This is a genomic window from Shewanella phaeophyticola (genome assembly GCF_025398315.1).
Classification (GTDB): domain Bacteria; phylum Pseudomonadota; class Gammaproteobacteria; order Enterobacterales; family Shewanellaceae; genus Shewanella; species Shewanella phaeophyticola.
On the sequence record NZ_JAODOQ010000001.1, the window covers coordinates 2,191,512 to 2,422,197 of the forward strand.

Consider the following 230,686-nt stretch of genomic DNA (forward strand, 5'->3'; position numbering starts at 1 on the left):
ACAGCAAGCGGAGATTACACGTGACAGTATTTAATCATGTTTCGTTCGATGAACACGAACAAGTGGTATTTTGTCATGACAAGCAAAGTGGTTTAAAAGCCATTATCGCAGTCCACAACACTAACCTTGAGCCAGCTGTTGGCGGGTGTCGTATGTGGAACTATCAATCGGATGATGAAGCGTTAACAGATGTATTGCGTCTCTCGCGTGGCATGACATATAAAAATGCACTAGCAGGCCTAAGCATGGGTGGCGGTAAAGCCGTGATTATTGCCGACCCAAAAACAACCGACCGCGAAGCCTTATTTTTAGCTTTTGGCCGCTTTGTGAATAGCTTAGGTGGTAAATACTATTCAGCAGAAGATGTTGGCGTATCAACATCCGACATCATGATTGCCAGCCGCGAAACAGAGTTTGTTGCCGGCATGGAAGGCAAATCAGGCGACCCATCGCCATTAACCGCGTTAGGCACTTATTTAGGCATTAAAGCAGCCGTTAAACATCAACGCGGTGTAGACAGCCTAAAAGGGATTAAAGTCTCGGTACAGGGCGTTGGGCACGTCGGTTATTACCTATGTAAACATTTACATGAAGAAGGCGCTGAACTGATTGTCACCGACATTCACCAATCATCACTTGAACGCGTTTCCGCTGAATTTGGTGCTACTGTCGTTGCCCCACAAGACATCTATACTCAAGATGTCGATGTATATGCACCTTGTGCATTGGGCGCTACAATCAATGACACCACACTGCCACTGTTAAAAGCCACTATCGTTGCCGGTTGTGCCAATAACCAGTTAGCAGAAGTGCGTCACGGCGAAAAACTTAAGCAAATGGGCATTTTATATGCACCAGACTATGTGATTAACGCCGGCGGTATTATTAATGTGTCATTTGAGAAAAACTATGACGCTGCTGCCTCTAAAGCAAAAGTAGAACAAATCTACCATACCTTGTTAACCATCTTTAGCCGTGCAGATACAGAAAATCGCACCACAGGCTCGGTCGCAGACGAAATGGCCAAAGCCATTATTGATGCGGCAAGATAAACAGGATTAATTAATGCAAGGGAAATACCAAAGTATTTCCCTTTTTTATTGCCCAAAATAATTCAACTCTCACAACGCTAAAGCACTTATACCACTTATGCTAAGCGCAACGTTAAGATCAAGCTTAATCAAGCTGCAATAAATCGTTCACTTAATCGTCAAATAACTACCCTACTCTAAATTAACACTGACTCAATCTGTGTATTAGGGTAAATGACAGATGATTTCACAGAGTAAAAAACGTAATCAGCAACGCCAGCCTTTATCGCATTTAACCCACAAAACGAAAATTCAACATTTTCATGCAATGTGGTTATCAGATGTTCACCTTGGCAGTATCGACTGTAAGGCTGAATTTTTACTCCACTTTTTAAATCATAGCCAATGTGACTATTTATACCTTGTTGGCGATATTGTCGATGTATGGGCACTTAAAAAAAGAGTCTACTGGCCAGACAGTCACGACAAGGTCATCAAAAAGATACTTGAGCTGGCAGCCAGCGGTACGCAAGTGATTTACATACCAGGTAATCATGATGAAGCATTTAAAGCCTATGCTGACAGTCACTTCAGAGGCGTAACATTAGCTAAACAGCACATACATGAATCGATTAATGGCAAACGCTTTTTAATGCTTCATGGCGATCAATTTGACTCGCAAGTGTGTGTTAGTCGTGCTTATGCCAAATTAGGCGATCATTTATACGATGTCCTGCTGTGGTTAAACCGACAATTGCATGCAGTAAGAAGCAGCATGGGCTATCCCTATTGGTCGTTGGCCAGTTACATCAAACTTAGGGTCAACAAAGCCCAGCAAGCCATTAATCAATACCGAAATGCCGTATTGCGTTACGCCGTCAAAAAACAGGTCGACATGGTCATTTGCGGCCATATCCACCAGCCAGAATTGTCGCAGCACACCCTTAACCAACATCACCTTATCTATGCCAATGATGGCGACTGGGTTGAAAACTGCACCTTGATTGCAGAAACCCTTGAAGGCGATGTACAGCTGCTGAAATGGGATGAGCAAACTCTACAAGCTGAAACTGTCAGAAATATTCAACTTGCTCGTCAAGATGACAACAAAATCACACCTCAAAAACAGCACGTTGCATAAAAAGGATAAGGTCATGATATTTACTGTTGATAATGTGGTGGAGAAAAACCTACCAAATGTACACAGCAAACCCTGGTTAGCCACACCAACCAAGGCGATGTTGCGTTATTTACTCCACGAAAAACAATGTAATGACATTGCCAATGAACACGCACATTTATCTGGAGTGGACTTTGTTGAACAAATTCTTGCCTGTTTAAACTTTACTTACAGTGTGCCTAATAACGAAGTTGAGAATATCCCACACGAAGGCCGAGTGGTGATATACGCTAATCACCCAATAGGCTCACTCGATGCTTTAACGTTAATCAAACTCATTAGCCAGGTTCGCCCTGACATTAAAGTGGTCGCCAATGAATTATTAATGGCCATTAAACCGCTACATTCCATCCTATTACCTGTGCGTAATATGACCGGCGGCACACCCAAGCAACATCTAGATGAAATACATCGGCATTTAAAAAGTGAAGGTGCTGTACTGATATTTCCGTCAGGCGAAGTGTCACGTTTACGACCCTCTGGTGTCACCGATTTACATTGGCACAGTGGCTTTTTAAAAATGGCTCGTGCCTGTAATGCGCCCCTATTACCTATTTTTGTAGACGCAAAAAATTCGCCGACGTTTTATGGCGCTTCAATGCTTTATAAACCGTTAGCAACTTTATTGTTAGTCAAAGAAATGTTTAAGCAAGTCAACCAAGTCATGCCAATTCGTATTGGGCAGTTGATAGCCAAAGAAGTGGTTAACACCCAGGACTTTCCCTTAAAAACAAAAGTAAAACTGCTTAAAAACCATTTATACCGAATAGGCAAAAATCGGAGCCCGTTATTTACAACCCAAAATGCCATTGCTCACCCGGAGAAACGCAGCGAGCTGCAAAGTGCGTTAACACAATGCGAATTACTCGGGCAAACCCAAGACAACAAACAAATCTACCTGTACAAGCATCAACACAGTAGCGCTATCATGCGTGAAATCGGTCGACTAAGAGAAATTGCTTTTCGTGCTGTAGGCGAAGGTACAGGCAAACGGCGCGACACCGACAAATACGACAACCATTATTTACACCTAGTATTATGGGACAAAGATGATTTAGAAATCGTCGGTGCATACCGCTTTGCCAGCGCTAAGGCGTCACATGAAAATGTTGGCGAAAACTTACTCTACAGCCAATCGTTATTTGATTACAAAGACGCCTTTGCCCCTTATTTTGACCAAGGATTAGAACTTGGCCGCAGTTTTGTACAACCTAAATATTGGGGCCGCAGAAGCCTAGAATACCTTTGGCAAGGCATTGGTGCGTTTTTAGTAAAGCACCCCCAATATCGCTATTTATTTTACCCAGTATCGTTAAGTGACAGCATGCCGTTACAAGCAAAGGAAATGATAGTGTTTTTCTACCAGCATCACTTTGCAACCGAAAAAGTATTAGCTAGCTCATTTAATTCATATCAATTTACACCTGAAAAAATAGCCCAATTACAACTCCTGTTTAACGGCAGCGACTACGCTGAAAACTTTAAAATACTTAAACGGACATTAGCAAATATGGCTGTATCAGTACCGACGTTATTTAAACAATATGGTGAATTGTGCGACAACCAAGGCGTTAAATTTTTAGACTTTGGTATCGACCCTGAATTTGGTGATTGCATTGATGGTTTAGTCTTGGTAGATATTCACCAACTTAAACCCATTAAATATCAAAAATACCTAGCAGGCCATTTACCACAAGACCAAATTGCCTCTTAAACATGAATTAAATGGATTGTTTCGCTGCGGTTATAAATCGTTAAATGATTGTTGCGCTATTATTTATCTGATATAAAAAGATAAATGAGTGGAGAATCACCTATGACAATATCGACAGATACAACGGATCAGACAACAAGTGACACAACAGCGCTATCACCGCATCGACACATCAGCGTGGCCGATATCATGATCACTCGCGTTGTGACAATCGAAATGGATGATCGCTTGTCATTGGCTAAAGAAATTTTCGATAATGTCAGCTTTCACCACTTACTGGTTATCGATGAAGACAATCACTTGACAGGTATTTTATCGCATCGAGACTTTTTAAGTGCGTTAAGCCCCAATATTGGTACCGCAGCAGAACTCATTCGTGATACTGAAACCTTACAAAAACGAGTTCATCAAGTAATGAGCCACAACCCTTTAACGATTGCCCCCCATTGTGATATCAACCTCGCGACTCAGCTCATTTTAGACAATAACATTGGCTGCCTTCCTGTATTAGAAAATAACAATATTGTCGGTATTATTACCTGGAAAGATTTACTCAAGGCGTATTACAGCACTTAACTCAAGCCGAACTAATAAGATTACACACTTATTCAGCACTAACATAAGCAAATGTTAGACGAATGAGTGTGGTGCTTGCCAGCACCTTAGCCATAACCTCTGCTTTACCCAATATCTTCTATTTTGCAACTAACAATATAAAAATAAATATTGCTATAGCCAGCAATAACATAGGTTAATTTCTTAAATTGTTCATATTTGTGTGCTGGAAAATGTCACACGGCTCTGCTTTTATTAATGTTAATAAGGAAATAAAAGCCAACTGAATAATGACTTAATCTCACAGCGTTTGTATCGGTAAATTGCGTAGTTATCATATGGAAGGATAAACATTATGATTAAATTTTCTTACCTACTCAATCAAGACAATATTGAGTTACAAGCAAGCAATTGGTGTGGCCTAGAACGGGTGTATATTAATGGCAAGGTCGTGTCGCGCAAATTTAACTTTGGCTTACAGAGCATGCATGATGTGTTGCTCGATAACGGTAAAAAGTGCCGTTTTCAACTCATCACCGATCCGCAAACCTCATTAGTGTCTTGCCGTATATACAAGCAAAATCAACTGGTAACCATTTTAAAGCAAGGAAAAAAGCAGCTACAAAAAAGCCAGTTCATCATTGAAACTGGCTTTGTGATTGTGTGTGTAGGCATATTGAGTATGTATTTTTTAAGCTAATTCACACGACTCATTAACCTCTTTATTAACCTAGGGTAAAGTCTAAACGCACTGTTGAAGTACCTTTGGTCGGCTTACCATCCACAAACTTAGGTGCATAACGCCATTGGGTCAGCGCCTCCACTGATTCTTTCTCAAATTGACTGCCACCTTTAGAGTCTAGCACTTGTGGTGATTGCACAAAACCTTGCTCATCTACGGTAAATTGTAATTTGACCCAACCACTTTTACCCCGCTTTGCATAAGACTTAGGGTAATTAGGTGGTGTTCTAAATAAAGGCGTTTGCTCTTGTTGCTCGTTCCAAGGCGTCATTTTACCAATGGCAATACAATGCTCAGTAGCTTGATCATCTTGGCCTCGTTTTTGATAAATATCAACAAGCAAAGCATGAGCACGTAGTTCATGCGGATGACTGTAGGGCAATGCCTGATATTGTTTTATCACCTCAACTAGCGCATCAACGGCTTTAGTGTGCTTACCCATCGCCTCATTTAATACCCCATAAAGGTATGTTGCATTAACACGTTTTATCGCGTTATCAGGTAGCTTGTTGACATAAATATCATAAGCATCAAAAGCGAAACGTCTAACGGCTCGGGTATAAAAGTCCGTACCCGTTAGGCGATAAAAAGCCAAGGTTTTCACTTCAGCTATAGTGAATTCATTATCCGCTTCTTGCGCAATTTCAATCGCCTCAAACAACACTTTTTTGGCATAGGCATCATCAGCTGTCGTTTGTGCTAACCCCACAAGTGGATCAACAAAGGCAATATCGTTTTCAGGTAATTTTTGACGATACACTGTTAGAGCAGACTCAAATAATTGTTGTGCTTTAATCACAGATTCATCTTGAACAACTCGACCTTTATTATTCTGCTTAGACTGCTCAACAATAGCATTAGCCCAATTCATAGCTAACTTTGCGCTATCAATACTATCGACACCAAATTTTACCGCGCCAAGTTCATAAGCTTGCCTAGCATAGGTGATAATGTCTGCTTGGTTATTGGCTTGAACAGCCTGGTTGTAATCTTGGTATGCGAGTGAGAATCCCGCCGTATCGGTATCTGTTGGTACAGCATTAGCCATCTGACTGACAAAAACACTCACTACCGATAAACGTAAAAATATATGCATGGGTATCAATTCCTTTTTGTGTCTTCCCTATACTCAAATCACTTAATAGCTAAACAGATCGCTCTAGAACAATGCCGTTTTATGACTGAGATCTCGTTACCAAAGATTATTGTAATCAATTTGTTGCCAAATATCCAACGTACGCCAAACTGAAGTAAAGGTGCTTCAAACACCAAAATTTGTATTCCTTAATAACGGTTTAACAAGGAGACTCAATGTCAGCCATTGCTAAATTGATGCAAGCCATGTTAGCCAGTTTCAAAGATCTTATTCCTATTATTCTCGTTGTTAGTTTTTTTGAAATATTTGTCCTTCATCAAGCGCCTGCAGAGCTGGGTTCTATCCTTATTGGTTTAGTCTTTATTGTTTTGGGATTAACATTTTTTGTGTTTGGTTTAGAAATGGGGTTATTCCCCATAGGTGAATCATTAGCAGAAGCACTAGCACGTAAAGGCAGTGTTTTTTGGTTAGTGATTTTCTCATTTTCATTGGGGTTTGGTACCACATTGGCGGAACCAGCACTAACAGCTGTGGCTAACGAAGCGGCACAAGTTGCCGCTAATGCTAGGGCGATTGAGGCCAATGAGCAGGCCATGAGCACTTACGCGATGGGACTGCGAATTACAGTGGCCATTTCGGTGGGTCTGGCCATTTTGCTTGGGGTTGTGCGTATTCTTAAAGGTTGGCCGATTCATTACTTAATTATTGGTGGCTACATAATAGTGATGATCCTCACCAGTTTTGCCCCGGCCAATATCATTGGTATTGCCTACGACTCCGGTGGCGTCACCACATCAACCATTACCGTGCCCTTAGTGACGGCATTAGGTGTTGGTCTTGCCAGTGTGATTAAAGGCAGAAACCCGATGTTAGATGGTTTTGGATTGATAGCTTTTGCCAGCCTCAGCCCAATGATTTTTGTATTGATTTACGGCATGGTGTTTTTAAATTGAATAAGCACAGTAGCACAACGACACACTACGAGGAGTGCGCTTGTTTAATGAACTGATCGGCACTTTATTACTGACCGCTCGTGATGTTATCCCCATCGCGGTGATTTTATTTGGCTTTCAGCTTGGGGTGCTTAAACGCCCTGTAAACCAGTGGCGCAGAGTGCTGCTTGGATTTGTGTATGTGATTATAGGATTAACCTTTTTCTTAGTCGGTTTACAGCTCGCACTGTTCCCCATAGGCGAAAGCATGGCAAACCAATTAACCACCAGCGAGTTTTTACACCCAAATGGCAGTAAGGCGCCTTTCATCTGGCAAGATTATTTTTGGGTTTATGTATTTGCAGCCGCAATTGGTTTTAGTACCACCATTGCCGAGCCGTCGCTGATTGCCGTTGCAATTAAAGCCAATCAAGTGTCTGCTGGCACCATTGGCATTCAAGGTTTACGTATTTCGGTCGCATTTGGTGTGGCAATTGGGATTACCTTAGGTTGTTTTCGTATTGTGGTTGGCGATCCCATTCATTACTACATTATGGCAGGTTACGTCATCGTGGTTATCCAAACCTTTTATGCGCCTAAAATGATTATACCTTTGGCATATGACTCAGGTGGCGTGACCACATCAACCGTAACCGTGCCTTTGGTTGCGGCATTGGCCTTGGGCTTGCCACCAACGTTGAAGGCCGTAATCCACTCATTGACGGCTTTGGTTTAATCGCCTTTGCCAGTTTATTTCCGATGATCACCGTAATGGGTTATGCCCAGGTCGTTGACTATTTATCTAAACGTAAAGCGATTAAGGAGTAACCTATGCGCTTTAAATTAATCGTCGCGTTTGTTGACGAAGACTGTACCGACGAAGTGCTCGATGCCGCGCGTCTTGCTGGGGCCACTGGAGCCACTGTCATTAATCATGCTCGTGGTGAAGGCTTAGAAAAAAAGAAAACCTTTATGGGTCTTACATTAGATGTCCAGCGCGATGTCATTTTATGGTTGGTTGAAGAACATATGTGTCGCTGTATTTTAGAAACCATTGCCAAAGTGGGTGAATTTGATACCAACTCAGGTAAAGGTATTGCGATTCAAATTGATGTTGAAGATGCTGTAGGTGTGGCTCATCAGGTAGAAAAGTTAACTAAAGACATTGAGGATCAAATATGACTAAGTCAACCCCCACCCTTAACCGCGATGTAATGAATAACCGTTACGCCATGGTGGACGGTATGCATACAGTTGCGGAGGCCATTCAAGTTGCCGTGACCAAAAATGTCAGTATTTTGGTGGTCGATAAACGCAACGAACATGACGAATACGGCATGGTATTAATGAGTGATATTGCCCGAAAAGTGCTTGCCAAAGATAAGTCATCCGAGCGCACCAATATTTATGAAATTATGATAAAACCGGTATTTTCTGTACCTGCTGACATGGATGTACGTTATACCGCAAGGCTATTTGAACGCTTTAATATTAATAAAGCACCCGTGGTAGAGTCAGGCAGCATTTTGGGCTTTGTTACCTATGAAGATATTGTCTTAAAGGGGATGATTAACACCCCTCTTTATGATGGCACTGTAATATTTGCTAGACTTGAAAAACGTATGTTCAGGTTTTCAGGTACATATACCTAATCAACTTAAAGACTATAATTAAGGGCATTAATTTGAAATAATGCCCTGATTAAATCTTTACAAAACGTTAACCGAATATTGCTAAACAGCATCCTGCTGAGCTATCTCTTGGGGTTGTGATGTTAGCGTAATGAGAGATGGAAAATCACACACTACATTACGGCCGCTATTTTTGGCCTGATATAACGCCTTGTCTGCCAGCTTAATCAGTTCTTCTAATTTATTCATGTGACAGTGATACTCTGCCACCCCAAAACTGGCTGTAACAGATAACCCCTCCCCGTCGTGAGATACCGTTACAGACGCTATCTTTTCACGAATAGCGTTGGCCAATTGAATCGCTGCTTGTTGCGAAGTGTTAGGCAAAAATATAATAAATTCTTCTCCGCCCCATCGAGCAAGTACATCACTTTTTCTTATATGTTGTTGTAATGTTTTGGCTATCGCTTTTAGAGCAGAATCTCCCACTGCGTGGCCGTATTTATCATTAATGGTTTTAAACCAATCAATATCTAACAGGATCATACTAAATGGCGTTTCCTCCCTTACACCCAACTCCCACAACGGTGTGGTATTAACAATAAAAGCCCGCCGATTATACAAGCCTGTTAAGTGATCATACTGAGCAATGACTTCTGCCGTAATACGCGCCTTATCAACTTCTTGTAAATTAAACGCTAATGCTAAAGCTAAAATCGACATCTCAATTAACATGCCTATTTCAATTCCATGAAATAAAAAGGTATTGTATGGAATTGCCCCCCAGGTTGTTGCCGCCGAAAAAGCCGCGCCCCCGGCTTTAAGAAAAACCGCTGGAATAAAAAATTTAACCATAGCATGGCCATTTTTTAGCGCTAGCAACCCAAGGCTGATAAAAATAACCACTAAACACGAGGTCAACGCCACCCCAATATTCACCGCCAATAGTTGATCGCCATAAATGAACACGCCCAACATAAGCAATATTAGCGAAACATAAATGAGATGATTCAAGCGATATACAAGAGGTAAATAGGTTTTTAACTTCAGAAACTCAAAGCAAAATGCAATGCCAAAAAGAATGTAACAGTATAGAAAAAAGATCATAGCCCAACGTTGAACAAACAAAGCCTCCGGCCAGAACAATTTAAAACCATGGCCTGTATAAGCAATATTTAAGCTCAAAAAAGAAACCAAATACAGAGAGTAATAAATATATCGGCTGTCTTTTAAACTAGCAGAAAGCACTATGTTGTACACCAGTAGCATTAAAAACGCGCCGTACAAAAAGCCATAAAAGTAATGATTAATTTCTAAATTACGTTGGATCATTTTTTCTGTGGTCAAATACAGAGGGATCAATAACGGGTCTTTTGATTCAAACCTAATCAACACTTGGGTTAAGCCAGGCTTAAACTCATAAGCTTCGGATATCATCCTTGTTTGAGAGCGACGCGAACTAAAAGGAAGTGTGTCACCGGTAAAGACATTAGCGACTAACTTATTTTGCCGAACAAAGTAAAAGTTAGCACTGTCTAACCAGGCTGAATCAAGATAAAAAAACTTTTTTATGGGTAGATTGGATGCATTGTTAATCAACACAGAAGTCCAAATCACATCACGGGTAAAACCAAAGCTGACTTTACCGTCATGGTTTGGGACAAAATCACCTTGCCGATAACGACTCAGTGCATCTTCAAACGACACGTCGCCACTCGTAACCTGTAAAATAGCCAATTGCTGGCTAATGAATAACTCATCAGCAACACTTGTTAATTCAACAGGTTTACTTACAACGTAAAAACTGCAAAAAAATAGTAAAGCCAGTAAATGTTGAATAGCGAATACCTTAGGGTCTGTTGATCTTTCAAGGTTGTTTTTGCAGCGAATTGTTGGCCATTACTCATATATATAACTGCGCGGCAGAGACTTTGAAGTGTAGTTATTCTACATAAAAAGTCGATAACGCAGTAAAAATGGCCAACAAACGCTGCCCGAAGGGTTCGGCTAAAAACGTTTTACTCGAACAAAATTCAAACAGCAAAGATCAACAGACCCTAGCAATTTATTTAATATTAGATTAGTCCCTGATTTTATTTTTGTCTAACCATTCTGAACGCGCAAATATGACCTATGACTTTATGAAATGATGTCCAAACTAAACAAGAACTGCTCATGGTGCTTATTCTCACTTTATGCATTATAAACGGCATAAATAATAAACAATTACGATTTTGCCCTAGGTTAATGCTGCGACAATAAAATCAATAAGCGTCCGAGTTTTGAGTGGTAAATTTTTGTCTTTATACAATAAATGAATCGGCATGGCTTCTGGTGGGGTTAAACTCGCGATATTAACCAAGAGACCTGTATCTATGGCCTCTTTAACGACAATACTGGGTTGTAACACGACGCCTAACCCATCTATAGCAGCTTGAGTCAACACCACGCCACTGTTTGACGACAGCCTATACTGACGCTTGCCAAAAACTTGTTGATGCGCAACTGACAACGAGCCATTACTTGAGTAACTAAACCCAAGACAATGATGGTCACTCAGATCTGTGTTCGATATGATCTCTGGGTTATGCGCTAAATATTGTGGGGATGCACAAAATTGCATGTGATAATCCATAATATGCCGACCAATTAACGCTGAGTCCTCAAGAGCACCAATGCGTACCAAAATATCGACACTGTCTAACATTGGGTCTACGAGGGTATTGTCTAAACGTAAATCAACATCAGCTAACGGATATTTTAATAAAAAACGATTCACAATCGGCGCCAGTAACGTATTACCAAAACTCACCGGAGCATTAATCTTAATGCTACCACTTATTGTGCCCGTCATACTTTGTAACGTATTTTCAGCGGCAGTAATGGCAGACAAAATGGTTTTGCATTCTTGATAATATAATTGACCAGACTCACTTAACGCTTGCTGTCGAGTGGTGCGATTGATTAGCTTAACGCCTAAATAACCCTCTAACTGATTGATGTGCTTGCCCACCATAGTGCGACTAATATTGAACTGGTGCGCCGCTGCAGCATAATTACCCTGCTCAGCTACGCAGCTAAAGACTTGCATTGCGGTTAGTTTATCCATAGTGCCCCTCAATCATTTATGCAAACGATTATAAACCTATAGTGTTTTCTGTAAACACCAGTGAGCAATGTTGCTGTCATGGAAACTGGTTTACGATGCACCATCATTATTAAGGAGTTGTTATGGATTACAAATTAGATCAAGCAGGCATATTTATTACCGCTGAAATACACATTAAAGATAACGTGCCGTTAGTCCAGGGGCTTGCTGCAATCCGTCAATTTTGCGCCGACATGAATAGCGAACCAGGCTGCTCACTTGCTATGGCAACTCAACATAAAACTCACCCTAAGCAATTTGTATTTTGGGAGCGTTATGATGATCAAGCCGCCTTTGATGCCCACTTTGCCGCCCCTCATACTCAAGCCTTTATTAAAGCTGGGCTCACCGAACTCAAACAAGCCTTTGATTATCAACGCCTAGCAACCGAGGAATAACCAATGAGTAAAATGATTAATTGGGGTATTTTAGGCACCAGCTTTATCTCTGGTGTAATGGCAGATGCGATAAAAGCCCAAGGCCAAAGCCAAATATATGCTGTTGCAGGTCGTAACACGGCAACATTAGCGGAGTTTGCAACGCAATATAACATCGCAAATCAATTTACTGATTTCGATGCATTAATTAACGATTCGCTCGTAGATGTGATTTATATTGCCCTGCCGAATCATTTGCACCACGAGTACGTGATTAAAGCGGCCAATGCGGGTAAAGCTATTTTATGTGAGAAGTCCCTGTCGGTCGATATGCCGTCAACCATTGCCAGCCTTGATGCGGTTAAGCACAACCAGGTATTCTTTTTAGAAGGACTAATGTATCTTGCGCATCCTTTTATGCAGCAGTTAAGTCAAACTCTAGCATCTGGGGTGATTGGTGACGTAAAAAGTATTCGTGGCCAATATTGCGCTGCCATAAGCCAATTTGTTAATCCGGCCAGTCTTGGTGCGCTATTTAATCTCGGTTGTTATCCTGCATCATTAATGCAATTAGTCATGCAGCAACAATTTGGTAATAGCGTCAGCCAACAATATCAACTGCAAGCCACTGGGCGACGCGGGCAAGATGGCAATATTTGTGAATCTACGGCTATTGTGATTTATGCTAACGGTGTGCAGTGTCATTTACACACAGCTGAAGATTATGGCTTACACGCAGGATTTACCATTCTAGGCAGCTTAGGAAGTATTGAGTTCACCTCAAATCCTTGGTTACCTGAAGCTCAGGGCAATCATTTTTCAATAACGTTATATGAACAAGATGCTCAAGTTGTGAAGGTTGAAGCCAAAGGCAATGGTTTTTACTACCAGGTCGAAGCGGTAGTAGCGGCGCTAGAAAGTAAGCAATACACAGTGCCAAGACCATTAGCACAATTGCAAGATTCGCACGATATCATGAGTCTGTTAACCACCTGGCATCAAGCGGCTTTAAAAAGCTGCGCTGAAAACCTGACCGTTAAAGGTTAAGCAATCGTTTATCCGTTGTTGCTGCACCGCAGACAGGTCAGCAACATCGAAAAAGGCATACTCACTGTGTTCATTACTTAACATTATTTGAGCTGACTCTGGTAATTCACAGCGAAAGATAAACGCTTGCGATTGATAAGCAGAGTGAAAATACACCCCAGATAGATAATTAACTGTTACCTCACAACCTAATTCTTCTTGGCACTCTCGCAGCAATGCCTGATGAATGGTTTCATTTGGATCAAGCCCGCCACCAGGCAAGCCCCAATGCTTGTCACCATAATTGGCTTTTAATAACAGCACTTGACCATCGTCATTAGTGATTACTGCATGGGAGCTGAGTCTAAATAAATCGTTAAATGCCATGATGGTTTTCTTATTATAAATAGAGCTTTGTTATTTGTTGTTGGAAAACTACCGCCATAATTGCCTTGTTCCAAGTAAATAGTAAATACCATAGATGCAACAAACGATTGAACTCACTAACCAAAAAGCTATAGAGTTTTGATGGTTCTCGGGGGCTGACGTGAAAAAAGGCACAATTAACCCCGCCATACCACGAATGAGATATACAGCAGTGATTAACACTAAACATGTTTTTAGAAGCGGTAGCTTAACAATTAAACCCGCGCCCGAAAATGCATAAAGCCCCCAAACACAAAGTACAGCTGCGATAATTAATGTGACAATGGTGGGATACGTATCACCGGCAGCAGCCATTTGAGCCATGTTTTCACCAGCACCAAAGAAGAGGTACCAGTCTGAGCCGCCAAATATACAACTGATGTGTAGTAAGGCAGCAAAGAGACTTAAGCAACCTGCGATAACGAGTAAACTATTCCTTTGCATTCAAAATCCTTTTGGCACTTGCTCCGCTAAGGAGTATCTAATAATTAGTGAAGCGAAAACGAGTTCAACATTAGTCGCTTATTCGCGATGAATTTTTAAATGGTTTACATAACGAACCTTGATGATAGCTCATTTGTTACCTCCCATTGCTCAGTGACCATATAGCACTACGCAGTGAAAATATTGGCGGTGGTTTAAGGTATGGCCTGCGGCCAATAATGTCCTAATTGAACGTCTAATCATTTTACCGAGCACTATGCGTTTGTGGCGTAATATTCATGAATTTTGATGCCCGAACGATACTGCCATATGTCGCTATTGTATAAAAAATACTGCATATGGTGATAATGAAACGAATCCCTAATGTACTTTCTCTCATCTAAAGTTTTTACTCAAAATACATCATCAATTTTTTATTGATGAAAAAAAATACAAAAATAGACTTTTAGCACTATGATTAATTCTATACAGTTAAGTCATTAGAGAAAAAGGATTTATATGTCAAAAAGTAGTTTGCCCTTAATGGTTTTCGCTTTCTTGGCCGTTAAATTATTGTCAGCACCACCTGCTAAGGCAATAGAAGTTCTGACGGCTCAAGAACTATCATCGCACTGTGCACTGTTTCATTCTGAACCAGAAAGCGCTGATGGTCAGTATTGTGTCCGATATATTCAAGGCTTTATAGATGGTGCAATAGCGACCGACGCAAGAGTCATGCTAAATGCGGAAAGTGCCCTCGAAAGTAAAGAGACCTTCTCGGAACGCGCGATTCGCACTCGTATGCCAAACCGTTTAGACCGTTCTAGAGCCGCAGGCTTAGCCGGTTTTTGCCTCGGAGATCCGCTGTTATTACGCGATGTAGCTAACGTCATCGTCGCCGATCTAATAGCCCAAACAGATAGCAGCGAAGGAAATGAACCGGCGATGGAAGTCGTCTATCAATCATTACTGAAAAACTACCCCTGTAAACTATGAACTTAACGCTAGCCCGACATACGTTTCAACGCGGCGAGACAAGACTCTCGTCTGTTTTGCTACTTCTGCTTATTTTAGCAATATCTTGGCTTCTCTGGTCGGGACTCTACAAACCACTCGTCATGAGTTTGGGTGTTTTGTCCTGCTTGCTCAGCATTTACTTAGCACATCGTATGGGCTTTTTCAGAAATAATACAAATTTACTTAGACTTATGCCTCGCCTGCCTGGCTATTGGTTGTGGCTGCTTCGAGAGATTATTATTTCGAGTCTGGACGTCGCCAAGCTAATCCTGAAACCCTCAATGCCGATAAGCCCCACCGTAGTTGTGCTTGAAGCGGAAGCCAAAACGGACATGGAGCTAAGTCATTCTTGGCAACTCCATTACCCTGTCTCCGGGAACCGTCACGTTAGATTTATACAAGGGGAAAGTATTGATTCATTGCCTGACCAGTGAAAGTGCCAAAGAATTACAAAAAGGCGAAGCAAATCGGCGAGTCGCAGCACTGGAGCCCCGCTAAATTATGTATATTATTGTCTCTATAGCCATTTTGGTGACCATGGTATTGGCCTTAGTGAGAGCACTTAAAGGATCAAGCGTTTACGATCGCGTGCTGGCAGTCAATGTGTTTGGTACCAAGACAGTGTTGTTACTGTCCGTCATTGCATTTCTTTACGGTCGGCCTGATTTTCTTGATCTTGCGTTGGCCTACGCCCTGATCAATATGGTCGGGATTCTTGCTGTATTAAATTTTTTCCAAAATCGCTCCCGAAGAAAATCGGATTCCGAGGCAGAAGATGATTGATTTTGCGTTAGATATTCTGAGTTGGATTTTACTCGTTCTAGGGGGCGCCTGCGTGTTAATCGGCGGTATAGGCGGCCTGCGTCTGCCAAACTTTTACACCAGAATTCATGCTGCGAGCCTTACTGATACCATGGCGACTATCTTAATTTTTGTGGGTATGATCCTACAAGCCGGTTTATCTCTAGCCGCAATTAAACTGTTTGCTATTATGCTGTTTTTGCTGCTGACTGGCCTCAACGGCTACCTATGCGTTGGCCAATGCCGCGCTATTATCCGGTCTCAAGCCAGACGATGGAAGTGCTAACGACGCCCCCAAGGCTAACAACTTTCCCAAAGAAGGGGCTGGAGAATGATTTTAATTTTTGCGCTATTTCTACTGACCCTGCTCGTCATTACCGCTATTGCTATAGTGCGCACCGACGACCTGTTTGTCGCGGTAATGCTGACATCTATTTTCAGTTTACTCATGGCGGCCAACTTTTTTATTTTGGACGCTGCTGATGTTGCACTAACAGAAGCCGCGGTGGGTGCTGGAGTGACAACGGTAATCTTCCTCTGTGCATTAGAGCTGACTGGTGACCGAGAAAAAGCGCGAGTTGGAGGTCGGTGGATAGCTCTAGGTACTGTGGGCGTTCTGGCATTGTTAATAATATACGCGACTTTCGACAAACCACGGCTCGGCGACCCTGATGCCCCTGTGCATCAACATCTAGCGCCTTGGTATCTAGAAAAAACCCCTGAGTATATCGATATTCCCAATGTGGTTACCGCAATCCTTGGCAGCTTTCGAGGCTATGACACCCTGGGCGAGGTGTTTGTTGTTTTCGCTGCTTGTATCGGGGTTTTATTCATCCTTGGTGTGAGCCCTTCACGAAAAAATCAACCAGCGATTAAAAAAAGTAGTGGTCTACGCCACCATTTGATACCCCAAGTGGTTGGCCGACTGCTGATCCCGTTTATCGTGTTATTTGGTCTTTATGTACAATTCCATGGCGAATATAGCTCGGGAGGAGGATTCCAAGCGGGTGCAATTATTGCCACAGGCGTAATCCTTTACGCGCTGCTCGAAGGTGAATCTGAAGCGTTACGCGCAATACCTCGTGGGGTGTTGTTGGGTATGGTTATAGGCGGTGCATCGCTATATGGCGGCGTGGGTGTGGCTTGCATGTTGATGGGAGGAACATTTCTAGATTATTCAGTACTAGCCGCAGACCCTGTGTTTGGGCAACAGCTGGGGATATTAATTATCGAGGCCGGCGTTGGCATGGCGGTTTGTGGTGCACTTCTGGCCATTTTCCATGCGTTCGCTGCCCGTGAGAGATTGTCATGAAACTATTAGAACTGCTGGGCTACTTCAATTATTGGGTATTCGCTATCATTTTAACGGTGGGACTGTATGCCGTGATTAGCAAAAGCAATTTGATAAAAAAACTCATTGGATTATCTATATTTCAATCTGCTGTATTTCTTATGTATATCACTATGGACAAGGTAGAAGGTGGGACAGCCCCCATCATACAAAGCGGTGTAGAAGATCAAATATTTTCAAACCCAGTACCACAGGTACTGATACTCACGGCCATCGTTGTTGGAGTATCTACTCTCGCATTGGGACTGGCCATGGTTGTGCGTATAAAGGAATGTTATGGCACGATCGAAGAAAACGAAATTTTGGATGCCGACTGACTATTATGGATTTATTAGCGCACCTTCCAGCTTTGCAAGTTGTGATACCGATGTTGTCGGCACCACTTATCGTCATGTTACAGCCGCGAGGTTTAGCTTGAAGCCGGAGCAACTGCCGTAGCACTAGTGAGTTTTTCCATCGCCGTAGCGCTCACTTTGGCTGTTTTAGACGGACAAGCCCTCCAATACGCGATGGGCGGCTGGCCGGCACCTTATGGTATAGCACTGTCGGTTGATACGTTTAGTGCCATTGTTTTGTTGGTGATTACGGGAGCGAGCACAGCGGCCTTACTCGCGGCTAAACCAAGCATTGATCAGCAAATTGAATCAGAACGCCAACCACTTTTCTATGCGGCGTGGCTTTTGGTTTTATCTGGACTGGTGGGAATTGTCGTATCAGCAGATGCCTTCAATATTTTTGTTTTCATGGAAATTTCATCTCTGGCCAGCTACATATTAATAGCTGGAGGTCCAGACCGTCGGGCTCTTCCAGCCGTGTTCAAATATCTAATGATGGGCACTATTGGCGCAACCTTCTATCTAATTGGTGTAGGGCTAATCTACATGATGACCGGCACGCTTAACCTAGCCGATATTCAAGATCGCCTCGGTGATGTGACCGATATCAATCCAGTGCTAGTTGCTGCAGGATTTATCACTATTGGCTTGGCTCTTAAAGCTGCGGTGTTTCCTTTGCATGTATGGGTTCCAAACGCTTATACACATGCTCCGCACATGGTGACTGTGTTTCTCGCTGCTTGCGCAACCAAGGTAGCCCTGTATGTACTTATCCGATTTGACTATATGATATTTCAAGCCACGCTTGAGGAGCACAAAGTTCAGTTCGCATTGTTTGCGATGCCTTTGTCAATTCTCGGAATACTTATTGCTTCTGCAGTTGCGATGTTCGAAGGACATCTTAAAAGGCGGCTTGCTTCATCATCTATAGCACAAATAGGCTATATTTTGCTTGGTGTTAGCTTTGTCAGCATGGCAGGACTAAGTGCCAGCGCAATGCATATGTTCAACCATGCGCTAGCAAAAGGTGGGTTGTTCCTGGCAGTCGCTTGCCTAGCTTATCAATATCGTGATTTGCGCTTAGATCAACTCGGTGGTGCTGCTGCTCGTATGCCCTGGACTTGTGCTGCTTTTGTTGTGTGTGGTTTGAGCTTAATCGGCGTGCCTGGTACTGCAGGGTTTATTAGTAAATGGCTCCTTATCACCGCAGCGTTGGAAAGCGATCCTTGGGGAGGTGGGCTAGTTGCAGTTATTCTAGTCAGCTCCTTGATGGCGGTGGTTTATGTTTGGCGTATCGTTGAGGCGCTTTACTTCCAAGCTCCTGTCGAAGGCGAAGGCCAATATCTGAAGCACCAATTCAAATGTTATTAGTTACAGGTTTGGTTGCACTACTCAATATATACTTCGGGCTGTTTCCACAGGTTCCATTAGAACTCGCAAGTAGTGCCGCTGCCCTTCTATTGGAGGGGTCAAATTGACACCAGAAACTACAATATTAGTCGCTATTGGTCTTCCTCTAGTAGGCGCTCTCGCTATCTCCCTTGCAGGGAGAATAGTGCTCTAATATTCGCGAAGCTGCAACCGCTATTACGTCTATTTCACTCATCGGGGTTGTTTGGGGACTCATTCCTACTCTTATGGAAGGCGGAAGACCCTCAATAGAAGTAAGCGAGGTGATGCCTGGGCTAAGTATTGCGTTTACAGTTGAGCCTCTGGGCATGCTTTTTGCGGCATTGGCATCGGGGCTTTGGCTTATCAACTCGATATATACCGTTGGCTACATGCGCGGTAATAAAGAGAAAAACCAAACTCGATTTTTTGTATGCTTCTCGTTAGCGCTTTCAGCCACTGTTGGTATTGCTTTCGCTGGCAATCTATTCACTCTATTTTTATGCTACGAATTATTAACACTCTCGACATACCCTCTGGTAGCGCATAAAGGTGATGCAGCGACGATACGTTCGGCAAGGATTTACCTGGGTGTTTTACTGAGTACATCTATTGGTTTGTTCCTTCCTGCTATCATCTGGACTTATACCGTGGCAGGAACAGGTGATTTTACTGCAGGCGGGATCCTCGCGGGTAAGTTAAATGACCCAGAAATAGGCTTGCTTCTGGCACTATTTGTATTTGGTATCGGCAAAGCGGCTGTCATGCCGATGCATAAATGGTTACCCGCAGCTATGGTAGCCCCCACCCCAGTGAGTGCCTTACTCCATGCCGTTGCGGTAGTTAAATCAGGTGTTTTTGCTATCACTAAGATAATCATTTATATATTTGGGATTGAATATTTATTTGAATCACCTAGCTCAGAATGGCTTTTATATGTTGCAGCATTTACCATCATTGTTGCGAGTATTGTTGCATTACGCCAAACCAACATCAAACGCCTGCTAGCCTACTCCACTATTGCCCAGTTATCTTATGTCGTCATGGCCACCGCTATTCTTAAGCCGCTTGCTGAAGTTGGTGCCGCCTTACATATGGTCGCCCATGCTTTTGGAAAGATCACACTGTTCTTTGCGGCTGGCGCAATTTATGTTGCCTCGAAAAAGACCGAAATCCATCAATTACGTGGTATTGGTAGACGTATGCCATGGACAATGTCGGCGTTTACAATTGGGGCATTAAGTATGATTGGTGTCCCTCCTACTGCGGGGTTCGTCTCCAAATGGTACATTTTGGCCGGCGCTTTCGAAGCTAACAATCTAGTGGCAGTATTCACCATCATTGCCAGTACCCTTCTTAATGCCGCCTACTTTTTGCCTATTTTATACCTAGTTTGGTTTGAGCACGAAAAAGAAGGTAATAAGGAACACGGCGAAGCACCGTTTTTAACTGTGTTGGCATTGACTCTGACCGCCATACTGACGCTCGCTTTCTTTTTATTTAACGGTCCAGTCATTGAATTGGCAAGCCAAGTTGTTAAGGGGCTCAGTTAAAATGAATGACGAAAAACAATTACACTGGCTAGTTCGACCGTCAACTATTCGTAAGCTCTGGATTGGTTTCAGTGTTGTACTGACCTTGGTGGTTCTTGCACAAACAGTAATATACGTTAAGGGTTATTTTGGCTTTGATGGTTGGTTTGGCTTCGGTGCAGTTTACGGATTTGTCAGTTGTCTGGTGATGGTATTAATTGCGAAATTATTAGGGCTATTTCTGAAACGTCCTCAGGACTATTATGATGAACCAGAACAAATTAAAACCTCTGCACCCAGTCATGACAAGGTAAAGGAGAATAGCAATGGGGTTTGAATTTTTATCTCCAGCATTTATTCTGCTAATTGCTGCCGTGCTGATATGTTTGGTTAAAGGGCACGCGCGAACAGCTATTATCTTAATCGCCCCAATGATTACCCTGTTGGCCATATGGCAGATCCCCGACGGTGTCCAGAGCACGGTAAACTTTCTTTCATACAACATTGAACCTGTCGAAGGTAGCCCGCTAAGGCGATTGTTTGCGACTATTTTTACCATAATGGTCTTTGTTGGAGGTCTGTTTTCTTTTCGTATAGCACGTTGGTATGAACTTGCCGCAGCCTTTACATACGCTGCAGGTGCTATAGGAGTCTGTTTTGCCGGCGATCTTATTACCATGTTCGTTTACTGGGAACTCATGGCGATATTCTCTACTATTGTGGTTTGGTGTGGTGGTACGCCCAGTTCACGCGCTGCAGGAATACGTTATGCCATCATGCATTTTCTCGGCGGCGTAATACTTAAAGTTGGAATAGTAGGTGTCGTGCTTGGGACTGGTTCTATCCAAATCCAACCTATGCTGGCAACAGATTTCAGTACATGGATGATACTTATTGGCATTTTAATAAACGCAGCTGCACCACCAGTGTCAGCTTGGCTAGCCGATGCATATCCAGAAGCCACACCCACTGGTTCAGTATTTTTGTCGGCATTTACAACTAAAACAGCTGTACTGGCACTGATATTATTATTCCCAGGCGAATCTGTGCTGATTGGCATTGGTCTATTTATGGTTATGTACGGTATTATTTTCGCATTATTGGAAAATGATGTACGTCGTATCCTTTCCTATTCTGTAGTTAACCAAGTCGGATTTATGGTTGTTGCCGTAGGTATTGGCACTGAAATGGCACTTAATGGGGCTGCGGCTCATGCTTTTGCACATATTATATATAAAGCGCTACTGTTTATGAGTGCGGGTGTTGTTATATACCGCACAGGGAAAAATAAATGTATGGAGTTGGGTGGTCTATTTCACACCATGCCACTTACCTGCGTTTGCGGTATTATTGGCGCGCTAGCGATTTCAAGTTTTCCACTGACTTCAGGCTTTACAACAAAAAGCATGATCTCCCAAGCTGCTATTGATGGAAACTTAGTGTGGGTTTACATGGCATTAACCGCCGCGTCGGCCGGTGTATTTCTTCATGCTGGCATCAAATTTCCATGGTTTGTGTTTTTCCAAAAAGACTCAGGGTTAAGGCCAAAAGATGCACCATGGAATATGGGGCTGGCGATGATCATGTTTGCGAGTATGTGCATTTTACTGGGTGTATTCCCAGAAATACTTTATGCCCTATTACCCTACCCTGTTGATTACCAACCTTACTCTATTGGTAAAGTGTTGTTCTATCTGCAGTTGCTGCTATTTTCAGGATTGGCTTTCTTCGTATTATTACCACTAATGAAGCGAACCATGACCATTAGCCTCGACACAGATTGGCTTTGGCGACGAGCGGGCTTTTCATTGGTTAAGTTGATCGAACGAGCACTTAGCTCACTAAGTGAAGTTGTTACACAACAACGAAACCGCTTGCAGGAACTTTTACAACGTATGGCAGTGCGTTATCTAGGCCAACCGCATACAGCAGATAGCCAAGAGCGCAGCGTGTTCGCGCGGTCTTGGCGTGTGGGCACTACTGTACTATGGATCGCGGGGTTGCTATCGGCCTACGTATTGTTGTACTACCTTTAGCATCAATGGGAACAAATGTTTCACTTGACTCCATTTGCTATAGTAATTTTTCAGATCCGATAGTCACTTTTACACGCATTGAAGATGGCTATTGTGAGGGCTGGAGGCTAGGGTCTGTTGATCTTTCAAGGTTATTTTTGCAGCGAATTGTTGGCCATTTATACAAGGCAGAGACTTTGAGGTGTAGTTATTCTACATAAAAAGTCGATAACGCAGTAAAAATGGCCAACAAACGCTGCCTGAAAGGTTCGGCTAAAAACGTTTTACTCTTTGTTGAATGGATTTTGCTTAGATGACTAGGCATCAATCCATTCGCCTCGATTAAAACGTTTTTAACTCGAACAAAATTCAAACAGCAAAGATCAACAGACCCTAGGGTTAAATATGCCATTATTGACATTTCTGTGTTTTCATAATGATAAACTCAAGCGGAGTTTTAGCACAATGGGAAATGATAGCCCCATTTTTTTGAACAAATAACATAACTCGTTTTCATGGTTTTGGCGATGTTATACTTGATGTACTCAACTCATCAATTGTTATCGATATGGCTATAAAATTGGCAATAAATGAGTGATTTACACACCATCTCCAAAGTTCATAAAAATGATCCCACCCATTATTTGTATTTGAGCAGACTCAGGTAACTCACAACAAAAAATAAACGCTTGCGATTGACACACACGGTGAAAATCCCCCGCAGATAAATAATACACCTTCACCAAACAGTCTAACGTTTGCTGGCATTATCGTAGAATGCCAGATGAATGGTTTCATTAGGGTCAAGCCCACCACCGGGTAAACTCCAATGCTTGTCGCCATAATGGGCTTTTAATAACAACACTTGACCATCGTCATTAGTGATTACGACTTGGGAACTGAGTCCAAATAAATCGTTATAAGCCATAACACTGTTACCTAAAAGCGGGACTGAAGTTGAACTGAACAACGTTATAGAAACAAGTTAACGCCAGGAAATACCATTGTAGAGGACGTAAACAGAACCTAACTGCAATGGTATCAACATGGAGTGACGACTGTTCTAACGGCTTATCAGCTCCCTGTGTCAGCTTCATTTGAACGCTGGTAAGAATCGTTCTTTGAAGACTATTTTCGACCTAGAATTCTGAGTACTCGTAAAAACAAATTGATGATGTCCATATATAAGGCAGCAGCGCTATCGACGGCGTTATCAACTGTTTTCGGAATGGCATTAGCTCGAGCCCAATCATAGCCAATATAACCACAAAAAATCAACGCAACAATCCAGTCTAAAATGCCGTGATGGGTATTAAAAATAAATATTTCAACGAGCTCCACAACAATCACACAAATCAACGCAATGGTTAATCCACCCGCTATCTTTTTAAAAAATGCTGGATACATTGAGCCTAACAACATCATCACAAACGTTACCATTCCAGTAACCCTAATGGCCTCTTGCACAATATCAGGATTATATTGGCTCACCACAAGATTAATAATCAGCCCAAACGGTACCACCACAAAGTTATAGCCAATAAAGCTCACAATAGGCTTATCTGATTTGCTAAAAAGGTAAATACCAAAGAAACACGAAGCAAAATAACCAATAAAGAAAATAATAGGATTAATGCTGCTAATTGATTCAACCGAAATGTTCAGCACCATAAGCCAATTGATGGCAAAACCCCATAACAGCGTTAAGCCAATGATAAAATTGTAAGTAGACCCACTGATAATGTTGTCATTGGTGTGGGTTCTGTTAAATACATCGACTTCCATTTTATATCCTTATAAATTGAGATTTTATGTTGATTTGAGCATGTTCAACATCAAGAGTGATTGAGCTAGCTTTAGATTGACAATTATCACACAAAACTTTGTAATAAAAGCATTATTTATGAAAGTCCTTTTTTGATTTGAAAAAGTTAATGGTTAATATCTGTCTCATTCACTACACCATAAATAAGCTCTGTATCACTTACAAATTCCTCAATTATTGGAATGGCCTCATTCATATGAGAAAAGCGGTGAGTACCACCGTCAAAGCAATGAACCTTAAACTTGTCTTTTAATCGATTTTTTGTAGCGATTGAATCTAACAACTCATCTGCCATATCTAATAAAATCAAACCGCAACCTTGAGCAAAAAAATCAGCATACGCATCAACAGTTTTTGATGTTAATTCATAGTTGTCACCATAATAGGTTTGTCCACATCCAATATATTTTTGCAATGTAGAGTTAGGTGATATAGCAGGATTTATAGATACAAAAGGTACCCCAATTTGAACTCCAATTCTATTTGCCCAATATCCACCAAGGCTTGTACCGACGATAAGATCAACTTGAAAGTCAGTACAGGCGCTCATCAACTGTTTTTCAATCAAACTTGGCATTGTTGTGTAATCTACAGTAATTCCTTTGACATTGCCTAAACAGCTTAATGCCTTAACTTTGTCAGATTGAGGATCAAATCGACTACCAAAACCGTGAATGTATAAAATGACTATTTTTGGGTGCATTTTATTCCTCTTAAGATTAAAGCTAAAAAACTTACATGCACTTCTTTATTCACAAGCACAAGTTAAAATCCAAAAGATATCATAAATGATAGGGTTTAACAGGTAAGAGATCCTGCTCAAATTGCTCAGCTAAATTTGCTCACATCCATTATTTGGCAAGAGGGGAAATGATATCAGCTAGAGTTTTGCTATTGTCATATTGCTATTCACAAACATCAATTGCTCTACAACTCTTAAAGCAGAAACTTCATAATTTACCGAAGATTCGAATTTTGAATGGATTGCCTTAAAATCCAACTCTGCAGAAACTCGTTGACATAAGTCCAAGTATTGCCAATACACATCTACTTTTCCGATAATGTATTTATGCGACTTACCGAGAAGAAAATAGCATACTCGGCTATCCCAAATGGCGTATACCTTTGGATTGATAAAATGTAAGAGCTTTGATACACCAACAAGAGAATTGTTGATCAACGACTTAAGAATAAGGATTTCATTACTTGAAATACGCTCTGGTAATCTCGCTTTATTGAGTATTTTCAACGACTCGTCAAAGTTATTTGACTTAAAATTCATTATCGTCGGCATCCATCCGTAAGTGAAATTGGCTCCTATAATCAAATCTTGCTCTGTAAACTCATTTTTATCACTGAAGTAGTTTACAAAATGACGGTATGATCTGTGATAGGTATGTTCTGGGTCTTCATATTGTAGAGAATCAGCATGCTGTAAAATGTCATTCACGTTTATGTTATTCATAGTGTCTCAAAAAAGAATATTTACACCGAATTGTAGAGTTTTGTATAAGTGAAGTTAACTGCGGTGGCAGCAAAAATCATCTTTTTAGCTTTTTATGAGTAATAACTCTGTTTGCCTACCATTGAGGTACCACACACCTGATTGATCAAAAATGGCATCTTCTTCCAGCATAATCCTGATGTCTTTATTCCATGCGTCGATAAAGATGGCGTTGTTTAACTCAATAGCATAAGCCGTGTTTAGATGTAATGGATAATCACCATCGCCAGGTACGCCCTGTTGCGAGTCCCACATCCCCAGTGTAGTGCCTGCACCATGGCCATGGTAGCCCAGAGGATGTGTGTATATTGTTGGGGTTAATCCTTGTGAAATGGCCAGTTTACGAGAACGTGCTAATACTTGGTTACCGGTTAACCCTTGAGCGAATTGTCCAGTAAATATATCTTGGAGTTGATTTCCAGATAACAACGCCTTTTGTAAATACAGTGGCGCCTCTGTCTCACCCGGTTTTAATACATAAGCATGTTGTTGAGTATCGGTATTCAAGCGTAAATAGCTTATCCCAAAATCCACATGCAATAAGTCGCCAGGTAAAATGACTTGTGGTTCATCGCCATGGCTTAAGTTCGATTCGTGCTCGAGAGTAGCATCTCCTCCTCGTTGAATTGAAACGGTTGGGTGAAACCAAGTTTGTAGCTTAAGTTCAACAACACGTTCTCTCAACCACCACACTACATCGTCAGTGGTTGTTTGCTTGGGTGTAATCACCTTGTTTGAAAAGGCCTCGGCAATGATAGAATGCGCCAACTTTATAATATCTTTATAAATTGCAATCTCCTCTGGAATACGTTGCTCTAACCACCCAATGGCAACCGGCTCTGCCGAAACAATTTTGCTTTTATATTTTTCAGGTAAATGTGCTAACAGATTATCTCTGTCTGTGGCAACTAGCCCGTCAGCATGTGCCCAGTGTTCAGATTGATTAATACCTATACTATTAGGTTGATAGTGTTCAATTAATGCATTAAGCGCTAACCATTGATTAGGCTGTGTTTCTTTATCCCAGGCTTTTTCAAAAACATGACCAACGTTATAAGGGGCAATGGCATGAGCACCTATTGTTCCGTCATTTTTACGAGCAAACACCAATATTGTTGTACGGCGTGCAGATATCCAGGTGGCGGGTAATAGTGTTTTAATGACAGGGTCTTCATTGTATTCACGACTAATGATGACCCACAAATCTAACTGATGTTCATTCATTAGCTTGGGCAATAATTGATCAACCCGTTTCGTTAAAATATCGTCGATAAATGCAGCCCTGTCACGCATCGGCAAAACCTCAACTGCATTGGCTGAAATTGAAGTAACAGAGACAGTTAAGGTCAGTAGAGATGATAAACAGATCCAATTAAAAAAACGCACAATTAATTCCTTTTATTAGCGATAATGTTGAATGCACATCGCACACAACCCATGGCTTAAACGGATTGATATTAATATAAACAAAATTCACATCCCCGTATTCAAGTTTATTCAATATTGTAATAAAGAATTTAACGTTAACCGTTGTGAATGGAGTAAAGAAAAATACCATCTTCCATAAAACTACGCCTAAAATAACTGAGATTGTCCTCGGTTAGCATAAAAATCACTTTAAACGACTATCATAGCCCTACGTTTTTGCTTAATGAGTTGCTAATCCTCGATGGCAATAAGTCACAGTAAAATAAAGTAAGAACACACCAATTTTAGACACTTAGCAGGGGTAATGAGTCAGGTAACCAGCGTAAGTTTACAACTTACGGCCATCATTGCTCTGGTTCGGGGGATGTGCCACGACATTTGTAGCCGCAGCCATATTTGAAACACGTTTGGGGACAAAAAAGTCAGATACACTAACTTAAAAGGGATAAAAGCAACGCTGTATTCAAACCTTTACAGGCTAAACTGATTCACTTTGTTCAACAGACGCATAAACTCATCTTGCTCAGCTTCAGTGAGAACAGCTAAAAAGCGTTCATTGACCCACTCGGCTTCATGGACTAAATCTTGCTCTAATGCTTTACCATTGTCAGTTAAAAAGATTTGAAAAGCGCGACGATTGTCTGCCTCTTGGTGACGGGTAATAAACCCCTGCACTTGCAGGTTATCGAGCAGGCGAGTCATGGTGTAATTGGCGACATCGCAACGTTTTGATAACTCAGTTTGGCTTAAGCCCTCTTCTTGCCATAGAGCAAATAACACAGGCCACAGTTTGCTGTCTAACTCATAACGCTTTAAGCGCGTGTCGAGTTCTTGCTGTAAGGCAATATTAAGATGGGAAATCAGGTAACTTAAACTTTCAAATCGTTTCAAATGATACCTCCTACATCGTCATTGGCATGGTCAGTTAGGATCACTATAGTGAGCAACTAAACTCGCGCGAACAAATTAAGATTACCATGTCTATACGTTATGAGAAGCGCTTTAGCCTTAGTTTGAGTGAATATATAGATTAAAAAAATTTAACTATTTGTATTTTAAATAGTTAATATCAAGCTATATCAATGTTTGCCCACAAAATACATGATGTGTCATGAGCTAGCAAAGCACGCCGTGAGTAAGCCAAGGACTATTTAAGAACAGATATGCTCACTCGTTAATCAAAAGAAATGTATTCGTTAATGTATCGGTAATAACAAGCTCGATTAAGCATACCAGTTAATCCCCTAGTTAAAGGGACATAAATACCATCATCTGTCACGGTAATGTCTGCAATATTCACCGGAGGAAGTTGTGTGCCAATACTACTAGAAAAGGTTAATTGAGTCGGCTCAGTATTGTGTTGATAATCAACCATTATTAGTGGGTGTTGCTCCACGCTGACGTTGACTTTTTCAACTGGGGTAATTAAAAAATATTCATTGTCGATGCAGTGTAAAATACTGCTGAACAATGCTGCAAACTTAGCTGGCAACGGGCTGTTAAGATACAGCCAATCACCATTTGCTTGGATATGAAACAACACATCATCACTGCATAACGCCACCCCCTCAGGATGAGTAAATACGTTCAATGCTGTTGTTTCATCTGCCATGTTATTAGCCTTATGAGTTGAGTAATTTAAGCAAAGCTTCAATTGGATGCTGAGGTTTAAAGCCAGCAAAGCGTTTAACCTGGCTTCGGCAAGAATATCCCGACACTAACACTTGGCTGTGTTCGGTAATATCGGCAATTCCAGACTGCCATGACATATCAAATAGTTGTTTTGAGCGTTCAAGGTTCTCAAGCTCATGGCCATAGGTACCCGCCATACCACAACAGCCTAGATTCACGCTATTAAGCTTAGCACCAAAGTGACTAAAGATGGTTTTCCATTCATTGGCTGTATTAGGTTTTGCCGTCGATTCAGTACAGTGACTAAACCAAGTGTATTGTGGTGCGTCGTGAGCGACTGAGTCTGCCTCAGCACGAGTGGCTATGACAGAGCTTAGCCACTCATTGGCAAGCTTGACTTCAAATGGCATCACGACGTTGCCCTAGAGCCTCTTTATATTCATCGCGATAACACAATACCAACGCAGGATCGAGGCCGACCATTGGCATACCAAGCGCGTGAACACGATTTAAAAAGTCGGCACTGTCCTGGGCGGTTTTGGCAAACTTGTCTAAAAAGCCTTTTATGTGTGTTGGTTTACCATTAGGTTTAAACGGCAGTAATACCGGCTTTAAACCCAGCTTTTCAATGAGCTGAATAAAACGATAAACCAAACCTGCATCATAAAAGCTATTAAATGGATCTTGCACTACAAGCACATACTGACTGCGGTCTGCTTCAGGGATCGCGCATAAGGCGTCTAAATCATAACCCCGACTCACATGGCCATCTAAGCGCTGTTTGAGAGTCGGTACCGACAGCTTAGGTGCATCTACATAACCAATGGCTTTTTTAATCACCCATTGACTCAGAGAGTTTTGCGAGGCTAAATTTGTCAGTTTAGGGATGGATGCCATTAACGGTAATGAATCTTCAATACCGGCCACTAGGTAGTCTTTTGCTGGACGTAAATAACGTTTGTAATAGATATTAAAGAACTGCGCTCTAAATTTTGGTACGTCAACCTTCACTGGGCACTGGCCTGTACAGGCCTTACAGGCCAGACAACCTTTAAGCGATTCCATCACTTCATGAGAGTAATCGTAATCACGTTGGTTATTAATGGTATTTTGGGTACGCTGCATCCAACCTAAGGGTTTAGATTTGGCCAGTTGTTCGACATCAACACCTTCGGCTTCAAGTAAACGCAACCATTCACGCATTAATCCTGCACGGCCTTTAGGTGATTGCACTCTATCGCCAGTCACCTTGAATGACGGACACATCGGTGAGTAACTGCTGTAGTTAAAACATAAGCCATTACCATTACAGTTCATGACATCTGGAAATGCATCTCGCGTTTGCACAGGAATTTGTCTGTCGAAACCGCCACGTTTAGCACTGTCGACATTAAACATTAATGAATCCGACTGTGGCGGCGCCACTAACTTTCCAGGATTCAAGCGGTTATCAGGGTCAAACCAGCCTTTAATTTGTTCAAGTACAGCGTAAAGTTCATCACCAAATACGTCTGAGCTATATTCGCCGCGAACACCTTTACCGTGCTCGCCCCACATTAACCCGCCATATTTAAGGGTTAATGCTGCAACTTGATCAGAAATGACTTTAAGCAGTTTTTCATCAGCTTGATCGCACATATCGAGCGCAGGACGCACATGCAACACACCTGCATCAACATGACCAAACATGCCATATTGCAAATTATGGCCATCTAATAATGCGCGAAACTCCATAATAAAGTCAGCAAGGTTTTCTGGCGGTACTGCAGTATCTTCAGCAAAAGCCAGTGGTTTTCGGCTTCCTTTGGTGGCACCGAGTAAGCCCACGGCCTTTTTACGCATGGCATAGATATTATTAATACTGTTGCGATCGCCAGTAATTTGAAAGCCCACTAAACCATATTGTTGTTGGCTAAGTTGCTCCGTTAGCATCGCTTCTAAACTGGCCACTTTGGTGTTAACATCACTGTCATCACCCGCAAATTCGACCATGTTAAGGCCTTCAATCACCTTATTAGGCACTGATTTAATTTCATCGGCGACTGAATGCCAAATAATATCTTCGCGAGCAAGGTTTAATACTTTTGAGTCAACAGTCTCAACCACGGTAGCCTGGGCGTTAACCAGCGATGGCGCATGGCGTAACGCAGATTCAAAAGAGTCATATTTGATATTGACCATCATCCGAGTGGTCGGTAATGGCGTTAAATTCAATTTAACTTCGGTGATAACCGCCAATGTGCCTTCTGAACCCGTTAAAATGCGTGATAAATCAAACTGAGTCAGATCGTTATTCCACACATGCTTTAAATCATAACCGGTCAAGAAACGGTTTAATTTGGGAAAGCGTTCAATAATGGTGTCGCGCTTTTGCTGACATACTGCTGCAATTTGGCTGGCAATATTATTGGCCAAAGTGTTGTCACCATGAGGCTGATTATCAATAGCCTCTGCAGCGAGAGGTTTTGTGTTTAATACACTGCCATCAACCAGTACGCTAGTGACACCTAACACATGATCTGAGGTTTTACCGTAAACCAGTGAACCCGCTCCCGATGCATCAGTATTCACCATGCCGCCAATTGTGGCACGATTAGACGTGGATAAATCAGGACTAAAAAACAGTCCATGAGGGCGTAATGCATCATTTAAAGCATCTTTAATCACACCCGCTTGTACCCTCGCCCAACCCTGCTTGACGTTAATTTCAAGTACTTGATTAAGGTGGCGAGACACATCCAATATCAGTCCATGGGTTAATGATTGACCATTGGTGCCGGTACCGCCGCCTCGCGCGCTAAAGGTGACCGATTTATACTTAGGCTGTGATGCCAGCGCCAGTGCCAGTTCAACATCTTGTTGATGTAATGGATAAATTACTGCTTGAGGTAAAAATTGGTATACCGAATTATCGGTTGCTTGAATAAGCCGAGCACTGTATCTCTTGTCTATTTCACCCTCAAACTCACTTTGCTCAAGTGCGTCAAGGTAGTCTAAATAGATAGGTTCTAATGTTTGTTTATGTGATAGTAAAGGTAACATAGAGGACTTATTCATTATGGGTATATTGTTGCCATTATAAACAAAAAAAAGCCGCTAAAAAGCGGCTTTTGTTACAACATGATAAAAATGCAGGTTGGACTGCATTTTTATCACTATTTATCCATGAGCTTCGGCTAAATATAACCAAGTATCGATGACAGTGTCAGGATTTAATGACACTGTATCGATGCCTTGTTCAACCAACCAAGCAGCAAAGTCTGAATGGTCTGAAGTAGCCTTGACCACAAATGCCGACATAAGCACCTTTGGCTTTCGCCGCTTTAATGGCCATAGACAGCAATATTTTAACGGCGTCATCACGCTCGTCAAACAAGTGGCTGATAATGCCAGAGTCACGGTCAAGACCTAGTGTTAACTGAGTCAAATCGTTTGAGCCGATTGAGAAACCATCGAAATGCTCAAGGAATTGGTCAGCTAATAAGGCGTTAGATGGAAGCTCACACATCATGATAACGCGTAAACCATCTTTGCCACGCTCTAAGCCTTGCTCTTTCAGTAATTCGATAACTTGTGATGCTTCTTTAACGGTACGAACAAATGGGATCATCACTTCAACGTTGGTTAAGCCCATTTGGTTACGAACACGTTTAATGGCTTCACATTCAAGCGCGAAACAATCACGGAATGATTCAGAAATATAACGGCTAGCACCGCGGAAGCCCAACATTGGGTTTTCTTCTTCTGGCTCATAACGCTCACCACCGACTAAGTTTGCGTATTCGTTAGACTTAAAGTCTGACATACGTACGATCACTTTTTTCGGGTAGAAAGCAGATGCAATAGAAGCAATACCTTCGACTAAGCGAGCAACATAGTATTCAACTGGCGAGTCGTAACCGGCAATCATGTCATTGATTTCAGATTGTAGCTCAGCGGTTTGGTCGTTAAATTCTAGTAACGCTTTAGGGTGAATACCGATCATACGGTTAATGATGAACTCTAAACGTGCTAGACCAACACCTTCGTTTGGTAAACGAGCAAAGTCGAATGCACGATCAGGGTTACCCACGTTCATCATGATTTTCATTGGTAGTGATGGCAAAGTATCAACGCGGTTTGTGACCACCTCAAACTGTTGCTCACCAGAATAAATCAAACCTGTGTCACCTTCAGCACAAGATACGGTCACTAAGTCACCACTCTTAATATGGTCAGTCACATCACCGCAACCCACAACAGCTGGTACACCTAGTTCACGTGCGATAATCGCAGCGTGACAAGTACGACCACCACGGTTAGTAACAATCGCACTTGCGCGTTTCATGATAGGTTCCCAATCTGGGTCGGTCATGTCTGTTACTAATACATCACCTGGCTCAATTTGGTCCATGTCTTCAATTGAAGCTAATACTTTAGCCACACCTGAACCAATTTTATGACCAATTGCACGCCCCTCAGAAATCACATCGCCTTTGGTTTTTAAATGGTAACGCTCAATTAATTGCACATCTTCACGGCTACGAACCGTTTCAGGACGCGCTTGAACGATATACAACTTACCGTCATTACCGTCTTTTGCCCATTCGATGTCCATCGCACGGCCATAATGTTGCTCAATGATCATGGCTTGTTTAGCCAGTTCCATCACTTCGGCATCATTGATAGAAAATTCACGACGCTGCTCTGCGGCAACATCTTCAATTTTGACTTGCTTACCATGCGAGGCATCGTCTGAGTAAACCATTTGAATCAGTTTACTGCCAATGTTACGACGCACAACGGCTTGATGTCCTTGCGTTAAAATTGGTTTGTGCACATAGAATTCGTCAGGGTTAACCGCGCCTTGTACAACCATTTCACCTAAACCGAATGATGAAGTGATAAAGACAACGTCGTTGTTACCTGATTCAGTGTCCATGGTAAACATCACCCCAGAAGCTGCTTTGTCTGATCGCACCATACGTTGCACGCCAGCAGATAAAGCCACACCTTGATGTTCATAACCTTGGTGAACACGATAAGAAATTGCACGGTCGTTAAAGAGTGACGCGTATACATGCTTAATTGCTAGCATGACGGCATCAAACCCTTTTACGTTTAAGAATGTTTCTTGTTGACCCGCAAATGATGCATCCGGCATATCTTCTGCAGTTGCTGAAGAACGCACGGCAAATGAAGCGTCTTGCGTTTCACTTGATAATTGCTCATAAGCTTCACGAATAGCATTTTCTAATGCAGGCTGGAATGGAGTCTCAATGACCCATTGTCTGATCTGTGCACCGACTTTCGCCAGTTCATTGACATCATCAACGTCCAATGTAGCCAGAATGTCAAAAATCTTCTGGTTAACTCCACTTTGTTCAAGGAATTCATTGAACGCATGAGAGGTCGTAGCAAAACCACCAGGAACTTGAACTCCTGCATTAGCTAGATTGCTGATCATCTCTCCAAGGGATGCGTTTTTACCGCCAACCTTGTTTACATCACCCATGCCTAATTCTTGATACCAGAGTACGTATTGCTGCACAGTTTTATCTCCGCAAGTTTTTATTTCAGTGGCCACTTCACACGAGGGCAATAGCATCTTACACTCCCATACAACACGCGTAAATCTATAATTTTATTTGTAATTTTATTACTACAAGAGGTCATAATGACGCCGAAAGTATTTTATATCTCAGATGGGATCGCGATCACAGCAGAGGTTTTTGGTCATGCGGTGCTTTCACAGTTTCCCATTGAATTTGAAGCACTTACAATTCCGTTTGTTGAAACTGTCCAACGTGCACAAAAAGTTAAACAACAAATAAATGATTGTTTTATTACAACAGGTGAAAGGCCACTTGTGTTCCATTCGATCATTAATCCCGAGATCCGTAATGTGATTTTTTCGAGTGAATGTGTCGATTACGATTTTTTGAATACCTTTGTTGCGCCACTCGAACAACACTTAGGGGTACAAGCAAAGCCTATTTTGCATCGTACTCATGGTAAAAGTAATCACAGTTATGATACTCGTATCGACGCCATTAATTATGCGATGGAAAATGATGATGGCCAAACCATGAAACACATGGATAAAGCCGACATTATTTTATTAGGGGTGTCACGCTGTGGTAAAACGCCGTCGAGTTTATACTTATCAATGCAATTTGGTATTAAGGCTGCAAACTACCCCTTTACTGAAGATGACATGGATAATCTTAAATTACCGGAATCACTTAAGCGTAATAAATCGAAATTATTTGGCCTTACAATTGATCCACATCGACTGCATGAAATTAGACAAAGCCGCATGGAAAACAGCCGTTACTCGTCGTTAAGACAATGTCGTCTTGAAGTTAAAGAAGTGGAAATGTTGTTTAAAAAAGAACGTATCCCTTTTGTAAATACCACTAATCATTCAGTAGAGGAAATCGCCACAAAAATCCTCGATATTACCGGATTATCTCGTCACATGTTCTAAAAAATAAACAATCAGCCACTGCTTAATTAGGGTATTTATTCATCAATGATGAATTTAACCCTAGTTGATCCGTCTTAAACGCTTAGGGCAATCTGTTTTTTAACGGGTAGAATCCTAGGCGAAGTCTCGCATCTTTTACTTCTTTGGGTATATAATCCGAGGCATTATGATGCTGATGCATCTCACGATTTTTCGGTAATACGCATGACTATTAAAACAGATGAACTTAGAACAACCTTATTAAGCAAAGTTATCTCTCCTTCTCAGTTAGCTTCAGAATACCCTTTAACTCAAGACGCAGCGGATTACCTTGTTGCACAACGTCGCGAAGTGGAAGCAATCATTGCGGGTGAAGATCAACGTTTACTCGTGATTATTGGCTCTTGTTCCATACACGACACTAAAGCGGCCTTAGAATACGCACAAAAGCTATCTGCACTGCACCATGAACTGAAAGATGACTTGTGTATATTGATGCGAGTGTATTTTGAAAAACCACGCACCATTGTAGGTTGGAAAGGCTTAATATCCGACCCTGATTTGGATGGTAGCTTTAGTCCCAATAAAGGCCTGCGCATGGCACGTCAGTTACTGCAACAAATAACGGAACTAAAACTGCCTATCGCCACTGAATTTTTAGACATGGTTAATGGTCAGTACATTGCCGACCTTATCACCTGGGGTGCCATTGGTGCACGGATCACTGAAAGCCAAATTCACCGTGAAATGGCTTCTGCACTATCTTGCCCTGTTGGCTTTAAAAATGGTACTGACGGTAATATCAATATCGCTGTAGATGCCGTTCGTGCAGCGCAAGTACCGCATATCTTTTACTCTCCAGATAAAGATGGTGCAATGGCGGTGTACCGTACCCATGGTAATCCATACGGTCACATTATTTTACGTGGCGGTAAAAAACCAAATTATTCAGCTGAAGACATTGAAGTGACTCGTGCACAACTAGAAAAAGTAGGCGTGACGCAACGTATGGTTGTTGACTTTAGCCATGGCAACAGTGAGAAAAAGCATAAAAACCAACTAAATGTAGCTGATAGTATTATGCAACAAATGCGTAATGGCAGTACTGCCATAGCCGGTATCATGGCAGAAAGCTTTATGATTGAAGGTAACCAGAAAGTGGTTAAAGGTGAGCCTTTAACCTATGGCCAAAGTATTACTGATGCTTGTTTGCATTGGGCTGATTCTGAAACGTTATTACGTGATTTAGCCAAAGCCTCCCGTGACCGCAAAAACCTACTTGCCAAGTAACGCCCGTTCGCGTTAATTGAGTGCGAAAAATAATGCCAGTCTTCATAGACTGGCAATATTATGGCTGTTGATGTTTAAACGCGACATACAAGCCCTAGGGTTCATAACTTGCAGAATGGTGTGCCAAAGAAGCTTGCGATAACTCAGCAAAGCGATGTTCAATCTGCATAAAGCAATCGACTAATGCAGGATCAAAATGACTTCCCTGCCCTGCAATGATAATGTCTTTGGCTTCTTCATGACTAAAAGGACGTTTATAACAACGGGGTGATGTTAACGCATCATACACATCAACTAATGCCACAATTCTTGCTGACAACGGAATTGATTCACCTTCAAGACCTTTAGGATAACCGCTGCCATCCCATTTTTCATGGTGACCGCCAGCAATATCTCGGCCATCAGTAAAAACTCACACTGTGGCGCATATTTCAACAAACTATCAATCACTTTAGCCCCTATTACAGGATGTGATTTAATGTGTTCAAATTCTTCTGGGGTCAATCGTCCAGGTTTAAGCAAAATATGATCAGCTATGCCCACCTTGCCAATATCATGTAAGATTGAAGATAAACTAATCTCTTGGATAAAAGCATCGGTTAATTCTTCGGGTACTTGCTCATCTTCTAGGCGCTGTTTGGCCAACATGTTGGCATACTGCTGCATACGTATTAAATGTGCGCCAGTATCATTATCGCGGTACTCTGCCAGTTTGGCTAAACCAATTACAGTCGCTTGCCTAGAAGCAATCGTTGATTGTAATGACTGACTTAATTTACCCAACAAATACGATGTTGATTGAGTCACAATGGCACAAGTCACGATAAAGTTAATCACCACCACATACCAAATAACCGTCGAAAAATGCTCCATTACTGGCCAGTCAAGCCATTGCAAATGATATGCAACCCCCAAGCCCAACAAAAATACGACATTGACTATTTGTGCTGTGATTGCTGATTTTTCACCGAGTAAAATACTGGTCAACGGTGGAAAAGCAAATAACCAAAAAAAGCCTGCACCAGAAGGCTCCAATACCACTAAAAAACCAGCACCAATCAAAAAGGATAAGTAACAACCAAATAAATAACGCACCGAGTCGGACAAATTGGGATAAAACAATACAAACAACAACAAACCGTAAGCCAATGAATCGAATACCGCCATAAACCATATGCCTTCTTTGATACAGACATACACACTGGTGATATAAACCGGAATACAAATGATCGCTAAAATGGTAAATAAGCGCATAAAAATAGTATGGCGCCAAACAGGCAAAGCATCATCCAGTTCTAATTGAATAATTTCAGCCGCTAATGATGAAGACATAAATGATCCTTATTTAATTGTCTTGCTGGATCTTGTGGATAAATAGCTAAAGGTAAATAAGTATTGTTGGTAATTGAAAAACTCGCAAAATATGATTCATCATTTAACCATTATATTGTGAACAATAATGATAGAAACTGCAGATATTTATCAGTTTACACCGATAACAGTAACACGATTAAAATTCTGCTAAAATATGTGGCGTTTAACTTCAATGATTTCATTAATGGATGAGTACCATGACTTTGAATAAAACCCAAATTCTGAATAATCTTCTGTATAGCTTGATTATATTGTGTTGCAGTGTGTTTACAGTTAATGCCACAAATATAGATACTAAAAACGTAACCGCCGCTGCTGAAACAAAAGTGTTTTACTTAGTTCGTCATGCTGAAAAAAACCAAGGTGCAGATCCAAGCTTAACTGAACAAGGCAAATTAAGAGCACTGCGTTTAGCCAATGTATTATCCAGCACCCCATTGAACAAAGTGTTCACCACAGACTACAAACGCACACGAGAAACGGCATTAGCGGTTGCGGAACACCAGCACCTCTCACCAAGTTTATACAATCCTGCAGATCTTAAAAAAACAGCAGAAGTACTGCTAAGTGAGCAAGGACATATTTTGGTGATCGGTCACAGCAATACCACAACGGCATTAGCAGAATTGCTTGGCGCAGACAAACAACCTGTGATTGATGACGCCAATGAATTTGACCGTTTATACATCGTCACTGTTGACAAAAATAATCGTGAAGTTTCAACTGTATTATTGCGTTATTAAATCGTGATATTCAATAACAAGAGCGCGCCATGGCACCCATAAAATGTAGTGATTATGACTATGTCGAAATCTTGTGCATGCATCAATATGAAGTAAAACTGATATTGGTGTCTGGTATCGAAATACTCGGGTATTTTAACACGACTTGTTATGTCAGTTTAGATGATCAAAAACAAGAAGCAATAAAAGGCATAGATCAACATCAGCAGCCGCTTGTTGTTCTATTAACCGATATTGTTAGTATCGATGTACTTAGCCCTAATGCATTATTTGATTATGTATCTTTTGCTGATTAACGTTTGCTAAAAATGGTGGCGAGAGCCAAGTAATAAAGTGTAATTTGCCTGACACAATGGACACCATTGCAGTACAATGCACAGCATTTTAACCCTGTCATTTTGCATTACACTAGGTCCAAGTATGTCTCTTGCTCTAAACCCTGCTCAATCAGAAACACAATTCCCTAAAGATATGGCCGCACGCATCGCTCAATCTGAAGCTCGCGTGATTAAAGCGATTTTTCCCTCTAATACCAACCATCACAACACCTTATTTGGTGGTGATGCATTAGCTTGGATGGACGAAAGCGCTTTTATTGCTGCAACACGTTTTTGCCGAAAATCCCTAGTTACGGTTAGTTCTGATCGAATCGATTTTAAAAAGGCCATACCAGCCGGCAGCTTAGCTGAGCTGATCGCTAAGGTGATTCATGTTGGTAACACCTCATTAAAAGTAGAGGTTAATATTTATGTTGAAGACATGTACAAAGATCATCGTGAACATGCTATTCGTGGGGTATTTACCTTTGTTGCAGTAGATGCAGATCGTCAACCGACTCAGGTATGGCCTCACGGTTGACAGCCTGCAATTTCAACAGTCAGGGTTGTATTGAACAAAACTGACACCTTAGACTAAAGTCTAGTTTTGATATTTTTTCACTAAAATCAATTCCAATGTGACAGAAAGCGATAGAATATTTGAATCGTTTTCTGTTACATTGATTTAATCTTCACGTGCAACATAGAATAAAAAACGCCATGAAGCTCGAAAATTTAAACATCATCATCGCTGACGATCATCCGTTATTTCGTAATGCATTACGACAAGCATTAAGCAGTGCGTTCGAAAAAACCGAATGGGTCGAAGCTGACAGTGCCGAAGCACTGCAAAAAGTACTTGATACTCAAGAGGCTCAATTTGATTTAATCTTATTGGATCATACAAATGCCTGGTTCTCATGGTTATTCGACCTTGATACACCTAAGAACACATTACCCTGATATACCAGTGGTGGTGATTTCGGCACATGAAGACATCAATACCATTAGCCGTGCCGTGCATTATGGTAGTAGTGGCTTTATTCCTAAATCTGCATCGATGGAATCATTAACAGAAGCATTAAGCGCTGTACTATATGGCGATATTTGGCTACCTGCAGGTACTGAGTTAGTTCCTGTTTCGGATAATCCAACTGACAAAATGGCAAGCCGATTATCAGATTTAACCCCACAACAATATCGTGTATTGCAAATGTTTGCTGAAGGTTTACTCAACAAACAAATCGCTTATGACTTTGGGGTCTCTGAAGCCACAATTAAAGCACATGCCACCGCAATCTTTAGAAAGCTCGGCGTGCGTAATCGCACCCAAGCCGTTATTGCATTGCAACAATTAGAAATGGAAAAAGTCGACCTGTCTTAATGTTAAAAACCGTCCCGCTGGCACATCTGCCCTTTTCACAAGCATGTGAAAACAACAAACAGCCCATTTTAAGCTTATTAATGCAATGGTTTGCTCAATCAAACCATGTGCTTGAGGTGGGTTCGGGCACTGGGCAACACTGTGTACACTTTGCGGCGCACTTAGACCATCTACATTGGCAACCTAGCGATCAATTAACTTATTTGGCCAACCTACAGGCGCGGCTAGCACATTTTCCTTTGTGCAATCTGGCTGATCCGGTTGCACTAGATGTTAGCCAGTCATGGCCACAATTTACCACTCAGGTTGATGCTATTTATAGCGCCAATACCTTACACATTATGAGCAAACCGCTAGTTGAAGCCTTTTTTGCTGGTTGCGGCCAAGTATTAGCAACGCCAGGTTGTGTTGCTGTTTATGGTGCATTTAATTATGCAGGTCAATATACTAGCGCCAGTAATCAGCAATTTGATGATTGGCTAAAACAACAAAACCCTCACAGTGGCATTCGTGATATCGAATGGATTACATCACTGGCGAAACAACACGATTTGCATCTACAACAAGATGTTGCCATGCCAGCAAACAACAGAATGCTGTATTTTACCCGCTGATCAATCCAACAATGTAATCTCTGTTTATCACTTTGCCCTAAATACGCTAAGCTATTAACTTGTCTGGCGATTTAATACTAACGTTGTTTAACACAAGGACACACACTATGGGTTCTGTTACCACCCAAAAACACCCAAATGGTCTTGAATATGTAGACGTAAATACTGAACTGTGCCAAGCACGGATCTTTATGCAAGGCGCACAAATCGATCAATTTACTCCAAAAGGTAAACGCCCTTTGTTATGGGTGTCATCTGCAGATGATTACCAACCAGGCAATGGGATCCGTGGTGGTATTCCGGTATGTTGGCTACTGGTTTGGCGCACATGAAAACCCAGAGTATCCCCAACATGGTTTTGGGCGTAATAAAGTCTGGTCACTAGAATCAGTTAATATGCGTAATCAAGTCGTAGATCTAGTGTTTACCTTGCCACAAAGTGAGTTTGAACGACAATATTGGCCGCATAACACTCAAGTTAAGGTATTATTTACCTTAAGCGAAACCCTGTCGCTCAGTATCATTAACACCAATTTAGGTGACTCTCATGTTAGCTTAACTCAAGCATTACACAGTTATTTCCCTATTGGTGATATCCATCAGTTAAAGGCAACAGGTTTTAGCGACTCAAAATACATCGAGTTTGGCCAAGGTCCGATTAAACAACCACAAGACAGTGTTGAGTTTGACCGAGAAACCGATCGTGTTTATACCGATTTAGCCCCGCAACAAGCGCTGCATACTCCACACGGTACCATTCTTGTGAGTCGTGAAAATAGTCAATCAGCGGTATTGTGGAACCCATGGATAGACAAGTCTATGCGCTTATCTCGCTTTAATAGTGAAGATTATTTAACGATGGTGTGTTTAGAAGCGGCTAACGTACTTGAAGATAACGTAGAGCTGGCGCCAGGAGAAAGCCATACATTAACAACGCAGATTGCTTGGCAGTAACCCTCTTTGTTAGCAACAAAAAAGGTAGCCTAGGCTACCTTTTTTCTTACTCACGAACTAATCATCGCATAGGGACGAGGCCCTAGGGTCTGTTAGTTAGCTGTGATAGTACAACCTAATGGGCTATCTGAGTTTTCATATACAATGTCGCCCACTGGAGCATAGTCAGCTGCAACAATTGACGCTTTCTCTTGGAAGAAAGTGTATAACACTTCTGCATCAACATAACCCGTTTGGATTGGGTCTAACACTGGGTAACCGTCACCACCTGCAGCGTTAAAGCTTGGTACCGTGAAGCTATAAGAATCAGTGGCACTATAATCTTTGCCGTTAATCTCACTGATAGCAACTGTTTGAGCAGTACAATCAACGGTCATTTTAACACCCGTGATTTGAGCGTAAGCCCCTGCACCACGTTGGAATGAAGCAACAGTATTTAAATACTCAGTCACTTCAGCACCCGTCATGGTCATTAACGTTACTGTATTACCAAATGGTTGAACTGTCAGTACATCACGGTACGTAATGTCACCCGCTTCAATCGAAGCACGCACACCACCAGAGTTCATCACACCAATGTCAGCGCCAACTTTGGTACGCTGTGCTTCAGCAATTAAACGCCCTAGGTTAGTTTGCATGTTACGCACGTTAGCACGTTCACCGTCTAGCAAAGCGTCAGTGGTCGCAATCACTTCATCTAATTGGCCTTGGCCACGTTCTTGATAGTATGAAAGCAACTCTTCTAAATCAGCATCAGGGGTAATTTCACCAGCAACAAACTCTTCAGTTTCATTGCCATCGGCATCTGTTACTGTTGTTTTAAGGTTAACCGGAATTAACTGGTAGCTTGCAAGTTGTAACTCACCGTTGAAGTATTCAAAGTCGGCACGGCCAACATATTTACCCCATTCGTGCGCTTGCATGATGTAAGTGCCGTTTTGCATATCTGGCGCACAATCATCACCTGGTTCAAAGTCAGCGTAAGCATTTGTATCAGGTTCCATACACACTGGGTTTTGTGAGTGACCACCAATAATGGCACTTAAGTCGCCTTCAGTAAGTGCACGTGCTAGAGCTACATCGCCTGGAGCATTACTGCCGTTTTCACCATCAGCATAGTGGCCCATGTGTGTTGCTGCAAAAATGATATCTGCAGTGCCTGCTTCTTTGATTTCAGCAATCACTTTTGCCGCTTCAGTTGTCGGATCGGTAAAGGTGATATCTGAGATATATTCAGGGTTACCAATTTTTGCAGTGTCTTCTGTCGTTAAACCAATAACAGCGACACGTAAACCATTTACATCAAACACTTTATAAGCGTCGAAGTAACGAGTGCCGTCAGCTCTATAAATATTTGCAGCAAGCATTGGGAAGTTTGCAACTGAACGTTGCGAATCTAGTACCGCAAGAGGATTATCAAATTCATGGTTACCCACTGCCATTGCATCATAGGCAATTTCGTTCATACCGATAAAGTCAGGAAGCGCGTCTTGTAAATCTGATTCAGGAACACCTGTGTTAATGTCACCACCTGATAACACCAGTGTTTCACCACCATTTGAGCTTACTTCTGCACGAATTTGATCAATCAGCGCTTTACGAGCGGCCATACCATACTCACCATCGCTGTTTTCCCAAAAGCGACCGTGGTTGTCGTTAGTGTGTAGTACAGTGAATGTTTTACAATCTGCACCTGCTTCTGCACACGTTGTTGCGACAGGTGTTTCAACTAAATGTGTTTCATCGTCATTGCTACAACCTGTTAATGCTGTAAGTACAGCTGTTGCAACTAATCCCTTAATTAACATGTTTGTCATGATTTACCCCGAATTATAATAAGTTATTTAAATCTGTGACACATCCATATCACGGACTTAATATTACAACATTGACGGCTTTTGATGTCATTTTTATTACAAAATATGACATTTAATCCAATATTTACAATCGCTTAGAATCTAAATTGTCCTTTGTAGAAAACAGTGGGATGTTAAACATTTAGTTAACGAAAGGTAAAAAAAACGACTTAATGGATTCGCCCACTAAGTCGTTAAAAAAACATAAATTTTACAAAAACATTAACAACACTGATTGTTTATATATAAAAACAATGCAACAGTACTTTTAGTTAAGTTGTTGTTGTAACCATTGACCTATGTCAGTTAATTGGTTAGGGAGCACACTATGTGCCATTGGGTATGTGCTCCATGTTGTCTGATAGTTAGCTGAAATTAATGCATCATAGGCCATTTTACCGGCAAATAATGGCACCACATCGTCTTGCTCACCATGGTGTTGCAATATAGGTGTGGAGCGATTGGCTTCAGCTAATTGCTCAGGCAATGCCTCACCGCCAGGTAAATAACAAGACAGTGCCATAATGCCCGCTAAGCGTTGCTCAAAGCGCAAGCCGGTAAATAAACTCATTACCCCGCCCTGACTAAAACCAGCAAGCACGATTTTATCGGCACTGATGCCTTGAACAATTTGCTCATTGATTAGCTGCTTCACAGCTTGCTCTGACGCCTTTACACCTTGTAAATCAGCTCTATCATGCAAATCCATACTTTTTATGTCATACCAAGATCGCATCACAAAGCCACCATTAATGGTTACTGCTTGTTCTGGCGCGTGAGGAAACACAAAACGAATGCTGTGATCGCTAGGTAAACCTAATTCCGGAACGACAGGCGCAAAACCTGCACCAGAATCGCCTAATCCATGAAGCCAAATTACACACGCTGTAGCAGGGGTTTGTGGTTCAATTACAATTTTATCTAGAGATGACATTACTTATCCTTTTTATAGCAATCGCTTCTTACAATCATACTTTCAAGCGTTGTGAGTAATCTGGGTGCACTCGGCATTACTGAGCTTGTAAACCCGTACAATTTAATACTTGTTCTAATTGCGCAGCATTATCAAGTTTGATGCTCCAACGAACAGTACCGGCATCGGCTGCGATAACCAGCCCTTGATGAAAACAACTAATATCATCTACCGAAGCCGTTAATACAATCTGGTTGTCATGAAAACGACACTGAATTTCATTCACGGTGACAATAATTTTACCGATTGAAAAGTCGATGACCATGATTTTTCCTTTTATGCTCCACAAATAAAAATCCCAAGTGATTCACTTGGGATTTCCAATTAAACAACAATCTTACTTAGTGGTGGTGACCACCTGCACCATGGGCATGACCATGGGCAATTTCTTCGTCTGATGCGTCACGCGTACCGACAACTTCAATATCGAAAGTCAGTTCACGCCCAGCTAATGGATGGTTAACATCAACTGTCGCCATAAATTTACCGACTTTAAGCACTGTCACTTGGCGTTGACCTTGCTCGGTTTCTACCATAGCTGCCATACCGGGTTTCCACACTTTAGCACCCACTAAATGCTTTACAGAAACACGTTGCTCAGCGCCTTCTTGACGCTCGCCATAGGTATCAGATGCAGGTGGGGTAACAGAAAACTTATCACCCACTTCTTTACCTGTAATGGCATCTTCGATACCAGGCATCATGTTGTCATGACCATGTAAGTACGCAATAGGATCGCGGCCTTCGTTTGACTCTATCACTTCGCCTTTTTCATCGCGCAGAGTGTAATTAAACTGCACAATCATATCGTCTTTAATGCTCATCATTATTCCTTAAAAAAAATTTGCCGAAGCTTAACAAAAAGCCCGCTAAGGCATCCACAAAAAAGTGAGCCTCAGCCTGGTTTACACGCGATGAATGCTTATGGTTATAGTTTAATCCCAAGCTTATCGAAGGTCTTTGTATCAGGAAAACCATCAGCAATTAACCCATGTTTTTTCTGAAAACCTTGCAAACCTAACACCGAGTTGCGGCCTAAAATGCCATCAGCTTTACCGACATCAAACCCTTGTTCATTCAGTTTGATTTGCAATTGTTTGACGATATCACGGCTTAATCGTGGTTGTTTAGGCACTGTACGGCTCAACGCTGGCGCCCCATTGATTCTGTCTGCCAAATGCCCCACAGCAATCGCGTAAAACTCCGAGCGATTCCAGCGCATAATGACATTAAAATTGGCATAGCCTAAAAATGCAGAGTCCCCGTATGCCCTGCGGGTAAATACAATGCGGCTTGCATATCCGGGGTTGAAATAGCCTGGCCATTGGTTTTTTTAATATTAAGCGCGTGCCATCGGCTCAATGGTAGGGTCGATTTACGGCCTAAATACTCAAATGAATAATTGGCCGGTAACAACACTTCTCTGCCCCATCTTTCATCGGCTTGCCAACCAAGGTGCTGTAAAAAATTAGCCGCTGAGGTTAACGCATCGGCTTCGCTATTCCATAAATCAGCAACTCCATCACCGTCGCCGTCTACAGCATACTTACGGTAATTGGTTGGCATAAACTGGGTATGCCCCATTGCACCAGCCCATGAGCCGACCATTTTGCTGTCGTCAAATTGATATTGCTGTTTAAGCTTAAGTGCTTGCAATAATTCACCGGTAAAATAATCACTGCGACGAGGATCGCAAGCGAGTGTCGCTAATGAATCCAGTACAGGCATGTTGCCTTTATAACTACCAAAATTGGTTTCCAAGCCCCAAAAAGCAATGATATATTGCCCTGGAACACCATACTCATGAGTTAATTGAGTCAATAAGTCGTGATGTTTGGCCAACATTTTGCGACCTTGTTCTACCCGCCATACTGTGACACGTTTTTCAAAGTAATCGCCAAACGTAGTGGTAAATTCAGGTTGTTGATTATCAAGTTCAATGACTCTAGGCACATACTTCAAATTAGCCACGGTTGTATCAATAATGTGTTGTGAGATCCCGGCAACCTTGGCTTTTTGCTGCAAGTTAATCACACAAGTCGCAAAATCAGTGTGTACTGGTTCTGGTGTGAGGTTAACAGCAGGCTCAGGTGATGCCGACGCAGCGCAAGCGCTGAGCAAGGAGCTTGAAACAAACATTGAAGCAATAAACACTGAAAAACGGCTTTTATGGGTCATGAAAACACTTACTTATCACAAATGAATGACGAATATCGTGACGCATCGCCATTCAGGAAACAAGAGGTGTTAGCATTAAACCCTGTTTATTTATCAGAAATTGCATTTTTACATTTCAATTGGTACAAAGTTTCAACATAAACATAATTGTCATTAATTAGGCCTTTTCCTTACGCGTTGAGTCCGTATAATGAAATCAATTCTCACTCATTGAAGCGACTTATCATGACCGAACAAACACCTGCGCTAATCAGCTTTATCGAAAACGTAAAACAGCATCAAGTGCTATGGGGCTTACAAGATGAAACCGGTGAAGGCTGGGTAGTATGTGATTCTTCTGAATTTGAAGAAACCGATGTCATGCCTTTATGGTCTAGCGAAGCTGCTGCGACCAGTCACTGCACTGAAGAATGAGCCGACTACAAAGCTGTGACCATTACCCTGACTGAGTTTTTAGAATACTGGGTTGGCGATTTAAACGACGATGGCGTACTCATTGGTGTTGATTGGGAAGCCGATCAAGAATGCGAAGAAATAGACCCTATCGTATTAGCTAAAGAATTAGTCGATTACGAAAAAGAGTAATACTTTTTGAATCGAAACTATTTAAGCTGCTCTTTATGAGCGGCTTTTTTATTTTAAATACACCATTTGTTACTGGAAGCGTGCCTCCTTATGCCAACATTAATTGATATTCCATTCGAGCAACGCCATACCTGCTGGTTTTGCGCAGAACCCAGTAATCAAGTATTTGAATACTACCGCATGACACACACGCCACATCCATCGCTTGCGGTACCAGCTTGTAAAGAATGTGTCGGATTAGCTAAAAAGAACCCATTAACCTCTATTTGGGATTGCCGCGATGCGGTTAAAGATCAATTAATGCATATTTACCGCAAAGATTTGGCCATCGGTATTAATTGGACCGAGCAAGAATTAGAGGAGTCAGAATTTGAGTGCAAAATTTTTGGTGGCTTTAAAAAAAGTGCCTGGATGATGTATCAAATAGCCCAAGGACGCATTAACGCTAAAGGCTGGCCTCTTAGCCTAGATGGCATCATGCTAGACGGTGAAAATGGTCATTATCAGGCAGGGTTTGAGTTTGATGGAGTGAGATTTACATCATTACCCAAAGCCATAGAGCACTATAGCAATATTCTGTCTTTAGATGCGCGTTTTTTACAACAGTTGGTGACATTATTAGGCAAAGCAAAATTTGGTCATGCGATAAAAATTGCCAGACTCAACATTGGTATTACCCATGAACACCAACGAAAAATTATCGATGAATTAATTGAAGACGCAGATCAATAACAAGTCACTTTGATAGCTACCATAGGTTGATTAGTGATTGAAACGCGATGACTCTAATGGTATCTCACTGGTATTTTATGGTGCCAGAAGGCTGCGTAAACGGTCTTGTACAACACCCACCAGCAAGTCAGGTTGAAACTTAGAAATAAACTCGTTACAGCCCACCTTTTCAACCATGGCTTTATTAAAGCTGCCACTTAAAGACGTATTTAAGGTAATAAATAATGAGGTCATACGCGGGTCGGTGCGTACTTCTGCGGTCAGCTTATAACCGTCCATTTCTGGCATTTCCGCATCGGTTATCATCATTAACAATTCATCGGCCACATGTTTGCCCTCATCAGCCCAAGATTGCAGTAACCTCAATGCTTGTAACCCGTCAGAAGCTTCGATGATCTCAATACCCAAAGGTGTTAATGTGTCACGAACTTGTTTTCGAGCGGTTGATGAGTCATCTACAATTAGCACTTTACGACCTGGCATACTCGGCACAAGAGTTTCGTCGAGCACACCTTCTGACAAGCTCACATCATAATCAATGATTTCTGCCAGTACTTTTTCCACATCAATAATCGACACCAGATGCGTTATTCCCTCTTGCTCAACCTTAGTGATGGCGGTTAAGTAATTATGTGCCCCTGAGGTTTTCGGCGGCGGCATAATATCACTCCAGGTCATATTGATAATATGCTCAACTTTTCCGACTAAAAAGGCCTGCACGCTTCGATTATACTCAGTAATAATTAAGTTACTGTCGTCAGTAATCGGCATTTTTGAAAAGCCTATCGCTTCGCGTAAATTGATAACTGGAATGGATGTACCACGGATATTAGCCACACCGTAAATCTTTGGATTACTGCCGGGCAACATATTTATTGCAGGTAGCTTAACCACTTCTTTTACTTTAAACACATTGATCGCGAATAATTGTGTTGAACTAATGCGAAATAACAACAGTTCTAAACGGTTTTCACCGACTAATTGGGTGCGTTGGTCTACCGTATCTAACACTTTATTCATGAAGCAATCCACCTAACTAAAAAATAACAATCAGGTTAATTATACTAAAAAACGCCTTTAAAAGCGCTTTGTAAACATGATACAACCGACAAAATGAGATTAAAGCTGTCAATTCAAGATCAAAACCAACCCATTAAGTCGTATAGTCAACGCTAAACGGTATTGTTGTGTATAACGGAGTTAACCATGAAAAAGTCATTACATCATCTCGTCGCTTTATCATTACTCGGATTATCGATACTGGGGCTATCAGCTTGCACAGTCATCGATGAACCTGTTGATGTCGTAAAACCGTTTGAACTACAGCAGTATCTGGGCACCTGGTATGAAATCGCCCGCCTAGATCATTCATTTGAGCGAGGAATGACTAATGTGACAGCGCAATACAGTATTGACGGTGACAAAGTGGTGGTGATTAACAAAGGATTTAAACAAGATCAACAGCAATGGGATCAAGCAGAAGGCAAAGCCTACTTTATTGATGGAGACAATAAAGGTTTACTCAAAGTGTCTTTCTTTGAGCCTTTTTACGGTGCTTATCAAATTCATGATATTGAACAGAATAGCCAAGGTCAATACACAGACTCACTAGTGATTGGTACCTAATAATCAATATGCGTGGATTTTGTCACGCAGCCCAATATTAGACCCTGCAATCAAACAGCGGTTTATCAACAAGCTTGCGGCTTTATCAATAAGTGAAGATAACCTCATTTGGGTGCAACAAGGTGATCAACAATAACAGGCTGCTCGTACAATGGGTCAGATGCACTGTTATATGATCCAGAGGCTGTAATGATTATTCCAATTTTCCCATTACCCATTTGCTTGCTCCCGCAAGGGTACACGCAATTACGTATTTTTGAAGCTAGATACAAACGCTTAGTGTCTGAGTCACTCAAAAGTGGACAGGGCTTCGGGTTATGTATGCTTGCTGATGACAAAAAAACCATTTTACCTATTGGCACGCTAACCGAGATCATCGACTTTGAAACGCTCGATGATGGCCTGTTAGGTATTAGTGTTCAAGGCAAGCAAACCTTCTCGATTAACCAAATCGATGTTGAACATGATGGCTTAAAACGTGCCGACGTGACGTTAATAGACAGTTGGCCAAGCGATCTTATTGAAACCCAAGTGGCTCAACCACACATTAAGCCATTAGAGCGAAAAAAAGATCAGTTTTTAAGCAAAACACTTAAGGAATTACTGCAGCAATACCCACAGCACTTAGCCCACTATTCTGATGATAACTTCAATGATATCGCTTGGGTGTGTCAGCGCTGGTTAGAAGTTATCCCCTTAAGTGCCAAAGAAAAGTATCAATGCATTAACAGTCACGACCATTTGTTAGCTAAATCATTTTTATTCGACATTATAAAATAACGTCCAGATGTGATCCGTTTATCTTCACCTTGCGTATGAGTTATTACTGAATAAACGTCACCCCTTTTTGCAGACTGCATTTGGCTACTGCAAAAAGGCAACAAGTTACCTATTCAATTGTGTTTTTACTGGATGCGAGTGAAAAAAATGGAAAATGTTCAATCACAAAGCGTACAAACTCGTTATGATAAAGGAAATCTTATTGCAAGATCGTCCAATCAACGAAGTGGTGCTATGAAATCAGACGAACCCAATCCAATGGCAGATGAACTTGCTCACTTAATGATGCAAGTGGCTAATAATCGGTGTAAACGGTCTTTTGCTAGCCTGTTTTCTCATTTTGCACCCAAAATAAACTCATTTGGGGTACAACGTCTGAGTCAGCAAGGCTTAGCCATGGACTTGGTACAAGAAACCATGTCGCGAGTATGGACTAAAGCGCACTTATACAACGCTGACAAAGCGGCTGTAAGTACTTGGGTGTTCACTATCATGCGTAACCAATGTTTTGACATGCTACGCAAAGTACAACACAACCGTGAAGATGCATTTGGCGACGACATCTGGCCTTTATTTGAGTCTGATGACGCTGAAAACAACGAAGAAGATTTTTTATTATCAGCCAATTTACTACAACATGTTGAAGATCTTCCGCCATTACAACGTCAGGTAGTGCAAGGCATTTACATGCAAGAACTGACACAACAAGAACTTGCAGACAAACTCGATATACCTATTGGTACCGTTAAATCTCGACTTAGACTCGGGCTAGAAAAGTTAAAAAGCTTTATGGAGAAACATTATGATTAATTACCACCCAGATCAGCATTTGCTGTCTCTCCATGCTAAAGGCGAATTACCGCTATCGATGTCGATTGCCATTTCTGCTCATGCAGAATTGTGTCAACATTGCCAGCAGCAACTTGACCAAATGACCCTTGCCCTATCTGAACAAGAGTTCGAACAACAAACTGTAGCAGAGCAATCTGATGATGCAGACTTAAGTGTCCTTTTAAGCCAATTTATGTCATCAACATTAGACAATTTAGACACTGAGCCGACGCCACAACCACAGGCTGTCGACAACACGGTGACCATTAAAGGTCAACAATACGCATTGCCACGGGTATTTAGAAAACAAATTAATGCTTCTTGGCAAGGCATCGGTAAGGTGAGTCGTTTACGTTTAGACACCGGTGAGCCACAGGCAAGAGCAAGTTTGTTGCACATTGCAGCCAATGGCGAGATACCGGAACACACCCATAAAGGGGCAGAGTTAACCTTATTATTAGCGGGCGAATTTAGCGATTGCTACAACACATACAAGCCTGGTGATTTTATGTTGCTTGATCAAGAGCATCAGCATTCACCCAAAACCACCGAAGGCTGCTTGTGTTACACCATCGTTGATGCACCATTGTACTTTACTAAGGGGTTCAGTAAGTTGCTTAACCCTATTGGTGATTTACTGTATTAAGTAAGTTAATTCACTATGTTAAGAGTTGCGATAATCGTGGTTATCGCAACTTTATCATTTCAGCATAGAAGTATTAAAAAATCTTTAATCATTTAAATAAAACATTTTCAATTACTTACCTTAATAAGAAGCCAGCAACTGCCTTTTTTAAAGACAATTTGTTCATCTTTTGTCTTTTTTAGCAAAAACGGTGTTGCTAAAAAAGAAAAGTGAGTATAGAATCAATCCAGATTTAAAAATCTTGTTAATTTTGGTACCTACCTGAAAGTCTGCTCAACTTCCTTCGTAAACCCAAGACAAGCTTCTGTACATTTTCATGACCCTAGCGGCCAATGTTTGTAGCACTCAAAAAAACAAACTTTTATGGTCATGTTATTGTCATATAATTATGTTCAACTTACTAAGATAAGTGAAAACGTAATATTTTAGTTGGCTAGTGAAACCAGATCATTCATTGTGATCACAAGTTAAACTGACGCTAATCAACTATTTATATCACAACACTTGATTAGTGAGTTCAGAATAGGTTAAGTTAAATCTCGACAAGTTAATCTTTTGCACCACTAAAAATGCCAAGGATATTTTATTGAACAATTTACTCACCCAAGGGTGATCAGCAAAAATAAGGAGTGTGGCATATGTCATACAACATTAACGGACATGAAATTTCAGTTAGTTTTCCAGTTAACTCAATTTCGTCAAACAAAAACTCAATTGCTTTTACCGACAGCCAAGGTAAAAACAAAAAAACCTTTTCAAAGCGTACTGAAGCATTAAACTTCATGAAATGGTTAATCACTGCAAATAAGTAATACTCCTAACGCCTAGCGTTAATCATTTGCTCTGTTATTTAATAAACTCATTTCTCGGTATTCTCCTCTCACTTACCGATGTTTATTAAAACAGAGCAAAATGAACCTCCCCTATTACATCTTACTCACTCTAACGTTAACTTTTATTTAGTTGTTAACTGTCAGTCGTTTTCTGATTTATTCGAATGACCAAATTTACGCTGATACCTAGGTAACATGGTTTGATTACCTAAAACCCCACCCTGATGTACATACACGATGTCACCGTCCCAGTGCGGATGTTGCTGTAAATAATGTTTTAACACTAAAAAACCAACCGGATCGTATAACAATTCAAATTCAATTCCAGATTGACATACCGTTTGCCACATTTCATAACAACGCTGAGTTAATTTGCCAAAATGGTATTTGTGTCCGTCATTCACTATGGTTGGAAAATACTCTTGAGCAACTAATTGAGAAAATTGTTGGCGTAAATAATCATCCCCACCAACCGTACTGCAAGTTAACACCTCGATATTAATATTGTTACTATTGTTGTTTGCCTGTTGTTGTAGCAACTGCTTATTTAAATACGCTGCCGTTGTGCCTGTGCCTGAAGGTAAAAATACTTTTAATGCTTTGGTGTTACGTAATCTTGCCCAATCAATAATCTCTGTTGCTAATATGGCAACACCCGTTTCAGCATACTCGCAACGTCCTCCCTCAGGGATGTGTAACAATGAGTTTTTGTTATTGTAGTCAGATGCAACAATACATTGTACGACGTCATCTAAATGCATCTGCTGATATTTATCCGCTAACTTAAGTTGGCCGACTTCAATAATATTAGCGCCATTGGCAATAGCCGCTGCATAATTTCCATTAGGGTGCTGGAGAATAAAATCGCTGATATGACTGACATAGTAATCAAATTGCCAACCCTGTTGTTTAGCCAGCACTGACATCGAATATAACGAATTCGCTTGGGCAGAACCCGAACCGACAAGCTGGGTAATATGCGCATAATCTTGCGATAAAAAATGATAAAACTTACGCGCTTTATTACCGCTAAAGTCAGGGTGTAATAAGTCATCTCGTTTGACAAAGATAGGTCTTTGCTCAAATAGCATTGGCTGTACAGGGCTTATAGCAAACATTGGCGCTCTCTAAATACTTGATATGAGTATTTTAACTAATAAATGATAAAACTCACCGATTGATTTAACAATTTCACTAACGTGCGTTATTCCCCCCTTATTAAAAGCACAGTAAAACATATATAATCAATAAGTTACAATTTTGGCATAAATATCGCTTAGTTAAACTTAAGTCAGTTCAGTACCCGTTTTGTATTTTTAGATTTCAATAAGGAAAAACAATGTCACTTTTACGTTTACTGTTTAATATTGCTTGGTTTGTTTTAGGCGGTTTTGTGATGGGCTTAGCCTGGTGGCTTGCCGGACTCTTATGCTTTATCAGTATTGTCGGTATTCCATTTGGTCGTGCGTGTTTTGTGATTGGTGAAATGGCGTTTTGGCCATTTGGACAAGAAAGCGTTAACCGCAAGCATTTAACTGGCCATGAAGATCTTGGCACCGGCAGCTTAGGGTTAATCGGTAATGTTATTTGGTTTTTATTCTTTGGTATTTGGTTGGCGATTGGTCATTTAGCCCATGCACTGGCCTGCTTTGTGACTATTATTGGTATCCCATTTGCGATACAACATATTAAGTTAGCATTGCTAAGCTTAACGCCAATTGGTCAAACAGTCGTAACCAAACCAGTGTAAACAACCTCTTAGTGAAAGCCGATTACATCCCGTAGTCGGCTTTTTAGTGTGTGGATGATAATATGCCCCAATAATAAATATAAAAGAGTAAAGTATGAAATATTGGTTAATGAAGTCCGAACCCGATGACATCAGTATTGATGATTTACATGATAGCCCAAATCATACAATGGCTTGGCAAGGTATTCGAAATTACCAAGCAAGGAACTTTATCCGCGATCAAATCACACTTGGCGATCAAGTGTTGTTTTACCATTCTAGTTGCAAAGTGCCAGGTGTTGTCGGTATTGCCACAGTTGTTAGCCAGCCTACACTTGATGAAAGTGCTTTTGATCCACAATCTCGCTATTTTGACCCTAAGTCAGAGCCAGACAAACCGCGGTGGTGGCAAGTGGATATTCAATTTACTGCAAAACTGAATCAGATAGTCAGTTTACAACAACTCAAAAGTGACCCGGCTTTACAAGACATGGTATTAGTTACCAAAGGTGCACGGTTAAGCGTTCAACCTGTCAACGCTGATGAATTTGCTCATATTGTTATGCTAGGGCAATGATTTAAATATCTAGGCCAATGATTTAAATATAAAAAAAGGGTGACTGAATTTAGCCACCCTTGTTAATTGAGCAGAAAAATGAAACGTTAATTAATCATTCGTCCAATGCCACCTAACACTGAACCTTCGCCTTGATCTTTTCCGCCTGTTGAAGGTGCATGGGCAATAATACGATCAGCCATGCGAGAAAAAGGTAAACTTTGCAGCCACACAGTGCCGTGGCCTTGTAACGTTGCAAGAAATAACCCCTCACCGCCAAACACCATTGATTTTAATGAGCCTGCACGCTGAATATCATAATCAATGCCTGGGGTAAAACCCACTAAACAACCGGTATCAACGCGTAAAGTTTCACCGCGTAATTCTTTTTTAATTAAGGTGCCACCAGCATGCACAAACGCCATGCCATCACCTTTTAGGCTTTGTAAAATAAAGCCTTCACCACCAAAGAACCCCACACCAAGGCGTTTATTAAACTTCATCGATACTTGGGTACCCATTGCCGCGGCTAAAAAACTGTCTTTTTGGCAAATTAATTCGCCATTATGCTTGGCAAGATCGATAGCTAAGACAGTGCCTGGAAATGGGGCTGAAAAAGCCACTTTACGTTTACGACCGCCCTCGTTGGTAAAGTGAGTCATAAAAATCCCCTCACCTGTAATGGCTCGCTTTCCTGCGCCCAACAATTTACCAAAAAAGCCTGACTCTGGTTCTGAGCCATCACCCATTTTGGCTTCAAATGAAATATCTTCTTCAAGGTATGTCATGGCTCCAGCTTCGGCGACCACTGCCTCATGCGGGTCGAGTTCAATTTCAACTAATTGCATACTTGAACCGATAATTTCGTAATCAACTTCGTGACATTTTCTGGTCATTTTTTGCTCCTTAAAAATGAGTGTGGCAGATTCAGCGTTAGCACAGATGCTATTATTGCTTTAGGTTAACAAGATGTTACTTTTATTCCTATGGAAACTTTGTGACATAATATGTCAAAGAAGATTACATGCACCTAACTAGCCTAATCCTGCACCACTTAATCCTGTTTGTTGCTGTTGATATAGGGCAAATTCTTGCAAAATAAGTTCAGTAAATAATTGCCCAGCTCGGCCTAAAGGACGCTCTGAGGTTGACACTAATTGCGGGGTAAAGCTAAAACGATTGCCGCCCACAAAATCAATTGTCGTTAACTCACCATTGGCTAACTCTTCAGTGATTAAAAAATCCGGCATCCATCCAAAGCCCAAGCCTTTTAATAATGCATTTTTTTTCATAATAAAGCCTGAAAGATAAAACACTTTATCACCGCCAAATTGCATTTCATCACGCGCACGTTTACCCGGCGATGAGTCTTCAATGGTGAGCTCTACATGCTGTTGCAGCTCAGGTAGGCTTATGTCTCGCCTTTGACTTAATGGATGCAATCTTGCCGCCACCAGCACACTGGTAATGGTGGGTAAGGATTTAGGATGATAAGAAGGCCCAGTACGATAATCTTTAACCAACATCAAATCTGCTTGATCGCGCTCAAACCGATGTTGAACCCCACCTAAAAACTCCATGTTCAACTGAATTTTGGTGGGGATATTGTGCTCAGACATCAACTTTAATGCGCTCATAATGGGCTCCATCGGCAATGCCCCGTCAATGATTAATTCAAGCTTAGGCTCCCAGCCCTGACTATAACGACTAGCAAGATGCTCAATATTGGCTAAATGTTGAAGCAGTCGCTGACCCTCTGCCAAAATGACTTTACCCTCTGGCGTTAACTCTGCTCGGTAGTGATCTCTATTAAATAATGTCACCCCTAAATGTTGTTCTAGCTTCTTAATTTGGTAGCTCACCGCTGATTGCGCTTTATGTAAACGCTCGGATGCCTTAGCAAAACTCCCTTCTTCAACAAGAACTTGCAAAACATTAAACGCATCGATATCAATCCGCATACCCACTCCCGTGTCTTGTTATCAATACACCAATGTAAAGCCAGCAAGACAATCTAAAAATTTGATTAAGTTAAGCTTTTTATTATTCTTTTTTTGTTGATCTTTACCACTAAATTGTTAATAAGATCACATATTGGTTTGCCCAGTGCGATTAGGCCATAACAATAATTAACACTCAGCCGCATCACATGCAGTCGATTTGCCAGAGGACAATCAAATGCCATTCTATGTTAAACAAGGTCAAGTGCCGCCAAAACGTCACATTGCTTTCGAAAAAGAAAATGGTGAACTTTACCGTGAAGAGTTGTTCTCCACTCACGGGTTTTCAAATATTTATTCCAATAAATATCATCACAATATGCCAACCAAAGCGATTGATGTTCAGCCATACGTGTTAAACCACGGCGAGCAATGGCAAGACTCATTAATTCAAAACTACAAACTTGACTCACGTCAGGCCGATTGCCAAGGCAGTTTTTTCAGCGCGCGTAATAAAATCTTTTTTAATAACGATGTCGCTATGTATACCGCTAAGGTCACTGAGCCAACGAATGAGTTTTATCGCAACGCGTATGCTGATGAGGTGGTCTTTATCCATGAGGGCGAAGGTCAACTATTAAGCGAGTACGGTGTGATTAACACCAAAAAATGGGATTATTTGGTCATTCCACGCGGTACCACTTACCAATTAACCTTTAACGATTATCAAAATGTGCGCTTGTTTGTCATTGAGTCATCGTCAATGGTTGAAGTGCCAAAACACTTTAGAAATGAATATGGCCAAATGCTCGAATCCGCTCCTTATTGTGAACGCGATATTCGCACACCAACTTTAACCGACGCCGTGGTTGAAAAAGGCGAGTTTGCTTTGGTGTGTAAATTTGGCGATCGATACCAACAAATGCTATTGCAGTGGCATCCTTTTGACCTCGTGGGTTGGGACGGTTGTGTGTATCCCTGGGCATTTAATATTACAGAATATGCCCCTAAAGTGAGCCAAATCCACTTACCGCCATCTGAGCATCTTGTGTTTAGTGCTCACAACTTTGTGATTTGCAATTTTGTACCACGCCCTTACGACTTTCACCCTAAGTCTATCCCTGCACCTTATTACCACAACAATATCGACAGCGACGAAGTGCTTTACTACGTCGACGGCGACTTTATGAGCCGCACCGGTATTGAAGCCGGTTACATGACGCTGCATCAAAAAGGGGTACCTCACTACCACAACCTGGGCGCACAGAAGCATCTATTGGTAAAACAGAAACCTACGAATACGCAGTGATGGTCGATACATTCGCCCCACTCAATTTAACCACCCATGTTAAACATTGCATGAGTGCTGACTACAACCGTTCTTGGTTAGAAAACTAAGATGTAATTTAACTAACCCAAGTCACCCAAGAGTGATGGCGTGTTGACTGAAAAATAAGGAAAACAAAATGGCTAGCGAACTTAATCCACTGGGGCTTTTAGGTATCGAATTTACTGAATTTGCCAGCCCAGATACTCAATTTATGCACCAAGTCTTTATTGATTTTGGTTTTTCGATGTTAAAAAAAGCCAAAAACAACGACATCGTCTACTACAAACAAAACGACATTAACTTTTTACTCAATAAAGGCCGTAGTGGTTTTTCGGCTGAGTTTGCTAAATCACACGATCCAGCAATTTGCTCTATGGGCTGGCGTGTTGAAGATGCAAACTTTGCCTTCAGTGAGGCTGTTAATCGTGGTGCAAAACCGGCAGATGACGCCAATAAAGACATGCCTTACCCTGCCATTTACGGTATTGGCGACAGCTTAATTTATTTTATTGATACCTTTGGTGAGCAAAACAACATTTATCAAAGCGATTTTGTCGATCTAGACCAACCAATTGTGACTCCAGAAAAAGGCTTTATGGAAGTCGACCACTTAACCAATAACGTCTACAAAGGCACCATGGAAAAATGGGCCAACTTTTATAAAGATATCTTCGGCTTTACCGAAGTGCGTTATTTTGACATTAGCGGCGCACAAACGGCATTAGTCTCTTACGCCTTACGTTCACCCGATGGCAGTTTTTGTATCCCCATCAACGAGGGTAAAGGCAATAACAACAACCAAATTGATGAGTATTTAGGTGAATATAACGGCTCTGGAGTACAACATTTAGCCTTTAGAAGCCGTGATATTGTGGCGTCTTTAGATGCAATGGAAGGCACATCAATCAAAACCTTAGATATTATTCCTGAATATTACGACACCATTTTTGATAAATTACCGCAGGTCACTGAAGACCGTGAACGTATTAAGCATCACCAAATTTTGGTTGATGGTGATGACGAGGGTTATTTACTGCAAATTTTCACCAAAAACCTATTTGGCTCTATTTTTATTGAAATCATTCAACGTAAAAATAACTTAGGCTTTGGTGAAGGTAATTTTAAAGCGTTATTTGAATCTATTGAACGCGACCAAATGAAACGTGGCGTGTTGTAACCAATCGGTATAATTTGATACATAAAAACCAGCAAATTGCTGGTTTTTATCATTTTAGGCCATTACACTTGGCCACATTCTGTTATTGATACTTGACGCCAATGCCTGATTACGCCGTACTTGCCGTGTTTATTCCAACCTTCTTTTTTGTCTCCATCACCCCAGGTATGTGCATGACCTTAGCCATGACACTGGGCATGAGTGTTGGCGTGCGTAAAACCTTATGGATGATGCTAGGGGAGCTGGTCGGAGTGGCATTAGTAGCCATTGCAGCCGTACTGGGCGTAGCCAGTATTATGCTTAATTACCCACAGGTATTTGATTTACTCAAATGGGTGGGTGGCGGTTATTTAGTGTATATCGGCATTAATATGTGGCGCGCCAAAGGTAAAATGGCGGTTATCGACAGTGCACAAGTCAACACCCGCCGTGCAAGCTTAATCAGCCAAGGCTTTATTACTGCCATTGCCAACCCAAAAGGTTGGGCATTTATGATTTCGTTACTGCCACCGTTTATCAATGTCGACAGCCCAGTTGGCCCACAGCTTGGTGTGTTGCTGGGTATTATTATGATAACCGAAAGTGTGTCGATGTTAGCGTATGCCAGCGGCGGAAAAAGCTTACGTTTGTTTTTAAGCCGTGGCGATAATATTCGTTGGATGAACCGTATCGCCGGCAGCTTAATGATGCTCGTAGGAGTGTGGCTCGCGCTGGATTAGCCCCTTTAAAAAACGAGATTAATTACTGGTTTTATAGGGTAATTGTTGCATCATCTGCTCCATATACAATTTAATGTGTGTTTGCTCTTGCTGACAAAAATGAGCAATGGCATCACCCAATGCAGGGTGGTCAATCACATGGCTTGAATACGTCTGTACCGGATAAAAACCTCTTGCCACTTTATGCTCACCTTGCGCACCAGCGTCAAACACATTTAGCTGATTAGCAATTGCATATTCGATGCCTTGATAATAACAAGCTTCAAAATGCAAACCATCATAATCGCTCAACGCTCCCCAGTAACGACCATACAAATGGGTGTTAGAAACAAAATAAAGCGCTGATGCCACCAACTCATCTTTTGCATTGTGTATCATTAATAATCTGATTGACTCTCCCATTGTTTGGGCAATTAACCTGAAAAATTCCGCAGATAAATACCCTTTATGGCCAGAACGCTTAAGGTAAGTGCGTTGATAACAACGAACAAAACCTTGCCATTGCTCATCGGTGGCGTTATCGCCATTCACAAAGGTAAAACGCAGTTGCGCCTTGTATATTTGCGCGCGCTCTTTGCTGATATTTTTACGTTTTCTAGAGCTCATGCTAGTCAAAAAATCGTTAAAGTCCGCATAGTCATTATTACGCCAATGAAACTGGCAACCATGACGCACAATGATGCCAGTATTTGCCCACATAATATGTTCGGCTTTATGACTAAATAACCCATGCCACGAAGACCATTGCCGCTCGTTTAGTTGCTGCTTTATGACTGTGATGATTTCTGAAATGACATGCTGCTTGTCGATGTCGCTTAACGTAGGCAAAAAACCAATACGGGCACCCGTTGTTGGCGTAAAGGGAATACTGCTCACCAATTTAGGATAATAGTCTAATTGATTACGCTCATAAGCCTCGGCTTCACGCCCAATCAAACACATACTCTCCCCAGGAGTGGGTTTTAATATACAAAGGCATTAACGCTACAACCGTATCACCTTGAGTGACCACAAGATGATGCGGCTGCCAGCCGGTTTTATTGCTTACACATTGGCTTAATTCTAAAGCGGATAAATATTCATGACGCGTAAACGGCTGACTAGCATCAAAATATTCATTCCATTGAATTTTTGTTATTTCACTAATAGTATTAATAAATCTGAATTGATAAACTAGCGTCTCGTTATTTTTCACCGATACCTACCCGTTAATGCTTAAATAGATTGATTTAAATTCTCATACAAATTGTCACAGTCATGTGGCATGTTCTACAACTTAATCAAATAAATCAACACCAAGGAATGATCGTGAAACGACTCCCTAAATTGAACCCCTTATTACTTAGCGCAGCATTATCTGTCACCTTGTGCTACCCCGTTCTAAATAGTACGCCTTCTTATGCTAATGAAACCTCTATTTTCAGCGAAATGGCAACCGCCCAGCCAATTTATGCCAAACATGGCATGGTCTCAAGTCAAGAAGCGATCGCCAGCCAAATTGGTGTTGATATTTTAAAGCAAGGCGGTAACGCTGTTGATGCCGCGGTGGCGGTAGGCTATGCACTTGCGGTAACGCTGCCTCGTGCGGGTAACATAGGTGGCGGCGGTTTTATGTTGGTGCATTTAGCCGAACAAAATAAAACCATCGCGATAGATTACCGAGAAACAGCTCCCAGTAAAGCGCATAAAGATATCTTTTTAGATGAACAAGGTAACGCTGTTGATAAACTAAGCCGTGAACATGGTTTAGCTGTGGGTGTGCCTGGTACCGTGATGGGGATGGAGCTTGCAAGACAACAATATGGCACCATGACTTTAAAGCAAGTCATCGCGCCTGCGATAAAATTAGCGAAAGATGGCATTGTCGTCACTTCAGATTTATCGAATTCTTTAAGTGGCTTAAAATCGCGTATTTCACAATGGCCAAGTTCAGCTGAAATTTTTTACCATGCTGATGGCAGTGACTATCAAGTTGATGAAATTTTAAAGCAGCCAGAGCTTGCGCATTCGTTATCACTGATTGCCAAAAAAGGCACTGACGGATTTTACCAAGGTGAAACGGCACAGAAAATCGTCACGGCAGTAAAGGAAGCGGGCGGCGTAATGAGTTTACAAGATTTAGCTAACTATAAAGTGGTTGAACGAGAGCCTGTTCGCGGTCATTATCGTGGTTATGAAATCGTCTCAATGCCGCCTCCATCATCGGGTGGAATTCACATTATTGAGATGCTGAATGTACTCGAGAAGTTTCCTATCGATCAATTAGGTCACAATACTGCCAATACGCTGCATTTAATGGCTGAAACCATGAAGTACGCCTATGCCGATCGCAGCGAGTTTTTGGGTGATCCTGACTTTGTCAGCATTCCGGTTGAACAATTAACCAGCCGTGAATACGCCGACACCATTGCCGATAAAATCGCAATTAACAAAACGACCCCAAGCAGTGAAATTAAACCGGGTAAAATTGCTGGGTATGAGAGCGATCAAACCACCCACTATTCTGTAGTTGACCAATGGGGTAATGCAGTAGCTAACACTTATACCCTTAACTTTAGCTATGGTTCTGGATTAGTGGCAAAAGGTACCGGGATTTTATTAAACAATGAAATGGACGACTTTTCAGTTAAACCGGGAACCCCAAATGGTTATGGTTTAATTGGTGGTGACGCCAATGCCGTGCAAGGCAATAAACGTCCATTAAGCTCAATGAGCCCAACCATTGTGATGAAAGAAGGCAAACCATTTATTGTCACTGGCAGCCCAGGAGGTTCGCGCATTATCAACATCACCTTACAGATTATTATGAATGTAATTGACCATAAGTTGAATATTGCCGAAGCTACGGCGGCGGCACGTATTCATCATCAGTGGCAACCAGACTTTATTTGGGCTGAGCATACATTAAACCGCGATACCATTTCACTGCTTGAAGCAAAAGGCCACCAAGTTAAAACCCAGCAATCGATAGGCAGCACTCAATCGATTATGGTGACCGAACAAGGTATTTTTGGTTCGTCAGACCCAAGACGTTCAGGCTCAGCGGCAATAGGTCATTAACACTACAACTAATGTCATAAAGATTGATAAATAACCCAATTAAAACCGAGTAGCTCAGGCTACTCGGTTTTTTTGTTACAAACTAATTAAAATCTTTACATCTACATTCATCATCTTCACGTCTAAATAAGTAAAATGTTGTCGGAAAAATCAAAATAAACACGACTCACATTTTATTGCTCATTATTGAGGATAGAAAACCTAATCAAGAGGACACCTTATGAAGGGAGCAACCCTTAAGCCTATTGTCGCCAGCATTGCGTTAATTTTCGCACTAAATGCATGCTCTGTTTCATCACCGCAACAAGCGTCTGTAGAAGCGCCATTAACAGCTGAGCAAATAAAACAACAACATGCTGATAATCCGTTTTTTAAGCCTTACGGCACATTTTTCGAAATGCCAGACTTTGCTAAAATTACTACGGACGACTATATGCCAGCCTTTGAGGCCGGTATTGCAGAATTACAGCAAGAGATCGCGGTTATTGCTAATAATCCTCAAGCGCCGACATTTGCCAACACTATCGAGGCAATAGAGTTCTCAGGCGATTTGCTAACCAGAGTCTCTTCGGTATTTTTTAATCTAACCGGTGCCAACACCAACGAAGCTCTACAAGACATTTCAAAGCAAATTTCACCTAAGTTGTCGGCATCTAGAGATGATATCTACTTAAACGATAAATTGTTTCAACGTGTCAAAACGGTTTATAACCAGCGCGAAAACTTATCACTTAATATCGAAGAAGCTAAACTCCTAAACGATACCTACCGTGCTTTTACTCGCGGCGGGGCGAATTTATCAGTTGATGATAAAAATAAATTACGTGATTTAAATGAACGGATTGGTAAATTAAACCTCGCTTTCGCAGATAACTTACTTGCTGAAACCAATGCATTCCAACTGGTAATAGATAACCCAGAAGAATTGTCTGGCTTACCTCAAGATGTCATTGATACCGCAGCCCGCAGAGCCACTCGCTTAGGCCATCCAGGCAAATGGGTATTTACGACACATCGTCCATCAATTACGCCGTTTTTAACTTACGCTGATAACCGTGAATTACGTGAAAAGATATATAAAGCATATATATCGAGAGGTAATAACGATAATGAGCAAGATAACAAAGCCATTTTAGCTAAGGTTGCGGCATTACGCGCTGAAGTAGCACAACTGATGGGCTACCAAAGTCATGCCCACTTTGTACTCGAAGAACGCACTGCACAAACCCCAGAAAACGTATACAAGTTACTTGATAAAGTGTGGCCTGCTGCTATCAAAAAAGCCAACAATGAAGTCAGCGACATGCAGGCTTTAGTTGATGCACAAGGTGCTGACATTACCATCCAACCTTGGGATTGGTGGTATTATTCTGACAAAATACGCGTAGCGAAATACAGCTTTAATGAACAACAAACCAAGCCATATTTCTCGCTTAATAACACCCTAAAAGGTGTCTTCTATACTGCAAATCGTTTATATGGCATTACAGTAAAAGAACGCAATGATTTGCCGACATACCACCCAGACGTTCGCACTTGGGAAATTTACGATAAAGACGGCAGCCTGATGGCTGTGTTTATGGGCGATTACTTTGTGCGTCCAAGTAAACGTGGCGGCGCATGGATGAACTCGTACCGCAAGCAATATGATATGAACGGTGTTGATTCTAAGCCGATTGTGGTTAACGTACTTAACTTTCCTCGCCCAGCAGGCGATGAACCAGCGTTATTAACCTTTGATGAAGCAAGCACCCTATTCCATGAGTTTGGTCATGCATTACACGGTATGTTGTCTGATGTGAAATATCGTTCTCAATCAGGTACTGCAGTACCACGTGATTATGTTGAGTTCCCATCACAAGTGATGGAAAACTGGATGACCCAACCAGAAGTGCTGGCTCAATTTGCCACACACTATCAAACAGGTGAAGTGATCCCGCAATCATTAATTGAGAAGATCCAGGCTGCGAGCCAATTTAACCAAGGCTTTTCCACCGTAGAATACATGGCGGCGACTTACCTCGATTTAGATTGGCACTCATTAGAAGATAATACGCTTCGTGATGCCGCTAAATTTGAGCAAGCATCATTAAACAAGATGGCATTGATTAATGAAATTGCCCCACGATATCGCAGCACGTATTTCTCGCACATATTTGCTGGCGGATATTCTGCAGGTTATTACAGCTACCTTTGGTCTGACATTCTTGGCGCAGATGCGTTTGAGGCCTTTAAAGAAAACGGCATATTTGATCCGGTAACGGCACAAAAATTCCGCGATAATATTTTATCAAAAGGTGGCAGCGCAGATCCTATGGAACTTTACAAAAAGTTTAGAGGGAAAGAAGCTGGTATTGAACCGTTATTGCGTAGCAGAGGCTTTTTAAAATAAGCGATAATTAGCTTAAGTTATATTATATTCGCAATGATTGAAAGGTCATTGCGAATATAAAAACACGCTATTTTAATATATATTCAAATAAATTTATCATCCACCTCCCTTCTTAAATATTAATCTCATTCATAGTTAATTATGAATATTAAGCATAAACTTTAATTTATTTATCTTATATTCCATGTGAGTTACATTATAACACATCAAAAAGTCTCTAATAACGAAGAATAATTGAGCAAACGCACCTTTTATTTAAATTAAATTGGCGTTTCATCACAATTTATTCACTTACCATGTTTATACTCGCTCTCAGTGTTTTCACTTTTTCATCATATTGATAACAAATGGTAACACTACGTATGAGGCAAAAACAAAAAAGTACGCCTCGGGGTCAAAAAACAGAGAGACAAATATGTTAAATAAAAAACTACTAGCCGTTGTTATTGCTGGCGCCATGGGCATGACAGCTTGTGACTCTGACAACGATAACAAAAGTGTTGTTAGCGCAGATATTAATTTACGCGTCATGGAAACTACTGATCTTCATACTAATATGATGGATTATAACTATTATTCAGGTAGTGAAGATAAAACCATTGGCCTTGTGCGCACGGCAAGCCTAATCAATGCTGCTCGTGCAGAAGTCACAAACTCAGTATTAGTCGATAACGGTGATTTATTACAAGGTAGTCCGATGGGCGACTATATTGCAAATAAATTCAAAACCGAAAGCGATATACTTACCGATACTCATCCAGTTTACAAAGCAATGAACACGCTTGACTATGAAGTGGGTAATATTGGTAACCATGAATTTAATTACGGTTTATCATTCTTAGAACAATCAATAGACGGTGCTAACTTCCCTTATATTAACGCTAACGTAATTTGTGCAGACAAAGACGGTTGTTGGGATGAGGTGTTATTTAATGAAAACATGTTCACCCCATATATCATTAAAGATAAAGTCGTTACTGACGTTGATGGTAACGAGCACACGATTAAAATTGGTTATATCGGTTTTGTACCACCTCAAATCCTTCAATGGGATAAAGCGAATTTAGAAGGTAAGGTCGAAGTATTAGGTATTGTTCAAGCAGCAAATAAATTTGTACCACAAATGCAAGCTGAAGGCGCTGATATTATTTTAGCCATTCCGCATTCAGGTATTGGTTCGAGCGAAAACCCAGGTGATCCATGGGCAGAAAACGCGACTTACGCGTTAACCAATGTTGATGGCATTGATGCAATCTTCTTCGGTCACAGCCACTCGGTATTCCCATCTGCAACTTACAGTGACTTACCAAACACTGACGTAGAAAAAGGCTTATTAAACGGGGTGCCTGCTGTTATGCCTGGTCGTTGGGGTGACAACCTTGGTGTTGTTGATCTAGTATTACGCCAAGTTGAAGACAAATGGACTGTCATTCATGAAGAATCAACTGCAATTGCACGTCCAATTTACGACAACACAAATAAAGTGGCTTTAGTTGATGGTGAAGACAGTTTACGTGATGCGATTGAAGTAGAACATAACGGTACCATTGAATATGTAAGCCAACCCATTGGTGTTGCTGCTGCTGACATGTATAGCTTTTTAACATTAGTACAAGATGATCCTACCGTTCAAATTGTATCAAATGCACAAATCGCCCGAGTAGAAGCCTTAATCACTGATGATTTAAAAGACTTACCAATTCTGTCTGCATCAGCACCGTTTAAAGCCGGTGGACGTTATGCTGAAGGTGATGCAAGCCAATATGTGCAAGTGCCTGCTGGTGACTTGTCGTACAAAAACGCGGCTGACTTATACCTTTATCCAAATACTATGGTTGCAGTAAAAGCAACAGGTGCAGAGTTAAAAGATTGGCTTGAATGTTCAGCCAACCAATTTAACCAAATTGACCCAACCGTGAGTACTCCACAAAGCTTAATTAACCGCTCTGGTCACCCAACGTATAACTTTGATGTTATCGATGGCTTAACGTATAAAATTGACGTGACTCAACCAAGCAAGTTTGACCGTAGCTGTGAAGTGGTTGATGCCGATGCTAATCGTATTGTTGATTTAGCTTACACTGATGATGAAGGTAATGTGATCACTGGTGACGAATTAGCTGCAATGTCATTTGTTGTGGCGTCAAATAACTACCGCGCGTTTGGTGGTTCATTTGCTGGCACCGGCTCTGATCACGTAGTGCTTGAACTACCCGATACTAACCGTGATGCATTGTCTGCTTATATAACTGACGAGTCGCAACCTAATGCTAATGGCGGATATGATGCAATGGTTGACCCATCTGCTGATTACAACTGGGACTTTAAAACTATCGACAATGCTACCGTTGCATTAGACATTCGTTTTGAAACCCAGGACAGCGAATTAGCCGATAAGTTTGTTGCAGAAAATCAACAGCGCAAAATGGTTAAGTTGCCAACAACTGATGACGTAGTATCAGGTTTTGCTATTTATAGCATCGACCTAACTACTCCTATTGCACCGCAATAACACATTGACAATGATACAAAAAAGGCGCTTTTAGCGCCTTTTTTATTGCGTTAATCATGTGACATTTCAAATAAGTGCCCCATTTTTTGAATATGACTCAACGGAACATGGTGACGATTTCGCTCAGCGCATAACTGTTGATGCTCTGCATTTTTAGGTTGACCCACTAACACGACACGAACCTGATACCCTAACGCTCTTGCCGCAGCTTCATAAGCCATGAACTCCCATAAAGCCACATTGGTATTATCACAAATCACCACAGGTTCTTGGCATGCTAATGCTTCAATAAAGCCGGTTAAATTAGCTTGATGGTACTGGGCTAACTTTTGTGGATTAAAGTGATACTCACCATCGACATAAAAATAATTATCAGTTGAAAAATAGCCATATTGTCGAATGTGGAATGACTGTTCAATGCCTAATGAATTAATGTACTGCTCAACCCAATATGACTTACCACTACCGGGTAAACCACGCATAATAATTGCGACCTTAGCATTAGCACCTTGAGAGTCTAGCATTTCAGTCTGCTGTGTCACTGCCAATCACCTCACCTGCAAGAATTTTGTCCACTAACTTTGGCACTATCTCCCCCGCTTTACCGGTTAAGTGATACTGAAATTGACTGTGCCTGTCTGCGGCCAATAAATTAACTTCAACCGTTTGTGCGCCATGATGATTTGCAGAATCGACAAAACCAGCAGCAGGATATACGATTCACGATGTACCAATGGCAATAAATAAATCACAATGATCTAATGCATCATGAATTCTGTCCATACCAAAAGGCATTTCGCCGAACCATACAATGTGTGGTCGTAAACGTTTACCTGGGATACAACAAGTGCAGCAATTATCTACACCAAAAGGTTCACGTAATGCAAACGTTTGTAATGACTGTGGGCAACGGCCTTTAGATAATTCGCCATGCATATGCAATAACCGACGAGAACCCGCTCGCTCATGCAAATCATCAACATTTTGAGTAATGACAAGTAATTCACCGTCAAATTCAGCCTCCAATTTGGCTAACGCCTCATGGGCTGCATTGGGTAACACTTCACCACTGTGGAGTTGCTGCCAGCGTGAATTATAAAAACGTTCAACCAACTCGACATCTCGGGCATAGCCCTCGGGTGTCGCAACATCCTCTATATGATGTTCCTCCCATAAGCCATGTTGATCACGAAAGGTTTTAATGCCTGACTCAGCTGAAATCCCCGCGCCGGTCAGTACCACAATTTGCCGGTACATGTTACGTCCTTTATTGTTGTTATCATTTACATATATCTCTGATTTAACATTAACACTTTCTGGGTCAATATCCTTAAACTCTACAATGAAATCGAAAAGTTTTTTCATCTACAAATCACATAGTCTCATCATAACCTTACATTTAACGGGTGCAATAATCCCTTAGTATTAGTAAGTATATAGCTGATATTAAGGATATAACTCGTCAATATGTTCAACTAAAGCAAATGTTTTACTAAATATTCTGCATATAGGTTGATTAAGCGCGTTAAGAGGTTTATGTTTTTATATTCAAGACATATAATGATCAGATTATCCACCGATGAACCGATGGGTTCTGCAATCAAGAGATTAGCAATGACAGATGGAAATCAAGCGCTAAAAAAAGCCGGATTAAAAATAACCCTGCCGCGAGTTAAAATCCTAGAACTGATGCAAGAGCCTGAGAATCAGCATATCAGTGCCGAAGACTTATATAAAAAGTTGCTCGAAGTTGGCGAAGAGATTGGCCTAGCAACGGTATATCGCGTATTAAACCAATTTGACGATGCTGGGATCCTAAATCGTCATCATTTTGAAAGTGGCAAAGCCGTATTTGAAATGTCGACACAACAACACCATGACCATTTGGTGTGTTTAACCTGTGATAAAGTGATTGAGTTTTCTGATGAAGTGATTGAGCGTCGCCAGGACGAAATTGCCATGCGTCATAATATTAAACTGACTCACCACAGTTTATATCTTTATGGTCACTGCACCAACGACACTTGCGATCACGCCGACGAATAGTCAGTGTGTTATGCAAAAAACCAGCAATCTTGCTGGTTTTTTATTGTCTATCATTTCTGCTATACCAACCACATCAACCATAAGCTATAGCTCAACACAGATAATAAAGTAGATAACACCACTGTGCTCCCTAAGGTTGATTGATATTGCTTAATTTCGGTGGCGATAAGATAAGCATTTACGCCTAACGGTGATGCACTTAACAACACTAACATGACGCTATTTTGTTCAGAAAACTCAAACACCCAATTTGCCATCACATAAACCAAAGCCGGCAACAACAGTATTTTTAAAACACTGGCTAGCAAAGCAAAACGCCAATTATCACCTATCCTATAAAAACTAAGGTTAGCCCCCAACACAAATAAGGCACAGGTCAGAGCAGGCTTGGCTAATAATGATAGGCCTTCATCAAGTTGCTCGCCTAAGTCAATATTTAAACCATTAGCGATAATCCCAAGACTAATACTTAATACCACCGGATTTAACACCATTGAACGGGTAAAATTACGCCATGAAAACCCATGTTGTTGCGAGCGCGCAGCCAATATAAAAGTTAACGCAAATAAAAACGCACTATGAAAAGTAATGATCATAAATATGGAACCAATCATTGCTTTACCTAACGCAGCCGTAATCACAGGCAAACCAACAATCACAGTGTTGGAATAACTACAACCTAACGCATAAACTGCGCTAAGCGTCGCTGCGCTGTTGAGTTTTCTCGCCAAAATATCGATTAATTTGGTACCCAACAGCAAACACAAATAACACGGGTAAATAAAAAGCCAATAAAGATGATGGATCAATACTTTGGGCAAATGGCGCCGCCAACATATTGGTAAATAAAAACGCAGGGATACTGACATAAAAGGTAAATTTGCTCAGCCCAGCAATATGATCTTTACTAAAAAATCCAGCGCGAGTAAGCCCATAGCCCAATGCAACTATAAACATAATCGGAAAAATAATATTCACAATGGCCATCAATTAAATCCATCTAAACAGGCAATAAAAAAGGCGCCGAAGCGCCTTTTATTAAGCAGCTAGTCAGTGATTACCAGCCAGTTTTAGTACGCAATGCTTTGCCAATGTCAGCTAAAGAGCGAACAGTGGTTACGCCTGCAGCTTCTAAAGCCGCAAACTTGTCTTCAGCAGTACCTTTACCGCCAGCGATAATTGCGCCAGCATGCTGCATACGCTTACCTTCTGGTGCCGTTACACCGGCAATGTAAGATACTACAGGTTTAGTTACGTTTGCTTTGATATAAGCAGCCGCTTCTTCTTCAGCGTTACCACCGATTTCACCGATCATCACAATCGCTTCAGTCTGTGGATCGTTTTGGAACATTTCCAATACGTCGATGAAGTTAGTACCAGGAATTGGATCACCACCGATACCTACACAAGTAGATTGGCCGAAACCTTCATCAGTTGTTTGCTTAACCGCTTCGTACGTTAATGTACCAGAGCGTGAAACAATACCCACTTTACCAGGCTTGTGAATGTGACCAGGCATAATACCAATCTTACATTCACCAGGAGTGATAACACCTGGGCAGTTAGAATCGAATCATGCGAGTGCCGGTTTCTTCTAGCTTCACTTTCACTTGTAGCATATCAAGTGTAGGGATGCCTTCAGTAATACAAACGATGAGCTCAAGGCCTGCATCGATTGCTTCAAGAATTGCATCTTTACAAAATGGTGCAGGTACATAGATAACAGTTGCAGTTGCACCTGTTGCCGCTACTGCATCTTTAACAGTGTTGAACACAGGAAGACCTAGGTGAGTTTGACCACCTTTTCCAGGAGAAACACCACCAACCATTTGCGTGCCATAAGCAATCGCCTGCTCAGAGTGGAAAGTACCCTGGCCACCAGTGAAACCTTGACAGATTACCTTGGTATCTTTGTTAATTAAAACAGACATTATTTGCCCTCCGCAGCTTTAACTACTTGCTCAGCCGCGTCAGTTAGACTGGTTGCCGCGATGATATCAAGACCAGATTTCGCCAAAACTTCACGACCTAAATCAGCGTTAGTACCTTCAAGACGTACAACGACTGGCACTTTAACGCCCACTTCTTTCACTGCACCGATGATACCTTCAGCGATCATATCGCAACGTACGATACCACCGAAGATGTTCACCAATACGGCTTTAACATTGCTGTCAGAAAGAATGATCTTAAATGCTTCAGCAACACGTTCTTTGGTTGCTCCACCGCCAACATCTAAGAAGTTAGCTGGCTTGCCGCCGTGTAGGTTTACGATGTCCATTGTGCCCATTGCTAGGCCAGCACCGTTAACCATACAACCTACGTTGCCATCTAAAGCAACATAGTTTAATTCAAATTTAGCCGCATGCGCTTCACGAGCATCATCTTGAGATGGATCGTGCATCGCTTTGATTTTTGGCTGACGGAACAATGCGTTACCATCGATACCAATCTTGCCATCTAAACAGTGAAGGTTACCTTCAGTGGTGATAACAAGTGGATTGATTTCTAATAATGCGAAATCGTGATCGTTAAACATGTTCGCAAGACCCATGAAGATCTTGGTGAACTGCTTCATTTGAGTTGGGTTTAAGCCTAACTTGAAGCCAAGATCACGCGCTTGATAAGCTTGTGAGGCCTGTTAACGGATCGATGATTGCAGTGTGAATAAGTTCTGGCGTTTCTTCAGCCACTTTTTCAATTTCAACACCACCTTCAGTTGATGCCATAAACACAACGCGACGTGTGCTACGGTCAACGACTGCACCTAAGTACAATTCGTTGGCGATATCAGTACAGCTTTCAACTAGGATTTTAGCCACTGGTTGACCATTGGCGTCAGTCTGGTAAGTCACTAAGTTTTTACCTAACCAGTTTTCAGCGAATGCTCTGATTTCGTCTTTACTGCCAGTCACTTTAACGCCACCCGCTTTACCGCGGCCGCCGGCGTGTACTTGACACTTAACTACCCATAAATCTCCGCCAATGTGGCCAGCTGCTTCTACTGCTTCTTGAGCTGTATCACATGCAAAACCTTCAGAGACTGGTAAACCATATTCGGCAAATAACGCTTTTGCCTGATACTCATGCAAATTCATGATGATCTATCCATATACTTCTAATCAAATCCAACTGGCTCAACCTGAGCCAGCGACGAGGGTTTTATCTACTGACTTATAGATCAAGTAGCAGACGAGTTGGATCTTCTAAGAAGTCTTTAATCGCGACTAAGAAGCCAACTGACTCACGGCCATCTACAATGCGATGGTCATAAGAGAGTGCTAGGTACATCATAGGCAGGATTTCAACCTGACCATTCACTGCCATTGGGCGATCTTTAATGGCATGCATGCCTAAGATTGCGCTTTGTGGCAGATTTAAAATTGGGGTAGACATTAGCGAACCAAAAACACCACCGTTAGTCACCGTGAAATTACCGCCCGTCATATCTGCAACAGAAAGTTTTCCGTCACGGCCTTTAATGGCTAACTCACGTACCGCTTTTTCGATTTCAGCTAAGTTCATGGTATCGGTATCACGTAATACCGGTGTCACTAGGCCACGCGGAGTTGATACTGCGATGCTGATATCGAAATAGTTGTGATACACAATGTCATCACCATCGATTGATGCGTTAACTTCAGGGAAACGTTTAAGCGCTTCTGTAACCGCTTTAATGTAGAAAGACATAAAGCCTAAACGGATGCCATGACGTTTTTCAAAGATATCTTGATATTGCTTACGGATATCCATGATTGGCTTCATGTTCACCTCATTAAACGTGGTTAACATTGCCGTAGAGTTTTTAGCTTCTAATAAACGCGTTGCAATGGTTTTACGTAAACGAGTCATTGGAACGCGTTTTTCGCTGCGACCTTCTAACGGCGCAACCGGTGCTGCTGCCGGAGCGGCTTTCGCAGCTGGTGCAGACTTAACAAAGGCTTCAACATCTTCTTTAGTAATGCGTCCACCAACACCAGTGCCTTTAATATTGGCAGCATCAAGATTATGCTCCGCAATTAAACGACGTACCGATGGGCTTAATGCATCGCTTGACTCATCACTTGCCGCTTCGCTTGCTGCAGCAGGAGCTTGCGCTTCTGCTTTAGTCACTTCTTGACCAGACACAACACCTGCAACAAAGTGAGCAATAACTTGTTCGCCTAAAACCGTGTCGCCTTCTTGGAATAACAATTCAGAGATAGAACCGTCTTCTGGCGCAACCACTTCTAAAACAACTTTATCAGTCTCGATATCAACTAAGTTTTGATCGCGAGTGACCGCTTCACCAGGTTTAACATGCCAAGTAGCAATCGTTGCATCAGCAACTGATTCTGGTAATACGGGTACCTTAATTTCGATACTCATTGAAAGCTTCCCTTTATATAAATTATCTATTACGACAGTTTTAATGCGCTATTCACTAATGATTCTTGCTGGTGTACATGCAACGCAGGATAACCACATGCAGGTGCAGCTGACGCTTCACGACCGGCATAAGTTAATTGAGCGCCTGCAGGAATGTTAGCCCAGAAGTGATGTTGACTACAGTACCATGCACCCTGGTTTTGCGGCTCTTCCTGACACCATACAAAGTCTTTAACATGTTGATATGTTTCTAGTGCTGCACGCATTTCCACATCAGGGAACGGGTACAACTGCTCAACACGAATAAGGGCAACGTTGTTAATGTTTTCTTTGCGGCGTTTTTCAAGTAACTCGAAGTAAACTTTACCGCTACAAAATACTACGCGATCGACTTTACTTGCATCTAAGGTATCAACTTCACCAATAATATTTTGGAAAGTCCCTTCAGCAAGTTCTTCCATGCTAGACACGGCTAATGGATGACGTAGTAACGATTTAGGCGACATCACCACGAGTGGACGACGCATTGGTCGTACAACTTGGCGACGCAACATGTGATAAACCTGAGCCGGTGTTGACGGTATACACACCTGCATATTGTGGTTAGCACAAAGTTGTAAGAAACGCTCTAAACGGGCACTTGAATGCTCAGAGCCTTGACCTTCATAGCCATGCGGAAGCAACATTGTTAGACCACATAAACGGCCCCACTTCTGCTCGCCTGATGACAAGAACTGATCAATCACCACTTGCGCACAGTTTACAAAGTCACCAAACTGCGCTTCCCAAATGGTTAAGCCCCCTGGTTCTGCTGTAGCGTAGCCATATTCAAAGGCTAACACTGATGCTTCTGATAGAACTGAGTCAGTAATGTCGATAGGTGCTTGCTCGTCTGCCACATTACGCAATGGTAAATAAGTGGTGCCATCTTTTTGGTTATGCAAAATAGCATGACGATGGAAGAACGTGCCGCGACCAGAGTCTTGACCCGTAATACGTACACGCTTGTTGTCTTCAAGGATAGAGGCATAAGCTAGGGTTTCAGCAAACCCCCAGTCTAGCAATTTCTCGCCTTTCGCCATGGCTGCACGGTCGTTATAAATTTTCGCAACGCGAGACTGCAATGTATGACCTTCAGGAATATCCACCATTTTATCGGCAAGATTCTGTAAGCGTTCCATTGTCATGGCACTGGCGTAATCTTCATCCCACTCACGATTTAAGTATGGAGTCCAGTCAACTGTGTGTAACGTCATAGGGCGCCATTCTTTTACCACACAATCACCGGCATCTAATGCATCACGGTAGTGGTTAATTAAGCCCGTCACCTCATCAGCGGCAATACTGTTATCAGCAATCAGTTTGTCAGCATAGATTTTACGAGGCGTTTGGTGTTTTTTGATTTTGGCATACATTAGTGGCTGTGTAGCACTAGGCTCATCCGCTTCGTTATGGCCATGGCGGCGATAGCACACTAAATCAATCACAACATCACGTTTAAATTCGTTACGATAATCAACAGCCAGCTGAGAAATAAACGCAACAGCTTCTGGATCGTCAGAATTGACGTGGAAAATGGGTGCCTGAACCATTTTAGCGATGTCTGTACAGTATTCTGTAGAACGCACATCAGCATGGTTAGAAGTCGTAAAGCCCACTTGGTTGTTTACTACGATGCGGATACTTCCACCCACTGTAAAGCCGCGAGTTTGAGACATGTTAAATGTCTCTTGTACAATGCCCTGACCGGTAATTGCCGAGTCACCATGAATGGTAATTGGCATCACTTGTAGACCGTCTTTACAACCGCGGCGGTCTTGACGAGCACGCACTGAACCAATAACCACTGGATTGACGATCTCTAAGTGAGATGGGTTAAAGGCTAACGCTAAATGGACATTGCCACCTGGCGTTTCAAAATCTGATGAGAAACCTTGGTGATACTTAACGTCACCTGAACCATGAGTATCTGCATGCTTACCCGCAAATTCGTCAAACAGTTCTGCAGGTCGCTTACCCAAAATGTTAATGAGAAGGTTTAAGCGACCACGGTGAGCCATGCCCACAACGATTTCTTTTGTACCGGCTTCACCCGCACGGTAAATGATTTCGCGCATCATCGGGACAAGCGCGTCACCACCTTCTAACGAGAAACGTTTTGCACCTGGGAACTTAGCACCAAGGTATTTTTCCATACCTTCGGCGGCGTTCAGGCCTTCAAGAATACGTTTCTTAATTGAGTTATCGTAGTTTGCTTTACCTAACGTTGGCTCAAGACGTTGTTGGATCCAACGCTTTTCGTCAGTGTCGGTAATGTGCATATATTCGGCGCCAATTGAACCACAATAGGTGGTTTTCAACGCGTGAATAATATCTGCAAGCTTCATGGTTTCACCGCCTAAGGCGAATGAACCCGTATTAAACTCGCGCTGCATATCTTCAGCGGTTAAGCCATGGTAAGCCGGATCTAATTCTTGAACAGCTTCACGCTTCCATAACCCTAATGGGTCGAGATTAGCATTTTGGTGACCACGAAAACGGTGAGCATTAATGAGCTGTAGCACTTTAACTTGTTTCGCATCTAGCTCTGGGTCACTTACGCGGGCAGCGCCTTTAGAGCGACTTTCAAGGGCTAAGCTACGGAAATAGTCACGAACTTTAGAGTGGGCGGCTTCAGGTACTTCAATAGAGGCACCGTTCACAGGCGGGAGGTTATCAAAAACAAGCTGCCAATCAGCAGTCACTGATTGCGGATCTTCTTGATAGGCTTCATACATCTCTTCTACGTAGGTCGAGTTAGCACCACTTAGATGTGATGAATCGAGCCAGGCTTTCATGATGCCTTGGTGCATTGTTATTCCTTTCAAACTTGATACACGTGCTAGCCATAAACATAACAGTGAGTAACCTAAATTACATCACACGTAGACTGAAATTATCTAATGATAATAGCAGAAGGTCTTACTTAAAACGCACAAAAGAGCCATCCCCCAGAAGGAAGATGACTCTCAATTGAGCTCAATAACGTAAACTATTTTGCTCAGCTTGGTGCATTAAACAGCTCGCTTAAGCAGCATTGACTTAATGTGGCCAATCGCTTTAGTTGGGTTTAATCCTTTAGGACAAACATCAACACAGTTCATGATGCCATGGCAACGGAACACACTATAAGCATCATCGAGTTCAGATAAACGCTCTTCAGTGGCCGTGTCGCGGCTGTCAATTAAGAAACGATATGCATGGAGCAAACCACTTGATCCGATAAACTTATCAGGGTTCCACCAGAATGATGGACAAGCAGTTGAACAACATGCACACATGATACATTCATATAAACCATCTAAATGAGCACGCTCTTCAGGTGATTGTAAATGTTCACGAGCTGGGGCCTTTTCATCATTAATCAGATAAGGCTTAATTTTTTCGTATTGCTTGTAGAATTGAGTCAAGTCTACAACCAAATCACGAACTACCGGCATGCCTGGTAAAGGACGGATTTCAATTTTCTTACCTTTAAAGGTAGATAATGGCGTGATACACGCAAGGCCGTTTTTACCATTCATATTCAAACCATCAGAACCACACACACCTTCACGGCATGAACGACGGAACGCAAGCGATGGTTCTTGTTCTTTCAGTTTGATTAACGCATCTAACACCATCATATCAGAGCCATCTGGCACTTCTAGGGTGTAATCCTTCATGTAAGGCTTGGTATCTACATCAGGATTATAACGATACAATGCAAATGTTAATTTCATCTTTGCAACTCCTGCCTTAGTAGGTACGTTTCTTAGGTGGGAACGCTTCACGTAATTTAGGTGCCATGTTGACATCACGCTTGCTCATCGCAGTTGTGACTGGGTCAAATAAGCTGTGACATAACCAATTGTCATCATCACGTTCTAAATAATCTTCACGAGAATGCGCGCCGCGGCTTTCAGTACGGAAGTTAGCTGCATAAGCAGTCGCAAGCGCCGTCGACATTAAGTTGTCTAACTCTAAGCACTCAATACGTTGAGTGTTAAATTCTTTTGAGTTATCAGATAACTTAGCATTTTCAAGACGCTTTTGAATAGCTTGAAGCTGCTCTAAACCTTCAGCCATGGCATCACCACTGCGGAAAACAGAGAAATTTAATTGCATGCACAATTGAAGATCTTTACGGATAACCGCAGGGTCTTCACCGTCTTTGTTGCTTTCCCAACGATTAAGACGAGCAAGTGATGCATTAATTTCTACGTCAGACGCGGCTTTTGGATCAGGTGTTGCATCTAATGCTTTACCTAAATGTTGACCTGCTGCGCGACCAAATACCACTAAGTCAAGCAATGAGTTACCGCCTAAGCGGTTGGCACCGTGTACTGATACACAAGCAATTTCACCTACTGCAAATAAACCTAATACATCTTGTTCAGTGCCATCTTCGTTCTTACGAACAACCTGACCACTGACCTTAGTCGGTAAACCACCCATCATATAATGACAAGTCGGTAACACAGGAATTGGACCATCAGCCGGATCAATATGTGCAAACGTACGAGATAATTCACATACGCCTGGTAAACGGGCTTCTAAAGTCTCTTTACCTAAATGATCAAGTTTAAGCAGACAGTGTGACCTAAAGGACCATCTAAACCACGACCTTCGCGGATTTCAGTCATCATTGAACGTGCAACCACGTCACGAGATGCCAAATCTTTTGCGTTAGGCGCATAACGCTCCATGAAACGTTCGCCGTCTTTGTTTAGAAGATATCCGCCTTCACCACGACACCCTTCGGTTACTAGTACCCCAGCACCAGCAATACCCGTTGGATGGAACTGCCACATTTCCATGTCTTGTAACTGAACGCCAGCACGAGCAGCCATACCAACACCGTCACCAGTATTGATGTGAGCATTGGTGGTCGATGCGTAAATACGCCCTGCACCACCTGTCGCTAAAATGGTTGCTTTAGCTTTAAAGTAAACAATTTCACCGGTTTCAATTTCAATTGCAGTACAACCCACAACTACGTCATCTTCGTTTTTAACAAGATCTAAAGCATACCATTCAGAGTAAACATCTGTTTTATGCTTAACGTTTTGTTGGTAAAGACAATGAAGTAGCGCGTGGCCTGTACGGTCAGCCGCTGCAGCAGTACGTGCTGCTTGCTCGCCACCAAAGTTACGAGATTGGCCACCAAAAGGACGTTGATAAATAGTGCCGTTTTCAAAACGAGAAAATGGTAAGCCCATTTGCTCAAGTTCAATAATGGCTTCGGGATCGGTTTGACACATAAATTCAATGGCTTCTTGGTCACCGATAAAATCAGAACCTTTAACCGTGTCATACATGTGTTGTTCCCAATGGTCTTCGTGCGCATTACCTAATGCTACGGTGATACCACCTTGAGCTGACACGGTATGTGAACGAGTTGGGAACACTTTTGATAAAAGCGCACAGCTTTTACCTTCTTTAGAAATCTGTAATGCTGCACGCATACCAGCGCCACCAGCGCCGATTACGATTGCATCAAATTCGCGTACTGGAATACTCACTTAAACACCCCACACTATTACAATGCCTGACGCTAAATAACTAAACGCGACAACAACAAAGGTAAATTGTAATACACCACGTAACGCAGTGTGCTTGACATAGTCAGTCAACACTTGCCATACACCAATCCACGCATGGATAAGCAAAGCAACGAGCGTTATTAGGGTAAATACTTTCATTGGAAGTGAACTGAATAAGCCATTCCAAATCTCGAAGGTTAACGGGGCACTACACGCGATAAAGCCAACTAAAAAAATAGTATAACAAGCGAGGATCACTGCGCTTGCGCGTAATAAAATATAGTCATGAACACCACTGCGTCCAAAACTTGCTGCGTTTGTTACCATACCCAAATCCCCGCTATGATTGAAAAGGCTGCTGCTAGTGCAAATGTAGCCTTAGCTGATGCTGTACCTGAAGGCAACTCTTCCCAACGACCGGTATCCATTACCAAATGACGAATGCCACCTAATAAGTGATAACCCAATGCGGTTAGAATTCCCCAGAGGATGAACTTCATCACGAAACCATCGAACAAGGATTGTACGCTAGCGAAACCTTCTGCTGATGTTAAAGTTGAATTTAACAACCAAAGAAGGATACCAATAGCAAATAGCATGATGACACCGGAAATGCGGTGTAGGATTGACGCGATCGCTGTTGCAGGAAAGCGGATCGTCTGCAGGTCTAGATGGACAGGTCTTTGCTTCTTCACGTTCTGCTCACTCAGCTCCATTGAGCATTATTTTTGTTATGTGTCTATTTTTTGCTTAAATGGACAATGTCGACATTCGGCATAACACGATTAAACAAAAAACAGACTACTCTCACACATCGTTAATCAGATGAGAAATCACTATTTAGTTCTTAAATTCATGATAACTAAACTGTGATGTTGGTCTCCCTTAGGGACGCAGGCAAGTATACTCGCGAGAATTGTCAAATACAAACATCACATTATGCAAAATAAGTTTTTTTATTAATTTTTTATTCTAATGCAAGCACAGAGCGGTTTTGCGCCGATATATACCATGGTCTAACAAATTTAAACGCTTATTTAAATTGATCTGTGATCCACATTCGCTGTACAGTAATGTCCGCTTAACATGCCGCACTCATAGAAAAGAATGAAGTAAGGAGAACGGGGTATGGCTGATAATATAGCCAAATTAGAGTTACCAGGGAACGATTCAATCGACCTGCCGATTAAGAAAGGTACTGAAGGTTTTGACGTTATCGACATCAGTACACTGGGGAAAAAAGGTTATTTCACCTTTGATCCAGGCTTTCTAGCTACTGCATCTTGTGAGTCAGCAATTACGTATATCGATGGTGAGCAAGGTATCTTGTTACATCGTGGTTATGCCATTGACGAGCTTGCAACTGAATCGACTTATCTCGATTTATGCTACTTGCTTCTATACGGTGAGTTACCGTCTAAAACTGATTACGAACAATTTGTGACCACAGTGAAACAACACACTATGATTCATGAGCAAATTGAATTCTTCTTCAGAGGCTTCCGTCGTGACGCACACCCAATGGCAATGCTATGTGGTGTAACAGGTGCATTATCTGCTTTCTATCAAGATTCTCTTGATGTTAACAATCCTAAGCATCGTGAAATTGCAGCTTACCGTTTAGTGTCGAAAATGCCGACAATTGCAGCGATGTGCTATAAGTACTCAATGGGACAACCGTTTATTTATCCACGTAACGATTTAAGTTATGCGGGTAACTTCTTGTCAATGATGTTTGCTACTCCGTGTGAAGAGTACAAAGTCAATCCTGTTGTAGAAAAAGCAATGGATCGTATTTTTGTATTGCATGCTGATCATGAGCAAAATGCATCCACATCTACAGTACGTCTTGCGGGTTCTTCAGGTGCAAACCCATTTGCTTGTATCGCTGCTGGTATTGCTTCGTTATGGGGCCGCTCATGGTGGTGCTAACGAAGCATGTCTAGAGATGTTAGAAGAAATCGGTAGTGTTGACCGCATTCCTGAATATATCGAGAAAGCGAAAGACAAAAACGATCCATTCCGCCTAATGGGCTTTGGTCACCGTGTTTATAAGAACTTCGACCCTCGCGCTAAAGTGATGCGTGAAACCTGTCATGAAGTGCTTCAAGAACTGAAAGTGGTTGACCCATTATTAGACGTCGCGATGGAACTTGAGCGTATTGCCCTTGAAGATGAGTACTTCATCTCTAAGAAGCTTTACCCGAACGTCGATTTCTACTCTGGTATCATCATGAAAGCCATTGGTATCCCTACCAGTATGTTTACCGTGCTATTTGCATTGTCACGTACTGTTGGTTGGATTTCTCACTGGAAAGAAATGTTAGATCAACCAGGCCACAAAATCAGCCGTCCACGTCAGTTATATACTGGTGATTCTGCGCGTGAGTTTGTGAGTGTCGATAAACGCTAATCTTCTTGATTAGTGCAAAAAAAGCGCCTTACGGCGCTTTTTTTATATCGTTTTATCATAGTGTTATACTTATTAAGATAAATAAGTGATCAGAGATTGCGCGGGAAAACCGCTTTGAATAAGGCAGAAATTGCAGCGAGCTGGTGGTTCTACCTTCGAAATTTCTAACGACGTTATAAGCGGTTTTAACCAGTAAGAATGATCACATTCTTGTGCTGATTGGTATTAATTAGGCTTAGCCTTTCTTAGTCTCATGACTGTTACCATGAGCAACATCATTAACAAACTGATGGGCGTTATTGCTCCGCCACTGTAGTTTGCCTTGTGTTCGACCTTAGCGATTTTTTCTTCTTTTACTCTTATTTTAAAGCGTGCTAATTCATCATCTAAATTTTGAATCATGTCCGTCACGGCTAAATCAAATCCCTGTATTGATTTCTCTGAAAGAGTTTCATCAACCCCAATCGCGGTGGTACGTTGCGCTAACTTGCTTATTCCTGGGGCTCTAAATAACATTTTGCGACTTTTAATATCAAATATCGCAGTATCAACAAAGGTTTGCACCGTGTTTTCATTTCCAGGAATAACGTACATCCCAACAATCGTCCAATAAAGTAAAGCGGCATTATTTTCGACCGACTGAGTCACTTGATCGTATGACACTAACGCCATCACATCGACATCGTATAAGCGCCCTACTTGTTCTAATGTACTAAATCCTTCCCCGCCAGCCAGATACGTGCTGGGAATAACTTCAATTCGGTCAATATAATCATATTGCACAAACGATGCTTTGACTTTTTTGAGCAACTCATACTGATCCTTATTATGAATCGCATCACCTTTCCAACCGGCTGATGGGACAAAAGCAATTCCAACGTTAACAGGTAAACTTAACACCGGTATTTCTGGACTGTGAGAAGCTTTATCGGATTGCTCTGGGTATAGAAACGTCACCAAACTACTCGAAACTGATTGCTTGCCCGTTTGTTGACTGACGAGTGAACTGCACGAAGTCAGCATCAATGCTGATGCCGCGACAACTAACCATGTTGTTCTCATTATTATTTCCTTATTAAATATTCATTTATGACGTCACATTAGCCGCAATCTATACATTAACCAATTTCACTAATAGTTAATTGTTTTAACTACTTTAACATTGTCAATTTAGCTAACCTTGCAAAAAAACCACCTAAGCCATTGTTATTAAAGCACTCTAATTTTTGGCACGTTAAGTGCTTTCTAGTTACTCATTAACATTGATTACACATGATAACGTGATGATTTTCAATTTATGCAAAGCTGCATACATTACCGTCATAGACTTCAAAAATATAACACTGGCAGGTACCCCATGGATAGGTTCAACAGCATGAAAAAATTGGCAATCCCATTACTTTGCATTGCAACATTGAGTGCATGCTCGGGTGAGGCAGAACAAACAAAAGAAGAAGAAAAATTTGCTATACCGGTAGAAACGGCATTGGTTGAGACAGGTAATGTATCGTCATTTTATAGCACAACTGCAACACTCGAAGCGCCAGAAGAGTCACATGTGATGAGCAGAATTGCAGGCATCGTTGAGTTAATCAATGTTGAAGAAGGCGATAAAGTCACTAAAGGACAGGTGCTTGCGGTGATTGATGCTAAGCGCCAACGTTACGATTTCAATCGTTCTGAAGCCGAAGTGCAAATCATTGAACAAGAACTAAACCGCTTAAATAAAATGAGCAATAAAGAATTTATTAGCCAAGATTCCATGGCTAAACTCGAATTTAATCTACAAGCAGCTAAAGCACAACGCGATCTCGCCGAGCTGCAAGTCAAAGAAAGCCAAATCACCTCACCTATCGATGGTGTGATTGCTGCACGTCATATCAAACTAGGCAATATGGCCAAAGAGTTTCAAGAGCTATTTTATGTGGTCAATCAAGATCAACTTCATGGGATTTTACATCTACCAGAGCAACAATTAGCCAGCTTACGCGTTGGCCAACACGCCAGTATTATTCAACAACAATCCAACCACACAGCGGCCATTGACGCAAAAGTACTGCGGATCAGTCCTATTGTTGATGCACAAAGTGGCACATTTAAAGTGACACTAGCCGTTCCAAATCAGGATGCAGCCTTAAAAGCGGGGATGTTTACTCGAGTAGAGCTTAAATATGACACCCATCAAGATGTACTTACCGTGCCTTATAATGCCCTGATAAACCAAGACAATACTCAAGCGCTGTATGTGATTAAAGATACCATAGCCGAACGACGTGAAGTCAGCCTGGGCTACCGTGAAAACAACACAGTAGAGATTTTATCGGGTGTTAGCGCAGGCGAACAAATTGTTATCCGCGGCCAACAAAACCTCAAAGACCAATCCCTAGTAGAAATAATTACCCCGCTTAGCTTTGCAGCCATTCGATAACGGAGCAAGATCATGTCAATGATAAAGACCTCAGTTAAGCGTCCGGTGACGGTATGGATGTTCATGCTTGCCGTAATGCTATTTGGCATGGTGGGATTTTCTCGCCTTGCCGTAAAGTTGTTGCCAGACTTAAGTTACCCCAGCGTGACCATTCGCACCGCATACGATGGTGCTGCACCCGTCGAGATTGAACAACTGGTGTCTAAACCCATAGAGGAAGCCGTTGGTGTGGTAAAAGGCCTACGAAAAATAAGTTCTATCTCGCGCTCAGGTATGTCTGATGTGGTTCTCGAGTTTGAATGGGGCACAAATATGGACATGGCAAGCCTAGAAGTGCGCGAAAAAATCGACACCATTGAACTGCCGTTAGATATTAATAAACCGTTGTTATTGCGCTTTAATCCTAATCTTGATCCCATTATGCGTTTAGCATTTTCAGTGCCCAACGCCAATGCTGAACAATTAAAGCAAATGCGTACCTTTGCAGATGAAGAACTTAAGCGTCGCCTTGAAGCATTGTCGGGTGTGGCAGCCGTTAGATTATCAGGAGGGCTCGAGCAAGAAGTGCATATTGAGCTTAATCAGCAAAAACTCAGTCAATTGAACCTTAACGCAGACCAAATTAAACGCCGCATTAATGAAGAAAACATCAATTTATCTGCCGGTAAAGTTGTGCAAGGTGACAAAGAATACCTAGTCAGAACCTTAAATCAATTCAACTCACTCAAAGAGCTTGGCCAAGTCATTGTTTATCGAAACGAGCAAACCCTGGTGAGACTGTCTGACATTGCTGTCATATCAGACGCCTATAAAGAACGCAGTGACATTACTCGTATAGGTGAAATGGAATCTATTGAGTTAGCCATTTATAAAGAAGGCGATGCTAACACGGTTGCGGTCGCAAAAAAGCTTCATGCTGAACTGGCTAATATCAATCAAGCTGACAATAAAAATCAACTTAACGTCATTTACGATCAATCTGAGTTTATTGAAAGTGCCGTCAATGAAGTCACCTCAGCCGCCCTGTTTGGTAGCTTATTAGCCATGTTGGTTATCTATCTGTTTTTACGCGATATTATTGCCACTCTGATTATCTCCATCTCCATTCCCTTCTCAGTGATAGCCACGTTTAATATGATGTATTTTGCTGATATCAGCTTAAACATTATGTCACTTGGCGGCATTGCACTGGCTATCGGTTTATTAGTCGATAACGCCATTGTGGTACTGGAGAATATTGACCGCTATAAATCGGCTGGAATGAATAAGGTTGATGCTGCAGTGACTGGCTGTAAAGAAGTTGCAGGCGCTATTTTTGCCTCAACCCTAACCACATTAGCGGTGTTTTTGCCCTTAGTGTTTGTTGACGGTATTGCTGGGGCCTTGTTTGCAGATCAGGCGTTAACCGTCACCTTTGCACTGCTCGCGTCATTATTTGTCGCGTTAACGGCAATTCCAATGCTGGCTTCTCGACAAGGCTTTACCTGCCTGCCTAAACCAGTCGAAACGCCAAAAGTTGCCAAACCTACTAGCGTTAAAGGCAAAATGGGATATTACTTACTGGTGGTAGTAAAATTTCCATTTGCATTATTATTCAGCTACTTACCTGCAGGATTACTCACCTTCTTTATTGTCATCAGCCGCTTTGTCAGCAGTATACTTGGCTTGTTACTCACGCCCATTTGCGCGAGTTTTAACTGGGTTTATCGACGTATAGAAGCAATTTATTACCGCATACTGCACCATGCATTACGTCATCAGGTGTTCACCCTCGTTATCGCTTTGATGGTGACAATAGCCTCGAGTAGCTTATTACCTAAAATCGGTATGGAGCTTATTCCCCCCATGAACCAAGGGGAGTTTTATGTAGAAATATTATTACCGCCTGGCACCGAAGTGACAGAAACAGATGCTGTATTACAACAATTAGCCTTATCAATTAAAGATCGTGAAGATGTAAAACACGCCTACAGCCAAGCGGGTAGCGGCGGCTTAATGACATCCGATACGGCTCGGGGCGGTGAAAACTGGGGGCGTTTACAAGTAGTATTGGCCGATCATTTCGCCTTTAATGCCGTCAGCCAAGTGCTCAGACAGACGGCGCGCAACATTCCTGAACTTGAAGCGCAAATAGAACACCCTGAACTGTTTAGTTTTAAAACCCCGTTAGAAATTGAGCTATCAGGGTATGACTTAACGTTACTCAAACAAAGCGCCGATCAATTGGTTAATGCCTTAGGAGAGAACGATCGATTTAGCGACGTCAACACCACACTGCGCGATGGACAGCCGGAAATCAGCATTCGCTTTGACCATGCTCGCTTAGCCGCGCTCGGTATGGATGCGCCAACGGTAGCTAATCGTATTGCTCAGCGTGTCGGCGGCACCATTGCCAGTCAATTTACGGTACGCGACCGTAAAGTGGACATATTAGTGCGCAGCGAACAGGCCGAGCGCGATCAAATCAGCGACATAGAATCATTAATTATTAATCCAAACAGCAACCAACCGATCCCATTAAGCGCAATTGCGGCAGTGCACTTGCAAATTGAATCCTCTGCCATTAACCGTATTAGCCAACAACGAGTAGCAATTGTGTCATCAAACTTAGCCTATGGTGATTTAACTGAAGCGGTACTTGAAGCACAGCAAATATTGTCCAAGCAACAATTACCCAGTTCAATACAAGCCAGATTTGGCGGGCAAAATGAAGAAATGGAGCACTCATTCAACTCGCTTAAAATTGCTTTAGTATTGGCTATATTTTTAGTTTACTTAGTGATGGCCAGTCAGTTTGAATCGTTACTGCATCCGCTGTTAATTCTGATCGCTGTGCCTATGGCGGTTGCTGGCAGTATTGTTGGGTTATTTATCACTGGCACTCACATTAGTGTGGTGGTGTTTATTGGCTTGATAATGTTGGCAGGAATTGTGGTGAATAATGCTATTGTATTGGTTGATAGAATTAATCAACTACGCCAACAAGGCCAGGACAAACTGAGCGCCATTAATGTCGCTGCACAATCACGTCTTCGCCCAATCATGATGACAACTTTAACCACGACCCTGGGCTTGTTACCCATGGCAATTGGCATGGGTGATGGCAGCGAAGTACGCGCACCGATGGCCATAACGGTAATATTTGGTCTGTGTATGTCTACCCTACTGACATTATTGGTGATCCCTGCGCTATATGCCCTCTTTGACCGCAAACAATTTGATGACAAAGATGTTGATATCAACACTGCGGAGACTCCAGCATGAATATCACCCAACTGGCAATAAAACGTCCAGTCACTACCAGCATGTTTTTCTTAGCCATCATGTTATTTGGCATGGCTGCGAGCCGCATGCTGCCGCTAGAGATGTTTCCGGGCATTGATATTCCGCAAATTGTCGTCAATGTACCTTACAAAGGTTCAAGCCCAGCCGAAGTTGAACGCGACATCACTAAAGTACTGGAGGAGTCACTGGCGACCATGAGCGGCATTGAAGAAGTGCGCTCTGATTCAACCCAAGACGGCGCGTTTATTCAGCTAAACATGAAATGGGGCGAAGAAGTTGCCACCAAAAGTCTAGAAGCACGTGAAAAAATAGACTCTGTGAGGCACTTACTGCCAAAAGATGTCGAACGCGTCATTATTCAACAGTTTTCGACTGCCGATATGCCAGTGCTGACGATTCGGATTTCGAGTGAACGTGAACTATCAAACGCTTTTGACTTGCTCGACAAGCAGTTACGTAAACCACTCGAGCGTGTCCAGGGCGTCTCAAAAGTGACGCTGTACGGCGTGGAACAAAAGCAAATTGAAATACGCCTAGATGCCGATAAATTAGCATCATCAGGGCTTAATAGCCTTGATTTACGCACTCGCTTGTTAACCGAAAACTTCGTTATTAGTGCCGGTACTATTCGCACTCAGTCACAAGTGTACCAGGTGACACCCAAGGGAGAATTTACCAGTCTCGACGACATCAATTCACTGGTAATTATCCCTGGAGTCCAGTTACAAGACATCGCGACGGTGAGTTATGCGTTGCCCGAAAAAGAAGAAGGCCGACACTTAGATCAAAAATACGCCGTGGGCATTGATGTATTTAAAGAGTCTGGCGCTAACTTAGTTGAAGTGTCTGATCGGGTGCTTAAGGTTATTGAGCAGGTTAAACAAGATCAGCAGTTTAATGGTATTAAGCTGTTTATCATGGAAGACCAAGCCTTTGGGGTTAAATCGTCGTTAAAAGACTTATTGCTTGCGGGGTTAATGGGCGCGGTATTGTCATTTGGGGTGTTATATTTATTTTTACGTAACTTAAAAATGACCTTAGTCGTGGTGTCATCGGTGCCGATTTCGTTATGTATGACTCTGGCCGGAATGTACTTTTTAGGCTACAGCTTAAATATTTTATCCATGATGGGGTTATTGTTAGCCGTCGGTATGTTGATTGATAATGCCGTGGTGGTCACCGAAAGTGTGCTGCAACAAAAACAAGCATCCAATATTGACGACACCTGCCAAATCATAGCCAATCAACAAGCTGTATTAACAGGAGTCGAAAAAGTCTCACTGGCGGTATTGGCCGGTACACTCACCACTGCCATCGTGTTTTTACCCAATATTTTTGGTGTAAAAGTCCAGCTTACCATCTTTTTAGAGCACGTTGCCGTCGCGATTTGTGTATCACTCGCCGCGTCATTATTAGTGGCGAAAACCCTTATTCCACTCATGCTTAACCGGTTTCACTTTGAGGTAAAGCCGGTTAATGACAACAATCGTTTAGCACTATTTTATCAACGCAGTTTACGCTGGATTTTAGCTCGGCCAAAACGTTCTGGCGTGATAGCCATAGCGCTATTAGTATCAACAGCACTGCCATTAAGCTTAGTGCAACAAGACCAGGGCGATGGTGAAGGCAATGACCGGCTATACATTAATTATCAACTTGAAGGTCGGCATAACCTGGCCGTCACCGAAGCGTTGATTAATCGCATGGAGGACTACTTATACAGCAACAAAGAAGCCTTTTATATCGACGCTGTATACAGTTATTACGCGCCCCAAGATGCACAATCAACCATTTTACTGCAAAAGGATATCCCTATTGAAATGGGCGAATTGAAAAAGATGATCCGTGAAGGGTTTCCTAAATTCTCTATCGCCACGCCACAATTTGGTTGGGGCAATGATAATAATGGTATCCGAGTGACATTAACTGGCCGCTCAACCTCTGAGCTTATTCGTCTCAGCGAACAAGTCGTGCCATTGCTAAGTAATATTAATGGTCTTGTGGATGTACGCTCTGAAGTTAACGGCGCCCAGCAGGAAGTGGTTGTAGTAATTGACCGTGAAATGGCAGCAAGACTTGATCTGACCTTAAGCGATATAGCGTCAAATATTGCAATTGCTCTTCGCGGTTCACCTTTACGCTCATTTAGGCACGACCCAAGTGGCGAGCTTCGTATCGAGTTGGCGTATGATAAAAGTTGGCAACATTCGCTTGAAAAACTTAAACAACTACCTATTATTCGCCAGGGCGATAGAGTTTATACACTCGACAGTTTAGCCGAAGCCACCATCGTGCCTCGCTTTGACACCATTAGACACTTTAACCGCCAAACTGCTTTATCAATTGGCGCAAACCTTGATGATTTCACTACAGAAGAAGCACAAGAGAAAATCACCCAAGTCATGGACTCAATCAACTTTCCTTACGGTTATAGTTATTCGCTTCGTGGTGGCTTTGAACGTCAAGATGAAGATCAGTCTATCATGGCAGTTAACATGATATTGGCTATCGCAATGATTTATATCGTGATGGCGGCATTATTTGAATCATTATTGCTTCCCACTGCCATCATTACCTCGATTATGTTTTCAATCACCGGTGTATTTTGGACCTATGGCTGACAGGTACCCCCATGTCAGTGATGGCCATGATTGGCATATTAATTTTAATGGGTATTGTGGTGAATAACGGCATTGTTTTAGTGGATCAAATTAATCAAATGACACCAGATTTAGACAAACTGAGCGAAACCATTAGTGATGTGTGTATTACTCGCTTACGTCCGGTATTAATGACTGTGGCAACAACGGTATTGGGCTTAGTGCCACTGGCTATGGGAGACACTCAAATTGGCGGCGGTGGCTCCCCCTACTCACCCATGGCCATTGCCATTATTGGTGGACTTATCTTCTCAACTGTTACCAGTTTGTATTTAGTACCATTGTGTTATCAGGCACTATACTTAATTCGCCATAAGGCAGCGATTAGATTAGGTTTAGCCAACAATTTTGCCCAAAAGCTGTTACCTTGGACTCAATAATAACGTTTATAACAAATTTGCAACCTAAAAGTGATCAAACAAACTCAAGTATCAGTATTAAAAGGTAGTTTATCGCAGGTATAACAGCGCAAATAAAGGGACAGACATGAAACAGAGATTTCAAACTCAATTGATTAGACTCAGCACATTGGCCATATTGACACTCAGTGGCAATCTTATGGCCAACAACAGCATGAGCGATGTCAAAATCACCTCAAAAAAGCTTAATGACAATACCTATATGTTCATGGGGGCTGGCGGCAATATTGGCGTTTCAGTAGGCAGTGACGGAATGTTGATTATTGACGACCAGTTTGCCCCATTAGCCGGTAAAATTTCAGCGTCATTAAGTGAGATACAAGCTGGAGTGCCTAAATACATTGTGAATACTCATTACCACGGAGATCATACTGGTGGTAATGCGCATTTTGGCGCCACCGGCACCATTTTAGCCCACCACAATGTATTAAAACGCCTAAGTGAAGACAGCAAAACACCAAAATCAGCCCTGCCCGTCATTACCTTTGCTGAAAACATTTCTATTCATTTTAACCAAGACACTCTAGAGATCCTCCATTTAGTGCTTCAGGTCATACCGACGGCGACAGTGTGGTGATATGGCAAAAAGCCAATATTGTCCACATGGGTGATTTGTATTTTAAAGACCGCTTCCCATACATCGATTTAAAGGGTGGCGGTTCGGTGATGGGGTATCGCGACAATGTCAGTGCCATATTAGACAAACTCGACAACAACACTCAGGTGATCCCAGGACATGGTGAGTTAGCAACCCGCAACGAATTATTAAAATTTAAACATATGCTTGATGATTGTATCAATTGGATGCGCGGCGAAATTGAAATGGGACACGACCTCGCTAAAATAAAACAGCAAGGTGTGCCACAAGAATATCAAGATTGGGGATGGCAGTTTATTTCTGCAGACAAGTGGATAACAACTTTATATGAAGACTTAAATACAAAATCTTGAGTTGATAATTTAATATTATCCATCAAAAAATAATCAAAATTTAATATTAAAAAAGCTTACTTTAAAAGGGTAAGCTTTTTTGTAAATAATAGTCGTATGATTATTAGAATAATCAATTAGGTAATGTTAAAGGAGCTTGTCTAAAATGCCACAACACCCAATAGACTGGTTTTAAATCTTTACCACCAGTATACCGAAAAGGTTTTGCGAAATAATATAACCATTGCCAAGCAGCTAAAAACTGTTTGGCTTTTTGCCATATATTTTCACCTCCTGCTAAACGATAACATTTAATCGCTTGACATATAACGCGATTATTTGGCTCCATATATCGATATAAACTATGTATAAAGACTAACAAATCACGAATTTGTTGAGAGATAATCGAGTCATTTTGCTGATTCGCTTCAAAATCAATAAATTTCACTTCACCAGCCTGCCAGCTAATATCGCGTAATGCAGGACGACCATGAGCAAGCTGCATATTATGAAGCTTAGCCAAGGCTGTGCTTGCATCATTTAAAATGGGTTGCCACAACGCCTGGTTTGTATGATGAAGCAGATGATTAATCGTATCGCCAGCATCTTCGACAACCATATAACCATCACCAACTTCAACCACTGCAGGTACAGGAGCACCTAAATGCCCTAACGTATTTAATACATCAATTTCTTTATTCAGGGCTGCCGTTGAATTTGGCTTTAATAAACGCATTGCACCAGTAAGCTTTTCAACTTGCTTTAACCAATACCGCTTTCCTTGAAACTCAAATGACACAACTCGCTCACCACAATGTTCATGATAAATTTTAGCCACATATTGATGAAAAATATCATTCTCAGCCATAAAACTAACCAATGAAAATTTTCTATTATCGATAGCTAAATTATCTTCCTCACGTTTAATTAATTCAATTAAATTAATGATATTTAATCCTAGAACAATCTATTTTAAGCTTCTACATAAATCTATACACTGCTTGCAAACAAGCTAAATACACAATAGATACGCTTGTTAACATACAGACACTTATTACTATTAATATAAACAAGTCGCCATTTTTAATTACATATATTAAAAAGTGTTTACATTTAAAATGTTTGATGTTTAACAAAAACAGCTAAAGTAAATAACTAAGATTCATGACTAAAAGAAAGGTTAATACCAATCCTTATTAGAATATGATCTATATAAGGGAGGGTTACATAGTCCTCTACATCAAAGTCATTTGAATCAATAATGGGGATTGTGACACAGCCCCTAAGGGCGAATGTTAGCCATTCTTAATGTACGACTGCATGGATGCAGGAGATAGAGCAACGCAGGAGCAGTTGCCGACGACTGCATGGATGCAGGAGATAGAGCAACGCAGGAGCAGTTGCCGACGACTGCATGGATGCAGGAGATAGAGCAACGCAGGAGCAGTTGCCGAGAACGACTATGTCTTCAAAAGGCTGCCTCGAATACCTCACTGTTCATTTTCGCTAAAAGAGCAAATTTTAATGCGGATTGGCATAAGTCATAAAATAAATAAACGGTGCAAAACCAACAGGCCACAAAAAAGCGCCCTTTAGGCGCTTAATGAAGACTTATTAACGAACAAATGTAGTTATTCAGTCACTAAAGACGTTGCACGATTTTCCAGTAATACTGGAATACCTTCCGTAATGGGATAAGCTAATTTATCAAACTTACAAATTAACTGTTGTGCTTCTTTGTCATATTCCAACTTACCTTTGCATACTGGGCAAGCCACAATTTCGAGTAATTTTTTATCAAATGCCATGAGACAGTCCTTTTTTAGTTTGAGCCACAAACTGTAGTTGGCTCAAAAATGCTTGATCAAATTCTGGGGTAAGCTTCGCATTTACCGGTAAATACCACCAGTGACTTTGAGCAAAATCGCGACATTTAACCGCATCTTTTTCAGTCATCACTAATGGGTGTACTTTAGACAAAGCGTGCAGCTGTGCAGGTTCAAATGCCTGGTGGTCAGTAAATTCAACTTCTTTCGCTATTTTATAGCCTATTTGGCTAAGAGTATTAAAAAAACGTTGCGGATTACCAATGGCAGCCATAGCAACTACCAGCTGTTGTGAGTCAAACGGTTCTGCCAATGTATTGTCAACTTGGGTTAACGGTGCAGGCGTTAAACTCATCAGCACTTCATTGGAATGTGCCGGGCCACCGTTATTAATCACAAAATCGACACTATTTAGCCGCCAAAGCCCTTCACGTAATGGACCTGCAGGGATTAACCTTTGATTACCATAACGTCGATCGCCATCCACTAACGCAATTTCAATATCACGCGCTAATGCATAATGTTGTAAGCCGTCATCGCAAATAATCACATCGATATCATAATTGGCCAGCAGCAAGTTCGCCGCATCAACTCGCTTAGCGCCAACCACCATAGGCACTTGCGTGCGAGCCACAATCATTGCCGGTTCATCACCAACATCGCTGGCTTTAGCGCCGGGATTGACCACTAAACACCCTTCGATGTCCACACCATAGCCGCGACTTATCACCCCTGGGTGATATCCCTGCTGGCGCAGCAGTTCAATCAAGTAAATAACCGTTGGGGTTTTACCACTGCCACCGGCAGTAATATTACCCACCACAATAACAGGCACAGGCAAACGGTTGACAGCTTTAATATTGAAACGAAATAACATTCGCCGTGTGGCTGATATCAGTGAAAATAACCACGACAATGGCAATAATAACCATTTTGCCCAATGGTTTTGATACCAAATGCGATGGATGAGTTGCTGCATAACCCTCGCCCTACTGACTAAACTGCATCTTATACAAATTAGCGTAAATGCCCGCTTGCGCAATCAACTCACTGTGATTACCGCGCTCAACAATTTGCCCCTGATCAATAACCAAGATTTCATCGGCGCTTTCAATGGTTGATAAACGGTGAGCAATCACAATTGAGGTACGGTTATGACGTAAATTGTCTAAGCCTTTTTGGATGGCTTTTTCAGACTCAGTATCTAACGCAGAGGTTGCTTCATCTAAAATAAGCACAGGCGCATCACGAAGCATGGCCTCTTGCAATCGCAATACGTTGGCGCTGACCGCCTGAAAGTAGTACGCCGTTTTCGCCGACTTGAGTTTCTAAGCCTTCAGGTAAGGTATTAATAAACTCCATTGCATAAGCAAGCTCTGCTGCCTTAACAATTTGTTCGCGGGTCACTTCACCTGGGTATGCATACGCGATGTTATTGGCAATGGTGTCGTTAAACAACGTCACTTGCTGCGACACTAACGCCACCTGATTACGCAATGATTTAAGCTGATAGTCATAAATACTGGTGTCATCAAGGATGATATCACCTTGGCTCAAGCCACCATAAAAACGGGTAATCAAACTGGCAATGGTTGATTTACCCGAACCAGAACGTCCCACTAGAGCCACGGTTTTACCCGGTTTAACTTCAAAATCAATGCCATTAAGCGCGGCTTTATCTTGCTCAGGATATGAGAACGTCACGTTATCAAAACGCAGTTTGCCTTGTACGCGCTCGACAGTAAATGTACCGTTATCTGACTCTGGCGCAGTATCAAGTAATTCAAATACCGTTGTACACGCCGCAATACCACGCTGAAATTCAGCATTAACACGGGTTAAGTTTTTAATGGGTTGTAACATGGCAAGCATCGCGCCCAAAATAGCGGCAAAAGTCCCTGCCGTTAAATCGGTTTTCATGCTGTCCCATGTGGCGGCATACAATACAAATGCCAGCGCAAATGAACCAATCACCATTATCAGTGGCTGGCTCACAGACTGAGCAACAGCTAACTTCATATTTTGATAACGATTACGGTCGTTAACTTTAAAGAAACGCTCCAGCTCGGTTTCTTGACCACCAAACACTAATACGTTTTTATGACCTTTAATCATTTGCTCAGTAGTCGCTGTTACCCCACCCATAGCTGACTGAATTTGCTTAGAGACTTTACGAAAACGACGACTGACGACACTGATCACAATACCGATGAGTGGACCAATCACCAAAATACACAATGACAACTGCCACGAGTAATAGAACATGATGGCTAACATGCCTATCGCGGTCATACTGTCGCGCACAATTGAAATTAACGCACTGCCTGATGCTCGGGCAATTTGCTCTGTGTCAAAGGTCACCCGTGAGATCAAGTTACCGCTGTTTTCACGGTCAATATAACTGACGGGTAAGCGTAAATAATGTTCAAACACTTGCTGACGCATATCCATGATTAATTGCGCACTAATAAAAGACACACAATAAGTAGACACAAAGTTAGCGATACCACGCAGGCTGAACATTAAAATAACCACAATTGGCGCCATAAACATAACATTGTTGTCGGCATTAAAACCACCGTGAGTCGGCACATCGACGCCAGCGACAACCGAAGGCGTTTGGCTGAAGCCCTCATCAATAAACGGTTTAATAAAGGCAATAAAAGCAGCGTCTACGGCACCATAAGTCAATAATGCAAGAACAGCCATTATAAACTTGGTTTTCATAGGGACGACATAGGTCATCAAACGTTTAAAAACGACCCAGATTTCATTCTTATCATTAGAAGTTGATGCTGACATTGAATCCAATACTTAACTAGCAAACATGAGGCGTATTCTACTCTGCTTTAAGTGTCTCACCAAATTTAAACAATTGATTGTACCAAAATGGCGCAAAATGATGGCGGTAAGTGGCTATTTTGTAGCCTTTTTCTGTGAAACTGAAGCTTATTTGCCCTTGATGTCCGGTATGTAGGGTTACTATCCCGCGGTCTTGATATCGTGCCATGACATCTCCTTTAGGGAAGCCATACTGATTGGCAAAACCCGCGGTGGCAATTGCGACTTGAGGTTTAACCGCCGCAATAAAAGCTGGAGTAGACGAGGTTCGACTGCCATGGTGAGGCACCAATAACACTTCTGCAGCTAGCGTTAAATCTGCGTTAAGCAATGCTTGCTCACGTGGCGCTTCAATATCGCCGGTCAACAACACGGCTGTCATGCCATCATCTAAGCGCAAAACACAAGATTGATCATTGTCATTATCGCTGTACAGGGTATCGTCTAAAAATTGTAACTCAATACCTTGCCACCAAAGCTTACCGTTGCAAGTCTGATAGGCTGGGCGCTTGGTATAAGGTTCAACGTTAAAATCAGCAATAATGTTACTGTTTGGATAGGTTTTAGATAACAGCGATAGACCACCAACATGATCGTTATCAGCATGACTCACCACGATAAAATCAATACTGGTGATCCCTTTGGCCGCAATAAACGGCACAATTGCACGAGCAGCATAACTAAAATTGCCATATGCCGCACCAGTATCATAAATCAATCCATGTTGACCTTGTTGCAGAACTACCGCCATGCCCTGAGCAACATCAAGCACATGCATTTGCCATTGTGGCGCAGCATTAGGTTGATGACTAACATGCCATTGTTGCCTACTCACCACGTAAGTTTGTAACACGATGGGCAGACAGAGTAATATTGTAACGCCATACCATGCCCAAGAACTATCACGACTGCTATAACTGCGATAATGCAGTAATCCAAGTGCAATACACAAAAACAACATCCCCATAAGCCACTGCTCTGTAATCTTAACCAGAGCCAATGGCAAGGCATCGCTTAATGATAACAACCACACAAATGGCTCTAGGCAGAGATTAGCAATGTAAAATATGACTTCGCCACTCTCATTAATCATTTTAGGTGACAAAGCCAATAATTGCATAAACAAAAACGTAGCTAACCACAGGCAAAAACTTAACATCACCACAGGGATAACCACCACACTAAACCAAGGTACAAACAATAAATTGAGCCAAATACTGTGGGGTGTCATGGTGCCAAACAACACGGCCTGCAATAATCCTAAGCCAATAGCTAAACGCCACTGAATAGACCATAAGACTTTAAGGCCTAGAACAGTTTGATGATAAAAACGATAGAGTGTTGTCCTTAAACGTACTTGAACGGGTTGCACCTTATCCTGCAAATGAGTCAAGTTAGTTTCGGCGTTAAGACGTTCAGGTTTAACGGCCAGCAAAATAATCGTTAATGCCAAAAATGATAACCAAAAGCCAGCACTTAACATGGCAAATGGATCAAGCAATAACACCATGCATAATGCGTACACTAAGCGGTCCCAGCTGTTGCTATATTGTTTCACCACAGTAAAGATAACTAATAGCAGCATCATTAACAGCGCACGCTGCGTTGCCACGGCAAAGCCAGATAAATAACCGTAACCAAGAGTAATCATTGCCGCAATCAGTATTATGCTCATGGCATACCGCCGATGCTGAGTGGCAACAAACAAGCGTGACAGCAACATTAGCAGTCCATAAAACAAGCCAAATACCACCGATAGATGTAATCCAGAAATCGCCACCAAATGCCCTGCACCGGTTTGCCGTAATTGCTGCCAACGTTGATCACTTAATTGGCTTTTATCGCCAAAAATTAATGCGCGTAGAATATCGCCTTCTGTCAGTTTGGCTAAAATCGGTACAGTAATATCAATAGTCGCTTGTCTTATTGTGGTTGAACTGCTGATTAACTTGGCCTGTTTAACCCGCCCTTTTGCGATAATGTGTTGACTAATAAAATGCTTTTGTTGGTTAAAGCCGCCTTGATTTTGAATGCTACTGATGCCTTTCATTCGGGCACTAAACTGCCAAATTTGCCCAGGTTCAATTTTCGCTGGCTTTTGCCAGGTTAATCGGTAATATCGCTGCACATTAGATAAGGCCATCGCTTCAAAAAACGATGGATATGGGGGATTGGGTAAAACTCGCACATCAAAACTTATCCAGTCGCTGTTTTGGCTAACAAGTGATACTATCTGCGCCTTAAATCGAATGTGCTCGGGTTTTTCAGCATTTTGGTGCAAGTAAAGACTCTGAAAAATCAGGCTAATCCAAAAAATGGCAAAAATACCGCCAGCTAAAAACGGGATTTTTTTAAGGCAACACAACACCAGTAAGCACAAGATAGGCAAACACCAGATGGGTGCCAGCGAGGCCATAACATCGCTGATAAAGAACAGGCACAAAAGCCATAGATAAATCGATTCATAGTGAATGAGTTAAGACATTAATCGACAAATATGCCAAAAAAATTAATCCAAAGATTTATGCCAAAACCCGAAACACTCCGTGATCACAAGTATTTACGGATGTTTGGCACCTTGTTGCATAAGCCCAATTTATGGGCATTAAATCGTAAATCAGCACCTGGCGCCTTTGCGGTAGGTTTATTTGTGGCATGGGTTCCTATGCCATTTCAAATGGTATTGGCAGCAGGTTTAGCTATTTTATTTAATGTTAATCTGCCCGTTGCAGTCGCACTCGTATGGATAACCAACCCTCTAACAATGCCCATTATGTTTTATGCCGCCTATATTGTCGGCACTAAGATCCTGGGGCATAAAGCACAGGCGTTTCACTTTGAAGCAACTTGGACATGGATTGAGGCATCAATATCAACGATTGGCTCACCCTTTTTAGTGGGATGTATCGCATTAGGCATCGTGTCTGCCATTGCCGGTTTTGTGGTGATTAAAAGTATGTGGCGATATTCAATTTTATTTAAATGGCAGCAAAGAAAGGCGGATAAATGACCCGCCGCGTACTGCGACAAAAAGTTAAAGGCCACTGTGAGTGGCCTTTTTAATGTCTGATGCTTATTTAATCCGCATTATACCAATTCCAGCAATTATCTGGTGATTCAGCGGAAGTTCTGTGTCTTCTAGGCAAGTAATAGGATTGTAGGCATAGTGACTCTCGGCAACTGCTCCTGCGTTGCTCTACCTCCTGCATCCATGCAGTCGTAAGTCGTACGTCAAAATACGATTAAGCAGCATAGAAGGCACAGAAACCCGCCTTGCAGGAGACGCTCAGACAGTCCATTTTTTTGCAATGCCTTAGAAGGGAATAACCATTATTTCAACAATGCGCCTCAAACTGAACAGTCTGAGCGACTCTGATTGGTCACATAATTAATGGAAATGGTATTAGGACTGCTGTTACTCATTATGTTGATTTAAATTATGCGCCATTTGTTTCGCTAACCGAACAAAATCGGCAATTTCTTGTTCTGTTAAGCCACTTTTCATTATCTCGTTAACTCGATTTTCAGCCGTGCTCAACTGCTTAACAATCTGCTCACCTTCACCGCTAATACCTAAGTAATAACTGCGCTTATCATTTGGGTTGTCGAGTTTACTCACATAACCTAAACCAATAAGCTCTTTTATTAATCTTGCTAATTGCGCTTTGTCTATTAGGGTTTTCTGCACAATATCATTGGCCGTCACCTTTTGATTATAAAAAGAGATAATTTTAAGCACGCGCATATGTAAAGGCGTTATCCCTAAGTTATCGACCTCAATAGCTTGGCGCAATGAACGCTTCATACTGTGTAATAAATTAAACAGCGGTTCTTTTATATTCTCAGACACAAAACTTCCTTAATGTAATCTCAGCGACCTATGATAACTGGATACATACAACATAGTTGACTTAGTCAACCACAACACTTATAGTAGACATTATCATCTAAACCCCCGTGTGTGCAACATCATTTTACAGGTAACCTATATGAATTCCCCTAGAACCCAAAAACCATCAGTAAGAGTGACTCACATCTGTAATATTACTGATATCAGCCCATATTTACGCCGTATTGTATTAGGTGGAGAGCAACTGGCTGACTTCCCCGCCAATCAACAAGGTGCTTATGTAAAAGTGTTGTTCCCTCAAGCGGGTGAGATTGAACTTAATACTCAAGTCAGTGGCTCTAATGCAGCAATTAAACGCTCGTATACCATTCGCGATTTTGATGCAGAGCAACGACTACTGAGTCTCGATTTTGTTATCAACAAACATCGCGGATCGAGCAACAGATTGGGCAAGCACCGCTCAAGTAGGTGATAAGGTGGCCATAGCGGCTATGGCCATTAAAAATGAGCCAATTTGATGCCAAGCATTATATCTTGTTAGGCGACTCAACCTCAATTAATGCCGTAAATGCGTTAATTGAGCGTATACCCGCAACGGCGACAGGCAATGTCATAATGATAGTCCACAGTGAGCAAGAAAAAGCCCTTCTCACAATACCTGCTCACCTTAACGTTGATTGGCTAATATTACCCCCTTCAATCACTGACACACAGCAAGATCAATGGTTACAAGAAAAGGTTACCCAACTAGACAATATTTCCTCTGATACTCAAGTGTTTATCGGCTTAGAAGCCTCACAAGTTCGCTTAATTAAACAGCATTTTCTCGAACAGCGCCAATTGCCTCTTCGGGCAATCAGTGCAACAGGATATTGGAAACGGGGAACCGACGCCGACACTTTTGGCCAGCAAAAACAGCTTGAACCGTTATAATCATCGGCGGATATTCAGGTAAAACGTTCGATAACACCAAACGAATAAATGCAGAGCAAGTAAGAGCGAAAAACTCATCGCAAAAAACAGCAGTGCGATAGACTCAACCGTTTTAGGCTGGTCTGCAAAATAATGCCACCAGATTGGCCAAGCGAGTAAGCTCAATACGGTTAACTGCACCATACAGCGCTGACAACGACCAATTTTTTGTCTAAATATTGATTCAAAGCATTGTTCACATGCCATTCGCTACCTGTATACCTTAACGACCAGCCAATGCTGTCGCGGGGGCTATTTTTGTGGCTTTCCAAGCAGGATAAATCGTGGCGAGTAAGCTCATCACCAACCCCATTACCAGCACAACAACCACATCTTGGCTATGTAACTCAGACGGTAAAAAATCGATAAAGTAGATATCAGATGCCAACAACTGAAAACCAAATAGCAACTCTATTCCCTGTGCTATGGCACTTAGGTTATAAGCAAAAATAACCCCAATAATGCCGCCAATAGTGCAGCCCATGATGCCGTTTAACGCCCCTTGCAGCATAAAAATCAACATAATTGCACCACGGCTTATGCCCATGGTCATTAAAATAGCGATTTCAGAAGCTTTATCGCGTACCGCCATCACCAAGGTCGACACAATATTAAAACAGGCCACCGCAATCACTAGAGCTAGTACAAGGTACATGACCAGTCGCACTAATTGAATGTCTTGATACACATGCCCTTGCGATCGAGTCCAATCATTAATGTACAAATATTGCTCTTGGGCAAAGCCTAAATCTCGAGTAATAGAGGCTGCATTGAGCACATTATCGACCTGTATTCGCACTCCGCTAACTCCTGTGCCTAAACCTAAAATGTCAGCTAAATAAGCAATGGGCACATACGCCTGAGTCGATTCAATCTCACCGCCCACATGGTAAACACCCGACACCACAAACCGATGACTTTTAGCCGACGTTAATTGGCTATTATTGGCATCAGGGGTAAACATTGCCACAGTATCGCCGACTTTAAGCTCAAGTTTTTCAATTAAACTGCGGCCTAAAACGATATTATTTTGATTGCCCTGCAATGATTGCCATGCCTCGGCGGACATATATTGGCTAATGGTCGACACATCGGCTTCGTGGTTAATATCAATCCCGCTGACCATTAACCCTTGAAACCCGCCCGGCTTTTGTACTAAGCCCTGCAAGCGAATAAACGGCGCTACACCGGTAATTTGTGGTAAATTTTGTGCACTTTTGGCAATTACTTGCCAGTCGGCTATCGGTTCATTAACACCGACAAGCTCGCCATGGGATGCCACGCCGAGTAAGCGTTGTTGTAGCTCTTTTTCAAAACCATTCATGGTCGATAACAACACAATCAACACCCCGACACCGAGCGCGATCCCCGCCGTAGAAGCAAACGAAATAAAGCCAATAAAGCGATTTGATTGCCTGGCTCGAAAAAAGCGCCAGCCAATGGTTAACGGTAACCACTTACTCATTCGGTTTGTCCTGCATCAACACTTTGCAACACGCCATCTTTCATGGTTAATTGGCGGTCCATCTTGGCCGCTAATTTATAATCATGGGTGACCACCACAAAAGCGGTATCAAATTGATGTGCCAATTCTCGGATCATCGCATACACATTATCGGCACTGCTGGCATCTAAGTTACCGGTAGGTTCATCGGCCAGCACCAACTTAGGTTTATTAATCAAGGCACGTGCAATCGCTACACGTTGACGCTCACCGCCAGACAATTGCGCCGGAATATGATTGACACGGTGCCCTAATCCAACACGCTCAAGCAGTTTTTGCGCATCGGCTAAGGTTTGTTTTTTATCTCGGCCTTGGATAAACGCCGGCATCGCCACGTTTTCTAACGCACTAAACTCAGGCAATAAATGATGAAATTGATAAATAAAACCCAAATCTTGATTGCGTACTTGCGCTTGGCGAGCAGCAGACAATTGATATAAATCTTCACCATCTAATATTACTGAACCCGATGTCGGAGTGTCTAGGGTGCCCATAATGTGCAATAAGGTACTTTTACCTGAGCCAGAGCTTCCGACAATGGCTAATTGCTCGCCTTTATAAACCGTTAAATCCACGCCAGATAACACATGGGTGATCACTTCACCATCATGATATTGCTTACTGACGTGGTTAACTTGTAATAACGCGGTTGGTGTTTGACTCATTATTCGTATCTCAAAGCAGTAGCGGGTTGAACCCTAGCAGCCGATAGCGCTGGGTATAAAGTGGCAAGTAAGGTAATTAATAGCGAGCCAACAATAATAAAACTCAGTTGGGTTATCGACAATGCGACCGGCAAGCTTTGCCCTGCCCCTAAAATAGCAATGCCAAGTGCAGATAAAATGCTATTCAAATTTAAGGTTAAGCCAATGCCTACAACAGTCCCTAATATCAAACCCAGTAACGCATTTAATAACCCTTGTACAATAAAGATGGCCATCACTGATGAGGTCGTTACACCTTGAGTTTTTAATACCGCAACATCGGTGGTTTTATCCACCACCATCATCACTAATGCCGACACCATGTTAAACGCGGCAACGGCCACAATTAAACTGAGCATCAACGACATCATGTTCTTTTCCATCTTCACCGCAGAAAATAAATGGCCATACTCCTGACGCCAGTCGCTGGTTTTAATCTCAACGCCTTGCTGAGCAAAGGCACTCACCATCTTTGGAGCGATTTGTGGTGCGCTAAATGGGTCAGTTAAATACACTCGCAGCGCATTGATCTCTTGGCTGTTTTGTCGCTTCAACTTACGCGCATCTTGATAATGCACATAGGCTACGCTGGCATCAACTTGCGAGCCCATCTCAAATACACCTGCCACAGTAAACTTACGCTGGCTCGGCACCGGCCCCATAGGTGAATACACCACGCCATCACCACTGAGTAAACGAATTCGGTCACCACTGTTCACACCGAGCTTACGGGCAAGTTCGCTCCCAAGCACAATATTGTAATCTCCGGCGATGAGCTGCTCAAAAGCATTAGAATAGGTATGAGAAGCAATACTTGATAAGGCTTGCTCCTGCTCAGGGTAAACCCCATAGACTTGTACAGCGCTGATATTTTTACTCGACTGGATCATCGCTTGAGTTGTAGTTGTTGGCACAACACCACGGATATGCTGGTTTAAGCCATCGTCCGTCAACACTTGCTGGGTAAGCGATTGCCAATCATTAAAGCCAGTTTCGTTAATTAATGTAAGTTGCGGCACCGCGCCCAAAATACGATTTTTAAGCTGACCTTCAAGACCATTCATTACCGAACTCACCACAATTAATGCCGCCACCCCTAAAAAATACCAGAGACAGCAAAAAAGGTGATAAAAGAGGCAAAAGCATTGGCTTTTCGCGCACGCCAGTAACGGTAGCCGATAAAAAACGAAAATCCGAAATTCATAAAAAAATACTAATCCTATGCGCTCATCACAGCGTATTAGTCTGACAATCAAGCTAAATGTGAAGATGAAACCAACAAGCCATTGCGTATGACTTGCTAAATCATTAAGTTGGGCACGATAATAGGGCTATTAGTGGGATAAATAAAGAGGCAAACCTTGATACCTGACAGCAATTCTTATTTTAGTGTGCCTCATAACTTCAACGCATACCTTTCTCCCTGGGATACAGCCCAAGGTTTGCCCACTGAAGATGAGCTAAAAGACATGCAATCGGTTGGCTTAAAATTGCTAACCGAAGTGAAAAGCCTTGAAGTCAACTGCTTGCTACAATTGCGTAATTTAGATAATGACGCCAAAGCCGTGGTGGACTTTTTAAAGCTGCAATCACGTAAAGTCGATTTAGTTTTACAACATGTACTTGAAAAAGAAGTTCAAGAAGGCCAACAAGTTAAAGGTAATCAATTTGGTGGCAGTGGCATCAGTATTACCAGCTCATTTGCATTAAATGTGGGGGAGTACCATAAAACCCATATTTATTTACATACTGAAGTAGTCGCCTTAATGTGCATTTGCCAAGTCATCGAGTGCACCCCCATCGATAAAAATGATGACCTAGACACTCTGTGGCATTGCCAACTAGAATTTAGCCAAATTCTTGAAGATGATATCGAACAATTGGTTAAAGCCAGTTTGGCCGTACAACAAAAAATGCTTAAAAAGCGCAAACAAAATATTGATAAGCAACGACGCTAACCCACATATCAATACACATTGACAGTAAACGGAATTGAAAAAGATTTTAATGAAACAATTTAGTGTACTCACGCCGCCGAGTGTAAAAAAAGGCCAACAACTACAAACTTTGGCAACATTAGGTGGGGTCTCGCAGGCCATCACCCTAGCCAGGTTAATTCAGCAACATATCGGTACCAGTATTATTGTCACCCACGACACCCCAAGTGCACTGTCACTTGAAGTCGAATTAAGCTATTTACTGCAAAACAGCAATATCAATGTGTGCTTATTTCCAGACCGTGAAACACTGCCTTACGACAATTTTTCACCACACCAAGACTTAATTTCACAGCGACTCGAAACCCTGGCCAATATTAGCCAACATCAACATAACGTGGTCATCGTGCCGGTAAACACCTTAATGGTGCGTCTACCGCCAAAATCCTTTATGACCGCCAACGTGATGGTGCTAAACAAGGGCGACACCTACAGTCTGCAACAAGCCAGACAACACTTAACCGACACTGGCTATCATTTAGTTGAACAGGTGTATGAGCATGGCGAGTTTGCTATTCGCGGCTCAATTATCGATATTTTCCCCACGGGCTCTCGCCAACCGTTGCGCATAGAACTGTTTGATGACGAAGTCGAGTCAATCCGCTTTTTTGATGTTGATACTCAGCGTTCAGGCATGGCGCGTGATGCCATACGCATGTTGCCAGCAAAAGAGTTTCCTACTGACACCAATGCCATTGAAGGCTTTAGACAACGCTATCGTCGCCGTTTTGAAGTGATCTCAAAAGAAGCAGAGTCGATATACCAACTGGTCAGCCGTAATTTAATGCCTGCAGGCATTGAAAACTACTTACCTTTGTTTTTTGACGACACCGCCACACTGTTTGACTATTTACCCAAAGAAAGTCAACTCATCACCTTAGGCGACATCGACAAAGCCAGTAAAAACCACTTACATGAAGTGTCAGTCCGATACGAAGACAGGCGCATCGATCCATTAAGGCCGCTGCTGGCACCGCAAGAATTGTATTTATTACATGACGAATTATTTGCCGCCTTCAAACCCTTAACTCGCACACAAATTATTCAGCAACATGATGTTAACGACACCGACAATGCCGGCCAGCCATTAGTCCAATTTGAGCTACCCACTCATGCTGTCGTTGCCAATGTAGAAAAACTGCCCGACATTAATGCCAACCATAAACTCAAGCAACCGCTTATCGCCCTGCAAGAGTACAGCGCTAGCCACACCCAACTGTTGTTCAGTGCAGAATCTGAAGGTCGCCGTGAAGCCCTACTTGAACTGCTAGACAAAATTGGCATCAAACCTAAACAGTTCAAGCACATTAATGACTACCTTGAAGCTAAAGACAAAATAGGCTTAATGGTATCGCCACTGAGCCGAGGGTGTGTCTTAACCGATACTCCTAAAGGTGCGGTCAGCATCATTTGCGAAACCGAATTATTTGGCCAACGTATTTCTCAGCAACGTCGCCGAGAAAAGCAAAAACAAGTTAGCTCAGACGTGTTAGTTAAAAACTTAGCTGAGTTAAAAGTCGGCCAGCCGATTGTGCATTTAGAGCACGGCGTGGCCTTGTATCAGGGCTTAGAGACCCTCGATACCGGCGGGCTGGTTGCTGAATATTTAAAACTTGAATATTCAGGTGGCGACAAACTGTATGTGCCCGTATCGTCATTACACTTAATTAGCCGTTTTAACGCCAGTGGTGACGGTGATGCACATCTTAACAAACTCGGTAATGAAACCTGGGCTAAAGCCAAGCGCAAAGCTATTGAGCGTATTCGTGATGTGGCAGCTGAATTACTCGATGTCTACGCCCGTCGGCAGGCTCGCCCGGGTGATGCCATGACCATCGATGAGCAAGAGTACGCTCAATTCAGCCAAGGTTTCCCTTTTGAAGAAACCGTCGACCAAGAAACCGCCATTAATGCTGTACTAGAAGACTTACAAGCACCGCTCGCCATGGACCGTTTAGTGTGTGGCGATGTGGGCTTTGGTAAAACCGAAGTGGCCATGCGCGCGGCTTTTGTGGCCGTTAATGCCGGTAAACAAGTGGTCGTGTTAGTTCCAACCACCCTACTTGCTCAACAACACTACGAAAACTTTAAAGACCGTTTTGCCGACTGGCCGATTGTCATCGAAGTGATGTCACGCTTTAGAACCACCAAAGAGCAAAAAAGTGTTGTTGAACAGTTGTCTGAAGGTAAAGTCGACATTGTCATTGGTACACATAAGTTATTGTCATCCGAAGCAAACTTTGACAATCTAGGCTTATTAATTATCGACGAAGAACATCGCTTTGGTGTACGCCAAAAAGAAAAGATTAAAGCGCTGCGAGCTAACGTCGACATTTTAACGTTAACGGCCACACCAATCCCACGCACCTTAAACATGGCCATGTCGGGCATGCGTGATTTATCGATTATTGCCACACCGCCCGCCAAACGTTTAGCGGTTAAAACCTTTGTGCGCGAATACGACCAAGCCACAGTACGCGAAGCCATATTGCGTGAAATTCTTCGTGGTGGCCAAGTGTATTACTTACACAACAACGTCGAAACCATTGAAAAAACAGCACAAAACATTCGAGACTTACTGCCAGAAGCGCGGGTTGTTACCGCACATGGGCAAATGCGCGAGCGTGATCTCGAAAAAGTCATGTCAGACTTTTACCACCAACGCTTTAACGTGTTGGTGTGTACAACCATTATCGAAACCGGTATCGACGTACCAAGCGCCAACACAATCATTCTCGACCGCGCCGACATGTTTGGTTTAGCACAGCTACACCAGTTACGGGCCGTGTGGGGCGCTCTCATCATCAGGCTTATGCCTATATGATGACGCCACACCCAAAACGGATGACACCCGACGCCCGTAAACGTCTCGAAGCCATTGATGCTTTAGAAGATCTTGGCGCAGGATTTATGCTCGCCACCCAAGATTTAGAGATCCGTGGCGCAGGAGAATTATTAGGTGATGAACAAAGCGGTCATATTTCTAAAATTGGTTTTAGCTTGTACATGGAAATGCTCGAATCAGCCGTTAAAGCATTAAAAGAAGGTAAAGAGCCTTCTCTTGCCTACATGATGAGCGCCAAGGCTGAGATCGATTTACGTATCCCTGCGCTACTGCCAGAAGATTATGTCAGCGACGTTAATATGCGCTTGTCGCTTTATAAACGTATCGCCAACTGCGAAAACGATAATATGCTCGATGAGCTTAAAGTCGAGTTTATTGACCGCTTTGGAATGCTGCCTGACCCAACACGTAACTTAATGGCGCTCACCCTGTTTAAACATCAGGCAACCGCACTGGGCATCGTTAAAATTGAAATGCATGCCAAAGGTGGCAGTGTTGAATTTGGGCAAGAAAACAGCGTTGATCCAATGTTTATTATTGGTTTGTTGCAAAACCAGCCACAAATCTATCGAATGGACGAGCCAAATAAGTTAAAGTTCAACATTCCTGCTGAAACAAGCAAAGAGCGTCTTGAATTAGTCAATACCTTGCTTGAACAGTTCGCTAAACATCAAACTGGAGACAAATAGTGCTTCGTAAAATTGCGATATCAATCGCCGCTATCACAGCGCTATCCCACAGCGTTACAGCCCATGCCGAGTCATGGTTTGAAGTTGAAGTATTTGTATTTGAACGCCAAAACCCTTCGGTTGAAAAGTGGTTAGACGCCTCACCACCGACATTGGCAAATAACACTGTCGATTTGATCACTCCAATGATCAGTACCGACATTTCTGGTGTTGCGGCGGCTTTAACAGGGTGTAGCTCTACCGATTGAGCCAGTGACACCAGCGACTGTAATGACCCAAAAGTCAGTAATAATATTGCCTCACACCCAAGTGAAGTGCCTGTGAGTATCGGTGCGGCGACACCACAATCAGCCTATTTAGGTCAAGGCACAGTATTACTTGCCCAAAGCCAAGGCCAATTTAAAGACATTATTCGTACCATCAGCCGCGAACCTTACGTAAAAAGTTTAGTGCACTTAACGTGGCAGCAAAATATGCAATCGCGCCGTTTAGCAAAACCGGTGCGCATATTTGGCGGTAAAGATTTCTCTAAAACATTTGACTACTACGGCTTAAGCGTTAATAAACCTGCAGACAACAGTATGAGCATGCCAATGGGCGATTACAGTGCTCTAGGCGGATTTTATGAAGCGCCAACAGTTAAACCGGTTTGGGAGCTCGATGGGTCAATTAACATCTATTTAAACCATTACCTCTACATCGAAAACAATTTAGCCTTGCGCAAACCGACTCAAAAAATGATTGAATCAACGCCGGCTTCATTTAATGAGTACGCAGCATTAGAGATTGAAGGTAAAAAGCAATTAGCCCCCTTTTTACAGAGTATCCCGCTCATTCAAAATCGCCGAGTACGCAGTGGTGAACTACATTACTTTGACCACCCACAATTGGGTATCGTGATGCAAATTCGTAAAATGGATCAACCAACTAGTGTAAAACCTATTGATTTAACAGGTTATACACCACAAAGTCAGCCAATACCTTATTCAAGCTAACACCTCATTTTACCCATAAAAAACCGGATCCACTGATCCGGTTTTTATTGCTCTTAACTCAACTATCTCAACTCTGGTTAAGAGATGAATAAATAACCTTGATTCTAACAATCACTCCATACGATACATTCAAACTTGAAATGCATTTATTATCTAGGATTTGTTGATCTTTCAAGATTGTTTTTGCAGCGAATTGTTGGTTTTTACTCATACCATTTCCATTAATTATGTGATCAATCAGAGTCACTCAGACTGTTCAGTTTGAGGCGCATTGTTGAAAGAATGGTTATTCCCTTTTAAGGCAATGCAACAAAGAAATGGACAGTCTGAGCGTCTCCTGCAAGGCGGGTTTCTGTGCCTTCTATACTGCTTAATAGGATTTTGACGTACGACTGCATGGACGCAGGAGGTAGAGCAACGCAGGAGCAGTTGCCGAGAGCAACTATGCCTACAATCCTATTACTTGCCTAGAAGACACAGAACTCCCGCTGAATGACCAGATAATTAGTGGAATTGGTATCACATATATAACTGCGCGGCAGAGACTTTGAGATGTAGTTATTCTACATAAAAAGTCGATAACGCAGTAAAAATGGCCAACAAACGCTGCCTGAAAGGTTCGGCTAAAAACGTTTTACTCGAACAAAATTCAAACAGCAAAGCTCAACAGACCCTAGAGTTGAGGTTAAACTCTTAAATTAACCTCGAATGGTATCCACTACGTGTTTTGCAGCGGCAATACGAACATGCTGCGCTAACGCATGCTGAACTTGTTCAGGCTTAGCTTTAAGCCTCAAGGCCGTATGCAATGGTTCATCTGCCGGCCAGACAAAGTCACTCAATAATGCTTGCACACCGACAGGATCGTTACACACTAAAATCATGTCACAACCTGCATCAAGTGCCGCTTTTGCTCGGCCAAGATAATCACCCGCAAAGCTTGCGCCTTTCATGCCTAAATCGTCAGAAAATATCACCCCATCAAAGGCCAATTGTTGACGTAACACGGTTTGTAACCAGTAAGATGAAAACCCAGCAGGATTAGGGTCAATTGCCGAATACACTACGTGCGCAGGCATCACACCTTGCAACTGCTTTTGGCCAATGAGTTGCCTAAATGGCACCATATCAAAGGCTTCAACCTCCTCTTTAGTACGCGCATCTACAGGCATCGCAATATGTGAGTCAGCCGCAACACTGCCATGCCCGGGAAAATGCTTACCTACTGCGGCCATGCCAGCGTCATTCATGCCGAAAATAAACTGTTGTGCAAGTGCACTGACTTCATCAGGGTTTGGACTAAAGCTACGCTTACCAATCACCTCACTAATGCCATTTACGTCTAATACCGGCGCAAAACTTAAATCAATGTCGCATTCAAGCAGCTCTATTGCCATTAAGAAACCGCACTCTTTCGCCCATTGTTTTGCTAATGTTAAATCCATATTTGCTGCAGGTAAAATGTCACCCATAGCCGGAATTAAGCTAAAACCGTCGCGAAAACGTTGTACTCGGCCGCCTTCATGGTCAACGGCGATCAGTAATTCAGGTCGAATGTGACGAACCTGTTTAACCAATTCTATTAATTGCTTTTTATTTTCAAAATTACGCGTAAATAAAATTATCCCACCTACTTTAGGGTGGCATAATTGTTCAGTTTCCAGCTCAGATACTGTTAAACCAGCCAAATCCATCATTAAATAGCTCAAACTGTTCCCCTAATTCTATCGTCAGCGTCGTAAACTTGCCGTTATTGTGCATGATAAGACAAGCTAATGTGAAAAATTATGCATAAAAAAATCTAATGAACTGTCATGCATCAAACTGTGGGATACTCTGCCAACAAAAGAGATAAACCGCCAAGTTGATATCAGGCGATTATACTCATTAATAATCAAAACAATAAACGACTCAACAAGGGTTACTCAAGATGATTAGCGTATTTGACATGTTTAAAATTGGTATCGGCTCTTCAAGCTCACACACAGTGTAGCTCTATGAAAGCCGGTAAAGTTTTTATCCAACATGTTGCAGACAATAATTTATTGGATCAAACCGATGAATTACAAGCAGAATTGTTTGGCTCCCTTGGCCAAACAGGTAAAGGCCATGGTACCGGTAAAGCAGTGATTTTAGGTTTAATGGGTGAAGACCCTGAAACGGTCGACACAGATGGTATTGATGCTATTTTAGACGTTGTCTCCACCTCTCAAAAATTAACCTTAGCCGATGGGCGTTTAGTGAAGTTTACTCGTGATGATGGTATCACTTACCACAGACGTAAAACCCTACCCGCTCACGCCAATGCCATGACTTTATATGCTTTGTCAAAAGGTGAATGCATTTATCAGCGCACTTATTATTCTGTTGGTGGCGGCTTTATTTTAGATGAAGATGAAATCACCCAACGTAATGCCTCGCCAGCAACGCCAATTGAACAGGCGCCATACGATTTCAATAGTGCATTGCAATTACTGCAACTGTGCTGTGACAACGGTTTAAGTATTTCGTCTTTAATGATGGCTAACGAACTGAGTATCGCCAGCGAAGACGATGTAAAGCAAGGTTTGTGGCATATCTGGCAAACCATGAAAAACTGTGTTGAACGCGGTTATCAAAAAGAAGGAATTTTACCAGGTGGCTTAAAACTGCGCCGCCGTGCACCTGCATTGTATCGTCGCTTAAAAGCCGAAGGACGTAATAATATCGACCCATTAACAGCAATGGACTGGGTCGACCTATTTGCATTATCGGTTAACGAGCAAAATGCCGCAGGCGATCGCGTCGTTACCGCGCCAACTAACGGTGCTGCCGGTATTATCCCAGCAGTATTGTGTTACTACGATATGTTTGTTCAAGAAGTCGATATTGACGTGTGTAGCCGTTATTTACTCACCGCTGCGGCTATCGGTATTTTGTACAAGAAAAACGCCTCTATCTCTGGTGCTGAAGTGGGCTGTCAGGGTGAAGTTGGCGTAGCCTGTTCGATGGCGGCTGCAGCACTAACCGAGATTATGGGCGGCACCGTTGAGCACGTCGAAAACGCAGCTGAAATCGGTATGGAACATAACCTAGGGTTAACCTGCGATCCTGTTGGCGGCCTTGTGCAAGTGCCGTGCATTGAACGTAATGCCATGGGCGCGGTAAAAGCCATTAATGCTTCTCGCATGGCACTGCGCGGCGACGGTAACCATAAGGTGTCGTTAGACAAGGTCATCAAAACCATGATGGATACTGGCAAAGACATGCGCAGTAAATACAAAGAAACTGCCAAAGGTGGGTTAGCGGTTAATATAGTTGAATGTTAATCTGAATCCATATGCTTTAATAAAAAATGCCTGTTAGCACTAACAGGCATTTTTGTATTTGACGCTAAATATACATTAATGGGTTTTAAATTGGCCTATTTGGCCACGTAATTGCTGTGACAACTCATTAACTTGGACACTGGCGCTGTAAGATTGCTGCGCATTGGTTGCCGTTAAACCAGCCTCATCACTAATATTAACAATATTACGATTAATTTCATCTGTTACTGCTGTTTGTTCTTCAGCTGCTGTGGCAATTTGTGTCGCCATATTGGCAATAGTCGCCACTGAATGAGTAATGTTCGACAACGCTTCACCCGCGAGTGCGGCTTGTTCAGTACTCTTTAACGCTTGTTGACGGCTTGAATCCATCACCGACACCGCATCTTTCACACCAGCTTGTAATTGTGAAATCATTTGTTGAATTTGATTAGTTGAATCTTGTGTTCGCTTTGATAGCGTACGCACTTCATCAGCCACAACCGCAAAACCACGGCCATGCTCACCGGCGCGGGCTGCTTCAATAGCTGCATTCAATGCCAGTAAATTAGTTTGATCAGAAATACTGCGAATCACTTCTAAAATACTGCCAATGTTATCGGTATCTTTTTCTAATTGATGTAAGGCACTGGCTGCTTGTTCTACGCCATTTGCCAATTGCTCTATCGAGGTAATAGTCTGTTGAACAACCTTATCACCTTGCCCTGCTTGGGTATCGGAGTCTTTTGCAGCTTGTGCTGCTAACTCTGCATTGTTAGCCACTTCAATAACCGTTGCTTGCATTTGATTCATCGCAGTAGCCACTTGTTCAGTTTCGCTTTGTAAACGTTGCATGCCTGATAACGTTTCATTACTGCTTGTTGTTAACTGAACACTGGCCGTACCTAATTGTTGGCTATTGTCATTAAAATCAATAATTAAATCGTGGATTTGCTTTACAAACACATTAAAACTATTCGCCACTTTAGCGATTTCAGTGTTGCCGCTGTCGTCCAGTTTAACGGTTAAATCTTTAGCGCCCGATGCCACATTGCGCATCGATTCATCCAGTTTTCTTAAGGGGTTAATAATCTTGCGGTAGAGCATTAATAAAATAATGGTCAGAAACACAGATAGGCCGATATTTCCCCACAATTGTACGCTCGCGGCAGATTCTGTTGCTAACAAGGTCTCTTCAACTGCAGCATCAAACTTGCCATCAATTTCATCTGCCAATAAATCTAAATCATCAGCAAGCTCAGATGACACTTCATCAAAACCACCCGCACCCTTCATCAGATGATTGCCGGCCTCAGTACCTTGTGTCAAATAAGCATCAGCCATGTTAACGCCAGAGGCATGCAAATCATTTACTTTGCGTTTAATCTCTTGCGCTCTTTGACCGACATCTGGCGCAACAGCAATCAATAAATCAAGGTTTTCTAGCGCGCTATTTAGGCTGTCTAATGCTTCAGCTTTGGCTTCGTCGCTTTTGGTAGCGCCAACATCGGTCAAAAACTGTTGAATTTGCACTACAAAATAACGCGTGTCTTTAAGTGCGAAAATAGCATTAACCTGTGCTTCTTCGTTCTTTACGCCTTCATAAATATGGGATTGTTGAATATTACTGACCGAAATCAAAATCACTAAAGCCAATAAGGACAGAGTAATTGTCATTTGGAGCATTTTTTTTATCGATAAATCAAACATCGTTGAAGCACCATTATAAGTAAGATTCTTTTTATAGAATAACGCTCTGTATCTTGGCTGTCATTGAGCACGCTCCATTTGTATGCGCTATATCATATTCGCAAAAAAATGAATCAAAAAAGGCAGTCAAAAATCCTTAAAACTTATAATCCCTCACAAATTTATAGAATCATCATACTTTAGCCTGATCAACATAGAAATGGCATTTGAGTAATTTATGTTATTTTTAGATTGAAACACTCTTTGAGTTTTTCGTGAATACGATTAAGGAGGTTGACTCAGATGAAAAATGCAATCTGACAAAATTAGTTGAGGGTGCAAGACTACAAGACAAACTTCAAAGGCATTAGCACAATACAGTTTGGAGTTAACATAACCACAATATTGTTTTTTATTCCATCGACAACCTCCATTTGCAACAAATATATACTTAATTCAACGCCTGTATTTAGCATTTATTCGTTGTTTTCTGGCCTGAATTAGCATTAGATGTAAGCAGGTTGTATTTGAAGGAAGAAATGACACAATGAAAAATATTATATGTGATATTGATGGTGTACTGCTGCACGACAACAAGCTCATTCCTGGTAGTGATAAATTTATTCACCGCGTATTAGAGCAAGGCAATCCGTTGGTTATTCTCACTAATTACCCCGTTCAAACCGGTAAAGATTTACAAAATCGTCTGGGCGCGGCCGGCATTAATGTGCCAGAAACCTGTTTTTATACTTCGGCCATGGCAACGGCTGATTTTCTTAAGCACCAAACCGGCACCAAAGCCTTTGTGATTGGTGAAGGCGCCCTCACCCACGAGTTGTATAACGCCGGCTTTACCATTACCGATATTAACCCAGACTTTGTGATTGTGGGCGAAACCCGTTCATATAACTGGGACATGATCCATAAAGCATCTCGTTTTGTTGCGGGGGGCGCGCGCTTTATTGCCACCAACCCAGACACCCATGGCCCGGCATTTAGTCCAGCTTGTGGTGCATTGTGTGCCGCCATTGAGCGGATTACCGGCAAAATGCCATTCTATGTGGGTAAGCCCAGCTCATGGATTATTCGTTCGGCGTTGAATCATATTCAAGGGCATTCTGAAAACACCATTATTATTGGCGACAATATGCGCACCGATATTTTGGCGGGGTTCCAAGCCGGGCTCGAAACTATTTTGGTCACCAGTGGTGTGAGCCAAATGGGTGATATTGAAAAAGAACCCTTCAGACCGAACCATGTCTTTGCCTGTGCTGGCGACATTGACGTGGTATAAGCTCGATTAGCACAAAAGAAATAAACATTTCATTTACATTAGGTAACACATTTTCAAGCCAGTGCCCTTGTCATCGCGCGCTGGCTTGATCCATTATGCTGATCCGAAAATATAAAAACGATAATCAGGATAGAGCATGAAACGATGGTTTCCTTTTTGCGCGGTTGCGCTGCTCAGTGCATGCAATGGTGACGATGCCAGCACAATAACACCCATTGCTCAAGTCGCCCCCATTTCAGTCAGTTTCGACGAACAACGCTTCAGAGCTGATATTAAAACCTTGTCATCAGACAAATTTGAAGGTCGTGCACCTACTACTCTAGGTGAAAAACTCACACTAGATTACCTATCTGCTGCCTTCAAAGAAATGGGGCTTTCGGGCGCCGTTAACGGCAGCTATTTACAACCTGTGCCCATGGTGAGTTATACCGCCAGTGAACAACAGCAAGTGAGTTTAGCGGGCATTGATTTGCAGTTTCGCCAAGATGTTGTGCTTGGCAGCCGACACGATAACAATCAAGTGAGTATTAATGATGCTCCACTGGTTTTCGTGGGTTATGGCATCAATGCCCCTGAATATAACTGGAACGATTACCAAGACATCGACATGCAAGGTAAAATTGCCGTCATATTGGTTAACGACCCCGGTTTTGCGCATCCTGATGAACAAAAGTTCAATGGCAAAGCCATGACCTATTACGGCCGCTGGAGCTATAAGTTTGAAGAAGCCAGCCGACAAGGAGCACTTGGCGCCATCATTATTCATGACACTAAGCCAGCGTCTTACCCTTGGTCTGTGGTTGAAAACAGCTGGACTGGCCTCCAGCAAGATTTAGTACTTGCCAAAGCCGAACAAGATGCTCGAATACAAGTCGAAGGTTGGATAACCTTAAACAGCGCCAAGCGTTTATTTGACAAAGCCGGCTTGTCGCTCAGCGCATTAATGGATCGTGCTGCCGACAGTGCATTAAACGTTGATTTAGCGCAAACCGCCTCAATTAAATTTGCAAATAAAGCTGAATACGCCGACAGCTACAACGTTGTAGCGACCTTAACAGGCAGTAGCCAAGCTGATGAACACATTGTGTTTACCGCCCATTGGGATCACATCGGTAAAGATGACAGCAAAGAAGGTGATCAAATTTATAATGGCGCGTTAGATAACGCCTCTGGCACCGCCGGTATTTTAGAAATTGCCCGTCAATTTGCCAAACAAGCAAAAGCTGGCAAAGGCCTTAAACGCTCAGTAACCTTTATTGCGACCACAGGCGAAGAGCAAGGCTTACTCGGCTCACGCTACTACGCTGCAAACCCAATTTATCCCATCGATAAAACCGTCGCGGTATTTAACCTCGACAGCACCAATATTTATGGCAAAACCAAAGATTACACCATTGTAGGTAAAGGCCAATCTGAATTAGAAGTGTATTTAAACCAGGCTGCAGCAACCCAAAATAGAGTGACAACAGGTGAAAGCAATCCAGCATCTGGCGGCTTTTTTCGCTCAGATCACTTCAGCTTTGCCAAGTTAGGTGTACCTGCAGTATTTGCCGGTGGTGGCGTTGAGCCGCTCGATGAGGCTACCGCGCAATACAAGGCTGCCATGAGCGACAGCATGAAAGGCTGTTATCACAATGTGTGCGATCATTATCGGCCAGAATGGGACTTATCAGGCGCACTGCAAGATTTAGCCGTTTATTACCAAGCTGCGCAATCGCTTGGCAATAATCAACATTGGCCTGGATATTATGCCGCGTCAGAGTTTCACCCATTACGGCCAGCCAAATAACCTATTCCTTCCCACCCAAGGATTTGCCCATCAATTCATTGATGGGCTTTTTTTATGGCTTTTATGCACAATTTTTGTGCATCACATCGGTGCATAATCAGCCCATTTTGACACCGACATCCCCAGCAAAACAGCGGTCACAGCCGATTTGCTCAAATAAACGGCAAACGCACTCGTTCAGTGCAACGATGCATTTAATTAAAATGAATTGTTAAATCGTAAAAATCTTGACGATATAAGCAATATAATTATTAATTCATCAATAATTAACGCGCTTTATTGAACGAAATTAATTTAAAAGCAAAAATAACACAGATTAAATCACTAAAAAGACCATATTTATGATGTTATCTCAAAAAACTAACTTGGCAGTTAACAAAAATACTGGCAAAGTAGCAAACAGATAAAGATTAGCCAACGCTGCTGGAGCCGTATTATGTGTTCAATATTTTCAATTTTAGATATCAAAACAGATGCAAGCCAACTACGCCAAGTTGCCTTAGAAATGTCAAAGTTATTACGTCACCGCGAATCAGATTGGTCTGGCATTTATGCAGACGACAAAGCGATTTTAGCGCATGAACGTTTAGCCATCGTTGACGTAGACCACGGCGCACAGCCTCTTATTAGCCAAGACGGCAACCTAGTATTAGCGGTAAACGGTGAGATCTATAACCACAAGCAGCTTAAAGCCCAGTTAGGTGACAAATACCAATATCAAACTAACTCAGACTGTGAAGTCATCTTGTCTCTATATCAAGAATACGGTTGCGACTTTCTAGACAAGCTTAACGGCATCTTTGCTTTTGTATTGTACGACAAAGCCAAAGGCACTTATTTAGTTGGCCGAGATCACATTGGTATTATTCCGCTTTACACAGGCTTTGATGCATCGGGTAACTTTTACGTTGCTTCAGAAATGAAAGCACTGATGCCAGTGTGTAAAACCGTAGAAGAATTTTTACCTGGTCAGTACCTATATTCAGCCGACGGTAAACCAACCCACTACTACCAACGTGATTGGAAAGACTTTGACGCAGTTAAAGATAACCCAGCCAGTGTTGAAGAGTTACGTGACGCGCTAGAAGCCGCGGTAAAACGTCAGTTAATGTCAGATGTACCTTATGGTGTGCTTTTATCAGGTGGTTTAGACTCATCTGTGATTTCGGCAATCACTCAAACCTACGCTAAGCACCGTATCGAAAACGATGGCGAGACGGGTGCATGGTGGCCGCAACTTCACTCATTTGCTGTGGGTTTAGCTGAATCTCCAGATTTAGTGGCTGCGCAAAAAGTGGCGGATGCCATTGGCACTATTCACCACCCAATTATCTATACATTCCAAGAAGGTTTAGATGCCATTAAAGAAGTGATTTATCACTTAGAAACATACGATGTCACCACCATTCGTGCGGCTACACCAATGTACTTAATGGCACGTAAAATCAAAGCCATGGGCATTAAAATGGTATTGTCTGGCGAAGGTGCCGATGAGTTGTTTGGCGGTTATTTATACTTCCATAAAGCGCCTAACGCACAAGCGTTCCATGAAGAATTAGTGCGTAAACTAGACAAACTACACTTATTTGACTGCTTACGTGCTAACAAAGCCATGGCAGCCTGGGGACTTGAAGCCCGCGTACCATTTTTAGATAAAGAATTTATCGACGTGGCCATGCGCTTAAACCCAGAAGCGAAAATGTCTAAAGACGGCCGTATTGAGAAGCACATTTTACGTGAAGCATTTGAGCACAAATTACCGAAAGAAGTGGTATGGCGTCAAAAAGAGCAATTTAGTGATGGTGTTGGCTACTCTTGGATTGACGGCTTAAAAGAACATGCTGCGGCTAACGTAGATGACGTACAATTTGCTAACGCTAAATTCCGTTTTCCATACAACACGCCAGAGTCGAAAGAAGCCTACTTCTATCGCAGCTTCTTTGAAGAGTTCTTCCCACTAACCAGTGCGGCAGAAACCGTACCAGGCGGTAAAACCGTCGCTTGCTCTACCCCAGAAGCACTATTATGGGACGCCAGCTTACAAGGCATTAACGACCCATCGGGTCGTGCAGTGAAAAACGTTCACGCTAGCGCCTATTAATAACAAGTTACCTCAAAAACACCACCTTCATCGGTGGTGTTTTTGTTTATATTAATTAAACTGAAGGCTAACCCTCAAAGTATAAAATGAGAACCGGATAGATGCCCGAGATCAGTATTTTCAATTTAGAAATGACCGACCGCAGTCAACTCAAGCCCAAGCAACAATCAAACGGTTTAACGTTAATCCAGGCCAAGGTTAAACAATTTGAGTTCAATCGATTTTTGTATCAGCTTGTCGGTGCAGCTTGGCAATGGATCGACAAGCTCGCGTGGAAAGACAGCCAATGGCAAGCTTATAGCGAAGCCGACAACCTGCATTTGTATGTTGCTTATGTCGATGGGGCGCCAGCAGGTTATTTTGAATTACAGCAACAAGAAGATGGTAATGTCGAAATCATGTACTTTGGTCTAGCACAGCGCTTTATTGGTCAAGGGTATGGCGGTTATCTACTGACTCAAGCTATTGAACATGCCTGGGCACTGCCCGATACCCGCAGAGTGTGGGTGCATACCTGTTCATTAGACCACCCTAGTGCATTGCAAAACTATCAAGCCCGCGGGTTTACTCTGTTTAGAACCGATATTGAGGCTCAATCAACATAACAATGTTCAGGTCTATTCCGTTAACGATTTTGGCTTGCGATTGCACGCTGTTGCATAATCGCTATCAACTCACTTTTTTGTTGATCGTTCATCGAATGCCACGCCAAGATCTCATCTAATGAGCGATGACACCCTAAACAGACATCGTTATTGTCTAAACAGCAATGCCTAACACAAGGTGTATCAACGGTGGGTTTATTCTGACCATACCGCATATTCATTACCATTTACGTCCGTGAAATGAAAACGTTTACCACCTGGAAAACTAAAAATATCGCGGCTAATCAAACCTCCGGCTAGGGTAATAGCGGCTTGAGTGACCAATAAGTCCTGGCTGTACAACACAATCAATGGGCAGCCTGTTGCTAATGTAAACTGGCTAGATGACTGATAAAAACCACCGTCAATGCCCACCTGTAAAAAACAGCTGTATTCTGGATCATAGTCCTGAAATTGCCACCCAAACACCTGGCTAAAAAAGGTTTTAGTGGCCAACACATTTCTAACCGGTATTTCTAAATAATTAATCTTGTTGTGCTGGCTCATAATCACCTCTGTTAAATTGCATTAAACACTTATCTATGGCGAACAGAGGCTTTTGCGGGTTTTATAGCCGACTTATTGCAACAGCGCAGCTATCGCGCCAATAATGCCACCAAACACGCCGCCCCATACCACTAACCATCCTAGGTGCTTTTTAATCATATCTTGCACAATCTGCTTCACCAATTCTGGGGTTAATTCGTTTAAGCGTTGCTCAACAATATTAGCGACCTTAGCCTGCATATCGGCCATAACACTTGGTTGCTCAAGCTCATTCACTAAAATAGCGTTAAATTGATCACTTTGCGCAAGTTCGACCAAAGATTGTTTCATTTTTTCAATAAAAGGTTCTTTTAATGGGATAAGCGCTTCAGTGCCGCCAAACATTGCTAGCATGCCACCAAATGACGACTTTTCAATGGTATCAACCAGTGCATCAAAAGAAGGCGCTAAATCAATTTTTTCAATCACTGGAGTTAAATCTATATTACTGGCACTGCTACTCGTTAAAAAACGATCAATGTTTTCTTGGGTAAAGAACTGTTGCATCATCAAATGCTGAATACCGGCCTTAAACTCTTCAAAACGTGATGGCACCACACCCGAACCATATAACCCCGGCACTTTTTCAAACAACATATGAATGGCCAACCAATTAGTGATTGCACCCGATAATGCAAATAAGCCAATGGTGAATACGATTTGCTGTTGTAAGCCGTAACCGACCAATACAAAAATGGCGGCTATTAAATTTGTCGCAACGCTCTTGTTCAATCTCTGTTCCTTAACATTATCCTGTCCCGATAATCGGCCACACTTTGAATGTAGTACCTATATAGAGGACACAAAAAAACCTCAGTCATTTTATCAGAAAATGAAACCGAGGTTTATACCTAGTTGTTAGGGTCTGTTGATCTTTCACGGTTATTTTTGCAACGAATTATTGGAAATTTGTACAAGGCAGAGACCTTGAGGTGTAGTTATTCTACATATAAAGTCGATAACGCAGTAAAAATGGCCAACAAACGCTGCCCAAAGGGTTCGGCTAAAAACGTTTTACTCTTTGTTGAATGATTCTTTGCAAATGAAGAGTTGCTTAGATGGCTAGGCATCAATCCATTCGCCTCGATTAACACGTTTTTAACTCGAACAAAATTCAACCAGCAAAGTTCAACAGACCCTCGTGTCCTTCAATAAATTACGCGAGTCTTAAGCTGTACATTGTTCAGTTGCAACTTGTTGCTCATAATGATTAATCAATAACACCCCAGTACTTTGAGCCAGCTGTTCTGCTTTTTGATACATTAACGCCTCAACATCAGCTTGTTGATATTCAGGCACAACATATACATCTTCGAGATACCAAACAGGCGATAATAACAAAGAAGAAAATGAAGGATAAAGTTGGGTAAAACCCACCATAGTGTCATCTTTGATACAGACAAAAATCATGCTGTCGTTTTCAACTAAACGATGATTTAAAAAAGCATGACAAGCTGAATAATCAGCAGGCTGGTTAAGTTGTTGCCGATACAAATCAAAAAGTTGACTCAGTGGCGCTAGATCAGTGATCGAAGCGAGACGAATTTGCATTAATCATCCTTGAAAGTAGTCATAACAGCAGTCGAGCTTGCTGTAGATTAAGTTAACGAGCGGAATATTGGTCACATACCAAAAAACTATGACACCGATTAGATGTATTCGCAAACAGATAACCGCCATTGCAGTTAAAATAAAACCCATTAATAACATAAGCTTAAATTTTACATTTAACAATTTAGCATCATTGAAGAACAAAGTAAATTAATCTGTTTGTGTTATAAAATAATCCTCGTATTTCATTTTATTTGTTACTATAGACCATTGTGACCCTGCATTGATCAAGATAATTTCCTATGACATCCTTTTTTACCCAAATTCGCACTCAATTTAAACGCCGTCCAGCCTATCAAAAATGGCTATTTTGGCTTGTCAGCGTGTATTTACTGTTTTGCGCCATTTTAGGTGGTTTAATTCCAGCGATAGCCAAGCAACAATTGCCACAACAGTTAGGTGAAATACTCGGGCGTCAGGTCATTGTGCAAGACATTCACATTAATCCCTTTACCACTGAGCTCACAGTGACTGGTTTTGCAATAAATGAGCAAAGTGATGACGCTCAATTTGTCAGCTTTGATCGTTTATACGCAAACTTACAAGTGTGGCAATCATTGCGATTAATGGTACATAGTGTTGGAAGATGTCGTGTTAGAACAGCCTAAAATTCGTGTTGCTCGACGTCAAGATGAGCAACAGCATGATGTCTATAACTTCAGTGACATCATAGAACGTATTGCCAGTGAAAGTAGTTCGCAACAAGCAGAGCAGCAACCGCAAACTGCAGAAATGTTATCAATGCGCATGGCAAATATTCAGCTTATACAGGGTACCTTCACGCTAGATGACCAAGTGACTGACACCTTGATTAGCTACCCCAATATTCAATTTAAGCTCAGCCAATTTGATAGCATCCTGGCTGCCATTGATGACCAGCAAGACTTGGTCAATCAATTTAACATCGCCATTGAAGATCAGTACCAAGGCGGGCTAAATCTGCAAGGTCAACTGCAGTTATCACCCTTAACGCTACAAGGCGACATTAATCTTGCTAACATTGACTTATCACGCTACTGGTCATTTATCGACCAACTGTTCGCCATTAATTTAGCTCAGGGGCAATTAAGCGTTAATGGTCATTATAACATCGCCTTACAAGATGCAGCACTCGCGCCAATAAGCGACATTAAGATTAGCCGGTACGCATCATCATTGAAAACGTTAAGGCTGTTCATCAACAAGATGAAAAAATATCGATTGGGGTGCTGGCAATAAACAACATCAATGTTGATACCCCAAAACAACAAGTCACTATTGATGAATTTTACACCGAAAAGGGTAAAATAAACCTCAACATCACCCCAACAGGCGCTGACTTGGCGACCTTATTACTCCCTAAAAACATTGAGTTAGTCAGCAGCACTGACAATGCCACTGTGCCAACAAAAGCAACAGCCTCCCCTGAAAATGTCAATACTGCCGCCCAAACGCAACCGGCCACGAATGACCAGCCATGGTTAGTCACCCTAAATCAACTTAAACTCGATCAGTATCAAGTAACCTTAGGCGAAGGTATTGCCAGCGATAACATCATCATTTGGCAACTGGGTCCAATTAATGTCAGCACAGGCAAAGTGGTGTCAGATTTTTCAAGCCCGATTGACTATCAATTCTCAACCGGCATTAACGAACAAAGTCAATTAAATTCAAACGGACAAATTGATGTATTAGCCCAAAGCATTAATGCCGACATCGACTTTAATAATATGTTGCTAACTCGCTTACAACCCTATATTGCTCCTTATATCAATGTCACCGTTACTGATGGTGTATTTTCTACAAAAGGCACCTTAAGTGCAGATGCTAACGACAGCTTAATTTACCAAGGCCAAGCCCAAATCGCTCAGCTTGACATTAAAGATAATGTGCTCAAACAGCCATTATTGAACTGGGAAACCATGGACATAAACCAGCTGTCATATGACCGTAAACAAGCCAAAATTGATATTGATGAGATTAACTTTGACAGCCTGTTTAGCCGTTTGATTATTTCAGCAGACCGAAGTACCAATATCAGTCAGTTAATTCATGACAATACCCCGGCCACTGATACCCCCGAGGCTGAAACATCAGAGCCGCAAACGGTCAGTGCCGCAACGCAAGAGTCTCCAGAGGATAATACCGACAGCCCTGAAATGCAGCTCAACATTAATCGAATTGGCTTTAAAGACAGTTCTGCCTTTTTCGCAGATAACTCACTCACCCCCAACTTTGCTTCTGGCATTGAGTTACTCAATGGTGATATCACCCATTTATCTTCCAACCCACAAACCACTGCATCAGTGGATTTAGCCGGTAAAATTGATAAATATGCCCCTGTAACGTTAAAAGGCGATGTGAACCCTTTACTAGAGCAACCGTATCTAGACTTAAAGCTCAACTTTAAAAAAGTTGAGTTGACATCGGTTAACCCATATTCAGGCACCTATGCAGGGTATTATATTGACAAAGGCCAACTCTCATTAGATTTAAACTACCAATTAAAAGACAGTGCGCTGGTTGGTAGCAACCACCTTGTCATTGACCAACTAAAACTGGGTAAACGCAGTAATAGTGAAGAAGCTACAAGCTTGCCTATCAGTCTTGCGGTTGCATTATTACAAGACCGTCATGGTGTTATCGACTTAGGCGTTGATGTGGAAGGCGACATTGACTCACCAAGCTTTAGCTTTGGCAGCGTTATTGTTAATGCGCTGGGTAACGTCATCACTAAAGTCGTGACCTCACCGTTTTCATTTATTGCAGGCCTTGTAGGTAGCGAAGAAGCCATCGATAAAGTCAGTTTTGGTCATGGAGTCAGTACCATTGAACACCAACAACAAATAACATTAGACAAACTCGCGAGCGCCTTGCTTGAAAGACCATTACTCAACCTTAATATTAAAGGCAGTGTTGATGTTGCTAACGACCAACCCGCCCTAGCAGAGCGTAAACTTCACCAAAAACTCGCCAAAACAGCGGCCATAAAACCTCGCACCCTGCCCAAGCATTTGTCAGCCAGTCAATTCCCAGTATCCGGGGCATTAACCGATGCGCTTTACGTATTGTTTGAACAAGAGTTAGGCCAATTACCTAACGACATTAAACAAACCATCGTGGCAGAAGTGCCAGAGATATCCCCAGAAGAATTGACTACTCGTTGGCATATTAGCTTGTACAACATGTTGAAAAATAATCAACAAGTGAGTGCCGATGACCTAGGTTTGCTCGCTCAAGCACGTGCTCGCGCCGTAAAAGCGTATTTAGTAGAACAAGGCCAAATCGATGCAGGTAAAATATTTGTGCTTGAAAGCCGAATAAACACCAATCAAAATGCAGCAATGGCCATGTTAGAGTTACAAGCAAAATAGTTAAGCCCTGTTATCCAAAGTAAACTTCGAGTAGACTGCGGCTAATTTTTTATTAACCCGTTATTCAAAATGTAACGGGCTTACCATGATAATAATTAAGGATAAATATGTTTATTGTTCGCTGGATTTTAGGTCGAATTATTTTGTTATTAAATTTTGTATTTGCACCTAAAAAGCGTCAACGCCCACCAGAGCAACAAGATGTTATTAACCAACAAACGCAATCATTAGCGTTATATCAATATGCTGCATGTCCATTTTGTGTAAAAGTTCGCCGTGAAATGCGTCGTCAAAATTTGAACATTAACCTCGTTGATGCAAAACAAGAGCAAAATAAAGCCATTTTGACTGCTGAAGGCGGCAAGTTACAAGTGCCCTGTTTACGCATTGAACAAGACGGCCAAACTCAATGGTTATATGAATCAAAGGCCATTACCAGCTACCTAAACGAGCGCTTTACTTAACATCTTGTTTGGATCTGATTAAGCCGTAGTGATTGCGGCTTAACATTGTAAATATTATCTTTAAATAAATTTACCCGAGCGCGGACTATCTTCACCATGGTTGCTTAAGGTATGATTTATTAGATTATTTTGGCTTTAGGGGATATCAGTGTTTAAAACTTGCTTAGTTATTTGTAGTACGGTGTTGTTGAGTGCGTGTAGTTCAAATCCACCGGATCCGATGGACTTTGCCGGCCAATTTCGTGATACCTTTAGCACTCAAATAAAAGGCGATGGGATTAAGCTCTTTACTTATAAAGCAAAACTCGCGACAGCAACCGACCGCGCCCTGCCCAATGACCAACCTCATGACCAACGTGTAACGCGTCGTAAACAAGACTTGCAAAGTTATCTCGCTGAACAACGTAATGCTGAAAAACGCCTCGAACTGTGGCATCAACAAGTTGATTTAGGGTTACAAAAAACCATCGAAATGAGTGGTTACTGCAAAGACGGTTTTGTTGAGTTGAGCCGTTACGTTGAAACAGATCGCGCTGAAATTCGTGGCGAATGTAATGACGGTGCCACCCCAAAAGACATTAAAAAGTTCGGGCAATAACATCAACGCTATGTTATTGCCATTGATAGCGCTAACGAGTCTGTCAAACTCTTTTTGATAAACTGCTGTATACTCCCCAGCAATTACGCTAAAATTAGCCTCCAATTTTCTCGTAAAGCCGCCGATGGCAGTTAGACCAGCGTCTTCACGTTTTGATAAGCCATTTATCTTCTGAAATGATATGAATAGTTTGTCGTTTACACAGTAAGAAGTCAGATGAATAGAAAGCAAGAGATGATCAAAAAGTTGGCCAAGCGTGCTAAAGCACGTAAAAACAAAGTAGTGCCATCTAACCCAAGCAGCAAACCTGTTGAGCGTTATATTTCTAAAGCTGAACGCGAAAAAATCGCTTTAGCTGCGGCGGCGGAGCAAGCGGCTGCCAATAACGACACCGACGCACCTGCTGAAGCCGTTGTTGATACGCCTGAGACGGCAGACAAAAAGTAACTGGCTTGGCGCTAATTCGCGCGACGAAAAAGCCCCTATGACGTGAACCGTCATAGGGGCTTTTTGATCTGTAAACACGCGGTTAATCTTTGTTATCTTGCTGGCCTAATTGCTTACACAAAGGCTCTTCATCTAACTGCCCCATTTGGGTTCGCCCCGAGGTAGGTAATGGCGCGGCGACCATATCAATATTCATCGCATCATCTTCTAACAGCTTTTTGTTGGCATCGACTGACACAATACTCTGATGGCTGATTTTATCAACGAGGCGATACGCACACAGTATACCAACTACACCAAAAATAACCGCGCCAATAACCTGCCCAATGAGCACCCCGTAAACACCGCCCCACTGCGCACCAAAATACACAAAAGGAATGGTACCAATGGTCGCTTTACCAACATTAAACAAGGTTGAATACTTAGCTTTACCCAAATTATTAAACGAGGCATTGGCGATAAATAAAATCCCCGAGAAAATAAAGAACACCGCAATATATTGGCAGAAAAATAATATCAATTCGGCTGCATCACCTTTCATGTCAAAGCTGCTTACAATCACATCTCTCAGCAAAAAAAGTATTAACGACATGGCTAATACGTACACCACGCAAAATTGAATCGCCTTGGTTAAGCTTAAGCGCACGCGATCAAATTCGTTTGCGCCAAAATTTTGCCCCACAATGGACCAACTGCACCTGATAAGGCAAAAATCATCCCAAAGGTGACCGGTATAAGTCGGCCTAACACCGCCCAACCCGCAACATAACTGTCGCCAAAGTCTGCAATGGCTCGTGTGACGACCGCATTACCAATGGGAGTGGCCACATTGGTTAACATCGCAGGGGCTGCAATGGCAAAAATCACCCCTAAATCTTGTTTAAACTCGACCCAGCAAAATCGGCCCATTAACTTGTGCTTAATCACCACGCCACGAGCAGAAATAATAAACACCGCAATACGCGCTAATACAGACGCCGCGGCTGCGCCTTCTATCCCCATCGACAACGAAAAAATAAAGATAGGATCAAGCACCGCATTCACACCGCCACCAGCCAGTGTTGACATCATCGACAATTTTGCATCACCTACCGCACGCAGCGCGCCACCTAATGCCATTGCTAAGCAAATAAACGGTAACGAAGGGATCAATATGGTCAAATAGCTTTGTGCCAGCTCAGCGGTGCGTCCTGTCGCGCCCACTAAAGCCAGTAACTCAGGAATAAAACTAAACACCACAATAGCCACCAGCACGCTGGTTAACAAGGTCACTATTGCACTGTTTAAAAATAAACGCCTAGCGAGTTTAATATTTTTTGCGCCTACCGCCTTAGACACCAAAGCCCCTAACGCAATCGACAAGCCGATTCCAATTGAAGTCGTAAAAAATGAAATAGTACTGGCATAACCCGCTGCGGCAGCCAACTCGACTTCACCCAGTAAACTTAAAAAGAAAATATCAAGTAAATCAACAATGAATAACGCCGAAATGCCAACTGCCGCGGTCGAACTCATCACTAATATGTGACGTAAAATAGGCTCTTCGACAAATTTTGCTGTGGTCATGCTTATCCTTTAATAAAAATCACCCAGCAAAAAAATCTGGATGATAAAGAGCAGGCTGTAAAAACTGGGTGGTGTATAACATTAGAGTTTTTCTAACTCGCTACCACAATGATTACAGTATTCTGCGTCGTTATCATGGCCTTTTTTGCCACAATTACTGCACTTACGTAAATCACGAGTTCTCACCATCTCGTGAGAAATCTCAGCCGTTAAAATCCCCGTGGGTATGGCAATAATCGAATAACCAATCAACATGGTTAATGCCGCAATGCCCTGGCCTAACGGCGTTTGTGGAGTGATGTCGCCATAGCCAACGGTGGTAATGGTTACAACAGTCCAATACATGGATTTAGGAATCGACGTAAAGCCATTATTTGGCTACTTCAACCACATACATAATCACACTGAGTACCATGATAATGAGGCTGACTGAAAAGAAAAACATAAACACTTTACGGCTAGACTGCATCATCGCTTTTAATAGCAAATTGCCATCGCTTAAGTAACGCAATAGCTTCAATACTCTAAATACCCGGAACAGACGCAGCACACGCAGCGCTAACGCAACATTGGCTCCAGGGAAAATCAATGCTAAGTAACTGGGTAAAATCGACACTAAGTCGACGACACCAAAAAAACTGCGGGCATAATGCAACCGATTAAGCGAACAGTATAATCGCAATATGTACTCAACGGTAAACAATACCGTAAAGCTCCATTCAGCGATACTAATTAACTGTCCATATTGCTCATTAATATGCTCAATAGTGTCAATAAAGATCAACAGCACACTCAACACAATGCATATCATCAAAATAATATCGAAACGCTTACCTTGCGGGGTTTCAGTACCAAAAATGACACTTCTTAGTTGTTGTTTAAGCGGATTATCCGCTTTTTCTTCAGTATTCATTTTAGATTTCGCTATATTTGGCAATCTTTTAGGTGAACTTGCAAAAATCTTGCAAATAAACTCGGCTAACTAATATCAATTAACCCTTGATGTCGTTAAAATCTAACATTGACTGTCGAGTTTTAACATTCGGAATACGTCATTTTACAATAAAAATTAAAATGGTCATTGGTTTACGGAGATTTCATGCGCGCGCTGTCTATATTATTTATCCTTGTATTGTGTTGTCCACTGTGGGCAAATGCTTCATCGTCGCAATCCTTGCACGCTAAAATTGATTTAGTCGTCGTCAATAAATCAGAGTCTCGCTTGTCCGTATTACGCGAAGGTAAAGTGGTTAAGAGCTACCTCATTGCCATGGGTGATGTACCGCAAGGACATAAACTTAAAGAAGGCGATCAACGCACCCCACAAGGTCGCTATACCTTAGATTACAAAAAATCAGACAGTGCGTTTTATAAATCGATTCATATTTCATATCCTAACGAAGAAGACAAATTACGCGCTGATGCACTCGGCATCCCTGCCGGTGGTATGATCATGATCCACGGTGAAAACCCTCGCTCGCCATTACCGCCAGAAGAAGCACAAAAGTACAACTGGATCAATGGTTGTATTGCCGTCACCAATAAAGAAATGGACGAGCTTTGGCAAATGATTGATGCTGGTACGCCGATTGAAATCTGGCCATAAACCATGCTCATGAATACCGTTTTTTGTTAATTTTGAGTAAGCCGATGAATTACCAACAGTTACAATACACTTGGGCAGAGTTTAGCCAACGCATTACTGCATTTGTTACCGAATTAGGCCTAGACAGCTTATCTTTACAGGCTGATCATGCCGCTCTTCGTGTTAATAGCAATTCAGCAGCGCAGCTTCTTGCAGATGAATTTAGCCAGCATGGTGAGGTGATATCGAATAACATGATTAATGGCAGGCCATTTTAATCATTAAGCTTACTGAGCCGTTAGTGATCGGCGCCATGCAAATCCCTTGTGTTGAATTGCCCTTTCCATCAAATAAAGTTTACCCGGTAGAGGGTTGGGAGCACATTGAATTGGTGTTTCCATCACAAGCGCAAACCTGTGAAGCCCTTGTTGCCGAACTAATTGAACAAGCACCACAATTGGCCAGCATCATAGATAATGCTCAAGCTGGGGTTGGAAAGATTAAGGTGAAACAGAGTTCACCAAAAGGTGATAACGAGCGTTTAGCCAACCCAACCATCGCGTTTAAAGCTAAGGGGATTTGTGTAAAAGTGCATCCTCATGATATTCAAACCATTATCGCCAGCGAACAGTAAGTTAAGCAGCTTGATGACAGTTCTATTATACCAATCGGCATATTTAACGTATTTTAATTAAACGTATTCAACGTTTATTTTTACGTTTAATTAGAAATCGTAGCGCAAGGAAGTGCAATAGGGGCAGCGCGGTATACGCAAGTAATATTGAATCGAAAAAGAATATCCATTTTACGATTAGCCACTTCTCTGTTCCGCTGCACAAGTTGTGACCTAAAAATGCAAAACACTTATCTTCTGGCGTCATCAACATCATAATGGCAATAACAAAAATTCCCACGAAGATGGATGAGCGTTTAGCCATTTCAACGATAAGCGCTTTACTTGGTTTTACTTTATTCAACATTGAACTTAATCAATGACTTTAGTCATAAACAGACTATTAGGATCAGCCTGATAGTCTGCAAATGAAGCCACAATATTCAAAACCATGACGTTGATACAAACGTCTTGCGGGGGCAAAAAAATCCATCGTGCCGGTTTCTAAACTCAACTGCTGATAACCACGACGTTTCGCCTCATTGAGCAGATGTAATACCAAGGCTGTCGCCACGCCCTGGTTTCTCGCTGCTGCAGCTGTGCGCATTGACTTAATTTCGCCATGGGTATTATTGAGCTCTTTTATCGCCACACAACCTAACACCTCGCCTTGATTCTTTGCACACCAAAACGTAATACTGGGGTGGCTTAATTCGTCGATATCTAATGCATGCACACTTTCGCGTGGTGAAGTCGCATACATATCAGCCAAGTGCGCTTGTAATAATTCAATCACACCAGCGTCTTGTAAATCATCCAGCAAAATGTCCATCGACTAACATTCCTTAGGGGTAAGTGTTTTAGTTAATCATTAATTTATGTACAATTTTTAGCCACACGGCTAAAAACTAAATTTAGCCTCTAAATTGTAATTATGAATCCCTACACGTTAAATAAAATCACCTTAATTAACAATAAGCTTTTTAGCCACAGCACGACTTTCGAGTCTAAGTAAACCGAGTAAAAATAGCGTTCCCATCACAACCACACTGGCCGAAACATATAAACCAATATCATAATGGCCAAAAAACTCGGCTAAATAACCCGTAGGAACAGGCGCAATAATTTGCGCCGCGCCATAGGATAAAGTCATGGTACCCATAAACTTAGCAGGGTTACTGGGATAAAACTGACCAGCCATGGTTAATACTAAACTGACGCAGGCAATAAAGGTGCCGCCAAAACATAACGCACTGGCAATAACCACGGTTAAACTGTCATTCATCACAGGCAGAATAATCCCCACGGCTTGCAAACAGTAAGCGGCTAATAACGCTTTAACATAACCGGTTTTGCGCGCAATTCTGTCCCACACTAATGCGGCAGGCGTGGCAGCAATACCAATGAACAAAAATGCTAAACTGCCCTGGCCTTGTAATCCCTCTGTACGCTCGACAATATCGACAATGAAGGTTGAGCTAACGACATAGCCATAACCGGCACAAAAATAGGCAAGCATCATCAGCAACTTAAATTCGCGACTGGGTGGATTATCGTTAGCAACCTCTCCTTGCTGCTCACCGGCTGACGGATGCGGCATCCATAACCATGCAGGAATAGAAACCACAGCGGCTAACAGCGCAAGCGCTAACCATTGTTGCTGCCAATCAGCTGACAGCCCAAGCATTAACTCGAACAATAATGAAGTGATAATAATGCCAAGGCCTGCACCCGCAAAGTGGATCCCTAATTCGGCGCGATGATGGTGTCTTACCAGCCACTTTAAGATAAGACCAGAAGCAATGATAAACCCGCCAGAAGCACAAACACCGGCAAAAAAGCGTAATATTGCCCAAGTGACGATATCAGTCGTCACCACCATGGCGGCAGAAGTCACCACACTCAAGAGTAAATAAACACGGTGTAAATGGTATTTGTAATGCAGATTATGCATGCTCGCCGCCATAAACACGCCAAACATATAACCCATAAAATTAGTGGTCGCCAACCAACCAGCGCCAGACTCAATTAAACCAGCACTGTCCTGCATTATCGGTATTAACAAACTATAGGAAAATCGTGCCACCCCAACGGTGACGATTAAACTGCAAATACCTGCAAAATAAACTCGAAAAGCGGTCAATTCCTTTAACATTATTTTGCGCCTAATCGAAAAACGATTAACAAACAATACGTCAACCTGCTAATGTTAAAAATTGAATTATTTTGAAGCAAAACTTCTTATATTGAGAATCATATGGAAATGTTAATACTCGAAACCTTTAAAGCCGTGGTCGATGAACAAGGCATTAAAGGCGCGGCAGATAAACTCAATACTGTACAATCTAATATCACAAATCGGATTAAGAAGCTCGAAGCTGAGCTCGACACCAAACTGTTTACGCTGATGGGCAGAAAGCTGCAGTTAACCCCAAACGGGCAACAGCTATACGATTACGCTGGGCAAATATTGTTATTACAACATCAAGCTATTTGTGCTATTTCCCGTAGTAAAGACACTTACGAGTTACGTGTTGGCATGCCCGAAACATTTGCCGCCGTACACATGCCTTTAGCGCTTAAACAACTTAAGCTCAACCATGCTGAAATTCGCACCAAAATTCATACAGACACTAGCGAAAGATTAGTGTTCTCAGTGTTAAATAATAAAGTCGATTGCGCTGCAATTGGCAATGCTCCTCAACATAAAAATTTAGTAGTGATCCCAATCGTTAAAGAAGAATTGATCATGGTGACGCCGCGAGACAGCGAATATGACCCGGTATTATTGGTTAGAGATGAAGGCTGTGGTTACCGACAACACGCTATGTTGTGGCGACAACAAGCTGGTCGAGGCAATGATGAACTCATGATAATGAGTAGTGCAGATGGCGTATTGGGCTGCATTGCTGCAGGTTTAGGTTATACCATTATTGGTAAAAATATGGTGGCAGGCAGCCGTTATGAAAAATCATTGGTCATGACACCTGTGAGCCACGGCTCTAAACATGTTCAGTTATCGATTGTTTATCGTAAAGGCAGCCCATTAGAGTCTGGTATTTTAACCCTAGCCACCTTGCTGACAAAATAACTCAAACATATTATTCACATTAAAGTGGATATCGCCTTAAGATGTCAATATGACCATGACAGTGTCATTTTAACATAAACAAAAAGTGTCCTTATGACAGTTGCGCCTTCAATAAAAAACATAAGGAACTGATAAATAACAATTAAATATATTGGCACGACACCTGCAATAACATCGTTAACAGGTAAGAATTTTACTTTATAACGATTAACTTTCAATTATTACAGGTGTAAATATGACTATTCACATTAAAAACAACATCAACTGGGTTGGCCAACGCGACTGGGAAATTCTTGACTTTCATGGCACTGAATATAAAACCACTAAGGGCACCAGCTACAACAGTTACCTTATTCGTGAGCAAAAAAATGTCTTAATCGATACTGTTGACCATCGTTTCAGCCTGCAATTCATTCAAAACCTTGAGATGGAAATTGATCTTAATCTAATTGATTACATTGTGATTAACCATGCAGAAGAAGATCACTCTGGCGCATTGGCCGCACTCATGGCAAAAATCCCTAATACCCCAATTTATTGTACCGAAAATGCCATCGACTCTATTACCGGCTTGCATCACCACCCTGAATGGAATTTTAATATAGTCAAAACTGGCGATAGCCTAGATATCGGTAACGGCAAACAATTGGTCTTCATTGAAACCCCAATGTTGCACTGGCCAGACAGTATGATGACCTATTTAACCGAAGATGCCGTGCTATTTAGTAACGATGCTTTTGGTCAGCATTATTGCGATGAACGCTTGTTTAATGATGAAGTTGACCAGATTGAATTAATGGATCAATGCTTACGCTATTACTCCAATATTTTAACCCCGTTTAGTGCACTGGTAACCGCTAAAATTAACGAGGTTTTAAGCTTTAACCTCCCTGTTGATATGATTGCCACCGCCCATGGTGTGGTGTGGCGTGACAACCCAACACAGATTATCCATCAGTATTTGCAATGGGCAGATAACTACCAAGAAGACCGCATCACTATCTTCTACGACTCAATGTCTAACAACACTCGTTTGATGGCTGATGCCATTGCTCAGGGGATCCACGATGTTGACCCTGGCGTCTCTGTTAAAGTGTTTAATGTGGCACGCCATGACAAAAATGACATTCTTGCAAATGTGTTCCGCTCTAAAGGGATTTTGGTCGGCTCATCAACCATGAATAATGTCATGATGCCAAAAGTGGCTGGCATGCTTGAAGAAATCACCGGATTACGTTTTAAAGATAAAAAAGCCGGTGCATTTGGCAGTTACGGTTGGAATGGCGGCGCAGTAGACCGTATTCACACTCGCCTGACCGACGCCGGATTTGAAACCACAGTCGGCCTAAAAGCAAAATGGAAACCCGACGGAAAAGCCATGCGCGAATGCCGTGAACATGGCCGCCAAATAGCAAAAAGCTGGGCGTTACATGATCTCAGTAATGTTGATTCGATTTCATCACCTCTTACTCAAAATCAAGCGGCTAAATTAACAGAAGAAGTAACACCTGCAGCTCAAACACCATGCGCATCAAGTACTCGGGTTAGCGATACACAAGAGATGCTATGCACCGTGTGTAACTGGGTATATCAACCCGTATTAGGCGAGCCAAATCAAGATGTACAGCCGGGTACGCCTTGGTGCGAAGTGCCAGACTTTTTCCTTTGCCCAGATTGTGGTTTAGGTAAAGAGGTATTTACACCGATTGCACAGAGGAAAGCATCATGAGTGCACCTATCATCATTATTGGCAGTGGCTTTGGTTCATATCAATTAATTAAAGCCATTAGACGTACAGATACACAACAACCGATTACCGTTTTTACGCTTGATGAGGGTCATGATTACAATAAACCAGATTTAAGCCATGTATTTAGTCACCAGCAAACCAGTACTGATTTAATTCGCCAATCAGCGCAAGAGTTTGCTGCACAGTACAACATTACTTTGTATCCATTAACGCGAGTAGACAGCATTGATAGTCAACAACAACGGATATGGGTTAACAACGTCGCCTACCCTTATTCACAATTAGTATTGGCAACTGGGGCAAAAACATTTATCCCACCTATGCAAGGTAACGCCAGCAACAAGGTGATGACCTTAAATAGTCTGCAAGAGTTTGCCAGCGCACAACAGCAATTGCATGAGGCGAAGCGGGTAATGCTGATTGGCGCAGGGCTGATTGGCACCGAAATCGCAATGGATTTAAGTTGCAGCGGTAAACACGTGGTAGTTGTCGACCCAAGTAAAGGCGTCATGGCGAACATGTTACCCGACCTCGTCGCGTCTACGCTGCAAACTAAGCTAACTGAGGCCGGTGTAGAGTTTGAGTTTGGCCAAACGGTAAGCGCACTTAATCAAAATGAGTCTGCCCTTTGTGCCACGCTGAGTTCTGGCAAAACCCATCATATCGATTGCGTTATTTCGGCAGCCGGATTAAAGGCTAATGTGGCCTTGGCTACACAAACAGGCCTTGAGGTTAATCACGGCATTGTGGTTAATCAGCAACTGCAAACCTCTGTTAAGCATATTTATGCGTTAGGCGATTGCGCCGAAATCAATGGCAAAGTGATGTCGTATCTGCAACCCATTTTGTTAAGCGCCAATGCACTGGCAAAAACCTTATTAGGCCAACCCACAACGTTAAGTTTACCGGCGATGTTAATTAAGGTTAAAACCCCACAAATGCCCATTCAATTAGGTGGCAGCACGGTTAAAGATGTGGCGTCTTGGCAGGTAGACATTGATGCAAAAGGCTGTTCAGTTAAAGCCTTTAACGAGCAAAAACAAATTATAGGATTTGTGGTCACCCAAGAGCATATGAACAACACGTTCCCGTTACTCAGGGCTTTACCCGCAAATCTTTAACCTACAATTTAAATCGGTGCTGATTACTTGGTATTGCATTGGTAAACAGCACCCTAAGGAGAACATTATGTCTCATCAACGTATTCCAGCTGACTGGACTATCCAGCGTTCTACCCCATTTTTTACCAAAGACAATGTACCTGCGGCTCTACTGACTCACCATAATACCGCCGAAGGTGTTTTTGGTCAGTTATGCGTAATGGAAGGCGTGGTGACTTACTATGGTTTTGCCGACAGCGAAGCAACTGAACCAGAAGTGACAGTGGTGATTAACGCGGTACAATTTGCCACCAGCCCTCCTGAATATTGGCATCGCATTAAGTTAAGTCCTGATGCGCAATTCAATATTAATTTCTGGTCTGAAAAAGATAAAACCGGCCAAGCGATGTTTAATAGCAAATAACCTTACAAAGATACTGTTATCGTGATTAGGGACAGCATCAAGCTGTCCCACTGATTTATTCACTAAAAAATATGTCACCATAATAGGATTCAGCATCACGACCACAATTATCGGTATCGGTCATAATCGCAATCATATCTATGTATTGGTATGCTTTTTGGTTAGCTTTTGCACTGCCTTTGTCGCCAAATGTATCAATAAGATCTTGGTAAACATTGCGCTTTTCTTGATACCACACACCACTTTTTGAACCTTGACCTTGTATCGCCAACATTTTAACCCTTGAGCCAGCAAACGCGTTATCCCACAGCGCCCCTTTAGCTTGATTGCTCGACCAGACATAATTAAGTGATTTGGTGTTCCAAATAAACAGTCCGCCATCGATAACCACATATATACGCGCGATAAAATCATCACCGCTTTTACTTTGTTCATCTAACTGTGGCAACGTTTTTTCAACTAACCAACTCCAACTTAAATAAGGGGTATTGAGTAAATCGATCTTCTTTTCTAATACGAGTCCAGATGCCGAATTTTGACTAATGGCTTTAAGTGTCATTTGGCCTTTGTATTGTTCAACGCTATAAATTGATTTGCCTGAAAACTCTTTCGCTTGCCATTGTTCAATGCCTTGCTCACTCAATGCCGTTAAATTGGTCACCGCTTGCGCATTCACACATAGCAAAAAACTCAATAACACGACTATCCATTTGCACATGCGACTCTCCAATCTTGTTATTGATCACTGAGTTTGAGTAAGTGAAACGGTCTCAAGGAAAACGGCAGATTACAGTAGAATGTGATTACTTAAACTCCGCTAGCGCCGTTAAGGCTAATTGGGCTTTATCTGTAGGCACAAAAATATGATCGTGATAATACGCGGCGATAACATTGGCACTGATATTAAATTCGGTGAGTTTAGCCGCTACCGCCGCCGTTAATCCAACAGCCTCTAGGCTTGAATGCACGGTTAAGGTAATTTGTTTAAAACTTGCTTCAAAGGCCAATCCGGCAGCCATTGCAGCCTCTTTATTGACGACTAAGGTTAAGCCTTCGCTCTCGCAAAATGCCGCACGTGGATTTAATCGAGCATATTGTTCATATTCCCCCTGAACAGTGCAAAATACAAATTCACCGTCCATCAATTTAGGGCTCATGGACGTCAATAGTAGGTCTAAGTCGGCCATACCACTCATAGACTACAATCCTTTTTGATAATCCATTGATTTAGCAGGCAATAATATGGCCACATGTGCTATTGCAAGATAACCGCAGAATAACACGCTTTATGCTAAATATACTTATTTTGCTGCTTTTTGTGCCGCTAATACTTTTTCCATTGGCGGTACAATTGACACTGGGTCTAAACGCATTTGGAACCAGTTTAAACGCCAATCTAAATGCGGACTCTGTCACTCGGCCTGTCGCGCCAATTTCTGCCACTTTATCGCCCTGCACAACGGTGTCGCCAACCTTTAAATACAATTTACTTAAATGTAAAAATGTTGAACTCACCCCATAACCATGGTCAATAATCACCGTACCACCAGAATAAAACATATCAGGTTCTGCAAGGGTAATCACCCCATCAGCAGGAGCCACGACCACAGTGCCTGTTGGCCGAGCAACATCTACGCCAAAATGCGGGTTACCAGGCACATCGTTGTAAACACGCTGGCTGCCATAAACACCCGAAATACGCCCTGTTACCGGCCAAATAAATGACTGCATAAACGCCTGTTGATCTGAAAAAATATCTCTTGCTGCGCGAGTTTGCTTAGCGTCTTTGGCTGCTCTTGCTTGCGCAACAGGATCAGGCTTCATGATTTTTTTACTAATTCCGGTTATACGGTCAATTTTGTATTGTTTCGGGGCAATGTTAAGCGGTTTAATTTCGGTTAATCCGTCTGGGTAAGTCACTTTAACCACTTGTTCTGCAGCAGCATCTCGGTCAAAGCCAATTGCAAATGCCCCTGTCGGTGTCACTTTTACTGCCTGATCATTTAATAACACTGTACTGCCCACGGGTACCGTTCCGCGAACCAATGCACCTTGCTCAAACTTGCCTTGAAAAGTCACTGCTGCTGCGCTGGCGCTAAACCCTAATATGCAGAGCATTAGCCAAGCCGTTGTAGACATTGCTTTAAGAGGTGATTGTTTAATTGACATAAAACCGGATTCCTTGTGAAAAAATAAAAAAAAGGGCTACCTTTAGGCAGCCCGTTTATCTTACTCGATTAACCTTTAACCGCAATGGCTACCCTTTGCCAATTCCTTCAAAGGCAATCACTTTAAAGTGGCTTTCAGGCACCTTGTTAGCTAACGTCGTGGCCATGTATTCAGCAAGCAGTTCGACTGTGGTGTCGTGTGGAATAAGGTCACAACATTGTTTCGGCATCGCTAACTGAAAATCACCTTGTGGCGCCATGTAGTGAAAACCAAAATGGGTTTCATCATTAATGCTGGTTTGCTTTGATAATGCTAGCGTTGCCACGGGGACTAAATCTTCTTCAGTACCCAGATAAACATCTTGCCAACGGTCGGCTACCAATACTGATCCCATTTAGGCTCTGCAATACCGTTTTCAAATACTGTGACAGGGCTACGATGACCATGCGCAATACGTTGGCAGTTACCATCATGTTTACGTAAACCATGGCTGTAATGGTAAAATGGCGTATCGAGCGCCTCATTACGTAAGGTTAAGCTAATGCCTTGAACATTGTCTGGCAGAGCTTCCCGCAGGGCTTTTTGAGAAAGTCATTCACGCTCTCAAAATCAATAATCTCAGTAGGAATCAGCGCAAATGCTTGCGACGGGCACGCTAAATGGATATCACCTTTTTGACTGGTAAAATCCATCCATACTCGGTCGCCTTTTTGCTGCCAGCGTACTTCGCTACACGCCGTTGGGATTAATAAACGATGATCAGCAACGTCATCGATGGTGTCTTTAATGGTGCGTTTTACTTTTGAAAAATCTAACACCATATTTTGCTCATCTAAGCCGCCATCGAGTAATACGTCGACAATCCAGCTTTCTCCTACCATTCCACGTATTGGACAAAGGTAAGAAAAATCGATAACGGTTAAATCTTTTACAAACAGTTGCATTAATGCTCCTAGGCAGAAAAACAGTCCACCTCAGTATAAATGTATCCCGAATGGCACATGCCAATGGAAAAGGTATCTTAAAACGTCTACATACGAAGAGATATCACCTCTTGGTCTAATACAAGGTAATAAAATTAACCTAACGACTTAATATAGCGTCAATAACACCGACATTCTAAACAAAAGCCGCTCTATGAGCGAGTAAACATAAGCGATTAAGCAAATAAAAACGCTGTGAGTGGCCAAATTAAGCCCGATGAGTAAAACGGTTGAGGAGAAATTATTGAGCAGAATCGATTGCGAACGGCTCCGCATCGAAGGTAAAAAATGCCACCAGCAAGCACAAAATAATGCAGCTTTGACCACATAATAGTAAATAAATCATCATTGAAGACATACTGTTATCCCTAAAAATTCCTTTTATAAAGTGTAAACAACAAATATGCAGAAAATGTGCAGATATTAAGGAATTACCGTAAAGTGACCAATAATTATGTATGTAAATGAGTCGCCCGGCCTCGGGCTTTGATCTTTGTGGGTTGAATTTTGTTCGAGTTAAAAACCTCCGGGCAGCGTTTGTTGGCCATTTTTATTGCGTTATCGACTTTCTATGTAGAATACCCTCAAAGTCTCTGCCTTGTAGAAATGGCCAACAACTCGCTGCAAAAACAACCTTAAAAGGTCAACTGTATCCTGGTGATTATTCGACCTTGTACCCCACTCCGTAGATAGAGTGCAGTAATTCTTTTTGCTTAGTCACTTGTGCAAGTTTATGCCGTAGGTTTTTAACATGACTGTCGATGGTGCGCGAGCTAACAATGCGGTCATCGACATAACACACCTGCATTAAACTGTCGCGAGAATGCACAACGCCCGGGCGTTTAAGTAAGGTTTGTAATAATCTAAATTCTACAGGGGTTAATTCAACTTCTTGGCGATCAACATGGCATTTAAAGCGCTCGATATCCAAATCGATGTGTTTATAGCGGATCACTTGCTCATTTTGACTGCCCTGAGTGTTTTCTACTCGTCTTAAAATCGTTTTCACTCTCGCAACCACTTCTCTGGCAGAAAACGGTTTACACACATAGTCATCGGCACCCAGCTCTAAGCCCATAAGGCGATCAATTTCATCTACACGTGCAGTTAACATCAAAATCGGCATCATTGAAAACTGACGGATCTCGCGACAAATGGTTAAACCATCTTTGTAAGGCAGCATTAAATCTAAAACCACAAAGTCGATAGTTTGCGTTTTAATCGTATCAATCACATCACGGCCATCATATTGTACCAAGGTGTTAAACCCTTCGAGTTGCAAAAAATCCACCAAAATCTGTGCTATTTTGGGTTCATCCTCTACCACTAATACGGTCATTGGCTCTTGATGAGAAAATCCACTCATGGTCACTTCCTTAGCAAAGGTAATTGTACTTTAATGCATAATCCACCCATTGGAGATGGCATTGCGCTAATCTTGCCGTTATGGGCTTCTACGATATTTTTACAGATAGTTAGCCCTAAGCCCGCGCCGCTGCCTCGGCGAGTTCTTGCGGCATCTTGGCGGTATAATGCTTCAAATAAATGTTCACACTCAGCCTCTGTCGCACTGGGCTTGGTATCGTTGAGTGTCAGGCAAACCATATTGTCTTGTTGCGCCAACTGAACATCTATCTGGCCTGGACTGTCAGTGTAGACCATGGCATTCATGAATAAGTTCATAAACAACTGTTCTAAACGCCTAACATCAGCAGACACAAACAGCATAGGCGTAATTTGATGAGTCAAGGTTAAGCCCTTATCTTGCATAGAGGTCGATAAGGTGGATAGTATGCTGTCCAAAGACTCGCTGATGTTATGTGGTTTGAAATGGTATCGCAGGCCGCCGACATCAGATAAAGAAAGTTCATATAAATCATCAACCAGATGCTTCATACGTAACACTTCTTGTTCGATTGAGTGTAGCTGATGTTGATCAAACGCTCTAATCCCTGCCTTTATCGAGTCAATCTCACCACATAAAATACTTAATGGGGTTCGTAACTCATGAGATATATCTGCTAACCAGCGATTTTTGGCACTGCGGTTTTTAGCTAAAGTCATCGCCAAGTGATCGATATTGACCATTAACTGGCCTAATTCATCTGCGCGTGTCGTGGCCAAGCGTTGCTCGTAGTCACCTTCTGACAAATGAGTAATCCCTTGCATAACATGTTTTACTGGCACTAATAAAAAACGTGACAACCACCAGGCTAATGCACTGGCTAACAATAAACAGACTAAACCAATACCAATACTGATCCAGCGCTGTTGTTGCGCAAAAGCAGTGGCAGAAGACGATTGATTTTCACGAATAGGGCTGCTGATTAAATAGCCAACAATTTGCTGGTTAAATTTTAACGGCAAGCTAATAATGTCAATTGAATCGTCAATGATATCGCCAGCAATATGAACTTTGTCAGCTGAATAGAGCCCTGTTGGCAACCCCAAGTCTTGTTCATCAAAAGGTGGCCTAATGTGGCGAGGAAACCTTTGCGGCTCTCCAGGCTGTCTTGGTGGCGAACCAGATAAACGCGGAGGCGGATTTTTAGGTGCGCCGATATTGGCTAGTTTTGGCTGACGATAAAACGGTGAATGAGTTGTTATGACTTGGTTTAATGTTGATTTATTAACACTTCGCCAAACATCTGTAGATTGATCGCTGTTTGTCGAAGGTGACGACGCAGCATACAGTGTCATGACATCAATGGACAAACTGGCAAGACGCTCTTGTTCTAAATTATTGATAAAGTCTAAAAAACCTTGATCAAAACTCCACCGCGCTAACGATAACGTCGCGATAAGAACAATACTGGTTAAGCCGACAAAGGCTAAAAATAATTTCTGAGATATTTGCATAAATCATAGTATAACCAGCAATATAACAGCAAACTAGTCACAGAGAACATCTGATATCAATCTCCTCAGATTCTGCACAATTCCTCCACAATAATATCGTATATTAACCGTAGTATCTCACCAAGGAGCGTCAATATGACCCTTAACCCAATCACTATAGGTTTACTTTCTCTTAGTTTATTTGCAGCAACGGGCGCATTCGCTAACCCTCCTGGCGGCAAACCACCACAAGAAGCGATTGATGCTTGTGCAAGCAGTTCAGAAAACAGCCAAGTTAGCTTTGAAACACCTCGTGGTGATAGTATTGAAGCAACATGTCAAATGATTGATGGAGAACTGGTTGCTGTACCAGATAATCCACCTCAAGATATGCCACAAGGTCAAAGAGAGCGTAACTAAGTTCTTTTTACCCGCACATTTATGCCGTAGACAGACAAGGAGTGACTATGCAAGTGACTAGTAGCAACACCTCGATCCAAATGACATCAACGGAAAATGCCCAACGACCTCCACGTCCAGATGGTCCACCGCCACCAAAAGGCGGTGTACCACCAGGGTTAGAAACAGCAGTATCAACCTTGTCTGAGGAAGAGCAGCAATCAGCGACGGATATGTTGGCATCGCTAACCGATGAACAACAAGCGGAGCTAAAATCTGTTTTAGACGAGTTAAAACCGATGACAGAAGGCTTATCAGACGAAGATATCGGCAGTGTTTTCTATGAAGCGTTGAGCAGTATTTACAACGATGGCGAAACGCAAACAGCGAGTAGTGCATCAGCCGTAAATGTAGACGTATACGCTTAAAAACAGTGTGAGTCACTTGATATAACAAAGCCAGCTATATGCTGGCTTTGCTTTGTGTTGCCTTATTTAATTCCATTCACTAGGGGTAAAAACTCTGTTACTGAGTCCGGCAGTCTAGGCCTGCTATACAAATAGCCTTGTGCTAAATCACACCCATTGCGGCGTAAAAATTCAGCCTGTTCTTCGGTTTCGACACCTTCAGCAATAATTTGCAAGTTTAGAGCATGCCCTAAAGCAATAACAGCTTTAGCGATGGCGGTATTATTGACATCGTGAGGTATGTCACCCACAAACGACTGATCAATTTTAAGCTTATCAATAGGCAGTCTTTTCAGATAGTTAAGTGACGAGTAGCCAGTGCCAAAATCATCAATACTTAGCGCAATGCCCATCGTTCCTAATAATTTTAAATCATGAATCATGGCCTCAGGGTTATGCATCATGCACGACTCAGTCACCTCTAACTCAAGATGCTTAGTAGGAAGACCTGTTTCAAGTAATATTTGTCTGACTTTATCTACAAAATCATTACGCTGTAATTGTAAGCTGGCCACGTTAACCGATATCCGCTCAAATGTTTTTCCTTCAGTTAGCCATTCAACGCCCTGTAAACATGCTGCTTTTAACACCCATAATCCAATGTCCCAAATTAAACCAATTTTTTCTGCTAGCGGAATAAACTCTGCAGGTGAAATGTCACCTAAAATAGGGTCATGCCAACGGATAAGCGCTTCAAAGCCGCAAGGAGATAAATCCTTTAGCGTTAATTTGGGTTGATAAACAAGATAAAAATCTTCGTTAGCTAACGCATGATGCAATGCCGTCTGTAATTTTAATTGTTCTACGGCCTGCTTTGTCATCGACTCAGTATAAAACGCATAATTATTACGACCATCGAGTTTTGCACGGTGCATTGCCGCGTCGGCATTACGTAATAAACTGTCATGGTCGTCACCGTCACTAGGATAAATAGCCACCCCCATACTGGCGGTTAATCTAACAGATTGTGCATTATCCAAAATAAATGGCCGCTCAAATACACTGCGGATCCTATCAACCGACGAGGTCACAGAATCTGTACTCATAATGCCAGGTAGCATAACCACAAACTCATCACCACTTAAACGCGCGAGCACATCAAAATCCGATAACGCGTATGATAGGCGCTTAGACAGTTCGACCAAAATTTCATCACCAATCACATGGCCTAGGCTGTCGTTGATGTGTTTAAAGAAATCGATATCTAAAAATAAAATTGCTAATTGCTTTTTGGCACGATTTGAATGATTCAGTTCTTGTTCAACTAATGACATAAATTGCATGCGGTTAGGCAATTGAGTCAAAGGGTCGAAATACGCCAAGTTTTTGAGTTTTTCTTCATTTTGTTTTTGTACTGATATATCAGCAAAGACTGCAACGTAATATTGAATAATATTTAGCTTATCGAATACCGCACTAATGGTGATAGATTGAGGGAAGATAGCACCGTGTTTACGACGATTCCAAATTTCACCATGCCATTTGCCTTGTACTAATAAGGTGTTCCATAAACGTTCAAAAAAGCTTTTAGGATGACGTCCAGAACTCAGTATATTTGGGTTTTGGCCTAGCACTTCATCACGGCGATAGCCCGTTATGTCGGTAAATGCCTGGTTAATATCTGTAATGTTGCCATCTTTATCTGTAATAACCACCCCTTCTACTGCATTTTGGAACACATTAGCCGCTAATATTAATTGTTCTTGGGCTTCTTTATGTTCTGCAATATTACGGGTCATTCCAAGTACACCGGTTAATTGACCTTGTTCATCTTTAACGGGCGCTTTAATGGTTTCAAGCCAGACTTTATTGTAATTGGCGTCAACCTCTTCACACTCTGATACCACCACGGTTGAACCGGTATTTATAGCTAACTTATCACCTTCAATAAAAGCGGTGGCTGTGCGCGTATCAAACAAATCATGGTCATTTTTTCCGACAATTTGCTGTTTTGATTTTCGCCATGCGCGCTCAACACTTTTATTGCAGGCAATGTAAAACCCATCTAAGTTTTTAATCCAAATATGTTCGTCAAATGCATCAATAAATGCTTGTAAGTCGACATCATGGGTGACATTAACGTTGGCGTGATCCCCTAAATCTATACTTGAAAGATATACACGGATGGCATTGCTTAACATATCAGCAATACGAATTTGAATAGCACTTAAGGGGGCAAATAATTCTGGTTTACCAAGATCCTCATTAACAGCACTAAAAGAAAGTCCTGCCAGTAGCAGCCCGTGTTCATCACGGATAAGTTGATGATACACCTCAGAACATGGCAGACTTGACTCAACATGATCACTGGCGGCGTTGATATATTGTAATAAACTGATTTGATGTTGCTGGCAGGTGCGCTCTTTAGCGTTTTGGCTAATACAGATAGCTTGTAGACGATGTGCTGTCACATCAATTTGGTCAAAGGTGATAGTCAGACGAAATTCGGCAGAAATGTCGTTAATTTCCTGTTGCCATTCTCTAAGTTGAGTTTGAGAAATAGCTTCTTTCAACATAACACCTTCCTAAATCGACATAATAAATAAGTTTAGTACCACCATCTAACAATATAGTCATCCAACTATAGTATAGATAATGACGGGCTAATATTAATCACCAGGAATGAGTAGATTATCGAAAACCCACTTCCTATACTAATTCTGCCACAATGAACATGATTATTTCATACTATAGGCTCAAATAGCACCGTACTTACTATCTTAAATCAATAAATCCGTTATCTTGAATATTAAATAGACTCTAAAAACAAATAAGGAGCACGAGGCTCCTTATTTACGTTTACCGTATAACCAATTGTAAAATAATAGCTTTAGCTATTTTTTAGTGCAGCAATACGCTTCTCTAACGGTGGGTGACTCATCATGAGTTCAGCCATTGAACGTTTGCCATTGATACCAAATGCAGACATCTGTGCAGGCATTGCACCGCTTTCAGCGCCTTGGCGTAAACGCTCTAGTGCGGCAATCATTTTACCTTTACCGGCTAAACGAGCAGCACCTTCGTCGGCTTTAAATTCACGAATACGCGAAAAGTAAGCCACAATGATTGAAGCCAAAATACCAAACAGCATATCTAATACAAACACCACAGCCATATAGGCAAACATACCTAGGCCTTCACCCTCTTCATCGCCACCGGCAACAAAGTTATCGATGATACCTGCAACCACTCGAGCAGCAAAAATAACAAAGGTATTCACCACACCTTGAATTAAGGTTAAGGTCACCATGTCACCGTTAGCAACGTGACTCACTTCGTGGGCAAGTACACCTTCGATTTCATCTTGCGTCATGCCGTAAAGCAAGCCAGAGCTTACCGCTACAAGTGCATTGTTTTTGCTTGAGCCTGTGGCAAATGCGTTCATTTCTGGAGACTGATAAATTGCCACTTCAGGCATGTTAATACCAGATTTTTCAGCTAGGCGTGCCACGGTATCAACTAACCAACGTTCGGTATTGTCGCGTGGGTGAGTAATGACTTCACAACCCATGGTTTTCTTTGCCATCCACTTTGAAATGGCTAAACTAATAAATGAGCCACCAAAACCAAAAATGGCAGCAAATACTAACAGTCCACCCATCGTTTGGGTATTAACCCCAAGAATAGACATTACGATTGAGGCAACCAGTAAGATGGCTAGGTTGGTTGCAATCAACAAAAATATACGCTTCATTTAAGCTCCTGTATGGCAAAATGCCGATTTTCAATTGTTACTACAGACATAATATGTCCATATAAATAGAATTCAAGCTTAGTTATATTAAAAAAGATTTATGACTCTTTTTACGTTGATAACACATAGGCTTAAAAACTAGCGAGCAGAGTCTAGGCAGATAATATTAATTGAAACTGAAAAAGTACTAACTCAGTGTATGCACTGGTTAATCTTTGATAAACTGTCGAAAATAAAAAACAATAAGGCATTTTCATGACCATTAACGCATTAATGTTGAGCGCTTCACGTGTCGGTGACTCAGACTATTTAACTCACACAGTTGATCTTATCCGCCCACTGACTCACCCCGGACAGCAATGGTTATTTATTCCCTATGCCGGTGTTAGCGTCAGTTATGATGAGTATTTATCCAAAGTGCAAACGGCATTAGCGCCGCTGCCCATCAACATTAGCAGCATTCATCAATTTGCTGATCCTAAACAAGCTATTCAAGATGCGGCGGGCATTTTGGTTGGCGGAGGTAACACCTTTCAACTGTTAAACGAGCTATATCGCTACGATTTAGTACATTTAATTCGCGAGAAAGTACAAAATGGCATGCCGTATGTGGGCTGGAGTGCAGGTTCGAACATTACCGGAACCAGTATTCGTACCACGAACGATATGCCAATCGTTGAACCACCTTCATTTACTGCACTGAGTATTCTGCCCTTTCAGCTAAATCCGCATTACACCAATTACCAAATGCCAGGCCATAATGGCGAAACACGTGCTCAACGCTTATTAGAATTCACTATTGTCGACCCATTAACTCCAGTCATTGGGATCCAAGAAGGCAGCGCGTTATGGCGCCAAGGGGATAAATTGACTTTAATTGGCGATCAAACAGCTTATTTATTTCATGGTAAGCAACAAGAAGTCGAAATTGCCGCCAACAGTGACTTATCTGAGTACCTCAAATAAAATCGTTTAATAATAGTTCATCACCATGGGGCTTATAAAATAAAGCCATAAGCCCCATGGCTGTATCATTCATCGTATTGATTACGCTCAGTGGGAATATCAGTCAAATACTCAACAAATTCAACCTCAAAACCATTAGGGTCGATAAAATAACGACTCATATAAGCCTCGTTAAGCGCCCCCATAATCGCAACTTCATAGCCCACCTTTGCAAGTCTTAATATTAATGCTTCGATATTATCCACCACGTAGGCAAAATGCGCTAAACCAATAGCATTACTTTTAAGGTCACGTACCTCTCCGGTTCCAGAATCATTGAGCGACAAATAATGATAGTCATCGCCAAAATGCAGCCAACGCCGTGGGGTGCCATGCCATATTGACTCACCACCACCGCGTACTCGCCAATGTGGAAACGCGGCCTGATAAAACACTAAGGTCTCTTCCAAATCGTTGACGACCAAATTTAAATGCTCTAAATGCATGTCTTATCTCCTTATGATTAATTTTGTACAGCTTAATACCTCAAGTTAACTTGAGGTAAAGTGTTAATTTTGCCAAGATGTATAAAAATGATGAGATAAAAATAGATAAAGAGATGAATAAAAATATGGAATTGACTGTCGGCCAAGTAGCAAAACGCTGTGGAGTTAACATCTCAGCAATCCATTTTTACGAGCAAAAAGGGCTAATTAGCAGTTGGCGTAATCAAGGTAATCAACGTCGTTATTCACGTGATGTCATTAGACGAATATCACTTATCAAAGCAGCGCAACTATTAGGCATATCATTAGGTGAAATTGGCAGCGCATTTGCTTCACTGCCTAATGGCAGGACAGCCACAAAACAAGACTGGGCGACATTATCTGTTAATTGGAAGGACACACTCACTCAGCGGATTGATCAATTACAGAATATGAAAGACTCACTTGAAGGCTGCATCGGCTGTGGCTGTTTATCGATGAATCATTGCCCCTTGTACAACCCAAATGATCAGCTCGAACCACAAGGTCCAGGCCTGTACTGTTAAACAAAAAATCCAGTATCAAATAGATATAAGCTAAATTGGGAAGTGATAAACAATAGGATGAAGATAAACGATAAAGTGGTAGCGTTAAGTTTTAAGCCACCACTTTACCTGCCCATATGCTGGGCTACGCTGGGTTAACCGAGTGTATTTGTACTGACAATATCAATTTTTCGTGGTTTCATAGCTTCAGGAATTTCACGTACTAAATCAATATTTAATAAGCCATGCTCTAATTCCGCGCCCACGACACGTACGTAATCGGCAAGTTGAAAAGTCCGCTCAAAACCACGTTCAGCAATGCCTTGATGCAAATATTTACGCTCATCCGTTTTTGCTGTCTTATTGCCTTTAACTAACAGTTTTTCGCCTTCACTCATAATGTCTAGCTCAGACATCGCAAAGCCAGCAACCGCCATAGTGATCCTATAACGATTTTCACCAAGCAGTTCAATATTATAAGGAGGGTAACCACTGTTTGCATTATTGGCAGCAGCATGTTCAGCAAGTTGAGCTAAACGGTCAAAACCAATTGCGCTACGGTAAAGAGGGGCTAAATCTGGAGTAAGATTAAAGTTTCGCATGTTCATATCCTTGTCTAAAGCAATATGGAAAATAGTAACCACTTTTTCATAAAAGTGGTCATGTCGGTAACAGCCCTTTCGGCACTGTCATAGCCAGAATAGTAAAACCTCAATCGAGCGTTTCGTTATCTATCCTGCTACAAAATTAGATATATGGACACAGTGTTTGATATCAAGGCTAATGATTAAATAAATTTTTAAAATTGACAAAAAATAATAAGTATAGTTTTATTTCAATAACTTAAATACAACCCGTTATAATCAATTACGCATGTAACCTTGTTTAAATGACTTTTGTCACTGGTAATTCTAATTGAAAACGTCACAATAACTCACAACGCAATACATCAATAAGGATATGTTATGAACCCTGCGACACTGGCACTATTAATCCCAATTATCGCTATTATAGGCAGTTTTATTGTTAGCATTATGAAGCTTAAAGAACGCCAAATCCTGGCGGCAAACGAACAAGAAAACAACAATAAGTCACTGCACGATGAAATAAGTTCGTTACGTCAACGTATTGAAGTGTTGGAACGAGTCATAACTGAAGACTCTTATGACTTAACACAAAAAATTAATAACGCATAAGAATATTTATTATTGTTAATATCATTAAGCCACCCTTATCGGTGGCTCAATGATTTAGCAGCATGTCGAGGCAGATAACAGCTAAATACCACCTTCTCCAGCATTATTGACTTACGGCTATCGAGCGCCTAAATAACGCTAAACTGCCCATAAAAAACACCATCCCAAGCCCAATAATATTAAGCAATTCAGGCCACACAATACTAAAATCAGCACCTCGAAAAACCACTGCTTGTGAAAATGCCATAAAGTGACGCGAAGGGAATATCCATGTGAATGGTTGAATGATGGCGGGTTGACTCTCAATGGGGGTAATACCACCAGACAATAACATCATGGGGATGATGACAATCATTAACAATAGAGCAAACTGCGCCATGGTGCGGGCTATGGTGCCAAGAAAAATCCCAATCGAGGCCGCGGCAAATAAGTAAATCGTTGTCCCGCCCAATAATAACCAACGAGATCCGGCAATAGGGACATCCAACAACGTTTCGACCATAAAGAAAAGTGACAACGAAAAGGCAACCAGCACAATAAACCCGTTAGCACACACCTTGGACATAATTATTTGAAATGACGTCAACGGCATAACCAGTAAATGCTCAATGGTGCCATGCTCACGTTCACGTAGCAACGCAGCACCTGTCAGAATGATCGCCAACAAGGTGACATTATCGAGTAGCGCCCCCATTGAACTAAACCAACTCATTGTGCCATTAGGATTAAAAGCACGACGCTGGACTAATATCACAGGGTAATCTGTGCTTGCATTAGAGCGATTAACAAAAAAGTTAACCTCCTTGGTAATGATGCTTTGAATATAGCTATTACCTAAACTTGCTTGAGTCACAGCGGTAGCATCAACATCGATTTGTACACTCGGTAGGCGTCCATCACGTACATCCGCTTCAAAACGTGGTGGAATGCTCACCACAAACATAAAGCGGTCTTGATCCATCACTTGGTCTACCTCACTGGCAGATATTTGCTCTGCTAATTTAAAATAAGGAGGATAGAAAGCATTGGCAATGTTACGCGAAAGCGTTGAATGATCTTCGTCAACAATCGCAATAGATGCATTATTCACCGACTCACTAATGGCGGTTGAACGGGAGTAAATCTGCGCACTGAATAAAAAAACAATCAGTATTATCATAGTCACATCGCCCAAGACACTGCGAAGCTCTTTAGTACCGAGCCAGAAAATATTACTCCAGATTTTCATCGGTTAAGCCTCCTGCTTTTTTAAACACACCGCAGCAAAAACCACTAAAAAAGGACTATAAATCGACAACATCATAATGTCGCCTGTCAGGTCAAAAAAGTTCAAGCCTTTAGTAAATGCCGCCACACTCAAGTGCATGTAATAAGTTGCCGGCCACGCCATACCAATAATGTACCCGCCACCTTCTAACGTGGATGTTGGTTGCACTAATCCCGAAAACAGCGCAGTCGGGAGCAACGATACGATAGTGGTGGCAAACACCGCGGTGACTTGAGTTCTAGTGAGCGATGACACCACTAAACCAATCCCGGTAGAGGCGCACACATAACAAAATGCCCCAACAGTGAGCCCCAACAAACTGCCTTTCAACGGCACCTGTAATAAAAACACCACCAGGAAAGTCAAAATTAAAAAGTTGATCATGCCTATGGCTATATACGGCAACTGCTTGCCAATGAGGAACTCAAACTTATTGGTTGGCGTAACAAAAAAGTTAGTGATGGTACCAACCTCTTTCTCACGCGAGACACTCACAGCCATCAAAATTGCCGGGAAGAAAAGTAATAATAACGCAGGTGTTTTAGGCTACAATGGAATATATGCTCTCAAATGAAGGGTTATAACGATAACGAGACTGCAGATCAACTTTATACATTGCGCTGGCATCCACACCTGCCTCTGTCGCTAACTGAGTCAGATACCAAACATAACCACCAGTGACATAACCTTCAATAGTGCCAGCTCGGGTGGTATTGGCACCATCTATCCAAGCAGAAACGTAGGCAGTTTGACCCTTTTTGATGTCGCGGCCAAAACCAACCGGGATCTCTATCGCCAAGGTGATGTCGTTAGACTGCAGCCGCCTTTCAAGTGCATCTTTGCTTTGTAATGCAGGCCGTTCGATAAAATAATGGGAACCTTGAAAGTGACTAATGTATTCTCGGCTCTGCGGTGTTTGGTCATAATCGAGCACAGCAAAAGTCAGATCTTCAATATCTAACGAGATCCCATAAGCAATCACAATCAACAAAATCACACTACCCAAAAATGCAAATGCGAGGCGAATTTTGTCACGCATTACCGCCATCATTTCAAGATAACTGTAGGCCAATAACCTCGATAGATTAAAGCCAGAACGTTTTATATGCTCCGGTTGGCTTTGGGTTAATGTTGTCTGCTTTGCTATGGGAGCGATTTCAAACGGTGCTTGCTTTTGGGGTGTTTGACCAATCGCATCTTCAAGGTAACTGATAAAAGCTTCTTCAAGCGACGTAGACCCTTTGGCTTCAACAAGGTGTTGTGGTTCATCGTAAACCAACACTTCACCGGCATGCATTAATGAAATACGGTCGCACCGTAATGCTTCATTCATAAAATGAGTTGAAATAAATATGGTCACTTTATCGCGACGTGACAACTCAACAAGCAACTCCCAAAATTCGTCACGAGCGACAGGGTCAACACCCGATGTGGGCTCATCAAGGATTAGCATTTCAGGCTCATGGATCACCGCAACGGCAAGTGATAAACGTTGGCGGATCCCAAGTGGCAGTGATGATGCCATATCATCCATTTGCTTACGCAAACCAAAACGATCAACCAGCACATCAATTCGCTCTGTGGTTTTCGATACAGACAAATGGAACAAACGAGCATGCAAGGTCAAGTTCTGTTTAACCGTCAGCTCACCATACAAGGAAAAAGCTTGCGACATAAACCCTACTCGATTGCGCATGTCGATATTACTGGCATCGACAGGCTTGCCAAATAAAAATGCCTCCCCTTCTGACGCGGGTAACAGACCGGTCAACATTTTCATGGTGGTTGTTTTACCACAACCATTTGAGCCCAAAAAGCCAAAAATCTCCCCTGCTTGAATCTCAAAACTGACATTGTTAACCGCAGTAAAATCGCCAAAACGTCGGGTTAAGCCTTTGGCAATAATAGCAGGAGAGGCATCAGTTTTATCAAAAGGAGGGATAACAAGCGCATGACCACTACCACGTTTTTCTTTAGGCAGTAATCGGGTAAAAGTTTGCTCGATATTTTCAGATTGAGTTTTGAGTTTGAGTGCTTCTGGCGTACCCGAGTCCAACACGTGACTCGCATCCATTGCAACCAACCAATCAAAACCTTCTGCTTCATCCATATAAGCGGTAGACACAATGACACTCATGCTAGGTCGTTCACTGCGTATAGTGTTAATTAACTGCCAAAATTGTCGTCTAGAGAGAGGGTCTACCCCGGTAGTTGGTTCATCTAATATCAATAAATCCGGGTCATGAATAAGCGAACAGCACAAACCCAACTTTTGTTTCATTCCGCCGGATAACTTACCTGCTGGCCGTGATAAAAATGCATTAAGGCCGTTGCATGGGTAAGTCGGTCAATGCGGGTTTTACGTTCAGAAGCGCCCTGGCCAAATAATTTACCAAAGAAATCAAGATTTTCGGCAACACTGAGCTCACTGTATAAATTCTTACCTAATCCTTGAGGCATATATGCAATACGAGAGCCAACATTTGAGCGATGTCGAGCCGAGGCCATATCACCGCCAAGCACTTCAAGGTTACCACTCTGTAATTTTCTGACCCCAGAAATCAGTGCTAACAAGGTTGATTTACCCACCCCATCAGAGCCGAGCAAACCCACCATTTGTCCTGAAGGAATACTGAGCGTGATATCTTCAATCGCCATAACTTTTTTATATCTATGGCTGACATTGTTGATACAGACGATCGGATTTTGTTGTTGATTCATGATTATGCACCCACATTAATATTGATTGACTGAAATAGGCTCAGAGTCTGGCAACAATTGTTGAAGAAAATCAGGCCACGGAGTCAGCTGCTCTCCGGGTAAAGGTGTCAGGCGAATATAAGCTACGCCACGCACACCAGTCTTAACATCTTCAATGTGTTTTTGTACTAGGTATTGATGGATCCGCACCTTAACACGAAACATCAGTTTTTCACGCTCACTGATGGTTTCAACTTGCTTTGGGGTAAATTGTGATTCAGGTGATACAAAGCTCACTGTTGCAGGTATTATAGAATTGAGAACATCTAATTTAATTCTCGCCTCAGCGCCAATCGCAATACGATTTGCTTGAGCCGAGGGTACAAATATTTCCATATAGACATCAGCAAGGTTAATCATGGTCAACACTTTGCCACCACTGCCAAGCACCTCACCTGGCTCGGCAAGTCGATATATGACTCGGCCAGTCACTGGGGATTTCAGCACACAATCATCAATTTGAGTTTGGATTTCTTTGGTACTGGCCTTAACGGCATCGACCATACGTTCACGATACACAAGGCCTGCTTTAGCCGCCTGAAGCGCCGCTTTAGCAACGGCTACTTGACTGACTCGCGTATCGTAGGTTTCTTTACTAATATGGTTATCTTTTACCAGTTCTTTAGCCCGAGACAATTCTTGTTCGGTTAACACTTCTTCAGCCTTTGCCTGCTCGATGGTCGCCAGAGCAGAAGCAACTTGGCTTTCAGCACTGGCCACATTAGCTTCAGCACCAAGCAGTTGAGCACGCAATTGATCGGTGTTAATTTGTGCGACAACTTGTTGCTCCTGAACAAGGTCTCCCTCTTGAGCTAAAATGGTATCGACTCGACCCGCAATTTTAGTTGATACATCAACTTCAACAGCTTCAATTCTGCCGTTACCGGACACTAATCCATCGGTTAGCGGAGGGTCTTGTAAATATTGCCACCCCCACCAAAAAACAAAAATAAGCACTATAAAAACAAAGATATATATAACTTTTTTCAGTATGTTATTCATTGTCTAAAAATCCTTCTATGAATGACAGCAATCATTTTTAACGCAACAAGCTAACTTTGTTCAATCTCTGTCAAAAACCTTGTCTCGATCCCACAACCTTGAACAGTATTAATCGGCTAGAGAGCCAGACATGCATAAAATGAGAAGAGACAACGGCTTGGAATATGTAACCTAGTTGCAATAACAACCAAAGTGAATCCAATATCAGATTGTAAAAACCGCTATCCTCACAGATAAATCTAGATTTCATTTGTCGATGTGTTTATTTGACGCACAAGTGCGCAAATGATGATATTTGGCAAGGTAGAAAACGGTATTCACAACGCTCCCCCCATTCAAACGATAAATTAGTGTATTAACTCAATTAAATATTGTATCAACAAAACAGGTTAAACTATGATCTGCCTCACACTTATAGTGAATAAGCGGACATCACTGAAAATAAGCACAAAAGTTTGAACATTCTCTGTTATGCATTCAAGTACTGGATATTTTAACCACAATACTAATTGCTCAAATTCGAAACGTAAAAAAGCCCGTTGTGTTAGCAACGGGCTTACCACTCTCTTTTCAGAGAAATTAGGCGTCTGGAAATGACCTACTCTCACATGGGCATATCGACCACACTGCTATCTTGCTCATTTGACACACAAATCTCAGACGTAAAAAAGCCCGTTGCGTTAGCAACGGGCTTATCACTCTCTTTCAGAGAAATTAGGCGTCTGGAAATGACCTACTCTCACATGGGCATATCGACCACACTGCTATCTTGCTCATTTGACACACAAATCTCAGACGTAAAAAAGCCCGTTGTGTTAGCAACGGGCTTATCACTCTCTTTCAGAGAAATTAGGCGCCTGGAAATGACCTACTCTCACATGGGCATATCGACCACACTGCTATCTTGCTCATTTGACACACAAATCTTAGACGTAAAAAAGCCCGATGCATTAGCAACGGGCTTTCGTACTTATTAGGCGTCTGGAAATGACCTACTCTCACATGGGGAGACCCCACACTACCATCGGCGATACTGTGTTTCACTTCTGAGTTCGGAATGGGATCAGGTGGAACTGCACAGCTCTATGGTTTCCAGACAAAATTGTTTATTTAACGCCTTGGCATTAAATAATAATTCGGAAAGCTGATTGCTTTGAGTCTCTACACACCACTTAAGTGCTCTATTCTAATACTAAGTGCGTATCAGTAAAACCCATCTGGGTTGTATGGTTAAGCCTCACGGGTCATTAGTACAAGTTAGCTCAACGCCTCACAACGCTTACACACCTTGCCTATCAACGTAGTAGTCTCCTACGGCTCTTTAGAGAGCTTAAAGCTCTAGGGATGACTCATCTTAGGGCTCGCTTCCCGCTTAGATGCTTTCAGCGGTTATCGATCCCGAACGTAGCTACCGGGCAATGCTATTGGCATAACAACCCGAACACCAGCGGTTCGTCCACTCCGATCCTCTCGTACTAGGAGCAGCCCCCTTCAATCATCCAACGCCCACGGCAGATAGGGACTAGAACTGTCTCACGACGTTCTGAACCCAGCTCGCGTACCACTTTAAATGGCGAACAGCCATACCCTTGGGACCGACTTCAGCCCCAGGATGTGATGAGCCGACATCGAGGTGCCAAACACCGCCGTCGATATGAACTCTTGGGCGGTATCAGCCTGTTATCCCCGGAGTACCTTTTATCCGTTGAGCGATGGCTACTTCCATTCAGAACCACCGGATCACTATGACCTACTTTCGTACCTGCTCGACGTGTATGTCTCGCAGTTAAGCTGGCTTATGCCATTGCACTAACCGTACGATGTCCGACCGTACTTAGCCAACCTTCGTGCTCCTCCGTTACTCTTTGGGAGGAGACCGCCCCAGTCAAACTACCCACCAGGCACTGTCCCGAACCCCGATGAGGGGCGCGGTTAGAACATCAAAACTACAAGGGTGGTATTTCAAGATTGACTCCACACAAACTAGCGTTCATGCTTCAAAGTCTCCCACCTATCCTACACATGTAGGTTCAATGTTCAGTGCCAAGCTATAGTAAAGGTTCACGGGGTCTTTCCGTCTAGCCGCGGGTATACGGCATCTTCACCGCAATTTCAACTTCACTGAGTCTCGGCTGGAGACAGCGTGGCCATCATTACGCCATTCGTGCAGGTCGGAACTTACCCGACAAGGAATTTCGCTACCTTAGGATCGTTATAGTTACGGCCGCCGTTTACCGGGGCTTCGATCATGAGCTTCTCCTTACGGATAACCCAATCAATTAACCTTCCGGCACCGGGCAGGCGTCATACCGTATACGTCATCTTGCGATTTTGCACAGTACTGTGTTTTTGATAAACAGTTGCAGCCACCTGGTATCTGCGACTCCCAACAGCTTAGAGAGCAAGTCTCATCACCGTCAGGAGCGTACCTTCTCCCGAAGTTACGGTACCATTTTGCCTAGTTCCTTCAGCCGAGTTCTCTCAAGCGCCTTGGTATTCTCTACCCGACCACCTGTGTCGGTTTGGGGTACGATTTCTACTAACCTGAAGCTTAGAAGATTTTCCTGGAAGCATGGCATCAACTACTTCATCACCTTAGTGACTCGTCATCAGCTCTCGGCCTTAAGATTTCCCGGATTTGCCTAAGAAATCAGCCTACCACCTTAAACGCGGACTACCAACGCCGCGCTAGCCTAGCCTTCTCCGTCTCTCCATCGCAGTTAGCAAAAGTACAGAAATATTAATCTGTTTCCCATCGATTACGCCTTTCGGCCTCACCTTAGGGGTCGACTCACCCTGCCCCGATTAACGTTGGACAGGAACCCTTGGTCTTTCGGCGAGGGAGTTTTTCACTCCCTTTATCGTTACTCATGTCAGCATTCGCACTTCTGATACGTCCAGTGTGGGTTACCCCTTCACCTTCAACCGCTTACAGAACGCTCCTCTACCGCGCATCTCTAATGAAATGCACCCGTAGCTTCGGTGGTATGTTTAGCCCCGTTACATCTTCCGCGCAGGCCGACTCGACTAGTGAGCTATTACGCTTTCTTTAAATGATGGCTGCTTCTAAGCCAACATCCTAGCTGTCTAAGCCTTCCCACATCGTTTCCCACTTAACATACACTTTGGGACCTTAGCTGACGGTCTGGGTTGTTTCCCTTTTGACGACGGACGTTAGCACCCGCCGTCTGTCTCCCGTATAGCACTCATTGGTATTCGGAGTTTGCAAAGGGTTGGTAAGTCGGGATGACCCCCTAGCCTTAACAGTGCTCTACCCCCAATGGTGTTCGTACGAGGCGCTACCTAAATAGCTTTCGAGGAGAACCAGATATCTCCCGGTTTGATTGGCCTTTCACCCCCAGCCACAAGTCATCCGCTCATTTTTCAACATAAGTCGGTTCGGTCCTCCAGTTGATGTTACTCAACCTTCAACCTGCCCATGGCTAGATCACCGGGTTTCGGGTCTACACCTTGCAACTAAACGCGCAGTTAACACTCGGTTTCCCTACGGCTCCGCTATTCGCTTAACCTCGCTACAAAATGTAAGTCGCTGACCCATTATACAAAAGGTACGCAGTCACGGTCTCAAGAACCGCTCCCACTGCTTGTACGTATACGGTTTCAGGTTCTATTTCACTCCCCTCACAGGGGTTCTTTTCGCCTTTCCCTCACGGTACTGGTTCACTATCGGTCAGTCAGGAGTATTTAGCCTTGGAGGATGGATCCCCCCATATTCAAACAGGATGTCACGTGTCCCGCCTTACTCGTTTTCATCAATGGTTAGTTTTCGTGTACGGGGCTATCACCCTGTGCCGCTGTGCTTTCCAACACATTCCACTAACACCCCACTGACTTAAGGGCTAATCCCCGTTCGCTCGCCGCTACTAGGGGAATCTCGGTTGATTTCTTTTCCTCCGGGTACTTAGATGTTTCAGTTCCCCGGGTTTGCCTCTACACACTATGTATTCATGTGCAGATACTCACTTATGTGAGTGGGTTTCCCCATTCGGACATCGTTAGCTCAAATGCTTGTTACTAGCTCGCCAACGCTTTTCGCAAGTTACTACGTCCTTCATCGCCTCTGACTGCCAAGGCATCCACCGTATACGCTTGGTCACTTAACCATACAACCCAAATGGGTCTTTCTTACGCTTGTTACTCATCTTATTATCCGGCGTTTTCAATTTCACTCTTCAATCATGTAGCGCTGCTACACTCATTCGTCGTTCAACTTCAAGCCTTGCCTAATAAGCGATTAACTGCGCTCATCCTTTGTCTAAACAAAAGATAAGAAAAACGTGGGTCATATCATGACCAGCTGGTTTTTACTTTGATAATTCATGCACTTTCGCACACGAAATCGCCTTAGTTTTTAGAATATTCAAGACACTTAAACAGTGTTTTGAGAACTCAAGTGTTAATGCTTTCGCATTAACGTTTTTCGCACTAACCTAATCACACAAACAACAACGAATCGTCATTTATGCGCCTTTTAGTTAGTACTATCAGCTTTCCAAATTGTTAAAGAGCGGGCTTAAAAAAGCCAAAGATAAAATTTCATTTATCTTTGGCATCTCTTACCAATGCATGTGATGGTGGAGCAATGTGAGTGGGATCGAACAGCTTTTTTATAGCGTATTGACCAAACCAATTGAACCAACAAGTAAATGGTGGAGCTATGCGGGATCGAACCGCAGACCTCCTGCGTGCAAGGCAGGCGCTCTCCCAGCTGAGCTATAGCCCCATTTACATGCAGTTGAGAATTTACGTTTACCTTCAATGAAGGTGTATTACCAAATCTTGTTAAATCAAGGCGGAGGATGACGACGTTTAGCTTACTAAACGAATTATCCGACAACGCAGAGTTAACGAGATTTTGGTGGGTCAGAGTGGACTTGAACCACCGACCTCACCCTTATCAGGGGTGCGCTCTAACCAGCTGAGCTACAGACCCATTTATACTTGTTTTTTCACTCAATCACTGCGTTGCTTTTCATTGTTCAGTCGTCGTGTAGTGTACTACACGTCCTTCTTCACGCTTCAAGCGCCTTGTGCTAGAGCGAATTAACGTCGTCTAAACAGACACGTAATTTCTCTTTCTTTCTATCAAGTAATCTGTGTGAACACTCAAGCACACGGATGTGCTGTGTGCAATAAACGCACAGATGCAGTTTATTGTCACCAAGTATCGAGCTAGTCGTATAGGTAAGGAGGTGATCCAGCCCCAGGTTCCCCTAGGGCTACCTTGTTACGACTTCACCCCAGTCATGAACCACAAAGTGGTGAGCGTTCTCCCGAAGGTTAAACTACCCACTTCTTTTGCAGCCCACTCCCATGGTGTGACGGGCGGTGTGTACAAGGCTCCGGGAACGTATTCACCGTAGCATTCTGATCTACGATTACTAGCGATTCCGACTTCATGGAGTCGAGTTGCAGACTCCAATCCGGACTACGACGTACTTTGTGAGATTAGCTCCACCTCGCGGCTTTGCAACCCTCTGTATACGCCATTGTAGCACGTGTGTAGCCCTACTCGTAAGAGCCATGATGACTTGACGTCGTCCCCACCTTCCTCCGGTTTATCACCGGCAGTCTCCCTAGAGTTCCCACCATTACGTGCTGGCAAATAAGGATAGGGGTTGCGCTCGTTGCGGGACTTAACCCAACATTTCACAACACGAGCTGACGACAGCCATGCAGCACCTGTCTTAGAGTTCCCGAAGGCACACCAGAATCTCTTCCGGCTTCTCTAGATGTCAAGAGTAGGTAAGGTTCTTCGCGTTGCATCGAATTAAACCACATGCTCCACCGCTTGTGCGGGCCCCGTCAATTCATTTGAGTTTTAACCTTGCGGCCGTACTCCCCAGGCGGTCTACTTAATGCGTTAGCTTGAGAGCCCAGTGCTCAAGGCACCAAACTCCGAGTAGACATCGTTTACGGCGTGGACTACCAGGGTATCTAATCCTGTTTGCTCCCCACGCTTTCGTGCATGAGCGTCAGTCTTTGTCCAGGGGCCGCCTTCGCCACCGGTATTCCTCCAGATCTCTACGCATTTCACCGCTACACCTGGAATTCTACCCCCCTCTACAAGACTCTAGTTCGCCAGTTCCAAATGCAATTCCCAGGTTGAGCCCGGGGATTTCACATCTGGCTTAACAAACCGCCTGCGCACGCTTTACGCCCAGTAATTCCGATTAACGCTCGAACCCTCCGTATTACCGCGGCTGCTGGCACGGAGTTAGCCGGTCCTTCTTCTGTAAGTAACGTCACAGCTAACGAGTATTAATCGTTAACCTTTCCTCCTTACTGAAAGTGCTTTACAACCCGAAGGCCTTCTTCACACACGCGGCATGGCTGCATCAGGGTTTCCCCCATTGTGCAATATTCCCCACTGCTGCCTCCCGTAGGAGTCTGGAGCCGTGTCTCAGTCCCAGTGTGGCTGATCATCCTCTCAGAACAGCTAGGGATCGTCGCCTTGGTGAGCCATTACCTCACCAACTAGCTAATCCCACCTAGGTTCATCCAATCGCGAAAGGCCCGAAGGTCCCCTCCTTTCCCCCGTAGGGCGTATGCGGTATTAGCAGTCGTTTCCAACTGTTATCCCCCTCGACTGGGCAGATCCCTAGGCATTACTCACCCGTCCGCCGCTCGTCAGCAAAGTAAGCAAGCTTACTTTCTGTTACCGCTCGACTTGCATGTGTTAGGCCTGCCGCCAGCGTTCAATCTGAGCCATGATCAAACTCTTCAATTAAAGTTTTTTGAGACAAAGTCTCGACTCAATGAATTCTACTGTCATAATTCGCTTCGCTCATAAGAGCTTACGAATTACTCACTACATTGCTGTAGTGTCATATTACTATGAACATTCTCATCATTGAGTTTAAATTTTTGATTGCCTACGCTCCGAAGAACAAAAAGACAATTTCGAATAACTCAATACCTGTGAATGTCCACACAGATTACTTGATAAATTGTTAAAGAGCGGACTTGGTAACGCTGCGTCATACGCCGTGTTCCGTGTCAGTGGTGCGCATTATAGGGAACTCATTTTAATGTGCAAGGCCTTTTGCGTTTTTTTCTTAAGTTTATCGCTTAACTGGACAGTTTTTAAACTCAAAGGCCTATTTTAAACTATTTATGCTGACTTTATGAACAAAATCGCCCTGTTGATACCTTTTTAAACTGCCTTAAATATCATTGTAATAGCCCGTATTAGCCATTTACTTCTATATAAAGTGTCCAATTTATATAATTCGTCATTAAATGAGGTTCAAACCAGGTTAATACAATGTTAACTCATTAAAACAAAGTGCTTGTAAGGCGCATGCTTTGCTTGGGTGACTTACCAATGATCACTTACTTAAAAATTGCGGTACATCAGCAATACTATCAACAATGGTCGTCGCCAGTGTAATACCCGCCTCGTCTACCACTTTACCTGAACGAACCAAGATGGCGGTTTGAATACCTGCGGCATGTGCTGCGCGGATGTCATCGGCCTTATCACCTACCATCACAGATTGGCTCAAGTCGATTTTTAAAAATGAAGCCGCTGAGGTCAACATTCCAGGTTTAGGTTTACGACAGTCACAATCTTGTTTGTATTCACCAATGCCTTTATCTGGGTGATGCGGGCAATAATAAATACCGTCGAGTTCGACACCTTTATCGGCAAAGTTCCAATCCATCCACTCAGTGAGGTGATGAAAATCCTCTTCGCTGTACATACCACGAGCAATACCAGATTGATTAGTGACAACAACTAATAAGTAGCCCATGTCTTTTAACGCTTTACAAGCTTCAAATATACCGTCTATATATTCAAAGTCGTCTACGTTATGCACATAACCCGTGTCTTTATTAATGACACCATCGCGATCTAGAAATACTGCCTTATTCAACCTAACACTCCTTAAACTGGATATTGTTGTGATTATCCCATTGACAACTATTTGGTGCCAGATAAACTGACAAATTTTACTTATTTGTTTATTTTAAGTTGCTTTAGATTACATTTATGATGTTTATCTATATTTATCTGTAGGTTTCACTTTATAAAGCGCTAGCTAAGCGTTACCCTTGCTCGAATAAATTAGTAGTGATAAAAATGACATGAGCAATATACCTCCTATTATTCACAAAACCCGCACACAACTTGTTGTTGAAGCGCTCAGAGAACAGATCCTTTCTGGTGATATAGAAGGAGGCGAGCCGCTCAGACAGTCAGCGATTGCTGAACAGTTGAACGTAAGCCGTATTCCTGTACGTGAAGCATTAGTCCAATTAGAAGCTGAAGGATTAATTAACTTTGAGCCTCATAAAGGGGCTACAGCAACTAAATTATCTGTAGAGCAAGTTACTGAGTTATTTGAGTTGCGTGCCATGATTGAATCTGATTTATTGGCTAAAGCAATACCCAATTTAACCGAGCAAGATATTGCCGATGCAGAAGCCGTACTCGTACAACTAGAGTTAGCTTTTAAGCTCAAAGAATCTGTCGCCAGTTGGAGTGAGATCAACACTCGTTTTCACACTCGTTTGTATAAAGCAGCCAATAGACCACACACGCTAGATGTTGTCCATGGGCTTAATACCAATTGCGATCGTTATATTCGATTACAACTGTTATTTACTGGTGGCATACCCACTGCTGAACGTGAACACAGAATATTACTTGAACTGTGTAAAGCGGGTGATGTCGAAAAAGCAACGGCACTGTTACATGAGCACATTTTGAGTGCTGCCGCTTCAATTACCAAATTAGTTGAACAAAAAATTAAGTCATAACAACAATAATAATTCTTAATCAAACATACAGGTTTGATATTATTAATTGATATTAAAGCTATTTATTTAATTGTTAATATGTATTGAGAGAACGCTTATGCAGTATGCACACATTACCGGTTGGGGAAAGTCAGTTCCACCTGCCACACTGACTAACGATGACTTAGCCACGTTCATGGACACCACCGATGAGTGGATCAAGACTCGTACAGGTATTAGTAAGCGTAAGATAAGCCACGTTAATACGTCAGAAATGGCCTCTGTTGCTGCCAAACATGCCCTAGCTGCCGCAGGCATTGATGGCAGTGAGCTTGACTTAATTATTTTAGCCACGGCAAGCCCTGATACCCTAATCCCTAATATTGCTTCTACTGTACAGGCAAATATTGGCGCCACATGCGCAGCATTTGACATTAATGCTGCCTGCAGTGGTTTTTTATATGGCGTGGGCTTAGCAAGCTCAATGATTAAAAGCGGCCAAAACAAAAAAGTGCTCATTATTGGTGCTGAACGTCTGTCGTTTTACCTTGATTGGTCTCGTCGTGAAACCGCAGTACTGTTTGGTGATGGTGCTGGAGCGATTGTGCTTGAAGCAAGTGAAACGCCAGGCGGCATATTAGGTTATGAGTTAAATAACGACCCTGAAGGGCGTCATATTTTACAGTCTAACTTTGGCACCCAGATGGATCGATTTGATAATGACTCACTGGACTTTTATATACACATCAACGGCCAAGAAGTGTTTAAGCGTGCGATTCATGGCATGGCGAACTTAAGCGCCAAAGTGCTCGAAAAATGCAATACCAATATTGATGATGTTGATTTTGTTATTCCGCATCAAGCCAATGAGCGGATTATTGATACCCTCGTCAGCCGGATGAAAATTCCAAAAGAAAAAGCTTTTGTCAATATTGCTGACTATGGCAACACCTCTGCAGCAACTATTCCTATCGCGATTTGCGATGCGTTATCACAGGGTAGAATTGTCGCGGGACAAACCATTTTGTCCTGTGCATTTGGTGCAGGGTTAACCTCTGCGGCACTGTTACTCAAATGGGGTGAACGCACCACTGCGATACATACCAGTGATGCTGAATTATCGCCTTGTGACAAAACAGCCTTAGAAATGATTAAGCCAGCAGTTGATCATTTTTTAAGTAAAGTAGACAACAACGAAGCATAATTGTTGTTCATCTTTTGTTAAAAAAATAAAAAGCCCCCCAATAATCGGTGTCCAATTATTGGGGGGCACTTCAAATCCGACTGGCTTCTATACCGAACTTCATTAATAAATGACCACTCAGAATGCGTCCAGCATTTTTTTGATTAAGGCGTCGTAATGTTGTAATGGTATTAATATATATCGATAAGGTTTTTCAGCGACAACTGTTTCATCCCCCCCATGGCTGCAACTTGTGCTAATAACAATTCGCCGCAAGATAAGGCATCAACCAGCGCATTATGTGCAGAGTAAACGGGTAGATGATAACGCTCTCTACTCGCGCCTAATCGCAAAGAACCTTGCCTTAGTACATCCTGTTGTCTTAAACAGCGCTTTTTTTCTATTGCTAAAGTGTCGATAAACACCAAAGGTACTGAATGTCCAAAACAACGCAGTAACTGTTGCTGAATAAACTGAATATCCAGTGGCGCATGATGGGCGACTAAAATGTGCCCTTGGGTTTGTGCTAAAAACCATTGCATAGCTTGTTCAATTGACAGTGCTTTATGTAATTGATTATCAACAATGCCATGTACTGTAGCACTTTGACCAACACTGCCACTAATTGCAATCATTAAATGTTGCGCTTTATCTAACGGGATAACGCCATTAACAATAGGCACAATACCGATGCTAATCACTTGATCTTGAAGTGGGTCTAGACCTGTCATTTCCAGATCAATCGCCATTAATGGTGCGTCAATAAAGCGTTGGCTTAACACAGGTGTGATTGCCGCTAAGTAATTTTTTAAGGGCAAAGGTAATGATTTTGTTTTACTACGCCACAGTAATGCTTTGATCCACCACAGATTGGCCACTAAAAGCTCCTCAAAAACTTCAGCTTTATACCCGCTTGTGCGTCATGCACCACCTTAAATGCATCACGTAATTGATGCCGCAATAATGATGATAAATGCTGTGGCTTTAAAAAATTATTCACCGGTAAATTATGGGTTACCTGATATCCTTGATTGGCTAGGCGCATATGAGCAATAAACTCATGCGCATCAGCAAGATTAAGCGCATCTTTACGATTAATAATATTGGCATCCATTAAGGCTCTGATCCTTTTAGCCGTATTCACCTCTTTGATACCCGCACTTAATGCGTAAACCCGAGCAATGTCATTAATCAGCGCACTGCCCTTATGCTTTAAATCCATACCTTTGACTTCACTGCCATCGCGCTCAAGCACAAATTTTCTAAAAAAGCCCAATGGCGGTGACTCTGTGAGTGAATTACCCGCCATGCCAGCAAGAAAGATGTCGTTATCTTTAGTCGAGGCTAATACCTCATCTTGTAACTCACTGAATAAACTTATCAGGCCAAATACTGGACGCATATCAAAAAAGATACTGGCGTGCATTAAAGCTTTAGGCTCAGGCTCAAGCACCCAATGTTTAAATAAGGCTTTCCATTGATTTAGCGGTAACCGCCATTGAGGGTTTTGCGCCATAATATCGCCCGGGCAATATACATAGCCACACTGATCAAGCCCTTTACACACCGCTTTAGTTAAGGTGTCAAAATATGCGGCAGCGAACTCATCGGGTTCGTGGGCTAACAATAAACCATTATCTTGATCAGAACATGCCACCTGATCTTGGCGACCTTGTGAACCAAAAGCTAGCCAACAAAAAGCCATTGGAGCTTTACCCAGTATCTGTTGGTTTAATTCAATCAAGCGACGCGTTAGTGCATCGGTAACCGACGTCAGTACTCGGCCTATTTCCTCAGCTCTAGCATCTGCGCTAATTAAATTTTGTAATAACAAAGGAATTTGTTTACTCACTTGAATTAAACTGTCGATATTGGCTTGGCGACCGATTTCTCCGATGAGCAATAAGGGTTGAGAACGTTGTGCACGTAAAATATCTGTACTGGTGATCATACCAAGTGTCTCGGTCCCTTCGACCACAGGCAAATGGTGAATATTATGCTCACTCATGGTTAACATGGTTTCAAACACCAGCGCATTGGCGTGGGTGGTAATGGGATTAACCGTCATGGCTTGACTCACCAGTGTATTGACATCCAACCCTTCAGCAATAACACGATTACGTAAATCACGGTCAGTTAAAATCCCCACCAACTTATTATTATCTATCACCAGCACCGATGAAACTCTGTGCTCACGCATCAATTTAGCAGCATCATTTACACTGGCATGGGCTTGAATAGTAATGGGTTTGGCACACATGATTGATGTAATGCGACTAGTAGTGGTCAGATCTTTTGCTTTAAAGCGCCCTTCATTTCGTAAACGCTTGGCAAAAGCTCGGGTAAAAAACTGATCAAAGCTACGGTAGTCTGCACGCAATTGAGCAAATAATGCCTGAGGTAAGTGATAAACCAAACCATCTTCTAAAATCGCGACCTTGTTAACCACCTTCTCACCCGACAATAACGTCGAAAAGCCAAAGCATTCGCCTTCTGCAACACGATCCACTAGCACGCCTTCAGGATCGCGCACCTCAAATGCACCACTGCGGACGATATACAATTTAGGGTTGTCTTTATCGAACTCCACAAAAGCAGAGGCTTTACTGTAATAGCCCACGGTAATGGTTTTAGCGCATCGGCTAATCACCTCAGCGGATAACGAGTCAAATGGAGAATGTGTAGCCAAAAATTGTTCTACGGGTTGTAACTCGCTTGCATCCATTACTCAACTCCCTATTGTTTACCAATATCACTATAGCAAAGCGTTTAAACTCAGAGCTATAGGACTAAAGCCCAACAAAAAGAGCGCCGAAGCGCCCTTTTATATTAGCTTAATAATCGAGCTTGATGATTAATGGTCGTGTGCTCCACCTGACCCTTTAGGGAAACGGATAGACTCAACCATTTCAACAATCTCATCAGGAATTTTAGTGGTCACTTTACTGACCGCAAATGCCACACCAAAGTTAATAAACATGCCCACCATACCAAAACCTTCAGGTGAAATACCTATGAACCAATTGTCAGATGAATTCGCTGCTGGATTGATAAACTTAAAGTATGCAATGTAACTGGCAGTAGATAATAAACCAATCACCATACCGGCAATAGCGCCTTCTTTATTCATGGTTTTAGAGAAAATGCCCATGATAATAGCAGGGAACAATGACGCCGCCGCTAAACCGAATGCAATCGCTACCACCGCAGCCACAAAGCCTGGTGGATTAATACCAAAGTAACCGGCCATTACCACGCCTAATGCAGCAGCAATACGGGCGTACATCAACTCTTTTTGATCAGAGATGTCTGGCATTAAGTTTTTCTTCAGTAAATCGTGTGATACCGATGTTGAGATAACTAACAATAAACCTGCTGATGTTGATAATGCCGCCGCTAAACCACCCGCTGCAACAAGGGCAATAACCCACGCTGGTAGCGAAGCAATTTCTGGGGTAGCAAGTACGATAATATCGCGATCGATGTTCATTTCATTTTGTTCACCGTTGGTGTAAAAAATCTTGCCATCATCGTTTTTATCTTCCCACTTGATTAAACCGGTTTTTTCCCAGTTTTTAATCCACGAAGGTGCGGTTTCATAAGGTACACCGGCTGAATCTGGACCATTAATGGTTTCAATCATATTGACTCGTGAAAACGCTGACAATGCAGGAACCGTAGTATACATGATCGCAATAAACACTAATGCCCAACCCGCTGATACACGTGCATCTTTCACTTTAGGTACCGTAAAGAAACGCACGATTACGTGTGGTAAACCAGCAGTACCAAACATCAATGCACCGGTAATAAAGAACACGTCAATCATGTCTTTAGAACCTTCGGTGTATTGGGAGAAGCCTAACTCGGCAGATAAACCATCGAGCTTATCGAGTAAGTACACCCCAGTGCCATTACCCGCTGCATCAATGAGCTCAGCCCCAAAGCCGATTTGCGGTAAAATATGACCTGTCATCATTACCGAAATAAAGATGGCTGGTACCATAAAAGCAAAAATCAATACGCAATATTGCGCAACCTGAGTATAGGTAATCCCTTTCATGCCGCCTAATACCGCATAAAAGAACACCACAGCCATACCTATGTATACGCCGGTTTCCACCTCAACTTCTAAGAAGCGGGAGAACACCACGCCTACCCCACGCATTTGACCTGCAATGTAGGTAAAACAAATAAAGATGGCACACACTACCGCAACAGTACGGGCCGTTTGCGAGTAATAGCGGTCACCAATGAAGTCTGGCACGGTAAACTTACCAAACTTACGTAGATAAGGTGCCATGCATAAAGCCAGTAATACATAACCGCCAGTCCAGCCCATTAAATAAACTGAACCGTCATATCCCACAAATGACACAATACCCGCCAACGAAATAAATGATGCCGCAGACATCCAGTCTGCCGCGGTTGCCATGCCGTTCAACACGGGGTGAACACCGCCACCAGCAACATAAAACTCTTTAGTAGAACCTGCACGAGACCAAATGGCGATCCCGATGTACAGCGCAAAAGTGGCGCCGACAATTAAATAAGTGAGTGTTTGAACATCCATCGTAGTGCCCCTTAGTCTTCCTGAACATTGTATTTTTTGTCTAATGCATTAGCTTTCGCTACATAAACAAAAATCAGCGCCACGAATACATACATTGCACCCTGCTGCGCAAACCAAAACCCCAGTTTGAATCCCATAAATGTGATTTCGTTAAGTACATCAACTAATAAAATGCCGCAGCCAAATGACACTGCAGCCCAAATTGCAAGCAAACTAAGTACTAGACGTAAATTCTCACGCCAATAACCCGCTGCCTTATCGTTATTTTCAAAACTCATTGCGACTCCCCTGTGCTAGTTTTTGTAAAGTCATTGTTAATTTAGCAACTCATACCAGCACCACAATCAAGACCTTAGTCGTACCTTTTTTGATAAAACATGATAAAAACCAATAAAATCAAATTCTATCAGAAGCTTATATTCATTTTTATTGTTAGATTTAATTAAAGTGATTAAACTTCTTTAGACCAAGGTCGAACAAAAAGCCGACGAAATAACATTATAAATTGGCTTTTATGCCGCAGAATGAACACAATATAAATTTGGGTTTACATTGAAATCTCATCAGTTTCTTGAGATAAGTATCGAATAGCCATGACGGTTTTTATAATAAAATCAATAAGGATCTCTTTTTGACGCTTTCCAGCATTAACAAACAACACCTGCTGTTTTCTATTGTTCTGGGCATTGCAGGTTTACTCATCAACTGTTATCCCATTCAGTTTTTCGCCAATGTGCAATTTGTGCTGGGGAACACCGTGACGGTCATTGCCGCCGTATTACTTGAGCCTTGGTATGCATTTTTAACCGCCATGTTTGCGTCAACAGGCTTAATGATTAACTGGGATAGTCCTCATGTTTACCTATTTTTCGGGCTTGAAGCGTTATTTTTGGGTTATGCAAGACGATTAGATATCTATGCTTTATATGCTGATGCGGCGTATTGGCTCATAATAGGTGCACCTTTAGTGTACTTATATGTCACCTTTATTATGGAGATCCCTTCGTCGCACTTAGGGTTTATCATCGCTAAACAAGGCGTGAATGGATTGGTGTATACCAGCCTGGCCTCGCTACTCATTTTAGCCATACCTAAGCTATGGTTTTTTAAAGATAAAGTAAAAGATCGTCATCGGCGTATGTTGAGTGCTCAATTAACGTATTTTTTCACCCTTATGGTGACGCTTACCCTGCTATTTTCGGCATTAATATTTAATTATTATTTTTTAGAACGTCAACAAGCCATGTTGAAACAAAACATCAATGACGCGGTTTCTCACTTGGCAACCTCGACTCAAAATTACTTACAAAGCCACAAAACCGTCATTGATAATGCGGCAAAGCAATTAACCATCGTCGCAAACGATCGCTCTCAATGGCAGAAGATGTTAACTAACCTACATGAAAGCTACCCAGGTTTTATTAGCATGCTGATAGCTGATCCCAGTGCCGACATTATTAATGCCAGCCCAGTTCTCGCGGTTAATTAATATTGACAATGAACAAAACATCAATATTAAAGACCGCGACTATTTTATTGAATCGTTTTACAATCACCGCCTATTTGTCTCATCTGTGTTTTTAGGCCGCGGTTTTGGTAATGATGCCATTATTGCCATGAGTGCCCCCTTCTATACTGACCTTCAGCATACAACAACGGCGGGGATTGTAGAGGGATCGTTAGATTTAAGTCACTTCTCCCATATTGACCAAAATAATGAATATACTGACGATGAATCGGTCGTCATGGTCGATGAGCAAAACCAAATTATTTATTCGTCTGAAAAACTCGGATTAACCGCGTTGTCAGTGTTTGATTTCACGGTCAATGATGGCGTATATCGCACTAGCCTTGAATTACTCAATATTGAACATCCAGATTCTATTGTGCCTGAATATATCTATGCCCATAAAACACTGGAAAATGGCTGGATCGTATACATTTTAAAAGAGTTCTCACCTTTACTTAAATTGGCAGAAGAGCAAATGTTTAGTAGTTTTCTTATGCTACTTATTTCGCTGCTGTGTACTTTTTATATTTCCAGGAAACTTAGCGCACTATTAACCGTACCGCTCGAGGTGGTCGCAAATCAATTCAGTACATCAGCAACCGGTGGGACAAAAGTACCCAGCATTGATGAAAATTCCCCTAAAGAAGTATTTAATTTGTACCAACGATTAGCAGCCAGTAAACAGCAGTTGATTGACAATCAAGTTGAATTAGAAGAAACCGTGGCCAAACGCACTGAGGAATTAGAAAATGCTAACCGTAAGCTCAAAGAGTTAGTCGACAGAGACTCACTAACAGGCTTATTTAACCGTCGTTATGCTGAAGGTAAATTTAATGAAATGCTCGACTTTTGCATGCGCAGCGAACAAGCCCTTACCGTGGTGGTATTAGATTTAGACTTATTTAAAGAAGTAAACGATAACTATGGCCATTTAGCAGGTGACGAATGTTTACGTATTTTTTCTCAGTTATTACAAAAATACTTTAAGCGCGACATTGATATTGTGGCTCGTTATGGTGGCGAAGAATTTTTATTAATATTGCCGCTGAGCAATGCGTTACACATCAAACATCACCTTAATAGCTTTAGAGAGGCCGTATCTGAACAAAAGTTTACTTCGCCTGAAGATAAGCGTGAATTCAGCGTGACTGTCAGTATTGGGGCTATTACTGCCAATGCTGATTACGCCAATGATTTAGACAAATGGATTAAAGTGGCAGATGATAATCTGTATCAAGCCAAGCAAGACGGTCGCAATAGAACCATAATTGATATCATCACGGAGTAATGCTTAAAAAACGAACGGCGTAAAAAGGTGTTTATTGGCTAAAAAAAGCAAAGATCACTGCGTAAATAAAGCCCTATAATCATCGATAAAGACACTTGGCTTGAGCCTAAAGAAGTAGGCTCAACCCATGTTAAACTTAGCCCATTAAACCAATGCTTACCCCATGAGCAAAGATAACATTGATGACTAAACTCGATATGGTTCAATCACTCAACTAATGGTTGGTTTAGCGGTAACCCAACGCATTCAAAGCCATCAATGAGCCAGCGGCGTTGCATACAGTTAAAACAGCTTAGTAATACATCATCAATCATCTCATCTTCATCATCTTCGATAAAATACTGGCAAACCGCAGCAGCCTGCCGAGATTGAATGACATTATGATTGTCAAAACGAAACAACCAACGTCCTGGTGCTACACTATTTTGCGCCTCTGCTGCTGTAGTACTTGCGAGCGAAAGGACATAAGTAAACCATCTCGTCATGATTGAACCATCAAGCTCTTGATGTTGACTGTGATTGCATCGCTTCATTTCTGCCCCCATGATCAGTATTTTTTTAACTGTTGTCTTAACGCATTACACCATTGAAGATCACCGGTTTGCGGGTTTGGCACTTGATATGCCAATAACAAAAATAAATGACCATGGAACACAGCTTTGACCTTTCCACTCAATAAAATCTGTTCTTGGCCACTAAGCATCTGCCCATTCACATCTATGACGCCGTCAAGGCCACATTGCTCAGTGATGTGATCAACGCTTAGCAATACCGAAGGGATCTCGTCAGATAACCCCACTGAAACTTGGCCTTTAACCTGCCATCATTACCCGACAAACGTAAGCCGATACCCGCTAAAGCACCAATCACACCTTGACCCGTACCGCCATGTTCAGATAAATCGACATTGACTGTTTCAGCCAGTTGATAAGCCTCATTTTTAGTTTTAACCATCTGTTTAGCGTCAACACCAAAACATATGAGTTGATGACAATCATCAGCCGTTAATGCGTTTTTATCGACAATCGCTAACCCCGGGTCTGCTACCGCAGCACTCTCTGCCACTAAATGCGCAATGCATAACTGTTTGATTTTACTCAACGATAAATCAGACTCTAATTCGAAACACATTGCACTATTGTGAGAAGTGTATGGAATATCAGGATGCACAAATAACTGATGCCTTGTCACCCAGCTAGCATGCTTTACGCCCAGCTTATTGACCGAACTCACAGCAGATTCAGCCATAATAAGTGCCATTATTTCCTCGGCAATTTCACCTGTGCCTTTGGTGCCAATATCATCAGTATCGTCAATACAAATTAACCAGGTTGTTGTCATTTATCTCGCATCCCATTTTTCATTAGTAAATCATGCGCATCTAGACGCTTTAAAATCAGCGGTACCAATAATGCGCCTAATACAGCAAACGCACCGCCGCTTAGGCAGTTAATCCCAAATTGAAGTAAGACAATATTCATGTCCATACCTACTAAGAAATCTTGCACACCAGACTTAAGCGCCCATGCAACTGAGCCTATTAATGCCACTAAAATCAGGCGAACCTTAAGCGAGAATAACGCACCTATAAACAGTAAGCCGATGTCCATTGCCATAGCAGGTAAAGTAAATTTCAATAAAATAAATAACCCGCCTTTACCAACGCCTAAAATCATCGCTAACATGCCCGATAACAATCCACATAAGCTAATACTGCCAACTTTATTGGTGGCTCCGTAGCACACTAAATAAAATAAACTCATTAAAAACATCGAATGCCCGGAAAAGCCTAGCTTCATCCGCAACATACTTTTAATCACCACCAGTAATGTTGCACAAAAACCAATAAACAAAGAATGGTGTAAATTAAATCTCGAACTCATTTACGAATACCTTATTGTCATAATGTTAGTTTAACGGCCAATGTGTGTGGGTTGATGATTTATCGAAGTGTCGTTGGTTTGCAGAGTGCGCAATGTGTTTTGACAAACTTAACAATTGAATAAGCAAAGGAAATAACACGCACTTAACCAGCTCATACCAATTGATAGGATTCATTAATGCTTTAGGGGTAATACGGGCGCCGCGTAAGCATTGAATATGGTAAATGTCTCGAGCTTCTTGGCCAATAAAAGGTAATACTTTAATTGATGTTGTCACTACAAACGCCCATTTTGTCGGCAGTAATAAACTGAGTACCTGGCTTATTTGATGGCTTGATTGCGTACTCGCGAGCCACCAGCTCGGCAACATCACCAGTATGATGCGAGTCACTACAATGACCGCTTCAAATAATCGATCTTGGCCATAAAGCAAGACATACAAGCCAATGGTCACCAGCGATTGGAATATAAAAAGTTTGATTAACGGAGCGAGTTTAGCTTGGCAAAACCATGCGTGAACCAATAGGCAAGCATTGATGAGCAATAAGTAACCTAGGTGTTGTTGTAACACTAAAAAAGCACTCATTGATAAAACAATACTAAAAGCGATTGCGGCGCTGCATAAAATGAGCTTTTGTTTTGAGCGTAAAATAGCGTTGTTTAATGCACTCTTTTCAGGTACTAGATTGGTTAGTGTGTATTTGTCACGCTTGGTTGACTTTAAATGTATCATCACTAAGATACTCTTTTTAACACACAGTGTTCAGTAAGCTGTTGCTGCTCAATAAGCCAACATTTACTCAGCAGTGAAGACAGTATGGGTCGATGACTAGAAAAAATAATCGCCCCACCGTTTTCAGCAAAGTGTTTTAAAGCATTAATCACCAGTGGAAAATAATGATTATCTAATCCAGCGAAAGGATCATCTAATAATAAGATCTTAGGTTTTATACACAGCACTGATGCTAATGCCACAAGATGTTGTTGCCCATAAGACAATTTATGCGGAGAATGCGACGCTAAAGGCAATAAATTTAATTGTGTTAATATCTCGGTTGCATTAGCTAATGGTAAACCGAATCGTTTAAGGCTAAATTCAAGCTCTTGCTGTACCGTCATTTCAAAAAGCTGCCTTGACGGTCTTTGCATTAAAAAACCTAAGTTTGCCCCAAATAGTCCCAGTTTAGGTGTTTTACCTAACAATGAAATCTGGCCTTTGTATTCATCACTCACACCGACAATTTGATTAAACAAACTGGTTTTGCCGCAACCATTTTCACCAAATAAGCCCACTATGTCACCTGCATGTAGACTCACAGTCTCACTGATGTGTAATGTGGCGATTTGATTAGCATACCTAATTGTCACGTCCGACAGAGTCAGTAAACAATTGCTTTGAGCGGCAGCGTCAACATTTTTCTGCTGCATCATATTGACGGACATTTTATCGTCTAAACACAAAGAAGCAGAATGACGACTGATTTTATCGGCAAAATCGTGACTGGCTTGGGGGGAGCGAGTAGAGCAGAACAGTGCACCTGAAGTTAATTGCCATTGAAAATCAATCATGTCAGTAAATGGAGCAGTATTGTGCTCCACTATCACCACGCTAACACCCGTTTCAAGTAAGTCTGTTAATACCTTACACAGCTCGGTAATGCCTTGATTATCAAGTTGCGCCCACGGCTCATCAATTAACATCAAGTTAGGTTCAAATACCAATTGAGCCGCCAGCATCAAACGATACTTTTGCCCTAAAGAGAGATGAGTTACGGGCGTATTGAGCGGAAAGGCTAACCCAACTTTAGCTAATGCCTGTTCAACTAATGGCAACATATCCAAAGCAGGAACAGATAAATTTTCAAGCCCAAATGCAACTTCAGCACCTATGGTTTCCCTCACCAATTGTACATGAGGGTCTTGCATGATCATGCCAATGATGAGCTCTGGGCTATGGGTTATTTCCCCTTGATAATTAAATTGATTTGGCATTGCCATCAGCTGCAATAAGGTTGTTTTACCACAACCTGTCGCCCCACTAATACAGTGGCATTCTCCAGCATTGATCTGAAGATTAAGGTTCTGATACAAATCAGTTGAACTCCCCAGTTGCAGTTCAACCTGATGCAATGCCAGTAAGGTCATGAATTAAAGCTGCCAGTTAATACCAACAAACACTTGGCGGCCTGCTTGCGGCAGTGCTTCACTCTGATAATAATTTTCATCCAATAAATTAGTCGCTCTGATATAAGCTTCTAAATTATCCCCCATAATCGGCTGCGAAAGACCAAGATCAATTAAGGTATAATTGTCTACATCATTTTGCACCGACACTGTGGTGCCACTGATTTCTTCACTGGTATAGAATACTTGATCTGCAATGTGTTCAATATCGAGGTTCACTTTCAATCCAATATCAAATTGATATTGGCCTTGGAATCGATATTGATGCTTTGGTCGATACTCAAGTTCTGTCATATCATCTTCATCTGACGCTTCAGAGTCTAAATAGCTATAAGAGACCGTTAGCATTAAATTATCAAAGTATTGATTTTTAATCGATAAATCGACACCTTTAAACTTATAGTCACCTAAGTTTTGATAAATACTGTTGTCATCTTTGGCAATATAATCGTCTGCTTCAGTGTAGAAACCAGTCACATCGAATTCGGTTTGGTAACCTAAACCCTGTTTAAGACCTAATTCAAAATGTGCAGACTCTTCTGGGTTAAGATCTTCATTACCGGATGATTGAGAATACAGGTTAGTTAACAAAGGAAAACGAACTTTGCGTGCAACACCGGCGTGTACTTTGCTGTTATCAGCAACGTTCCAATAACCTGATAATTGTCCTGAGTAATTATCATCATCGCCTTGGTCTTGCTCATGATTATGAGCCGCTAAGCCTAAGGTGATACCATAAAGATCATCACTCTGATACTGATACTCTGCTGCTAACGTATGTAACCAAGCATCTTTATCAAATTGCTCACTTGTGTCTGAACCCGAGGTAATACTGGTCGACTCCCAACCTTGCTGTTCGCTAATAAGCGAGGTAGTAAAAATGCCATAATCAAACAAATCTTTTACCAATTGCAGGTTGGCACCTTGAACCGTTGAGGTACTGTCTTCGCTCGATTTAATATCCTCATAATCACTTTTCTTATAGCTGACATCTAACGTATTGCTTTCGTCATGATAAACGTAACCACGGAATACCAGCGACGGTGAAAATTTATGTGCTACACCTAATTGCACTATTAGACTGTCAAAATCATCAATGCGTTCATATTTGACTTTATTTGTACCCGTTCCATCAGCGCTCGGCTTACCCCATTCTGCTGAATTATAGCTAATGTTTCCGGTTAACTTTGTCTCATCTGACGCAAAGTAACTGCCTTGTGCGTATACATTATCTAATGTTTTATCCGCATTTAAACGGGTATCTCCGCTTTGGTCATCAGTGTCTTCATAATCTGACGACATTGGAAAACCATCCGTCTCTTGGTGGTTATAACTCATAAACCCTTGCCAGTTACTGCTGCTGCCAGCAAGGTTTAAGCTGCCATTCATGGTGTCATTTTCAGAAAACTCGAGATTACCTGAAACATTGGCTTCCATGTCGCCTTCACGAGTAATGATATTAATAACACCACCCGCCCCGCCTGGGCCATAGAGTACCGATGACGGCTCCAACAGAGACTTCGATAGACTCGATTAATGCGGTAGGAACCACACTAGGATCAAATTGGCCATCTTCAGCGCTATTCGCTGGTACGCCATTGATTAAATAAATAACATGTCTTGATTTAAAGCCGCGAATATCGACCCTTGGTGTACCTTGGCCACCGACTCGGACATAAATACCTGGAACGGTTTTCAACACTTTATCTAAGCTTTGAGCGCCTGAAGCTTCAATGTCGGCTCTTGATAGACTCCAATGAGTCATTGATGATTCAACTGCAGATGCACTTTGGCCTTTTACAACAATAACCTCTTGAATGTTTAAAAGAGGGTCTCGTTCAATATCATCAGCCACAGCCATAAAGCTCGCTAAAATAGCGATTGATAGAAGGGAAACACGTAAGGGTGTGCGCGAAAGGTTTATTTGATTCACGGGGCAACATCTTCCTGTTTTCTGAAGGTTCAATAGTTAGTGTGAGTATTCTTGCCGATGGCCTCAATTAAGCTCAAGCTTGATTAACAAAAACTACAACTAAGGCAACAAAAATCACTTAAAAGGAAACAAAAAAAACAGAAATGGACAATTTGTCCAAAACTAAAGCCAACGCTGTCATCAAATTTACGGTAAACAATTTACAATGAATCGAGATCCCATTCTTTCATTTTACGGTCTACTGTTTTACGCGACACGCCTAAATGCTCAGCAGCCAACACTTTATTACCTTCATAATGCTCAATCACCCTGAGGATATGCGCCTTCTCAATGCATTTTAAATCCCAGTCGATAGGAAGGTAATGTTGTCCGAGGTTAGAGTGTGGTATGTCAACTTGATTAGCGCCGATTAGCTTGGGAGTAGCCGGTAATTGTTGCAAGTATTCCTTAGGGGTAATGTTGAGTAAAAAACATTGCTCAATGGTATTTTTTAACTCTTGGATATTTCCCGGCCAATCATAATCAGTTAAGCATTGAAAATCAGAAACGCCCCACTTGGAATAATCCTTTAACAATGCTTTACGACAGGTATTGTGCTGCATCAAATATCGATTAATGAAAAACTTTGCCAACATGACGATGTCTTCAGGGCGTTGCTTTAAAGGAGGTAACGCGACAATAAACTCAGCAAGACGATAATACAGCTCAACTAAAAACTCGCCTCTTTGTACCCGAGAAAACAATCGCGTCGTACTCATACTGACTAGCCTAACATGCTGATAGTTATTTAATTTTATTGAGTCTAATGCGATAAGTAACTCAACTTGTTTGTTCATAGGCAATTCAGCAATATGATTAAACACTAACCAGGTTGTTTGTGAACAGTTAGCACAATACAAGTCTATCTTTTTCGCATCGAGTTCACTCGGAGCGCGACAATCAATCATCATAAAATGACTAGGAGAGCATAATGATTGCTGTAATTGAGACACGGCCAATTTTTTACCGGTACCCACCTCTCCTTCAAGTAATAATGCATTACCCGTAGCGCTAATGATGTTTACTGTTCTTTTTACTTGTTTAATCGCGACACTATCACCAATAAAAAGTGAAAAGGCACTATTGAGACTATTTGTCTGGGTATCAAGTGCTAAGGTATCAACAATAGAAGTACTTGCCTCTGATGAGTGTTGAATTAACCAGCGAGAAATAACAGCATTCACCTCAACAGTATCGATTGGTTTTGCAATAAAATCACAAGCGCCTTTTCGCATAGCATATAAAATATCTTCAGATTTAAACGACTGGCTAATGACAATAAATTGCTGAGGAAAAGTTAAATATGCTGATTCTATCGTGGCGTTAATGGGGGATGAAACATTGGTATCCCTCAGTTGAGTGGTTTTAGTCTCTGAGAGAACACTTTGATTGGCACTAGGGAACAAGGATTCAAACTCATCAACAACATCTAATTCAATAATACACAGATTAAAGTTAAACCGTTGAAACAGAGCCGAAGCATGTTCAACATTACGAGCAAGCTCAACGAGGCCAAAATAACACTTTAATAGTGAAGATAGTGCTTGCCAATTAGACAAATCGGGTTCTATCACTAATACCGCTTGTTCGGGTTTTACACAGTGTATTTGTTCAACACTCATAGCTTGCTACCTTAGCGTCAGTCATCCCCTTCCCTTAAACGGGTTATATTAAGTTATATGATCGCTAATACCACTTTTAAACACAACGTAAAAAATCAAAATTCGCCCTATTGACTCAGTTTTTTAATAAGATGATTTTCAAAGCGTTAAACTCACCTTACAATAAACACAGATTGGGTTTCATGAACGTCCTAATGAGAATTATATGCCTATTGAACCAAACATCATTTACTTGAACACCAAGCAAGTTGCAGAGTATCTCGATTTAAATGAAAAGAAAGTGTACTCAATGGCAAATCACCACATCCTCCCGGCCACAAAAGTAACGGGTAAATGGTTATTTCCTAAAGTATTGATAGACCGTTGGTTAATGGATTCCTGTCATAGTGGAATGCTCTCAGACAGAATGCATATCACCGGCAGTGACGACCCTTTGTTATCAATGCTTGTCGCCCAATTAATGGCCAAAAGTGAACATCAAAAAATCATCAGTTACAGCGCGACAGGTTCAACATTAGGTTTAGAGTTATTGTCACGCGGTTATGCTGATGTTTGCAGTATTCACTGGGAGAGTATCAATGACGATCGCGACGGTATATTTTCATTATTAACAAGCTTCCCAAACCACCAACAATGGATTATGGTCAGTGGTTATGAGCGTCATCAAGGGTTAATGGTTCGGCAAGAAATGGCCGAGTTATTTAACGACAATATCGATGTGCCAAAGCAGCCACTGCGTTGGGTATCCCGTCAAAAAGGCGCAGGGAGCCAACAACACCTGGCCAATTGGTTAGCTTCTAATCATACTCGCCTAGATGAATTACTGTTCACCGCAACAGCAAACTCAGAACGAGAACTGGCCGGTTATATTGCCCGCAATAATGCCGATATAGGTTTTGGTTGTGAAGCCGTTGCCAGGGAGAGTGGCTTACACTTTATACCTAAGCTTACCGAATCTTTCGACTTTGTTATGTCGCAAAGTATCTTTTTTAGACGTCAGCTACAGGCATTATTAACACTGTTAAAACAGCCACAAACAGCACAATTAGCCCAACTATTATCAGGCTATAAGCTGGTTGAAAGCGGCAAAATTATCTGGCGAGGACAATAATAATAACTGCGCGAGTGTTTAGTGAGTATAAGTCACTCATTCATCAATATCATTGCGTTGTAAACGCATCGATCCGGTTCATCATATAAGGATAAAATGGGTTCCATTTTTGGCGTAACATATCCGCTGCCGTTACGCTATAAATGCCCCGTTCACCCTGATATATTCCTCGGCCGATTTGTATTATATCTTTGTTTTCACTTGCTAATGGCCGTACAATGGGTCTTCAATTGGAAACGGTAACGCCACATGTGATAACGAATACACCTCTGCAGGCCACGTTAATGCCAACTCGACAGTCTCTTCTACGGGAAATTTATGGCTGAGCTCCCGTACCCGAACATGTGGCTCATTATGAGGGCTATTTTCAATAAGACTCAACCGGTAGGGTAACGGATTTGTCAGCCAATAAGGTGCAAACTCAGCTAATGGATCTTGAATAAGCAAATAATTGTGACTGCGTATCCGGTTGACATCAAATAACACTAATTCATGTCCTTGAAACGCTGGCATCAACTGATAAAGCTGTTTTACCACCGCAAGTGATGACACGGTATTATCAACCACTGATTGAAAGGTCAACATTGGCGGAATTAACTTCACCTGCGCAGGAGACAAATCTGCGATTAATGTTCGATTGCGTTGCGTGAGTTGATAAACCACATCACCAGCATTGACCGCAAAAGATGAATATTTAAATGGATCGTACTCGGTCTGAATACTGTTCCAATACAGTTTATCTTGCCCAAGTAGCCCACCTAACTTAGCTTGCCAATAAGCGCCAGCCGCAATGGGTGCTAAACCGACCGCAGGCGATAAAAATATCATCCCAGAAAAAGCGGTGGGTTTGTTTAGATTGATATTTTCTAACTCGTGATTTAACGCTAATGCCGCACCGGTTGAAAACCCCACAACATACACTGGTTTACCTGCTAAGGTTTGCGATAAATGTTCGGTTGCCAGCGCAACCGCACCGGCCAAATCGAGTCAGGTGATATCGGTAAGCCCTGACGGTATGGTGCCATGGCTCGGTAAGCGTAAACCGACAATGTGCGCTTGATGTTGATAGTGCTCAGCAATATGTGACAGTGAATAAAGCGAGTCAGACATACCATGAATTAATAATAAACCAAACTCAGCATCCGGGTTTGGCCATTCGAAAGACCGATTCCAGTTTTGCTGCCATAAAGCAGGATCGGACATACTGTGACGTTCATAACGGTTTAAAGGTGATGATAAACGAGGCTGATATTCTTGATAAATTTTACGATCAACCTCAGCAAACAGTTTTTCTTCTAATTTAAGATATTGACTAAAATCGGCTAGGCCTGACTGTTGATGATATTCTGAAGTAAGATGAATGGTGTGCCATAAAGATAAATTAGGCCGATCATTTAATAGCCATACTGCGGTGATCAAAATAGCCACAACAATACCGATTGCGGCATAAAAGCTGGCAAACAGCAGGTGTTTTGTAGAACCTATGACAATCGCACGCATTTTTTGCCTTAATCAATGATTATCGTAAACTCATTTGTTTTTTAACAATGACTATTTTCAATATAGTCGTACAGGAATGACATGCCATCACAGCCAGCCATATTAACCTTAGGTGCCAGTACAGCAGAGGTGATTTTCTACTTACCTACCCCACCAGTATTGCCGCCTCACTGGCATCATAATCAAGCCAATGCCATTACTGATATCATTGCATTAAATGGTAATCACTGGCGAAAAATTGTCACTATTATGGCTAAAATTTGTTGCCGACACTCAGACCTTAGCGCAAACCATGGAGCGGCATGGAAACAAATCAGACAGAGTCTGCTTCAAGATGTATCGCCACAGTCATTGGCACACCGATTAAGCTGCCAAATACAGATTATTCCAGGCCAATTAAGCCATGCTACTGAGCCGTTATTCAACCCAAAGTGTTGGCACATTGTCTGCGGTAAAGAAACTCAACAGCGCCTTGGTTTACACACCATTGAACATGCGCAAACAGTTGACCCCAATAATAAAATACAGCGCCAGCAAACACGTTTACTGACGCCGTATTTAGATTATCGACAATATGCCAATGTCCTTATTGAAACAACAAGACAGCTCATTGCCAGCGAATATTTATCCCTAAACTAATCGTAAATGGTTGGGATAGGCTGGCGCTTATGTTGAGTGCGCTTGTAAATGCCAACCAATTTGTCTTCAACCGTTTGAGGTACGTCTTTGCCTTCTAAAAAGTCGTCAATTTGATCATAGGTTAACCCGAGTGCGACCTCATCGGCTAACTGCGGTTTGTTGTCTTCTAAATCAGCGGTGGGCGCTTTATTGACTAATAAATCAGGCGCACCTAAAAAGGCCGCCAGTTTACGTACTTGACGTTTATTTAAACCAAACAGTGGCGCTAAATCACACGCACCATCACCAAATTTAGTATAAAAACCTGTTATGTTTTCAGCGCTATGATCGGTGCCAACCACTAAGCCACCTAACACACCAGCAATATTATACTGCGCGATCATTCGCATTCTGGCTTTGACATTACCTTTAACAAAATCGAGTTTGTTTTCATCTGGCAGCTCAATATTGGCTTCAACTAAACCCGCTAAAGTTGCGTGATGAACCCCAAGCACACCGTCGGCAATATTCACGGTAACTTGCCGGGAAGGTTGAATAAACTGACACGATAATTGGGCTTCATCTTCATCTTTTTGCACTTGATATGGTAAACGCACTGCAATAAATTGATACGAGATTTCGCTCTGCTCTTGGTTAAGCCCATCGACAGCTAATTGACATAAGCGCCCAGCTAATGAAGAGTCAACACCGCCGCTAATACCTAACACTACACAACGGCTATGTGATTCTTTTAGTTTCGCTTTAATAAATGCCACACGGCGCTGAATTTCAAACTCAGGCTCAATAGCTTTAAGTACATGCATCTCTCTTAAGATTTGTCCTTTCACGTGACGCTCCTGATGGCTTATAAATTTGGGAGGGCTAATTAGGTTTACCCTGAGTTGAAGCTATTCTATTAAAATCCTACCAAAAAAAAACGATAATGATTCATCATTATCGTTTTTTTTTGCATTAGGCTGAATTAACGTTCCCAGTATGACTCTTCTAGGCTGTCTTCTCGCTCAGGTAATCCGCGAGACAATCGTGGACTGTGCTGGGCTAGCACCTCATATGCTACGCGGTTTGCATACTTACACACTTGCGAAAACGATGAGTAACATAACCCATCACGTTTATGCTTACTTGAGCCTGGTACATTGGCTTTGTGGAATGTATTGGCTGATAAGTCATGTAACAATGCCGACAATGCACCATCACCCGCGCCATTGGTGTTGCGAATAAGCTCAGGCTCGCCCATGTACGGTGAGATATGCGCATACACTTTTATTGGTGTCTCACAATCTTCTTTAAGCATAGGTCGCGAAAACTCATAGCGATTAAACTCAGGAATAGCACCCGGCAATAACATATGGCTGGTTTCGCGTTTAGCACTGTCTTCTGCATAACCGGCGGTATATAAGCCAATCGCACCGGCAGTAGTTAATACCATGTCACACCATTCAAGTGCAGCTTCGCTGGCCAATAGAGGGTCTTTAAAGCCTGTTAACGCCTCTCCTTCATCTTCATTCATGGCCAAAATCGTCACATGGTCATTAATAAAGTTTTGCCACCAGCTTGGATCTTCTTGAATTAAAAAACGCGTCCCTAAGGTTAACACCACAGGTACGTCCGCTTGTTTAGCATACTCAATCGCCGTCATTGCAGCATCGGTAATGCCATCGCCTTCACTGGCGCGCATTAAATAAGCGGTTAACACTAACGCTGAGCTCCCCTGAATAACGTCTTTGTCGATATATTCAGGGGTCAATTTGTCCATTGAACCTTTACTAATGGCAAAAGTACGTTCACCACAATCAGAAATTAAGGTAAAACAGCGACCAATAGGTAGCCATCAACAGGCTGTAAGTAGTTTAAATCGACTTTTGATGAAGTGTTACATAAATAACGATATGCGTAACTGCCAACCATAATATTTTGGCTCATGACACCAAATAATACTGAACGGTCGTCGGCTAAAATGGAATAGTTGTGTACTGTGTTGCCAATCGTTCCACCAGCAAACTCATCGCTAATCATCTGTTTAGATTTAAGCTCATGGTATAAATCATGTGCCTGCTGATCATTAATCAAAGTTGAGTTACCTTTTGGTAACCCATAACGTGCAAGCAATTCGTCTTCAACTTTCGCCTCAATGTCCACGAGGGTTTGATCGATACCACACACATAGGTAGAAAATGGTTGCGGTTGCTGTGTCAGTTGAGCCAATAAAGGATCACGGCTGTTTACAGGAAAATAGTGTTTTGACTTACGTTGACCAGGAAACTTCATATTGGGCTCTCATAGCTTAGCATCCTTGCCAGTGTGAAATTAAGTGTGAAATTAAGTGTGAAATTAATTGCCTTTGGCGACATTCAACGTTGAAAAGTCACCCTCTGCGAAAATGGCGGCAGATTTTATCATAGTTATTTTAGTTTTTCTGTATAAAGGATTGCATACTCAAAAAAATGCCATAAAAAAACCTGCCGAAGCAGGTTTTTATTCAGTGTTTAGCTGCGATTATTTTAATACGTTTGCTAATTGCTCACTGACTTTAGCAACAGATTGGGTACCATCAAATTTATTGTATTGAGTACGACCCTGTTCAGCCACTTTGCCATAGTAATCAACTAATGGCTTAGTTTGCTCATGGTAAATGCCTAGACGCTTACGCACTGTGCTTTCTTCGTCATCAGGACGGATCGCTAAATCTTCGCCCGTCACATCGTCCTTGCCTTCCGCTTTAGGTGGATTAAACACAACGTGATAAACACGGCCTGAACCTGAATGAACACGACGACCGCTCATGCGTTTAACGATTTCTTCATCTGGCACATCAATTTCGATCACGTGATCAATTTCAATGCCGTTTTCTGCCATTGCATCAGCTTGAGGAATAGTACGTGGGAAACCATCAAGTAAAAAACCCTTTACACAATCATCTTGTGCAATACGCTCTTTAACCAAACCAATGATCAGATCGTCAGATACTAATTGACCTGCATCCATTACTTTCTTGGCTTCTAAACCCAGTGGCGTACCGGCCTTAACGGCTGCACGCAACATGTCACCAGTTGAGATTTGTGGGATACCGTACTGCTCCATAATAAACTGAGCTTGGGTACCTTTACCGGCACCAGGGGCACCCAATAAAATAATGCGCATCTCAAAAATCCTCTTTAAGTTTGTGTTCTTTTTAGGGCGGCGATTTTCGCACATATGCCGCCCTTTTAATAGCGCTTTTGTTATGACATTAGACCTAAATCTAATAAGGCTTGTAACAAAAAGGCATCAATTGGTTTAATACAGCAAGGTATACAATTTACGCCGATATTGATTCGCGAGAGCATTGCCCTGACCGATTGCGGTTAATAACTCCATGAAAGCTTGTTTTACTTTACCGTCTAATGCAGCCATATCTTTTTGCAAAATAGCAAATAACAACTCTAAGGCTTCTTCATTACGGTGAGCTGCATTCAATGCTTTAGCTAATGATACAACCAACTCTAGATTATCGGGTTGTTGTTCAACACTTTGCTGCAGTTGTCTAATTTCAGGAGTATCGGCAGCGTCTTCCGCTAATGCCAATTTAGCCATCAGATTTTGGTAATAACTGTCTTGATCAGCAAGGCCTATACCTGCAAGTAAGCTTTTCGCATCAGCAAGTAAGCCTTGCTGTAAAGCCACATCGGCCATCACTAACGCCACTTCAGCAGCTTGTTGTGAGTCGCTATACACGGTTTTGAGCTGCGCGGCTAATTGCACTAACTCATCGGCAGTTAATGCGCCTTCTGCCAGCAGTTGTTTGATTGCTGCAAACTCTTGTACCCACATCGGCGGCAAATGTTTGTCGAGTAAAGTTTCGACTTGCTCTTGTGTTTGCACACCAGCAAAGCCGTCAATTGGGCGGCCTTTATCTAACACTAATGTGGTGGGTAAATTTTGAATTTGAAAGTAGTTGGCAATTTCGACTTCAGTTTCGCAATCGACTTTAGCTAATATAAAACGCCCAGCCTGGGCTTGAGCTAATTGCTCTAGGGTTTGCAACATTTGTACACTTTCAGGTTGCTGCTGTGCCCAAAAAGCCAATACCACCATTTTTTCCATCGAGGTATCGACAACTTGCTGAATGTTTTCTTTCGTTAAATTAATCAGGTAGTCCATAGTGCCCCCGGTAACTTACTAAAAAAAGCGGACTGAATGTCCGCTTTAACTGTTTAGGTTAGCTTATTTAAAACTGGCCATTAACATCTGGTTGGTTAGCTTAATAAATGCCGACGGATCGGACAGGCTACCTTTTTCAGACAATAACGCTTGTTGTAAAAGCAAGTTAGACCAATCAGCAAATAACGCCTCATCGGCTTCGTTGTTTAAACGCTCTACCAATGGGTGAGTCGGGTTGATTTCAAATGTTGGCTTTGACTCTGGCACAGGTTGCCCTGCCGCTTGCATCAATTTAATCATTTGCGTCGACATTTCACCTTCGCCAGTCACTACACAGGCTGGAGTGTCAGTTAAGCGACTGGTCACTTTAACGTCAGACACTTTGTCAGCTAATGCTGTTTTAATACGCTCAACGAGGGCTTTTGCTTCTTCGGCCACTTTTTCTTGTGCTTCTTTATCAGCTTCATCTTCTAATGAACCCAATTCAAGATCGCCTTTAGTCACTGAGTGAAGTTTTTTATCTTTAAACTCAGTTAGGTGGTTAATTAGCCATTCGTCGATACGCTCAGACATTAAGAGAACCTCAATGCCTTTTTTACGCAGTAACTCTAAGTGTGGGCTGTTAACGGCTGCGTCATGGCTGTCTGCAACTATATAGTAAATTTTATCTTGGCCTTCTTTCATGCGTTCAATGTAAGCGTCTAACGACACAGTGGTCGCCGCAGAATTGTCATGAGTAGAAGCAAAACGTAATAAACCAGCAATGCGTTCTTTGTTAGCGAAATCTTCAGCTGGGCCTTCTTTTAATACTTGGCCAAACTCAGCCCAAAATGATTGATAGGTTTCAGGATCATTTTGAGCCATTTTTTCTAACATACCTAATACACGCTTAGTTAAGGCCTGACGTAGGTTTTTGGTAATTTGGTTATCTTGTAAAATTTCACGCGACACGTTTAATGGCAGATCTTTTGAGTCAATTAAGCCTTTTACAAAACGTAAGTACGTTGGCATAAATTGCTCAGCATCGTCCATCACAAACACGCGTTGTACAAACAGTTTTAAGCCGTGTTTGTGGTCACGATTAAACAGATCCCAAGGGGCTTTAGCAGGAATATACAATAAGCTGGTATATTCTTGTTTACCTTCAACACGGTTGTGAGACCATTTAAGTGCATCGGCATAATCGTGTGAGATATGCTTATAAAACTCTTGGTATTCTTCGTCTGTAATATCAGATTTATTTCGTGTCCAAAGCGCTGTGGCTTTGTTCATTGGCTTCCAAGAGCCCTCAGTGGCAGCTATTTTTTCGCCGTCTTCACCTTCGGTTTCTGGTTGGCCTGGTTCAAACATTTCCACCGGAATAGAGATATGGTCAGAGTACTTTGAAATAATAGAGCGTAAACGGAAGTCATCTGCAAATTCAGTTTCTTCGTCACGTAAATGCAAAGTGATTTCAGTACCGCGTGTGTTTTTAGTGACGGTTTCAACGTTGAATGAACCTTCACCTTCTGACTCCCACAATACTGCTTCATTGACGGAATGACCTGCAGCACGAGTGCGCACTACTACTTTTTTAGCTACGATAAAGGCTGAGTAGAAACCCACACCAAACTGACCAATAAGTTGCGAGTCTTTTGAGGCTTCACCAGATAAGTTATTGAAGAACTCTTTAGTACCCGATTTAGCAATAGTACCTAAATGTTCTATAACGCCATCACGTGTCATACCAATTCCGTTATCAGAAATGGTTACTGTGCCTTTTTCTTTATCGGCACTCACACGTACTCTAAGCTCACCATCCCCTTCATACAAGGCATCATCGGTTAGCGCTAGGTAGCGTAATTTGTCTGCAGCATCGGCAGCATTTGAGACTAATTCACGTAAGAAAATCTCTTTATTTGAATACAAAGAGTGGATCATCAAATGCAGCAGTTGTTTTACTTCGGTTTGAAAGCCATGAGTTTCTTGTTGTGACATGAATAATTTCCCTTGGTGTTACGTTAATACAAAAACGAGTCGAATCATCCACTCGTATAAAAATCTTCGTTAACCAAGAAATGGGGGGCTTTAAATTGTTTTCAAGGGCTGAAATAGTTTATTGTCGAATAAATCGTCAGCTACAGCACTTTTTTCGATACAAAGCGCAATTAACCCAAATATATGCTTAAAAAAAGTGCACTAATGTCGGCAATATCAATAATGGCCTGCCAATTTGCTATTGGCAGGTAATACTCATGATGGGTGGTTATACCATTCCGCGTTAGTAAGTGATCTCTCAGCGAGAATTTAAAAGGGCTTAAACAAGGCGAATGACTGAATGAATAGTTGTTCTCTTTCGAAGTCATGCAACGCAGTGTAAGCCCTTTAAAAACTCGCCTGAAAGGAATGCCCCAGCCGCTTTTGCTCTGCGTTCTCGCTATTTGAAAGGGAACAACCATTACTACATAGCGACGCCTTAATCAAAAACCGCTGGACGCATTCTGAGTGGTCACTTATTAATGCACAATGGTATTAAAGGGGGATTCGCCCGTTAAATGATAAGGCTAACGTGGTGCTGTCGACATATTCAAGCTCACCGCCAACAGGTACGCCATGTGCAATACGACTAATTACCACTTTATGACGTCTTGCCATATCAGCAATAAAATGCGCAGTGGCATCCCCCTCAACGGTCGGGTTGGTCGCTAATATCAGTTCATTGACATCATCTGAGGCTAAATGTTTTTCTAGTAACGCCAGCCCTAGCTCTTCTGGACCCACACCATCAAGTGGCGATAAATGCCCAAGTAATACAAAGTAACGCCCGCTAAAGTGACCACCCGCTTCAATCGCTAACACATCTGCTGGTGTTTCAACCACACAAATCACCCCTGCATTGACCCTACGGTGACTTGAGCAAATAGGACACAGCTCTTGTTCCGTAAAGGTACGGCAACTTTGGCAATGCCCTACTTCTGACATGGCTTTTTGTAATGAATCAGCCAGTTTTAATCCGACTTTACGTTCACGCTCAAGCAGTTGAAATGCCATACGTTGCGCCGATTTAGGTCCTACACCAGGTAAACCACGTAAAGACTGGATTAACTCATCGACCAAAGGACTAAATTTCATATAATTGCCAATACCTTAATAAATAAACACTTGTGTAAACACTTCACCTAAGCCATTTAATGGCTGTCACTATCAATCTAACCCATTGTCGAAGCAAACAATCGAAGCAAAAAGCCTCAACTGACAATCACAAAAAATGTCATGGATTATCATTGTTGGCCAGAGATTGTAAAACGTTATATGTTGCTGGCACAAGACTATGTCTGACTACTTCTCTGAGCGATAACGAAACACTTGATCAAGCGGCAAATTAAACACTTCTGCAATTTTAAAAGCCACCTCAAGCGTTGGTGAGTACTTATTCGATTCAATCGCCATGATAGTTTGTCGGGTAACACCGATTAGATCGGCCAATTGCTTTTGGGTCATTTCATTATGTAAAAAACGTAACGTACGGATAGAGTTTGAAATCCCAAGTTTATTGTCAGCAGGATCACCCATAAATGTCTCCTGTACGTCCCTTGTACAATTGCACGCCATAGTGTGCTAATTCGGCCAATAAGAATGCGCCCACTAAAATATGCAACGGTAAATGTGGCACACTCGATTGCATAAACTCAAAACCTTGGGCGGCGATATTATATTGAACTAGCGCTAAAATCACCCCTACTTGCAAAATGATGGCACTGTATTTATAACCAACCAAATTAATCTGTTTTTCTCTGACATCCATCGGTTGGTACAGCTCATTATCACTGATTAACCCCAGCACAATGTAACTGATCACCATTAATACAATTGAATAGATAATAATTTGCAGTAATAACGTCGATAACCATGTAATAGACGCTAATTGTTCAGGCGTAGCATTAACTAATGCACTCACGTACAAATAACCAATATACCCCGTCACTAGAAAATCGACCGATAACGTCAACTCTTTAAAGCTGGTTTCCTGTAACCATTGAATCAATTTCTGTTTGTTGTCCATGTCAGCCTCAGCATACTTGATGTATAAAATATTTAACTTCACTTATCATAATCCACCACCACGACATGTCAAAGATTTTTTACCTCAAGTTAAAAATTAGATACTTTTGATTGAATTTTAAGCGAGATCCCTGAGCTCTAAAAAGACTTAAACCTGTGACACAATTAACATAATCAATTAGCATAATAATTGGTCAGATTAGCCATATACTCGCCAAGCTAAACCATCGACAACGCAACAATTAACATTAAGATTATGATTTAATATTAATTTTTTTATTTGGCATAGGCCTTGCATACTGGTTTTATACCCAGTGATAGTGCAACATACTATATTGAACAGTAAACGCTCACTGAATAACTCATGGAATCATTAATAATATTAAGGATGTATTATGAAAAAACTGATTATTATCATTGTCGTAGTGGCGGTTGGTTATTTAATTAACCTCAAGTTTGTCGATATTGCGTATGCAATGGGATTTGCAGAATTGAAAAAAGAAGCAATATTGATAAATGATCAAAAAATGAAAGTGAAATGCGACTCGTATGCCTTCGGTTTTTTTGATGAAATCAAACTCGAAAACAAATTTCAGCAATGTATTAATGATTATCAAGCCCAAGGTTATGTCGTATTGGACGCTGTACAAACTGACTCAGACGCATAACAAAAAAAGCTCAAGCATAATGCTTGAGCTTTTTTTGTGTTTGTAGAGGGTGTACCAGACAACGATTAAAACGGCATTTTCATTCCTGGTGGTAATTGCATACCGCCAGTCACTTCGGCCATTTTAGTCTTTTGATTTTCTTCTAAACGACGCGCTGCATCATTACATGCTGCAGCAATTAAGTCTTCTAGCATTTCTTTGTCATCTTCCATTAAGCTTGGGTCGATTTCAACTTTGCGGACATTGTGGCTGCCAGTCATTGTGACTTTAACGAGACCAGCACCCGCTTCACCAGTCATTTCGGTGCGTGCAATTTCTTCCTGCACTTTTGCCATTTTGTCTTGCATCATTTGGGCTTGTTTCATTAAATTGCCCATTCCGCCTTTTCCACCAAACATAGTCGTCTCTCTCTAATTGAGGTTGTTAGCAAGTCGCCATAGTGGCGCTAATCTTACTGAAAAAAATGTGATTGGCAATCTAGGCTGAGCATTTTTGAGATGAAGATATGTTCATTTCAACCTAAATTACGTTTTACTGAACATTATTGAACCGATAGTTGAGCAATGTCTTGGGCTATTTGCGCCAATTGCTCTGGCGGGTATTCAATACTGTCACTGTCTAGTTGCGCCGATAAACGCTGGATCATCCACTGGGTATTGTCATCTTGTAATATTGACTGCTCGGCCTGAACAATTAATTCACGATGAAAGCGTTTACGTAATTCTAACGGTGTTTCACGGTTTGCAACAACACCAATTTGGATTTGTACCTCTATTGGCTGCTGCAAATATTCTGTTAGTGCGACTTGTAATTGATCAATCGCTGTCGGCGCTGACAAATGCTTTTGATCAGGCTTTAGCACTAACACGATTGGATTGGAGTGTGCTTGAAAAATCGAGTTAACCCCGAGTTGACGAACGCGTCCACCGACTGATACATGGGTCATCACTTTATACCAATGTAAATCAAGCTCATTTCCTTCAATGCTGTGAGGCGTAAAAGGCACCAATTCTGCCGTTTGTTCCCTTGCTGGCGTTTGCGCTGTATTGCTTAATGGCTCTGCATCAATATGCTGATTGACTGCAACAGATGCATTAACATTAACATCAACTTTGGCGCTCTGAGGCTCGGAGTCAAGCTTTGCTGCAATGTCGGCAAAGGCGGTAACATTCTCACCTGGCGCAGGTTTTACCCAGGGTGCTCTATCTTGTATTACTGCAGGCTGTGATTGTGTATTATCCGACTCGCCCGACTCAACGGTGGCCGATATTTCCGACGTTGAATTATTTGACTCAGTCTTTATTGACGCCAGGGTTTCCGTCTCAGTAGGCGATTGTTGTGGCGTAACTTGAGGGGCTGCATGAAGGGAAACGTGAGGCTCAGAGGCTTTGGCTTTAGAGCCAAATGAGGTCTTAGAGACTGTAGCCTCTTTGCTGTCGCTTTGCTCTTTTTGTTGCAATGCATCGACATCAGCAAGCAGCGAATCACGGCTGGCTAAAACCATATCTAAAAAGTCTAGGGTATCGTCTTCAGAGTCATTTTCTGCTGCTGTTTGCTCTGCATTAGGCTCATCTTCAGCGCTAGTGGATGGTGTCGTTTGCTGCTCTGGAGTAATTGCAACAAATTTGCCCGGATCATTTTGCGCCGAATACGCTAAATAATCATCATGATAAGAGGGTTGATAATCTGCGTCTTGGTCGAAATCGTTAAATGAATAGCCATCAAATGGGTCTGCGTTTGAGGCCGGCTCAATAATAGCATCAGTATTCAGTTGAACACTGACTTCAATAGGTTTTGGCTCAGGCGCAGTATGAACAACTGGCTTTTCAAGAGTTTTATTGTCCTCTTGGGCTTCGCTCGTGAGCGGTTCTGGCTTTAACGTATCAACCTCTAAAGCATCTGTCTTAGACACCTGTTGCGCGTCATTCAACGCGGGGGCGAGCTCAACTTGCGACTGATAGCCCAAACTTTCGGCCTGACTCACCAATAAGCTTTGTTCAGCACTTAAGGCAGGGTCGGTTGATTCAAGTTCATCATCTTCTGCACTAATAGACTCAGGCGGTTGAATCATTGTCTCTTGAGCATGGTTATCTATATGTTTATCAACTATCGGGCTTGGTGATCCAATGACCTTGGCACTCGTGTCATCGGATTGAGTATCCACCAATACAGATTGGCTAAGTGCTGTGGTGTTATCAGGCTTTGGGCCTGTATCTGCGACCTCTTGCGTTGTTGATAAATCAATCGCGGCAGGAGATGTGGTAACCCAACGTTTAACTTGTTTTTCTGGTGTAAATGCAACAGCCCGTAATAAGGCCATTTCAAGACCCGACTTAGGATCAGGCGCAAAGGCCAAATCTTTACGGCCATTGAGTAACATTTGATAATACAACTGCACTTGTTCAGGTGCTAATTGCTGAGCAAAAGCTAAAATTTGCTCGGCAAAGAGAGACTGTTGAGCGGCCGCGGGGGCAAATTGAGTCAAAGTAATTTGGTGCAGTAACTCTAACAAACTACGCAGAACTTCTTCAGCGTCTGCGCCAAACGCTAGCACTTTGGCGACCATTTGCATTAATGCGCCAACATCGGCATCACACAAGGCTTTTAATAACGCAATAACATGCTGTTCATCAATACTGCCCAACATGGTTTGCACTTGCTCAAGCATCACCTGGCCGCTGCCAAACGCTATGGCCTGGTCGGTTAAACTCAATGCATCACGCATACTGCCATTGGCGGCTTTAGCTAACAAGGTTAAGGCTTGTTGTTCAAAGGGCAATTGTTCTTGAGTAATGACAAACTCAAGTTGTTGGCTGATTTCTTGTTGCGATAAACTTTTCAGATTAAATTGTAAACAACGCGACAATACCGTGACCGGTAATTTATGTGGATCTGTGGTGGCCAGTAAAAACTTTACGTGCTCTGGTGGTTCTTCTAAGGTTTTTAATAAGGCATTAAAACTACTGCGCGATAGCATGTGCACTTCATCAATGAGGTACACTTTAAACCGGCCACGAGATGGGCGATATTGCACGTTGTCGAGCAATTCGCGGGTATCATCCACTTTGGTACGCGACGCCGCGTCAACCTCAATTAAATCGACAAAACGGCCTTGGGCAATTTCAATACAGCTTGAACATTCACCACATGGATTAGCGGTAACGCCGGTTTCACAATTAAGTCCTTTGGCAAACAGGCGCGCCAAACTGGTTTTACCAACCCCGCGGGTTCCGGTAAATAAATAAGCATGATGAAGACGTTGCTGACTTAATGCATTAGTGAGTGCCATGAGTACATGGGACTGACCAACCATTTGTTCAAATTTAGCTGGACGCCATTTGCGGGCGAGCACTTGATAAGACATGAAAATCCCCACAGAGAGCCATCGGGAGTCAATCCCATTAAAGGGGATAACAATAACATGCCAAGGGCTGGCATGCTATTGTTGAGCGTGATTTTGATACGCTTTAAAGCAGTTAACTGTCTAATTAATTAGCAGTTATTTTAATCTTGCTATTCGCCATCAAACTCACACAAGCTTAATACTTCAATCCCTAAATCTTGCAGACGCTTTTCGCCGCCAATTTCAGGTAATGAAATAACAAAGGCAGCATGCCCTACTTCACCGCCAAGCTCTCGGATCAGTTTTACTGTGGCTTCGATGGTGCCGCCTGTCGCTAATAAATCATCGATAACTAAGACTTTGTCGTTGGCATTAATCGCATCTGTATGAATTTCTAAGGTATCTTTACCGTATTCTAATTCATAAGTTTGACTAATGGTGGCGCGCGGTAATTTACCTGGCTTACGAACAGGAACAAAACCAACACCAAGTTCTAACGCTAAAGGAGCCCCAAACAAGAAGCCACGCGCTTCTGTGCCAACTACTTTAGTGAAACCTTTTGATTGATAGTGAGCAACTAAAATGGCAATAGTGGCTTTATACGCTTCAGCGCTTTCTAACAAACTTGTGACATCACGGAACATAATGCCTGGTTTTGGATAATCAGGAATGGTTTTAATACTGTTCTTGATAAGCGCTAAACTGTGTTGGTTCATCATAATAAGTTAACTCTGTTTATAAGTGATTACGCAATAAAAAAGTCCACGTTATGGGTGGACTCTGGTAAAAATTCTGCTTTGATCTTATGCCCGTTTGATTTCAGTTGCAACTGTCATACATTAACAGCTTATTTATTATTCTAACTCTGGGATCTGCCACAAAAAAAATAATAAAACGAGCATCATGCAAAGCAGCATAATTTTAACCCACACCAGCGGCACAATAATGATGCTAATACAAAAGCTAACAGCACTCATTATCATGGCTTTTTTCTTCAACGGTCGGCTCAAAGCGCGTTTAGATTGCCATTGATGAATACCCTCAGCAAACCAGGGGTGAGTCACTAACCAATTGTGCAAGCGGTCATTTGAGCGAGCAAAGCAAAAAGCAGATAGTAAAATAAATGGCACTGTCGGTAATAACGGCAATGCTATACCGATTAAGCCTAATACCAAGCTGCATAAGCCAATAATAAGAAAAAAACCACGTTTTAACGCCATTGGTGTCCTCGCCGAAAACAAAAAACCACTCTATCAGAGTGGTTTAATAAGGCAATATCATGACAGATTAACCTGAACAGAACGTTAAATGAGACCTGTTACTTTTAACCAAGAAAGTGTCGCCGGCAATGTTGGAATCAATAAAACCAAAATAAAACCAATGAAATAAAAGATGTTAAACGGGTCTTTAAACGGCTGACTCATGATAATTCCTAAATTTAAGGTGGTATTGTGACTGTAATCGCTCGGTAAATTGTATTGCGTTAACCACATCATTTAACAGGAAGACACAAGCTTTTTACGTGAGATATGTCACAAAAAGTGGCTCATTTTAGACACATATTGATAAAATAAAAACCTTAAATTTTATAAGCCTATTATACAGCCGTCGCCGCAACAATAATGCCTTTTTGCGCTAACTGTTGTAATAGTGGTACGCAACCGGATAACAATGATTCCGCTGACATTTGTGGATAATGATCGGCCAGCCACTCAATAATGATGTCTAGGTTAACGTGTTGAACTTGCGAAGTTTGTTCTATATAAGCTAACACTTGTGCACTTAATGGCGTTAATTGTAAAAAAGCCACTTCGTCATGAATATCACGATATACGCAAAAAAAGTTGGCCTGTTCTGTTGGCTCTATTGGTTGATAGTCAACACTAATATGCTGAACATCAAATGCATATTGAGCGACCTTAGCACTCGGTGACAAACGTAAATCATGCTGTTGAACATCGTCACTATTGAGCCGTTGTGATGGAGCAATATCTGGCGCAACTGCAGCGCACAATTCTAACCATTCATAATGCGCAAGCTGCAACATAAACACCGGGTCATCTTCTGTTAAATGGTATTCGTGTTGTAAAAATGCCAAAAACTCTCCGGCTATCTCGACAAATATTGGGGTTTTGCAGTCATGTGTGGCAAAAAATTGCTGTACGAGTGCCTGCCATTTTTCATCATGATACAAGCTTTTTAATACAGGAAAAGCACTGGCAACAAACCCTGAGATATTATTAAAAAATAAATCTCGGTATACCTTCATCCGCCTTGGTTCAATCCCCTCCGGCATCGGTAAACTGGGGTCACGAATGTAATCCATAAACTGCTGCTGTACTTCAATAAATCCCATGATGTGTCCTTAATTACTGATTAAGTGTCAATGAAGCTCAACGCTACTTAGTCCCGCAAAGTGCAGCCTGTTGATATTGATGAATTTGATTGATTTCGTTTAATAACACTTCAGTTTTAGGAATATTAAAATCTCGCTCTAACAAAGTTGGATGCACACCATGCAGTTGATAACATTGTTGCAATAGTGCCCAAACAGGATCAATCACATCAGCACCATGGGTATCAACCATTAAGTCAGCCGCTTCTTCGTAATGGCCTGCAATATGTAAATAGGCAATACGGTCGCTTGGCATCGCTGCTAAAAATGCACTGGCATCATATTGATGATTAATCGCATTAACGTAAATATTGTTCACATCGAGTAGCAGTTTACAGTCGGCTTCTTGCAGCACAGCATTAACAAAGGCTTGTTCGCTCATTTGCGCACCTGGGGCAGCATAAAAAGACACGTTCTCAAGAATAAACGGACGCTCGAGGACATCTTCAACTTGGTTAATCCGCTGAGCGGTATGGATTACGGCTTCATCTGTAAAAGGAATGGGCATCAAGTCGTACATATGCCCAGTACCCGAACAATAACTTAAATGTTCTGAGTACACTTCTATATTATGGCTGTCTAAAAATTGCTTAATTTGCTTGATAAATTGGGTATCTAGCGCTTCAGGGCTACCAATTGATAACGACAATCCATGGCAAAAAAATCGATGCTGTTCAGTTAACTGCCTAAACTGACGTGCAAACTTGCCACCTAGTGTCATCCAATTTTCTGGTGCTACCTCAAAAAAGTTAATCGCCGGCGGCACATGCTGGCAAAACTCATCAAGCATTTCACGGCGCAGACCTAAACCAACACTGGCTTGCTTAAGTGGGGGGTGTTGCACATTTGACATAATGCGTCCTTAAACCTTAACACTGAGATAAAATTAAGGCCTGAAACTCAGGCCTTAATTGTGTCAGATAAGCATAAGCATTTTCAAATGCTCATGATCAACTTATAGTGGATTACTTCTGACCACCACATTTACCTTCACCGCACTTACCTTCTTTGGCTTTTTCAGCTGACTTTTTCATGTCGCCACCGCATTTGCCTTCGCCACATTTACCTTCCATTGCTTTTTCAGCAGATTTTTTCATGTCGCCGCCGCACTTGCCTTCACCACATTTGCCTTCCATTGCTTTTTCAGCAGACTTTTTCATGTCGCCGCCGCACTTGCCTTCTCCACATTTACCTTCTACTGCTTTCTCAGCAGACTTTTTCATGTCACCGCCACACTTGCCTTCACCGCACTTACCTTCACCACCATCTAATTGATAGCCAGCAGTTAGTTGTTCGAATCCAAATGGGTTAGCTTGTACTTCAGCAGAAAAGCCAGCAGTCATCACAACAGCACCTAACGCAACAGCTACAGTAGTTTGTTTGATAGAGTTCATAATTATTGTCTTCCTCGTGTTTTGATTATGTATTGGTGACCAACATCATTGCCGGCTTGGTTAAAAAGACCCGCAGTATGTAAAATTAATTTCAAAATAAATGAAAAAATGTGAAAAAAATCACCCTTATTATAAGTAATCCTTGCTAGGGGTGCGTAAAATTAACACAAAAAACACTACAAATACATAAGTAACACACTATTAACAAACCTGATTACCACAATTAATTTACCTATTAATCAATAGCATAACCACAATTAAACACCAAACCCTTGTTAATCATGTTAACGATGCTGCTATCGCGAATTAAACACGGTAAAATAGCGCACTTTTTATTTAGTAAGGTGTACTGTGCGCGTAATTTTAGCTCCGATGGAAGGTGTGGTTGATGACCATATGCGTGATATTTTATCTGCCATTAACCCGTTTGACTTAGTGGTTACAGAGTTTGTGCGGGTGGTTAATCAGTTATTACCCGAAAAAGTCTTCTATAAATTATGTCCAGAGTTGCTTAATAACGGACAGACCCCAACTGGCACGCCTGTAAGGGTGCAATTACTCGGACAAGAACCTGAGTGGATGGCGCAAAATGCAATAAGAGCCATTGAGCTTGGCTCTAATGGTGTTGACGCTAACTTTGGCTGCCCCGCTAAAACCGTTAACAAGAGTAAAGGCGGTGCGGTATTACTGCAGTACCCCGACAATATTTACAATATAGTTAAAGCGATGCGTGATGCTGTACCAAATGAGCAACCGGTAACCGCCAAAATCCGCTTAGGCTACGAAGATAAATCCCTGTTTATGGAAAATGCCTTAGCGGTATATGAGGCAGGCGCTACAGAATTGGCCATTCATGCCCGCAGTAAAACTGACGGCTATAAACCGCCTGCATATTGGGAATATATCACCGAGGTACGTAAACGTTTGCCCATTCCGGTTATTGCGAATGGCGAAATTTGGAATACCGCTGACGCACAACGGTGCATGGATGTGACGGGCTGCGACAGTGTGATGATTGGCCGCGGGGCGATTTCATTACCCAATTTAGGTGACACTATCAAAACGGGTGCCGCGCCCTACACTTGGCTCGAGACGCTCACATTATTAATGAATTACACTGAAAAAGAGCTCAATGGCCGTAAGTCTGATTATTACCCTTCACGGATAAAACAATGGTTTAGTTACTTAAATCGTCAATACCCTGAGGCGGATGCTTTATTTCGTGAATTAAGAGTATTTAAAACCACTGAAGACATCGTCAAGGTACTGCTGCACGCACATAAAAACATACGTTAATCGCCTTTTCAATCAGGCTGCTAGGCATATTAGGCCTGAATTGAAAAATCTTCCATAGAATTGATCTTAGTCATAACCTGCAGATTTTTTGTGCTTAGAATAGAATTTCTAGTGACATTATCAGTAAAGGTTACCTTCGTTGCACAACCACCAGGACATACAGCAAAAATTACAGCAGCTTGAGCTCAAGCTTCGTCGTGAACTATTGCTTATTATCAAAGATGTTTCTCCTGACTCTGCAGAGCTTGTACAAACAGCAACTATTGGAGATATTATTGATTTTATAACGAAAGTTAAGCTCGCGAATACGGAATTGTTTACTCAGCTAATGAAACTCGATGCTGCCCTATGCCAATTAGACTTAGGCCTGTACGGGTTATGTTCGGATTGTGAAATGGAAATCGAAATTAGCCGATTAATTAACGATCCAACTGAGCAGCGCTGTGCGAGTTGTCAGCGTAAATACATGAGTGAACACCGACTTGAGCTACGTTTAAGTCACTAATATCTGATATTCGTGCCAAATAAAAGCCTGCTACACAAAGCAGGCTTTTGTCTTTCAGTGCCCGATGGGCACTACTGAGTTATTAATTAAAACTTAACGCTGACACCACCGTAATATTGGCGACCCACAGTGTCATAGACTTCTGGTACCGTACCACCATCACTGCCGTTAGACACACTTGATGGCTCTTCGTCAGTAATGTTTTTCACACCTGCACTTAAGGTAATCATTTCAGATACATGGTAAGTACCGGCAATGTTGTGATAAAGCACTGCATCAACATCGTCGCCCGTACTTAGGTCTTCCATTTCACCGATATAACGATTCGAATACATGACGTTCCAATCATCCTGACCGGCTTGGACATTGAAGTTGTTACGCACTTCAGCATAAGCACCAAAGTTACCGTCAATCATATTGGTGTAATCAATGCCTTCTTGCTCAAAGTTCAGCAAGTAGGTGGTATCGTTGTTGATTTTCCAATCTAACGTTAATGCACTGAAGCTGTATGCTAAGTTAAAGTCAATACCACTGGTGTCTTGGCTACCAACGTTAGTTAGCGAGCTAGTCAGATTGCTTAAATCACCATTGGAACCAATATTAAAGGTTTCGCAAGATGAAGATGAGGCATCTGCATAACAAGCATCAAGACCCGCTTGAACATCTAAACGAGTAATTGCATTAGTGACTTTGAAACGCCAGTAATCAACTGTTAACGATAAACCTTCAACGTAACCTGGTGAGTAAACTAAACCCGCTGTATAAGAGTCTGATTCTTCAGCTTGTAGATCTTCATCTGAAGTATAACGAACCAAGATTTGTGAATCTTCTTCATTACCCCATGGATCTTCCAAATAATCGTATGAACCCGAGTCTCCGCCATATAGCTCGCTGATACTAGGCGCACGGAAACCGGTTGCAGCAACACCACGAAGCATTAAATCATCGGTAGCTTCATAGGTTAAGCCAACTTTCCACGTTGATGCTTTACCAAATGTTGAGTAATCGTCATAACGGAGGGCAAATTCACCGGTTAGCTTATCAGTAAACGGAACGCTCACTTCTTGGAATACCGAAATGACATCGTAATTACCGTCTGTTGCGTCTTGCTGTGCTGCTGTGCTATCACCGGCAACCGTAACTGGATCAGGGTTGTAGTAACCACTTTCGTAACGGTATTCGGCACCTATCGCAAACGCAACGGTTCCCGCGCTCACGTCAAATAAATCGCCGTTTAGACCAGCAGAGAACACATGCTGTTCATTTCCGCCATCAGAATGATCGGTATAACTGATGTCATCAACAATCTCCGTTGTTAATCCATCACCACTGAACCACGCATCTTGATTGGCATAGATTGACTCCGACAGGTTGGTCGCATTAATTGAATTTTCAACACTGGACTCAGCTTCATTCTTACCGTAGGTGTAAGCGACATCCCAGTTCATACCATTATTAATATCAAGCTCACCAGCAAGACCAGCTGAAATACGGAATGTATCGGTATCTTGTGAATAAATACGTGCGCCAGCGTCGGTGATACGACGACGATATTCAACACGGCCAGTTTCATCAGCTGAAATACCGGCTTCTGTCATCTCATCGGTCAATGTGACACATGAGCTATCTGAATCACTATCGCACACGTCTAGCATGACTGATGCAGGTTGCGGTGCTAACTGTTGATCAGATTTACGTTTGGTGTAAAGTGCATCAGCGGTTAACACTATATCGTTGTCAAACTCTTGAACCATATTGGCAAACAAGCTGTAACGCTCATTTGGTGTTTGATAGTAACTGCTCGTGGTGTAATCATAACCGGTTGAGCGTTCTTCCCAACCACCGGCACCGTCTTGCACCATGCCATCGAGTGAACCCGTTGGAAGATAAGAGCTATAACCCGGCTCAGTCCAATCACGATCAGATTGTATTACACCTTCACGCTTTGAATACGCCGCACCAAATGTGTAGTTACCGCTATCGGTATTAAATCCATATAAACCACTTATTTCAGCAGTTTCACCATCGCTTTCGCTAGTGGTACTGCCGTTAAGGTCTAATTGGAATCCTTCGAAATCTTTTTTGGTAATGATGTTAACCACACCTGCAATGGCATCTGAACCATAAACAGCAGAAGCACCATCTTTTAAAATCTCAACGCGTGCAATCATTGCCACGGGTATAGAGTTCAAATCCACAGAGCTGTCAGCTCCAGATCCTGAGTTCACCATACGACGGCCGTTTAATAGCACTAACGTACGTTGAGAACCCATACCACGTAAGTCAACCTGAGCAACACCATCTGAACCATTGTTTGAGCTAGAACCTAAAGCGGCACCGGCCATTGAAGTTTGAGCCTGAAGCAACTCATCAACAGAGGTAAAACCTTCTGCACGGATTGCTTCGGCAGAAATAACGGTTACAGGTGATGCCGTTTCCATATCTTGTCGCTGAATACGTGAACCAGTCACTTCGATACGTTCAACTTTCTCATCATCTGCCGCGATAACAGCAGAAGAAAATAAACCTGTTGTTGCGACACTTGTTGCTGCTACAGCGAATAAACTGCGACGTATTGCCTTGGCAGTTAATGTTACTGAACTCATGAAAACTCCCTATTCTTGGAATTAAATAAAACAAGTTGTTATATTTTTAATTATTAATAATCGGCTTAACCAATTACCAAAAACATTATTAATGAATAAAAAACCTTTCGTCAACAACGATAACACGTGAACAAAATGATAATAAAAATGAAAGAGATAATTAATTTGACTATATTTTTAATGATAAAAATCAGAAAGATAACAACAAATGACCGCTATTGTTGTTTTTGTGTTATGTTTATTAATTAAAAAAAATACAAATAAAAAACCATATAAACACAAACTCAAGATCTGCAAAAAACAAAATGTTTACACTTACAACAATACGAGCGCAATTGATCACAAAACATATCTATGGTGGCTTATGTAAATTTAATTAAATTATTATTAATTTGAACTAAAAAACAGCAATCTTGTCTGCATGCACCATTGATTATTTATTCAAAAATAAACTTAACCGTATTCTATACGCTGATTTTTATTCAAATTATGTTAATAAATAGCTCAAAAACTTATTAGCATACTCCGAGATACCTAAAAACAGTGTAATAATGCATCAATTTACCCCCTAACATTGACAAGACACTCACCAACCTGATCATTTACGATCCAAAAAAGCACTTCAAATACAACAAGCTGGTGACATTTTATTGTTAGAAAAATTATTGATTTACTGATTAACTTAAGGTGAGTAAAGTGACTAATTAGATACCCACTAAACTGGAGATTGATGTTTAGTGTTTAGTGTTTAGTGTAAGGTATATAGTATCGAATGAGAGCGCTGCTATTGAAATCTGTTTGCAAGATTGATTGGACTGAGCAACGGTTGCTATATGCTCATTGTTGCTGTTTGATACAAAAAAGGAGCCATTAGGCTCCTTTTAGTATCTAAACTATTTTAGAATTTTTGGTTAACACGTAAATAGACAGTACGACCTAATACATCATATAAGTCAGTATTTACGTCACGGTAACCAGAGAAGTCGTACCAAGTTGGTGCTTCTTCATCAAAGAGGTTATTTACACCGACTGTGATAGTACCGTTCCAGTCATGGGTATAACCGAATTGGATGTTGTGTTTAAAGTAATCCGGTGTATCAGTAATATAGTCGTAACCTAGGTCACGCCAGTAATCACCTGACTGGCTACCAATATACACAGTTGTCCAAGCAACGTTAAAGTCGCTGTAGTACCAAGATGCAGCTAAGTTACCACGCCATTGCGGATAATCTTGCATGCCTGCGTAATCAATTGCAACAGAATCTGAATCAGTTTGCTCTACAAATTCCAATACATGTGTCATATCGACTTTGAAGTTGAAGTCACCGAAATCAGTTTCTAAATTATACGATGTGGCAAAATCTAAACCGCTGGTTTCAACAGAAGACATATTAATGTAGCCACTTTCTATGTATTCAATTTTACCATCAGATCCACGAGTCACCGAGTCTGAACTGCCATTAAGTGCTTCGTCACGAATAACATCTGTTGCACTTATAGCTTCAATCTTGTTGTCGTAAGTAATGTCGTAGTAAGAAAGCTCAACACTCCAAGCATCAGTGACATTCCAAACGGCACCTAATGTTAGCGAGTTACCTTCCTCAGCGTCTAGATCTGGGTTACCACCAAACCATGTTTTATGCTGGTTACCTGTAGCACAGTAGTTAGCATCTGAATCGTTGTTTGCTTCACACCATACTGAGTCATATGCAGTTTCAAAGCTTAACGATTGAGATGAGAACATCTCGCCCATATTAGGCGCACGGAACGAATCACCATAACTTGCACGTACTAATAAGTTGTCAACAGGACGCCAGCTCACACCAATTTTAGGCACAACAGCATCAAATGTTGAAGAATTAGTCACAACACCTGTAGCGCCAGTTAGCGAACCTTCTTGTTCATAACGCTCGTAACGAAGGGCTAACGAAACATCGATATTTGCAGGTAAACCCATTTGGATTTCGGTGTATGCCGCTGTACGGTCACGCTCAGCATCGACATCATCACCACCTGAACCACCAGAGATAATACCTGATGCTGATTCTGGGTCTGAAGTTTGCTTAAAGTTGATCATTTCGTACTCAGCACCGACTAGCATAGCCAGTGTGAAATCGTCATTATCAATCAGTGTAGTAGAAGCTAAACCATCAATCTGAGTACTATCGAATTTACCTTGATAAACACCGGTATGAGCTGCGGCGCTATAAAGTTCAGTCATCGATTCATCCCACTCATCGTAGCTCATACCACTGGTGTTGAAGATATCGTAATTGCCAGTATCAATTTCACTTTGAATAATGTCGTCATTAATCAAGTTGTAGTTAAATGAGTTAGTTGTTGAACCTGAATATTGCGCATTGACTTCCCAATCGATACCGTTACCGATATCAGTGAATCCAACTAAACCACCCAATATATCGTAATTATTGGTTTCAGTTAACGTATCACGCTCACCGAGTTGAACAGAACGCATGTAAATCGTCATGTCTTCGCCAGTTGGGTTATATTCATTATCAGCAGACATAACTGGGTAGTTAGTAGAAACAGGTGTACCAGCATAGCGTGTATTAGTTTCACTTAATGATGCAGAACCACGACCACGGAATTGAATGTCGTCAGTAACGTCATAACTAAAGTTAGTCATAAACGAGTTACGCGTCATATCACCGAAAAGTTTGGTCACTTCACCATAGCTATAGTAACAACGGCCATTGTTATCGCCATCAGTTCCGTTTACGACGTTTTCAGTTTCATCACACATTTCAGAGTTTGAGTAGAAACCATAAACATCATCACCATCTTCATCTACTTCACCAGTATTGTAATAACCATTTGGTACTGAACTGAATGAGCTATAATCACCATAAGAATCGTCATCCATATCCCAAATATCACTATCCATTACAGCTTCAGTATCATAGTATTCGTATGTAAAAGTGATGTTACCTTTATCAGTGTTGAAACCTGTTGCAATAGAGAAACGAGTCGCGTCACCACCTTCAACATCAGGTACTTCAGTGCTGTAATCTAATTGCACACCTTCAAATTCTTTTTTAGTAATGATGTTAATTACGCCTGCAACTGCATCTGAACCATACACAGCAGATGCACCATCACGTAAAATTTCAATTCGTTCTACAATAGCAATCGGAATTTGCGAAGTATCAGCAGTTGAACCAGAGCTGGAACTTGTACCCGGCATACGACGACCATCGAGTAAAACCAACGTTGCCTGAGAACCGAGACCACGCATGTTAATTGAGCTCGTTGCACTTGCGCCTGAACCATAGCCAGACGTACCGCGCCATGAACCGAAGGCGTTAATAGATGAGTTGTTAAGTACATCAGCAACTGTTTTTTCACCTGTAAGTGCAATATCTGCGGCACTTAATACAGTAACAGGCGAAGACGTTTCCATATCCACTTGCTTAATACGTGAACCTGTAACCTCGATACGCTCTACTTTTTCAACTTCTTCGGCAAATACTAAGCCTGAAAAAGCAACCGACGCTGCTGTTGCAGCTAGAATACTACGGCGAACCGCCTTAGCTGTTAACGTTAATGAACTCATGAATAATCTCCCTTTAACCTATATAAAGCACATATAAGTAACTTATAAGTAATTTATAAGTAATTTATAAGTGATAATAAGTAATTATAATTTTTATGTCGTATATAGATAATTGGTACAACCAAATATCTGGCTACATTATTAATGAACAAAAAACATTTAGTCAACAAAGGTAACATGTAAATAAATTGATAATAAAATGATGACAAACATTAGAGCTAGCAATTAACCCAAGAAAGAATTAACAAATAAAATCAATAACTTAAAACAGAAGCGAGCAACGTTGTTATTTTTGTGTTATTTTATATTAATTAAAATAATACAAATAAAAAACAATAAAAAAACAAGCAGAAAATCTGGAGAGAACACAAACTAAACACTAAAAAAACACCTGTAACAATAAAGGCACAATTAATCACAAAATGCATCTATGCCTGTTTTTGTAAATTAAATTAAATTATTATATTTTTGAACTAAAAAGCAGCAATTTTGTCTATGTGAGCCACTGATTATTTATTCACAAATAAACTTAAACCTTTTCTATACGTTTATTTTTATTCAGATTATGTTAATAAATACTGAAAACCGTTTACTTAAGCAGTCAAAAACACCCCAAAAACTGCCTGCTAATGCATCAATTAAACCCGTAATATTCAACTAATCGTTCATTTATTACTCAAAAACTGACGTACCAAACACAACAAACAGATAACATTTTGTGAGTAAATAAAATCTTGTTAAGACTCAACGATGCAATTAACCAAAACACTGATGAAATAACCTACTCAGTTAACCCTGTCAGTGACTTAGTCAGTGCGAACCATAGATATCTATTGAGTGAAAAAACAACTCCACTGTAATAAAGCGTCGAAATACCGGTATTATACCAATCAGGATAAATAAGTGATCAGAGATTGCGTAGGGAAAATCGCTTACAATAAGGCAGAAATTGCATCTAGCTAGCTGTTCTAACTTCAAAATTTCTAACGACGTTATAAGTGATGTTACCCAGTCAGAATAATCACATTATTGTGCGGATTGGTATTAGTGTTGAGTGGCAAGTGTTGAATACTTGGCGCTAGATACGTGATACTTGATGCTGGTATTGAATGTTGAATAATAAGTGTTTGGTATTAGTATTAGATGTGAGTGCGGTTTATAGGATGTTGATGGCAGAATAGGCGGAGATTAAATACTCATTGTTGTTAAATATAAAAAAGGAGCCATGAGGCCTCTTTTATCATCTTACAAGCGAAGATTAACGAGTGCGTGGGCACACTTCTTCAGCGCTGAAGAAGTAAGCAATTTCACGCGCTGCTGATTCAACTGCATCAGAACCGTGAACTGCGTTTTCGTCGATGCTTGCAGCGTAGTCAGCACGTAAAGTGCCACGAGCAGCTTCAGCTGGGTTTGTTGCACCCATGATTTCGCGGTTAGCTAGCACTGCATTTTCGCCTTCTAACACTTGAACCATTACTGGACCAGAAGTCATGAAAGACACTAAAGCACCAAAGAAAGGACGTGCACTGTGTTCAGCATAGAAGCCTTCAGCTTGTTCTTTCGAAAGGTGAACCATTTTAGACGCAATGATCGTAAGACCCGCTGATTCAAAACGGTTATAGATAGCACCGATGTGGTTTTTTGCAACTGCATCTGGCTTGATAATAGAAAATGTGCGTTCGATCGCCATAACTAGCTTCCTTAATGTGAGCAAGTTTAAAAAATTCGCGCGGATTATACGTAATTTAACTGAAAATGCCTAGCCTTATCAGCATCGACAATCACATTTCAGCATTTGTTTATGATATTTAGATTAACAAACGCCTATTTGTGCGCTTTGATTGCTCTGTTTATTGGCATTTTTTTCAATAAAACAAATGATAGCATCAGCAACATCTTTATCGGTTGCCGCTTCAATACCTTCAAGTCCTGGCGACGAGTTCACTTCCATCACGACTGTGCCCGTGATTAGATCGTAATAAATCAACCCCAGCGACATTTAACCCCATAGTGCGCGCTGCACGCAAGGCCACTGAACGTTCTTGAGGTGAAAGCTTTACCAAGGTGGCACTGCCACCTCGATGTAAGTTTGAGCGAAACTCACCAGCCTTGGCTTGACGCTTCATCGCGGCGATGACCTTATCGCCTAATACAAAACAGCGAATATCCGCCCCTTGAGCTTCGGCAATGTATTCTTGTACCATAATGTTAGCTTTAAGGCTCATAAAGGCTTCTAGTACGCTTTCTGCCGCTTTACGTGTTTCAGCAAGCACGACACCAATACCCTGTGTGCCTTCAAGTAATTTAACCACTAACGGCGCACCACCAACCATGTCAATTAAATCAGGAATGTCACTCGGTTTATTAGCAAAACCAGTAATCGGCAGACCAATGCCTCTGCGAGACAATAATTGCATCGAACGTAATTTATCACGCGAGCGCGCAATGCCAATTGAGCTATTGACCGCATATACGCCCATCATCTCTAATTGACGTAGCACAGCAGAACCATAAAACGTCACAGATGCACCAATACGTGGGATCACCGCATCAAAATGACCAAGATCTTTACCAGCCATATGAATGCTAGGCTTGGTCATATTGATGTTCATGTAACACTTTAATGGGTTAATCACTTTAACTTCATGTCCGCGGGCAACAGCAGCTTCGACTAAGCGACGAGTAGAGTATAATTGCGGAGCCTTGAGACAGTATTGCGATGCGCACAGAGTGCTCCAAAATAGGAATTTTCGCGCATCATACGCTGAGTTTATTTAAAATCAATGACTGGAATGACCAGAAGCAAAAAAAGAGTCAATCTTGATAATTGACTCTCATTTTATAGGCTTGAATTAGGCTTTCGTTATTATAAATTAGCCTTCGCTCACCATGTTAATGGTGTATTTAGGAATATCTATCACCATATCGCAATCAACCACTTTAGCTTGGCAAGACAAGCGGCTTTCAGGCTCTAAGCCCCATGCTTTATCTAGCATGTCATCTTCAAGCTCATCGCTTTCTTCTAGTTGGTCAAAGCCTTCACGTACAACCACATGACATGTAGTGCAAGCACATGACTTTTCACAAGCATGTTCGATGTGAATACCGTTACGCAGTGCAACATCTAAAATGGTTTCACCAATTTCAGCTTCAAGAACGGCGCCGTCAGGACAAAGCTCTTGATGGGGTAAAAATACTAACTGTGGCATTATTTCACCTATATGTTATCGACCGACTGCCCTTTTAGCGCCGATCTAATAGAATTATCCATGCGTCGTGACGCAAAATCTTGAGTTTGATCGTCTAACTTAGCAATGGCTTTCTCGATTGCATCAACATCATCTTGTTGTGCTGTTGCTGCAAGCTCTGCAATGGCAGAAGCTAATTGCTGACGCTCTTGCTCTTCGAGTAAACCGCCGTCTTTAGCCAGTGCAGCATTGAGCGACTCAATAACACGTGCGGCTTCGACTTTTTGCTCAGCAAGCATACGACGCGTAATATCATCTTTTGCATGCTTCATTGAATCTTTGAGCATGGTGGCAATTTCAGTGTCAGACAAACCAAATGAGGGTTTAACCTGAATGGTGGTTTTAACCTCGGTTGATTTTTCCATCGCGGTAACACTTAACAGACCATCGGCATCCACTTGAAACGTCACACGAATATGCGCAGCACCTGCGGCCAAAGGCGGTATACCATGAAGCGTAAAGCGTGCTAATGAACGGCAATCTTCAACCAGTTCACGCTCACCTTGTACCACATGGAATGCCATCGCGGTTTGACCGTCTTTAAATGTAGTAAACTCTTGTGCACGGGCAACCGGGATTGTGGTGTTACGGGTCACGACTTTTTCAACCAGTCCGCCCATGGTTTCTACACCCAGCGATAATGGAATGACATCTAACAATAACAAGTCTGATTCAGGTTTATTACCCACCAAAATATCAGCTTGAATTGCAGCGCCAATCGCCACTACGCAATCAGGGTCTATGGAGGTCAGAGGGGCTTTTTTAAAGAAGGCTTCTACTTGCTCGCGCACTAACGGTACACGAGTTGAACCACCTACCATGACGGTTTCAATAACGTCATCAACACTCACACCTGCATCACGTAAAGTACGGCGACAACTGCTAATGGTCTTTTTAACTAATGCGCCAATCAGTTCGTTGAATAACGATTTATCAACTGAAGTCGTTAATGTTTGATTATCAATGACAACACTAGCATCAGTGCTGTCGTTTTTTGTTAGGGCTTCTTTAACTCGACGAGCTTCGATGAGTAACTGACGCGCTAACTGATTATTAGGCTCGGTAATATTCCATGCTTGTTGTAAATGACTCACCAACAGATGGTCAAAATCATCACCGCCAAGCGCAGAATCACCACCGGTTGCAAGCACTTCAAAAACGCCACGATTTAAACGAAGTACAGAAATGTCAAATGTGCCACCACCTAAATCATAAATGGCAATCACACCTTCTTGCTTAGAATCTAATCCGTAAGCAATCGCAGCGGCTGTTGGCTCATTGAGTAAACGCAGTACCTTGACGCCGAGTAATTCAGCCGCATCTTTTGTGCCTTGACGTTGAGCATCATCAAAATAAGCCGGAACGGTAATCACAATACCTTGCAGCTCGCCGCCTAACGTTGTTTCAGCTCGGGCAATTAACGGCTTGAGAATTTCAGCCGACACTTGTACAGGGTTAACCTGCGCCATTGGTGTACTAAAGACGGGTAAACCGTTTTCACTTGCGTGTAATGCATAAGGTAGTTTATGAACACCTGATTGCACATCAGTCAAGCTTCGGCCCATAAAACGTTTAACCGATACAATGGTGTTTTGTGGGTCTAACGCTGATTTTGCCTGGGCTTCATAACCCACTTGTACAGCGTCTTCACCATAATGCACTACCGACGGTAATGAGTGGCGGCCATCGTCATCTTCTAAGGTCGATGCAAGTCCGCTTCTCACTGTAGCCACAAGTGAATTAGTGGTGCCAAGATCGATCCCCACAGCCAAACGATGTTGGTGCGGTGCGGCGCTTTGGCCAGGTTCTGCAATTTGCAACAATGCCATAGTGTTCCAACTTGTTGTGTTATTGACGAGCAGAGCTAGTCATAAAATTTAATGTATACCTTACTTAGTCAAGCAAACCATCTTCGATGCGGCTTAATTCATCTTGCAATTTTGCCATAAACTTAAGCTTACGTATTTGATCTGCTGCTAATAATGCGTCAGCTTGATCATTTGAAGCGAGTAATGTGGCTAATTGAATCGACAAAGATGATTCAAATTCGCTAAAAGAGTCGTATAACTCGTCAATTAAGTCTTGAGGTTGTTGGCTATGCTGGATGTCTTCTAATGCTTCACGCCATTCCATTTGCTGCATTAAAAATGCACCATCTTTAAGCGTGGTGGTTTCATGGCTTAATTCTATGCCACGTAAACTCAACATGTGCTCAGCACGACGTAAAGGATTTTTAAGCGTTTGGTAGCCATCGTTAATTTGCGCTGTACGTTGTACAGACAACATTTTTTGTTGTTCAGTATCGTTGGCAAATTTATCGGGATGAACCGCCCGTTGCAGCTCGCGGTAGCGCTCTGCAAGTAAGGCGGTGTCGATATCAAAGGCAGGTTCTAGATTAAACAGATCGAAATAATTCATTGGCAGATATCATGCTTACTGTTTTCGATAAAACGGCTCAGGTAATGTTTAAACGGTAAAGCTTTCACCGCAACCACATTCGCCTTTTGCATTCGGGTTATTAAACTGAAAACCTTCATTTAGGCCTTCTTTGACAAAGTCGAGTTCAATACCTTGCAAATAAATGAAGCTTTTAGCATCAATGATGATATTGACACCATCGATGTTATAGACTTCATCATCGTCATTGAGTTCGTCAACAAACTCAATGACGTATGCCATACCTGAACAACCTGATGTTCTCAATCCAAGGCGTAAACCTAAGCCTTTGCCGCGGTTAGCAAGAAACGATCTGACTCGGTCTGCTGCCGCTGGTGTCATTGAAATAGCCATCTACACTCCAGGTCTAAGTCTTACTTAGCTTGCTTACTTTTATACTCTTCAATTGCTGCTTTAATGGCATCTTCTGCCAAAATTGAACAATGAATTTTAACCGGAGGCAATGCAAGTTCTTCAGCGATATCAGCGTTTTTGATTGTTGCTGCTTCGTCGACACTTTTGCCTTTAACCCATTCAGTGACCAGTGAGCTTGATGCAATCGCACTACCACAACCGTAGGTTTTGAATTTTGCATCTTCAATAATGCCATTAGCACCAATTTTAAGTTGCAGTTTCATTACGTCACCACAAGCTGGCGCACCAACCATACCGGTGACGACTGATGGATCGTTCTTATCAAATGAACCTACGTTACGTGGGTTTTCATAATGATCGATTACTTTTTCGCTATAAGCCATGATATTGCTCCTAAATCTTTGTCGTTAAACGATTAATGATGTGCCCATTGAACCTGGTTCAAATCGATACCATCTTTGAACATCTCCCAAAGAGGAGACATTTCACGTAACTTATCAATAGATTCAGTTATCGTTTTAATAGCATGTTCAATTTCTTCATCGGTAGTAAAACGACCGATAGAAAAACGAATTGAGCTGTGAGCCATTTCATCGTTTAAACCTAAAGCACGTAAAACGTAGCTTGGTTCTAAACTGGCTGAGGTACAGGCTGAACCTGAAGAAACGGCTAAGTCTTTCAGTGCCATCATTAGCGATTCGCCTTCAACAAAGTTGAAGCTTACGTTAAAGATACCGCTGTAGCGCTGATCCATATCACCATTGATATAGGTTTCTTCAATATCTTTGATGCCATTCCATAATTTGTCACGTAAACGTGTAATGCGTGCACCGTCTTCAGCCATGTCTTGCTTAGCGATAGCCGCAGCCTCACCTAAACCAACAATTTGATGAGTCGCGAGAGTACCACTGCGCATACCACGCTCGTGTCCACCACCGTGCATTTGAGATTCAAGACGAATACGTGGCTTACGACGAACATATAATGCGCCGATACCTTTAGGCCATACATCTTATGACCAGAAATCGAAATTAAATCGACTTTAGTGGTTTGCACATCAATCGGTAATTTACCTGCACTTTGCGCAGCATCCATGTGGAAGAAAATACCTTTTGAACGACATAACTCACCGATGGCATCGATGTCATGTACTACGCCAATTTCGTTGTTAACATGCATGATGCTAACTAAAATGGTGTCATCACGCATGGCCGCTTCTAAACGCTCCATTGGGATGATGCCATTGGCTTCTGGTTCAAGGTAAGTGACTTCGTAACCTTCACGCTCTAACTGACGACAAGTGTCTAATGTCGCTTTATGTTCAGTTTTACTGGTGATGATGTGCTTGCCCTTTTTGTGATAAAAATGAGCAATACCTTTAATAGCAAGGTTACTGGATTCGGTCGCACCAGAAGTGAAAACGATTTCGCGGTGATCAGCATTAATTAAATCAGCAACTTGATTACGGGCGACATCAACCGCCTCTTCTGCCTGCCAACCATAACGATGTGAACGCGATGCTGGGTTACCGAACACGCCGTCCATTGTCATGTGTTGCATCATTTTTTCTGCGACACGCGGATCTACAGGGGTTGTTGCGGCATAATCTAAATAGATAGGAAGCTTCATAACACACTCCGTACTTAGCAGTCTCAGATGAGGCTACATACAACGTACAAATAATTATTTATCAATCAACATAGCTGAGTTACAAACTCACTCTATGTTCCTTTTGCATTTCGTCTTGCTTTAACGAGATAAATTGAACATCGCGTTTTTGCATCAAGCCAGCAAGCGAAATACCATCTAAAAACTCAGAAATTTGTTTACTTAAGTCGCCCCATAACGAATGGGTTAGGCAACGAGTGCCGCTTTGGCAGTTACCTTGTCCTTGACAACGAGTAGCATCGACTGATTCATCAACGGCATGCACGACCATACCGACTGAAATATCAATGGCTTCTAAACCTAAACGATAACCGCCACCGGATTCACGAACACTCGACACTAGACCATGTTTACGTAACTTTGCGAAGAGTTGTTCAAGATAAGACAAAGAAATACCTTGTCTCTCAGAAATATCGGCTAAGGGCACTGGGCCTGCAGCTGAGTGGATAGCAACATCTAACATAGCTGTCACTGCATAGCGACCTTTTGATGTAAGTTTCATAACTTGTACTGCTCCCAAAAAGTATGCAGTAATTTCATCATACCCGAGTAATTTAGTCAAGTATTAATCCTACTAAATAACTCAGGTATTAAGGTATTTGATATAACAAAAAGGTATCGGTTTTCGCCGGGCTATTTAACCTTTTTATCCGCTAAGATTCAATGCCGATAAGGTAATTAATCGCATTATCGGCTATTTTTTTGACTTGTATCTACAATGACTTAGTTATGGTTAAATACTTGGGTCAAACTTATCGATATCTTGCTTACGATGACTGGCTGCATTTCGCTCTGCTTCATCGAAGGCATCAACGGTTAATTCTGGTAACTTTTTAGTACACACCTCACCGCCCATTTGTTGAATGGACTGGCATACCTCTTGAAGTTTAGAATCCATTAAGTGCATATGATCAAGCATTTGCCCTATGGCGTTTGCCACTGGGTCGGGATTATCTGGCGATACAGCGTAAGCATCAAAGCCATACTTTTTAGCCATTTCAGTACGGCGTTCAGTTTTTTCTTTTGACTGGTTAGTGGGTGATGCTACTACTCGGCCAGGGATCCCCACCACAGTGTGATCGCTTGCCACATCTTTTACTACCACCGAGTTTGAACCGACTCGCGCACCATCGTGCATCGTTATGGGACCCAATACTTTTGCACCCGCGCCAATCACTACATTATTACCTAACGTTGGGTGACGTTTACCTGCTTGCCATGTGGTTCCACCAAGCGTCACACTGTGATAAAGCGTACAATCATCACCAATCTCTGCGGTTTCACCAATCACTACACCCATACCATGGTCGATAAAAAAGCGTCTTCCTATCGTGGCTCCAGGGTGAATTTCAACACCGGTTAACCAGCGTGAAAACGTCGATAAACAGCGCGCAGTAAAATGCCATTTTGCTAACCACAATTTGTGGCTCACTCTATGTATCCAAATAGCATGCATACCCGGATAGTTAAATAAAATCTCGAGGGTACTGTTTGCAGCAGGATCGCGATGGTAAATCGACTCGATGTCTTCTTTCATTCTAGCAATGACGGCCATGGTGTGTTCCTTACGGATTAATCTTGTTGCATTCATTTTCTTATCAACGGAACTCAAAATGCCACGAAGAATATTCATTTCAGGCGCTTCAATTCGCGCACGAGTGAATAAACGACGTAGTTTAGTCATAACTTGACCAGGATGATTTTTTATCACAAAACCGGTTTTCGATAAGGTTGACTCTAAATGCACAAAAAACCTATCAAGCTCAACAGTTAACGGATATTCTTCGGCTTCTGCTGGCGTTTCTGTCTGGGCTAAATGCGCCACACGCGTTTCATAACAGATAATCTGTACCGCTTGCGCTAAGTTGAGTGAACTGTATTCAGGGTTAGCTGGTATCGCCACATGATATGTGCATTGCTGAAGCTCTTCATTACTTAACCCATGGTTTTCACGGCCAAATACTATCGCAACTGAATCATTCAAACACTCTTGGGTCAGCTTTTGTCCGGCTTCACGCGGATCAAGCATTGGCCAATCCAAAGTACGGCTACGCGCACTAGTGGCAATAACTAAACTGCAATCTGCAATGGCATCTTGTAATGAGTCAACTCTAGTGAGATTTTTTAAGATATCTGACGCACCAGCAGCAAGCGCAATTGATTGGCCATCTGGCTCAACGCGAGGCTCAGCAAGGTATAAGTTTGATAAGCCCATGGTTTTCATCGCTCTTGCAGTAGAGCCAATATTGCCAGGATGAGACGTTCCAACTAAAACAACACGAATATTACTGAGCATGTACCACTTTCTTTCAACAAAAAATATTGCCCGCATATTAACACAGTCATTTTTATTACGTTATATGAAAATCTGCATTTGATATAATTGTTAAATTGAGTATAATGCGGGCGCTATTTTACTCGTTCTTTAACATCCAGGGGATTGCAATGCATCCGATGCTGACTATTGCCACGCGCGCTGCACGCGCTGCGGTCAAACTATTATGCGCGCCTATACTGAACTTGACCGTGTTGAGGTTAGTAGTAAAGGTATTAATGATTTTGTGACTAGTGTAGACAAGGAAGCAGAAGCAACTATTACTTATCAAATTCGTAAATCTTACCCAGATCACACTATCGTGGGCGAAGAAGACGGTGAAAACCGTGGCGACAACAAAGATTACGTTTGGATAGTTGATCCTTTGGATGGCACCAACAACTTCGTTCGTGGTATTCCTCATTTTGCGGTTTCTATCGCTGTTCAATACAAAGGCAAAATTGAAGTTGCCGTTATTTATGATCCTGTTCGTGAAGAGTTATTCTCTGCCGTTCGCGGTAAAGGCGCTAAGTTAAACGAATTCCGTTTACGAGTAACCAATGTCAATGACCTAAGCAACACCATTATTGGTACTGGCTTCCCATTCAAGGCACGTCAACACACCGAAAGCTACATGGCTATTTTAGGTGAAGTATTCCCTCAATGTGCTGATTTACGTCGTGCAGGTTCTGCTGCATTAGACCTCGCATACGTTGCTGCTGGCCGTTTAGATGGTTTCTTTGAAATCGGTTTAAAGCCATGGGACATCGCAGCAGGCGACTTAATTTGTCGTGAAGCTGGCGGTACCGTGACCGACTTTATGGGGGCTCACAATTATATGACTTCTGGTAACATTGTTGCTGGTAGCCCAAAAGTCACCACGCAGCTGGTTAAAACCATGCGTCCATTACTAAACGAAGGGTTAAAGCGCTAAGCTTATATCTCCTCGACAAAACATAATTAAAAACCGCTATTAGCATTTATGACTATTAGCGGTTTTTTTGTCTTTGAATTTGCTAAAGTTGAAGCGGATCACTGGGCAAATATTCAAAACTCGTTGATAATACAGATTCATTTGCTCAAAGAATAACAACTATGCCATTACATAAAGCTAAAGAGTTAAGCATCAAATCCTTAAAGAGCTTTGAACACTTAGTCTTGTTCATCATTGCTCTAGCCACTTTATTTGCCATTGGAGAAGAAATTCTCCACATGATTGACATTCGTACCGTTGAATTGGCAGATCTGTTATTGCTGTTTATTTATCTCGAAGTATTGGCCATGGTGGTTAACTATATTGAGTCAGGCAAGTTGCCCATCCGAATGCCACTGTACATAGCAATTGTGGCATTAGCGCGATACCTAATTTTAGACATGAAGGGTATGGAAGACTGGCGCATATTGGCCATATCATTATCCACCATTGTATTGGCGAGTACCGTGATAGTCATTCGTTGGGGGCAGATAAAAATGCCTTACCCTAAAAATCAAGATTACGACAGTTAACTGCCGAACAACAGCATCAATAATAGCCCTTAATAACGTTTTTGAGTTTACAACAAGGATAGCTTAGCGCTTGCTTAACAAAGCATTTGTGCTAACAATATGGTTAAGATAAAACATTATGCCATTTAACGTGGCAGACAATGATGCATTATTTCAGTGTTTTGATATTCAAGGAGCGACACTATGGGCCAAGAGCCAACTGGATTTGATGAAAAACGCGGTTCACTTCGAGTCGATATGGAAGCTGAGCGAGTGCGTTTGGACTGGATAAACGCCAAAGGTGAGTCTTGCCAAGACCATGGAATTTGTATCGATTTAGCCCGTAAAGGTATTTTGTTTGATTTTAAAGCGGCATTTAAGCTCGGTGACTTAGTCGCGGTGACGTTTAATGAGAATACCCCTAAGCAAAATACCATCAAAGGCCAAGTGTGCCGATGCACTGAATGTAATGCGCAAAGTTACCATATTGCACTTCAATTAATTTAAATCATTGAATATTTCATGCAGTCTTAGTGGGCTGCTCTATACTCAATAAATAGCCAGCATCAACTATTTGCAGCGTTAGTTAAGCATAGAGGACCCAAACATGATATTGCTCGTTGGTGGAGAAAAAGGCGGTAGCGGTAAAAGCTGCTTAGCCCAAAACCTTGCGGTGTATATTACCCAAAAATTTGATGCAAATGTGTTGATGGTTGATTGTGACCCACAACGCACCACATCTGATTGGATCCAAGCTCGTAACAATGACCCCAGCTTAAAAGCCATTAACTGTATTCAACTCTACGGTAAAATCCGTAATGATTTATTGAGCTTAGATGAACGCTTTGACTACGTGATTGTTGATTGTGGTGGCCAAGATAACTTAGCCATGCGAGCAGCGATGTCAGTCGCGACTTATGTGGTCATTCCATTGCGGCCTAAACGCCGTGATTTGAAAACCTTACCGCACATGGAAGACATGCTAAGCACCTGTAAAATGGTTAACCCCAAAATGGTGGCATCGATTGTTATCACCCAATGCCCTGCTCTGCCATCACAAGCTAAACGAATTTTAGAAGCTAAAGAAGTCGTACAGTCTTTTGGATTACGCGCCCTAAACTCTGTCACCTTTAGTCGTAATATCTATGATGACAGCGAAGAAAGTGGCTCTTCTGTATTAGAAATCGAATCCGATGGCAAAGCGGCCGACGAGATACGTGCCATTGCCGATGAGCTTTTTGCCATTCCGCCAGAAAACCGTTATGAGTTTAACTGATCTTAAGCGCAAGAAGCTCAAAGACACTCGTAACAAAGTGTCAGTTGATGAGTTTATTGAAGACGCCAATAACTATGCTCAAGGTAAAACAGCGGGGCAAATTCAGCCAGGACAAACCACAGCGCAGTTTCTTAAAGGGCTCGATAAAAAGAGCACTAAAATCTACCGCCATGCCACGTTTACCCTGACCGAAAAAAGTATTTCACAACTTGACGAAATAGCCAAAACCACCAAAATAGCTAAATCAAAAATCCTTAGAGTGTTGATAGATGAGTTTTATCAGCAGCAAGACACGGCTCAATTAACCATATTGAGTAAGTCGTCACGTTAACGGTGTTTCATTTCACTTAATATTATTCATGCATGCTAATTTAGCTACGCCACTTAACTTCGATTGGGGTAACTCAACCGTAATCATTACCTTGTGAGAACTCATGTCGCTGATTTTATTACTCACGCAACAAATGTGCGTGTACCTCGTTATTGTGTATTTGGTCAGTAAAACGCCGCTATTTAAGTTATTTGCCGAAAGCTCAAAACGCTTACCCCACAAAGTCTTTATTTATGTGGTGTTTTCGCTTTTTTGTATTCTGGCAACCTATTTTGGTGAACAAACCACTGGTGCTATAGCAAACACCCGAGCAATGGGCGCAGTGTTAGGCGGACTACTTGGCGGATCGGTTACCGGTTTTTTTGTAGGCTTGACCGGTGGTTTGCACCGCTACTCTATGGGCGGCTTTACCGATTTGGCGTGCGCCATCTCAACCACTCTTGAAGGCTTATCTGCCGGCTTATTTAGCTATTATTTAAAAAAACTTGGCAAAGAAGAGTCGTTATACAACCCCGCCTGGGTTTTTATGGTGACATTTGCGGCCGAGTTATTACAAATGAGCCTCATCCTGTTAATTGCCAAGCCATTCGATCAAGCTTGGGCATTGGTTTATATTATTGCGCCGCCCATGTTATTAATTAACTCTTTGGGCGCAGCCATGTTTATGAGCATAGTGCGCGACCAAAAAACCATGTTCGATAAATTGTCATCGAGTTTTTCAACCAATGCCTTAAAAATTGCCGAGCGCAGTGTCGGTATTTTATCGAAAGGATTTAATGAAGAGTCTAGCCAAAAAGTGGCACAAATTATCATTGAAGAAACTCGTGTTGGTGCTGTCGCGATTACCGACCGACACAAACTATTAGCCTTTATTGGGATTGGTGCCGACCACCATCTGCCAAATACGCCGATTTCATCAAAAATCACCCTAGACGCCATCGCTCAAAACAAAGTGATGTTTGCCGACGGCGTCGACACAACCTACGCTTGTTCCATATCAACTCAATGTAATCTTGGTTCAAGTTTAGTGATTCCCTTGCGCAGTAACGACGAAGTCGTAGGCACCATTAAACTGTATGAGCCTAAAAATAAATTGTTTCTCAACATTAACCGTACTCTGGGTGAAGGTATTGCCCGGTTGCTGTCCAATCAAATTTTATATGGCCGCTTTGAACAGCAAAAAAACTTATTGATGCAAGCTGAAATTAAATTACTCCACGCTCAAGTTAATCCACACTTTTTGTTTAATGCCTTAAACACCATTGGCGCAATTATTAGCCGTGACCCTCCTATGGCCAAAAAGCTGATTAAGCAATTGTCGCAATTTTTACGCATCAATCTCACTCGCACCACTGGCTTGGTGACCCTCGCTGATGAGCTAGAACATATCGACGCTTATCTCGCCATTGAGCACGCCCGTTTTATCGACAAACTTAAGGTGAGTATTGCTATTCCCGCCATTTATCATCATCACAAAATGCCTGCATTTACTTTGCAGCCGTTAATCGAAAATGCCGTTAAACATGGTACTTCTTTGCTGCTCGATGAAGGCGTGATAAAGGTTGAAGCCAGCACCGACGGCACAGATTTGATCCTCAGTGTTACCGACAATGCAGGCTTGTACCAACCCTCAACCAATACTGAGGGATTAGGCATGAACCTAGTCCATAAACGATTACAAAATCTTTTTGGTGAACGATATGGTATCGAGGTTCACTGCATAACAGATGAATACACTTGTGTACAAGTGCGTATTCCCCTTGAAGAGGCAACATTATGATCCGCTGTTTAATTATTGATGATGAACCCTTTGCTCGTCAGGAAGTGGCAGATTTACTCGATAAACATCCAGACTTTGACGTGTTAGGCCAATGCGGAAATGCTATCGAAGCTTTACAACAAATCAATCAACATAAGCCAGACTTAATCTTTGTTGATATTCAAATGCCGCGGATCAACGGTATGGAATTAATCGCCATGCTCAACCCAGAACAAATGCCACGGGCGGTATTTATTACCGCCTTTGATGAATACGCCGTAAAAGCGTTTGATAACAATGCATTTGATTATTTATTAAAACCGATTGATGAAAAACGCTTTAATCAAACCCTCGATAAAGTGCGCAGTGATATGACGCCGCAACCGATGGAAAACATATTACCCAACCAACTGGCTCACTTACCTTGCTACATTGGCAGTAAGCTCAAAGTGGTCACCACTGCCGATGTTGAATTTATTGTCAGTGATGTAGGCGGTATTCATGTTCACTCAAATAAAGGGGTGTCTCACACTCAGCTCACTCTTAAAGTATTAGAAGAAAAAACGTCATTATTTAGATGCCATAAACAATATCTACTCTCAGCGAATGCGATATCAGAAATTGAAATCACCGACAGCGGCGCAGAAGTCACCACCCACACTGGTGCGAAAGTGCCGGTATCACGTCGCTACCTCAAAGAATTAAAACAATTGCTGGGCTTTCAGTGATCAACTTTATGCGTGATGTACAGCACGCTTTGCTTAACGATAAAACGGATTAAGAGGGTTATTTACCGCTTACCCCATCAAATTGACCTGTTACTGAGTTTCGTCCCAATTGTTCACAGAGATACTTTAACCTTGTCTTACTATATTTATGGGGAGATATAAAAAATGACTTGGTTTCTACTCTGCGTTGGCTTACTCATCGGTGGGTATTTTATTTACGGGGCTTTTGTTGAAAAAGTATTCGGCATTAACACCCAAAGACAAACACCTGCTTTTACCCAAACGGATGGCGTCGATTACGTGCCTATGTCTAAAGGTAAAGTGTATTTAATTCAATTATTGAACATTGCCGGTGTTGGCTCTATTTTTGGCTCTATTTTAGGCGCATTATATGGCCCAGCAGCCATGTTATGGATTGTGTTTGGTTGTATTTTTGCCGGTGCAGTCCACGATTACTTCTCAGGTATGCTATCGGTGCGTAATAATGGCCAATCGGTACCTAATTTAGCCGGTAAATACTTAGGTAAAAACGCGAAACACTTTATGAATCTGTTTGCGATTATCTTACTACTGTTAGTGGGTGTGGTCTTTATTTCAGCGCCTGCAGGCTTATTAAGCAAATTAACTGGATACGATGCCGCTATCTTTGTTGGGGTCATTTTCTGCTACTACTTAATTGCGACCATAGTACCAATCGATAAAATCATCGGTCGTTTTTACCCATTCTTTGGCGCGTTATTAGTGTTTATGTCAGTGGAGCCTAACCATTGCATTAATGCTGTCATCTGAACACACCATGTTACCTGGTTTTGTTATGGGTGATTTCTTTACCAACCTTAATCCTAACGACATGCCTTTATGGCCAGCTCTGTTCATTACCATTGCATGTGGTGCAGTATCTGGGTTCCATGCAACTCAATCTCCATTAATGGCGCGTTGTGTTGAAAACGAATCAAATGGTCGCTTTGTGTTCTTTGGTGCCATGATTGGTGAAGGTGTTATTGCGTTAATCTGGTGTGCCATTGCATTATCATTCTTTGGTGGTGTTGAAGGCCTTAATGCGGGTATGGCGGGTAACCCAGCAAACGTAGTATACGAAGCATCTAACGGTTTACTTGGTGCATTTGGTGGCTTCTTAGCAATTTTGGGTGTTATCGTACTGCCGATTACTTCTGGCGACACCGCATTTCGCTCTGCACGCTTAATCTTGGCTGAGTTCTTTAACATCAAACAGGTACAGTTACCAAAACGTCTTTTGTTAGCCATTCCATTATTTGCAATCGGTGCGGTATTAACTCAAGTCGACTTCGGTATTATCTGGCGCTACTTTGGTGTCGCGAACCAAACGACTGCAGTACTGATGCTTTGGACGGCAGCGGCTTATTTACTTCGTCATAATAAGTTCCACTGGATTTGTACTGTACCAGCGATGTTTATGACCTGTGTTGTGATTAGCTTTATGCTGAACTCATCAACCTTAGGAGCTGGCTTACCCATGACAGTATCGACAGTGGCAGGTATTGTGACCACAACAATTGTTGCCGCACTGATTATCATCAAAACCAAGGGTAAAGGCGATATTGATTCAGATGATGAAGACAACATCACCTTAGCTAACGAACAATAATTTTCTCCCTCTCATGACAAACGGCAGCCTCGGCTGCCGTTTTTGCGTGGATATCACTTTCGTTGTTATACAGGTATAATAAAGGCAAACTTAATTAGCTCAAACGATCCATGACACAAGCAAACAACCCTCTTCACGGCATTAAGCTGGAAACTATCGTAACCGAACTGGTTGAAAAATATGGGTGGGAAGAATTAGCTTCTAGAATTAACATTATGTGTTTTAAAGAAAACCCAAGTGTTAAATCGAGCTTAACGTTTTTACGTAAAACGCCTTGGGCACGTGACAAAGTTGAATACTTGTACCTTAAAGCCAATAAGCTACCATTACCGCCACCTAAAGATGACTCTCGCAGAGCCGCAGCCAAACCGCAATTTGCCACTAAAAAGGCTCAGCCTGCTAAAAAATCGACTTCTGAGGGAGCGGATACTCCAACAAAACCGGTTAATGCCGACATTTGGGGAAATGGATAATACAAAAGCAAAAAGTGCTGATAATTCAGCACTTTTTTAAGTTTTCGATAACGCGGTTATAATCACCGCTCACTTTACAACGGAAACTCAAAGATTAAGCGCCACACCTTTAACCCTCCACCCACTTGATAACTCAGGCCTAAACGGTCAAATTCAACACTGTCTAACCCAATAGCAGCCAATGTTAACGGTTTTGAAAACGCCAACGTCGTTCCGACTTCGTACGTATATGACGTCAATACATCATCACCAACGGGTGTAACAAACTTTAGCTGATCAAAATACCAATGTCCGGCGACAAATAAGCGTGGTTCAACGCGAGTATCGTCCCATGTCCAATCATAATTAACACCAAAATCCACTCCGGTTTTAAACACCGAATAGCCTTCAGTGCTGTCGTTTTGATTACTCTTATAACCAGCATAATAAATACGATTAACCCATACAGGGCTATATTCAGGAGAGTTAAAACAGTATTGAGTCGACAAGCCAGTCGAAAATATCCCAACATGGCTATGGGTTGAAAAATTATGGCCGTAGCCTAAATCAACATAACTTTCGATGGTTAACTGCTCGTCCACCAGCCAATGGTATTCAATGCCTGGGGTAATGGTAATTGTCCCGACACTTTTAGGGAAGCTGCCGCCAGGCAAGTCATTAAACGAATAATCAAAAAAACCAAATGAAGCGGTTAAGCGCAGTTTTAGTCTATGCTCATCAGATTCATCTAAATCAAACCCTAACGGCACATTGACAACGGCGGCGCTTTGACCAGAAGTGCGGTAAATACCGCTGCCAAGGTAATTGGCAAACGCATAATGAGAGGCGTCAGGTTCAGAGCTGATAAGTTCATCGGCTACAGCATGATGGCTCATGCTGTTCAGACCGATAATGGCGCATATTGATAAAACCAGGCGGTTTAGCGCGGGGAAAGCAAACGTTGATTGACTCAATGGTGATAAATCGAAATGCCAAAGATGACGCTCTGGTTTCATTGCCATATGACTACTGTTCGTTTTGCTTATTCATCGTTGAAATGATGTTCAGACATCATATGACCAAGCTCAGTTGACTTGGTTTTTAAATATGACTCATTGTAACGGTTTTTGCCCACTTGTAATGGAATACGCTCAACCACTTCAATGCCCACATTTTGCATGGCCATTACTTTACGTGGGTTGTTGGTCATTAAGTTGACTTTTTCTACGCCAATTTGTTTAAGCATAGGCGCTATCATGTCATATTTACGCATGTCAGCCTCAAAGCCTAAACGCACATTGGCTTCAACCGTATTAGCACCGGCATCTTGTAACTCGTAAGCACGAATTTTATTAAGCAAGCCAATACCGCGGCCTTCTTGACGTAAATACAGTAAAAAGCCTTGGCCTTTTTCAGCAATACTTTGCATCGCAGATTGTAATTGGAAACCACAATCGCAACGCAAACTGAATAATGCATCACCCGTTAAACACTCTGAATGAATTCGGCCCAATATAGCTTGATTAGGATCAATTTGACCAAATGTCAGCGCAACATGTTCTTTACCAGTAGCGGTTTCTTCGAAACCGTGCATATCAAACACACCCCAAGGAGTGGGTAATTTAGATGTTGCGATATATTTTATCGACATGAATTAACCTTACGACAACTAACTGTAAAAGATTTAATTAAAATTTAGCTGGAGCAAAACCAGTCACTTCTGAAATGCCCATTTCACGACCTAGTGCCGTTAAAGGATGCACAACAACCAAGCCTTTAACAGACTTATTTAATTTGCCCATATCAGCTTGTTCAGCTTTCGTTAGCACGCGCTTAAACCCAAGCGTTTTTAACGCAGTACCTTCTTTACTTAACTGGCGAGTTTGCTGACCTTTAATGCTAGCAATACGCTTAGTTATAGTGGTAATTTCTTTCTTAAACTGCATGATAACCGCAGTATCACCGCGTTGTTCTGCCGCAGCGAGCTTGCGACGAAACTTGTCTAATTTATCATTTAACGTTTGCAGTTCTTGCTTTAAATTCATTTGAATACCTTAAATACTTTGGTGTGTTTAGTGAAAGGCGACTTCATTGTGCCAATACAACACCTTTTCGGACGCAGATTATATACCCAAAACCACTCAATATGCGACAACCAAACCATGGTTATCTGGGTCTTGTAACAACTTTTTCAAGTCTGTTGCATCAAGTAAGCTGTGTAAACATTCATAACGTTAATGCGATGTTACCCTGGGTATGCAATAAACTGACGTGTTGTTCGGCTTAATTATCATTTTAAATGCAATGGCCTATGCCATTTTTATCTTTGGCAACGAGTAATTGTAGCACCAAACAATATCGCTATTGTTGTTTACCTTAAAATTACTCTAGTATATCAAGCATTTCGTCACTTCATCGCAAGGTACTTTATATGGCCAACACATTATTCACCCCGTTGATTTTACCTAATGGCGCACAAATACCTAATCGCCTCGCGAAAGCTGCCATGGAAGAAAACCTTGCCAACGCAAAACAACAACCTGATAGCGCGCTATTTGCACTTTATGATGCATGGGCAAAAGGTGGCGTGGGGTTAATAATTACTGGCAATGTGATGGTTGACCGTTATGCCATGACAGGTGTCACTGGGGGCGTTGCGTTAGAGGCCGACAGTGATTTAGCGCCATTTACACAATGGAGCCAGTATTGCCAAGCAAAACAACGCCCGAGTATGGATGCAACTTAACCACCCAGGCAGACAAGTATTTAAGGCTATGGGTGGTAAAAACTTAGCGCCGTCGGCTATCGCGTTAGATTTGGGTAAACATTCGTCGATGTTTTCACAGCCTAAAGCCATGACTCATGAACAAATCAACGATGTCATTAATCGGTTTATCACCAGTGCAAGCTTAGCCCAGCAAGCAGGATTTGATGGCGTGCAGATCCACGCTGCCCACGGTTATTTATTAGCGCAATTTTTATCACCGCTTACCAATAAGCGCAGCGATGAATGGGGTGGCAGTCTTGAAAATAGAGCCAAATTACTGCTTGAGATCGTTAAGCAAGT

General features: G+C 42.0%; 186 protein-coding genes, 2 tRNA genes, 3 rRNA genes and 35 pseudogenes (1 of these 226 running past the window's edge). 100 read left to right on the plus strand and 126 right to left on the minus strand.

All coding sequences use genetic code 11. The features are described from left to right. Positions 1-20: 20 nt before the first annotated feature. From N4T56_RS10185 to N4T56_RS10205, 5 genes are all read left to right on the plus strand, one after another. Complete coding sequence (locus tag N4T56_RS10185) at positions 21-1,052, plus strand: Glu/Leu/Phe/Val dehydrogenase dimerization domain-containing protein (protein ID WP_261733143.1); 1,032 nt, start codon at positions 21-23, stop codon at positions 1,050-1,052. A gap of 220 nt (positions 1,053-1,272) precedes the next feature. Beyond that, on the plus strand, positions 1,273-2,172 hold the full coding sequence (locus N4T56_RS10190) for a UDP-2,3-diacylglucosamine diphosphatase (RefSeq protein ID WP_261733144.1): 900 nt from the start codon (positions 1,273-1,275) through the stop codon (positions 2,170-2,172). Positions 2,173-2,185: 13 nt separating this feature from the next. Continuing rightward, the gene (locus N4T56_RS10195; protein WP_261733145.1) at positions 2,186-3,925 is read left to right on the plus strand and encodes a lysophospholipid acyltransferase family protein; all 1,740 of its coding nucleotides are present in this window, start codon (positions 2,186-2,188) and stop codon (positions 3,923-3,925) included. A gap of 189 nt (positions 3,926-4,114) precedes the next feature. Continuing rightward, positions 4,115-4,501 carry a CBS domain-containing protein gene (locus N4T56_RS10200; RefSeq protein ID WP_261734794.1) on the plus strand — a complete coding sequence of 129 codons (387 nt, stop codon included), beginning with the start codon at positions 4,115-4,117 and terminating at the stop codon, positions 4,499-4,501. Between the two features lie 334 nt (positions 4,502-4,835). Beyond that, complete coding sequence (locus tag N4T56_RS10205; RefSeq protein ID WP_261733146.1) at positions 4,836-5,180, plus strand: hypothetical protein; 345 nt, start codon at positions 4,836-4,838, stop codon at positions 5,178-5,180. Between the two features lie 25 nt (positions 5,181-5,205). Here the strand turns inward: N4T56_RS10205 and N4T56_RS10210 are convergent, their stop codons facing one another. Then, a complete protein-coding gene (locus N4T56_RS10210) occupies positions 5,206-6,318 on the minus strand; it encodes an energy transducer TonB (protein ID WP_261733147.1) in 1,113 nt (370 codons plus the stop codon). A gap of 215 nt (positions 6,319-6,533) precedes the next feature. Here N4T56_RS10210 and N4T56_RS10215 point away from each other — a divergent pair, with 215 nt between their 5' ends. The 4 genes and pseudogenes from N4T56_RS10215 (at position 6,534) to N4T56_RS10230 (ending at position 8,902) form a co-directional block, all read left to right on the plus strand. Further along, a complete protein-coding gene (locus N4T56_RS10215; protein WP_261733148.1) occupies positions 6,534-7,271 on the plus strand; it encodes a DUF1538 domain-containing protein in 738 nt (245 codons plus the stop codon). Positions 7,272-7,311: 40 nt separating this feature from the next. Continuing rightward, positions 7,312-8,078 (plus strand): annotated as a pseudogene (locus N4T56_RS10220) (DUF1538 domain-containing protein). 3 nt (positions 8,079-8,081) lie between these two features. Then, positions 8,082-8,432: a P-II family nitrogen regulator gene (locus N4T56_RS10225; protein WP_261733149.1), complete on the plus strand. Its 351-nt coding sequence runs from the start codon at positions 8,082-8,084 to the stop codon at positions 8,430-8,432. After that, positions 8,429-8,902 (plus strand): CBS domain-containing protein, encoded by a 474-nt coding sequence (locus N4T56_RS10230; protein ID WP_315903028.1) that lies wholly within the window; start codon positions 8,429-8,431, stop codon positions 8,900-8,902. The genes N4T56_RS10225 and N4T56_RS10230 overlap by 4 nt, the downstream gene beginning before the upstream one ends. An 81-nt stretch (positions 8,903-8,983) precedes the next feature. Here N4T56_RS10230 and N4T56_RS10235 read toward each other — a convergent pair whose 3' ends face one another. Beyond that, the gene (locus N4T56_RS10235) at positions 8,984-10,618 is read right to left on the minus strand and encodes a diguanylate cyclase (RefSeq protein ID WP_261734795.1); all 1,635 of its coding nucleotides are present in this window, start codon (positions 10,616-10,618) and stop codon (positions 8,984-8,986) included. 502 nt (positions 10,619-11,120) lie between these two features. Then, positions 11,121-11,990, minus strand: coding sequence for a LysR family transcriptional regulator (locus N4T56_RS10245; RefSeq protein WP_261733150.1), 870 nt, complete (start codon positions 11,988-11,990; stop codon positions 11,121-11,123). 122 nt (positions 11,991-12,112) lie between these two features. Here N4T56_RS10245 and N4T56_RS10250 point away from each other — a divergent pair, with 122 nt between their 5' ends. Continuing rightward, positions 12,113-12,427 carry a putative quinol monooxygenase gene (locus N4T56_RS10250; RefSeq protein WP_261733151.1) on the plus strand — a complete coding sequence of 105 codons (315 nt, stop codon included), beginning with the start codon at positions 12,113-12,115 and terminating at the stop codon, positions 12,425-12,427. 3 nt (positions 12,428-12,430) lie between these two features. Then, on the plus strand, positions 12,431-13,453 hold the full coding sequence (locus tag N4T56_RS10255; RefSeq protein ID WP_261733152.1) for a Gfo/Idh/MocA family protein: 1,023 nt from the start codon (positions 12,431-12,433) through the stop codon (positions 13,451-13,453). On the opposite strand, the gene N4T56_RS10260 is transcribed toward N4T56_RS10255, so the two are convergent. Further along, positions 13,415-13,819, minus strand: coding sequence for an NUDIX hydrolase (locus N4T56_RS10260; protein WP_261733153.1), 405 nt, complete (start codon positions 13,817-13,819; stop codon positions 13,415-13,417). The genes N4T56_RS10255 and N4T56_RS10260 overlap by 39 nt on opposite strands. Before the next feature lie 48 nt (positions 13,820-13,867). Beyond that, positions 13,868-14,302, minus strand: coding sequence for a hypothetical protein (locus N4T56_RS10265; RefSeq protein ID WP_261733154.1), 435 nt, complete (start codon positions 14,300-14,302; stop codon positions 13,868-13,870). 522 nt (positions 14,303-14,824) lie between these two features. On the opposite strand from N4T56_RS10265, the gene N4T56_RS10270 reads away from it, so the two are divergent. The 11 genes and pseudogenes from N4T56_RS10270 (at position 14,825) to N4T56_RS10320 (ending at position 22,742) form a co-directional block, all read left to right on the plus strand. Continuing rightward, positions 14,825-15,277: a Rap1a/Tai family immunity protein gene (locus N4T56_RS10270; RefSeq protein WP_261733155.1), complete on the plus strand. Its 453-nt coding sequence runs from the start codon at positions 14,825-14,827 to the stop codon at positions 15,275-15,277. A 122-nt stretch (positions 15,278-15,399) separates the two neighbouring features. Further along, a pseudogene (locus N4T56_RS10275) lies at positions 15,400-15,579 on the plus strand (Na+/H+ antiporter subunit E); the annotation flags it as partial. A gap of 85 nt (positions 15,580-15,664) precedes the next feature. Continuing rightward, positions 15,665-15,796 carry a hypothetical protein gene (locus N4T56_RS10280; protein ID WP_261734796.1) on the plus strand — a complete coding sequence of 44 codons (132 nt, stop codon included), beginning with the start codon at positions 15,665-15,667 and terminating at the stop codon, positions 15,794-15,796. A gap of 3 nt (positions 15,797-15,799) precedes the next feature. After that, the gene (locus N4T56_RS10285; RefSeq protein ID WP_261733156.1) at positions 15,800-16,081 is read left to right on the plus strand and encodes a monovalent cation/H+ antiporter complex subunit F; all 282 of its coding nucleotides are present in this window, start codon (positions 15,800-15,802) and stop codon (positions 16,079-16,081) included. Next, the gene (locus tag N4T56_RS10290; RefSeq protein WP_261733157.1) at positions 16,074-16,385 is read left to right on the plus strand and encodes a cation:proton antiporter; all 312 of its coding nucleotides are present in this window, start codon (positions 16,074-16,076) and stop codon (positions 16,383-16,385) included. The genes N4T56_RS10285 and N4T56_RS10290 overlap by 8 nt, the downstream gene beginning before the upstream one ends. 45 nt (positions 16,386-16,430) lie before the next feature. Beyond that, the gene (locus N4T56_RS10295; protein WP_261733158.1) at positions 16,431-17,411 is read left to right on the plus strand and encodes a DUF4040 domain-containing protein; all 981 of its coding nucleotides are present in this window, start codon (positions 16,431-16,433) and stop codon (positions 17,409-17,411) included. After that, positions 17,408-17,767 carry a cation:proton antiporter subunit C gene (locus N4T56_RS10300; RefSeq protein ID WP_261733159.1) on the plus strand — a complete coding sequence of 120 codons (360 nt, stop codon included), beginning with the start codon at positions 17,408-17,410 and terminating at the stop codon, positions 17,765-17,767. Before N4T56_RS10295 ends, N4T56_RS10300 begins: the two co-directional genes overlap by 4 nt. Before the next feature lie 126 nt (positions 17,768-17,893). After that, positions 17,894-19,156 carry a monovalent cation/H+ antiporter subunit D family protein gene (locus N4T56_RS10305; RefSeq protein WP_261733160.1) on the plus strand — a complete coding sequence of 421 codons (1,263 nt, stop codon included), beginning with the start codon at positions 17,894-17,896 and terminating at the stop codon, positions 19,154-19,156. 266 nt (positions 19,157-19,422) lie between these two features. Next, the gene (locus N4T56_RS10310; protein ID WP_261733161.1) at positions 19,423-20,727 is read left to right on the plus strand and encodes a monovalent cation/H+ antiporter subunit D family protein; all 1,305 of its coding nucleotides are present in this window, start codon (positions 19,423-19,425) and stop codon (positions 20,725-20,727) included. Position 20,728: 1 nt separating this feature from the next. After that, positions 20,729-21,043 carry a hypothetical protein gene (locus tag N4T56_RS10315; RefSeq protein ID WP_261733162.1) on the plus strand — a complete coding sequence of 105 codons (315 nt, stop codon included), beginning with the start codon at positions 20,729-20,731 and terminating at the stop codon, positions 21,041-21,043. Continuing rightward, on the plus strand, positions 21,033-22,742 hold the full coding sequence (locus N4T56_RS10320) for a Na(+)/H(+) antiporter subunit D (RefSeq protein ID WP_261733163.1): 1,710 nt from the start codon (positions 21,033-21,035) through the stop codon (positions 22,740-22,742). The genes N4T56_RS10315 and N4T56_RS10320 overlap by 11 nt, the downstream gene beginning before the upstream one ends. A gap of 88 nt (positions 22,743-22,830) precedes the next feature. Here the strand turns inward: N4T56_RS10320 and N4T56_RS10325 are convergent. From N4T56_RS10325 to ppsA, 10 genes and pseudogenes are all read right to left on the minus strand, one after another. Continuing rightward, positions 22,831-23,046, minus strand: a pseudogene (locus tag N4T56_RS10325) (hypothetical protein). A 426-nt stretch (positions 23,047-23,472) separates the two neighbouring features. Beyond that, the gene (locus N4T56_RS10330; RefSeq protein ID WP_261733164.1) at positions 23,473-23,649 is read right to left on the minus strand and encodes an NUDIX hydrolase; all 177 of its coding nucleotides are present in this window, start codon (positions 23,647-23,649) and stop codon (positions 23,473-23,475) included. A gap of 200 nt (positions 23,650-23,849) precedes the next feature. Continuing rightward, a complete protein-coding gene (locus N4T56_RS10335; RefSeq protein ID WP_261733165.1) occupies positions 23,850-24,506 on the minus strand; it encodes a Bax inhibitor-1 family protein in 657 nt (218 codons plus the stop codon). Positions 24,507-24,652: 146 nt separating this feature from the next. After that, complete coding sequence (locus tag N4T56_RS10340; protein WP_261733166.1) at positions 24,653-25,249, minus strand: YqiA/YcfP family alpha/beta fold hydrolase; 597 nt, start codon at positions 25,247-25,249, stop codon at positions 24,653-24,655. Between the two features lie 177 nt (positions 25,250-25,426). After that, positions 25,427-26,011: a hypothetical protein gene (locus N4T56_RS10345; protein WP_261733167.1), complete on the minus strand. Its 585-nt coding sequence runs from the start codon at positions 26,009-26,011 to the stop codon at positions 25,427-25,429. A gap of 84 nt (positions 26,012-26,095) precedes the next feature. After that, positions 26,096-27,436: an aminopeptidase P family protein gene (locus N4T56_RS10350; protein WP_261733168.1), complete on the minus strand. Its 1,341-nt coding sequence runs from the start codon at positions 27,434-27,436 to the stop codon at positions 26,096-26,098. A 513-nt stretch (positions 27,437-27,949) separates the two neighbouring features. Then, positions 27,950-28,369 (minus strand): MarR family winged helix-turn-helix transcriptional regulator, encoded by a 420-nt coding sequence (locus N4T56_RS10355; RefSeq protein WP_188916505.1) that lies wholly within the window; start codon positions 28,367-28,369, stop codon positions 27,950-27,952. A gap of 283 nt (positions 28,370-28,652) precedes the next feature. Then, positions 28,653-29,090, minus strand: coding sequence for a DUF1285 domain-containing protein (locus N4T56_RS10360; protein WP_261733169.1), 438 nt, complete (start codon positions 29,088-29,090; stop codon positions 28,653-28,655). A 10-nt stretch (positions 29,091-29,100) separates the two neighbouring features. Beyond that, positions 29,101-32,152, minus strand: a pseudogene (ydiJ, locus tag N4T56_RS10365) (D-2-hydroxyglutarate dehydrogenase YdiJ). Between the two features lie 117 nt (positions 32,153-32,269). After that, a pseudogene (ppsA, locus tag N4T56_RS10370) lies at positions 32,270-34,640 on the minus strand (phosphoenolpyruvate synthase). 126 nt (positions 34,641-34,766) lie between these two features. On the opposite strand from ppsA, the gene ppsR reads away from it, so the two are divergent. Together ppsR and N4T56_RS10380 are read left to right on the plus strand one after the other, a co-directional pair. Next, positions 34,767-35,579: a posphoenolpyruvate synthetase regulatory kinase/phosphorylase PpsR gene (ppsR, locus tag N4T56_RS10375; RefSeq protein WP_261733170.1), complete on the plus strand. Its 813-nt coding sequence runs from the start codon at positions 34,767-34,769 to the stop codon at positions 35,577-35,579. Positions 35,580-35,783: 204 nt separating this feature from the next. Beyond that, on the plus strand, positions 35,784-36,848 hold the full coding sequence (locus tag N4T56_RS10380) for a 3-deoxy-7-phosphoheptulonate synthase (RefSeq protein WP_261733171.1): 1,065 nt from the start codon (positions 35,784-35,786) through the stop codon (positions 36,846-36,848). 94 nt (positions 36,849-36,942) lie between these two features. Here N4T56_RS10380 and N4T56_RS10385 read toward each other — a convergent pair whose 3' ends face one another. Together N4T56_RS10385 and N4T56_RS10390 are read right to left on the minus strand one after the other, a co-directional pair. Continuing rightward, positions 36,943-37,239 (minus strand): HD-GYP domain-containing protein, encoded by a 297-nt coding sequence (locus N4T56_RS10385; RefSeq protein WP_261734797.1) that lies wholly within the window; start codon positions 37,237-37,239, stop codon positions 36,943-36,945. Continuing rightward, complete coding sequence (locus N4T56_RS10390) at positions 37,143-38,180, minus strand: HD-GYP domain-containing protein (RefSeq protein ID WP_261733172.1); 1,038 nt, start codon at positions 38,178-38,180, stop codon at positions 37,143-37,145. Before N4T56_RS10390 ends, N4T56_RS10385 begins: the two co-directional genes overlap by 97 nt. A 239-nt stretch (positions 38,181-38,419) precedes the next feature. Here N4T56_RS10390 and N4T56_RS10395 point away from each other — a divergent pair, with 239 nt between their 5' ends. The 6 genes and pseudogenes from N4T56_RS10395 to N4T56_RS10420 all read left to right on the plus strand — a co-directional run bounded on the left by N4T56_RS10395 (position 38,420) and on the right by N4T56_RS10420 (position 42,234). Next, positions 38,420-38,965 (plus strand): SixA phosphatase family protein, encoded by a 546-nt coding sequence (locus tag N4T56_RS10395; RefSeq protein ID WP_261733173.1) that lies wholly within the window; start codon positions 38,420-38,422, stop codon positions 38,963-38,965. Between the two features lie 29 nt (positions 38,966-38,994). Next, positions 38,995-39,261 carry a Rho-binding antiterminator gene (locus N4T56_RS10400; RefSeq protein ID WP_261733174.1) on the plus strand — a complete coding sequence of 89 codons (267 nt, stop codon included), beginning with the start codon at positions 38,995-38,997 and terminating at the stop codon, positions 39,259-39,261. 124 nt (positions 39,262-39,385) lie between these two features. Next, a complete protein-coding gene (locus N4T56_RS10405) occupies positions 39,386-39,823 on the plus strand; it encodes an acyl-CoA thioesterase (protein WP_261733175.1) in 438 nt (145 codons plus the stop codon). A 179-nt stretch (positions 39,824-40,002) separates the two neighbouring features. Beyond that, a pseudogene (locus N4T56_RS10410) lies at positions 40,003-40,666 on the plus strand (response regulator transcription factor). Continuing rightward, positions 40,666-41,280, plus strand: a complete 615-nt coding sequence (locus N4T56_RS10415) for a class I SAM-dependent methyltransferase (RefSeq protein ID WP_261733176.1) — start codon at positions 40,666-40,668, stop codon at positions 41,278-41,280. Before N4T56_RS10410 ends, N4T56_RS10415 begins: the two are co-directional and overlap by 1 nt. Before the next feature lie 107 nt (positions 41,281-41,387). Beyond that, positions 41,388-42,234: pseudogene (locus tag N4T56_RS10420) on the plus strand (D-hexose-6-phosphate mutarotase). A 92-nt stretch (positions 42,235-42,326) separates the two neighbouring features. Here the strand turns inward: N4T56_RS10420 and ushA are convergent. The 5 genes and pseudogenes from ushA to N4T56_RS10445 form a co-directional block, all read right to left on the minus strand. Further along, on the minus strand, positions 42,327-44,051 hold the full coding sequence (ushA, locus tag N4T56_RS10425; protein WP_261733177.1) for a bifunctional UDP-sugar hydrolase/5'-nucleotidase UshA: 1,725 nt from the start codon (positions 44,049-44,051) through the stop codon (positions 42,327-42,329). 307 nt (positions 44,052-44,358) lie between these two features. Further along, the gene (locus tag N4T56_RS10430; protein ID WP_261733178.1) at positions 44,359-45,024 is read right to left on the minus strand and encodes an alpha/beta hydrolase; all 666 of its coding nucleotides are present in this window, start codon (positions 45,022-45,024) and stop codon (positions 44,359-44,361) included. Between the two features lie 76 nt (positions 45,025-45,100). Next, positions 45,101-45,328, minus strand: a complete 228-nt coding sequence (locus N4T56_RS10435; RefSeq protein ID WP_261733179.1) for a DUF3389 domain-containing protein — start codon at positions 45,326-45,328, stop codon at positions 45,101-45,103. A 76-nt stretch (positions 45,329-45,404) separates the two neighbouring features. After that, positions 45,405-45,887 (minus strand): FKBP-type peptidyl-prolyl cis-trans isomerase, encoded by a 483-nt coding sequence (locus N4T56_RS10440; protein WP_261734798.1) that lies wholly within the window; start codon positions 45,885-45,887, stop codon positions 45,405-45,407. 104 nt (positions 45,888-45,991) lie between these two features. After that, positions 45,992-47,241 (minus strand): annotated as a pseudogene (locus N4T56_RS10445) (lytic murein transglycosylase). A gap of 225 nt (positions 47,242-47,466) precedes the next feature. Here N4T56_RS10445 and N4T56_RS10450 point away from each other — a divergent pair. Together N4T56_RS10450 and N4T56_RS10455 are read left to right on the plus strand one after the other, a co-directional pair. After that, a pseudogene (locus N4T56_RS10450) lies at positions 47,467-47,826 on the plus strand (DUF2750 domain-containing protein). 90 nt (positions 47,827-47,916) lie between these two features. Further along, on the plus strand, positions 47,917-48,558 hold the full coding sequence (locus N4T56_RS10455; RefSeq protein ID WP_261733180.1) for a hypothetical protein: 642 nt from the start codon (positions 47,917-47,919) through the stop codon (positions 48,556-48,558). Positions 48,559-48,633: 75 nt separating this feature from the next. Here N4T56_RS10455 and N4T56_RS10460 read toward each other — a convergent pair whose 3' ends face one another. Then, positions 48,634-49,578: a chemotaxis protein CheV gene (locus tag N4T56_RS10460; RefSeq protein ID WP_261733181.1), complete on the minus strand. Its 945-nt coding sequence runs from the start codon at positions 49,576-49,578 to the stop codon at positions 48,634-48,636. A gap of 186 nt (positions 49,579-49,764) precedes the next feature. Between N4T56_RS10460 and N4T56_RS10465 the strand changes: the two genes are divergently transcribed. The 6 genes from N4T56_RS10465 (at position 49,765) to N4T56_RS10490 (ending at position 53,253) form a co-directional block, all read left to right on the plus strand. Continuing rightward, positions 49,765-50,184, plus strand: a complete 420-nt coding sequence (locus N4T56_RS10465) for a lipocalin family protein (RefSeq protein WP_261733182.1) — start codon at positions 49,765-49,767, stop codon at positions 50,182-50,184. 19 nt (positions 50,185-50,203) lie between these two features. Then, on the plus strand, positions 50,204-50,320 hold the full coding sequence (locus tag N4T56_RS10470) for a hypothetical protein (protein WP_261733183.1): 117 nt from the start codon (positions 50,204-50,206) through the stop codon (positions 50,318-50,320). A 53-nt stretch (positions 50,321-50,373) separates the two neighbouring features. Further along, on the plus strand, positions 50,374-50,964 hold the full coding sequence (locus tag N4T56_RS10475) for an LON peptidase substrate-binding domain-containing protein (protein WP_261733184.1): 591 nt from the start codon (positions 50,374-50,376) through the stop codon (positions 50,962-50,964). A 147-nt stretch (positions 50,965-51,111) separates the two neighbouring features. Beyond that, complete coding sequence (locus N4T56_RS10480) at positions 51,112-51,774, plus strand: sigma-70 family RNA polymerase sigma factor (RefSeq protein ID WP_261733185.1); 663 nt, start codon at positions 51,112-51,114, stop codon at positions 51,772-51,774. Continuing rightward, positions 51,767-52,441, plus strand: a complete 675-nt coding sequence (locus tag N4T56_RS10485) for a ChrR family anti-sigma-E factor (RefSeq protein WP_261733186.1) — start codon at positions 51,767-51,769, stop codon at positions 52,439-52,441. The genes N4T56_RS10480 and N4T56_RS10485 overlap by 8 nt, the downstream gene beginning before the upstream one ends. Before the next feature lie 638 nt (positions 52,442-53,079). After that, the gene (locus N4T56_RS10490; RefSeq protein ID WP_188924209.1) at positions 53,080-53,253 is read left to right on the plus strand and encodes a hypothetical protein; all 174 of its coding nucleotides are present in this window, start codon (positions 53,080-53,082) and stop codon (positions 53,251-53,253) included. Positions 53,254-53,414: 161 nt separating this feature from the next. On the opposite strand, the gene N4T56_RS10495 is transcribed toward N4T56_RS10490, so the two are convergent. After that, positions 53,415-54,392, minus strand: coding sequence for a 1-aminocyclopropane-1-carboxylate deaminase/D-cysteine desulfhydrase (locus N4T56_RS10495; RefSeq protein WP_261733187.1), 978 nt, complete (start codon positions 54,390-54,392; stop codon positions 53,415-53,417). A gap of 221 nt (positions 54,393-54,613) precedes the next feature. On the opposite strand from N4T56_RS10495, the gene N4T56_RS10500 reads away from it, so the two are divergent. Next, entirely contained in the window at positions 54,614-55,024 is a 411-nt protein-coding gene (locus N4T56_RS10500) for a YccF domain-containing protein (protein ID WP_188916531.1), read from the plus strand. Positions 55,025-55,118: 94 nt separating this feature from the next. Next, entirely contained in the window at positions 55,119-55,580 is a 462-nt protein-coding gene (locus N4T56_RS10505) for an EVE domain-containing protein (protein ID WP_261733188.1), read from the plus strand. 86 nt (positions 55,581-55,666) lie between these two features. Here the strand turns inward: N4T56_RS10505 and N4T56_RS10510 are convergent, their stop codons facing one another. Then, entirely contained in the window at positions 55,667-56,455 is a 789-nt protein-coding gene (locus N4T56_RS10510; RefSeq protein WP_261733189.1) for a TIGR00266 family protein, read from the minus strand. Between the two features lie 138 nt (positions 56,456-56,593). Next, a complete protein-coding gene (locus N4T56_RS10515) occupies positions 56,594-57,520 on the minus strand; it encodes a LysR family transcriptional regulator (protein WP_261733190.1) in 927 nt (308 codons plus the stop codon). Positions 57,521-57,737: 217 nt separating this feature from the next. On the opposite strand from N4T56_RS10515, the pseudogene N4T56_RS10520 reads away from it, so the two are divergent. The 3 genes and pseudogenes from N4T56_RS10520 to N4T56_RS10530 all read left to right on the plus strand — a co-directional run bounded on the left by N4T56_RS10520 (position 57,738) and on the right by N4T56_RS10530 (position 60,725). Further along, positions 57,738-58,897: pseudogene (locus N4T56_RS10520) on the plus strand (homogentisate 1,2-dioxygenase). A 68-nt stretch (positions 58,898-58,965) separates the two neighbouring features. Further along, on the plus strand, positions 58,966-60,006 hold the full coding sequence (gene hppD / locus N4T56_RS10525; RefSeq protein ID WP_261733191.1) for a 4-hydroxyphenylpyruvate dioxygenase: 1,041 nt from the start codon (positions 58,966-58,968) through the stop codon (positions 60,004-60,006). Between the two features lie 101 nt (positions 60,007-60,107). Next, positions 60,108-60,725, plus strand: a complete 618-nt coding sequence (locus N4T56_RS10530; RefSeq protein WP_261733192.1) for a LysE family translocator — start codon at positions 60,108-60,110, stop codon at positions 60,723-60,725. A gap of 18 nt (positions 60,726-60,743) precedes the next feature. On the opposite strand, the gene N4T56_RS10535 is transcribed toward N4T56_RS10530, so the two are convergent. Next, positions 60,744-61,667 carry a GNAT family N-acetyltransferase gene (locus N4T56_RS10535; protein ID WP_261733193.1) on the minus strand — a complete coding sequence of 308 codons (924 nt, stop codon included), beginning with the start codon at positions 61,665-61,667 and terminating at the stop codon, positions 60,744-60,746. After that, complete coding sequence (locus tag N4T56_RS10540; protein WP_261733194.1) at positions 61,648-61,920, minus strand: GNAT family N-acetyltransferase; 273 nt, start codon at positions 61,918-61,920, stop codon at positions 61,648-61,650. The genes N4T56_RS10535 and N4T56_RS10540 overlap by 20 nt, the downstream gene beginning before the upstream one ends. A 107-nt stretch (positions 61,921-62,027) precedes the next feature. Here N4T56_RS10540 and ggt point away from each other — a divergent pair, with 107 nt between their 5' ends. The 3 genes from ggt (at position 62,028) to N4T56_RS10555 (ending at position 68,689) form a co-directional block, all read left to right on the plus strand. Then, positions 62,028-63,785 (plus strand): gamma-glutamyltransferase, encoded by a 1,758-nt coding sequence (gene ggt / locus N4T56_RS10545; RefSeq protein ID WP_261734799.1) that lies wholly within the window; start codon positions 62,028-62,030, stop codon positions 63,783-63,785. A gap of 220 nt (positions 63,786-64,005) precedes the next feature. Further along, a complete protein-coding gene (locus N4T56_RS10550; RefSeq protein ID WP_261733195.1) occupies positions 64,006-66,177 on the plus strand; it encodes a M3 family metallopeptidase in 2,172 nt (723 codons plus the stop codon). A gap of 415 nt (positions 66,178-66,592) precedes the next feature. Further along, a complete protein-coding gene (locus N4T56_RS10555; protein ID WP_261733196.1) occupies positions 66,593-68,689 on the plus strand; it encodes a bifunctional 2',3'-cyclic-nucleotide 2'-phosphodiesterase/3'-nucleotidase in 2,097 nt (698 codons plus the stop codon). A gap of 50 nt (positions 68,690-68,739) precedes the next feature. Here N4T56_RS10555 and N4T56_RS10560 read toward each other — a convergent pair whose 3' ends face one another. Both N4T56_RS10560 and cobB read right to left on the minus strand, forming a co-directional pair. Then, positions 68,740-69,213 carry an AAA family ATPase gene (locus tag N4T56_RS10560; RefSeq protein WP_261734800.1) on the minus strand — a complete coding sequence of 158 codons (474 nt, stop codon included), beginning with the start codon at positions 69,211-69,213 and terminating at the stop codon, positions 68,740-68,742. Between the two features lies 1 nt (position 69,214). Continuing rightward, a pseudogene (gene cobB / locus N4T56_RS10565) lies at positions 69,215-69,946 on the minus strand (Sir2 family NAD+-dependent deacetylase). Between the two features lie 357 nt (positions 69,947-70,303). On the opposite strand from cobB, the gene fur reads away from it, so the two are divergent. Continuing rightward, the gene (gene fur / locus N4T56_RS10570) at positions 70,304-70,735 is read left to right on the plus strand and encodes a ferric iron uptake transcriptional regulator (protein ID WP_188916637.1); all 432 of its coding nucleotides are present in this window, start codon (positions 70,304-70,306) and stop codon (positions 70,733-70,735) included. 59 nt (positions 70,736-70,794) lie between these two features. On the opposite strand, the gene N4T56_RS10575 is transcribed toward fur, so the two are convergent. The 10 genes and pseudogenes from N4T56_RS10575 to sdhC all read right to left on the minus strand — a co-directional run bounded on the left by N4T56_RS10575 (position 70,795) and on the right by sdhC (position 81,383). Continuing rightward, complete coding sequence (locus tag N4T56_RS10575) at positions 70,795-71,490, minus strand: AEC family transporter (protein ID WP_390904036.1); 696 nt, start codon at positions 71,488-71,490, stop codon at positions 70,795-70,797. After that, the gene (locus N4T56_RS22750; RefSeq protein WP_390904037.1) at positions 71,432-71,722 is read right to left on the minus strand and encodes an AEC family transporter; all 291 of its coding nucleotides are present in this window, start codon (positions 71,720-71,722) and stop codon (positions 71,432-71,434) included. The genes N4T56_RS10575 and N4T56_RS22750 overlap by 59 nt, the downstream gene beginning before the upstream one ends. Positions 71,723-71,792: 70 nt before the next feature. Further along, positions 71,793-72,666 (minus strand): annotated as a pseudogene (gene sucD, locus N4T56_RS10580) (succinate--CoA ligase subunit alpha). After that, positions 72,666-73,833, minus strand: a pseudogene (gene sucC / locus N4T56_RS10585) (ADP-forming succinate--CoA ligase subunit beta). The pseudogenes sucD and sucC overlap by 1 nt, the downstream one beginning before the upstream one ends. Before the next feature lie 76 nt (positions 73,834-73,909). Next, positions 73,910-75,103, minus strand: a complete 1,194-nt coding sequence (odhB, locus tag N4T56_RS10590) for a 2-oxoglutarate dehydrogenase complex dihydrolipoyllysine-residue succinyltransferase (RefSeq protein WP_261733197.1) — start codon at positions 75,101-75,103, stop codon at positions 73,910-73,912. A 29-nt stretch (positions 75,104-75,132) separates the two neighbouring features. Further along, positions 75,133-77,955 (minus strand): 2-oxoglutarate dehydrogenase E1 component, encoded by a 2,823-nt coding sequence (gene sucA, locus N4T56_RS10595; protein WP_261733198.1) that lies wholly within the window; start codon positions 77,953-77,955, stop codon positions 75,133-75,135. Positions 77,956-78,156: 201 nt separating this feature from the next. Continuing rightward, entirely contained in the window at positions 78,157-78,864 is a 708-nt protein-coding gene (locus tag N4T56_RS10600; RefSeq protein WP_261733199.1) for a succinate dehydrogenase iron-sulfur subunit, read from the minus strand. A 16-nt stretch (positions 78,865-78,880) separates the two neighbouring features. Then, a pseudogene (gene sdhA / locus N4T56_RS10605) lies at positions 78,881-80,646 on the minus strand (succinate dehydrogenase flavoprotein subunit). Continuing rightward, positions 80,647-80,994: a succinate dehydrogenase, hydrophobic membrane anchor protein gene (gene sdhD, locus N4T56_RS10610; protein WP_261733200.1), complete on the minus strand. Its 348-nt coding sequence runs from the start codon at positions 80,992-80,994 to the stop codon at positions 80,647-80,649. Further along, positions 80,988-81,383 (minus strand): succinate dehydrogenase cytochrome b556 subunit, encoded by a 396-nt coding sequence (gene sdhC, locus N4T56_RS10615; protein WP_188916550.1) that lies wholly within the window; start codon positions 81,381-81,383, stop codon positions 80,988-80,990. The genes sdhD and sdhC overlap by 7 nt, the downstream gene beginning before the upstream one ends. A 412-nt stretch (positions 81,384-81,795) precedes the next feature. Between sdhC and N4T56_RS10620 the strand changes: the two are divergent. After that, positions 81,796-83,080 (plus strand): annotated as a pseudogene (locus N4T56_RS10620) (citrate synthase). A gap of 225 nt (positions 83,081-83,305) precedes the next feature. Here the strand turns inward: N4T56_RS10620 and rhlP are convergent. Then, positions 83,306-84,142 (minus strand): rhombotarget lipoprotein, encoded by an 837-nt coding sequence (rhlP, locus tag N4T56_RS10625; RefSeq protein ID WP_261733201.1) that lies wholly within the window; start codon positions 84,140-84,142, stop codon positions 83,306-83,308. A gap of 295 nt (positions 84,143-84,437) precedes the next feature. Here rhlP and N4T56_RS10630 point away from each other — a divergent pair, with 295 nt between their 5' ends. From N4T56_RS10630 to N4T56_RS22460, 5 genes and pseudogenes are all read left to right on the plus strand, one after another. Further along, positions 84,438-85,508 carry an efflux RND transporter periplasmic adaptor subunit gene (locus tag N4T56_RS10630; RefSeq protein WP_261733202.1) on the plus strand — a complete coding sequence of 357 codons (1,071 nt, stop codon included), beginning with the start codon at positions 84,438-84,440 and terminating at the stop codon, positions 85,506-85,508. Between the two features lie 12 nt (positions 85,509-85,520). Further along, on the plus strand, positions 85,521-88,772 hold the full coding sequence (locus N4T56_RS10635; RefSeq protein WP_261733203.1) for an efflux RND transporter permease subunit: 3,252 nt from the start codon (positions 85,521-85,523) through the stop codon (positions 88,770-88,772). After that, positions 88,769-91,833, plus strand: a pseudogene (locus N4T56_RS10640) (efflux RND transporter permease subunit). The gene N4T56_RS10635 and the pseudogene N4T56_RS10640 overlap by 4 nt, the downstream one beginning before the upstream one ends. Positions 91,834-91,939: 106 nt before the next feature. After that, positions 91,940-92,449, plus strand: a complete 510-nt coding sequence (locus tag N4T56_RS22455; RefSeq protein ID WP_315903029.1) for an MBL fold metallo-hydrolase — start codon at positions 91,940-91,942, stop codon at positions 92,447-92,449. Then, on the plus strand, positions 92,443-92,823 hold the full coding sequence (locus N4T56_RS22460; RefSeq protein ID WP_315903030.1) for a hypothetical protein: 381 nt from the start codon (positions 92,443-92,445) through the stop codon (positions 92,821-92,823). Before N4T56_RS22455 ends, N4T56_RS22460 begins: the two co-directional genes overlap by 7 nt. A 112-nt stretch (positions 92,824-92,935) precedes the next feature. On the opposite strand, the gene N4T56_RS10650 is transcribed toward N4T56_RS22460, so the two are convergent. The 5 genes and pseudogenes from N4T56_RS10650 to N4T56_RS10670 all read right to left on the minus strand — a co-directional run bounded on the left by N4T56_RS10650 (position 92,936) and on the right by N4T56_RS10670 (position 99,885). Next, a complete protein-coding gene (locus tag N4T56_RS10650) occupies positions 92,936-93,670 on the minus strand; it encodes a serine/threonine protein phosphatase (protein ID WP_261733204.1) in 735 nt (244 codons plus the stop codon). Between the two features lie 763 nt (positions 93,671-94,433). Further along, positions 94,434-94,610, minus strand: coding sequence for a Trm112 family protein (locus N4T56_RS10655; RefSeq protein WP_261733205.1), 177 nt, complete (start codon positions 94,608-94,610; stop codon positions 94,434-94,436). Continuing rightward, entirely contained in the window at positions 94,600-95,607 is a 1,008-nt protein-coding gene (gene lpxK, locus N4T56_RS10660; protein WP_261733206.1) for a tetraacyldisaccharide 4'-kinase, read from the minus strand. The genes N4T56_RS10655 and lpxK overlap by 11 nt, the downstream gene beginning before the upstream one ends. A 10-nt stretch (positions 95,608-95,617) precedes the next feature. Beyond that, a pseudogene (gene msbA / locus N4T56_RS10665) lies at positions 95,618-97,430 on the minus strand (lipid A export permease/ATP-binding protein MsbA). A 37-nt stretch (positions 97,431-97,467) separates the two neighbouring features. Beyond that, on the minus strand, positions 97,468-99,885 hold the full coding sequence (locus N4T56_RS10670; RefSeq protein ID WP_261733207.1) for a DNA internalization-related competence protein ComEC/Rec2: 2,418 nt from the start codon (positions 99,883-99,885) through the stop codon (positions 97,468-97,470). 81 nt (positions 99,886-99,966) lie between these two features. Between N4T56_RS10670 and N4T56_RS10675 the strand changes: the two genes are divergently transcribed. Next, on the plus strand, positions 99,967-100,479 hold the full coding sequence (locus N4T56_RS10675; RefSeq protein WP_261733208.1) for a DUF2062 domain-containing protein: 513 nt from the start codon (positions 99,967-99,969) through the stop codon (positions 100,477-100,479). Positions 100,480-100,884: 405 nt separating this feature from the next. Here N4T56_RS10675 and N4T56_RS10680 read toward each other — a convergent pair whose 3' ends face one another. Next, positions 100,885-101,319, minus strand: a complete 435-nt coding sequence (locus N4T56_RS10680) for a MarR family winged helix-turn-helix transcriptional regulator (RefSeq protein WP_261733209.1) — start codon at positions 101,317-101,319, stop codon at positions 100,885-100,887. A gap of 139 nt (positions 101,320-101,458) precedes the next feature. Here N4T56_RS10680 and N4T56_RS10685 point away from each other — a divergent pair, with 139 nt between their 5' ends. Beyond that, positions 101,459-101,791, plus strand: a complete 333-nt coding sequence (locus tag N4T56_RS10685; RefSeq protein WP_261733210.1) for a siderophore-interacting protein — start codon at positions 101,459-101,461, stop codon at positions 101,789-101,791. A gap of 32 nt (positions 101,792-101,823) precedes the next feature. Then, positions 101,824-102,252: a siderophore-interacting protein gene (locus N4T56_RS10690; protein WP_261733211.1), complete on the plus strand. Its 429-nt coding sequence runs from the start codon at positions 101,824-101,826 to the stop codon at positions 102,250-102,252. Here the strand turns inward: N4T56_RS10690 and N4T56_RS10695 are convergent, their stop codons facing one another. From N4T56_RS10695 to N4T56_RS10710, 4 genes and pseudogenes are all read right to left on the minus strand, one after another. Next, a complete protein-coding gene (locus tag N4T56_RS10695) occupies positions 102,253-102,498 on the minus strand; it encodes a DUF3624 domain-containing protein (protein ID WP_261733212.1) in 246 nt (81 codons plus the stop codon). A 16-nt stretch (positions 102,499-102,514) separates the two neighbouring features. After that, positions 102,515-103,756 carry a lipoprotein-releasing ABC transporter permease subunit LolE gene (lolE, locus tag N4T56_RS10700; protein WP_261733213.1) on the minus strand — a complete coding sequence of 414 codons (1,242 nt, stop codon included), beginning with the start codon at positions 103,754-103,756 and terminating at the stop codon, positions 102,515-102,517. Beyond that, entirely contained in the window at positions 103,753-104,460 is a 708-nt protein-coding gene (gene lolD / locus N4T56_RS10705) for a lipoprotein-releasing ABC transporter ATP-binding protein LolD (RefSeq protein WP_261733214.1), read from the minus strand. Before lolD ends, lolE begins: the two co-directional genes overlap by 4 nt. Next, positions 104,460-105,703: pseudogene (locus tag N4T56_RS10710) on the minus strand (lipoprotein-releasing ABC transporter permease subunit). The gene lolD and the pseudogene N4T56_RS10710 overlap by 1 nt, the downstream one beginning before the upstream one ends. Positions 105,704-105,860: 157 nt before the next feature. On the opposite strand from N4T56_RS10710, the gene N4T56_RS10715 reads away from it, so the two are divergent. From N4T56_RS10715 to N4T56_RS10725, 3 genes and pseudogenes are all read left to right on the plus strand, one after another. Continuing rightward, on the plus strand, positions 105,861-106,457 hold the full coding sequence (locus tag N4T56_RS10715) for a hypothetical protein (protein ID WP_261733215.1): 597 nt from the start codon (positions 105,861-105,863) through the stop codon (positions 106,455-106,457). Positions 106,458-106,506: 49 nt separating this feature from the next. Then, a pseudogene (gene mfd / locus N4T56_RS10720) lies at positions 106,507-110,030 on the plus strand (transcription-repair coupling factor). Then, a pseudogene (locus N4T56_RS10725) lies at positions 110,030-111,025 on the plus strand (peptidoglycan binding protein CsiV). Before mfd ends, N4T56_RS10725 begins: the two co-directional pseudogenes overlap by 1 nt. Before the next feature lie 698 nt (positions 111,026-111,723). On the opposite strand, the gene nagZ reads toward N4T56_RS10725, so the two are convergent. Then, positions 111,724-112,734, minus strand: a complete 1,011-nt coding sequence (nagZ, locus tag N4T56_RS10730; RefSeq protein ID WP_315903031.1) for a beta-N-acetylhexosaminidase — start codon at positions 112,732-112,734, stop codon at positions 111,724-111,726. A 221-nt stretch (positions 112,735-112,955) separates the two neighbouring features. Here nagZ and N4T56_RS10735 point away from each other — a divergent pair. Continuing rightward, a pseudogene (locus N4T56_RS10735) lies at positions 112,956-114,333 on the plus strand (L-serine ammonia-lyase). A gap of 75 nt (positions 114,334-114,408) precedes the next feature. Here the strand turns inward: N4T56_RS10735 and N4T56_RS10740 are convergent. Next, on the minus strand, positions 114,409-115,989 hold the full coding sequence (locus tag N4T56_RS10740) for a methyl-accepting chemotaxis protein (RefSeq protein WP_261733216.1): 1,581 nt from the start codon (positions 115,987-115,989) through the stop codon (positions 114,409-114,411). Between the two features lie 559 nt (positions 115,990-116,548). Here N4T56_RS10740 and N4T56_RS10745 point away from each other — a divergent pair. From N4T56_RS10745 to N4T56_RS10760, 4 genes are all read left to right on the plus strand, one after another. Further along, positions 116,549-117,295: an HAD-IIA family hydrolase gene (locus N4T56_RS10745; RefSeq protein WP_261733217.1), complete on the plus strand. Its 747-nt coding sequence runs from the start codon at positions 116,549-116,551 to the stop codon at positions 117,293-117,295. 136 nt (positions 117,296-117,431) lie between these two features. Further along, a complete protein-coding gene (locus N4T56_RS10750) occupies positions 117,432-119,084 on the plus strand; it encodes a M28 family metallopeptidase (RefSeq protein ID WP_261733218.1) in 1,653 nt (550 codons plus the stop codon). A 436-nt stretch (positions 119,085-119,520) separates the two neighbouring features. Then, positions 119,521-121,185 (plus strand): asparagine synthase B, encoded by a 1,665-nt coding sequence (asnB, locus tag N4T56_RS10755; RefSeq protein ID WP_261733219.1) that lies wholly within the window; start codon positions 119,521-119,523, stop codon positions 121,183-121,185. A gap of 101 nt (positions 121,186-121,286) precedes the next feature. Continuing rightward, complete coding sequence (locus N4T56_RS10760) at positions 121,287-121,790, plus strand: GNAT family N-acetyltransferase (RefSeq protein WP_261733220.1); 504 nt, start codon at positions 121,287-121,289, stop codon at positions 121,788-121,790. 20 nt (positions 121,791-121,810) lie between these two features. On the opposite strand, the gene N4T56_RS10765 is transcribed toward N4T56_RS10760, so the two are convergent. From N4T56_RS10765 to N4T56_RS10785, 4 genes are all read right to left on the minus strand, one after another. Then, entirely contained in the window at positions 121,811-122,011 is a 201-nt protein-coding gene (locus N4T56_RS10765) for a DUF1289 domain-containing protein (RefSeq protein WP_261733221.1), read from the minus strand. Then, positions 121,986-122,336: a VOC family protein gene (locus N4T56_RS10770; protein WP_261733222.1), complete on the minus strand. Its 351-nt coding sequence runs from the start codon at positions 122,334-122,336 to the stop codon at positions 121,986-121,988. Before N4T56_RS10770 ends, N4T56_RS10765 begins: the two co-directional genes overlap by 26 nt. A 72-nt stretch (positions 122,337-122,408) precedes the next feature. After that, complete coding sequence (locus N4T56_RS10775) at positions 122,409-123,107, minus strand: DUF445 domain-containing protein (RefSeq protein WP_261733223.1); 699 nt, start codon at positions 123,105-123,107, stop codon at positions 122,409-122,411. A gap of 435 nt (positions 123,108-123,542) precedes the next feature. After that, positions 123,543-123,926, minus strand: a complete 384-nt coding sequence (locus N4T56_RS10785; RefSeq protein WP_261733224.1) for a GNAT family N-acetyltransferase — start codon at positions 123,924-123,926, stop codon at positions 123,543-123,545. Positions 123,927-124,228: 302 nt separating this feature from the next. Here N4T56_RS10785 and N4T56_RS10790 point away from each other — a divergent pair, with 302 nt between their 5' ends. The 6 genes from N4T56_RS10790 to N4T56_RS10815 all read left to right on the plus strand — a co-directional run bounded on the left by N4T56_RS10790 (position 124,229) and on the right by N4T56_RS10815 (position 128,848). Beyond that, positions 124,229-124,594 carry a DUF748 domain-containing protein gene (locus N4T56_RS10790; RefSeq protein ID WP_261733225.1) on the plus strand — a complete coding sequence of 122 codons (366 nt, stop codon included), beginning with the start codon at positions 124,229-124,231 and terminating at the stop codon, positions 124,592-124,594. Next, positions 124,578-125,204 carry a DUF748 domain-containing protein gene (locus N4T56_RS10795; protein WP_261733226.1) on the plus strand — a complete coding sequence of 209 codons (627 nt, stop codon included), beginning with the start codon at positions 124,578-124,580 and terminating at the stop codon, positions 125,202-125,204. The genes N4T56_RS10790 and N4T56_RS10795 overlap by 17 nt, the downstream gene beginning before the upstream one ends. Then, complete coding sequence (locus N4T56_RS10800) at positions 125,192-127,339, plus strand: DUF748 domain-containing protein (protein WP_261733227.1); 2,148 nt, start codon at positions 125,192-125,194, stop codon at positions 127,337-127,339. The genes N4T56_RS10795 and N4T56_RS10800 overlap by 13 nt, the downstream gene beginning before the upstream one ends. Before the next feature lie 107 nt (positions 127,340-127,446). Next, complete coding sequence (locus N4T56_RS10805) at positions 127,447-127,803, plus strand: glutaredoxin family protein (RefSeq protein ID WP_261733228.1); 357 nt, start codon at positions 127,447-127,449, stop codon at positions 127,801-127,803. A 148-nt stretch (positions 127,804-127,951) separates the two neighbouring features. Then, entirely contained in the window at positions 127,952-128,401 is a 450-nt protein-coding gene (locus N4T56_RS10810) for a hypothetical protein (protein WP_261733229.1), read from the plus strand. A gap of 216 nt (positions 128,402-128,617) precedes the next feature. Then, positions 128,618-128,848: a DUF2986 domain-containing protein gene (locus tag N4T56_RS10815; protein WP_261733230.1), complete on the plus strand. Its 231-nt coding sequence runs from the start codon at positions 128,618-128,620 to the stop codon at positions 128,846-128,848. A gap of 82 nt (positions 128,849-128,930) precedes the next feature. Here the strand turns inward: N4T56_RS10815 and N4T56_RS10820 are convergent. Further along, a pseudogene (locus tag N4T56_RS10820) lies at positions 128,931-130,414 on the minus strand (MATE family efflux transporter). 81 nt (positions 130,415-130,495) lie between these two features. Further along, a pseudogene (locus N4T56_RS10825) lies at positions 130,496-131,327 on the minus strand (ion transporter). A gap of 186 nt (positions 131,328-131,513) precedes the next feature. Between N4T56_RS10825 and N4T56_RS10830 the strand changes: the two are divergent. Further along, positions 131,514-132,020, plus strand: coding sequence for a L,D-transpeptidase family protein (locus N4T56_RS10830; protein WP_261733231.1), 507 nt, complete (start codon positions 131,514-131,516; stop codon positions 132,018-132,020). 44 nt (positions 132,021-132,064) lie between these two features. Then, positions 132,065-132,633, plus strand: a pseudogene (locus N4T56_RS10835) (VOC family protein). Positions 132,634-132,700: 67 nt separating this feature from the next. Here N4T56_RS10835 and N4T56_RS10840 read toward each other — a convergent pair. From N4T56_RS10840 to N4T56_RS10850, 3 genes are all read right to left on the minus strand, one after another. Continuing rightward, positions 132,701-132,979 carry a hypothetical protein gene (locus N4T56_RS10840; protein ID WP_261733232.1) on the minus strand — a complete coding sequence of 93 codons (279 nt, stop codon included), beginning with the start codon at positions 132,977-132,979 and terminating at the stop codon, positions 132,701-132,703. 42 nt (positions 132,980-133,021) lie between these two features. After that, positions 133,022-133,444 (minus strand): GNAT family N-acetyltransferase, encoded by a 423-nt coding sequence (locus N4T56_RS10845; RefSeq protein WP_315903032.1) that lies wholly within the window; start codon positions 133,442-133,444, stop codon positions 133,022-133,024. Positions 133,445-133,576: 132 nt separating this feature from the next. Further along, positions 133,577-134,767, minus strand: coding sequence for a YbfB/YjiJ family MFS transporter (locus tag N4T56_RS10850; RefSeq protein WP_261733233.1), 1,191 nt, complete (start codon positions 134,765-134,767; stop codon positions 133,577-133,579). 102 nt (positions 134,768-134,869) lie between these two features. Here N4T56_RS10850 and N4T56_RS10855 point away from each other — a divergent pair, with 102 nt between their 5' ends. The 4 genes from N4T56_RS10855 to N4T56_RS10870 all read left to right on the plus strand — a co-directional run bounded on the left by N4T56_RS10855 (position 134,870) and on the right by N4T56_RS10870 (position 138,977). Continuing rightward, positions 134,870-135,703 (plus strand): LysR family transcriptional regulator, encoded by an 834-nt coding sequence (locus N4T56_RS10855; RefSeq protein ID WP_261733234.1) that lies wholly within the window; start codon positions 134,870-134,872, stop codon positions 135,701-135,703. A 235-nt stretch (positions 135,704-135,938) separates the two neighbouring features. After that, a complete protein-coding gene (norV, locus tag N4T56_RS10860) occupies positions 135,939-137,432 on the plus strand; it encodes an anaerobic nitric oxide reductase flavorubredoxin (protein ID WP_261733235.1) in 1,494 nt (497 codons plus the stop codon). Then, positions 137,429-138,574, plus strand: a complete 1,146-nt coding sequence (gene norW, locus N4T56_RS10865; protein WP_261733236.1) for an NADH:flavorubredoxin reductase NorW — start codon at positions 137,429-137,431, stop codon at positions 138,572-138,574. Before norV ends, norW begins: the two co-directional genes overlap by 4 nt. Positions 138,575-138,641: 67 nt before the next feature. Continuing rightward, entirely contained in the window at positions 138,642-138,977 is a 336-nt protein-coding gene (locus N4T56_RS10870; RefSeq protein ID WP_261733237.1) for a DUF1971 domain-containing protein, read from the plus strand. Between the two features lie 55 nt (positions 138,978-139,032). Here the strand turns inward: N4T56_RS10870 and N4T56_RS10875 are convergent, their stop codons facing one another. The 6 genes and pseudogenes from N4T56_RS10875 to N4T56_RS10900 all read right to left on the minus strand — a co-directional run bounded on the left by N4T56_RS10875 (position 139,033) and on the right by N4T56_RS10900 (position 144,988). Next, positions 139,033-139,695, minus strand: a complete 663-nt coding sequence (locus tag N4T56_RS10875) for a DUF3047 domain-containing protein (protein WP_261733238.1) — start codon at positions 139,693-139,695, stop codon at positions 139,033-139,035. A gap of 85 nt (positions 139,696-139,780) precedes the next feature. After that, entirely contained in the window at positions 139,781-140,173 is a 393-nt protein-coding gene (locus N4T56_RS10880) for an ACT domain-containing protein (protein WP_261733239.1), read from the minus strand. Positions 140,174-140,278: 105 nt separating this feature from the next. Next, a pseudogene (locus N4T56_RS10885) lies at positions 140,279-141,116 on the minus strand (M23 family metallopeptidase). 118 nt (positions 141,117-141,234) lie between these two features. Continuing rightward, a pseudogene (locus N4T56_RS10890) lies at positions 141,235-142,090 on the minus strand (6-carboxytetrahydropterin synthase). 700 nt (positions 142,091-142,790) lie between these two features. Further along, positions 142,791-143,495 (minus strand): response regulator, encoded by a 705-nt coding sequence (locus tag N4T56_RS10895; protein ID WP_261733240.1) that lies wholly within the window; start codon positions 143,493-143,495, stop codon positions 142,791-142,793. A gap of 2 nt (positions 143,496-143,497) precedes the next feature. Beyond that, positions 143,498-144,988 (minus strand): ATP-binding protein, encoded by a 1,491-nt coding sequence (locus tag N4T56_RS10900; protein WP_261733241.1) that lies wholly within the window; start codon positions 144,986-144,988, stop codon positions 143,498-143,500. A gap of 135 nt (positions 144,989-145,123) precedes the next feature. Here N4T56_RS10900 and N4T56_RS10905 point away from each other — a divergent pair, with 135 nt between their 5' ends. Both N4T56_RS10905 and N4T56_RS10910 read left to right on the plus strand, forming a co-directional pair. Beyond that, the gene (locus N4T56_RS10905; RefSeq protein WP_261733242.1) at positions 145,124-145,387 is read left to right on the plus strand and encodes a hypothetical protein; all 264 of its coding nucleotides are present in this window, start codon (positions 145,124-145,126) and stop codon (positions 145,385-145,387) included. A 47-nt stretch (positions 145,388-145,434) separates the two neighbouring features. Then, positions 145,435-145,794 carry a hypothetical protein gene (locus N4T56_RS10910; RefSeq protein WP_261733243.1) on the plus strand — a complete coding sequence of 120 codons (360 nt, stop codon included), beginning with the start codon at positions 145,435-145,437 and terminating at the stop codon, positions 145,792-145,794. 62 nt (positions 145,795-145,856) lie between these two features. Here the strand turns inward: N4T56_RS10910 and N4T56_RS10915 are convergent, their stop codons facing one another. Together N4T56_RS10915 and htpX are read right to left on the minus strand one after the other, a co-directional pair. Next, positions 145,857-148,349, minus strand: coding sequence for a sensor domain-containing protein (locus tag N4T56_RS10915; protein WP_261733244.1), 2,493 nt, complete (start codon positions 148,347-148,349; stop codon positions 145,857-145,859). A gap of 314 nt (positions 148,350-148,663) precedes the next feature. Further along, entirely contained in the window at positions 148,664-149,527 is an 864-nt protein-coding gene (gene htpX / locus N4T56_RS10920) for a protease HtpX (protein WP_261733245.1), read from the minus strand. Between the two features lie 255 nt (positions 149,528-149,782). Here htpX and pepE point away from each other — a divergent pair, with 255 nt between their 5' ends. Further along, complete coding sequence (gene pepE / locus N4T56_RS10925; protein ID WP_261733246.1) at positions 149,783-150,493, plus strand: dipeptidase PepE; 711 nt, start codon at positions 149,783-149,785, stop codon at positions 150,491-150,493. Between the two features lie 65 nt (positions 150,494-150,558). On the opposite strand, the gene N4T56_RS10930 is transcribed toward pepE, so the two are convergent. Beyond that, the gene (locus tag N4T56_RS10930; RefSeq protein WP_261733247.1) at positions 150,559-150,978 is read right to left on the minus strand and encodes a VOC family protein; all 420 of its coding nucleotides are present in this window, start codon (positions 150,976-150,978) and stop codon (positions 150,559-150,561) included. 113 nt (positions 150,979-151,091) lie between these two features. Between N4T56_RS10930 and soxR the strand changes: the two genes are divergently transcribed. Then, entirely contained in the window at positions 151,092-151,523 is a 432-nt protein-coding gene (gene soxR, locus N4T56_RS10935) for a redox-sensitive transcriptional activator SoxR (RefSeq protein ID WP_261733248.1), read from the plus strand. A 134-nt stretch (positions 151,524-151,657) separates the two neighbouring features. Here soxR and N4T56_RS10940 read toward each other — a convergent pair whose 3' ends face one another. Then, entirely contained in the window at positions 151,658-152,104 is a 447-nt protein-coding gene (locus N4T56_RS10940; RefSeq protein WP_160054257.1) for an Hsp20 family protein, read from the minus strand. A gap of 363 nt (positions 152,105-152,467) precedes the next feature. On the opposite strand from N4T56_RS10940, the gene N4T56_RS10945 reads away from it, so the two are divergent. Beyond that, positions 152,468-152,698, plus strand: coding sequence for a hypothetical protein (locus N4T56_RS10945; protein WP_261733249.1), 231 nt, complete (start codon positions 152,468-152,470; stop codon positions 152,696-152,698). Between the two features lie 103 nt (positions 152,699-152,801). Here the strand turns inward: N4T56_RS10945 and N4T56_RS10950 are convergent, their stop codons facing one another. From N4T56_RS10950 to gmhB, 9 genes and pseudogenes are all read right to left on the minus strand, one after another. Further along, positions 152,802-153,926, minus strand: coding sequence for an ABC transporter permease (locus N4T56_RS10950; protein WP_261733250.1), 1,125 nt, complete (start codon positions 153,924-153,926; stop codon positions 152,802-152,804). Positions 153,927-153,929: 3 nt separating this feature from the next. Continuing rightward, positions 153,930-156,686, minus strand: a pseudogene (gene rbbA, locus N4T56_RS10955) (ribosome-associated ATPase/putative transporter RbbA). Between the two features lie 15 nt (positions 156,687-156,701). Further along, positions 156,702-157,727 carry an HlyD family secretion protein gene (locus N4T56_RS10960; RefSeq protein ID WP_261733251.1) on the minus strand — a complete coding sequence of 342 codons (1,026 nt, stop codon included), beginning with the start codon at positions 157,725-157,727 and terminating at the stop codon, positions 156,702-156,704. A gap of 979 nt (positions 157,728-158,706) precedes the next feature. Further along, positions 158,707-158,824: ribosomal RNA gene (gene rrf, locus N4T56_RS10965) — 5S ribosomal RNA — on the minus strand. A 129-nt stretch (positions 158,825-158,953) separates the two neighbouring features. Beyond that, a 23S ribosomal RNA gene (locus N4T56_RS10970) occupies positions 158,954-161,851 on the minus strand. Positions 161,852-162,395: 544 nt separating this feature from the next. Beyond that, positions 162,396-162,471: transfer RNA gene (locus tag N4T56_RS10975), tRNA-Ala, on the minus strand. 133 nt (positions 162,472-162,604) lie between these two features. Beyond that, positions 162,605-162,681 (minus strand) — tRNA-Ile (locus tag N4T56_RS10980). A 252-nt stretch (positions 162,682-162,933) separates the two neighbouring features. Continuing rightward, positions 162,934-164,478: ribosomal RNA gene (locus N4T56_RS10985) — 16S ribosomal RNA — on the minus strand. Together the 16S, 23S and 5S rRNA genes with 2 tRNA genes alongside form the textbook arrangement of a ribosomal RNA operon. A 601-nt stretch (positions 164,479-165,079) precedes the next feature. Then, the gene (gmhB, locus tag N4T56_RS10990) at positions 165,080-165,628 is read right to left on the minus strand and encodes a D-glycero-beta-D-manno-heptose 1,7-bisphosphate 7-phosphatase (RefSeq protein WP_261733252.1); all 549 of its coding nucleotides are present in this window, start codon (positions 165,626-165,628) and stop codon (positions 165,080-165,082) included. Between the two features lie 211 nt (positions 165,629-165,839). On the opposite strand from gmhB, the gene N4T56_RS10995 reads away from it, so the two are divergent. Then, positions 165,840-166,514 (plus strand): GntR family transcriptional regulator, encoded by a 675-nt coding sequence (locus tag N4T56_RS10995; protein WP_261733253.1) that lies wholly within the window; start codon positions 165,840-165,842, stop codon positions 166,512-166,514. 97 nt (positions 166,515-166,611) lie between these two features. Next, complete coding sequence (locus N4T56_RS11000) at positions 166,612-167,697, plus strand: ketoacyl-ACP synthase III (RefSeq protein ID WP_261733254.1); 1,086 nt, start codon at positions 166,612-166,614, stop codon at positions 167,695-167,697. A gap of 170 nt (positions 167,698-167,867) precedes the next feature. Here the strand turns inward: N4T56_RS11000 and N4T56_RS11005 are convergent, their stop codons facing one another. The 4 genes from N4T56_RS11005 to N4T56_RS11020 all read right to left on the minus strand — a co-directional run bounded on the left by N4T56_RS11005 (position 167,868) and on the right by N4T56_RS11020 (position 172,527). Further along, the gene (locus tag N4T56_RS11005) at positions 167,868-168,545 is read right to left on the minus strand and encodes an exonuclease domain-containing protein (protein WP_261734802.1); all 678 of its coding nucleotides are present in this window, start codon (positions 168,543-168,545) and stop codon (positions 167,868-167,870) included. Positions 168,546-168,553: 8 nt separating this feature from the next. Then, positions 168,554-170,401, minus strand: a complete 1,848-nt coding sequence (locus tag N4T56_RS11010) for a DUF294 nucleotidyltransferase-like domain-containing protein (protein ID WP_261733255.1) — start codon at positions 170,399-170,401, stop codon at positions 168,554-168,556. Positions 170,402-170,530: 129 nt separating this feature from the next. After that, positions 170,531-172,249 (minus strand): sodium:solute symporter family protein, encoded by a 1,719-nt coding sequence (locus N4T56_RS11015; RefSeq protein ID WP_261733256.1) that lies wholly within the window; start codon positions 172,247-172,249, stop codon positions 170,531-170,533. An 11-nt stretch (positions 172,250-172,260) separates the two neighbouring features. Continuing rightward, positions 172,261-172,527: a DUF4212 domain-containing protein gene (locus N4T56_RS11020; protein WP_188921825.1), complete on the minus strand. Its 267-nt coding sequence runs from the start codon at positions 172,525-172,527 to the stop codon at positions 172,261-172,263. 353 nt (positions 172,528-172,880) lie between these two features. Here N4T56_RS11020 and N4T56_RS11025 point away from each other — a divergent pair, with 353 nt between their 5' ends. Continuing rightward, the gene (locus tag N4T56_RS11025; RefSeq protein WP_261733257.1) at positions 172,881-173,738 is read left to right on the plus strand and encodes a hypothetical protein; all 858 of its coding nucleotides are present in this window, start codon (positions 172,881-172,883) and stop codon (positions 173,736-173,738) included. After that, a complete protein-coding gene (locus tag N4T56_RS11030) occupies positions 173,695-175,047 on the plus strand; it encodes a sensor domain-containing diguanylate cyclase (RefSeq protein ID WP_261733258.1) in 1,353 nt (450 codons plus the stop codon). Before N4T56_RS11025 ends, N4T56_RS11030 begins: the two co-directional genes overlap by 44 nt. A 206-nt stretch (positions 175,048-175,253) precedes the next feature. On the opposite strand, the gene N4T56_RS11035 is transcribed toward N4T56_RS11030, so the two are convergent. The 9 genes from N4T56_RS11035 to N4T56_RS11065 form a co-directional block, all read right to left on the minus strand. Further along, entirely contained in the window at positions 175,254-175,580 is a 327-nt protein-coding gene (locus N4T56_RS11035) for a hypothetical protein (RefSeq protein WP_261733259.1), read from the minus strand. 14 nt (positions 175,581-175,594) lie between these two features. Then, positions 175,595-175,846: a hypothetical protein gene (locus N4T56_RS22465; protein WP_315903033.1), complete on the minus strand. Its 252-nt coding sequence runs from the start codon at positions 175,844-175,846 to the stop codon at positions 175,595-175,597. Continuing rightward, positions 175,810-176,388, minus strand: coding sequence for a hypothetical protein (locus N4T56_RS11040; RefSeq protein ID WP_315903034.1), 579 nt, complete (start codon positions 176,386-176,388; stop codon positions 175,810-175,812). The genes N4T56_RS22465 and N4T56_RS11040 overlap by 37 nt, the downstream gene beginning before the upstream one ends. Further along, entirely contained in the window at positions 176,385-176,930 is a 546-nt protein-coding gene (locus N4T56_RS11045; protein ID WP_261733260.1) for a core component of ECF transporter, read from the minus strand. The genes N4T56_RS11040 and N4T56_RS11045 overlap by 4 nt, the downstream gene beginning before the upstream one ends. A gap of 25 nt (positions 176,931-176,955) precedes the next feature. Next, entirely contained in the window at positions 176,956-177,663 is a 708-nt protein-coding gene (locus N4T56_RS11050; protein WP_261734803.1) for an energy-coupling factor transporter transmembrane component T, read from the minus strand. Positions 177,664-177,665: 2 nt separating this feature from the next. Next, the gene (locus N4T56_RS11055; RefSeq protein ID WP_261733261.1) at positions 177,666-179,075 is read right to left on the minus strand and encodes an ATP-binding cassette domain-containing protein; all 1,410 of its coding nucleotides are present in this window, start codon (positions 179,073-179,075) and stop codon (positions 177,666-177,668) included. A 3-nt stretch (positions 179,076-179,078) separates the two neighbouring features. Further along, complete coding sequence (locus N4T56_RS11060) at positions 179,079-180,626, minus strand: TonB-dependent receptor plug domain-containing protein (RefSeq protein ID WP_315903035.1); 1,548 nt, start codon at positions 180,624-180,626, stop codon at positions 179,079-179,081. After that, positions 180,574-181,047: a TonB-dependent receptor gene (locus N4T56_RS22470; protein ID WP_315903036.1), complete on the minus strand. Its 474-nt coding sequence runs from the start codon at positions 181,045-181,047 to the stop codon at positions 180,574-180,576. Before N4T56_RS22470 ends, N4T56_RS11060 begins: the two co-directional genes overlap by 53 nt. A 200-nt stretch (positions 181,048-181,247) precedes the next feature. Continuing rightward, positions 181,248-182,708, minus strand: a complete 1,461-nt coding sequence (locus N4T56_RS11065; protein WP_261733262.1) for a sigma-54-dependent transcriptional regulator — start codon at positions 182,706-182,708, stop codon at positions 181,248-181,250. A 205-nt stretch (positions 182,709-182,913) separates the two neighbouring features. On the opposite strand from N4T56_RS11065, the gene N4T56_RS11070 reads away from it, so the two are divergent. Further along, positions 182,914-183,819: a helix-turn-helix transcriptional regulator gene (locus N4T56_RS11070; protein WP_261733263.1), complete on the plus strand. Its 906-nt coding sequence runs from the start codon at positions 182,914-182,916 to the stop codon at positions 183,817-183,819. A gap of 49 nt (positions 183,820-183,868) precedes the next feature. Here the strand turns inward: N4T56_RS11070 and N4T56_RS11075 are convergent. Further along, positions 183,869-185,319: pseudogene (locus N4T56_RS11075) on the minus strand (alpha/beta hydrolase). A gap of 81 nt (positions 185,320-185,400) precedes the next feature. On the opposite strand from N4T56_RS11075, the gene N4T56_RS11080 reads away from it, so the two are divergent. Then, the gene (locus tag N4T56_RS11080; RefSeq protein ID WP_261733264.1) at positions 185,401-185,958 is read left to right on the plus strand and encodes a DUF6942 family protein; all 558 of its coding nucleotides are present in this window, start codon (positions 185,401-185,403) and stop codon (positions 185,956-185,958) included. On the opposite strand, the gene nadE is transcribed toward N4T56_RS11080, so the two are convergent. The 8 genes and pseudogenes from nadE to N4T56_RS11120 all read right to left on the minus strand — a co-directional run bounded on the left by nadE (position 185,955) and on the right by N4T56_RS11120 (position 194,182). Further along, positions 185,955-186,785, minus strand: a complete 831-nt coding sequence (gene nadE, locus N4T56_RS11085; protein ID WP_261733265.1) for an ammonia-dependent NAD(+) synthetase — start codon at positions 186,783-186,785, stop codon at positions 185,955-185,957. The genes N4T56_RS11080 and nadE overlap by 4 nt on opposite strands. Positions 186,786-186,919: 134 nt before the next feature. Beyond that, positions 186,920-188,226 (minus strand): annotated as a pseudogene (locus N4T56_RS11090) (inosine/guanosine kinase). A gap of 228 nt (positions 188,227-188,454) precedes the next feature. Further along, positions 188,455-189,099, minus strand: coding sequence for an adenylate kinase (adk, locus tag N4T56_RS11095; RefSeq protein WP_261733266.1), 645 nt, complete (start codon positions 189,097-189,099; stop codon positions 188,455-188,457). Between the two features lie 135 nt (positions 189,100-189,234). Then, positions 189,235-190,098 (minus strand): tetratricopeptide repeat protein, encoded by an 864-nt coding sequence (locus N4T56_RS11100; RefSeq protein WP_261733267.1) that lies wholly within the window; start codon positions 190,096-190,098, stop codon positions 189,235-189,237. A 63-nt stretch (positions 190,099-190,161) separates the two neighbouring features. Beyond that, positions 190,162-192,075 carry a molecular chaperone HtpG gene (htpG, locus tag N4T56_RS11105; RefSeq protein ID WP_261733268.1) on the minus strand — a complete coding sequence of 638 codons (1,914 nt, stop codon included), beginning with the start codon at positions 192,073-192,075 and terminating at the stop codon, positions 190,162-190,164. Between the two features lie 534 nt (positions 192,076-192,609). Continuing rightward, entirely contained in the window at positions 192,610-193,209 is a 600-nt protein-coding gene (gene recR / locus N4T56_RS11110) for a recombination mediator RecR (RefSeq protein ID WP_188921796.1), read from the minus strand. A 207-nt stretch (positions 193,210-193,416) separates the two neighbouring features. After that, on the minus strand, positions 193,417-193,650 hold the full coding sequence (locus N4T56_RS11115; RefSeq protein ID WP_261733269.1) for a helix-turn-helix transcriptional regulator: 234 nt from the start codon (positions 193,648-193,650) through the stop codon (positions 193,417-193,419). After that, positions 193,643-194,182 carry a hypothetical protein gene (locus N4T56_RS11120; protein WP_261733270.1) on the minus strand — a complete coding sequence of 180 codons (540 nt, stop codon included), beginning with the start codon at positions 194,180-194,182 and terminating at the stop codon, positions 193,643-193,645. Before N4T56_RS11120 ends, N4T56_RS11115 begins: the two co-directional genes overlap by 8 nt. Positions 194,183-194,534: 352 nt before the next feature. Here N4T56_RS11120 and N4T56_RS11125 point away from each other — a divergent pair, with 352 nt between their 5' ends. Further along, positions 194,535-194,807 (plus strand): hypothetical protein, encoded by a 273-nt coding sequence (locus N4T56_RS11125; protein WP_261733271.1) that lies wholly within the window; start codon positions 194,535-194,537, stop codon positions 194,805-194,807. Positions 194,808-194,872: 65 nt separating this feature from the next. On the opposite strand, the gene N4T56_RS11130 is transcribed toward N4T56_RS11125, so the two are convergent. From N4T56_RS11130 to N4T56_RS11160, 7 genes are all read right to left on the minus strand, one after another. Next, positions 194,873-195,205 (minus strand): YbaB/EbfC family nucleoid-associated protein, encoded by a 333-nt coding sequence (locus N4T56_RS11130; protein WP_188921788.1) that lies wholly within the window; start codon positions 195,203-195,205, stop codon positions 194,873-194,875. Positions 195,206-195,348: 143 nt separating this feature from the next. Then, positions 195,349-198,171 carry a DNA polymerase III subunit gamma/tau gene (dnaX, locus tag N4T56_RS11135; RefSeq protein ID WP_261733272.1) on the minus strand — a complete coding sequence of 941 codons (2,823 nt, stop codon included), beginning with the start codon at positions 198,169-198,171 and terminating at the stop codon, positions 195,349-195,351. Positions 198,172-198,320: 149 nt separating this feature from the next. After that, positions 198,321-198,872, minus strand: a complete 552-nt coding sequence (apt, locus tag N4T56_RS11140) for an adenine phosphoribosyltransferase (RefSeq protein WP_261734804.1) — start codon at positions 198,870-198,872, stop codon at positions 198,321-198,323. Between the two features lie 132 nt (positions 198,873-199,004). Beyond that, positions 199,005-199,370, minus strand: coding sequence for a YbaN family protein (locus tag N4T56_RS11145; RefSeq protein ID WP_261733273.1), 366 nt, complete (start codon positions 199,368-199,370; stop codon positions 199,005-199,007). Between the two features lie 377 nt (positions 199,371-199,747). Further along, positions 199,748-200,506, minus strand: coding sequence for an HvfC family RiPP maturation protein (locus tag N4T56_RS11150; RefSeq protein ID WP_261733274.1), 759 nt, complete (start codon positions 200,504-200,506; stop codon positions 199,748-199,750). A gap of 43 nt (positions 200,507-200,549) precedes the next feature. Further along, positions 200,550-201,398, minus strand: coding sequence for an HvfB family MNIO-type RiPP peptide maturase (locus tag N4T56_RS11155; RefSeq protein WP_261733275.1), 849 nt, complete (start codon positions 201,396-201,398; stop codon positions 200,550-200,552). A 112-nt stretch (positions 201,399-201,510) separates the two neighbouring features. Continuing rightward, a complete protein-coding gene (locus N4T56_RS11160; RefSeq protein WP_261733276.1) occupies positions 201,511-201,939 on the minus strand; it encodes an HvfA family oxazolone/thioamide-modified RiPP metallophore in 429 nt (142 codons plus the stop codon). Between the two features lie 351 nt (positions 201,940-202,290). Between N4T56_RS11160 and dusC the strand changes: the two genes are divergently transcribed. Both dusC and N4T56_RS11170 read left to right on the plus strand, forming a co-directional pair. After that, positions 202,291-203,235, plus strand: coding sequence for a tRNA dihydrouridine(16) synthase DusC (dusC, locus tag N4T56_RS11165; protein WP_261733277.1), 945 nt, complete (start codon positions 202,291-202,293; stop codon positions 203,233-203,235). Between the two features lie 139 nt (positions 203,236-203,374). Next, on the plus strand, positions 203,375-203,740 hold the full coding sequence (locus N4T56_RS11170) for a TraR/DksA family transcriptional regulator (protein ID WP_261733278.1): 366 nt from the start codon (positions 203,375-203,377) through the stop codon (positions 203,738-203,740). 86 nt (positions 203,741-203,826) lie between these two features. Here the strand turns inward: N4T56_RS11170 and N4T56_RS11175 are convergent, their stop codons facing one another. The 13 genes and pseudogenes from N4T56_RS11175 to trmJ form a co-directional block, all read right to left on the minus strand. Continuing rightward, complete coding sequence (locus tag N4T56_RS11175; protein ID WP_261733279.1) at positions 203,827-206,346, minus strand: TonB-dependent receptor; 2,520 nt, start codon at positions 206,344-206,346, stop codon at positions 203,827-203,829. A gap of 898 nt (positions 206,347-207,244) precedes the next feature. Then, positions 207,245-209,920 (minus strand): TonB-dependent receptor, encoded by a 2,676-nt coding sequence (locus N4T56_RS11180; RefSeq protein ID WP_261733280.1) that lies wholly within the window; start codon positions 209,918-209,920, stop codon positions 207,245-207,247. 1,258 nt (positions 209,921-211,178) lie between these two features. Then, positions 211,179-211,610, minus strand: a complete 432-nt coding sequence (gene ndk / locus N4T56_RS11185; protein WP_188921770.1) for a nucleoside-diphosphate kinase — start codon at positions 211,608-211,610, stop codon at positions 211,179-211,181. Positions 211,611-211,733: 123 nt separating this feature from the next. Beyond that, positions 211,734-212,647, minus strand: a pseudogene (rimK, locus tag N4T56_RS11190) (30S ribosomal protein S6--L-glutamate ligase). A gap of 146 nt (positions 212,648-212,793) precedes the next feature. Continuing rightward, a complete protein-coding gene (gene fdx, locus N4T56_RS11195; RefSeq protein ID WP_188920057.1) occupies positions 212,794-213,129 on the minus strand; it encodes an ISC system 2Fe-2S type ferredoxin in 336 nt (111 codons plus the stop codon). Positions 213,130-213,137: 8 nt separating this feature from the next. Next, positions 213,138-214,997: a Fe-S protein assembly chaperone HscA gene (gene hscA, locus N4T56_RS11200; RefSeq protein WP_261733281.1), complete on the minus strand. Its 1,860-nt coding sequence runs from the start codon at positions 214,995-214,997 to the stop codon at positions 213,138-213,140. 64 nt (positions 214,998-215,061) lie between these two features. Then, positions 215,062-215,586: a co-chaperone HscB gene (gene hscB, locus N4T56_RS11205; RefSeq protein WP_188924503.1), complete on the minus strand. Its 525-nt coding sequence runs from the start codon at positions 215,584-215,586 to the stop codon at positions 215,062-215,064. Between the two features lie 48 nt (positions 215,587-215,634). Continuing rightward, entirely contained in the window at positions 215,635-215,958 is a 324-nt protein-coding gene (iscA, locus tag N4T56_RS11210) for an iron-sulfur cluster assembly protein IscA (protein WP_188920066.1), read from the minus strand. A gap of 20 nt (positions 215,959-215,978) precedes the next feature. Continuing rightward, positions 215,979-216,362 (minus strand): Fe-S cluster assembly scaffold IscU, encoded by a 384-nt coding sequence (gene iscU, locus N4T56_RS11215; RefSeq protein ID WP_188920068.1) that lies wholly within the window; start codon positions 216,360-216,362, stop codon positions 215,979-215,981. 32 nt (positions 216,363-216,394) lie between these two features. After that, positions 216,395-217,608 (minus strand): annotated as a pseudogene (locus tag N4T56_RS11220) (IscS subfamily cysteine desulfurase). Positions 217,609-217,687: 79 nt separating this feature from the next. Continuing rightward, positions 217,688-218,149, minus strand: coding sequence for a Fe-S cluster assembly transcriptional regulator IscR (gene iscR / locus N4T56_RS11225; RefSeq protein WP_261734805.1), 462 nt, complete (start codon positions 218,147-218,149; stop codon positions 217,688-217,690). 231 nt (positions 218,150-218,380) lie between these two features. Further along, the gene (gene cysE / locus N4T56_RS11230) at positions 218,381-219,202 is read right to left on the minus strand and encodes a serine O-acetyltransferase (protein ID WP_261734806.1); all 822 of its coding nucleotides are present in this window, start codon (positions 219,200-219,202) and stop codon (positions 218,381-218,383) included. 39 nt (positions 219,203-219,241) lie between these two features. Then, positions 219,242-219,943 (minus strand): annotated as a pseudogene (gene trmJ, locus N4T56_RS11235) (tRNA (cytosine(32)/uridine(32)-2'-O)-methyltransferase TrmJ); the annotation flags it as partial. A gap of 149 nt (positions 219,944-220,092) precedes the next feature. Between trmJ and suhB the strand changes: the two are divergent. From suhB to N4T56_RS11280, 9 genes and pseudogenes are all read left to right on the plus strand, one after another. After that, positions 220,093-220,895: pseudogene (suhB, locus tag N4T56_RS11240) on the plus strand (inositol-1-monophosphatase). A gap of 161 nt (positions 220,896-221,056) precedes the next feature. Then, positions 221,057-221,467 (plus strand): phosphate-starvation-inducible protein PsiE, encoded by a 411-nt coding sequence (locus N4T56_RS11245; protein WP_261733282.1) that lies wholly within the window; start codon positions 221,057-221,059, stop codon positions 221,465-221,467. A 183-nt stretch (positions 221,468-221,650) separates the two neighbouring features. Beyond that, on the plus strand, positions 221,651-221,953 hold the full coding sequence (locus N4T56_RS11250; protein WP_261733283.1) for a PilZ domain-containing protein: 303 nt from the start codon (positions 221,651-221,653) through the stop codon (positions 221,951-221,953). Positions 221,954-222,053: 100 nt separating this feature from the next. Next, a complete protein-coding gene (locus N4T56_RS11255; RefSeq protein ID WP_188920090.1) occupies positions 222,054-222,722 on the plus strand; it encodes an AAA family ATPase in 669 nt (222 codons plus the stop codon). Next, entirely contained in the window at positions 222,709-223,053 is a 345-nt protein-coding gene (locus tag N4T56_RS11260; RefSeq protein WP_261733284.1) for a replication protein RepA, read from the plus strand. The genes N4T56_RS11255 and N4T56_RS11260 overlap by 14 nt, the downstream gene beginning before the upstream one ends. 103 nt (positions 223,054-223,156) lie before the next feature. Next, complete coding sequence (locus tag N4T56_RS11265; protein ID WP_261733285.1) at positions 223,157-224,833, plus strand: sensor histidine kinase; 1,677 nt, start codon at positions 223,157-223,159, stop codon at positions 224,831-224,833. Further along, complete coding sequence (gene btsR / locus N4T56_RS11270; protein ID WP_261733286.1) at positions 224,830-225,540, plus strand: two-component system response regulator BtsR; 711 nt, start codon at positions 224,830-224,832, stop codon at positions 225,538-225,540. The genes N4T56_RS11265 and btsR overlap by 4 nt, the downstream gene beginning before the upstream one ends. Before the next feature lie 165 nt (positions 225,541-225,705). Next, positions 225,706-227,167: pseudogene (locus N4T56_RS11275) on the plus strand (carbon starvation CstA family protein). 110 nt (positions 227,168-227,277) lie between these two features. After that, complete coding sequence (locus N4T56_RS11280) at positions 227,278-227,640, plus strand: VF530 family protein (RefSeq protein WP_261733287.1); 363 nt, start codon at positions 227,278-227,280, stop codon at positions 227,638-227,640. A 74-nt stretch (positions 227,641-227,714) separates the two neighbouring features. Here the strand turns inward: N4T56_RS11280 and N4T56_RS11285 are convergent, their stop codons facing one another. From N4T56_RS11285 to N4T56_RS11295, 3 genes are read right to left on the minus strand one after another with little or no spacing between them, the layout of a single operon-like run. Then, complete coding sequence (locus N4T56_RS11285; RefSeq protein WP_261733288.1) at positions 227,715-228,641, minus strand: hypothetical protein; 927 nt, start codon at positions 228,639-228,641, stop codon at positions 227,715-227,717. A gap of 20 nt (positions 228,642-228,661) precedes the next feature. Continuing rightward, positions 228,662-229,270 (minus strand): GTP cyclohydrolase II, encoded by a 609-nt coding sequence (gene ribA, locus N4T56_RS11290; RefSeq protein ID WP_188920102.1) that lies wholly within the window; start codon positions 229,268-229,270, stop codon positions 228,662-228,664. 37 nt (positions 229,271-229,307) lie between these two features. Then, positions 229,308-229,664 (minus strand): YibL family ribosome-associated protein, encoded by a 357-nt coding sequence (locus N4T56_RS11295; RefSeq protein WP_261733289.1) that lies wholly within the window; start codon positions 229,662-229,664, stop codon positions 229,308-229,310. Positions 229,665-230,050: 386 nt separating this feature from the next. Here N4T56_RS11295 and N4T56_RS11300 point away from each other — a divergent pair. Next, positions 230,051-230,686: pseudogene (locus N4T56_RS11300) on the plus strand (NADH:flavin oxidoreductase/NADH oxidase family protein) (it continues 607 nt past the right edge of the window).

Bases quoted from the DNA above. Each gene is read 5' to 3' on its own strand.
- N4T56_RS10190 (WP_261733144.1), top strand. From the start codon at position 1,273: ATGATTTCACAGAGTAAAAAACGTAATCAGCAACGCCAGCCTTTATCG.
- N4T56_RS10195 (WP_261733145.1), top strand. From the start codon at position 2,186: ATGATATTTACTGTTGATAATGTGGTGGAGAAAAACCTACCAAATGTA.
- N4T56_RS10200 (WP_261734794.1), top strand. From the start codon at position 4,115: ATGATCACTCGCGTTGTGACAATCGAAATGGATGATCGCTTGTCATTG.
- N4T56_RS10205 (WP_261733146.1), top strand. From the start codon at position 4,836: ATGATTAAATTTTCTTACCTACTCAATCAAGACAATATTGAGTTACAA.
- N4T56_RS10210 (WP_261733147.1), bottom strand. From the start codon at position 6,318: ATGCATATATTTTTACGTTTATCGGTAGTGAGTGTTTTTGTCAGTCAG.
- N4T56_RS10215 (WP_261733148.1), top strand. From the start codon at position 6,534: ATGTCAGCCATTGCTAAATTGATGCAAGCCATGTTAGCCAGTTTCAAA.
- N4T56_RS10225 (WP_261733149.1), top strand. From the start codon at position 8,082: ATGCGCTTTAAATTAATCGTCGCGTTTGTTGACGAAGACTGTACCGAC.
- N4T56_RS10230 (WP_315903028.1), top strand. From the start codon at position 8,429: ATGACTAAGTCAACCCCCACCCTTAACCGCGATGTAATGAATAACCGT.
- N4T56_RS10245 (WP_261733150.1), bottom strand. From the start codon at position 11,990: ATGGATAAACTAACCGCAATGCAAGTCTTTAGCTGCGTAGCTGAGCAG.
- N4T56_RS10250 (WP_261733151.1), top strand. From the start codon at position 12,113: ATGGATTACAAATTAGATCAAGCAGGCATATTTATTACCGCTGAAATA.
- N4T56_RS10255 (WP_261733152.1), top strand. From the start codon at position 12,431: ATGAGTAAAATGATTAATTGGGGTATTTTAGGCACCAGCTTTATCTCT.
- N4T56_RS10260 (WP_261733153.1), bottom strand. From the start codon at position 13,819: ATGGCATTTAACGATTTATTTAGACTCAGCTCCCATGCAGTAATCACT.
- N4T56_RS10265 (WP_261733154.1), bottom strand. From the start codon at position 14,302: ATGCAAAGGAATAGTTTACTCGTTATCGCAGGTTGCTTAAGTCTCTTT.
- N4T56_RS10270 (WP_261733155.1), top strand. From the start codon at position 14,825: ATGGTTTTCGCTTTCTTGGCCGTTAAATTATTGTCAGCACCACCTGCT.
- N4T56_RS10285 (WP_261733156.1), top strand. From the start codon at position 15,800: ATGTATATTATTGTCTCTATAGCCATTTTGGTGACCATGGTATTGGCC.
- N4T56_RS10290 (WP_261733157.1), top strand. From the start codon at position 16,074: ATGATTGATTTTGCGTTAGATATTCTGAGTTGGATTTTACTCGTTCTA.
- N4T56_RS10295 (WP_261733158.1), top strand. From the start codon at position 16,431: ATGATTTTAATTTTTGCGCTATTTCTACTGACCCTGCTCGTCATTACC.
- N4T56_RS10300 (WP_261733159.1), top strand. From the start codon at position 17,408: ATGAAACTATTAGAACTGCTGGGCTACTTCAATTATTGGGTATTCGCT.
- N4T56_RS10310 (WP_261733161.1), top strand. From the start codon at position 19,423: ATGGAAGGCGGAAGACCCTCAATAGAAGTAAGCGAGGTGATGCCTGGG.
- N4T56_RS10315 (WP_261733162.1), top strand. From the start codon at position 20,729: ATGAATGACGAAAAACAATTACACTGGCTAGTTCGACCGTCAACTATT.
- N4T56_RS10320 (WP_261733163.1), top strand. From the start codon at position 21,033: ATGGGGTTTGAATTTTTATCTCCAGCATTTATTCTGCTAATTGCTGCC.
- N4T56_RS10330 (WP_261733164.1), bottom strand. From the start codon at position 23,649: ATGGCTTATAACGATTTATTTGGACTCAGTTCCCAAGTCGTAATCACT.
- N4T56_RS10335 (WP_261733165.1), bottom strand. From the start codon at position 24,506: ATGGAAGTCGATGTATTTAACAGAACCCACACCAATGACAACATTATC.
- N4T56_RS10340 (WP_261733166.1), bottom strand. From the start codon at position 25,249: ATGCACCCAAAAATAGTCATTTTATACATTCACGGTTTTGGTAGTCGA.
- N4T56_RS10345 (WP_261733167.1), bottom strand. From the start codon at position 26,011: ATGAATAACATAAACGTGAATGACATTTTACAGCATGCTGATTCTCTA.
- N4T56_RS10360 (WP_261733169.1), bottom strand. From the start codon at position 29,090: ATGGCAGATGAAACAACAGCATTGAACGTATTTACTCATCCTGAGGGG.
- ppsR (WP_261733170.1), top strand. From the start codon at position 34,767: ATGACGCCGAAAGTATTTTATATCTCAGATGGGATCGCGATCACAGCA.
- N4T56_RS10380 (WP_261733171.1), top strand. From the start codon at position 35,784: ATGACTATTAAAACAGATGAACTTAGAACAACCTTATTAAGCAAAGTT.
- N4T56_RS10390 (WP_261733172.1), bottom strand. From the start codon at position 38,180: ATGTCTTCATCATTAGCGGCTGAAATTATTCAATTAGAACTGGATGAT.
- N4T56_RS10395 (WP_261733173.1), top strand. From the start codon at position 38,420: ATGACTTTGAATAAAACCCAAATTCTGAATAATCTTCTGTATAGCTTG.
- N4T56_RS10400 (WP_261733174.1), top strand. From the start codon at position 38,995: ATGGCACCCATAAAATGTAGTGATTATGACTATGTCGAAATCTTGTGC.
- N4T56_RS10405 (WP_261733175.1), top strand. From the start codon at position 39,386: ATGTCTCTTGCTCTAAACCCTGCTCAATCAGAAACACAATTCCCTAAA.
- N4T56_RS10415 (WP_261733176.1), top strand. From the start codon at position 40,666: ATGTTAAAAACCGTCCCGCTGGCACATCTGCCCTTTTCACAAGCATGT.
- ushA (WP_261733177.1), bottom strand. From the start codon at position 44,051: ATGACAAACATGTTAATTAAGGGATTAGTTGCAACAGCTGTACTTACA.
- N4T56_RS10430 (WP_261733178.1), bottom strand. From the start codon at position 45,024: ATGTCATCTCTAGATAAAATTGTAATTGAACCACAAACCCCTGCTACA.
- N4T56_RS10435 (WP_261733179.1), bottom strand. From the start codon at position 45,328: ATGGTCATCGACTTTTCAATCGGTAAAATTATTGTCACCGTGAATGAA.
- N4T56_RS10440 (WP_261734798.1), bottom strand. From the start codon at position 45,887: ATGAGCATTAAAGACGATATGATTGTGCAGTTTAATTACACTCTGCGC.
- N4T56_RS10455 (WP_261733180.1), top strand. From the start codon at position 47,917: ATGCCAACATTAATTGATATTCCATTCGAGCAACGCCATACCTGCTGG.
- N4T56_RS10460 (WP_261733181.1), bottom strand. From the start codon at position 49,578: ATGAATAAAGTGTTAGATACGGTAGACCAACGCACCCAATTAGTCGGT.
- N4T56_RS10465 (WP_261733182.1), top strand. From the start codon at position 49,765: ATGAAAAAGTCATTACATCATCTCGTCGCTTTATCATTACTCGGATTA.
- N4T56_RS10475 (WP_261733184.1), top strand. From the start codon at position 50,374: ATGATTATTCCAATTTTCCCATTACCCATTTGCTTGCTCCCGCAAGGG.
- N4T56_RS10480 (WP_261733185.1), top strand. From the start codon at position 51,112: ATGGAAAATGTTCAATCACAAAGCGTACAAACTCGTTATGATAAAGGA.
- N4T56_RS10485 (WP_261733186.1), top strand. From the start codon at position 51,767: ATGATTAATTACCACCCAGATCAGCATTTGCTGTCTCTCCATGCTAAA.
- N4T56_RS10490 (WP_188924209.1), top strand. From the start codon at position 53,080: ATGTCATACAACATTAACGGACATGAAATTTCAGTTAGTTTTCCAGTT.
- N4T56_RS10495 (WP_261733187.1), bottom strand. From the start codon at position 54,392: ATGTTTGCTATAAGCCCTGTACAGCCAATGCTATTTGAGCAAAGACCT.
- N4T56_RS10500 (WP_188916531.1), top strand. From the start codon at position 54,614: ATGTCACTTTTACGTTTACTGTTTAATATTGCTTGGTTTGTTTTAGGC.
- N4T56_RS10505 (WP_261733188.1), top strand. From the start codon at position 55,119: ATGAAATATTGGTTAATGAAGTCCGAACCCGATGACATCAGTATTGAT.
- N4T56_RS10510 (WP_261733189.1), bottom strand. From the start codon at position 56,455: ATGACCAGAAAATGTCACGAAGTTGATTACGAAATTATCGGTTCAAGT.
- N4T56_RS10515 (WP_261733190.1), bottom strand. From the start codon at position 57,520: ATGCGGATTGATATCGATGCGTTTAATGTTTTGCAAGTTCTTGTTGAA.
- hppD (WP_261733191.1), top strand. From the start codon at position 58,966: ATGGCTAGCGAACTTAATCCACTGGGGCTTTTAGGTATCGAATTTACT.
- N4T56_RS10530 (WP_261733192.1), top strand. From the start codon at position 60,108: ATGCCTGATTACGCCGTACTTGCCGTGTTTATTCCAACCTTCTTTTTT.
- N4T56_RS10535 (WP_261733193.1), bottom strand. From the start codon at position 61,667: ATGTGTTTGATTGGGCGTGAAGCCGAGGCTTATGAGCGTAATCAATTA.
- ggt (WP_261734799.1), top strand. From the start codon at position 62,028: ATGATCGTGAAACGACTCCCTAAATTGAACCCCTTATTACTTAGCGCA.
- N4T56_RS10550 (WP_261733195.1), top strand. From the start codon at position 64,006: ATGAAGGGAGCAACCCTTAAGCCTATTGTCGCCAGCATTGCGTTAATT.
- N4T56_RS10555 (WP_261733196.1), top strand. From the start codon at position 66,593: ATGTTAAATAAAAAACTACTAGCCGTTGTTATTGCTGGCGCCATGGGC.
- N4T56_RS10560 (WP_261734800.1), bottom strand. From the start codon at position 69,213: ATGCTAGACTCTCAAGGTGCTAATGCTAAGGTCGCAATTATTATGCGT.
- fur (WP_188916637.1), top strand. From the start codon at position 70,304: ATGACAGATGGAAATCAAGCGCTAAAAAAAGCCGGATTAAAAATAACC.
- N4T56_RS22750 (WP_390904037.1), bottom strand. From the start codon at position 71,722: ATGGCCATTGTGAATATTATTTTTCCGATTATGTTTATAGTTGCATTG.
- odhB (WP_261733197.1), bottom strand. From the start codon at position 75,103: ATGAGTATCGAAATTAAGGTACCCGTATTACCAGAATCAGTTGCTGAT.
- sucA (WP_261733198.1), bottom strand. From the start codon at position 77,955: ATGCACCAAGGCATCATGAAAGCCTGGCTCGATTCATCACATCTAAGT.
- N4T56_RS10600 (WP_261733199.1), bottom strand. From the start codon at position 78,864: ATGAAATTAACATTTGCATTGTATCGTTATAATCCTGATGTAGATACC.
- sdhD (WP_261733200.1), bottom strand. From the start codon at position 80,994: ATGGTAACAAACGCAGCAAGTTTTGGACGCAGTGGTGTTCATGACTAT.
- sdhC (WP_188916550.1), bottom strand. From the start codon at position 81,383: ATGGAGCTGAGTGAGCAGAACGTGAAGAAGCAAAGACCTGTCCATCTA.
- rhlP (WP_261733201.1), bottom strand. From the start codon at position 84,142: ATGAGAACAACATGGTTAGTTGTCGCGGCATCAGCATTGATGCTGACT.
- N4T56_RS10630 (WP_261733202.1), top strand. From the start codon at position 84,438: ATGGATAGGTTCAACAGCATGAAAAAATTGGCAATCCCATTACTTTGC.
- N4T56_RS10635 (WP_261733203.1), top strand. From the start codon at position 85,521: ATGTCAATGATAAAGACCTCAGTTAAGCGTCCGGTGACGGTATGGATG.
- N4T56_RS22455 (WP_315903029.1), top strand. From the start codon at position 91,940: ATGAAACAGAGATTTCAAACTCAATTGATTAGACTCAGCACATTGGCC.
- N4T56_RS10650 (WP_261733204.1), bottom strand. From the start codon at position 93,670: ATGGCTGAGAATGATATTTTTCATCAATATGTGGCTAAAATTTATCAT.
- N4T56_RS10655 (WP_261733205.1), bottom strand. From the start codon at position 94,610: ATGGCATTTGATAAAAAATTACTCGAAATTGTGGCTTGCCCAGTATGC.
- lpxK (WP_261733206.1), bottom strand. From the start codon at position 95,607: ATGCAGCAACTCATCCATCGCATTTGGTATCAAAACCATTGGGCAAAA.
- N4T56_RS10670 (WP_261733207.1), bottom strand. From the start codon at position 99,885: ATGGCCTCGCTGGCACCCATCTGGTGTTTGCCTATCTTGTGCTTACTG.
- N4T56_RS10675 (WP_261733208.1), top strand. From the start codon at position 99,967: ATGCCAAAAAAATTAATCCAAAGATTTATGCCAAAACCCGAAACACTC.
- N4T56_RS10685 (WP_261733210.1), top strand. From the start codon at position 101,459: ATGAATTCCCCTAGAACCCAAAAACCATCAGTAAGAGTGACTCACATC.
- N4T56_RS10690 (WP_261733211.1), top strand. From the start codon at position 101,824: ATGAGCCAATTTGATGCCAAGCATTATATCTTGTTAGGCGACTCAACC.
- N4T56_RS10695 (WP_261733212.1), bottom strand. From the start codon at position 102,498: ATGGCATGTGAACAATGCTTTGAATCAATATTTAGACAAAAAATTGGT.
- lolE (WP_261733213.1), bottom strand. From the start codon at position 103,756: ATGAGTAAGTGGTTACCGTTAACCATTGGCTGGCGCTTTTTTCGAGCC.
- lolD (WP_261733214.1), bottom strand. From the start codon at position 104,460: ATGAGTCAAACACCAACCGCGTTATTACAAGTTAACCACGTCAGTAAG.
- N4T56_RS10740 (WP_261733216.1), bottom strand. From the start codon at position 115,989: ATGACAATTACTCTGTCCTTATTGGCTTTAGTGATTTTGATTTCGGTC.
- N4T56_RS10745 (WP_261733217.1), top strand. From the start codon at position 116,549: ATGAAAAATATTATATGTGATATTGATGGTGTACTGCTGCACGACAAC.
- N4T56_RS10750 (WP_261733218.1), top strand. From the start codon at position 117,432: ATGAAACGATGGTTTCCTTTTTGCGCGGTTGCGCTGCTCAGTGCATGC.
- asnB (WP_261733219.1), top strand. From the start codon at position 119,521: ATGTGTTCAATATTTTCAATTTTAGATATCAAAACAGATGCAAGCCAA.
- N4T56_RS10760 (WP_261733220.1), top strand. From the start codon at position 121,287: ATGCCCGAGATCAGTATTTTCAATTTAGAAATGACCGACCGCAGTCAA.
- N4T56_RS10765 (WP_261733221.1), bottom strand. From the start codon at position 122,011: ATGAATATGCGGTATGGTCAGAATAAACCCACCGTTGATACACCTTGT.
- N4T56_RS10770 (WP_261733222.1), bottom strand. From the start codon at position 122,336: ATGAGCCAGCACAACAAGATTAATTATTTAGAAATACCGGTTAGAAAT.
- N4T56_RS10785 (WP_261733224.1), bottom strand. From the start codon at position 123,926: ATGCAAATTCGTCTCGCTTCGATCACTGATCTAGCGCCACTGAGTCAA.
- N4T56_RS10790 (WP_261733225.1), top strand. From the start codon at position 124,229: ATGACATCCTTTTTTACCCAAATTCGCACTCAATTTAAACGCCGTCCA.
- N4T56_RS10805 (WP_261733228.1), top strand. From the start codon at position 127,447: ATGTTTATTGTTCGCTGGATTTTAGGTCGAATTATTTTGTTATTAAAT.
- N4T56_RS10815 (WP_261733230.1), top strand. From the start codon at position 128,618: ATGAATAGAAAGCAAGAGATGATCAAAAAGTTGGCCAAGCGTGCTAAA.
- N4T56_RS10830 (WP_261733231.1), top strand. From the start codon at position 131,514: ATGCGCGCGCTGTCTATATTATTTATCCTTGTATTGTGTTGTCCACTG.
- N4T56_RS10840 (WP_261733232.1), bottom strand. From the start codon at position 132,979: ATGTTGAATAAAGTAAAACCAAGTAAAGCGCTTATCGTTGAAATGGCT.
- N4T56_RS10845 (WP_315903032.1), bottom strand. From the start codon at position 133,444: ATGGACATTTTGCTGGATGATTTACAAGACGCTGGTGTGATTGAATTA.
- N4T56_RS10850 (WP_261733233.1), bottom strand. From the start codon at position 134,767: ATGTTAAAGGAATTGACCGCTTTTCGAGTTTATTTTGCAGGTATTTGC.
- N4T56_RS10855 (WP_261733234.1), top strand. From the start codon at position 134,870: ATGGAAATGTTAATACTCGAAACCTTTAAAGCCGTGGTCGATGAACAA.
- norV (WP_261733235.1), top strand. From the start codon at position 135,939: ATGACTATTCACATTAAAAACAACATCAACTGGGTTGGCCAACGCGAC.
- norW (WP_261733236.1), top strand. From the start codon at position 137,429: ATGAGTGCACCTATCATCATTATTGGCAGTGGCTTTGGTTCATATCAA.
- N4T56_RS10870 (WP_261733237.1), top strand. From the start codon at position 138,642: ATGTCTCATCAACGTATTCCAGCTGACTGGACTATCCAGCGTTCTACC.
- N4T56_RS10875 (WP_261733238.1), bottom strand. From the start codon at position 139,695: ATGTGCAAATGGATAGTCGTGTTATTGAGTTTTTTGCTATGTGTGAAT.
- N4T56_RS10880 (WP_261733239.1), bottom strand. From the start codon at position 140,173: ATGAGTGGTATGGCCGACTTAGACCTACTATTGACGTCCATGAGCCCT.
- N4T56_RS10895 (WP_261733240.1), bottom strand. From the start codon at position 143,495: ATGAGTGGATTTTCTCATCAAGAGCCAATGACCGTATTAGTGGTAGAG.
- N4T56_RS10900 (WP_261733241.1), bottom strand. From the start codon at position 144,988: ATGCAAATATCTCAGAAATTATTTTTAGCCTTTGTCGGCTTAACCAGT.
- N4T56_RS10905 (WP_261733242.1), top strand. From the start codon at position 145,124: ATGACCCTTAACCCAATCACTATAGGTTTACTTTCTCTTAGTTTATTT.
- N4T56_RS10910 (WP_261733243.1), top strand. From the start codon at position 145,435: ATGCAAGTGACTAGTAGCAACACCTCGATCCAAATGACATCAACGGAA.
- N4T56_RS10915 (WP_261733244.1), bottom strand. From the start codon at position 148,349: ATGTTGAAAGAAGCTATTTCTCAAACTCAACTTAGAGAATGGCAACAG.
- htpX (WP_261733245.1), bottom strand. From the start codon at position 149,527: ATGAAGCGTATATTTTTGTTGATTGCAACCAACCTAGCCATCTTACTG.
- pepE (WP_261733246.1), top strand. From the start codon at position 149,783: ATGACCATTAACGCATTAATGTTGAGCGCTTCACGTGTCGGTGACTCA.
- N4T56_RS10930 (WP_261733247.1), bottom strand. From the start codon at position 150,978: ATGCATTTAGAGCATTTAAATTTGGTCGTCAACGATTTGGAAGAGACC.
- soxR (WP_261733248.1), top strand. From the start codon at position 151,092: ATGAATAAAAATATGGAATTGACTGTCGGCCAAGTAGCAAAACGCTGT.
- N4T56_RS10940 (WP_160054257.1), bottom strand. From the start codon at position 152,104: ATGCGAAACTTTAATCTTACTCCAGATTTAGCCCCTCTTTACCGTAGC.
- N4T56_RS10945 (WP_261733249.1), top strand. From the start codon at position 152,468: ATGAACCCTGCGACACTGGCACTATTAATCCCAATTATCGCTATTATA.
- N4T56_RS10950 (WP_261733250.1), bottom strand. From the start codon at position 153,926: ATGAAAATCTGGAGTAATATTTTCTGGCTCGGTACTAAAGAGCTTCGC.
- N4T56_RS10960 (WP_261733251.1), bottom strand. From the start codon at position 157,727: ATGAATAACATACTGAAAAAAGTTATATATATCTTTGTTTTTATAGTG.
- N4T56_RS10995 (WP_261733253.1), top strand. From the start codon at position 165,840: ATGAGCAATATACCTCCTATTATTCACAAAACCCGCACACAACTTGTT.
- N4T56_RS11000 (WP_261733254.1), top strand. From the start codon at position 166,612: ATGCAGTATGCACACATTACCGGTTGGGGAAAGTCAGTTCCACCTGCC.
- N4T56_RS11010 (WP_261733255.1), bottom strand. From the start codon at position 170,401: ATGGATGCAAGCGAGTTACAACCCGTAGAACAATTTTTGGCTACACAT.
- N4T56_RS11015 (WP_261733256.1), bottom strand. From the start codon at position 172,249: ATGGATGTTCAAACACTCACTTATTTAATTGTCGGCGCCACTTTTGCG.
- N4T56_RS11020 (WP_188921825.1), bottom strand. From the start codon at position 172,527: ATGAGTTTTGAAAATAACGATAAGGCAGCGGGTTATTGGCGTGAGAAT.
- N4T56_RS11035 (WP_261733259.1), bottom strand. From the start codon at position 175,580: ATGAAGCGATGCAATCACAGTCAACATCAAGAGCTTGATGGTTCAATC.
- N4T56_RS11040 (WP_315903034.1), bottom strand. From the start codon at position 176,388: ATGACAACAACCTGGTTAATTTGTATTGACGATACTGATGATATTGGC.
- N4T56_RS11045 (WP_261733260.1), bottom strand. From the start codon at position 176,930: ATGAGTTCGAGATTTAATTTACACCATTCTTTGTTTATTGGTTTTTGT.
- N4T56_RS11050 (WP_261734803.1), bottom strand. From the start codon at position 177,663: ATGATACATTTAAAGTCAACCAAGCGTGACAAATACACACTAACCAAT.
- N4T56_RS11055 (WP_261733261.1), bottom strand. From the start codon at position 179,075: ATGACCTTACTGGCATTGCATCAGGTTGAACTGCAACTGGGGAGTTCA.
- N4T56_RS11065 (WP_261733262.1), bottom strand. From the start codon at position 182,708: ATGAGTGTTGAACAAATACACTGTGTAAAACCCGAACAAGCGGTATTA.
- N4T56_RS11070 (WP_261733263.1), top strand. From the start codon at position 182,914: ATGCCTATTGAACCAAACATCATTTACTTGAACACCAAGCAAGTTGCA.
- N4T56_RS11080 (WP_261733264.1), top strand. From the start codon at position 185,401: ATGCCATCACAGCCAGCCATATTAACCTTAGGTGCCAGTACAGCAGAG.
- adk (WP_261733266.1), bottom strand. From the start codon at position 189,099: ATGCGCATTATTTTATTGGGTGCCCCTGGTGCCGGTAAAGGTACCCAA.
- N4T56_RS11100 (WP_261733267.1), bottom strand. From the start codon at position 190,098: ATGGACTACCTGATTAATTTAACGAAAGAAAACATTCAGCAAGTTGTC.
- htpG (WP_261733268.1), bottom strand. From the start codon at position 192,075: ATGTCACAACAAGAAACTCATGGCTTTCAAACCGAAGTAAAACAACTG.
- recR (WP_188921796.1), bottom strand. From the start codon at position 193,209: ATGAAATTTAGTCCTTTGGTCGATGAGTTAATCCAGTCTTTACGTGGT.
- N4T56_RS11115 (WP_261733269.1), bottom strand. From the start codon at position 193,650: ATGGGTGATCCTGCTGACAATAAACTTGGGATTTCAAACTCTATCCGT.
- N4T56_RS11125 (WP_261733271.1), top strand. From the start codon at position 194,535: ATGAAAAAACTGATTATTATCATTGTCGTAGTGGCGGTTGGTTATTTA.
- N4T56_RS11130 (WP_188921788.1), bottom strand. From the start codon at position 195,205: ATGTTTGGTGGAAAAGGCGGAATGGGCAATTTAATGAAACAAGCCCAA.
- dnaX (WP_261733272.1), bottom strand. From the start codon at position 198,171: ATGTCTTATCAAGTGCTCGCCCGCAAATGGCGTCCAGCTAAATTTGAA.
- N4T56_RS11145 (WP_261733273.1), bottom strand. From the start codon at position 199,370: ATGGCGTTAAAACGTGGTTTTTTTCTTATTATTGGCTTATGCAGCTTG.
- N4T56_RS11150 (WP_261733274.1), bottom strand. From the start codon at position 200,506: ATGGGATTTATTGAAGTACAGCAGCAGTTTATGGATTACATTCGTGAC.
- N4T56_RS11155 (WP_261733275.1), bottom strand. From the start codon at position 201,398: ATGTCAAATGTGCAACACCCCCCACTTAAGCAAGCCAGTGTTGGTTTA.
- N4T56_RS11160 (WP_261733276.1), bottom strand. From the start codon at position 201,939: ATGAACTCTATCAAACAAACTACTGTAGCTGTTGCGTTAGGTGCTGTT.
- N4T56_RS11175 (WP_261733279.1), bottom strand. From the start codon at position 206,346: ATGAGTTCAGTAACATTAACTGCCAAGGCAATACGTCGCAGTTTATTC.
- N4T56_RS11180 (WP_261733280.1), bottom strand. From the start codon at position 209,920: ATGAGTTCATTAACGTTAACAGCTAAGGCGGTTCGCCGTAGTATTCTA.
- ndk (WP_188921770.1), bottom strand. From the start codon at position 211,610: ATGGCGATCGAACGCACATTTTCTATTATCAAGCCAGATGCAGTTGCA.
- fdx (WP_188920057.1), bottom strand. From the start codon at position 213,129: ATGCCACAGTTAGTATTTTTACCCCATCAAGAGCTTTGTCCTGACGGC.
- hscA (WP_261733281.1), bottom strand. From the start codon at position 214,997: ATGGCATTGTTGCAAATTGCAGAACCTGGCCAAAGCGCCGCACCGCAC.
- hscB (WP_188924503.1), bottom strand. From the start codon at position 215,586: ATGAATTATTTCGATCTGTTTAATCTAGAACCTGCCTTTGATATCGAC.
- iscA (WP_188920066.1), bottom strand. From the start codon at position 215,958: ATGGCTATTTCAATGACACCAGCGGCAGCAGACCGAGTCAGATCGTTT.
- iscU (WP_188920068.1), bottom strand. From the start codon at position 216,362: ATGGCTTATAGCGAAAAAGTAATCGATCATTATGAAAACCCACGTAAC.
- iscR (WP_261734805.1), bottom strand. From the start codon at position 218,149: ATGAAACTTACATCAAAAGGTCGCTATGCAGTGACAGCTATGTTAGAT.
- cysE (WP_261734806.1), bottom strand. From the start codon at position 219,202: ATGGCCGTCATTGCTAGAATGAAAGAAGACATCGAGTCGATTTACCAT.
- N4T56_RS11245 (WP_261733282.1), top strand. From the start codon at position 221,057: ATGCCATTACATAAAGCTAAAGAGTTAAGCATCAAATCCTTAAAGAGC.
- N4T56_RS11250 (WP_261733283.1), top strand. From the start codon at position 221,651: ATGGGCCAAGAGCCAACTGGATTTGATGAAAAACGCGGTTCACTTCGA.
- N4T56_RS11255 (WP_188920090.1), top strand. From the start codon at position 222,054: ATGATATTGCTCGTTGGTGGAGAAAAAGGCGGTAGCGGTAAAAGCTGC.
- N4T56_RS11260 (WP_261733284.1), top strand. From the start codon at position 222,709: ATGAGTTTAACTGATCTTAAGCGCAAGAAGCTCAAAGACACTCGTAAC.
- N4T56_RS11265 (WP_261733285.1), top strand. From the start codon at position 223,157: ATGTCGCTGATTTTATTACTCACGCAACAAATGTGCGTGTACCTCGTT.
- btsR (WP_261733286.1), top strand. From the start codon at position 224,830: ATGATCCGCTGTTTAATTATTGATGATGAACCCTTTGCTCGTCAGGAA.
- N4T56_RS11280 (WP_261733287.1), top strand. From the start codon at position 227,278: ATGACACAAGCAAACAACCCTCTTCACGGCATTAAGCTGGAAACTATC.
- N4T56_RS11285 (WP_261733288.1), bottom strand. From the start codon at position 228,641: ATGGCAATGAAACCAGAGCGTCATCTTTGGCATTTCGATTTATCACCA.
- ribA (WP_188920102.1), bottom strand. From the start codon at position 229,270: ATGTCGATAAAATATATCGCAACATCTAAATTACCCACTCCTTGGGGT.
- N4T56_RS11295 (WP_261733289.1), bottom strand. From the start codon at position 229,664: ATGAATTTAAAGCAAGAACTGCAAACGTTAAATGATAAATTAGACAAG.